The organism is Cupriavidus ulmosensis (assembly GCF_977008105.1).
In genome coordinates this window covers 2,979,553-3,205,547 of the sequence record NZ_CDRMWP010000001.1, presented here as the reverse complement: position 1 = coordinate 3,205,547, position 225,995 = coordinate 2,979,553, and the positions used below count along the sequence as shown (strand labels likewise).

Sequence of the window (225,995 nt, the reverse complement as noted above, 5' to 3'; positions counted from 1 at the left end):
AGCGGCCGGTGTCGAAATTGATGTTGCGGCCCAGCGTGGCCAGCGAGGCGAAGGTGAAGCGCAGCGCGTCCGCGCCGAAGGCGGGAATGCCGTCGGGGAATTCCTTGCGGGTCTTCTTCTCGATCTTGGGCGCGTCCTTGGGGCGGCGCAGGCCGGTGGTGCGCTTCTTGAGCAGCGGCTCGAGCTCGATGCCGTCGATCAGGTCCACCGGGTCGAGCGTGTTGCCCTCGGACTTGCTCATCTTCTTGCCTTCCGAGTCGCGCACCAGGCCGTGCACATAAACGGTGTGGAAAGGCACCTTGCCGGTGAAATGCTTGGTCATCATGACCATGCGCGCCACCCAGAAGAAGATGATGTCGTAGCCGGTGACAAGTGCCGACGACGGCAGGAAATGCTGCAGTTCGGGCGTCTCGGCGGGCCAGCCGAGCGACGAGAACGGGACCAGCGCGGACGAGAACCAGGTGTCGAGCACGTCGTCCTCGCGGCGCAGCGCGCCGGTGCTGCCGGCGGCCGCGGCCTGCGCGCGCGCGTCTTCCTCGGTGCGCGCGACGAAGCACTTGCCGCTGTCGTCGTACCAGGCCGGGATCTGGTGGCCCCACCAGAGCTGGCGCGAGATGCACCAGTCCTGGATGTTCTCCAGCCACTGGTTGTAGGTGCTGTTCCAGTTCTCCGGGATCAGCTTGATCTCGCCGCCGCGCACGGCCTCGAGCGCCACCTCGGCGATCGAGCGGCCCGGGTAGAAGGTGCCTTCGGGCGCCGGCTTGCTCATGGCGACGAACCACTGGTCGGTCAGCATCGGCTCGATGGCGCTGCCGGTGCGCTCGCTGCGCGGCGTCATCAGCTTGTGCTTCCTGACCTCGGCCAGCAGGCCCTGCGCGTCGAGGTCGTCGACGATGCGCTTGCGCGCGTCGAAGCGGTCCAGCCCGGCGTAGGCCGCCGGCGCGTCGGCGACGATCCTGGCGTCGAGCGTGAGGATGGACAGCTGCGGCAGGCCGTGGCGCTGGCCCACCGCGTAGTCGTTGAAGTCGTGGCCCGGCGTGACCTTGACCACGCCGGTGCCGAACTCGCGGTCGACGTAGTCGTCGGCGATGACCGGGATGTCGCGGCCGGTCAGCGGCAGGCGCACCGACTTGCCGATCAGGTGCGCATAGCGCTCGTCTTCCGGGTGCACCATCACGGCGACGTCGCCCAGCATGGTTTCCGGGCGGGTGGTGGCCACGGTCAGGTGGGTCAGGCCGCGCACGCCGTCGGCTTCGGTGAGCGGATAGCGGATGTGCCACATCGAGCCTTCTTCCTCGACGTTCTCCACTTCCAGGTCGGACACCGCGGTGCCCAGCACCGGGTCCCAGTTGACCAGGCGCTTGCCGCGGTAGATCAGGCCCTGCTCGTACAGGCGCACGAACACTTCGGTGACCGCCTTCGACATCTCCGGTGACATCGTGAAATATTCGTGGCTCCAGTCGATCGAGGCGCCCATGCGGCGGATCTGGCGCGTGATGGTCGAGCCGGACTCTTCCTTCCAGGCCCACACCTTCTCGGTGAACTTCTCGCGGCCGAGCTCGTGGCGCGAGACGCCCTGGGACTCGAGCTGGCGCTCCACCACGATCTGGGTGGCGATGCCGGCGTGGTCGGTGCCGGGCACCCACAGCGTGTTGGCGCCGGACATGCGCGCGTGGCGGGCCAGGCCGTCCATGATGGTCTGGTTGAAGGCATGGCCCATGTGCAGCGTGCCGGTCACATTGGGCGGCGGCAGCTGGATGCAGAAATCGGGGCGGTCCGAGTCTAGGGTCGGCTTCGCGATGCCGCGCTTCTCCCACTCTGGGCCCCACTTGGCCTCAATGGCGGCGGGTTCGAAGCTCTTGGCAAGGGACTGGTCTTGGGCGGTCATGCTCGGGGTGTCGATGATTGCGTCGGATTCTGCGGCCCAGGCGGGCGGGGCAAACGCGCCGGGGAAAACGTCAAATTATAGGGGAGGCGGGATGCCTGCGCGGGAAAAGACCCCGCGCAGGCCGGTTCCGCGCCGTCCCCGGGGCGAGCCGGGACGCCGATCCGGGCGCGATCCGCGGGCACCGGGCCACGATGCCTGCGCAATCCGGGCGCCATTTTGCCGCCGTCCGCGCGCGCCGGGTGGATTTCCGGATACTTCCTGCGAGGGGATCACGTGGCCTGGCGGCCGTGTCCGCGGCCCCGCGCGGCCCCGCGCCGGGCCACGCCGGGCCGCAGGCACGGGCGATGGAGGCGCCCCGGTATAATTCCCGGCATTCCACAAGGCCTCCCGATGTCCGACCTGCTTGCCAATCTCAACGCCGAACAACTTGCCGCCGTCACCCTGCCTGACGAACCGGCACTGATCCTGGCGGGCGCGGGCAGCGGCAAGACCCGCGTGCTGACCACGCGCATCGCCTGGCTGATCCAGAACGGGCGCGTGTCGCCGGCCGGCCTGCTGGCGGTGACGTTCACCAACAAGGCCGCCAAGGAAATGACCGCGCGGCTCACCGCGATGCTGCCGATCAACACGCGCGGCATGTGGATCGGCACCTTCCACGGCCTGTGCAATCGCATGCTGCGCGCGCATTTCCGCGACGCCGGGCTGCCGCAGACCTTCGCCATCCTCGACAGCCAGGACCAGCTCTCGGCGCTCAAGCGCCTGCTCAAGTCGCTCAACGTGGACGACGAGAAGTACCCGCCCAAGAGCCTGCAGTACTTCATCAACAACGCCAAGGAGCAGGGCCTGCGCCCGGCCGACGTGGAGGCCAACGACGACTTCAACCGCCGCTTCGTCGACCTCTACGCCGCCTACGACCAGCAGTGCCAGCGCGAAGGCGTGGTCGACTTCGCCGAGCTGCTGCTGCGCTGCTACGAGCTGCTGCGCTACCACGACGCCATCCGCCAGCATTACCAGCACCGCTTCCGCCACGTCCTGGTGGACGAGTTCCAGGACACCAACGTGCTGCAGTACCGCTGGCTCAAGCTGCTGGCCGGCTTCGGCACGCCCAACCCGGCCGCGGTGTTCGCGGTGGGCGACGACGACCAGAGCATCTATGCGTTCCGCGGCGCCAACGTCGGCAACATGCGCGACTTCGAGCATGAGTTCCGCGTGCGCCACATGATCAAGCTCGAGCAGAACTACCGCTCGCACGGCCACATCCTCGATTCGGCCAACCACCTGATCGCGCACAACGCGCGCCGCCTGGGCAAGAACCTGCGCACCGACGCCGGCCACGGCGAGCCGGTGCGGGTGTTCCAGGCGGGCTCGGACGGCCAGGAAGCGGCCTGGATGGTGGAGGAGATCCGCGACCTGGTGGCGCAGGGCATGAGCCGCGCGGAGATCGCCATCCTCTACCGCAGCAACGCGCAGTCGCGCGTGATCGAGCACGCGCTGTTCTCGTCGGGCATCCCGTACCGCGTGTACGGCGGCCTGCGCTTCTTCGAGCGCGCCGAAGTCAAGCACGCGCTGGCCTACCTGCAACTGCTGGAGAACCCGCGCAACGACGCCGCCTTCGGGCGCGTGGTGAACTTCCCCGCGCGCGGCATCGGCGCGCGCTCGCTGGAGGCGCTGCAGGACGCCGCGCGCCAGTACGGCTGCTCGCTGGCCGAGGCGGTGGCCTACGTGCCCGGCAAGGCCGGTAGCACGCTCGGCGCCTTCGTGCGGCTGATCGAGAAGATGCACGCCGAGACGCGCCGCCTGACGCTGCCGGAGACGGTCGAGTACGTGACCAACACCAGCGGCCTGATCGAGTATTACCGCGGCGAGAAGGAAGGCCAGGACCGCATCGAGAACCTGCAGGAACTGGTGACGGCGGCGCAGGCCTTCGTGATGGAGGAAGGCTACGGCCTGGACGCGCTGGCCAGCGCGATCCCGGTCGGGCGCGACGGCGCGCAGGTGCTGCCGGCGCTGGCCGACGGCGACCAGGCGCAGCAGGTGCTGGACCCCGAGGCGCTGCCGGTGGTGATGACGCCGCTGGTGGCCTTCCTGACCCACGCCTCGCTCGAGGCCGGCGACAACCAGGCGCAGGCCGGCCAGGACGCGGTGCAGATGATGACCGTGCACGCGGCCAAGGGGCTGGAGTTCAACGCGGTGTTCATCACCGGGCTGGAGGAGGGCCTGTTCCCGCACGAGAACAGCGCCAACGAGGCCGACGGGCTGGAGGAAGAGCGCCGCCTGATGTACGTGGCCATCACGCGCGCGCGCGAGCGGCTCTACCTGTCGTTCGCGCAGAGCCGCGTGCTGCACGGGCAGATGCGCTATCACGTGCGCTCGCGCTTCTTCGAGGAGTTGCCCGAGGAAGCGCTCAAGTGGCTGCAGCCGCAGGCGCCGTCCTACGGCGCGCAGCGCCGCCAGCAGAGCGAAAGCGGCTGGGGCCGCGACTGGTTCAAGAAGCCCGAGGACGTGCCCTACTCGGGCACCAAGCCCACCGGCGGCATGGATACCGGCAACGGCTACGCCGACGCCAAGCGCGAGGCCGGCTCCGGCCTGCGCATCGGCCAGAGCGTGTTCCACAACAAGTTCGGCGAGGGTGTCATCAAGGCGCTCGAGGGCGACGGCGCCGATGCGCGCGCCAACATCGAGTTCAAGCGCCACGGCGCCAAGTGGCTGGCGCTGTCGGTCGCGAAGCTGGACCCGATCGACTGAAGGCGCGCCGTCATGCCGCGGTGTCGAGGCTGCCGGCCGGGTTTTCCGGGACCACGTTGAAGCAGCCGCGGTAGGTCGCGTAGAACGAGCAGTACATGATCGCCAGCATCAGCAGCGAGTACGGCGTGACCAGGAACGAGAGCAGGGTCTCGGCGCCGAGCGCGCCGAACAGCGCCTCGAGGAAGAACGGAATCGCCACCAGCAGCACCGCGAACACCACCGCGTAGGCCAGGAAGGCGCCGCGGTTGCGCCAGCACGCGGTCCAGCTGAAGAACAGCGCCTTGACCGGCGGCACGTTGTGCCAAGCGGTCAGCAGCGGGGCGAACCAGAACATCATGGCGATCGGCGTGTACAGCGCGGCGCCGATCATCAGCGCGAAATAGAGCTGGCGCACGGCGTCGGGCGAGGGCGCTTCCTCCTTGAGCAGGATCGGCACCAGCGTGCTGATGTCCACCAGGCTGCCGGCGATCAGGCTCAGCACGAACACCAGCGCGGCGTAGATGCCGCCGAGCACCAGCAGGTTGCGGCTGGCCAGCTTGCCGTTGGCGCGGAATCCCGCCAGCAGCACGGTGGGCAGCACCCGCTTGTTCTGGATCACCTCGCGGCAGGCGGTCATGATGCCGACCGACAGCCCGGGGGTGATCACCAGCAGCGCGATGATGCCGATCAGCGGCACGAACACGGCCAGTTGCGCGGCGATCAGGTAGATGAACAGCAGCATCAGGAAGGCGAGCGGGTTCTTGCGGAACAGCCAGACGCCCTGGCGGAACCAGACATAACCTTCCTTGGCGGAAACTTCCAGTAATTGCATGATGCTCAGGTCCAGGGCAGCGCGGCGGCTTCGATGCGCCGGCGCAGGATGCGTTCGAAATGGGTCGGGTCGTGCGGCTGCAGCATGTCGGCCTCGCGCGGGAGGTAGAAGTCCCACAGGCGCGAGACCCAGAAACGCAGCGCGCCGGCGCGCAGCATGTCGCGCCAGCGTGCCGCCTCGACCGCGCCCAGCGGCCTTACCGCATGATAGGCCCGCAGCAGCGCGCGGGCGCGCGTGTCGTCGAGCGCGCCGCTGGCCAGGTCGATGCACCAGTCGTTGACGGTGACGGCCAGGTCGAACAGCCACTTGTCGTTGCCGGCGAAGTAGAAGTCGAAGAAGCCGCCGAGCTTGTCGTGGCCGTGCCCGTCGGTCTCGAACAGGGCGTTGTCGCGGAACAGGTCGCAGTGGCAGGGGCCGCCCGGCAGCGCGGCGTAGTCGGCGCCGTGGAAGAAGGCGGCCTGGTGCGCCAGTTCCTGCTGCAGCAGCGCGCGCTGGCCGGCATCGAGGAACGGCAGGATCTCGGTCTCGGTCTGCTGCCACCACGGCAGGCTGCGCAGGTTGGGCTGCTGGCGCGGATAGCTCTGGCCGGCCAGGTGCATGCGCGCGAGCATGTCGCCGACCTCGGCGCAGTGCCCGGCCGCGGGCGCGAGCTGCGAGCTGCCCGGCAGGCGCGTGACGATGGTGGCCGGCTTGCCCTTGAGCGCGCGCAGGATCTCGCCGTCGCGGCCCGGCACCGGCGCCGGCACGCGGATGCCGTGCCCGGCCAGGTGGGCCATCAGGTGCAGGTAATACGGCAGCTGCGCGAAGGTCAGCCGCTCGAAGATGGTCAGCACGTACTCGTGCGTGCCATCCTCCCGCTCCGTGGTCAGGAAGAAATTGCTGTTCTCGATGCCCGAGGCGATGCCGCGCAATTCGCGCATTTCGCCCAGGTCGTAGTCAAGGAGCCAACTGGCGATCTCGTCCGGCGAGACCGTGGTGAATACGGCCATACTCTTTGTGTGAATCGAAACGGATGGCGGCGCGCGCAAACGCTTGCGCATCGCCGCGGCGTGGATGCCGGATGTTGCCGGCGCGGCCCCGCCGCGCTGGCCTGGCGGGGTCGTGGGAAATCGGAAAAGCGGTAGCCGGACGCGTCTCCGGGCGCAAGCGCCCGCGGCCGCATGCCGGCGTCATGGCCCGGAGGCCCCGCGCACGGGCCGGATTGCGCCATCCGGCCCGCGCATGGCTCAGAACTGCAGCACGTTGACCGACGGCACGCGGTTCATTTCGCGGTCGCGGATCTTCGGCGAGCTGTCCTCCGGCTTGCTCATCTGGTACTTGGTGCCGACCCCGGACTTGACCTCGATGTCCGTGGCCTGGCCTTTGTTGCGGTATTCCCGGATCTGCGTGCCGTCCGGCTCGTTGAGCTGGAAGCTCGGCTCGCGCGGCTGGTTGAGCTGCGTCTTGGCCGGCGGGGCGATCGGGCTGTTGTTGATCTCGTTGAGCTCTTGCTGGGTCAGCGCGCCGCCGACCTGTTCGGTGCCTTGCTGCGCCAGCGCCGCGAACGGCACGCCGAGCGCCAGCAGGACGGCGGCGGCCAGCATCCGGGCGGATGCCGGGAACGGCTGCTCCGGCGCGCCCGCGCTCGCGGCGGCCAGGAGGGAGGGGGAGGTCATTCAGGGCTCCTGTGCGATCCAGCAATCGGGCATGCTGCATCGCGAATGGCGCTGCAGCCCGGCGGCGCCGGGCTTTGGCAGTGGATCAGGCTTCCATTCTAGCAATTCCTGCCCGCGCCGGGCTCCCGCGGTGATCCGCCGGGCACCCGGGCGCGCGCGCCGGCCTGCCCGTGGCACGGCCGGCGGCATGACAGGCGGCACTACAGGTAGAACATCTCCTCCTTGGGCGGGATCGGGTTGTCGCCGCCGCGCTGCTCGTAGTATTCATATACCGCTTCGAGCACTTCATGCGGCTCGTCGACGATCTTCATCAGGTCGAGGTCGTGCTCGGCGATCAGGCCCATCGGCAGCAGCGTGAAGCGGAACCAGTCGAGCAGACCCTTCCAGAAGCGGCTGCCGAACAGCACCACCGGCACCGCGCGCGACTTGCCGGTCTGCACCAGGGTCAGCACCTCGGCGAGTTCGTCGAGGGTGCCGAAGCCGCCCGGCATCACGATGAAGGCGTCCGAGTTCTTGACGAAAGTGACCTTGCGCGTGAAGAAGTGGCGAAAGCGCATGGCGATGTCCTGGTACGGATTGCCCTGCTGTTCGTGCGGCAGCTCGATGTTCAGGCCGACGCTGGCCGACTTGCCGGCGTGGGCGCCCTTGTTGGCGGCCTCCATGATGCCGGGGCCGCCGCCCGAGATCACGGCGAAGCCGGCGTCCGAGAACAGGCGCGCGATCTCGATGGTGCGCTGGTAGTACGGCGAATCCTCGCGCAGGCGCGCGCTGCCGTAGATCGACACCGCCGGGCGGATCTCCGAGAGGTACTCGGTCGCCTCGATGAACTCTGCCATAATCGTGAACATTTGCCACGAAGCGCGTGCTTTCTTTGCGGTGGCGCGGTCTTCGTCGGCCAGCGCGCGCAGGCTGGGAATCATCTTGCGCGGGTTGGCGCGGATGCCGGCGGCGGGGGATGTATCTCCGGGGCCCTCGGCAGCGGCGCTGACCGTCACGTTCACATCCATATCGGCCGCGGTGGTCATGCTGCCCTGCGCGGCCTGCTTGAGTGCCGCGGCCGGTTCGGCGGCGCCTGCCGCGTCCGAGCGGGGAGCGGCGTTCGCACCGCCTGCGGCGGCACCAGTCAATTTTGAGTCCATGGGAATGTCGGATAGTCCAAAAACACTCTTGCTCGTCGATGGGTCGAGCTATTTGTATCGCGCGTATCACGCCCTGCCGGACCTGAGGAACGCGGAGGGGCTGCCCACAGGGGCAATCTACGGCATGATCAATATGCTGCGCAAGCTGCGCAACGATTTTCCGGCAGAGTATAGCGCCTGCGTGTTCGACGCCAAGGGCAAGACCTTCCGCGACGATCTCTACCCCGCCTACAAGGAGCATCGCCCCTCGATGCCCGAGGATCTGGCCAGGCAGATCGAGCCGATCCACGACGCGGTGCGCGCGCTGGGCTGGCCCATCGTGGTGGTGGACGGCGTGGAGGCCGACGACGTGATCGGCACGCTGGCGCGCCAGGCCACCGCCGAGGGCATGCGCACGGTGGTCTCCACCGGCGACAAGGACCTCGCGCAACTGGTGGACGAGCATGTCACGCTGGTCAACACCATGAGCGGCGAGGTGCTCGACCCGCCCGGCGTGGTGGCCAAGTTCGGCGTGCCGCCGCAGCGCATCGTCGACTATCTCTCGCTGATCGGCGACGCGGTGGACAACGTGCCCGGCGTGCCCAAGGTGGGGCCCAAGACCGCGGTCAAGTGGCTGACCGAATACGGCACGCTCGACGACATCATGGCCAATGCCGCCGGCATCAAGGGCGTGGTCGGCGAGAACCTGCGCAACACGCTGGCGTGGCTGCCCAGGGCGCGCGAGCTGGTGACGGTCAAGACCGACTGCGACCTGACGGCCGCGCTGGGCGATTTCCACCATCTCAAGGACGCCGGCGAGGACAGGGAGAAGCTGGTCGAGTTCTTCTCGCGCTATGGCTTCAAGACCTGGCTGCGCGAAGCCACCGGCGAGAGCCTGCCCGATCCGCGCGCCCAGGCGCGCGCGCGCGCCGGCGAGCCGCTGCCGCAGGGTAGCGCGCAGGGGAATGGCCCGGCCGCCGGCCCGGCCCAGGGCGGGCTGTTCGATGCCGCGCCGGCGCAGATCCGCTACGAAGCCATCACCACCGAGGCCGAACTGGAAGCATTCATGCGCCGCGTGGAAGCCGCGCCGCTGGTGGCCATCGACACCGAGACCACTTCGCTCGACCCGATGCAGGCGCAGATGGTCGGCATCTCGATGTCGATCGAGCCGGGCGAGGCGGTCTATATCCCGGTGGCCCACGCCGGCCCCGACGTGGTGGGCCTGGAAGGGCGCGGCCAGTTGTCGCGCGAGTTCGTGCTCGGGCGCATGCGCGCGTGGCTCGAAGACCCGTCGCGCGCCAAGCTCGGCCAGCATCTCAAGTACGACGTGCACGTGTTCGCCAACCACGGCGTGGCGCTGCGCGGCGTCGCGCACGACACCATGCTGCAGAGCTACGTGCTGGCCTCGCACCGCAACCACGGCATGGACAGCCTGGCCGAGCGCCTGCTCGGCCTCAAGACCATCACCTACGAGGAAGTGTGCGGCAAGGGCGTGAACCAGATCTGCTTCGACCAGATCGACATCGCGCGCGCCACCGAGTACGCCGCCGAGGATGCCGACGTCACGCTGCGCCTGCACCGCAACATGTACCCGCAGCTCGAGGCGCTGGACAAGCTGCTCTACGTCTACGAGAAGATCGAGATGCCGGTCTCGGTGGTGCTGCAGAAGATCGAGCGCAACGGCGTGCTGATCGACGCCGAGCGCCTGGCCGCGCAGAGCGCGCAGCTCGGCCAGCGCATGCTGGAGCTCGAGCAGGCCGCCTACGACGCGGCCGGCCAGCCGTTCAACCTCGGCTCGCCCAAGCAGATCGGCGAGATCCTGTTCGGCCAGATGAAGCTGCCGGTGGTCAAGAAGACCGCCAGCGGCGCGCCCTCCACCGACGAAGAGGTGCTGCAGAAGCTGGCCGAGGACTATCCGCTGCCCAAGCTGCTGCTGGACTACCGCGGCCTGTCCAAGCTCAAGTCCACCTATACCGACAAGCTGCCCAAGATGGTCAACGCGGCCACCGGGCGCGTGCACACCAGCTACGGACAGGCTACCGCGGTGACGGGGCGCCTGGCCTCGACCGATCCCAACCTGCAGAACATCCCGGTGCGCACCGAGGAAGGCCGCCGCATCCGCGAGGCGTTCATCGCCGGCCCCGGCAACGTGATCGTCTCGGCCGACTACTCGCAGATCGAGCTGCGCATCATGGCCCATATCTCGGGCGACGAGAACCTGACGCGCGCGTTCGCCGAGGGCGCGGACGTGCACCGCGCCACCGCCGCGGAAATCTTCGGCGTGGACCCGGCCGCGGTCAGCAGCGAGCAGCGCCGCTACGCCAAGGTCATCAACTTCGGCCTGATCTACGGCATGAGCGCGTTCGGCCTGGCCAGCAATCTCGGCATCGAGCGCGAAGCCGCGCGGCACTACATCGACCGCTATTTCATGCGCTATCCGGGCGTGGCGCACTACATGGAAGAGACGCGCCAGACCGCGCGCGAGCAGGGTTTCGTCGAGACCGTGTTCGGCCGTCGCCTGTGGCTGCCGGACATCAACGGCGGCAACGGCCCGCGCCGCCAGGGCGCCGAGCGCGCGGCCATCAACGCGCCGATGCAGGGCACCGCGGCCGACCTCATCAAGCTGTCGATGATCGCCGTGCAGGACTGGCTCGAGGCGGACCGGCTCGGCACGCGCCAGATCATGCAGGTGCACGACGAACTGGTGCTGGAAGTCCCCGAGGCGGAGCTGGCGCTGGTCAAGGTCAGGCTGCCGGAGCTGATGTGCAACGTGGCGAAGCTGCGCGTACCGCTGGTGGCCGAAGTGGGCAGCGGCAGCAACTGGGAAGAAGCGCACTGAGCGCCGGGCCCGCCCACGCGCGCCGCCGTGCCTGCATCCGGTTTCGATTGAAGCGACCGCTGAATCGGTGAATGGCGGCTTGCCAGTCCTGCTGCCGTGCAGCAGACTGGCGCCAAGGCCCGGCCGGTCCGCGCGCACCGGCCGGGCAACAAGCCTATCGACGACACTGGGTAGATCATGAGTACAGAGGCAAGGGCGCATCGCATCATCGTGGTCGGCGGTGGCGCGGGCGGGCTGGAACTGGTCACGCGGCTGGGCGATAAGCTCGGCAAGAGCGGGGCCGCGCGGGTGGTGCTGGTGGACCGCTCGCCGACCCACATCTGGAAGCCGCTGCTGCACGAAGTCGCCGCCGGCAGCATGGACCCCAACACCCACCAGCTCGAATACGTGGCGCAGGCGCGCTGGCACGACTTCGAGTTCCAGCAGGGCGAGCTGACCGGCATCGACCGCGCCCGCAAGACCATCTCGGTGGCCGCCTGCGTCGACCTCGACGGCATGGAGCTGCTGCCCGCGCGCGAGCTGCCCTACGACACGCTGGTGCTGGCGATCGGCTGCGTCACGCATTTCTTCGGCGTGCCGGGCGCCGCCGCCAACGCCATCGCGCTCGACACCGTGGCGCAGGCCGAACGCTTCCGCCGCCGCCTGATCGCGGCCTGCGTGCGCGCGCAGAACGGCGGCGGGCGCGTCGGCGCGGACGGGCGGCCGTGCGTGGACGTGGCCATCATCGGCGCCGGCGCCACCGGCGTGGAACTGTCGGCGGAGCTGCGCAACACCGCGCACGTGCTGAGCGCCTACGGCCTGCACCAGCTCGACCCGCGCCGCGACGTGCGCATCCACGTGATCGAGGCCGGCCCGCGCATCCTGCCGGCGCTGTCCGAGCGCGTCTCCACCGAGACCACCAAGCTGCTGCACAAGCTCGGCATCGACGTCTTCACCGCCGAGCGCGTCACCGAGGTCACCACGGACGCGGTGCTGACCGCCAGCGGCAAGCGCATCGACGCCGACCTGACGGTGTGGGCGGCCGGCATCACCGCGCCGCCGGTGCTGGCTACGCTCGGCCTGCTGGTCAGCCGCATGGGGCAGATCGTGGTGGGGCCCACGCTGCAGAGCGAGACCGATCCGGACATCTTCGCCTTCGGCGACTGCGCCAGTTGCCCGTGGCCGGAGAAGCAGGGCACGGTGCCGCCGCGCGCCCAGGCCGCGCACCAGCAGGCCACCTTCCTCTACGGCGCGCTGTGCGCGCGCCTGGCCGGCAAGCCGCTGCCGGCGTTCCAGTTCAAGGACCTGGGCTCGCTGGTGTCGCTCGGGCATTTCAGCGCGGTGGGCAGCCTGATGGGCGGGCTGATCGGCGGCTCGATGTTCATCGAGGGGCTGATGGCGCGCGTGATGTACACCTCGCTGTACCGCATGCACGTGCTGGCGCTGCACGGCGCCGTGCGCATGGCGCTCGATACCGTGACCCACTGGCTGCGCAGCAAGACCAGCCCGCGCGTGAAGCTGCACTGAGGGTTGAGAGCAGGGTGGGGCAGGGCGCGCGGCTCCGGCGTGCGCGGTACGCCATGTTTGCTTAGAATCGGTCTCCCCAACCCGCCAAGCAGGAGACCTCATGCTGAAGCCTGAAGTGGAAAGCCTCGTACCCGGACAGTCCTTCGACCGCCGGGCGTTCGTCAAGACCGCGCTGGGCTCGGCATTCGCCGCCGCTGTCCTGCCGGTGTCGGCGCAGACCATCAAGACCGACTTCGCCGGGCTCACCGCCGGCGAAGTCACCATCGCCTCGAGCGGCTTCAACATGCCGGCCTACCGCGCCCAGCCCGAAGGCAAGACCAATCTGCCGGTGGTGCTGGTGGTGAGCGAGATTTTCGGCGTGCACGAGCATATCGCCGACATCTGCCGGCGCTTCGCCAAGCTGGGCTACCTGGCCATCGCGCCCGAGCTGTTCGCGCGCCAGGGCGACCCGAACAGCTTCGGCACCTTGCAGGAATTGCAGACCCAGTTGATCGCCAAGGTGCCGGACGCGCAGGTGCTGGGCGACCTCGACGCCGCCGCGGCGTGGGCCTTCGCCAATGGCGGCGACGCCGGCCGGCTGGCCATCACCGGCTTTTGCTGGGGCGGGCGCGTCGCCTGGCTGTACGCCGCGCGCAACCGGCAGCTCAAGGCCGCCGTGGCCTGGTACGGCCAGCTCGTGGGCGAGCCCAGCGCGCTCAAGCCGCGCAACCCGGTCGACGTGGCCGGCGAGCTCAAGGTGCCGGTGCTGGGCCTGTACGGCGCCAAGGACACCGGCATCACGCAGGAGCACGTGGCGCGGATGAAGGCGGCGCTGGCCGCCGCGGACAATGCCAACGCCCGCGCGTCCGTGTTCGTGGTGTATCCGGATGCCGGCCATGCGTTCAACGCCGACTACCGGCCGAGCTACGTCGCCGCCGACGCCAAGGACGGCTGGCAGCGCTGCCTGGCGTGGTTCAGGCAGCACGGCGTGTAATCGCATGTAATTGCGCGTAATCACGCGCAGGGGTGGCCGGCGGACGCGGCATTTGCAAAGTCGGCGCCAATCTACGTACAATGCGGGCTTCGTTTCTTGCAACACTGTTGCGTTTGAGGCCGGTGCCGCTCCCCGTGGGGCGCATCGCCGGCCCCGGGAGCCCATCATCGATTCCACCCTTGCCTACATCCTGCTGGCCGCCACCATCTCCGGGGTGGGCAGTATCTTCGGAGCGGCGCTGCTGTCGCTGACGGTGGCCTCGCGCGTGGTGGAGCGCATGGTGAGCTTCTCGGTCGGGGTGCTGCTGGCCACCGCGCTGCTGCATTCGCTGCCGGAGGCGTTCGAGTCGGGCGCCGATCCGCGCGCGCTGTTCGGCACGCTGCTGGCCGGCCTGCTGGGCTTCTTCCTGCTGGAAAAGATCGCGCTGCTGCGCCACTCGCACCACCACGAGGGCGACGGGCACCACCACCACCACGGCCACGACCGCGAGGAAGCCGGGCGCAGCGGCCTGACCATCCTGGTCGGCGACACCTTCCACAATTTCGCCGACGGCATCGTGATCGCCGCCGCCTTCCTGGCCGATCCGCACATCGGCCTGGTCACGGCGCTGGCCATCGCCGCGCACGAGATCCCGCAGGAAGTGGGCGACTTCATCGTGCTGCTCAATGCGGGTTTCTCGAAGGTGCGCGCGTTCGCCTTCAACCTGCTGTCGAGCCTGGCGGCCATCGCCGGCGGGCTGGTCGGGTACTACCTGCTCGACCAGATGAGCGGCTGGATTCCCTACGTGCTGGTGATCGCCTCGAGCAGCTTCGTCTACATCGCCGTGAGCGACCTGATGCCGCAGATGCAGCGCAAGCCGCGCTGGCGCGAGTCGATCATCCAGATGGTGCTGGTGGCGGCCGGGATCGGCGCCATCTTCTTCATCACCAACGGCGTGCACGAAGGCCACGGCCACGGCCGCGCGCACGCGGCGGCGGCCGGCAAGTAAGCCGCGCGGGCCGCGCGCGGGGCGCTAGGCGCCGCTGGCCACCGGCCGCGCCGGGTCGGCGCACCATTCGCTCCAGGAGCCCGGATACAGGGCGGCGCCGCGCAGGCCCGCCACTTCCAGCGCCAGCAGGTTGTGGCAGGCGGTCACGCCGGAGCCGCACTGCATGATGGCCGCGCTGGCCGGGGTGGCGCCCAGCACCTGGGCGAATTCCTCGCGCAGCGTGGCCGCCGGCTTGAAGCTGCCGTCGGCCCGCAGGTTGTCCTTGAAGAAGCGGTTGGCCGCGCCGGGAATGTGCCCGCCGACCGGGTCCAGCGTCTCGTTCTCGCCGCGGAAGCGGTCGGGCGCGCGCGCGTCCACCACCAGCCGGCGCGGCGCGTCCAGGTTGGCGAGCACCAGGTCCGCATCCACCGTGGCCACCAGCGAGGCCTTGCGCGTGAAGTCGCCGGGCGTCTCCGGCTCGGGCGCGGTGCCCGCTTCCAGCGGCAGGCCGGCTGCCACCCACGCATTCCTGCCGCCGTCCAGCACCGCCACGGCCTCGTGGCCCAGCCAGCGCAGCAGCCACCACAGGCGCGCCGCGAACATGCCGCCCTGGGCATCGTAGGCCACCACCTGGCTGCCGGTGCCGACGCCGAGCGCGCGCAGGCGCGCGGCCAGCGTGTCGGGGTCGGGCAGCGGGTGGCGGCCGTTGCTGCCGGTCTTGGCGCCGGACAGTTCGTTGTCCAGGTGCAGGTAGAACGCGCCCGGCAGGTGGCCGGCGTGGTAAGCCTCGCGGCCGGCGGCCGGGTTTGCCAGGTCGAAGGTGCAGTCGATCACGACGCCGTGGCGGCCGCTGCCTTCGCGCAGCGCGCGCAGGTCCTGGCAGGAAATCAGGGTGGTGAACATGGAATGGCCTCTGGTTGGAAATGCACAGGGGCGCGCCCGCGCGCGGGGCATGGCGCGCCACGGTCGATGCTACACCTCGGGATGGACTTCCGCCTCGGGCGAGCGCAGCGGCGTGGCGCTGGTGGGCTGCCTGCCGGCGGTGTCCTCGCGCGCGCGCGTCAGCGTGGTGGCGATGCCGCTGGCGATGATCAGCGCCATGCCCAGCCACGACAGCCAGTTGAGCTTGTCGCTCCAGACCAGCATGCCCCACAGGCTCGAGAACACGATGCCCGCGTATTGCAGGTTGGCCGTGAGCAGCGTGTTGCCGCGCTTGTAGGCGCGCGTCATGGCGGTTTGCCCCAGCGTGGCGAGGATGCCGATGCCCAGCAGCAGCGCCGCGCCGTGCCAGCTATGGGGGCGGACGCCGCCGATCAGCATCCAGCCCAGGCCCACCACCATGCCCACCGCCGAGAAATAGAACACGATGCGGCCTTCCGGCTCGCCCAGCTGCCCGAGCTGGCGCACCTCCACGTAGGCCAGCGCGGTGAAGATGCCCGAGATCAGCCCGATCAGGCCGCCGGTGAGCTGGTCCTTGCCGACCGACGGCTGCAGCAGGCACAGCACGCCGGCGAACGACATCAGGATGGCGCCGATCAGCTTGCGGTCCGCGCCGGCCCCGCGCGTGCCGGCCAGCGCCGCGCCGGCGCCCAGGATCAGCGCGATCCACACCGGCGACATGTAGTTCAGCGTCATCGCGGTGGCCAGCGGCAGCAGCGTGATCGAGGTGAACCACAGCAGCAGCGCGGTCACGCCGAACAGGCTGCGCTTGATGTGCATGACCATGTGCGGCGTGCGCACCGAGACGCCCGAGCCCGCCAGCACCACCCACATGATGACCACGCTGACCGCGCTGCGGTAGAACACGATCTCGCCGGTGGTGTACAGCTCGGATGCCAGCTTGACGCCCACCCCCATCAGAGAAAAGGCGAAGGCGGCGAACAGCATCCAGAGCGATTGCATGGCGGGGCGACAGGGAAGGAATGGACAGCGCGCGGGCCCGGCCGGCCCCGGGGCGGGGCGGCCATGCCCGCGAAAGGCTTCGCGGCGGCGAATGGCCCGCGCGGCGCGGCGCGGCGAGACGCCGGGCGCACGCGGGAAGCGGAGATTGTAGCAGCGCGAGTGCGCTGCAACAAAGGCAAAACGGACCGCCTGGGCGGTCCGTTCCGTTGGTTTTGCGCATCAGGCCGCAGTCGCGGCCGTCGCGGCCGTCAGGTCCCCGGTCCGCCATTCACCCGGTGAAGGACATGGCGCGGCGATACCATTCGTGGAAATGCTGCATGCCGTCTTCCATCGGCGACTGGTAGGGGCCGGTTTCGCTGACGCCGCGCTTGAGCAGGGCGCGCCGGCCGGCATCCATGCGCTCGGCGATCTCGTCGTCCTCGATGCAGGTTTCCATGTAGGCGGCGCGCTCCGCCTCGACGAACTCGCGCTCGAACAGCACGATTTCCTCGGGGTAGTAGAACTCCACCACGTTGCGGGTCTTGTCCGGACCGAGCGGATGCAGCGTGGACACCACCAGCACGTTCGGATACCACTCCACCATGATGTTGGGGTAGTAGGTCAGCCAGACCGCGCCGTACTTGGGCAGCTGGCCGTTGTTGAAGCGCAGCACCGCGTCGTGCCATTTCTGGTACGTCGGGCTGCCGGGCCGCTTCAGGCCGGCGTGCAGGCCCACGGTCTGGACGCTGTGCCAGTCGCCGAACTCCCAGCTCAGGTCGTCGCACGAGACGAAGCTGCCCAGGCCGGGGTGGAACGGCACGACGTGGTAGTCCTCCAGATAGACCTCGATGAAGGTCTTCCAGTTGTAGTTGCACTCGTGGATCTCGACGTGGTCGAGCATGTAGCCGTCGAAGTTCAGGTCCTGGGCCACGCCCAGGCGCGCAAGGTCGGCGCGCACGTCGCGCTCGCCCTCGAACAGCAGCCCGTTCCAGTTCTGCAGCGGCGAGCGGTTCAGGTGCACGCACGGCTGCTTGTCGAAGTGCGGCGCGCCGAGCAGGTCGCCCTTCAGGTCGTAGGTCCAGCGGTGCAGCGGGCAGACGATGTTCTGCGCGTTGCCGCGGCCGTTGAGCATGATGGCCTGCCGGTGGCGGCAGACGTTGGACAGGAGCTCGATCCCGTCCGCGTTGCGCACCAGGATGCGGCCTTCTTCCTCGGCCGCGAGCGCCTGGTAGTCGCCCGTTTCGGGGACCATCAGTTCATGGCCGACGTAGCCCGGGCCCTTCTTGAACAGCAGTTCCAGTTCTTGTTGATGCAGCGCCTCGTCGAAGTAGACGTTGACGGGCAGTTGCGAATCAGCCGGCACCAGTTTCAGCGCGGTGCTGAGATTGGACATTATCCCCACTCCCTATGACAGGCGAAAGCAGTGAACAACCCAACCATCGAAAAGAAATCGATTTGGGAAAGACAGTCAGCGGCGCCCGGACCTGCTTCCCGGCCCCGGCGTGAGATGGCGCTGACGAACCGCGGATTGTACCCGAGCCAAAAAGTTAAGGGACTGATTATTTTGCCTTTTTAGCGAAAAAGTCGACCCGGGTCGTCATGGAGGTGCCGTTCCGGGCGCATTCGGAAAGACGACCCAAGCGCACAAGTCACTTTCCGGCAACGCTGCCGCGCGAGCGTGAGCATGGATGCGGCCAATCTCGCGCTTTGGCGTAAAATCCCAGCTTCCCCAGATTCATTGTCCGCAATGCCAAAGACTACGAGCTCCCCGGCCCAGCCCGGAACGGCCTCGGCCGACCAGCGGTCCGCCACCGCGACGCCAGCATCCTACGAGGCCGCCCTGGCCGAACTGGAGGCGCTGGTGGCCAGCATGGAAGGCGGCGCGCTGCCGCTGGAAGATTCGCTGGCGGCGTACAAGCGCGGCGCGGAACTGGTGAAGTACTGCCAGCAGACGCTGGAGCGCGTGGAACAGCAGGTCAAGGTGCTGGATGGCGACGTGCTCAAGAGCGCGCCCGCCGAAGCCGCCGCGGTGCCGGGAGAGCAGGAATGAGCGAATCCAGGCAGAATCCCGACGCGGGCGATTTCGCCGGCTGGATGCGCGCCCGTGGCGCCCGCACCGAACAGGCCCTCGAAGCCGAGCTGCCGGCCGTCGATGCCGTGCCGGCCAGGCTGCACGACGCGATGCGGTATGCTGTGCTCGGCGGCGGCAAGCGCGTGCGGCCGCTGCTGGTGCATGCCGCCGGCGAAGTGGCCGGCGCGGCACCCGAGGCCTGCGATGCGGCGGCCTGCGCGGTGGAGATGATCCACGCGTACTCGCTGGTGCATGACGACATGCCGTGCATGGACGACGACGACCTGCGCCGCGGCCGTCCCACCGTGCACAAGGCTTATGATGAAGCGACGGCGCTGCTGGTGGGCGACGCGCTGCAGACCCAGGCGTTCATGGTGCTGGCCGAATCGGCCTCGCTGGCCTCGCTCGATGCCGCCGCGCGCATGCGCCTGGTGGCAGAGCTGGCCCGGGCCTCGGGCTCGGTCGGCATGGCCGGCGGGCAGGCCATCGACCTGCAGCACGTCGGCCTGGCCATGTCGCTCGACGAACTCGAGGCGATGCATCGCATGAAGACCGGTGCCCTGCTGCGCGCCAGCGTGCGCATGGGCGCCTGCTGCGGCAGCGTGGACGAGGCCGGCCTGGCCGCGCTCGACCGCTATGCCGCGGCGGTCGGGCTGGCGTTCCAGGTGGTGGACGATATCCTCGACGTGACCGCGGATACCGCCACGCTGGGCAAGACCGCCGGCAAGGACGCCGCCAACGACAAGCCGACCTACGTCTCGCTGATGGGCCTCGAGCCCGCCCGCGAGCTGGCCGCGAAACTGCGCGCCTCGGCGCACGAGGCGCTGGCGGTGTTCGGCGCGCGCGCCAAACGCCTGGGCGAACTGGCCGATCTGATCGTGCTGCGCTCGAACTGAAATGATAAGTAGAAAACCGATAACCGGGCACAAGAATCCGGCCGCCGAACGGACATCATGACCTACGCACTGCTTAAAACCATAGACGACCCCGCCGCCCTTCGCAGGCTGGACCGGCGCCAGCTCCAGACGCTGGCCGACGAACTCCGCGCCTACGTGCTCGAATCCGTGTCCCAGACCGGTGGCCACCTGTCGTCCAACCTCGGCACGGTCGAGCTGACCATCGCCCTGCACTATGTGTTCGATACCCCGGAAGACCGCGTGGTATGGGACGTGGGCCACCAGAGCTACCCGCACAAGATCCTGACCGGGCGGCGCGACCGCATGCACTCGCTGCGCCAGTGGGGCGGCATCTCGGGCTTCCCGCGCCGCGCCGAAAGCGAATACGACACCTTCGGCACCGCGCACTCGTCCACCTCGATCTCGGCCGCGCTCGGCATGGCGCTGGGCGCGCGCACGCAGGGCGAGCAGCGCGTGTCGATCGCCGTGATCGGCGACGGCGCGATGACCGCCGGCATGGCCTTCGAGGCCATGAACAACGCCGGCGTCTACAAGGACCTGCCGCTGCTGGTGGTGCTCAACGACAACGACATGTCGATCTCGCCCCCGGTCGGCATGCTCAACCGCCACCTCGCGCGCCTGATGAGCGGCCAGTTCTACGCCTCGACCAAGAAGCACATCGAGCGCGTGCTGTCGGTGGCGCCGCCGGTGCTGGAATTCGCCAAACGCTTCGAGGAACATGCCAAGGGCATGATGGTGCCGGCCACCATGTTCGAGGAGTTCGGCTTCAACTACATCGGCCCGATCGACGGGCACGACCTCGAATCGCTGGTGCCGACGCTGCAGAACATCCGCAAGCGCGCGCTCGAAGGCGGCGGCCCGCAGTTCCTGCATGTGGTCACCAAGAAGGGCCAGGGCTACAAGCTGGCCGAGGCCGACCCGATCCTGTACCACGGCCCGGGCAAGTTCAACCCGGCCGAAGGCATCCGCCCGTCGGCCAAGCCCGCGCGCAAGACCTACACCCAGGTCTTCGGCGACTGGCTGTGCGACATGGCCGCGGCCGACCCGCGCCTGGTGGGCGTGACGCCGGCCATGCGCGAAGGCTCGGGCATGGTGGAGTTCGAGAAGCGCTTCCCGGACCGCTACTACGACGTGGGCATCGCCGAGCAGCACGCGGTGACGTTCGCCGGCGGCCTGGCCTGCGAGGGCCTCAAGCCGGTGGTGGCGATCTATTCCACGTTCCTGCAGCGCGGCTACGACCAGCTGATCCACGACGTGGCGCTGCAGAACCTGCCGGTGGTGTTCGCGCTCGACCGCGCCGGCCTGGTCGGCGCCGACGGCGCCACCCACGCGGGCGCCTACGACATCGCCTTCCTGCGCTGCATCCCCAACATGATGGTGATGGCGCCGGCCGACGAGAACGAATGCCGCCAGTTGCTGACCACCGCGTTCCAGCAGGACTGCCCGACCGCCGTGCGCTATCCGCGCGGCGCCGGCGCCGGCGTGGCGACCGAGGCGGCGCTGACCGCGCTGCCGGTGGGCAAGGGCGAGATGCGCCGCACCAGCGGCGCGCGCGCCGGCCAGCGCGTGGCCATCCTGGCGTTCGGCTCGATGCTGCACCCGGCGCTGGCCGCGGCCGAGGCGCTCGACGCCTCGGTGGCCAACATGCGCTTCATCAAGCCGCTCGACGTTGAGCTGGTCAAGAAGCTGGCGCACGAGCACGACTACCTGGTCACGGTCGAGGAAGGCAGCGTGATGGGCGGCGCCGGCAGCGCGGTGCTCGAGGCGCTGGCCGCCGCCGGCCTCGCCGTGCCGGTGCTGCAGCTCGGGCTGCCCGACCGCTTCATCGACCACGGCGATCCCGCCTTCCTGCTTTCGCAGTGCGGGCTCGACGCGCCGGGCATCGAGCAGTCGGTGCGCGAGCGCTTCAAGCTGGCCCAGGCCACGGTCGCCACGCGCGCGGCCTGACCTGCGCGCCACGCATGCCCGCCGCCGGCGGGCATGCGGTGTTCCCCGCGATGCCGCCCGCGCGGCCCGCCTTTCTCCCGCCTCCCGCCTTCCCGGCATCCCGCGCTTGGTGTGCGGGTATCGCCGCCCTCCCGGCAGCCCCGGGCGATTTCCCTTAAAATCCGAAGTTCTGTGTTCGCAGCTGCGGGAGGCATCGGTTGCCGTCGCCCGCGGTTTCACACTCGTTGCGCGGCAGTGTTGTCTGCGAAAAATGCCGCGACCGTAGAGGAAACCTAGGAATCCGGTATGAATGACATCAATCCCGCCTTCGTGATGCCCGACGTGCAGTCGAGCCTCGACACCCGCCAGATCCCCATTCAGCGGGTCGGCGTGAAGGGCGTGCGCTATCCGCTGTCGCTGAAGACCCCGGCCGGCGTGCAGGCCACCGTGGGCACCTTCAACCTCGACGTGCACCTGCCGGCGGACCAGAAGGGCACGCACATGTCGCGTTTCGTGGCGCTGCTCGAGGAAGAGCGCGAGCCGCTCGAGCTCGCCGGCTTTCGCCGCCTGCTCGACAAGATGCTGCTCAAGCTCGAAGCCGAGGCCGGCCGCATCGAAGTCACCTTCCCGTATTTCATCAACAAGGTCGCGCCGGTGTCGGGCGTGCAGTCGCTGATGGACTACGAGGTTACGCTGGTCGGCGAAGTGCGCGGCGGCGCGGCCAAGGTGTTTCTCAAGGCGCTGGTGCCCGTCACCAGCCTGTGCCCGTGCTCGAAGAAGATCTCGCAGTACGGCGCGCACAACCAGCGCTCGCACATCACCATGAACGTCGAGCTGGCGGGCGACCTGCCGGTGGAGGCACTGGTGCGCATGGCCGAGGAAGAAGCCTCGTGCGAGCTGTGGGGCCTGCTCAAGCGGCCGGACGAGAAGTTCGTCACCGAGCGCGCCTACGAAAACCCGAAGTTCGTCGAGGACCTGGTGCGCGACATCGCCATGCGCCTCAACGCGGACGAGCGCATCGTGGCCTACGTGCTCGAGGCGGAGAACTTCGAGTCCATCCACAATCACAGCGCCTACGCCGTGATCGAGCGCGACAAGCGCGTCGCCTGATCCGGGCTGCCGCCGCCGGCCTTGCGCCGGCGGCGCGCCCGGGTGCCTGCGGCTACGCCGGCAGGCGGATGTCCGACAGATCCCAGCGCGGCGTCACGCCGTAGCCGTAGTCGTGCCGCGCCAGCTCCGGCGCGGCCTGCAGGCGCATCGCGCCGGCGAAGGCGATCATCGCGCCGTTGTCGGTGCAGAACGCCAGGTCGGGGTAGTGCACCTCGATCTTCTTCTGCGCGGCGAGCTGGTCGAGCCGCTCGCGCAACTGCCGGTTGGCGCCCACGCCGCCGGCCACCACCAGCCTGCGGTGCCCGGTCTGCTTGAGCGCGGCCATCGACTTGGCGGCCAGCACGTCGACGATGGCGTCCACGAACGCGCGCGCGAGGTTGGCGCGGTCCTGCTCGCAGACGTTGCCCATCTTGCGGGTTTGCGTCAGCACCGCGGTCTTGAGGCCGGCGAACGAAAAATCCAGGTTGCCCGAATGCAGCATCGGCCGTGGCAGCGCGTAGGCGCCGGGCGTGCCGAACTCGGCCAGGCGCGAGACTTCCGGCCCTCCCGGATAGCTCAGGCCGAGCAGCTTGGCGGTCTTGTCGAACGCCTCGCCGGCGGCGTCGTCGAGGGTCTCGCCGAGCAGCGCGTAATCGCCGATGCCGCGCACTTCCATCAACTGCGTGTGGCCGCCGGAGACCAGCAGCGCGACGAACGGGAACGGCGGCGGATCGCGCGTGAGCAGCGGCGACAGCAGATGGCCTTCGAGGTGATGCACGCCGAGCATCGGCACGTCGAGGGCAAAGCCGAGCGCGTTGGCGACCGAGGCGCCGACCAGCAGCGCGCCGGCCAGGCCGGGGCCCTGCGTGAACGCGATCGCGTTGATGTCGGCGCGGGTGCGGCCGGCCTCGCCGAGGACCTGCCGCAGCAGCGGCAGCACGCGGCGGATATGGTCGCGCGAGGCGAGCTCGGGCACCACGCCGCCGTAGTCGCGGTGCATGGCGATCTGCGAATGGAGCGCGTGCGCGAGCAGGCCGGCCGTGGTGTCGTAGAGGGCCAGGCCGGTTTCGTCGCAGGAGGATTCGATGCCGAGGACAAGCATGGGAACAGGCAGCGCCGGCCCGGAAGCGGGCCGGCAAATCAATCGGTTGGCGCCGGCGCGCGGGCCGTCCGGCCGGCGCGCTGGCGCAAGGCCAGCAGGGTAGCACAGCGGCGCCGGCCCCGCCTTCCGCGGCCTTTCGCCGCCTTTTCGCTACAATCGCCGCTTCTTCAGCAGGCAGGACGGACATGAGCAGCAGGCACACCACGGGAGCCGCGCCGGGCGGCGCGCGCGCCGCGCGCTTCGACGTGGCGGTGCTCGGCGCCGGCGCCGCGGGCATGATGTGCGCCGCGGTGGCGGGCCAGGGCGGCGCCAGCGTGGTGCTGGTCGACCATGCCACGCGGCTGGCGGAGAAGATCCGCATCTCCGGCGGCGGCCGCTGCAACTTCACCAACCTGCAGGCCGGGCCGGCCAACTATCTGTCCGCCAACCCGCACTTCTGCCGCTCGGCGCTGGCGCGCTACACGCCGCAGGACTTCCTCGGCCTGATGCGGCGCCACGAGATCGACTGGCACGAAAAGCACCGCGGCCAGCTGTTCTGCAACGACAGCGCCGAGCAGGTCATCGAGATGCTGCGCGCCGAGTGCGGCGCCGGCAACGTGGCCTGGCGCACCGGCTGCGGCGTGGAGGAAGTGCGCCGCGAAGGCGACGACTTCCTGCTGGCGACCACGCAGGGGCCGATCCGCGCCGGCGCGCTGGTGGTGGCCACCGGCGGCCTGTCGATCCCCAAGATCGGCGCCACCGACCTCGGCTACCGCATCGCCCGCCAGTTCGGCCTGGGCATGGTCGAGACGCGCCCCGCGCTGGTGCCGCTGACCTTCGACGGCCAGGGCTGGGCGCCGTTCGCGCCGCTGGCCGGGGTCTCGATGGAGGTCGATATCGCCACCGGCAGCGGCAAGGCCGCCGGCGCCTTCCGCGAAGACCTGCTGTGGACCCATCGCGGGCTGTCCGGCCCCGCCGTATTGCAGATTTCCAGCTTCTGGCGCCCCGGCACGCCCATCGCCATCGACCTGTTCGACGGCGCCGACGCCGGCGACTGGCTGCTCGAGCACAAAGGCACCAGCCGCAGGCACCTGGCCAACCTGCTGGCCGAGCGCCTGCCGGCGCGGCTGGCCGATGCCTGGTGCGCGGCGGCGGGCCTGAACGGCACCCAGCCGCTGCACGACATGCCCGACAAGGCCCTGCGCCGGCTCGGCGCGGCGCTCAACCGCTGGGAACTGGTGCCGTCCGGCACCGAGGGCTACCGCAAGGCCGAGGTCACGCTGGGCGGGGTGGACACGCGGGCGTTGTCGTCGGCCACCATGATGGCGCGCTCGGTGCCGAACCTCTATTTCATCGGCGAAGTGGTCGACGTGACCGGCTGGCTGGGCGGCTACAACTTCCAGTGGGCCTGGGCGTCGGGCGTGGCCGCGGGCCGCTCTGTGGCGGAAATGGCACGCGCGGCCGCGCCGGCGGCGCCATAGCCCCGATAGGGGGATTTCCTGCAATGCGGGCTTGACAAAAGCTGTGATAGACTTGGCGTTTTCGTAAAATCCTCGCAAGACCGCTCAACCGCTGCGTTCATCCGCGGCACTGCCACTGCTACTTATTTCAGCAATGACTACCATCCGCCTTAAAGACAATGAGCCGTTTGAAGTCGCCATGCGTCGTTTCAAGCGCACCATCGAAAAGAACGGCTTGATCACCGAGTTGCGGGCTCGCGAGTTCTACGAAAAACCGACGGCCGAGCGCAAGCGCAAGAAGGCCGCTGCCGAGAAGCGCCACTACAAGCGCATCCGCAGCCAGATGCTGCCGAAGAAGCTGTACTGAACGCTGCTTCGTTCTTCGCATCAGAACCCGCTGTGGGCAAGGCTCCGGCGGGTTTTTGCATTGGCGCCCGCGTGGCGCCCCGCATCACTATTTCTGGAAGATAGCCATGTCCCTCAAAGCCCGTATCAGCGAAGACATGAAGGCCGCCATGCGCGCCCGCGAGTCCGAGCGCCTCGGCACCATCCGCCTGCTGCTGGCAGCCATCAAGCAACGGGAAGTGGACGAGCGCATCGAGCTCGACGACGCCGCCGTGCAGGCCGTGATCGACAAGCTGATCAAGCAGCGCAAGGACTCCATCAGCCAGTTCCAGCAGGCCGGCCGCACCGACCTCGCCGACAAGGAAAGCGCGGAAGTGGAAGTGCTCAAGGTCTACATGCCGGCAGCCCTGTCCGACGCCGAAGTGGCGGCCGAGGTGCAGAAGGCCGTGGCCGAAAGCGGCGCGGCGGGCCCGCAGGACATGGGCAAGGTCATGGCCGTGCTCAAGCCCCGCCTGGCCGGGCGCGCCGACATGACCGCGGTGTCCGGCCTGGTCAAGGCCGCGCTGGCGCCGCGCTGAGCGTACGCCGGCGCCTGCCGGTGATTGCCGGTAACGGGTGGCATGGGTTTCGCGGGCGGCCTGTGCGCCGCCCGCCGGCATGAAAGTCTGTCTTGCGCTGCTTTCGCCGGACATCGCTCACCGGAACTGCCTGCAATCCGTTGCGTCTGCACTACAATGTATTGTTAGGGACCGGGAAAGCGCAGTTCCGGTCACGCCTTCCAACACGATCATATCGCCGCCGCCCGCCCCCGACGGGCGTTCCGGCACGAGGACGACAAGCCGGGTGATTCCGCAATCCTTCATTCAGGACCTGCTCAACCGTGTCGACATTGTCGATGTGGTGGGCAAATACGTGCAGTTGAAGAAGGGCGGCGCCAACTTCATGGGGCTGTGCCCCTTCCACAACGAGAAGTCACCGTCCTTCACCGTGTCGCCGACCAAGCAGTTCTACCACTGCTTCGGGTGCGGCGCGCATGGTTCCGCCATCGGCTTCCTGATGGAGTATTCCGGGCAGTCCTACCCCGACGCCGTGCGCGAGCTGGCGCAGTCGGTCGGCCTGTCGGTGCCCGAGGAGCGCGACCGCCTGCCGCCGGCCCAGCGCGCCGAGCAGCAGGCGCGCTCGCTGGCGCTGTCCGAGGCCATGACGCGCGCCACCGATTTCTACCGCAAGCAGCTGCGCGGCGCCCCGCAGGCGGTCCAGTACCTCAAGGGCCGCGGGCTGACCGGCGAGATCGCGGCGAATTTCGGGCTCGGCTACGCGCCCGACGACTGGCAAGGCCTGGAAGCCGTGTTCGGCAGCTACCGCGACGACGCCATCGCCGGCCCGCTGGTGGAAGCCGGCCTGCTGATCGAAAGCAGCGACAAGCGCGACGCCGACGGCAAGCCGCGCCGCTACGACCGCTTCCGCGACCGCATCATGTTCCCCATCCGCAGCACCAAGGGCCAGGTCATCGGCTTCGGCGGGCGGGTGATGGGGCAGGGCGAGCCCAAGTACCTGAATTCGCCCGAAACGCCGCTGTTCAGCAAGGGCACCGAGCTGTACGGCCTGTTCGAGGCCCGCCACGCGATCCGGGAAACCGGCTACGTTCTGGTGGTCGAAGGTTATATGGACGTGGTGGCGCTGGCCCAGCTCGGCTTTGCCAACGCGGTGGCCACGCTCGGCACCGCGTGCACGGCGGTGCACGTGCAGAAGCTGCTGCGCCAGACCGACGCCGTGGTGTTCTCGTTCGACGGCGACGCCGCCGGGCGCCGCGCCGCGCGGCGCGCGCTGGAAGCGTGCCTGCCCTATATCGCGGACAACAAGACCATCCGCTTCCTGTTCCTGCCCGCCGAGCACGACCCGGACAGCTACGTGCGCGAGCAGGGCACCGATGCCTTCGCCGCGCAGGTGCGCGATGCGATGCCGCTGTCGCGCTTCCTGCTGCAGGTGGTGGCCGAAGGCCAGGACCTGCGCCAGCCCGAAGGCCGCGCGCGTGCCCAGTACGAGGCCAAGCCGCTGCTGCAGGCCATGCCGGCCGGCGGGCTGCGGCTGCAGATCGTGCGCGAGCTGGCGGACGCCACCGGCACCACGCCGGCCGAGATCGAGGCGGTCTGCGGCCTGGTCAGCGACCCGGCGCGGGTGGGCCGCTTCGCCCAGCCGCGGCCGCGCGCCAAGCGCCAGGCGCCGACCGGGCTGGAGCAGCGCGTGCTGCAGCTGCTGATGTGCTATCCGCAGTTGTCGGCCCGGCTCGACGCCGACAGCCGCGTGCTGCTGCTCGAGGACGAGCAGGCCGGCGCCGAGGTCCTGACGCACCTGGTGTCCGCCTGCGACGAACTGCGGGGCGAGGTGAACTTCGCCGCGTTCAGTGAGCACCTGGCGCAGTCGCCCCACGCCGAGGTCTACGCCAATGTGCGGGCCGCGGTACTGCGCGAGGAGATCGAGGAGGAGCCGGCGGGGCAGGAATTCGAGGCGGCCATCGCCAAGCTGCTGGCCGAGCCGCTGCGGCGCGAGCTCGACGGCCTGCAGGCGGCGGTGATCGCGGGCACGGCCGACGAGGCCGCCAAGAGCCGCATGCGCTGGCTGGTCAGCGAGATCAACCGCCGCCGGCAGCTGGGCTGAAGGCTGGCCCGGCGCGCGGCGCGAGGTGCGCCGCAGCGGGCATGGCGGTGGATTTGTGAAGCAGAGATGGAGGCTTGGCCCGGCGGTATTGAGCTTAAGCCTTGATTTTTCAGGTGAAAACCTCACCTGTTGGGAAGCCGGCTAGCTGCAACGTGCTACAATAGCCGGTTTGGATAGCGAAATCTTTCTCTCCAGTTCTGGTGAAAGTGAGCGTGCCAATGGCAAAGGCCAAAGCAACCGAAAAGGTTTCCACTAAAGCTCCCCAAGCGGGGAGCGGCAAGGCGTCCGTGAAATCAACGGCGGCTGCGAAGTCAGCCGCGTCAGTCAGGACGCCCGCCCAGCCTGTGCCAGCTAAGACCGCTCGGAGCGCCAAGGCGCCCGCAGCGAGCACTTCCTCCGGAACCCGTCTATCCGAAAATTTGAGGCCCTCGACTTCGGCACGCGAGAGCGGCAATAGCGCCAATGCAAGCGGCATGCACGCCGCATCTGTACCAGTGAAAGGCAAGAGTATCACCGTGGCGAAACAGCAGATTACCGAAGTCGAGAGCAAGCGAACGGCAGCGACCAGCGCCAAGACCGGAACGGCCAGGACGGCCGCCGCCGCGTCGGAGGCCAAGGCGCCCGCCACCACTTCCGCCCCCGTTGCATCCGAGCGTCCCGCCGCTCCGGCAGTCAAGCCGGAGCCGAAGAAGCGTGGCCGCAAGCCCAAGGCCGGCATGCAGCACGACGACAGCACCACAGACGACGTGACTGAAGAGCTTTACGAAGACGATATGCCCGCGGCAGCACCCGTTGCCACCGCGGCGCCCAAGACCGAAAAGCAGAAGGCCCGTGACCGCAAGGCCAAGGAAAAGGCCCTGCTCAAGGAATTCGCCTCGACCCAGCAGGGCACCGAGGAAGAACTGGAAGCGCGCCGCCAGAAGCTCAAGGCGCTGATCAAGCTGGGCAAGTCGCGTGGTTATCTGACCTACGCGGAAATCAACGATCACCTGCCGGACGACATGGTCGATTCGGAGACGATCGACACCCTGGTCGCCACGCTCAACGACATCGGCATCGCCGTCTACGAACAGGCGCCAGACGCGGAAACCCTGCTGCTCAACGACAACGCACCGTCGGCCACCAGCGAGGAAGAAGCCGAGGAAGAAGCCGAAGCCGCGCTGTCCACGGTGGACTCCGAGTTCGGCCGCACCACCGACCCCGTGCGCATGTACATGCGCGAAATGGGCACGGTGGAGCTGCTCACGCGCGAAGGCGAAATCGAGATCGCCAAGCGCATCGAAGCCGGCCTGAAGGACATGGTCATGGCGATCTCGGCTTGCCCGGTCACCATCTCCGAGATCCTGGCCCTGGCCGAGCGCGTCGCCAGCGACGAGATCAAGATCGACGAATTCGTCGACGGCCTGATCGACCCCAACGCCGAAGACGTGCCCGCCGCCGCCAGCGCGCCGGTCGCGGCGGCTGCGGCCGACGATGAGGACGTGGAATCGGACGACGACGAGGAATCCGACGAAGACGAGGACGACGATGCCGGCGGCCTGGCCGCCTCGGCCCGCCAGCTCGAAGAACTGAAGCAGGCCGCGCTGGAGAAATTCCGCGTGATCGCCGAGCAGTTCGACAAGATGCGCCGCTCGTTCGAGAAGGAAGGCTACAAGTCCAAGGCCTACGTCAAGGCCCAGGAAGCCATCCAGGCCGAACTGATGAGCATCCGCTTCACCGCGCGCAACGTCGAGCGCCTGTGCGACACGCTGCGCGGCCAGGTGGACGAAGTGCGCAAGCTCGAGCGTTCCATCCTCAAGATCGTGGTCGACAAGTGCGGCATGCCGCGCGCGGACTTCGTCGCCCGCTTCCCGGGCAACGAGACCAACCTCGACTGGATCCAGACCATCATCGACGACGGCAAGGGCTACAGCACCATCGTCGAGCGCAACGTGCCGGCCGTGCACGAACTGCAGCAGAAGCTGATCGACCTGCAGGCGCGCGTGGTGCTGCCGCTCAAGGAACTGAAGGACGTCAACCGCAAGATGTCCGAAGGCGAGAAGCGCGCCCGCGAAGCCAAGCGTGAAATGACCGAGGCCAACCTGCGCCTCGTGATCTCGATCGCCAAGAAGTACACCAACCGCGGCCTGCAGTTCCTCGACCTGATCCAGGAAGGCAACATCGGCCTGATGAAGGCGGTGGACAAGTTCGAATACCGTCGCGGCTACAAGTTCTCCACGTACGCCACGTGGTGGATCCGCCAGGCCATCACCCGTTCGATCGCCGATCAGGCGCGCACCATCCGCATCCCGGTGCACATGATCGAGACGATCAACAAGATGAACCGCATCTCGCGCCAGATCCTGCAGGAAACCGGCAACGAGCCGGATCCGGCAACGCTGGCCGAGAAGATGGAGATGCCAGAAGACAAGATCCGCAAGATCATGAAGATCGCCAAGGAACCGATCTCCATGGAAACGCCGATCGGCGACGACGACGACTCCCACCTGGGCGACTTCATCGAAGACACCAACACGCTGGCCCCGGCCGAGGCGGCGCTGCACGGCTCCATGCGCGACGTCGTCAAGGACGTGCTGGACTCGCTCACGCCGCGCGAAGCCAAGGTGCTGCGCATGCGCTTCGGCATCGAAATGAGCACGGACCACACGCTGGAAGAAGTCGGCAAGCAGTTCGACGTCACCCGCGAACGGATCCGCCAGATCGAAGCCAAGGCACTGCGCAAGCTGCGCCACCCAAGCCGCTCCGACAAGCTAAAGAGTTTCCTCGAAGGTAGCTGACCGGAGCGCGCCCAGCGCGCCGGTCTGACTTTCCAGGGCCTCTAGCTCATGCCTGGTTAGAGCAGCGGACTCATAATCCGTTGGTGCCGTGTTCGACTCACGGGAGGCCCACCAATAAAATCAAGGGGTTACGTCATTTTTTCTGGCGTAACCCCTTTTTATTTCTTGGCTATGTAACCCCGGTGTAAGCGTTTTTCTTCCATCGTTTCTATCGGCTTGTGGCCTTAACGGATCCACTGGCTCTCATGGGTTGCGCGTAACCAGTCCATCCGATGAGTGCGCGCTTCTTTCTATTGTGGGTTGCTTGCATCACCCTCGCGTTAAAATTCGCAGTGGTAGAAGGGCAGAGTGGGATGCGGCAACGCTCGGTCACTAGGAAGCATGTGGCAAGGAGCGACTCGCGATGGGAATATCTCTAACGATTCGTCGGCCTGTATGGCTACTGCCCTCATTTTCGACAGTATTGGAATCAAGACGAGCGGGTACATAGATGGTGCTATTGGTGTCTGGTGTGACGGATGAAGTCATCGTTAAATGGATAAGGCAGCGCTCTTGGTCCCCTTTGATCGGGGCTCTACTGATCTGCAATGTAAACCCGGAGACGTCCGCAGGGTTGCTTACAGAGGCCCGATGTGAGGACCTAACAGCCATATCGACGCCATGCAGTACGGCTTTACGGATCGTATCCCTTTGGAAAAGTCAACGGTTGTCTCCTGCCTCGGTCCCTGCGGACATATTCTTACTGTGGTGCAGGTACCGACGGATCGAAGAAGCTGACCGATTCCTTGACCGCGTACGCATCCTTGCACCAAAGTTCATCGAACGAGGCGGTGTGGACCGGTTCAAGAATCCCAACAGCTTGCGGGACGTATGGCCTGATCTGGCTAATACGGTCGATGGGGATGCATGGGGGAAACCTCGGAGCATGGAGAAGGTCGAATTGACGACATTTTTCCCATCTACCGGGATGCCTGTACTATCGGTGAATCAAGCGCCCGAAAAAAGGCCGATTGATCAGTACCCGTCTTCTTCCACAATAGCAGATGCATTTGCTGATTGTGTTTGGAGCAAAAGTGAATGGTCGGGCAAGCTCAAGGACCCAGGCAAAGGGACGTGGCTAACAAAAGCGCGGGTAGTGTCAGGCAGAGCAGGAACAGCCGGATCTCGGTGGAATCCCATCGCGATTGCCCTAGCACTTAATGAAGGTGTAAGAAGGTCACACTCGGCCGCAGGACCTGGGACAGGGCAGAGCGACGGCACCAAAAAATATGAAACTCGTCGCGTTAGGAAGCCACGACTGGCACACGTCTTTGAGAAGGCGTCACTCTCACATTGGGCGGATGAGTGGGCTGAGACCGCTAATTTGCTTGACGACTGACCGGGTAAGCTATCTGCATCGCGTGCCTGTCGCGTTTTTCAAGCCAAGCGTTACGGGCAGTCGGTAAGGAAAAATAGCGTGAGACTGCGAGAAGTGCTCGTCGTGAACGACGGCGCGAGCCTCGCCTGTCGAAGCAAATGCGGTCTTTTTTTGCTTCCTGTCGTCTCCAAAGGCGGTGACGTTCCGCGGAATTCCCCGTCAACACTGGATCACAAATGCGGTGTGCGGAATCGATAAATCACCGCAATTCAAAGTTCGATCCACGCACTCCCCGGAAGCGTGGTCTCGACGAAGCAGGATTGAGCAGCTACGAGATCCAGGGATGTGTGGCGAATTCTTGACCGCAATTTCTTGGAGCACGTAGATCATGTCTTTTAGTCAGAGCATCACGATTCCTCTGGGGCGCACCCATATTCCCACCGGACAAGCAGCGCAAGTACTGTCCATCCGTCCGCAAACCATGCGCAAGCAGTATTCCGCGCGTGGTGCGTACTGCGGCATCCGTCCCACGAAAGCTTGCAATGGGCGGTTGTACTGGAGCGTTGAAGCGCTTCAACTCCTGCTCGAGGTGGGGACAGTGAAATCCTCCGTCTGCGTGGCGCGTCCGTAGTCCGTACCGTAGATCAAAGGAGCTCAACAATGGTATCCACAACCCCATTTCAATCCCATATTCGCCAACCGTCGAATCTTTTCGCAGAGCGCGCCAATGCGCTCTTTGCGCAGTACCGTTCGTTCGCCGGTGTCGTTCGGCGGGAATACTTGAGTATCGAAGAATTGATCCGACATGGTGTCTCGCTGGATGTAATTGCTAGGGAATTGTCCGAATGCTATGGGGTTCAGGGCTCGCTGTCCGCCCTCAAGTCAGCGTTGAACCGCATCCGCCGGGCACAAGAGGGCAAGATTCACCAAGACTGGTTGAACCAGCACGCGCCGCTGCAGGACATGCCGCCGGAAGCGCGTTTTATGGGGGACCCTTATGCGAGAGCTGATGCGGGTCGTTCCGGGATATCTCCTTCCTACCCGCCGGCGTATTTCCCGGGGGGCGGGCAACCGCCCTTGCCGTATGGGCACCCTCAACAGCCGGGGGCGATGCCGGTCTATGCGCCGTCAATCTCGGTTCCTAGGTACTACCCCTCGCTGTAGGGTGGCCAATTCGGCGGCGTCTGCTAGACGTATATCTTCATCAACCCTCTATCCTATGTAGAGTTGTTCACGACTCTTCTCAGTCTGCGGCGCATCCAAGTGTTGCGCCGCCCTTTATGCCGTTTTTTACTGCGGCATTTCCGATTTCTCTCCGTCGACCAACGGTCGCGTAGGCCTTTCTCCTGTGTGGCGAGAGGCCTATGCGGCCGTTGGTCGTTGTTGTTCCGTACCTATCAAGAGCGCATGGTGTATGCTAAAGAATCCGGATGACACCCCACGTCGTATCCCCGCGATCCGGCACAGAATCTTGTTGCTATCCGTCTGACACCTTCTCGAACCTAGTGCTATCTTGATGGAATCTATCAGACTACGATGCAAACTCGTCAATGGCCTCCCGCGAATCCCGGTGAATCACGCGCTCCTCCGCTGACATCCGTTTGACCCTTAGCGCACCCAGATGTATTTCAGGTTCACGGGAGACTCCCCGTGCCTCTAAGCTGCGGTGATCGACATGGGTATCGTGCCCGGCATCCTTCAACGCACGGTTCTGGATGTTCGCCCAGGCCTCACGCAGGCCCATTACTTCTTTGTTCAGTTCGGCAGGTGATTTCCCGCCGCTGTCTTTGCGGCATCCTCCTGATGCAGGGTTTGTGGGATTGTAGCGGCGGAAATGCTGTTCGGCAGGACGCTCGATACCGTCGGGTTTTCGGTCAGAGTAGATGACATGCGCGTGAGGCTGGTCGGCGCCGTCTATCGAGCCGCGAGGGTTATGGATGGCGTACTGATAGGGCTTGCCGCGAAGCGTGGTGGCGATCAAGTCAAGTACGATCGTCTGTTGCTGCTCGACGGTCAATTCTCGCGGAAGTGCAAGGACCCATTCTCTGCACGCGGCGCCGTTGGCGCGCTCGTGTCTGTCTGCTGCCTTCCAATATGCCAAAGGGTTACCGTTTGTCCAAGCCGGCATATTACCGAAGCCAGTGGTGACGAGATCGCTGTCCTCGTCGTCGCGATGATGCCGGCTTTCGCGGGCGATGTAGTTGGCATGGTCTGTTGCTCGACCTTTCTTCTTGCTCTTGATGCTGAAGTGATAGCTCGCCATGATGCTTTGCCTGTCCTTTTTGCTGATGGTCATTGAGGCCGCGATGCGGATGCTTCGCGGCGAGTCAGCGGACAGGCAGTGTTCTGGGGCCTGCATAAGAAAGGGTAAGTGCGCTCTCTCAATCTCCTCCTAAGAGTCAGATGCTCGGAGAGTGATTTCTCTTACCTGCTATCGCTACAGTGATCGGATCCTTATCGGGAGAGCATGCTACCTGTCCATAGCATATGAGGAGAGCAAAAAAAGCACTGGAGTACATATATGCCGCCTCTTGTCAGAGGCGGCTTGAAGAGCCGACCGATCAAGCTGATCGGTGTGCCGCACATCTTTACGCGAGTAGCTGTTTGTTCTTTCATTGTGTGGTTGGCATATGCGCTAAGGCCTTCGCTATCTGGCCGATGGACCATTCCCATTGCCCAGGATATTCCTGCCGTACTAGTTGTGCGGATGGATACCAGCGACTCGACATCGTGTCGATGTGCCATCTCCAGTCTGCGGCAAACGGGAGCAGGATCCACAGCGGTTTTCCCATTGCGCCAGCAAGATGCGCAATTGCCGTGTCAATGGAGACCACCGCATCGAGCTGCTCCATGATCGCGGCTGTGTCGGCGAGGTCCGTGATCCGATCATCGAAGCGATGAATTCGGGCGGTATGGGGATGTGATTCGAGGATCGATCGATCTGGTGCGCTTACGTCTCGTTGCAACACGACCCACTCGATATCCTCTCGTGCGAATAGGGTCTTGAGTTTGGCGAGCGGCACGGCACGATTCTCGTGTGGGCGAATGTGCCCGGACCAGGCCAGCCCGATCTTGCGCTTGCCGAGGTGGCCCAGAGCGTTGCGCCATTTTTCCCTGTAGTTTTCCGGTACCCGAATGTATGGCGCGGCAGCAGGGAGAGCGTCCAGCGTGACGCCGAGGATGAGGGGCAGGCTCAGCAGTGGGCACTGCAAGTCTATCTGCGGAGGGCACTCGGATGGCCCGACAACGATGATGTCCCATTCCTGTTCCTTGGGTTTCAGTAGTGGCAGCAGAGGGGCTTGAACTTGCAGCACGATGCGCGAGGCTTTCTCCCTTGCCAAGGGTACAAAGCGAAGGAAATGTAGCGTATCGCCCAGGCCTTGCTCCGCCTGGATGAGAAGGATCTCTTCGCCAAGGGGATTTCCGTTCCACCTCGGAAATGAAGGTGCAGATGGCTGATGTGTGGCTTTGGCTCGCCATTCGTATTCCGGCAAGCCTCTCGCGAAGTCACCGGCCGACAGCCAGGCCAGCGCTCGGTTCAGATGCGCTGTAGCTAGCCCCGGCTGTAGCTTCAGGGTCTGGCTGAAGGCATTCACCGCTCGGTAGTAGTCTCCGAGCGCGAGGCGTGCGCAGCCGAGATTGAGCCATGCCGCCGGACAACGTGGATCCAGTTCGGTCGCCATCTCTAGCTGCGCGATGGCAGCGTGATAGTTTCCCATGGCGTACATCGCTGTGCCTGCCCCCAGGCGCGCAGTCAGGGACTTCGGGTCGAGTGCGAGTGCTGCCCGAAACGCTACCATCGCCTCCCGGCAACGTTCCATACTGTGCAAGGTTTCGCCGAGCCCGTTCAGCGCGGCCAGATTGCCAGGATTCAGACGTACGGCTACGCGAAAACTCTCGATGGCCTCATCGAGCCGGCCGGAGATCAAGTGGATGTTCCCAATGTGGTAATGCCCGGCTGCCAGAGTTGGCGATAGTGTCACCGCACGAGTGAAGCATGCTATGGCCAGCTCAAGTTGGCCGCAGGCCTTGTAAGTGACCCCGAGATTGAGGTGAAGGATGGCGTCCTGTGGTCGTAGCGATACGGCACGTTCGAGCAGGCTGACCGCAAGCGAATCTCTGCCGTATTGCTGGTAGAGCAGTCCAAGACAGTGCAAGGCATCGATGTGATTGGGATCGTGCGTGAGTGCAGCGACATAGTGATGCTCCGCCGTTGCCAGGTCGCCGTTGCGATGAGCCTGAAGGGCTTGTTCAAGGATGTGCATAAAGAGAAAGTCGACTGTGGTCGTGAACTGCTCCGCGAAGCGGTCGGATGCAAAAAAAGAACGGTCGTCAATCTTGCGATCGACGACCGTTCGTTGGCCACCTCATCAAGAGGAGCTGGCGCGAGGGAGGCTTACTTTGCCGACTTCGGCAAATTGGATAGCAGTGCGTTGATGTTCACGGGTGTGGTCAGCAGCGCCGGGAGACTGTTGGAGAACTGCACGGTGCGCTGCCCGTAGCCTGCGGGGAAGAGCAAGCCACTTTGCAGTTGACCTCCGCGTATTGCGAGAACCAGCTTTGCTCCCTGTCCGATTGCCCAGGGGTTATCTCCCCGGCCAGCAATGATGGCGGCATCCGTGTGCGACATGTCGAAGACCATGACGTTGGGATTCCGGCTGTAGGTCGACCACGTTGCATTGATCAACTGTTCGGTTCCCGGTGGGAGCGCACCACCAACCAAGTGGATTCGAGCGGTTCCACCGTCGGTGATCTCGATGCTACTGCCGAACAGAAATGTAGATTCCACGATATTCAAGCCCACAAGCTGTCGTATGGAAGTCAGCGGGGATGGAAGGGCTGCATCGTTGATCGGCTGATTCGGGTCATATGGCGAGCGACCCGGATCATAGGGCGGCAGATTCACGCCAATGCCAAGGCCACTGGGGCACGAATCGTTCTTCAGGTAAGGAAACTCGCAGATAGTGCTCATGCTCAAAGGCAGCACCACACGGTCTTCCGCATACGACTGGATCGCCAGATAACCCGAAGTGCCCGACGGGAAGGTAGCGGCAAGAGATGGGTAGACGGATATGTCAGGGCCAAACAGTGTACCGGATACCGCGAGCGTGGCAGGCTGGCCACTGAGGTCCGCCTGGCGTTCTTCGTATGTGATCCCGATGCCTGTGACTGGATCCTTGCCGGTAAGCGTGCGCCCGGTTTTCGTTACCGAAACGGGTACTCGCCAATCTGCCGGCGTCAGCAGGTTGGACCAGGAGCCATCCGCCTTCATGACGAACTGGGCGCGGGGTTCGATGAAGGAGGTCTGCTTGTTGTTGGGCAAGTCTTTCCAGACCGTGTCTCCAACGTCTCGGCTTTGATAGGCGGTCCGGAGCTGGCCGTCAATGAACTGCTCGATGCGCTGCGTGGGGCCGTCCAGATTGGTCATGTACGAATCCACGAAGCTGTACACGGGCGCTGCCAGAACTTGAGCGGCGTCAGCCAGCGCATATACGGGCTTGGCGGCTTGTGCATCGACATCGGCCTGCGTCACGGAAGTTACGTCGCCTTTGGCAAGGATGGCGTTCAATACGCTGCGAACCGCGGTAGCATCGGCTTTGCCGTTGGCAGCGAGCGCGGTGATCTTGTCCACGATCTGGCTGGCGGCGCCGGCGGTAGCCGTATCACCGGTGGCAACGTAGTCGGCTGCCAGATCGACGGGACCACCCAGCAGCGCCTGGACGGCTGCGATGGCCTCGGTCTCGGTCATGCCCGCTTCCATTTGCGCCACGACCATAGCCGTGAACGGGGATACGTTTTGCGACGTGGCACTGCCGGCGATAGCCGAAAGCGTGAAGCTTGCGGGGAATCGGAAGCCATCGGGACGTGAAAGATCACGGGTATCGGGTGTGACCTGGACCAGCAGGCGCTCGCCGGTCGCGTTGTCGGAATAGGGCAGGGAAAAGCCACCATTGGCATCCGTGACTCCGGTCGGTTCGCCGTTGTCGCAGGTGCCATTGGTGTTCAAGTCTAGGCAGACCTTGGCGCCGACGAGATAGCCGTCGATGGCCTTGCCGGTAATCACCGATGTATGGGGATTGGTTGGTGGGACGGAGTCGGCGGGCGTGCTAGCGCTACCGCCATCGCCACCACCGCATGCGCTCAGCATGGACGCGCAAACAGCAGCAAGGATTGTGGGTTTGAGTTTGTTCATGGGATGTCCCCGTCAAAAAGCACCTGCGCGAACAGTCGTCGCGCGGTGAAGAGTCAGCGCTCTCGCGCGGAGCAGGATGTGTTGGGTTTCTGCTTCGATGGTCAGGGCGCGGTCCTTATGGCCGTGCGGACGTTGCCTGGTAGTTGCCACGTTCGTACACCAGCGTGCGGTTGCGCATAGCAATCAACTGGAATCCAGCGTCATGCAGGAGACGCGCGGACTCGGAGATTTCCTGCCGGTTGTGCGTCTCGAAGAGGACATAGCGCGTGCGTTCCAGCGTGCGCGATCCCCCCTTCAGCGCCTCGGCACCATGTCCTTCGATATCGATCTTCAGAAGGTCAATGTGCGCGAGACCGTATGGAGCGAGGCGGGCATCGAGCGTGCCCGTCTTCACGGTCCGCGTTTGCCGGCGTCCCGTTGCGGTGACGCTGTTCTCTCCGAAAAGCGGATCATCGAAACTGATCTCCAGGCTGTCGCCCTCGGTTGCCGATAGCGCGCACGTGATCGGTTCATACCAGCTTCCCGCGCCACCGATGCGATCCTGGGTGAACGCATGGGCCTCCTGCATCATGTCGAAGCCGAAGACACGCGCCCTGTCGTTGAGGTGATGCCACCAGCGGATTGTCACGCCGATGTTGACGCCGCAATCGACGACGACAGGTGCTGCTGCGCTGCGCAAATGGTTCTCGACTTCAGGGTGCCGCAGCTCACCCTTGCCGAAGTTATCGTGAATGTTGAGCACCTCGTCGAGGGTCGACACCGTGCCGAAGACGGGCAATTCCAGAGCAAAGGGCACCGCCCGCAGGGTTCGGAACAGTGACACCAGACGGCCCTTGGGGCCGATCAATTCTTTGAGCTGTTTTTTCATTTGTGATCTGAATAGGTAATAGACCTCGCGCACAGCAGCGCAGGTCTGTGAACTCCGGGGAACACGCGGCCAAAGCACGGCGACGCAAGGTCGCCATGTCCTCGGTGCCCTCGGGAAGGGAGGGCACCGAGATGGCTCATGAACTGGTTGACGTCAAAAACGGGAGTTATTGTAGAGTAAACACTACAACAAAAGACGAATATAGAACGTCGAGGATCAGTCGCCGGGCAGGCATTCTGCCCGGCATGACTGCCTCTCGCCCGGACAAACCTCCCCGTCGCTCTGCCGCGCATGCGGCTTCCCGCGCCGTTCCTGTCTCCGCGGTACTTGGCAGGCGCATCAAGGAGTGCCGGCATGCGGCTGACAAATCCCAGGAGACGCTGGCCTTCGAGGCGCAGGTCGACCGCACCTACATCTCCGCCATCGAGCGCGGGATCGCCAATCCGTCCATCGAGACATTGGCAGACATTTGCCACGCGATCGGGATCAGCTTGGCAGCGCTTTTCGAGCCCATGACAGAGGTTCCACGTGCTCCGAGTGGGGAGCGCCGTGCGAATGCTGCGACACCACCCGAGATCAAGCGCAGCCGGCTGCGGTAGCTATGCCGTTCCGTCCGATCGCCGGATCGAGACGCAGCCCTCGATCGCGACAGGGCGCCGTCCGGTAGCGATGACGTATGTCGTCCGATCGTCGGCCTTGCCGAACTCCATCCGTCCATTGAAGGCGGCAAGCCCAGGTCCGGTCTCGGCCGGGTCTAGCAGCAGTAGGGCATGGGGCACGAAACCCCGAGCCCGCTGCCGTCCCTCCACCCCGACCACCAGTGCAGCGTGCGCTGGCGCCAGGTACTGGTTGTGCCAGCCGATGACTACCGGCCAGCCCTTGGCCAGTTCCTGCGCGCAGAAACGGAGCACCGCTGCCGATCTTCCCTCGGCCGTGACCGGTCGCAAGCCGCAGTTCAGCTCCCAAATGAAGCTCGCCAGTTCTGCCAGCGTCAGGCCATGCAGGTAATGAGGGGAGGCGCGGTCCCAGAATCTGGCCTCGGGACCGTGTGCATACCGCCAGACCTGGACCGGATCGGACAGCTTGCCGAGCAGCGCGAGTGCCATGGCGGTGCAATGCAGCGTGCTGCCGCCATCCCATCCTCCCTGTCGACTGAAGAGTGGTTTGCCAGAGGTGGCCATCGTGAGCCGCTGGCCGAGGCGCAAGGCCGGATGCAGCTTTTGGATCAGAGGGGACATCAGTAATCACTCGGTAGCAATACGGTCGTCACCGACCGATCCCATTCAGTAACGACCCAGACCATTTGCCGATTGAGCAGCAGGTAGCCGGACAGCACGCGCTGACTGGTGATGGCAGCTAGGTTGTTATGCAGGCGGTCTTCCTCGGGCACATCTCCCCAGTCACCCCGTGCGTGCCGGTTGATCAAGCCAAAGATCGATACACCGGCTTCCTGCAAGGCTTCCATTGCAGCAGGCGTTGCCAGAAGGCGGCCAAGCCGCAGGCGAGGCGGGGCCGGCGAGGGTACGAAAGGTTCCGTCATGTTGTTCTCCTGATTGAAGGCGTGAGTAGGCCTCCGGAAAGCCCGGATGCGTGCACGTCGGATGGATGGAAAGCGCCGGGCCGAAAGCCCGGCTTATGCCGTTGGGTGATGGGCGGCGAGTTGGCGGCGCAGTGCTGCCGCCCTGGCCTGGGAGCAGCGCAAGTGGCTGCGGATCTCTGCGACGGTAGGCCGAAGCTCGCCAATGGCGATGGCCCGATGCAGTCGCGAGAGATCAGTCTCGGTATCGGCGTGACTGGTGGAGGTCGGTGGGCTGACCGGGGGCAGGACGATCTGGTGACTCTCCGTGACTGCCGTCATGGCCGGCACCCGCGAGGCAAGCGTCAGGAGCCAGCCGTAGCAGGCGACGCCCTCCAGTGATCCCGCCAGGATCATCGCGCCGAGGAATTCGACGCCGGCAGGTGAGATGCCCAGCCACGCCGCCAATGCTACGATGACGGGGTCGTGACGGGCCGCGTCACGGCGGGTGGTCTCACGTTGCCTTTCCTCGTCCTGGCGGTCCTCAGCCGCTTCCCAGCGGCGAACTTCCTCTGCTTCCACCGCGAGCGCGTCCAGCGTCGCGGTCAGGCTCTCCCGTCTGGCTTGCAGGAGAGGGCAGCCCCCGTCGCAGTGCCTGGCCTGAACCGTAGCCAACGCGGTCACGACCCTGGCGCGCTCGGTGGCGATGGCCGACAGAGATCGTCCTGGCGGTGTGGCCGACGATGACTTCTCCGTGACTACGGTGGTCGAACTGGTGGACGCCATGACTGACACGCGTGCCTCCCCCGCATGCTGCTGTGACCAGAGGAAGAAGGTAGCGTGCCCGTAGCCGGCGGCCACCATGCATGCTGCCCAAAGCGCGCCGCCGACCCAACGCGTCTTTCGCCGGGCCGCCTGAGTAAGCGCCGGCAGCAGATGGGCGCTGAGGACCAGCACCCCGCCCATTGCCACCCAGGCGATGCGGTCCACCAGCCAGCCGCCGCGTTGCCAACCAGCCAGCGTCGAGAGGAAAAGCGCTGTACCCGTGCCTGCCAACGCCAAGATCAGTGCGCCAAACGAGATCGGATGCCAGCCTCGCGCGGTATCCGCGGCGCTCATGCCGGCAGCGTCGGCAGGGCCTTCTCCTGACGCTCCAGCTTTTCGCGCAACGTCGCGTTGGCCGTTGCCTCCGTCCGGCGTATGCCACGTTCCGCAGCTTGCTCGGCTTCGGGAAAGAACTCTTCCGCTACCGCAGCCTGCTCTTCCTCGCCGTCCTCGAACGCGCCATTGGCAAAACCGAGTCGGGCTGCCTCGTCCAGGGCGCCTTGGTCGAAGCCCGCCATACAGCGGCGCTCATGTATCTCGCGCGCCTCCACGATGGCCGCTTCCGGCGAGCTGCCGGCGCGCACGCCCAGGTCCACGTAGTAGATGGCCGAGCGGTAGCTTTGGGTCGTGGACTTGCCCCGCAGCTTGAGTTCCAGCGGCAGGCACGCGAGCAGCCCACCCGAAACGGCCCCGAAGTAATGCAGGCGCGCCGCCAGCGTGCGGATGGAGTTGTAGGAGGTCGTGCGGAAGATGAAGGAGCCCAGTTCGTCGTCGTCACCGATGACGACGTTCAGGCGTCCATAGGGCTTGCATCCTGCGGCCTTGCCGAAGCCACAGCCGTCCGGCGACGGACACGGAAGGGTGGCGACACCATCGTTGCCGACTCGCTTGCAGGTTTCGCCGTTACCGACGCAAACGGGTCGCCCGGTCTCCCGGTCGAAGAGGGTGTATTCGGCGCGCAGATTCAGATTCGGATCATTGAACAACATCCGCACCGGAATCGCGCGGAGCTTGCTCTGTCCCGCCTTGCGCAGCATCTCGTCCAGCGGGTGTAAAACCCAGCCATCGCGATTCTGCACCTGGCTGGTCAACGTGAACTGGTCGTCTTTCTCCGGCAGTCGCTTGCCGTTCTTTTCCACGACGCGACCGATGGAAATCCGCCCGATGACAGGCGGCGTAATGGTCAAGCCTTTGAGCATGAAGTTTCTCCTTGAGCATGAATCAGGAACCGGCGTGAACCGGCTTTGGTGGTGGCGTATGTCGCCTGGAATTCGGGGTGCTCGGCCAGCAGCCGCTTCAGATCGAAGCTGGTGCCGTCCTTGCTGCGTTTGAAGCTCACTTCGCCGGTCTCGAAGCGCGCGCGCGAGGCGTCGCCCATGGCCTGCTGGATCGTCTGCTTGAGGTGGGCTTCCAGCGTTTCGCGCGTGGCAATCTCGGCGCGCAACGTCACCAGATCGGCAAAAACCGCACTTAACGGCCTGTCTTCGCTGAAGTCCACGGTCTGGCCGTTGTCTAGCGGAAACAGGCAGCGCAGGGCGGCGTCCGCCGACGCGGAGCCATCGGCCGGTGGTGGGGTATCGCTTTGCACGTACTGCCAGAATCTCGCTTCCAGTTCGATGAGACGGGTAATGAGGGCGTCGTCCCGTTCGATCCGGTAGACGGTCAATGCCTGGCCGCACAGCAGGACGGCAACATCCGCCGCCTGCTTGCCGGTGACCGCGAGTTGATGCTGGACCTGCAACTGCACGTATTCGGGCACGCCATCCCGCCACAGCCGTGCGCCGAACTCGCCCGCCGTCTTGCATTCGAGAATCTGCACGTCCGGTACCCCGACGATCTCTCGATCGAGGTTGGCCAGCATGAAGGGCACGGATGCATGGCGCAGGATGGCATTGACCTTGCGCACCCGGCGACCCGTTTGCTGGGTGTAGGCGGCGGCCACGATGGGTTCGAGCAGCGTGCCCCAGTAGACGGGCTCCGTGGTGTCCTGTGGATCGGGTTTTGCCAGGCCGGCATCGCGCCCGGTTTTTTCGAGCCACAGTTCCAGTTGGCTCTGGTAGGGATTCAGTCCAACTGCGGCAGCCGCATCCGAGCCGCCGATGCCGGTTCTGCGCGCGGCGAGCCAATCATCTCGGCTCAGGCCCTTGGTATCGACCAGGCGCAGCGCGGGCCTGCCATTGGCGGATTTCGTTTGTTGGTTGGGGTGAGACATCTTTGCCTCCTTGAAATGAATAAGCCCGGTGTGCGATATGCACACCGGGCCTGGACTGATGAATGAAGGACTGCACAGTGCACGTGGTCAGTGCGCCAGCCGCAGGGCTTCCTCCCACGCGCGTTGCTTGATGACGGCACCTTGACCAAACCACGCTGCGTCGCGGCGGTGGTCGTCGCTGCGGGCACGGCGATGGTGGTCGACGAATTCCGTGATGCTGTTGAGCAGACCCCACGCGGTCCCGGCCGCGGAGGGAAGCTGCGCACCTTTGCCGCTACCCGCGTAGAGTTCCTGCACCGCCTTGACGGCGCGATCGTTGACGGCAGTGGTCGCCCGCTCGGCCGGGTTGGCGGTGGGGTAGGTCAGCACGCGGCGGAAGAAGGTTTCGACTGCATCGTCACTGACACGGCATTCGGACAGCGCCTTCATGCGAGCCATGAAACCATCCCAGGATGAGATGGCAATCCCGAGCTGGCGCTTGACGGCTTGCGCATCGAATTGGCTGCGGTGGGGTACCTTGACGGCACCCGCGCCGTCGCCCAGCGCGATGGACAAGGTGTTGTTGCAGACGACGCGCACGGACGTGAATTGCGCGGTGGTGGCAAGGGTCCCGTCACAGGCTGTCGCCAACAGCAGATAGCCGTTGACCTTGTCGCGACCCTTCAGCGTGGCGCTCTGCCCGGTGCGGGCGAGAGCCCAGAGCTTGCGGCCTTCCTTCAGCACGCCGGCCGTTTCCAGCTCGAAGCCACCGACCTCGGTGAGATCCCGATAGAACTCGAGAATCTCCGAGGGCTGGACGACCTGGTAGCGGCTGGAGACGACGGAGAGCGGCGCCTTGGTGTCCGAGCGGTAGAGGACCTTCTGTTCGGGAAAGGCGTGAATGGAGCCCAGGCCGGCGCTCCCGGACACGAAGCGAACTTCGGACTCCTCGATGCGCCAGTTCATGCCGGCGCGCTCGGCCCAGACCTCGAGCGGCTGGTTCGCGGTCAACTTGTTGCCCAGACCATGCCAGGGCGTTGCGTTGACGTAGGCCATCGTTTGTACGAGATGCATGATAAGAATCCTTTAGAGAGAAAAATGCAAAAAGCCCGGCACAAGACCGGGCTTCGGAGTGGGTTGACGTGGACGCGGTAAAGGGTGATCAGGCGTCTCGGAATTCGATCTCGTTGGCGCCCCGTGTCTCGAGGTTCTGGTCGACATAGATGGGCTGGTCGTTGCAGGGATCGGTTTCCGTCCTTTGGCCGTTCCACCAGACTTCGGTGTTGCCGGAATAGACAGGTTGGTCATGGCGGTCGAAACCGGCCACGCAGGCGCAGCCCGGGATCTGTTCGAGGGTGCCAACGATGCGCAGGTCGGTGCCTTTCACATAGGCTTGCTTCAGGGGTAGGACATGTTCGACGCCGTCATGCGTTGGAGCGAGGGATGGGGTAGCCGCGGTCATGGTGGTAGGGCACAAAGGCATAAAGCCCGGCAACGGGGCCGGGCTCTACCTAAGATCAAGAGAGTCAATGCAGTCGACGTGGTGTCACGCTGAACGAGCTACTCGCGCTTGCGCGCGCTGAAGACATGCTGACAATCAAGGCAATGGAAGTTGTCGAGGACGGCATCGTCGATCGCTTCGCCGATCCGCGCGCCGGTGACACAGCCCGTGGCGCCGCCCACGAGTCCTCCGATGATGGCTCCGGCAATCGTGCCGAAGGGGCCACCAGCCGAGCCGACAAGGGCTCCAGCCTCCGCGCCGCCGATTGCGGCTGACGTGCCGCCCACGGCGCCGGCAATGCCGCCGATGATGCCAGCGCCCTTGCGAGCGTAGTCGCGTGTTTCGATCCGGGTGGAATTGCAGCGAGGGCAGGGCGGCGTCATGGCGTGTGCCCCGGGAGCGTGTAGGCCGGGCGCGCTGCTGCAGCGCTGTCCGTGAGTCGGCAGCGCGGCACAGCTTTCGTGCGGTTGATGAAATTATCGAGGCGAGCGTGTCTGCTGGTCTCGAGGATGGCGATGACCAGAAGCGGTCGGAAAAGTCGTTGGATGGGTGTCACGCTGACTCCATGAAGAGAGAACTCGATGGATGAGCCGTCCCACGGCAATACCGGGGCGGGTTCGTGTCAGTGATATGAGATTGAAAATTTTTGGGATCTTTGCGCAAGAGCGCCAACCCCAGGCGGCACGCGTGAATTGCGATATGCCGCAGACAGGCGCGGAAACCATGCCGTGCTCGGCACGGAAAGCGACATGATGTCTCACAGTTCCGCCGCAACGGGCACGCCATCCGGCAGGTACCCTACCTATCCTTCTTGCTCCAGGCTAGCGAAACTGCAGCGGAAAGAACAGGCTGATGCCGGGGGCCGGCTGCGGGACATAGGCAACGGGCGGTGGCGCGTAGACGTAGCCGTTGCCATAGCCATGATGGTAGCCACGGTGCTCGTCGCCACGATATCCTTGGTGGTTCGCCGCGTGCCGATATCCGTGATTCTCGCCGCGCCCCTGTGGCCCGGTGTGGTGGTCTTCGGCGCCGGAGGCCTGCGCTATCGAGAGTCCGAAAATGGCTACGGCCAAGCCCAATGCCGCAGTAAGCTTCACTATTGTCGGGCGCGTCCAACCGGACTGCGTTGCTGAGAGTTTCACAATAATCTCCTGTCATTGATCAATGGCCGGGCTGTGCGACACGCTTCGCACGCGCGATGACCGCGATGACCGTCTCGGCCCGGCAATCAGTTCTTTCTCGATACATGCTGCCGGTCCCGGAAGATCAGGTCGGCGTTTCTCTTCTGGACGTCCGACATGCTGTTGTACAGTTCCCGGAACACGGGCGTGAGCTTCCTGATGCCATCCGCATGCGCATCAGCTATTTCTCCATAGGACTTCAGGTCACCGACCGCTGTCATGCTGCCCGCTCCATCGGCGCGCACCAGCCGCAGCGAATCCATCTTGCTCGCGTTGTCTCGCATTACCTGTGCGACTTTCTGCCACTGGACTTCCTGGGAGCGCGTAATCTGGAGCTTGGTATGCAGGTCGCTGATATGCGTGTCGACGCTGTCGTGCCGGGCGATCCTCAGCACATGCGCAGAGCCGTGGGCGTCCGTGGCGGTAATGGCTCCGACCGGACCGGCTAGTGCAAGCACGGAAAGAAACGCAACAGAGGGCAGGACGAATGTGGTCGTCGACTGGAATGAGCGGATAGTGAGCTTCATGGATGATCTCCGTAACAGTTCTATGATTTCGCCGCGCCCTTCCCGGGTTGACGGTGTGATTGCATACCACTTGTATGCGGAACGCTGGCCAGTGTCTGTCCGGCACCGGACAGGGAACGGAGTGTCGCCGCGGGAGAGTGCCCGCTGCGCTGCCTGGCGCCTTTGTTTGTCGATCCCCTGCTGGGCGCGATATTCATCGTGCCGGTTATCCAGAGACGGGTGGATTACGCGGGACATTTGGGCACTCAAGAATCCGGCGATCCTGGCGCCGCTCGGTAGGGCTGGCTGATCTGTGTTGCACATCTGGTCAAGTAGGCGGGAAGGGGACGCCGCCGTAACTGGCTGATTCGATCCCTCCAACCCCGCACCGCCTGACCTAATGGACTCCTCGGTGAGGACGTAGCCGCCGAGCGTGATCAGCGCCGACTGATTCCCCGCTGAATTGCGGGCGGGCGTGTACTACCGGCGGTGAGTGACCAGTCAGTGTCATCACGCGAGGTGCTGATCTGTTCATGGGTGTTCGCGGCCGCGCTGGGAGCAGCCGGATCACTCGCGGGGAACGTCATTTCTAGCGATTCGTCTATGGCTTTCTGGTAGGTCTGGCCTTGAACCGTCGCTGGAAATTCTGCCGGAGCTGGCTGGCGGTTGCGCACCGAGGATTTGGTCTTTTGCATGATAGCTCCTGTCTGAATGGATTTTGATACTGATCATGGATACTGGCGTCGATCCGCCGGCAAGTCGGTACGATGGTGGACACAGATGCTTCTTTTCGGCATTTGTTTTCCGCATGGCCATATCCAGTGGTCCGCCTTGTGTTTCCGTACGCTGTCGTACCGCATTTCCGCGGCCTCTGCCATACGCTTGGCTCACATAGGGACACTGGAGACCAAAATGCTAAGGCGAAATTTCATTCTGATTGCGACCGGATCGGTAGCGGCAATCGGCATCACCCTGCCGGGGTGCACAACGACGGGGACAGCTTCCGGCGGTAGCCAGACGGCGGACCGACGCATGATCGACACCGGCGTCGACTCGACCCTCACGCGCCTCTACAGCGTTGCCAACGGCTCGCATGAGTTGGTTGGCAAGTCTCGCGGCGTGCTGGTATTTCCTTCCGTGATCGCGGCCGGGTTCTGGTTTGGCGGTCAATACGGGGAGGGCGCCTTGCGGGTTGGCGGCAGCACCGTGGGTTACTACAGTACCGCTACTGCCTCGTTCGGGCCGCAGATCGGAGCTCAGTCGAAGGCGCTTGTTTTCCTGTTCATGACACCTGACTCCCTGGAGCGGTTCAGGAGCAGCGAGGGCTGGGCTGTGGGCGGCGATGCATCCGTCGCGGTGTTGAAGGTGGGCGCAAACGGCAATATCGATAGCAATACGGCTACCGCGCCGGTTACGGCATTCGTTCTGACCAACAGCGGGCTTATGGCCGGCGTCACGCTGGAGGGCACGAAGGTGACGCGGCTCAAGACCGTCTAGTCCGTAGGGACGGCATGCGTTCCGGGCTGTTGCGCCATCTGAAGGCTTTGGCCCATGACATACGCGGACGAATCGCCCCGGACGGGAGTCGCCAGCAAGTCGGTGCCGATGACGCCCGCACTGAACAGCAGGAACGCCGACTCGTCGGCGATCTGGCTGCTTGTTAGGATGGCTGAATATCGGTCCCCTATGCCGGTCCTGGCTTTCCATTTCTCTTGCGAGAACCAGCATGACTTAGCGATTTTCCAGAATTTAAGCTGCAGGCTATCGTCGCCGTTTTGCATGAAGTTTTCTTATCGCCCCGGATAGGGGGGTGCTTTCCTTGCTGCAGGACTCTCTCCCACGGCCCGCGGCCCCGCGCCGGCCGCCCTGGCGCGGGCACCGGCATGCCTGAGCTCAGTGGACTTCAGCGCGGGACGATGACCACGGTACCGTCTGTCGCCACGCCTCGGGCGCCCGGACTACCGGCGTTACCCCTTGCTCCCGTGCTGCCAGTAGCACCTGTGTTGCCTGTCGCACCCGTGTACCCCGTGGCGCCGGTATCGCCTGTGGCGCCGGTGTATCCGGTTGCGCCGGTATCGCCTGTCGCGCCTACGTATCCAGTATTACCCGTGTTGCCCGTTGCACCTTGTGGTCCGGCCGGGCCTGTGCATGCTATGACGGCGAAGGTCATCAATGTTGCGACAATTAGTTGTGAATATTTCATGACGGTTCCTTACGTTGCTGACTTGAACCACTCGCAGGATTGCGGGCAATTTTTCAGATTCGATCTTTCTGCGGAGGCAACAAAGCGCTGCACATCTCGATTTGGGGAGGCGCCGGCAGCGTTGTGTTCCGAAGGCTTTGGCGCGTCGCCATTTGTTGTGACACTAATTCGTATCGGACGCTATGTCGGTACGCTAACGGGCATGCATTGCGGATATCGCCGCTGACACCGCTGCAGGCGGCGCAGCATGACTTCGCCGCTCCGCCAGCGCCCTGCGGGTTATGACGCCCATTCTCGCTTGGTTGCTTCATAGCCCTGGTGCACCACAGCGGATTCGCCATACCGTTGACCGCCTCTGATGGCTTCGCGGGTGAGCCCGGTGAGGACGATGGACGCGGTCCAGTCGACGGACTGGACCGCGTCCATCGCAAGAAGAACTTTCTTCCCGCCAGGCTGCCAGTTGCGCACGTCGAGGATCAGGTAGCGGATGACCCAGGACACGTCATCGAATAGATAGCCGGAGACGCTACCGATGTTGCCATCCGCGCCTTCTATGCGATATCCGTGCACCGCGGTCGTGCTGCGCAGGTGGATGTCATCGGGCTCGATTGCGCTATGCCCGCCGTTCCTGGCAATACGCCTGGACTCGATGCTGGCAGTCCCCTGCTGGTCGACGACCGGGTAGGGCCCGATGCCCCAGAGGCTCACACCGCCCCAGTACACGGGATAGTTGTAGTACGCGACGTAGTCCAGTTCGTGCTGCCGGGACACGGGCTTATGCGCGTCGATGGCCGGACTGTCCATCACCTGCTGGAGCGAGAGCTCCACGTGGATCGTGGATGACTCTCGGTCGAATGCTCTGATCGCGTACGGGGAGATCAGTACATGCAGTCCCTGTAACCGAGAGCCCGTCTTGACTATCAGATAGCGGACGCCCCATCTCTCGTCGTCGAAATATGCTTGTTCGATATGCCCAATATCGCCGTCGACTGCCGCGACGGCGCATCCATGAAGGCTTTTGATACTGCGTAACATGGTCGGTTTTCCTTCGATATGCGATTGGGTTCGCGAGCCATTGAAGCCGTTGTCTGCGCCTGAAACGGAGCTGTCCTGCGCCGTCTCAGCGATGGGCAAATGCCGTGCCGATCATCTCGTCATGATCCGCCGCTTCGGTCAGGTAGAATTCCCGCCGCGCCTCCTCGACCACCCTCCGCACGTAGGCGCTGTAGCCGTTCTCTGGCCGGGTCTCTCTGATGTCCCAGTTGCGTCCTGCCACATCCAGCGGATGCACCTTCGGTGGAGGCAGTTCGAGACTAGGGAGACAGGCGTCGGCAGGACAGTTATCTTCGATCCGTTTGTTGAGCTCCTGCAGTACTTGCTCCATGGAGAGAACGCGTTTTGACATGACAAACTCCTGATTCATGAATTCTGACAGGTGCGAGCAAGCGCTCGCACCTCGTTGCCACCATGCGCGGCCGCCAGGCCTACGCCCCTCATGGCCTAGATCTCTTCAGCAGCGCCGCCTAGGCATCGCTGTGGGCCACGTTGCAGTTGTCGGCATAGAACAGCGTTGACGATCCCAGCGTAGCCCTTGCCTTCGCTGCGTTTGACCACGTAGACCTTCTTCACGACGTCGACGTTGAGGACGGGCATGCCCAAGATCGACGATGTCTTGTCGGTGTCGGCAGCGGGATTGACCATATCGTTGGCGTCGACTACCAGCACCACGTCGGCGTCCGCAAACTCAGCATTTACATTGTCGCGCTGGAAGATCCTGTCGTCGGCCATACCGGCCCCCGCCAGCAGCGTGCGCCGCCCGGTCAGATGCTGATATTGCGGGCATAGCGCATATAGAAGATGCCGGCATCGCCCGCATCGAGTGATTTCAAGCGGCCTTCGTCCGCGCCGCGATTCCGGCGGACGACCACGCCGAAATTGGTGAACAGCACATGGCACGCGGCTTCGAGCGTCCTGTTTCGCAGCCTCGGGTAAGCAAGTGCTTTCACATTTTCGTCCTCGCGGATGGAGTGGGGCGGACATGTGACGCGACGGTCTCGCTTTGCGCAGTCGTACTGCGCCAAGGATATGCGGCTCAATGCAGTTGGGCGGACACTGCGCGCAGTGGGCGAGAGTGTCGGTACGCTGGCGTACTGGCTTGCCGGCGAGATGGAACCCTGGGGGGCTTCACATGCCGGAGAAGATAGACGAAATTCGTATCCGGGCCGATACTGTGCGAAGCCTTCCTGATCGATTTCCGATCGCCATTTCGATAGTCGTTACCGGCAGCCCGTACGGTGGCGTACCGACAATGGTCTCGCGACAATGTAGCGTGTATGGGCGGTATCAGCCTGCCATGAGGCCACTGCTCCGTTTGCCTATGCCGACGGCGGCCAACTTGCCACCATGCGCCCGCGTCCTCTCGATAGCTGCCGCCGATCATTACTGGCGCAAACGTGCCGGAGTTCCCCATGCAACATACCGTTGAATATCGCGGCTTCGAAATTTGGATTGACATGGTTGGAAGTTCCCAGGACATATTCGAAGCCTGGTACCGCCTGCGCAGTTCGCTGCCGCCGGCCTTTCCCGCGCTGGCCGAGTACCGAGTAAAGGTGCACGGCGGCCCATTTACGCAGCGCTGGGCAGTCCTGGCGGCCGAACTAGCGGGAAGGTCCGCGGTCGACAGCCTTCTTTCCAGGGCTCGGCATGCACGGATATGAGCGGCGCTATGCCCCTGCCCGGGCCGCGAGCGCGGAGCCATCGTCAGATTGGAGATATCCGTGAGTTCGGATTCCCCAAGCGCGCCCTGTGCGACCGATTTGGATGCACTGCGCTGATAGACAGATCTTGCCGGATTACATGCGTCAGTCGATCTGCCTGGCAGCGTTGATGGGCCTGCGAGGCGTCTAGGTTCTTGCCCACGACAGCATCGTGCTGGGAGAGGATGCCCCGACGCATCAGCCTGTCGGGCAGCTAGCCAATCTGCGCGTGATTCCCAGCTTGGTGATGATTCCCCCGGCGGATGCAAACGAGACGGGATAGCCCGGTGCCCCGGACTGACCGTGCGGACGGATGCCTCTTTCAGTCTGCGAGGGCGTCTTCGACGATCGTTTGCGCTTCCTCGGTAATGCGCCGCAGGTGCGCGTTGTCATGAAAGCTCTCGGCGTAGATCTTATAGATGTCTTCCGTACCGGATGGCCTCACGGCGAACCAGCCTCCCTCGGCAATGACCTTCAGCCCGCCGATCGGCGCGTCGTTGCCGGGCGCTCTGCTGAGGACATGCTGAATGCGCTCGCCGGCAAGCTCCGTGCATTTCACCTGCTGTGGCGAGAGCAGCGATAGCACCTTCCTCTGGGCTATCGTTGCAGCCGCTTCGAGCCGGGTGGTGACCGAACTGCCCAGCTCATGGGCGAGCTTGCGATAGATCTCGCCAGGATCTCGCCCGACGCGCGCTGTAATTTCGGCCGAGAGCAGGCCTGCCGCGAGGCCGTCCTTGTCGGTAGTCCATACAGAACCGTCAAGGCGCAGGAACGAGGCCCCCGCGCTCTCTTCGCCGCAGAATCCCAGGCTCGCGTTGCACAGCCCCTCGGTGAACCACTTGAAACCGACAGGGACCTCATAAAGACTTCGGCCTAGGCGCTCGGCGACCCGATCGATCATCTGGCTGCTGACAACGGTCTTTCCCACGCGAGCGTTCGCGGGCCAGCTTGTGCGATGCCGGAAGAGGTAGTCGATGGCAACCGCTTGGTAGTGATCGGCAGGTAGCAGGCCAACGCTCTGCGTGACAATGCCATGACGGTCATGATCGGTGTCGCAAGCAAAGGCAATGTCGTAGCGGCTCTTCACGTCTGTCAGGGGCTGCATGGCAAAGGGCGATGACGGATCCATGCGGATGCGGCCGTCCCAGTCTACCGTCATGAAGCGGAAGGTGGGATCAACCTCATCGCTGATCACGCTCAGGCGCAGCCCGTAGCGCTCGCTGATGGACTCCCAGTAGTGAACGCCGGCCCCGCCGAGTGGGTTCACGCCGAGCCGGATGCCCGATTCACGGATCACGGTCATGTCGATCGTCTTTCCGACCGCATTAGTGTACGCCCTGAGATAGTTGTAGCGGTGGGTCGTGGCTGCGTTCACAGCTCTCTCAAACGGCATCCGCTTGATGCCGACGAGGCCTGCTTCCAGGAGCGCATTGGCCCGGGTTTCGATCCAGGTGGTCGTGGCGGTATCGGCCGGGCCGCCGGTGGGCTGGTTGTACTTGACGCCACCGTTGTCGGGCGGATTGTGCGAGGGAGTGACGACGATGCCGTCGGCAAAGCCGCTGGTGCGTCCGTGGTTATGGGAAAGTATGGCGAGCGAGATTGCCGGCGTGGGAGTGTACTCGTCGTGCTCCGCGAGCATGACGTCCACGCCGTGGGCGGCAAGTATCTCGAGCGCGCTGGCGCAGGCCGGGATCGACAATGCGTGGGTGTCGATGCCGAGGAAGAGTGGGCCATCGATCCTTTTCTCGGCGCGGTATTCGCAGATTGCTTGGCTGATGGCAAGTATGTGCCACTCGTTGAAGCTTCTTTCCAGGGAGGAGCCCCGGTGGCCGGAAGTGCCGAATATGACGCGTTGCCGGGCTTCGGCGGGATCGGGCGTGTTGGTGTAGTAGGCAGTGACGAGCCGAGGAATATCCACTAGGATCGCCCTTGGTGCCAGCTTGCCGGCTAGAGGACTGACGATCATGACGACGTCTTCGGTGTTGTGGATTCGGTGGCGCCGTATGCTGCGGCATGACGGGACGCCCGCGCCCGCTCAAAGAGCGCGACCCATCTGGCATAGTTCCGGGCGATACGGGAAACGGCTTCCTGTCCTGTCATTTCCCCGGTCTCGTAGCTGACGATGGCGTCCCAGAACGTGGTGCGCCCAACCGCGAATCCGGTCATGCCGGGCACTGGCGCGGCGGTTTCCAGCCATTCCGCTACCCTGGCCTCGTCGGCGCTGCGTCCCAGTACGATGCAGCCGACGTTATCCCGCGCGTTGCGTCGCACGGTTTCCACCAGTTGCTCGTAGTCCTCGCGCCAGTCGAGTCCTTCGATCTTCCAGATATCCGGTTCGATGCCGGCATCCTGCAGGGTACGGATCGCCTGGCGCATCAGGCCGGGGCGGGTGCGCCGGTCATAGGCATCCTTGTCCATCCCGACGAGCTCCATCTGCGCCATTGTGGCCGGTACCAGCAGTTCGAGCATGAGGCGCTGCCCGGCACGCCGGCAGTAGTCGGCAAGTTGCCTCAGTTGCGCCGTTTGCCGGAGGTTGAGCGCGGCGTCGTTGTCAGGGTTATAGCGCACCAGAGCCTTTGCGAAGGTCGGCCTGAACGCTTCGATATGCTCCGCGAATGCTTGGCCATACTCAAACTCGAATTCATCCGGGCCACTCTTTTCGACAGAGAGCGCGGTCACGTAGCCGCCCTCCGTCGCGTCGTGCAGGATGCAGGCGCCGAATTCTTCATCAACCAGGATGCCGGCGCAAGATGCTGGCACCCCGTTGTCGACTGCATCCCGGAACCCATCGTAGATGATCTGCTTGCTGCTGGTCACTCTATCGCGCTCGGTAGGTGTCAGTGGAGGACGAAAGTGGAACAGGTCGGTCACGTAGGACTGGCGATGATCGAACGGTAGCAGGTAGAGCGGTGAGTTGTAGCCGGATTTCATAACTGTTTCCCTCAAGCCGGCAATGGTGCCGGATCCATGCGGTGACGACGCTGTCGTGCGCGAGTCGCGCCGACCTGCTGATTTCTCCTGGCACGGACAAGTGCCAGGTCTGTGTCGGGCAACTGCCGGCCGCGGCCCGGCCTGCATGCGCGGGTCGCGGCGAATCTTGTTACTGAGGTGTGTCCGGCGCGGGGCGCTTGCGAGCTACAGGACCTCCATCCGGGCCGAGAGCAGGGGGTGGTTTCTTTCAACACGGGCCCCGTTCAATCGGCAGCGACACCAGAGACGGAGGCTGAAGAGCCACCTCGATCAAGGTCGTTCCGCCGTCGAGCAAGAAGACATGTGCTTCGTCAGTGAGTGCCGCCGCCGCACTGATCCGGTCGATATCTTCGGCGTCCAAGTATCCCGGTTCTCCCAGGGCTTGCCATGTTGCCCGCGGATTGAAATGATCCGCATCGACGCGCGAGATCGTTCGGGATAAAGCCATGCGCAGAGCGGAGTCCGCGTGTGGTATTGGCGCAGGGGTATCAACGCGGCGTCGTTTTTCACGCAGAATTGCGTGAGGCTGCCGCTGCGGCACGCTACGGATATCTCGCGACCGGTTGCTGTACGTCACCATACGAAGCTGGCGTGGCAACAATGCCAAGCTCGCCCCTGGAGCCGGTCTCGGACTCCACCTTGCTTTGCGCATGATCGCGCAGGATTTCTTTCAGCATTCTTATAGCGCTCTCAAGGCGGGCTGATGCAGTGTCTTCAGTCATGGTGTTGCTTCTTGAAAATGGAGGGTGGACGTGTTCCTTGGGGAAGGCGCTTCCGGCTAGTCCGTGGCATCGACAGAGGCGCGACGCGCAAGGATCTGTATCGCCTTCTTGCCTCTATGTATAGTCCGTGCCCCGTATATGCGCCGTCCGGGGCCGTACAGTCTGGGACGTTTATTTTCGAAGGAGCCTCGATGCACGGGGCCGCAGACTCAGGCGCTAGCGCCGGTGCGCGGAAACGTCGACGGAGGACGACTCAAGCCAGTAGCCCGGGCGGCCATAGTGCCGATGAATGCCGGCTTCCAGCCTCCGGTCTAGGCTGCTTCGTCGTCATAGCGCCGCGTGGCCTTCAGGACTCCGCCGGACAGGTCGAGCGAGACTATGAACAGGGCTTCCTGCTCTGGCATGAGTGGCATAGCGTGCAATGGCTTGCGCGGTGCGCGGATGCGTGCCATTCCTCCGCGCTGGCTCTGCCCAGGTCCGCTGTAAAGGCGCTGGCTCGCGGCATGCCAGGATCAGCCTTGCCTGGATGCGGGCCGTATCTGCTGGCTGAGGAAGACCGTATCGGCGTTCTGTTTTTGCACTTTCGACATGCTGTCGTAGAGCGCCTGGAACACGGATGCGAGCTTACGGACGCCTTCGGCATGCACCTCGGCGATCCTGCCGCAGGTGTTGAGGTCGCCGGGGGCCGTCATATCCCTGGCGCTGCTGCTGCGCTGCTGGCGCAGCGACGCCATCGCGCCAGCGTTGTCGCGCATCACCTGCGGGATCTTCTGCCAGTGATCCTGTTGCGATATTGTGATGCGGAGTTGGACATGCAGTTCCCGGATATGCGTTTCCAACCGGTCGGGCCGCGTCCAGTGCGCTCGGTGTGCGGCGACTGGTGCGGCGGCTGGCATTGCTCTGGTCGGGGCGGGTAGCTCCAGTAGTGCTGCTGCGATGGCAGTTGGCAGTGCGAGGGGCGTCTTGGGCATGAAGAGGGGGAAGATGAATGCCATGAATGATCTCTTTTGAGCCCGCCAGGGGATTGCAGATGCCTCGGCGGCGCGACGGCGGCAGGGCAGGGCGGAAGTCGCCGCCGGGGCGCGGTCATGCTGGTGGCTCGGGCATATGCCACCACTGTTAGTGGATGACGATTTCTCGTGCGCCGCGAAATCGCACCCTGCGCAGCAAGGCGCGCCACCAAGTCATCGCAGCCGCTGATGCAGGCATCCTCCGGTCGGGTGGCAATGGCCCTGCGAGCGCGGCTGCGGCAATCATCACGACAACATCGTCGCACTCGCCCACCAGCTCGATCGCGGCCCGCTGCGGTGGCGTTGTGTAGATCACCGTGAGGACATCATTGAGGGCCTTCGCGCTGCTGAAGGGGCCGAAACGGTAGATCCAGGTCCCATCGACCTCGGCGAAGAACCAACTGGATGGCGCAGTGCAATAGGTCACCACCGCTATACTAGGTACCTTGGATTGCATGAAATGCTCCCTGCCCGTGCGCACGGCATGGGCGTTGCCGGCGGTGCCTCCTCCGTAGAGGAGCACTGCTCGTATTCAGATTCTGCCGAAGAAGGCAAGTATCAACACCACCAGTAGCAATGTCCCCAGCACGCTGCCGGGCATATAGCCCCATGCGCGGCTATGGTGCCAGACCGGCACGACTGCCATCAAAGTCATCGCCAATACGACGACCACCAGAACAGATAGCATGGTTCTCTCCGCAATTCCTTGCCCAGGCTAGGCTTGTCATCGGCCTGCCAGCATGGCGGGTACCGGACCCGCCCATAGACAAAGGTTGGAACAATACTGCTGGCGTGTCGGTACGATGGCGGACATGCACTCCCGCGGTATGAATCGATTCACTGTGGCTGGCGGCAGCGCCGCCGATGTAACTGGGCGGGTGCCGGCCACCATGGGATCGGGACAGCCCCGGACGATGCCGGGCATCCTCCTCCTCGATAGGGGATTCCTGGCATCGGTCATGTAGACGCGTCGCCGGTGCCCACGCATAAATGGCCTATCGATCGACAGCACCGGCTGCGATAGCGCAGCGGATGGACCGAGGCCTGTAGCCGGTATGCTCGAGACGTCGAGGTGCCGCCATGCGTTCCCTTCTGTATTTTTGCTTCGAGGATGCTGTTTCGGCCAAAGCCGGGTGGGACCGCCTGCTTCCGCTTGGGCAGCCACCCGTCCATGTCTCGGGTCCCTGGTTCTTCGGCGAGGCATTTAGGCCAGTGAAGGGATTTCCCGCTATCGATGCCGCACATGTCACCTTTCGGCGTGAAGGGGCGACCGCAGGATATGCAATTTGTGCGCTGCTGGGCGTGGTAATCACCGGACACTACACTGACCAAGCCGCACTGTTGGTCGGCATCGCCGCGTATTGTGTTGGCTTTGTCATCGGCGGGGTAGCCGGCTGGTGCCTCGGGGGACTGGCCGGAAGCCGGGTTGTCCGGCCACATCTGGCACGGCATGCTGCCGTGCTGTCCGAGGGCGAGATCCTGATGGTCGTTGGCTGCAAGACTGCGGAGAAGGAAAAGGTGCGAGCGATGCTGTGCGGATCAGGAGGCGTTGGCGTCGAAGAACATGGGGACCTGCTGCCCCATCTCAGGTGAACCCGGTGACATTACGCGTCGTGGTACGTTTGAGGCTTCTAGCCTCTTCGGGTCAGTTCGCTTGCGCCCACGAGCAAGGCTGCGTTTGACTATGCCGAGGCCAAGGCGCGGAGGGATACCTCGACACTCCAGGTTCTAGGGATGGCGCAGTTTTCTCAGGTGGCTGGCAAGTCCGGCAGCAAACGGTCGAATTCCTTCTTCACTACGGCGTAGCATTCGCACGCGTGCATTTCGAGCGCGGGCCGGTCGAGCACCGAGATATGGCCGTGGCTGTAGCGAATCAGGCCGGCGTTCTGCAGCTTGAGCGCCGCCTCGGTGACGCCCGAGCGCCGCACGCCCAGCATGTTGGAGATCAGCTCTTGCGTCATGGTCAACTCGTTGGTCGGCAGACGGTCGATGCTCAGCAGCAGCCAGCGGCAAAGCTGCTGCTCGATGGAGTGGTGCCGGTTGCAGACCGCGGTCTGGGCCATCTGGGTAATCAATGCCTGGGTATATCGCAGCAACAGACGCTGCATCGGGCCGCCGCGCGCGAATTCCTGCTTGAGCAGCTTGGCATTGAGCTTGTAGCCGTAGCCGGCGCTTTGCACGATGGCCCGGCTGGGCGTGGTTTCGCCGCCCATGAACAGCGCGATGCCGACGACGCCTTCGTTGCCGACGATGGCAATCTCGGCCGATGAGCCGTCTTCCATCACATACAGCAGCGATACGATCGCGGTAGTGGGGAAGTACACCGACCTCAACTGATCGCCCGATTCGTAGACCACATGCCCCAGGGGTAGTTCGACGAGCACGAGGTGCGGTTCAATGCGCAACCAGTCTGCCTCTGGCAGTACCGCAAGCAGATGGTTCGCCTTCGGGTCATGCAGGGCACTCATATTGCACCTCCGGGGCCGGCCAGTTGAAGGAGCCGGCATGCTGGCGGCAATACGCACGGTTTCCGCCGCGTGAAAAATGCGCCACCGCTAAAAATATAGTCCAGCGCGTTGTCGGGAAGATGGGTGATGGCGACATTGTGGCCTCGAGCAGGTATCGTTTGCGCCACTTGATGCCATGTGCTGATTGACATTCATCACTTTCGTTCCACTGCGTTGTCTAGGTTGGTTTCCCTCGGAGCGTCATCAGCCCACGTCGACATCGCGCTGTCTACGGTTTTGATGCGCGATCATGTAATCGGCACCAATGCCCCTATTGTGAGCCATAGTGCCCGTATTGTGATGCGGGTCCTTGTTTTTTTTCGATGGCACCACGCTTTGCCTTGCCAGCGGCGCTTGTCCGTGCGTTGCCGCCGCGCGCAGCCGGACGCAACTGTCCGTCATCGTACCGACAAGCTTCGCGCCCGATGGCATCTTGAGCCATCGGTCAGATCTGTTTCAGGTAGTGCGGTCAGCCACGCATCGGGCTCGAAAATTTCGGCGCCTTGGCGGAAAGCAACGGCGACCTGGCCAAAACGCGGAGTCGGGAAGGGGGTGTCCATGCTAGGAACCGTATTGCTCGTCGTGCTCGTGCTTGTCCTGCTCGGCGCCATGCCGACGTGGCCGCACAGTCGCTCCTGGGGCTACATGCCCAGCGGCGTGCTGGGCGCGCTGTTGATCGTAGTGCTAGTGCTGGTGCTGCTGGGCCGCTTCTAGGCGGCCGAGGCTAGGCTTGGCACGCAGGTCAGGGTTGTGCCGCGCGTGATGCCCGGCGCGGTTGGCCAGCCGGCCAACCGCCATCTTCAAGGAGCGATGTTATGAATGAAAGCCAAGTGAAGGGCCGTCTCGAGAAGGCGAAGGGGAAACTGCGGGAAATGTTTGGAAAGACCACCGGGCGCAAGACAACTGAACTCAGAGGTAAGGCCGAACAGCTTGTCGGCGAGGTACAAGCTTCCTACGGAGATGCGAAGGAACAACAGCACAAGCAATCATAGCCGTGCCGCAGCCGATATCTGAAGGGCGTTCATGTATTCAGCACTGCTCCGTACGTTCGATTTCTCTTCAATCGCGTCACCATGGAATAACACGGCACCGGTACGCGAGGAGCTGTTCGGCACCGAGCGGCTGGAGCAGCATGCGCAGAGCCTGGCCGCGGCGCAGCCGGTCACGCCAAGGCCGCCGCGGGTGCCGTCCTTGCGCAGCCGCCTCAACGGCAATGCCGAGGTCCTGCTCGCCGCCTACCGCGCCAGCGCGGCGGAGCTGGAAAGCGGCCGGAGCGTGGAGCCCGCGGCCGAATGGCTGCTCGACAACTACCACCTGGTGGAAGCGCAGATCCGCGAGATCCGCGACGACCTGCCCGCCGGCTATTACCGCCAGCTGCCCAAGCTGAGCGAGGGGCCGTTCGCCGGCTACCCGCGGATATTCGGCATGGCGTGGGCCTTCGTGGCGCACACCGACAGCCATCTCGACCCGGACATGCTGCGCCGCTTCATCGCCGCGTATCAGCGCGTCCAGCCGCTGACCATCGGTGAGTTGTGGGCGGTCGCCATCACGCTGCGCATCGTGCTGGTGGAGAATCTGCGCCGGCTCGCGGAGCAGATCACCACCGCGCGCGCCGCGCGCGCCGACGCCGACGCATTGTCGAAGCGGCTGCTGGTGTCGGGCTGCGCCGGCTCGGCGCTCGCCATCGACATCGCCTCGCGCCCGGCGTCGCCGCTGTCGGAGCTGTTCGCCGCGCAGCTGGCCAAGCGGCTGCGCGACCAGGACCCGCGCACCACGCCCACGCTGGGCTGGCTGGAGGGGCGGCTGGGCCTGCAGGGCGTGTCGGTCGACGACGTGGTGCGGCACGCGCAGCAGCGCCAGGGCGCGGCCAACGTCACGGTGCGCAACGTCATCACCAGCATGCGGCTGATTTCCGACATCGACTGGGCCGAGCTGTTCGAAAGCGTGAGCCTGGTCGACCAGCGGCTGCGCGCGGGCAGCGCCTTCGCGGCGATGGACTTTGCCACGCGCAATCTCTACCGCAGCGCCATCGAGCAGCTGGCGCGCGGCGCGCCGCTGCCGGAGCTGGAGATCGCCGGCGCCGCGCTGGCGGCCGCCAGCGCGGCCGCGGCCGGCTCGGCCGGCGCGGCGCAGGCCGAGCGCACCGGCGACCCCGGCTATCACCTGATCGCGGAAGGACGGCTCGCGCTGGAGCGGGCGATCGGGTTCCGCGCGCCGGCGCGCCTGCGCGTCAGCCGCCTCAACGCCGCCCTCGGCGTGGGCGGCTACGTGGGCGCGCTCCTGCTCGTCACGCTGGCCGTGCTCGCGGCGTTCCTCTGGGTGCTGGCCGCGGTGTCCGGGCCCGGGCTCGCGGGCGGCTGGCTGGCGCTGATCGGCGCCCTCTGCTTCGTGCCGGCGAGCGAGGTGGCCACCACGCTGGTCAACCGGGCGATGGCGTGGAGCTTCGGCGCGTCCCTGCTGCCCGGCCTCGAGCTGACGGGCGGGGTGCCGCCGTCGCTGCGCACGCTGGTCGCCGTGCCCACGCTGCTGGGCAGCGAAGCCAGCCTGCGCGAGCAGATCGAGCGCCTGGAGGTGCACCACCTGGCCGGCGCCGGCGGCGATCTGACCTTCGCGCTGCTGACCGACGGCGCCGACGCCGACCACGAAACGGTGGCGGCCGACGCCGCGCTGCTGGCCGTGGCCGCGGACGCCATCGGCGAGCTCAACCGCCGCCACGGGCCGGGGCCCGCGGGCGAGCGCTTCCTGCTGCTGCACCGGCGCCGCCTGTTCAACGCCGGCGAGCGGACGTGGATGGGATGGGAGCGCAAGCGCGGCAAGCTGCATGAACTCAACCGGCTGCTGCGCGGCGCCACCGACACCAGCTACGTCGGCGCCGACGGCGGGCTGCCGCGCGTGCCCGCCGGCGTGCGCTACGTCATCACGCTCGACGCCGACACGCGCCTGCCGCGCGACGCGGCGCTGCGGCTGATCGGCAAGATGGCCCATCCGCTGAACCGGCCGCGCTTCGACGAGCGGCTGCGGCGCATCGTGGGCGGATACGCCGTGCTGCAGCCGCGCGTGACGCCGTCGCTGCCGGTAGGCAGCGAGGGATCGGTGTTCCAGCGGATCTTCTCGGCGCCGGGCGGCATCGACCCGTATGCGGCGGCCGCGTCCGACGTCTACCAGGACCTGTTCGGCGAGGGCTCCTATACCGGCAAGGGCATCTACGACGTCGATGCGTTCGAGCGCGCGCTGCATGGCCGCATTCCGGAGAACGCGGTGCTCAGCCACGATCTGTTCGAGGGCGTGTTCGCGCGCGCCGGGCTGGCCTCGGACGTGGAGGTGGTGGAGGATTTCCCGTCGCGCTACGACGTCGCCGCCAAGCGCCAGCACCGCTGGACGCGCGGCGACTGGCAACTGCTCGGCTGGATCTTCAAGGGCCGCGCCGGCAGCGAGGCGGTGCCGCTGCTGGGCCGCTGGAAGATGCTCGACAACCTGCGGCGCGCGCTGCTGGCGCCGGTGCTGCTGCTGGCGCTGGGCGCATGCTGGCTGCTGCCGCTGGCGGCCGGCCCGTGGGCCACGCTGATGCTGCTCGCCGCGATCGCGTTCCCGGCGTTCTTTCCCGGCCTGTTCGCGCTGGTGCCGCATCGCGCCGGCATCCGCATGCGCAACCACGTGCGCATGCTGGCCGGCGACCTGCGCGTCGCGGCCACGCAGGTGCTGCTCACCATCGCCTTCCTGCCGGACCAGGCCTGGCGCATGGGCGACGCCATCGCCCGCACCCTGGTGCGCCTGCGCTTCACGCGGCGCCACCTGCTCGAATGGACCACGGCCGCGCAGTCGATGCGCAGCCCGCGGCTGGATCTCGCCGGCTCCTACCGGCAGATGGCGGGCGGGGTGGCGCTGGCGGCGGCCATGACGGCCGGCGCGCTGGCGCTGGCGCGCCCGTCCTGGCCGCTGGCGCTGCCGTTCGGCCTGCTGTGGCTGATGGCGCCGGCTCTGGCCCTGCGCGTCAGCCGCTCGCCGACGGTGGCGCGGCGCCTGCTGGCCTCGGAGCCGGACGCGCGCGACCTGCGCCTGACGGCGCGCCGCACCTGGCGCTATTTCGAGACCTTCGTCACGCCGGCGGACAACATGCTGCCGCCCGACAATTTCCAGGAGCGGCCGCGGCCGGTGGTGGCGCACCGGACCTCGCCCACCAACATCGGCCTCTACCTGCTCTCCGCCGTCGCCGCGCGCGATTTCGGCTGGAGCGCCACGGTGGCGACGGTCGAGCGCGTGGAAGCGGCGTTTGCCGCCATGCGCCGGCTGCCGCGCCTGCGCGGGCATTTCTACAACTGGTACGACACGCAGGACCTGCGCGCGCTCACGCCCGCCTACGTCTCGTCGGTGGACAGCGGCAACCTCGCCGGCCACCTGATCGTGCTGGCCAACGCCTGCGAGGAATGGACCGACGCCGCGGCGGCGCCGGATTTCCGGCCCGGCATGACGGACACGGTCCGGCTCGCGCGCGAGGCCCTCGCCGCGCTGGCCACGCCGGGCGGCGAGCGCGGCGGCGTCCTGGGCGGGCTGATCGGGGACATCGAGGCCCGGCTGGCCGGCACCGAGCCGCTGGCCACGCTGGCGCCCGCGCTCAGGCGGCTGACGGAAAAGGCCGCCGCGACGGCGCGCGAGATGCTGCCCGCGGCCGGCGACGACAGCCTCGCCGACCTGCTGTTCTGGGCCGAGGCGCTGCGCGACACCGTGGCCGGCCACGAGCAGGACCGGCTGCAGATCGGCGCGGCGCCGGCCGCGTTCGCGGCGCGCCTGCGCGCGCTCGCCGCCGAGGCGCGCGCGATGGCGCTGTCGATGGATTTCGGCTTCCTGTTCGACCGCGAGCGCAAGCTGTTGTCGATCGGCTATTCGCAGGAGGACAACCGCCTCGACGCGAACTGCTACGACCTGCTGGCGTCGGAGGCGCGGCTGGCCAGCCTGTTCGCCATCGCCAAGGGCGACGTGGCCACGCGCCACTGGTTCCACCTGGGGCGCACGGCCACGCCGCTGGGCAGCGGCTCGGCGCTGATCTCGTGGTCGGGCTCCATGTTCGAGTACCTGATGCCGTCGCTGGTGATGCGCGCGCCCGGCGGCAGCCTGCTGGAGCAGACCAGCCGGCTGGTGGTGGAGCGCCAGCAGGCCTATGGGCGCTCGCTGGGCGTGCCGTGGGGCGTGTCCGAGTCCGCCTACAACGCGCGCGACATGGAATTCACCTACCAGTATTCCAACTTCGGCGTGCCGGGGCTCGGGCTCAAGCGCGGGCTGTCGGACAACGTGGTGATCGCGCCCTACGCCACCGCGCTGGCCGCGATGGTCGATCCGCAGGCGGCGCAGCGCAACTACGCGCGGCTGGCCGGCATGGGCGCCAAGGGGCGCCACGGGTTCTACGAGGCGCTCGATTTCACGCGCTCGCGCCTGCCCGAGGACGAGGACTTCGCCATCGTGCGCAGCTACATGGCGCATCACCAGGGCATGACCATCGTCGCCATCGCCAACACGCTGCACGCGGGGCAGATGCGCGAGCGCTTCCACCGCGAGCCGGTGATCCAGGCCACCGAGCTGCTACTGCAGGAGCGCATGCCGCGCAACGTCGCCATTTCCCATCCGCGCGCCGAGGAAGTGAAGGCGTCGCGGGCCGAGGCGGGCCACGAGGATGCCACGGCGCGGCGGTATCCGGGCACCACCGCCGGCGCCGTCGTCACGCACCTGCTGTCGAACGGCCGCTATGCCGTGATGCTGACCACCACCGGCGCGGGCTACAGCCGCTGGCGCGACCTCGCCGTGACCCGCTGGCGCGAGGACGCCACGCGCGACGACGCCGGCTCCTTCATCTTCCTGCGCGACACCCAGAGCGGCCGGGTCTGGTCCGCCGGCTCCGGCGACAGTGATGCCAGCGCGGAAGACGCCGGCAGCGACGTGGTGTTCGCCGAGGACCACGCCGAATTCGTCCGCCGCGACGGCAGCCTCGTCACCACGCTCGACGTGCTGGTCTCGGGCGAGGACGACGGCGAAGTGCGGCGCGTCTCGCTGGCCAACAGCGGCCGCCGCGCGCGCGAGATCGAGCTGACCTCCTACGCGGAGCTGGTGCTGGCGATGCCGTCCGCGGACGACGCGCATCCCGCCTTCTCCAAGCTGTTCGTCGAGACCGGATACCTGGCCGAGTTCGGCGCGCTGATCGCCACGCGCCGCCCGCGCGCCGGCGGCGAGCCGGACATCTGGGCCGCGCATTTCACCGTGGTGGAGGGCGACGTCGTCGCGGATCTCCAGCACGAGACCGACCGCGCGCGCTTTCTCGGGGCGGGCGCGGCGACGCATGCGGCCGGCGGCGCGCGGCGCGGCCAGCCGCTGTCGGGTACCACCGGCACCGTCCTCGACGCGGTCTTTTCGCTGCGCCAGCGGGTGCGGGTGGCGCCGGGCGGCGTGGCCCGCGTGGCCTTCTGGACGCTGGTGGCGCCGTCGCGGGCCGGGCTGATGGTGCTGATCGACAAGCATCACGACCGCAGCGCCTTCGAGCGCGCCAAGACCCTGGCGTGGACCCAGGCCCAGGTCCAGTTGCGCTATCTCGACGCCAAGGCCGGCGAGGCCGCCGATTTCCAGCGCCTGGCGGCGCCGATCCTGTATGCCGACGCGCGCTTCCGCAGCCCGCCGGAAGCCATCCTGCGCGGCGCGGGCCCGCAGTCCGGGCTGTGGCCGCACGCGATTTCCGGCGACCTGCCCATCGTGCTGCTGCGCATCGACGATGTCGAGGACATGGCGCAGGTGCGCCAGCTGCTGCGCGCGCATGAATACTGGCGGCTCAAGCGCCTGGGCGTCGACCTCGTCATCGTCAACGAGCGCGCGTCGTCCTACACCCAGGACCTGCAGGTGGCGATCGACACGGCGGTGCGCAGCAGCCAGTCGCGGCCCGGCCTGGGCGACGGCCTCGGCCAGGGCGCGGTGCATACCCTGCGCGCGGACCTGATGCGGATCGAGGAACGCGCGCTGCTCCAGTCGGTGGCGCGCGTCGTGCTGGTGGCGCGCCGCGGCGCCATCGCCGAGCAGCTTGCGCGCTTGCCCGCGGCGCCCGTGCGCGCGGCGCGCGGGCGCCCGACGTGGCTCTCGCGCCTGGCCTTCCCGCCGCCGCCGGCCTTGCCCGCGCCGTTGGCGCCGTCCGCACCGCCGGCACCGGCGCGCGGCGCGGCCGCGCTGGAGTTCTTCAACGGGCTCGGCGGCTTCGACAAGGACGGGCGCGAATACGTGATCGAGCTCGACGGCGAGGCGTCGACGCCGGCGCCGTGGCTCAACGTGATCGCCAACCCGGCGTTCGGCTTCCAGGTCTCGGCGCAGGGCAGCGGCTATACCTGGGCCGAGAACAGCCGCGAGAACCAGTTGACGCCGTGGTCCAACGACCCGGTGCTGGACCCGGCCGGCGAAGCGATCTACATCCGCGACGAAGACACGCTCGAACTGTGGACGCCCACCGCCCAGCCGGTGCGCGACGGCGGCGCCTACAGCGCGCGCCATGGCCACGGCTACAGCCGCTTCGCGCACGAGGCCAACGGCATCGCGGCGCAATTGCTGCAATACGTGCCGCTGGACGATCCGCTCAAGATCTCCCGCCTGACGCTGCGCAACCTGTCGGCGGGCCGCCGCCGCCTCTCGGTGACGGCGTTCGCGGAGTGGGTGCTAGGCACCGCGCGCGGGGCCTCGGCGCCGTTCGTCGCCACCGCGCTCGATGGCGCCACCGGCGCCATGCTGGCGCGCAATCCGTGGAGCACCGCGTTCCCGGGGCGGGTCGCCTTCGCCGATCTCGGCGGCAGGCAGGTGGCGTGGACCGCCGACCGCACCGAGTTCCTCGGCCGCAACGGCGCGCCCGCCGCGCCGGCGGCGTTGCTGGGCACGGCGCCGCTGTCGGGCGCCGTGGGCGCCGGGCACGATCCCTGCGCGGCCTTGCAGTGCTTCGTGGAGCTGGCGCCCGGCGAGAGCGTGGAGATCGTCGCGCTGCTGGGGCAATGTGCTTCGCAAGACCAGGCCAGCGCGCTGGTCGCGCGCTATCGCGCCGCCGACCTCGACGCCGTGCTCGCCGCCGTGACGGCGCACTGGGACCGCGTGCTCGGCGCGGTGCAGGTCCGCACGCCGGACCGCAGCATGGACATCATGCTCAACGGCTGGCTGCTCTACCAGACGCTGGCCTGCCGTGTCTGGGCGCGCTCGGCGTTCTACCAGGCCAGCGGCGCCTATGGTTTCCGCGACCAGTTGCAGGACACGATGGCGCTGACCTTCGCCAGCCCGGCCACCACGCGCGGCCACCTGCTGCGGGCCGCCGCGCGGCAGTTCGCCGAGGGCGACGTCCAGCACTGGTGGCTGCCGCACAGCGGGCAGGGCGTGCGCACGCGCATTTCCGACGACTGCGTCTGGCTTGCCTTCTCGGCGGCGACCTACATCGCCGCCTCGGGCGATGCGGCCGTGCTCGACGAATCGGTGCCGTTCCTCGACGGCCCGCCATTGCAGGCCGGCGAGCACGATGCCTTCTTCCAGCCGCAGGCCGGGGCGGCGCCGGCTTCGCTGTTCGAGCACTGCGCCCGCGGCATCGACCGCTGCCTGGCGCTCACCGGCGCGCAAGGGCTGCCGCTGATCGGCGGCGGCGACTGGAACGACGGCATGAACCGCGTCGGCGCCGCGGGCAGGGGCGAGAGCGTCTGGCTGGGCTGGCTGCTGGCGCGCACGCTCGCGCTGTTCGCGCCCTACGCCGAGGCGCGCGATGCCGGCCGCGCCGGCCTCTGGCGCGCGCATGCCGCGGCGCTGGGCGAAGCGCTGGAGCGGCACGGCTGGGACGGCGGCTGGTACCGCCGCGCCACCTTCGACGACGGCAACTGGCTGGGCTCGCAGGCGAGCGCGGCGTGCCGCATCGATGCCATCGCGCAGTCGTGGGCGGTGCTGTCGGGCGCGGGCGATCCCGCGCGCGCGGCGGCCGCGATGGCCGCGCTGGAGCAGCACCTGTGGCGCCGCGAGGACGGGCTGGCGCTGCTGTTCTCGCCGCCCTTCGACGGGGACGGCCCCGACCCCGGCTACATCCGGGCCTATCCGCCCGGCCTGCGCGAGAACGGCGGGCAGTACAGCCATGCGGCGATGTGGTCGGTGCTGGCCTTCGCCCGGCTCGGCGCGGGCACGAAGGCCGCCGAGCTGTTCGCCATGCTCAACCCGATCAACCACGCCGGCACGGCCGAGGCCGCGGCGCGCTACAAGGTGGAGCCATACGTGGTCGCGGCCGACGTCTATTCGGTGGCGCCGCACGTCGGGCGCGGCGGATGGACGTGGTACACGGGCGCGGCGGGCTGGATGCAGCGCGCCGGCATGGAGGGCATCCTCGGCATCCGCAGGGAAGGCGCCTGGCTGGTGGTCGCCCCCGCGATGCCGGCCGCGTGGCCGGGGTTCGAGGCCACCGTCAGGCTCGGCGATTGCCATTACGACATCCGCGTCCGGGCGGCGGCCGGCGCGCCGCACGCGCTGCTCGACGGGCAGCCGGTCGCGGTGGATGGCGGCGGCGTGCGCGTGCCGCTCGGCGATGGCCGGCACGAACTGCTGCTGTGCCTTGCGCCGGCAACTGCATGAGTGCGAGCCATTTGCAGGCAGAGAAGGGGCATTGGGAATGTCATCGCTCGCGATTGCTTATCATTTTCTGGATCGTCAGGAAAATGTGTGGGTGCCCGGAGGCTCCGGAAGGTTCCCAAGTGCATGATATAGCGCGATTTCCGTGGCTCTGAAGGTCCGGAAGCCGTACGCTTTTCTCATGGTGACTTTGGCCTTATTGTTCAGACCCTCGACGACGCCGCTGGAGAACTGCTTGCGCGCACGGAAGTAGTTGAGGATCAGTTCACGGTGGACACGCACGGTGCGGGCGAACTTCTTCATCGGCTCGATGCGCGAGCGCATCACTTGGGTACACCACTGGTCGAGGAATTTGCCGGCCCACTCGGGCGAGATGTAATCCCAGAGTTGCTGGAACTCTTCCTTGAGCAGCCAGGCCCGCACGGTCCGCAAGTTGTATTGCAGCAGATCGCGCAGACGCACCCGCTGTTTGTCGGTCAGATTTTCCTGCCGCTTGAGCAGGCACCAGCGGGACTTCTTGAGCACTGGCTCGTATCCGTCGCGGCTCATGCGGCGACTTTCCTCGGCGCGAACCTCATCGATCGCCTTGTTCATCTTGGCAACGATGTGGAAGCGATCCAGGATGTTCAGTGCGTTGGGGCAATGCAGCGCGATCATCTCGAGATAGGGCTTCCACATGTCAGAGCAGACGAACTCGACCTTCTCACATACCTGTTTTCCGATCATGGCGAAGAACTTCGAGAAGCTTTCTTTCGTGCGCTCCTGCCCGACCCAGAGCAGGCGCGTGCAGCCGGCCTCGATCTGGTAGACCAGTGTGAGGTACTTGTGTCCACGACCATACTGAATCTCATCGACGCCAAAGGCGCGGATCGTACCGACTTCGCGATGGGCCAGCCCCCAGTCGACCACCCACTCCACTGCGTTGAAGACTTTCTCCCAACTGGTGCGGAAGCTTTGTGCCGTCTCCCTCCACGACAGCTTGCGTGCCCACTGCGCCAGGAACAGCATGTACGCTCGGGTGAGCGTGTGCTTGCCACTGGCCCACGGCAGGGCTTCGACCTTCACGCCACAGTCACGACAATCGACGCGCCGCATGGTGTAAAGCAGGAACACTGCAAAACCCCAGACTGGAATAAACTCGAACCTGCGCTGCGCAAGCGTGTCGTAACCCCGCGCAGGCTGGCTACAGCATGAGCAGATCGCCTTGGAACCCTTGCGCGGTCGTACCTCGATCTCGATGGACTGGGTTGCTTCGCACAGCCGCGCACCTTCATAGACAAAACCGGGAAAATGGTGGCAGGCGTTGAGCAAGCGAGTCAGCAACATGGTTAGCGCGGCCCCAAGCGGCAAGGGCAAAAAAGTCGCTATTGTCGCCCCGGACCAGGATGCGTTGGCGCGTTACGTGCCGGACCTGCAGAACTGGCCCGCGTCCTGGCGTTTCGATGACCAGGACCTCCCGCCCGGGCAGGCACTCGTCGAAGTGTTCACGCCTTTCCTGCAACACCTGCTCACACTGGGATATGCGCGCAAAACGTTGAATTATCACCGCGATCACCTCTGGATGCTCGGCGGAGCATCTCATTGAGGTCCGCCACGAAGACCCGGACGCGGCCGCCATGGATGCCCGCACGCTCGTTCTCCACCAAATTCACAAGTACGGAGGTCCGTTGATCTCCCGGCACCTCGACGAGCAGGCCCAGAGCGCCTTCGATGCGACCTGCAAGAAGCTCTATCGCTTCCTCTGCTCCTCGTAAATCGCCTCCATCTACCCACAGATTCCCCCGACGAGCCCATTTTCTTTTGTAGTCATTCATTCTTCATGACGGATTCCTGCCCCCTGTCGTCACTGATCCGCTCCATTGAGTTGACTCGCTGGCGATCACCAGAGCGATAGACGGAGCTGACCGGAAGACCCTCATATCGCTTGTCAGGTCCACGGTGATGGTCACTATATGGCCTTCCCCCGTTCTCCCGGACACATTAGCTAAGCTGACGTAATCCGGAGAGGATGGAATGAGCAGAACAAGAAGGCACTTCACCGACGAATTCAAACGCGAGGCGGTCCGGCTATGCACCGAGCCGGGTGCTGTCGTAACCCAGATAGCGCGCGACCTTGGCATTGGCGAGAATCTGCTGCGCCGCTGGGTCAAGCTGGCGCGAGACGGGGCGCTGGAGATGGACGCGAGTAAGCCGCTGCGAGCTGAAGCACTTTCAGAGGTGCAGCGCTTGCAGCGTGAGTTGAAGCGGGTCACGATGGAGCGTGACATTTTAAAAAAAGCGCTCGGCTACTTCGCGAAGTAGCCGGAGTGAAGTACGCCTGGATAGCACGGCAACGCGGTGTCTGGCCGACTCGTGCCATGTGCCGGTTGCTCGGGGTCTCGCATAGCGGCTTCTACGAATGGCTCGGTCGAGCACCGAGCAAACGCTCGCAGGAGAATGTCCGCCTCACGCGGCTGGTCCGGGCAAGCTTCGAGCTGAGCGACAAGACCTACGGCAGCCCACACATCTGGCACGACCTGCGTGCAGCGGGCGAACGCTGTGGCGTGAATCGCGTTGCCCGGCTGATGCGACAGGCCGGATTGCAGGCTCGTCAGCGGCGACGGCGCATGCCTGGCGATTCAGGGGCTGCGGCAGCTCAGGGCATTGCGCCCAATCACCTGCAACGCCAGTTTGAAACCGACGCGCCGAACCAGAAATGGGTTGCCGACTTTACCTATATCTGGACGGCGCGAGGCTGGCTGTTCGTTGCCGCCGTGATGGACCTGTACTCGCGCCGCATCGTCGGCTGGTCGATGAGCAATACGATGCATGCGAAGATGGTGGCCGACGCGTTGCTGATGGCGCTCTGGCGCCGAGGGCGACTAGCCAAATTGATACATCACAGCGACCAGGGCAGCCAATACACAAGCGAGGACTTCCAGTCGCTACTCAGGCAGGAAGGCATTACCTGCAGCATGAGTCGTCGTGGTGATTGTCGGGACAATGAGGCGATGGAAAGCTTCTTCAGCACCCTGAAGACAGAGCGTGTGAACCGAAGCATCTATCGCACGAGGGACGCGGCGCGGGCCGACGTGTTCGATTACATCGAGCGCTTCTACAATCCGCATCGCCGACATTCAGCACCGAACTTCCTTAGCCCGGTTCAGTTCGAGCAACGCATGGCGGGCTAACTTACCTGTCTGGGAGAGCAGGGGAAGGCTAATATCGTCCTTCGTCGCCGTATCCGCCGGGGCCCATAAACAACCCATTTGCACAATTAAAAGCGCCGCAACACGAAGCCAGCGGTAAGTTTGCATGTCATTCTCCTGTAGAGACCGGTGACGCGCGGATGAGTGGCTCGCCGAATCACCGGACCATATCGGCCGTAAGGGGTTTCCAAGGCAGGACGGCGTCGTTTCATTGGGGGCGTCATCATCGCGCCGACAAAAGCGTGGTGTTGGTACGCTATTGGATAGGCCACGGAAACAAGCCTGATGCGTGGCGCGCTGCCTCGCTTTGCCCACCGTGTACGCTGCCGGACCGACACGCGGGTGCGCCGTGGCTAACTTCAAAGCGGACAGGTGATAGTAGTCTGCATCGCCGCTTCCACTCAGGGCCTCCGGCCGGGGCGGAAACCAGTAAATTGAGGTATCGACATGAACGGCAACGATAGGGGCGTCATTCTTCTGCACTTATCCATTGCGCGCACGGTGGTCAGTGTGCTCGGATGCAGCGGTATGTCCTGGCGCGATATGGATATTGTGGCGGGGCTGGGATAGGTGGCATGGCGGGCGCAGTGTTGACCGGCAGCAGCACGCTAGGCACCGTGGGCGGCGCTGCAGTTGGCCGGGGTGTCGGAAATCAGGTCGGCAGCTAGCGCGCAAGATGTACTGGCGCGGTCATATGTCAGTGTCCCAGAGCGCCACACAGGCAGCATACCGGAGCGGCGCCACGGCGAAGGACGGGTGGAATGGCGTGCGGCAAGTAAGACCTAGGCGATGGGCACTTCTCTTTGCCGGTGCATTACTTCTAGCGGAAATTCGGCAAGACCTCATTGCGTTCTTCAACGCTTTCGCCGCCCAGTGCATTGACCATGAGCTTGACAGACTCCTTCGTCCGCCTGGCGCAGCTGGTGATGAGCAGTATCTCGCCTTGTGCAAGGCTTGTCCGTCGCCGGGCGATCGCGCCACGCCAGATCGATCCGCCGAGCTTTCGTCCCAGCCAAGCGCCTACTAGTCCGCCCAGCGCACCGGCTGCCACGCAGGCCAACACAGTGGCAAAGGTACCGACCGAGGTGCCCAGGGACAGAGTTGCATAGATCGCCAGAGCTACGCCGCTCAGGAAGCCCGCAATCTCCCATTCGCCGCGATGCATGGTCTGGATAGCGGCATTGCGCAACTCTTCGACCGGCTGGTCATCATGCTGGATGAACCGTGTGCCTTTGATGCGCAAGGGAGAAACGGGAAGTTCGGCAAGCCCCGACTGGATTCTCTGCGCGGTCGCGATATCGCGAAGCCGGAAATACAGTACCGTACGCATGATATTACCTCGCAGGAAAGTCGTTCCACCGGATCGAAGGCGACACGGTGCCAACGCGGTCTGGGAGATTTGACGCAGTTCGCCGGAGCATGATGGAGAAGACCTCAAGACCGCGGTGCTGTCAGGGCTGAGCCTCCCGTTCGTACCGGTAGTCCTTCCAATATGGCGAGGCACCGTAGTACTCGTGGATGGTGATTCCCCATTGCGGATCCGCCATGCTAGGCCAATGGTCTTTGTCGAAGCCCGGTGCCGCCTCCAACATGGCCTTGTCGACACCAAGCACAAAGCTCTTGCGCTGGGTGTCAAGGGTTAGCGCGGACCACGGTACGGCAAACAGCTTCTCGCCAAGGCCGCGGAAGCCGCCGAAGGACACTACGGCATAGGCAATGCGTCCGCCGCCGACGTCCAGCATGATGTGATCGACCGTGCCGAGCTTGTCGCCACCCGGGCCGACGACGGCGTTGCCTTCCAGCGTGTCGGCCGCCATTACGTAGGGTCCGGGCCCGGGGTTGTTCGGGTCGTTCGTGCCGACGATAGAGGCACGCGGGCCGCCACTGTTGCGGTCTAGTTCGTTCAGATTCATGATCTGCTCCGGCAATGGTAAGGGTTCCGCCGACGCTTCACAGCTTGCGGACGACAAGGTGGTTCTCCACCGACTTCACACCGTTGGTGGCGTTGGCGACGTCGGCTGCGGTCTGCTTTTGCATGGTCGACGGGACGCTGCCGGTCAGGCGCACCACGCCCTCGCGGGTGCGAACGTGGACGCTTGTCGAGCGCAGATTTTTTTGTTCGAGCAGGCTTGCCTTGATCTTGGTGGTGATGGTGGTATCGCTGACGCCTTCGCTCATCGTCTCATGGGTGGGGTTGGGATTTGTCAGCGATGCCTCCGCGCCGCTCGTGGCCCCGTGGCCCAGCGGAGCGTAGAGGCTGGCCGCGAGCGTGATGCAGGCGGTACCAGCCGCAAACTTGACGGGATAGATGATTTTCACTTTGGTTACCTCGATGGGAATCAATTAGTGACTGCGAACACGAATGCGGTACGGCGTGCAAGCCCTACCGGAATCGCGGTCTCCCGGCATGGCGTGAGATGGATTTTTCTCCATCATCACGGTTGTGCCGACACATCAAGACTGACACCGATTTGCCATCCAGTCGGTACGATGACGGACATGTGGGCCCGCTATTGCATGCGTGGCCTCACAGGACGAGAAGGCATCGTCTGGATTGCCCCCGCGTCTCCCGAAACGGTCCCACCTTTGATGAGGCCATCGCACGCCTGAACTTTCGCGGAGAGTGGCAATTCAGGGCGCGGCAGATGGAATCAAAGGCGCCTTGGACAATGCACGTAAAACGGTCACGTTACTCGAAGGCCTCGCACGAGTTGACGTCTAAGTGAGGATGCATCACTGTATATATACACAGTAAATTTTAGGTTTGCTGGCCCGAGTCAGCCTAGCCTGACGGGGCTTTGAGAGACGCGCCAGGTGCGACACCTGTGGAGTGCACTAGAGCGGATGAGTAACACGGGCGGGGTGCACATCCCTCTAAGACGGCCTTCTGAAGTGTTCGTCTTCCCCTGAAATCTGGTGGAAAGTGTGAACGAGGTTTCCATCGATACCGCGCAATCCTCGCTGAATACATCGGTGCTGGAGAAACTCCACGGCAAGACCATCATCTTGGGCGCACTCGATCTGTCGGACTTGACCATCGAAACTCCCGAGACCGTCGCTGCGCCGATCCGCCGAGCTCTGCCGCACGTCGATCCCGAGAATGTCACCGTGGCACCGGATTGCGGGTTGAAGTATCTGCCGCGAGACGTGGCATTCGGAAAGATGAAGGCGATGGTCGACGGTACGGCCATCGTGCGCGGCGAGTTGACGCGAGGCTGAGAGAGTGAACCGGTCGCGGCCCCGTCCTGCCAGGTTGGCGTCGCAGATTCACGATAAGCCTCTATCGTGAACCGATCCCAAGCGTTTGGACGGGTCAACCCTGCGCCACGCGCGTGGCCGCGGTGATTGGCCATGGGCATTGCGCCCCCCAGATGAACAACTATTGGGAAGCCAGTTCCTTGATGTCAGCAATGCGTTGAAGCTGCTGCAAATACTCTGGATGTCTCTTGGCCAGCCATCGAACGACTGCTGCATTTTCCAGCAAGGACGTTCCGATATGGGTCTTGATGATCTCCAGTTGAAGGCTTGCCGGTCCATATCCCTCTTCGAGCAGACGTGTACTCCAGAGCCGCAGGCCGGGATTGGGCGAATGCTCCGGGTCCTTGACCAGCACGAGGAAGGCCAGCACGGCAAGCGCGCCAGGGACCACCGACAGCCCGAGGACGAAGCGGAACGGCCCGGCCGTGTCGTCCCAATGCAGGGCCTGCGCCCATCCCAGCACCGCCACGCCCAGCAGCGGGCCGATCACGGCGCCGATGGTGTCCGCCGCGCGGTGGAAGCCGAACGCGCGGCCCCGCGTCTGCGCGCTGACGGCCTGGATCACGATGGCATCGCGCAGCGGGCCGCGCAGGCCCTTGCCAAACCACGACACCAGCCGCCCGAGCAGCAGCAGCGGCCATCCTGCTGCGAGGGCGATCAGGACCTGGCCATCGGCGTGAGCGCATAGCCGATCAGCACAAGCTGCTTGCGGTGGCCGAGCTTGTCCGCGATATGGCCCGACACCATCTTGGTGAAGCTGGCCACGGCGTCGGCGATGCCCTCGATGATGCCCAGCGCCGCCGCCGGAACGCCCAGCACGGCCAGGAAGCCCGGCAGGATCACCGTCGTCGTTTCGTAGCAGAAGTCGCCCAGCGCGCTCGTGAGGCCCGTGCCGGCGACGGTGCGGTTGAGCCAGCGCGGCGCGGCGGTCGATGCTTCGAGCGTCATTGGCGAAGTGCGGGTGTCCGGTGACAGGAAGAACATTCCCGGGCTATCGAGCGATTGGGGGGGGCGCAAGGGCGAGATGGCAGAGGAAAGCTGCAATGCGTTTATGGCGGTCACGAGATCGAAGCGCTTGCTCTATCTGACTTATCCCCGCATCAAGCTCATGCCGTGGGGTGACTGTCGTGTTCAGTAGGCATCTCGATTTGTTTCCATGTCCGGAATTGGTTGATGTGTAGGCTACGGACGGAATCAAACGCTATCCCGGCCTGCTCCAATATCCACACCTCGATGCGCTCATGGTGGACCCGCAGCAGGTCCAGCGGGCGTATTGTGTAGTGCTTCTCGGCAGTAGCACTGGGTTTGTGTCCCATGATTTGGGCTACAACGCCGGTAGGGCACTCTAGCCATTCAGTCAGGCTTTTGAATGAACGGCGCAGACCGTGCAGGGTCAGGCCATCGATGCCCGCGATCGCGCAGGCCCGGTCATGCATTTGATGGGGCTTGCTGATGGGCTGTGGGGGTTTGCCGGGAGTATTGACTGAACTAGAAAACACCCATTTCGAGCGACGAGGCAAGGTGGCCAACAGGTGCGACACATACGGTGTGAGTGGAATCCTGCGCTCACCCTCGACCTTGTCGCGAATGGTCAGACCTTTCCATCTGGTATCCACATCCTCCCACCGCATTTCCAACACCTCACCCGGTCTCGCACCGGTCAACAGCAGGGTTTGTAGGTAGGCTGCGATCACGGGGTTGTAAAGGTGCCGCACGGCGGCGAACCATCCGGCCAATTGTTCGCGCTGCAGTGCGTCCTGCTTTGCACCAGCCGCACCGAATGCCTCGCGGATTTTTTTCGTCTTGGCCGGATTGCCATTCAATACCAGTGCGTAAGCCGGTTGCTCGGCACACCATGACAGAAATCCCTTCAGCAGGCGCCATGCCAGGCGGGCTGAAGTGGGGCGAGTAGCGGCTTCGCGGGCTGCCCAAGCCTCGACGGTCGGCGTAGTGACGTCTCGTAGCCTCATGCCCATGAGTGGGTGGAGTGGTCCTGGCGACGTGATGCCACGGCCGCGGGTACCGCGGACGGCAGGTTCGCCTCCCGCTTGGGCCTTCGAGATGTGATCTTTGTAGTGACGCTCGCCCCATTGCGGCCGACGATCCTCAAGGTAGACGGCCCACGCCGTGCTTACTGTGATGGCTTCGCTCGCTTCTGCAGTGATTCTAGCCTCATGGGCAGCGCGAGCCTCGGCTTTGACCAGGCGTGGGTCTTTGCCTCCATCAATAAGTGTTTGCAGGCGGCGAGCTTCCTCCTGGGCCTTATCAATATCCCAGCTTCGCGGGTCGCCGATGGTCAGGCGCACCGTTTGACCGTGAATCTTGCCTTGGAAGATGTAGGACTTTGCACCGTTTGGCGTGACACGCAGGCCAAGGCCTGGAGATACCGCATCCCACAGGAAGGCCTGTGCTTTCCCCTCAGGGCAGCTATGCCCTGCGACTCTATTCGCTGTGAACTTGACTTTCGCCACTACTGCTCCGTTTCGCGGGGTTGTAACCGGCATGTAACCAGGTTGAGAGCATATCAATCAACTTAAGTCCATGCAATTATCCGTTGGAATCGCGCAGATTTCCTTGAATTTATTGGATTTTTTTGGGTTACAGGAAGTCGATCAATGCAGGGCAATGCATATATTAGCGGACTCATAATCCGTTGGTGCCGTGTTCGACTCACGGGAGGCCCACCATTGAAGAAAAGGGGTTACGTCATTGCATTTGGCGTAACCCCTTTTTATTTCTTGGCTACGCAAATCCTGGCCGAGGTTCTAGCCGTCGCGATGTCGCGCCTCCCAGAACACCACGTGTCGCTGCAGCCAGCGTACCGTCTGGGCGCCGGCCAGTCCCGTCAGGGCGAGCAAGATCACGCCTGCAAACATGGTGGCCAGGCTCATGCTGACGGAAGACGAGGCGATCAGGTAGCCCAGCCCGCGCTGGGCCGAAAGGAATTCTCCGACCACCGCGCCGATCAATGCCAGCGAGACACCGATCTGCAGTCCGCCGAAGATGTCGCCGAGTGCCGCCGGCAACTTGACATGCCATAGCAGGAACAAGCGTGAAGCGCTGAACGCCCGGCACGCGTCGAGCAGTTCGGGGTCGGTGCGGCGGATGCCGTTGACCGTGTTGACGAACAAGGGGAAGAAGCAGACCAGCGCAACCAGCACCACCTTGGAGGCGGCGCCGAAGCCGAACCAGACCAGGATGATGGGTCCCAATGCCACCTTTGGCGTTGCCTGGAGGCCGATCAGCAGCGGATAGACGAAGCGTTCGAAGGTTGCCGATTCCGCCAGCAGCGCGCCCAGCAGCACGGCCATCACGCAGCCCGAAGCGTAGCCGGCCGCGGTGTTGGCGAGCGTGGCGCCGATGTGGGGCCACAGCGAGTCGCTGGCGAAGCCGGACGCCAGGGCCTGGAATACCGCCGCGGGCGGTGGCAGCAGGTAGTCGGGTATCCGCCACCAGCGCACCGCCTGATCCCAGGCCAGCAGCAGCAAGCCGAGGCTGATGGCCGGATAGGCGAGGGCGGGCAGGCGTGGCAGGCTAGACGGGCGAGGCATTGAAATGTCTCCGCAAATGCTGGGTGAGTGCCACGAATTCGGGCGTATCGAAGGTGTCGAGCGTGCGCGGCCTGGGCAGGTCGATCGCAAGCGACTCGACGATGCGGCCCGGCCGGGGCGACATCACCAGAACGCGGTCGGCCAGGAACACGGCCTCCGGGATGCTGTGCGTGATGAAGAGGACCGACTTGCGCTGCACGCTCCAGATCTTCTGCAATTCGAAGGTCAGCGTCTCGCGCGAGAGCGCGTCGAGCGCGGCGAAGGGCTCGTCCATCAGCAGCAGGGCGGGATCGGGCAGCAGCATGCGCGCAATGCCCACGCGTTGCTGCATGCCGCCCGACAACTCGAAGGGGAAGCCATCGGCGAACGCCGTCAGGCCGACGCGCTCGAGCAGTTCGTTGGCGCGGGCGCGGCTCGCCCGGGGGTCCAGGCCGAGCGTGCTGGCTGGCAACAGCACGTTGTCGCGCACGCTCTTCCATGGCAGCAGGTGCGGTTTCTGGAAAACGACGCCGGTCCCGCGGCTCGGCCCCTTGACCGGATGGCCGGCCAGTCCGATGGTGCCTCTTGTCGGCGCCAGCAGCCCCGTGGCGAGGCGCAGCAACGTGGATTTGCCGCAACCGGACGGGCCGAGCAGCGCGACGAATTCTCCGTGAGCGATGGTGAGATCGATGTCGGCCAGCGCCTCGGTATGGCCGCGCCGGGTCGGGTATGTCACGCCGACGCCGGAAAATTCCAGCGCGGGCGCACTCGTCGGGGATACCGTCATGGCTGTGCCGTGGCGCTTGCCGCCTGCGCCAGGAAGGCGCGCACGCGGGTCCACGATCGCGCGCTGGCCAGTGCGTTGGCCGCCGCCGTCCCGCCGCCGTCCAGTACCAGCCCGGCTACCGGGTGTGGCTTGGCGATCAGCGTGGCGGGCAACTGCGGTAGGCCGATGGCATGTCCCGCGGCGTCGCCCACGACGTGTTCCACCGGCCAGCCATGCCCGTGCTCGCGTAGCTGCCGCGCGATCTGCTCGCAGTAGAGCGTCGATGGCCAGAAGCCGTCGTCAGTGCCCGAAATCAGCAATACCGGCCCGCGGATGCGTTCCACCGGGATCCGCGCCGCCGCGGCGTGGGCCGGGTCGCGCAGCACGCTGAGGAAGGCGGCCGCCTGGCGCACGGCCTGGCCGGGCGCGGGTGCCGCGTTGAATGCGGTCCAGTCGGCTTGCGGGTTGCCGCGCCAGATGTTGGGCAGCGCCTCGCCGCGCCAGGTCCAGGCGGTGTCGTCGGGCGGCTGGCCGGGGCGGCCGGCGCGCAGCGTGCCATGGACCACCGCGCTCGGCACGTAGGCGACGACCGCCGAAACCAGTTCGGGAAACCGCGAAGCCAGCAGCAGCGCCAGTTCTCCCCCGCGCGAGACACCCGATACCGCGATGAATCCGTTTGCCGGCCGCAGGTGGTCGCGCACCCAGCGCAGTGCCGCTTCGAAATACTCCAGCGGCGTATCCGAGATGTGGTCCGGCCTGCGCGGAGCCTTGAAATAGCCGAGTGCCAGCGCGGCATAACCATGCGCGGCATACAGCGCGGCGCGCTGCTCGTGCATGCCGCCGCCGGAACCGGCCAGCACCACCACGGCGGGGTGCGGACCGGCGCCGGAGGGAAGGAACAGCGTCCCGCTCAATCCATCCTCGGCCACGGCCCGGCGGGTCACGCCGGGCGCGACGAAGCGCAGCAGGTACTCGGCCCGGGCGACGGTTCCGTCGGCGGCGCTCGCAGACACGGCGACCCGAAGCGGCGCGGTATCCTCGCCGAGTTCCGGCCGCGCGGGCAGCCGCGTGCGGCGCATGGCCCAGACCGGGGCGGCGGGATCGGCTTCCTGCCAGTCGCCCGCTATCGGGGCGGTGTCCGCCACGGAAACGGTCCCCCGCGCGTCGGCCACGAAGGTGGCGCGGCTTTGCCAGAGACTGCCGTCAGCGGGGGCGAGCGAGGCCTGCACCACAACCTCGGCCACGGGCGCGAAGCCGTATGCCACGATGCGGCGCGGCTGGTCCACCAGGCCATCGGCCGGGGTGATCTCGATGCGGGCGGCGGCGCTCATTGTGCCGCCTTTGCCCGGCGAATGAGCGCGGCATGGTCGAAATCGGAGAAGGCGGGCACAAACTCGTTGGAGAATATTTTCTGCAGGGGCACGTCCGCGCTCGGGTACTCGCCGGCCTTCGCCATTGCCTCGATGCCCCGCTGAATGGCGGCCACGTCGTACTGTCCCGGCACGCGCGCGGTGCCGGCCGGTGTATGCAGGACGCGCTGTAGCCGGCGGCTCAGCAGTTCGGCCGCCTCGCGCAGGTTCCTGGCTTCGTCGCCTGCCGGCTTCGCCTCCGGGTTCTGCCTCCAAAACGCCTTCACGCAGAACACCGGATTGGCCTCGCATGCGTACTGTGCCTGCGTGTAGGCGCGGCCAAAGCGTCTCACCAGGTCGGGCTGGTCGCGCAGGGTGTCCACGTGCGCGATGAACCCGTTGCCCGCGGCCTCCTGGAACACCGCCGGATAGGCAAGGCGGCGGATCCTGGTGCCGGAGAGCTCCAGCAGGTCATCCCAGCTGCTGTTGAAGTTCAGCGCGTCGATCTGGTGCGAGCGCAAGGCCTGGAACCCCGCGCCGAGCGCGCCGACCGCGACGTATTCCACGTTCTTGCCCGGCTCCAGCCCGGCCACCCGCAGCGCCGCGCGTCCGCCGGGGATGGTGCCCCAGGTCAGCGCGCCGACGCCGATCTTCTTGTCCTTCAGGTCGGCCAGCGTGCGGATGGGCGAATCCGCGAGCACGGCAAATTCCATCGTGTTGGCCGGTACGCCGTTGTAGAAATAGCGCAGCGGCAGCGGGTCCTTGCCGGAGAAGTAGCTTGCGATCACGGGCTCCGACGTGGGGTAGCCGAAGGTCACGCGCTTGCCTGCCACCTGGGGCAGCAGGGCGCCGGCGCCCTGGAACACGATGGTCTTGACGCTGAGGTTGGCGTCCTTGAACAAGCCGAGTGCCTCGGCCGCGGCGTACGGCGCGCCGTCGTGCACGGCCGGCGGTATGGCCAGCGCGACCGTGACTTCGTCCAGAGCGTGGCTGGGCGTGGCGGCCAGCAGCAGGCCGGCGAAGATGGCCGCGGCGGTGGCTGCGAATGCTGTCGGAGTGTGCATCGATTGATTCCTCGTGTAGTGGTCGGCGCGCCGCTTCTCCGTGGATGGCGCGGCGGCCCGGTATCAGTCCTTGCCAAGGCGGCGTAGCGCCTCGTCCGTCAGGACCCGGCGATCGATCTTCTGGGTTGCCGCCAGCGGCAGCGAGTCGATGAACCAGATGCGGCGCGGGTGCTGGTACGCCGCCAGGTTGGCAAGCGCGAACGCCCGGAGCTCCTGCTCCGAGGGAGCGGGAACGCCGGCGCGCGCAACCACGAAGGCGACCGGCTTGGTGCCCTTGACGTCGTCGGGCACCGGCACCACGCTGGCCTGGTGGACGGCAGCATGGCGCTCCAGCACCTTCTCGATCTCGCCGGGATAGAGGTTCTCCCCGCCGCTGACGAACATGTCGTCCCGGCGGCCGACGAAGGTATGGAAGCCGTCGGCGTCGCGCTGGAAGATGTCTCCCGTCACGTAGTAGCCATCGTCTGTGAACGGGGCAAGCCCGGGGCGCCGGTGATAGCCGAGCATCAAGCCGGGGCTGCGGATCTGGAGTACGCCCTCGTCGGCCTCGCGGCCTTGCTCGTCGACCAGCCGCAGGCGCACGGCCGGGTGGGCATGGCCCACGGCCAGCGGCGGCGTCGGCAGCCCGGCCGGATGCGGGCCGAACACCACCGGGCCGCCTTCGGTGGTGCCATAGGCATTGAGCACGCGGGCATTGGGCAGCAGGTCGCGGATCTGCTCCAGCAGGCTGGCGCTGACCGGCGCGGAGCCCATGCGCACCACGCGCACCGAACCCAGGTCGGTCGAGGCCAGCGCCTGCTGCTCGCGCAGCATCATGGCGATCATCGGCGGCACGGCGGTCAGCCACGTGCAGCGGTAACGGCCAATGGCCGCTACGTAGGCGCGCGCGTCGAACTGCGGCAACAGCACCGCGGGCGCATGGCTGGCCAGCGTGAGCAGGATCAGGGCCAGCGCGTTCATGTGATAGAGCGGCGCCGCGATCAGCACGCGCTCGCGCTCCAGCGGCGTGGTCTGTTGCCGCGTGCGCACCACCCAGAGATGGCTGGCATGGCTGAGCAGCACGCCCTTGGGCCGCCCCGTGGAACCCGAGGTATAGAGCAGGAAGGCAACGTCCCGCGCTTCCGGTTCGACCGCCGTGAACGGCCCGGGATTCGGCAGCGCCGCGAAGTCCGGCGTGCCGAACACGCACGCGGGCACGCCGGCCGGCACGCGGGCGCTGCGCTCGGCATCGCACAGGATCAGCCGGGCGCCGCTATCCGCCAGGATGTAGCCGATCAGGTCCTGCGGGAGCTTGAAGTTGACCGGCACGGCCACCAGCCCGGCGCGCAGGATGCCGAGCAGGCAGACCACATAGTCCACCGAGTTCACGCCGAGCAGCGCGATGCGTTCGCCCTGGGCATAGCCTCGGGCGAGCAGGCCTCGCGCCAGCGCATCGGCGCGGTCGTCGATCTCGCCGAAGCTGTGCAGTGTGTCCTGCTGGCCAGCATTCACGCCGATCAAGGCAATGCTGTCACGGTCGGCCTGGCGGGCAATGACCCGGCCCAGGTTCCGGCTTTCACTATCGCTCATTGCGGTGCCTCCAGGGCGGACGCGCATTGCGCCGATGCGTTTGCGCGAGGGATGTCCATTGGCGCCGCCATCAGGCATCGCCGGTACGTGCCGCGGGTGCGGGCGTGGCATAGACGCCCCGGCCGCTGGCAACCAGTTCGCCGTTGGTGTCGAAGACGCTGGCTTCCGCCACGCAGACCTGCCGGCCGTTCTTGATGACTTTCCCTACCACCTTGAGGTCGCCGCGTGCGGCACGGTGGTAGTCCACGCGCAAGTCGATGGTGGGCACGCCCTTGCCGGTATGCGATACCAGGGCCCAGTCGGCAGCCAGGTCCACCAGCGCGGCAAGAATGCCGCCGTGGATGTAGCCCAGATCGGGATTGACCACCCACTCGTCGCGGAACTTTGCGCTCAGCGTGATTTCGCCGTGGCCGACGGAGAGGACCTGCAGGCCCAGCCATTGATGATAGGGGCCGCGCAGCAGCTTGGCCTGGATGGCTTCGGCGCTGGGCAGCGCCGGGGAAACGGTGTCGTTCATGATGATTTTCTTGGCATTCAGGAGGGCAGGCGCATCGCCTTGACGGCGCGTTGGCGGTTCAGGGTGCTACCACCACTTTGCCCAGCACGGCGCGGTCGCGGATCAGCGCCAGTCCTGCCGCGGCCTGCGCGAGCGGCAGCACGCGATCGATCACCGGGTCGAGGCGTCCCGCGGCGACCAGTTCCAGCAGCGCTTTCAGGTCAGCCTCGTAGAAGCTGTTGGAGCCCTTGATGTTCAACTCGAAGCTCCACACATAGCGCAGGTCTTCCTTCGGGTCGTGACCCGCGGTGGCGCCGCAGACCAGCAGGGTGCCGCCTCGCTTGAGGCTCTTGACCGAAGGCAGCCAGGTATCGCCACCGGTGAAGTTCACCACCACGTCCACGCCGCCTTCGTGGGTGCGGCGCTGCGGCTTGCCGTACCTGGCGATCACCCATTTGGCAAAGTCGGTCTCGCGGTAGTTGATGACATGGTCGGCGCCCAGCTCCAGCAGGCGCTGCGCCTTCTCGTCGCTGCCAGCCGCGGCGATGACCTCGGCGCCCAGCAGCTTGGCCAGCAACACCGTCGCGGTGCCGACGCCGCCGCTGGCGCCCAGCACCAGCACCTTGTCGCCGGCCTTCACGGTCCGGTGCGTGAACAGCATGCGATGGGCGGTGCCGTAGGCCACCGGCAAGGCGGCCGCCTGGGCAAACGTCACCGCATCCGGCAGGGCGATCAGCTGCGCCGCGTCCACGCGGGCGTACTGGGCCATGCCGCCGTCCACCATCTCCCCCATCAGGCCGACGCCCGGCTTCAACGGGTTGACCAGGACGCGGTCGCCGGCCTTCCAGCCGGCCACGCCGTCGCCGACCTCGGTGATGGTGCCGGCGAGGTCGAGACCGATCACCACGGGCAGCGGGACCTTGATGCCCGGCATGCCCTGGACGGTGAAGACGTCGTGGTAATTGAACGACGATGCGCCTACCCGGATGACGACGTGGCCCGGGCCGGCCTGCGGCACAGCCTTGTCATGCACCAGTTGCAGTTGTTCCAGAGTGCCGTGTGCCTCCAGCACAAGGGCTTGCATTGTCTGACTCACGCGATGTTTCCTTTCTCTTGGTGTCGTGTGTTCTTGCGTTGTGTGTCTCGTCCGCGCTGCGCCGCGTCCGCTTACTTGAGCCCGTTGGCCAACTGGTAGGGCCTGGTGGCGAAGAGTTCGTCCGTGATGTCGCCCTTGACCAGCCCCGACTCGGTGAACACGGCATGCTGGCGCTTGAGCGTGGCGATGTCCGCCGGCTCGAACGCCACGCGATTCATCTCGTTCCACAGGCTGACATAGGTCCTGGCGTCGTCTTCCGGCAGGTTGGCTTTCTTCCGCAGGATCTGCACCACCTCTTCGCGGTGCGTGTTGCCCCACGCCAGCGTGTCGCGCAGGCTGGCGATGACGCGGGCGACCACCTCCGGCTGCTTCTCCGCCAATTCGGCGCGCACCGCGCCAACGCCGATATAGGGCACCGCATCGGAGCGGGTCAGCTTTTTCCATTCCTCGGCGAAGCTGCTCAGCCGGCGCACCGGCAGTTCGTCGCCCAGCTGGGCCACGGTGACCGAGCGCAGCGCGGCGCCATCCACCTGCTTTTGCGCCAGGAACTGGGCGAGGCGCGATTCGTTGCCGCCCACCAGCGAGAAATCCGAACTCTTGATCTGGTAGTTGCCGGCGAGTATGGCCCCCGCGATCACGGCCACCGAGGACCCCGCGGGCGACATGCCGATCTTCTTGCCCTTGAGCTCCGCGAGCGTGCGGATCGGCGAGTCCTTGGGCACCACGAACTGCACGTCCGCTGGCTGGGTCGCGGCGAAAATGCGAATCGGCACGCCCGAGGCGGCGGTGCCGAACACGCCGGCCACCGGCGCCCCGAAGGCCAGGTCGATCGAGCCGGAGGCCAGCGCGCGCAGCGGCGCGTTGACGTCCGGGAAATGCACGAACTCGGCGTTGATGCCGCGCTTGGCGAGGAAGTCCTTCGATTCCAGCACCGAGCCATAGCCCAGGCTGACGCCGCTGGTCCAGTAGCCGATGCGCACGGTATCCGCGGCGCGAGCCGGGCCAGCCGTGATGGCGGACGCGGCGATCATTGAGGTGGCGGCCAGGGCCGCGGCGAAGAGCTTGCGCACGATGGTTATCCTTGTGGGACGGGAAATGGTGTCAGGGCGGGCGCCGGACGCGACGGAAACTTCCATCGGAACAGCCACCGCTCCAGGGGTTTGAGCGCGCCGCCTTCGAGCAGCAGCATCAGGGCGACGAGCAGGACGGTCCAGGCGAAGACCTGGTCGGTCTGCACCAGGTCGGCGGCCTGGCGCAGCCGGTAGCCGATGCCACTGGACGCGCCGATGGTCTCGGCCACCAGCGACACCCGCCAGCCGAAGCCGAAGGCCAGCCGGGCACCGGCGAAGAAGTGCGGCAGGATGGTCGGGCCGTAGATCTTCAGCAATATCCGGGCGCGCGACATCCGGAAGCTGCGCGCCAGGTCCACGTACTGCATGTCCACGGTCTGCGCGCCTTGCCAGACGTTGGTCAGGATCAGCGGCATGGCTGTCATGAAGACCACGAAGATCGTGGTTGCGTCGGAAATGCCGAACCAGATGATGGCGAATATCGCCCAGATGGCGGAGGAAACGGTATTGAACAGCGTCAGCAGCGGCTCGAAGAATCGGGCGAGCACGCGGCTGGCGCCCAGCGCGAGTCCCAGCAGCGTGCCGATGACGGTGGCGATGGCAAAACCCAGCATCACGCGCTGGCAAGTGGCCGCCACGTCCTGCGCGAAGGTATCGCTGTGCCATAGCGATACCAGCGCCAGGGCCACCTTTCCGGGGCCGGGCAGGACGAACGACGGCAGGCGTGCCGCGCCGATCCACCAGGCCAGCAGGATGACGCCGGCAAGCAGCAGGCGCTGGGCCAACAGGGTCGCGAATCTCCTGGGCATCGTAGTCTTTCTCCTTCAGGGTCTGGACCGCAGTACGCGGATCTGCTCGGCAACCGCGGGGGAGGTCGGCACGCGCGGCCGGGCCAGGCGGTCCAGCGCAATCACGTCGATCACGCGCCCCGGCCACGCCGCGAGCCGCACCACCCGGTCGGCCAGGACGACGGCTTCCTCCATGTCGTGGGTCACGAACACGACCGTCATGCCGCTGCCTGCCTGGATGCGAAGGAGTTCGTCATGCATCTGCGAGCGCGTTTGCGGATCGAGCTTGGAGAAGGGCTCGTCCATCAACAGCACCGACGGCTCCGCCGCCAGGCTGCGGGCCAGGGCCACCCGGCTGCGCATGCCGCCCGACAGTTCGTGCGGCCATGCGCCGGCATGCGATTCGAGGCCGACCAGGCGCAGCATCTCGCGGGCGCGCGCATGGCGCGCGGCGCGGGACAGATTCGTGCCTTCCAGGCCGAAGGCGACGTTGTCGCGCACGCTTCGCCACGGCAGCAGGCGGTCTTCCTGGAACATGTAGGCGATACGGCGCCAGTCGGCGATCTGCGCGGCCGGCACGCCACCGACCGTGAAGCGCCCCGCGTCCGGCGCGAGCAGGCCCGACAGGATGTTGAGGAGCGTGCTCTTGCCGCAGCCCGAAGGACCGACCAGCGCCAGCACTTCCCCGGTGCGCACGGTGAGGTCGATGCTCTCCAGCACGGTGACGGCGCCGAAGCGCTTGGCGACGCCCGCGGTTTCGAGGGCCGGTGCCGGGCCGGCACGCAGCAGGGCATCGGGCAATGTTTCGGGCACGGCGATCATTTGCCATCCCTCACCGCCAGCAGAGGCAGGTAGGTGCCCGCCTGCGACAGGCTGGCGTAGACCTTCTCCAGCGTTTGCGCGCGGAACGTCTCGATATGGCGGCGCGCAATCGTCTCCGCGGCCTTTTCGTCGTGGTCCTCGAAGGCCTTGATCATGGCGTTGTGGTCATGCTTGATTTCAGGCTTGACGCGCTGCACGTTGAACCCGAGCGCAACCAGCCGGGACATTTCATCCATCAGTCCGGACAGCGTGCGCAGCAGCCGCTCGTTGCCCGTCGCCGTGGCGATGGCGAGATGAAACTGCTTGTTGGCATCCATGAAGACATCGATGCGGTCCGGCAGCGGCCCCACGTGCTCCACCCGGCAGGCCGCCTCCAGGCGGTGCAGCAGGCGGGTGTCGACGCGGCGGGTCGCCAGCCGGGCGGCCATCGGCTCCAGTTGCACGCGCAGCGCGAAGACCTCCTCCACATCCTTCACCGTGATCGGTGCGATCTGGTAGCCCTTGCGCGGGCGGGATCGCACCAGGCGCTCGTGGGCCAGGCGCGTCAATGCGATCCGGCAACTGTTCTTGCCGAACCCATAGGCAGCCATCAGCTCCGCTTCGGTCACCGTGGCGCCCGGCATCAGGCGGCACGACAAGATATCGCGCCGGATGCTGGTGTACGCGGCCAGGCCCTGGCTGCCCGCATCGGTGTCGTCCCGCGACGCGGGCATGGCGACGCGAGCGGGCCTCGCTGGCAGATCAGTCATTCCGGTCATTGCGGTCATTGGCGTGCAGCTCCCTGACTTGTGAGCGGCTTACAGATTGGCACTGCGGCGCCCACGGTGAGCAGCAAAGCTTAGTTCCGCCGACAGGGGCGGCCAACGAAGTTTTTGTCAAAAGCACATCTGTTCGCCGCGTGGTCTGGGCCGCCCACCACGCATTGGCCGCGCGCCGGCTGGGCGGTTCAGCTAGGCAGGTCAGCTGGGCGGCCCAAGTGCCGCGCCGGCTTGATAAACATAGAGAAAATGGTCAGTTCGCCAGAACGGCCGGGACTCGTAGCATTCGAAATTCTGTCCGCCGTCCTGGAGCCGCCGTGTCGCATCGTCCTGTGTTCTTTTCCCCATTGGCGTGGAGTGCGCAATGAGCAAGATTCCCGCTCCCGTGCTCGATCATGTCGTCATCAACGTCAAGGAGCAGCTCGACGACGCGCTGGCCATCTATCGCAAGCTCGGCTTTGCGCCGACCGAACGTGGGCACCATTCGCTCGGCAGCAGCAATCACCTCGCCATCTTTGGCGAGAACTACCTCGAACTGCTTGGCTACGAGACCGGCAAGACGATCCAGCGTCCAGAGGTAGTCGAAGCGCCGCTGGGTCTCACGGGTCTCGTGTTCAAGACCACCGACTCGCTGGGACTGTATGACGCGATCCGCGCCGGAGGCCTCGCGGTCGAGCCGCCGGCCGAGTTCGGCCGGCCGGTCAACCTTCCCGATGCGGTGCGGGAAGCGCGCTTTCGCACCGTACGCCTTGGCGTGGAACTCGTGCGCAACGGCCGTACCTTCTTCTGTCACCACTTCACCCCTGAACTGGTCTGGCGCGACGAATGGCGCGCGCATCCCAACGGGGTCACCGACATCGTCGGTTTCGTGATTGCCTCGGCGTCGCCGGAGCAGACAGTCGCGCTCTATGAAACGCTGTTCGACCGCAAGGCGGTATCGGCTGCCGAAGCCGGTGGCCGCGTCTTCCAGGCGGGCCGGGCGCGCGTGGAGTTCGTGACGCCGGCGCAGGCCGAGCGGCGCTTTGGCCCGGTCGCCACGACCGACGACGGCAGCGAACGCAATGTGGCGCTGATCCTGCAGACCAGTTCGCTCGCGCGGCTGCGCGCCACGCTGGCGGAGAATGGCGTGCCGTCGGCCACGCTTGCCGATGGCTCCGTGCGCGTGCTGGCCGAGGACGCGTTCGGCGTCGCCCTGCAGTTCGTGGAAGAGGCCGCGCGATGAGCACGGAGCTCGACTACTGGCACTATTTCGCCACCGGCTACGTGGCGGCTCGCGAACGCTTCCGCGAGGCGGCGTCCCGTGCGGAAGCCGAGCAGACCACCCATGCGCACCCGACCGCCAGAGGCCCCGGCGGCGAGGTGTTGAGCATCGACGTGGCCCGCATAGGGGCGGAGAGCGCGCCTCGCCAGCTATTGGCGATCAGCGGCACGCACGGTCTTGAAGGCGCCGCCGGGTCGGCGGTGCAGGTGGCCTGGCTGGCGACGGCGGCGCGGCAGCTGCCGGCCGGCGTCGCGGTGACGCTGATCCACGGGCTGAACCCATACGGCTTTGCCCACGCGACCCGGACCACGGAGAACAACGTGGACCTGAACCGCAACTTCGTCGACCACGATGCGCCCTATCCCGGCAATGCCGACTATGCCGAGCTGCACGAGCGGCTGATTCCAGGGCATTGGGACCGCGATGCTCTCGCCGACGCCGTCCTTGCCACCGGGGCATTCCGGGACAGGCACGGTGCCGACGCGCTGTTCAACGTGCTGGCAAGCGGCCAGTACACCCACCCCGAGGGCCTGGTGTATGGCGGCAACGGGCGGGAATGGTCCAACCGCGTGCTGCAGCAGATCGTCGACGCCCAGCTGGCGCAGGCGGAACGCGTTGGTTTCATCGACTGGCACACGGGCATCGGCGACTATGCCGAACCGTTCTTCCTCTGCTTCAACGAGGAAGGCAGTGCCCTGCAGCGGGAAGCCGCGCGCTGGTGGGGCGGGGACCGGATCTTGCGCCAACGGCCCCATGGCCTCGCGCGTCCGAACTACCAGGGACTCGTCTTCAACGGCGTCGAGCGCTTCCTGGGCGGGCGGCCGATGATAGGCGCGGTGGTGGAGTTCGGCACGCGCGGACCGAATACGTCGCTGTCCACGCGGCTGGATCAGTGGTTGCGCTTCAAGGCGCCGCTCGCGCCCGATGCGCAGCGCGACGCGCTGTTGCGCGACGACCTGCGCGACGCGTTCGTGCCGTACTCCGCGGTGTGGCGCCGCAGCGTCGTCCGCCACGGCCTGCAGATCACGGCGCAGGCGCTGGACGGGCTCGCCGGCTGGCAATAGGCCGATCGCCAGGCGGCAGGGCGGCGAGCCCGGTTTCTCTCTTTCCTTCTCATCCCCATCCTATGAAAGCCATCGTACTGCGCGAGCATGGCGGCAACGACAAGCTGCGGCTCGAAACCGAATTCCCCGACCCGGTTGCAGGCCCCGGCGAAGTGGTGCTGCGCGTCGGGGCGTCCTCGCTCAACTATCACGACGTGTTTACTCGCCGCGGCATGCCCGGCATCAATCTGCCATTTCCCGTCATCATCGGCCTGGACGTGGCGGGCGAGATCGCATCGGTCGGGCCCGGCGTGACGGACTGGCAACCGGGAGATCGCGTGCTGGTCGATCCCATCGACCGGGTAAACGGCGGGCTGGTCGGCGAAACCATCCACGGCGGGCTGGCGGAGCTATGCCGCGTGCCGGAGCACCAGTTGATCCGCCTGCCGGAAGGCGTGAGCTACGACGAAGCCGCGGCGCTGCCGGTGGCCTACGGCACGGCGCTGCGCATGATGAATCGCGTGGGGCAGGTGGCCGCGGGCGAACGGGTGCTGATTCTCGGCGCCAGCGGCGGCGTGGGGGTCTGCGCCGTGCAGCTTGCCAAGCTCGCGGGAGCGGAGGTCATTGCCTGCGCCGGTTCGGCGGAGAAAGCCGAACGCCTGCGCGAACTCGGCGCCGACCACGTCCTCCTCTATACGGAGGAGGACTTCCTCACCGCGATCCAGCAGAAGTTCGGCAAGCCCGCCCGCCGCCGCGGCGCCGCCAACCGGGGCGGCGTGGACGTGGTGGTGAACTTCACCGGCGGCGATACCTGGGTCAGGTCGCTGCGCGCCTTGCGCCTCGGCGGGCGCCTGCTGACGTGCGGCGCGACGGCCGGCTTCGATCCCAAGGAAGACATCCGCTATATCTGGACCTTCGAGCTGCAGATCCGCGGCTCCAACGGCTGGGAGCGCGAAGACCTGCACGAACTGCTCGACCTCGTCCAGCGCAAGCGCCTGCGCGTCCTGATCGACCGCAAATGGCCGCTCGCAGCGGGTGCCCAGGCGCTCGCCTCGCTGGAGAACCGCCAGGTGACAGGCAAGGTCCTGGTGGGCGCATGAGCACGCTTCTCACGCAAGCGCAGATCCAGCGCGCCTTTGACGATTCGCCGTTCATCGCCTCGCTGGGGATGACGGTGACCCGCGTCGACCATGCGGCGCAGACGCTCACGGTGAGCGTGCCTTTCCAGCCCGGGTTCGAGCGCGGCGCCGGCACCGGCCAATGGCATGGCGGACCGCTCGCCGCGATCATCGATACGGTGGGCGACTTCGCCGTCGGCATGCTCGCCGGCCGCGGCCTGCCCACCATCAACTTTCGCGTCGACTACCTGCGTCCGGCAATCCAGACCGATCTGGTCGCGGTGGCCACCGTCCGGCGTCATGGCCGCAGCGTCGGCGTGGCCGACGTCGAGCTGCTCAACGGGGAGGGCGTCCTTCTCGCGATCGGACGCGCCAGCTATTCAACATTGCCGGCCGCCCGGTAGCGGCACCGCAACGCATGCATGATTCGGAGTGTTCCATGAGCAAGATCACGGGCCTGTCCCGACGTTCGTTTCTTACCAATACGGCCGGCACGATGCTGGTCGGACTGGGCATGCCCACGGCCGCATGGGCCGCGGCGGCGCAGGCCCGGCGCGGCGGCACCTTGGTGGCGAGTTGGGGCGGCCTGGAGCCGCAAGCCCTGTTCGTGCCGGGCGGCGGCGGGTCGAGCCCGTTCCAGACCTCCACCAAGATTCTCGAGCGCCTGCTCAAGATCGACAGCCAATTGTCGTTCCAGCCGGTGCTGGCGACCGAGGTAAATGCCTCGGCCGACTTCAAGACCTACACCATCAAACTGCGCCAGGGCGTGAGCTGGCACGACGGCAAGCCGTTCACTTCGGCCGACGTGGTGTACAACGTGCAGGAACACTGGAAGCCGATTTCGGCCGGCATCGCCCTGAAGGCGCTGCAAACGGTGGAGGCACCCGATGCCTACACCGTGAAGCTGATCTTCAGCAAGCCGGTGCCCGAGTTCTTCCTCAAGTCCGTGCTGGCCGGCCAGTACCAGCTGGTGGTGCCCAGGCACCTGTACGCGGGACGCGACCTCATCACCAATCCGCTCAACAACGCGCCGGTGGGTACCGGGCCCTGGAAGTACGGGCAATGGGTACGCGGCAGCCATGTCGAGTACAAGCGCAACGAACAGTACTGGAACCGTGGCGAGCCCTACCTGGACAAGCTGATCGTGCGCTGGTGGGGCGACCCCGCGTCGCGCGCGGCGGCGTTGGAAACGGGCGAGCTCGGCCTTGCCTACTCGAATCCGGTGCCCGCGCGCGACGTCGCGCGGCTGCTCAAGACCGGCAAGGTCGTCGCCGATACCAAGGGCTACGAGAACTCGGCATGGACGGTCACCGCCGAGTTCAACCAGCGCCGCGAGATCGTCAAGCGCCGTGAAGTGCGGCAGGCGATCCTGCACGCCATCGACCGCAAGTTCATCGTCGACACAATCTACTTCGGCCGCGGCAAACCGGCGGTGTCTCCGATCTTCCGCAGCAACCCGATCTTTTTCACCGACGATGTGCCGAAGTATCCGTTCGATCCGAAGAAGGCGGAGGCGCTGCTCGACGCCGCCGGACTGCCTCGCAAGAACGGCAGCCGTTTCACGATCAATCTGCTGGCGGCGGCATGGTTCGAGGAAAACGCCAAGCTTGGCCAATACCTGAAGCAGGCCCTGGAAGACGTCGGCATTGCCGTTCGCCTGGACTCCGTCGACCGCGCCACGGCACTGAAACGGATATACGGCGACTACGACTACGATATCGCCGTGTCGAATTTCACCGCGCCGCTGGAACTGGTGCCGGTCGTCACGCAGTTCTTCACCAGCGACGGCATCGTCAAGGGCGCCGCCTTCCGCAACGCCACCGGCTACTCGAACCCGGCCATGGATGCGCTGGTCGAAAAGCTCAGCATCGAAACCAATCCGGAACTGCGCAAGAAGCTCGCGCACGAGTTCGCGCGGCTGGCGTCGACCGACGTGCCGATCGTGCCGCTGGTCGAGATCGAGTCGTTCACGCTGGCGGGTACGAAGGTGCGCGATTTTTCCACCGGCGCCAATGTCCAGGGCGAATCCCTGAACGACGTGTGGCTGGCGCAATGAGGGTGGGGCGAACATGGTAGCGCGTCTGCTGTTGCGCCGCCTGCTGCAGGCCGTGCCGCTGGTGCTCGGCGTGGTGGTGCTCAATTTTGTCCTGATTCAGCTGGTGCCCGGCAGCTTCCTGGACGTGATGACCGCCGAGCAGCAGGTCACGGACCCCGCCCTGATCGAACGGCTGCGCGTCACCTACGGCATGGACAAGCCGGTGTGGCAGCAACTGCTGCACTATATCGGCGCCGTCGCGCACCTGGACCTCGGCTACTCGTACCGCCACAATCTCCCGGTGTTCGACGTGATCGCGGCGCACCTGCCCGCCACGCTGATTCTGATGCTCAGCAGCATCGCGATTGCGGTGCTGGTGGGCGTGACGGCGGGCATCGTCGCGGCGGTCAAGGTCAATACGTGGTGGGACACGCTGGTCTCGGTCGCCGCGGTGGTGTGTTTCGCCGCGCCCAGCTTCTGGCTCGGCATCATGCTGATCGTGCTGTTCTCGGTGAGGCTCGGCTGGTTTCCGGTGGGCGGCATGACGACGATCGGCGCCGACCTCGGCCCGCTCGGCACCGCGCTGGACATCCTGCGCCACCTGGTGCTGCCCGCCGTCACGCTGGGTCTTTTCTACGCCGCCACCTATGCGCGGGTGATGCGCGCGTCGATGCTGGAAGTGCATCGCAACGACTTCGTGCGCACGGCCTACGCGAAGGGCCTGACGCGCGCCCGCGTGATCGTCGGGCACATGGTGGGCAACGCCATCCTGCCGGTGGTGACCTTGCTTGGCCTGCAGATCGGCGCGTTGCTCGGCGGCAGCATCGTCGTCGAAGCGGTGTTCAGCTGGCCCGGGATCGGCGGCGTGCTGTTCGACGGCGTCATGAGCCGGAATTATCCGGTGGTGCTGGGCATGCTGTTGCTGTGTTCCGTGTTCGTGGTGGTCGCCAACGTCGTTGTCGACATCCTCTACACGCGGCTCGACCCACGCATGGCGAAGGAGATCCGATGACGGCCGCCGGTTCCCCGCTGGCGCCGGCGGACACCGGCCGCATTGCCGGCAGCGGCGCATGGCGCCAGTTCGCGCGCAATCGCGGCGCGATGCTGGGCGCGATCATCCTTCTCGCCATCGTGGCGGCGGCGCTGTGCGCGGGCCTGTGGTACCCGGCCAAGCCGCTGCGCATCGTGGGGGCGCCCGAACTATGGCCGTTCGAATCGCGGCTGTTCCCGCTCGGCACCGACTCGCTTGGCCGCGACATGGCAGCCATGCTCGTGCATGGCGCCCGCGCCACGCTGCTGGTAGCCGTCGCCGCCAGCCTGGCGGCGACCGTGCTCGGGGTGTTGGTGGGCGCCGCGGCAGCCTGGTTCGGCGGCTGGATCGACGAGATACTGATGCGCGTCACCGAGCTGTTCCAGATCATCCCCAATGTGGTTTTCGTGCTGACGGTGGTGTCGATACTCGGGCCCCATATCGAGAACACGACCATTGCCGTGGCGCTGGTGTCCTGGCCGGGAATCGCGCGCCTGACGCGTGGCCAGTTCCTGTCCTTCAAGGGCCGCGAGTTCGTGCAGGCGTGCCGCACGACCGGCCTTGGGCCTTGGCGCATCGCCTTCGGCGAGATCCTGCCCAATGCTCTGCCGCCCGTGCTGGTGATGGGCTCGCTGGTCGTCGCGGGCGCGATCCTCTACGAGTCGGTGGTGTCCTTCCTCGGTCTGGGCGATCCCAATGTCGCCAGCTGGGGGCGCCTCATCGGCGAGGGCCGCACCTTGATCCGCACCTCCTGGTACATCTGCGCGGTGCCGGGCCTCGCCATCATGCTGGCGGTACTCGCGCTGAACCTCATCGGCGACGGTCTCAACGACGCGCTCAATCCGGCGTTCCGCCGGCGCTAACCTCATTCTTCCACATCCCATGACACGGCAATGGACCAATCTCGGCGACCTGATCGACCGCTCTCTCGATCTGACCTCGGCCGCCATCGTCGACCTGCGCGACGCCGCGCACCCCCGATCGTATTCGCATGAGGAGGTCGACCGGCTGGCGAACGGCGTCGCCGCGGCGCTGCGCGCGCGCGGTTTCCCTCCCGGCGCGCATGTCGCCATTGCGTCGCTGAACCGCGCCGAATACCTGATTGCCTACTTCGGCATCATGCGCGCCGGTCTGGTGGCCGTGCCGGTCAATATCAAGCAGTCGGCGGAGGTGCTCGACTTCGTGCTCGACGACGCCGACGTGGTCCTGGCCTTTGTCGACCGGCAGCGTCATGACAGCCTCGCGGCGCGCGTGCCGGTAATCGACTTCGACGACGGCGGCCCGAGCGGCTTCGCCGCCGTGGTCCGGCCCGCGGACCTTGCCGCGGTGGTGCCGGATGCCGGGGCCGTCGCCCAGATGCTGTACACCTCCGGTTCGACCGGACGCCCCAAGGGCGTGCCGCTGACGCACGCAGGCCAGCTGTGGGCGCTGGGCGCGACCTATGCCAAGCCGGCCGGCCCGGAGGCGGAGCGCTATCTGCTCGCGCAGCCGCTGTTTCACATGAACGGCCTGTTCATGGCCAAGCGCGCGTTCTCGACCAACAGCCTGCTGGTCATCCTGCCGTCGTTCGACGTCGAGACTTACATCGATGCGCTCGAGCGCCATCGCATTTCCGTGCTGACCGCGGTGCCGACGATGTTCGCGCGCCTGATAAAGGATCCGGGCCGGCTGGCGGGGCGCGATTTCTCGGCGCTCAAGCGCGTGATGCTCGGCTCGGCGCCGATGAGCGCGGGCCTGCTCGCGCGCATCGAGGCGGCGTTTCCGCAAGCGCGTATCACCCACGGCTACGGCACGACGGAGGCGGGCCCGAGCATCTTCGGCCCGCATCCGGACGGGCTGCCCACGCCGCCGCTGGCGCTCGGTTATCCGCTGTCGCTGGATGCCGTGCGGCTGGTCGACGGGCCGGACGACGACCACGGCGTGCTCGTCATGCGCAATCCCGCCGTCATGCATGGCTATCACCGGCTGCCGGAGAAATCCGCCAGCGTGCTCGCGGATGGCTGGTATTACAGCGGCGACGTGATGCGGCGCGACGAGAATGGCTTTTTCCATTTCGTCGGGCGGGCGGACGACATGTTCGTCTGTGCCGGCGAGAACATCTATCCGGTCGAGGTCGAGAAACTGCTCGAATCGCACCCCGCGGTGCGGCAGGCCAGCGTGGTGCCGCTGCCCGACGAGGAGCGGGCAGCGGTGCCGGTTGCCTTCGTGGTGCTTCAGCCCGGCAGCGATCTCACCGTGGCGGCCCTCAAGCAGCACGCATTGAGGCACGGCCCGGCTTACCAGCATCCGCGGCGCATCGAGTTCCTGGCCGAACTGCCCTGGGCCGGCACCAACAAGGTGGATCGGCATGCGTTGCTGGCGCGCGCCAGCGCCCTGGAGGCAACGCAGGGCTGGAGTGCGGATGCCGCCATCGCGGGAGGTGTCGCACGATGAGCCATGTCGCTGCCGCATCGCAGGACCTGCATCGCAAGGTCGCATTGGTGACAGGTGCGAGCCGGGGGATAGGGCGCGCCATTGCACTGGCGCTGGGGCATCGCGGCGCCACCGTCGCCGTGCACTACCATCGCGCCCTCGCGCAGGCCGAGGACGTGGTCGCCCGCATCGAGGAAGCCGGTGGACAGGCCTTTGCATTGCAGGCGGACCTCGGCGACGCCGATGCCGCGGCTGGGCTGGTCGCCGCGCTGCGGCAGACGCTTCGCCAACGCACGGGCGAGGCATCGTTCGACATTCTGGTCAACAACGCGGGGGTGGGGCTGCGCGCCAGGATCGGGGAGGTGACCGCCGCGGACTACGACCGCGTCATGCAGGTCAACCTCAAGACGCCGTTTTTCCTGATCCAGCAAGCCTTGCCGTGGTTGCGCGACGGCGGGCGCATCATCAACATTTCCTCGATCGGGACCCGCGCCGCCTACCCCGAGATGAGCGTCTACGCGCCGGCCAAGGCCGGGCTCGAAGCGCTCACGCTGCTGCTCGCCAGCGAGCTTGGCGCGCGCGGCATCACCGTGAATGCCGTCCTGCCCGGCGCGACCGCCACCGACCTGAACAAGCGGGCGAGCGATCCGGTTGCGAGCGAGGCGATCGCCAGGACCGTGGCCCTCGGACGCGTCGGGCAACCGCAGGACATCGCCGATATCGTGGCGTTCCTCGCCAGCGCGGAAGGCCGCTGGGTGACGGGGCAGAAGATCGATGCCAGCGGCGGGCAACGTCTTTGAACAGCGAGGCGGATCCGATTCCCATGACTAGGCTTCTTGACGTCCAGGACCTGACGATCGCATTGCCGCCGGGCGCCGATCGCGCCCACGCGCTTCGCAATGTGTCTTTTTCGCTTGATGCGGGCGAGATCCTTTGCATGGTGGGCGAGAGTGGTTCCGGAAAATCGATGAGCGCCAGCGCGTTGCTCGGCCTGCTGCCGGATGGCGTGCGCGCGGCGTCGGGGCGCGCGCTCTGGGAGGGCGGCCAGGACCTGATCGCGCTGCCGGAATCGGAAATGCGACGTTGGCGCGGCAGGCGCATCGGCATGATCTTCCAGGAGCCCATGACCGCGCTGAATCCGCTCAGGAGCATCGGCGACCAGATTGCCGAAGTGTTCCGCACCCACACCAGCTTGTCCGGCAGCGTGATCCGGCGCAAGGTCTGGGAGTTGCTGGACGCCGTGCAGATTCCATTGCCGGCCGCGGCGGCGAAGCGGCTGCCGCATGAATTGTCCGGGGGCCAGCGCCAGCGGGCGATGATCGCCATGGCGCTGGCGCTGGAGCCGGCTTTGCTGATCGCCGACGAACCCACCACCGCGCTCGACGTCACCACGCAGGCGCAGATCCTGAGCCTGATCCGGGAACTGCAGCGGCGCAAGGGCACGGCCGTGCTGTTCATTACGCACGACTTCGGGGTCGTGGCCGAGATCGCGGATCGGGTCGCCGTCATGCGGCATGGTGAAATCGTCGAATCGGGATCGGCCCGCGAGGTGCTCGACAGACCTCGGCATCCCTATACGCGTTCGCTGATCGCGGCGGTGCCTGTGCTCTCTCTCCCCGTTCAGGAGGCATCACCGTCGGATCCGCCCGCACAGGGCAGGTCTGCGGTGCTGTCGATGCGGGGACTCACGAAAACCTACCGTTCGCGCAACTGGTTGCGCCACGCCCAAGGCGCCACGACAGCCCTGCGGGATGTGTCGCTGGATCTTGCTGCGGGCGAGACGTTGGGCATCGTGGGCGAGAGCGGATCGGGAAAATCCACGCTGGCACGCACGATCATGCGGCTGGTGGCGCCCGATGCCGGCGAGGCCCTGTACGGCGGCGTCAACCTGGCCGGACGCCTGGATGGCCCTCGCGCGAGGAAGCTGGCCCTGCATCTGCAGATGGTGTTCCAGGATCCTTTTGGCTCGCTGAATCCACGCCGGCGGGTCGGCGACATCGTCACGCAGGGTCCCATCGCCCAGGGGGTTCCCCGCGACGAGGCCTATCGCCGCGCCCGGGAGCTGTTCTTGCTGGTGGGCCTGGATCCGGATGCGATCATTCGCTTTCCTCACGAATTTTCCGGCGGGCAGCGCCAGCGGGTCGGGCTGGCCCGGGCGCTGGCGCTGGACCCGAAGGTGCTGGTTGCGGACGAACCCGTATCGGCACTGGATGTCTCGGTCCAGGCGCAGGTGCTGAAATTGCTCGGCCGCCTGAAAGCCGAGCTTGGCTTGTCGATGATTTTCATCACGCACGATCTGCGCGTAGCCGCGCAATTGTGCGACCACGTTGCCGTGATGAAGGACGGCATCGTGGTGGAGTATGGCACGCGGAATCGCATTTTCCACGCGCCTTCCCATGCATACACGCGCATGTTGATCGCATCGGTGCCAGGAGCGCATTGGGATCCTGCGGCCTCGGTCATGCGTTCCGATCCACCATCTCCGGCGCCGGAGCGCCATGCCACGGCGGCGAGGCCGGCATCCCGGCAGGCATAGCGCGAATGTCGGATGCCCTGCTATGCACCGCTTCAGGCCGGCAAGGGCAAGCAGGCGCGGGGTTGTCGTATTTGGCCAGCTGTCTCGATACGTCGGCGCCTCGATACGTACTGCCGCCGCTATCTGGCACGGGGCGATCTGGCGATGTTTCCTCGCGTGGCGCTGGAATTCACCAGCTGCGCCGGAATAGGATCTGCCGTGGTCAGCTCGGGGCAGTCCTCAGACCTCAGCCACAGTATCATGGCTATCACGACGAGTGATCAGGCCGTGTCTTGACGATCAGCTTTGGCCTTGCCGGATAAATCGATTGGGGGCGATCTTGACGGGGTTAATTTTTCTGAGCGTTATTGTAGCTTGGGTCGTCGCAAGTGCGATGATATCTTTTTCGAAGCGGGTCGATGAGCTGACGAATCATTTTTTTAAATATCGCTGGGAGCGCATGCTGTCCAAGTGGGCGGTTTTTCTTTTTCTGGTATTGATTCCGATTGCCGATGAATTGATCGGCGCGGTGCAGTTCGACTATTTATGCGGCCGTTACGCAATAGTCACTCCACGTGAAGGTTTGAGACCAGACCGAAGTTACGTGGCAATCTACAGTCCGGCGGAATCGATTTCCCAGGCGATCGTGCCAATGCACCTCTTGCGCTATGTGGCGGCGGATTCCGTAGACAGGGTGCCGCTTTTTGAGGCAAACAGGATTGATGCGGAGGGTGGATGGTTGATCCGCTTAATCGGAATATCGGAGACAAACGGCCCTTTGCTGTTCAATGGGAGCTGCGATAGCAATGAGGAACGAATTCGGTTTTCCTCGAAGCACAACCTGAAGTACATCAGAACGGAATAGTCGAATTACCTCAATCTCCGAACTGTACAGATGGGTACGGCTTGCCGATGCGATGTCGTCTATGCCATCAAGGGAAAACAGTGCGATCAGGAATCAATGATCTCGGCTCGCGGATGACGAAGTTCGGAGCAATAAATTTCGCGAACGAATTTCAGTATATTGCTGGCATCGAAACCGACGATACGCTTGGCGTGGACTTCGATGCATCAATATGGGCGAACGGTATCGGAAACACTGGACAAGCACGGCGAGCCCCCCGCCTACAACCTCTGCGCCGCCGCCAGCCCGATGATCTTCTCCCAGCGCAGCGCTTCCTTGCGGCTTGCCATCGGTATGTCCCAGCGGGCTTGCGCATTGTGCTCCAGCGCCAGGCCCAGCATCCACGTGCCGCCGTTGTCCGCTGCCGCGGCGCCGGCGATGTCCGCGAACAGGAATTTCGCCTGCTGGCCGCCGAGGTCGAGGTAGCCGCGCTTGTTGTCGGCTTCGATGCGCAGGCTGCCCCACGATCCGGCCACGGCCACGATGCGTTCGCCGTCGACTTTCCTGCCGTGGATGGCGCGGTAGCGGCGCAGCAGGCCGGCGGCCAGCGCGGCCAGCAGCGCCGCGCCGGCGGCGACGGCTGCGGCGCCGGCGAGCGGGCCGGACAGGGCGGCCACGGTGGCGTAGAGGCGGACCGCGCCGTAGATGAGGGCGCCGATCAGGGCGAGGCCGGCGAGGATGAATGGCACGTCGTTAGTCCTTCTGGAGCGGAGGGGGTGGAAGCCGGGACGTCGATTATGCCGCCGCCGCTTGGCGCGCGCAGCGCGCTAGCGCTCGCACAATGACGCCACGAAGTCGATGAAGGCCCGCACCTTGGCCGGCAGGTGGTGCCGCGACGGGTAGAGCGCGTACAGCGGGAAGCGCTCGTCGGGCCAGTCGGCCAGCACCGGCACGAGCCGGCCTTCGGCCAGCAGGCTTTCGGCGCCGAGCTGGAGGATCTGCGCGATGCCGTGCCCGGCCATGCACACGCTGTGCATGGTGCCGACGTCGTTGACGGTCAGCCGGCCTTTGGCCTGGATCAGGATGCGCTCGTCGCCGCGATGGAATTCCCACTGGAAGGGCCGGCCGGTCTCGGGGTCGCGGAAGTGGATGCACGCATGGGCGCCGCTTTCGAGGTCGGCCGGCGTGGCGGGCGCGCCGTGCCGCTTGAGGTAGGACGGCGCCGCCACGGTCAGCACGGGGATGTCGAGCAGCTTGCGCGCCACCAGCGTGGAGGCGCGCGGAAAGCCGAAGCGGAAGGCGAGGTCGAAGCCGTCGCCGATCATGTCGCCGAGGTTGTCGCGCGTGACCAGGTCGAGCGTGAGGTCGGGATGGCTGTCGACGAACGCGCCCAGGCGCGGGGCGATCACCAGCCGCGAGAAGAGCGGGTCGATGTTGACGCGCAGCCGGCCGCGCACGGCGCTCACGCCCTTTGCCGCGGAGGCGGTGGTTTCTTCGAGCTGCGCCAGCAGCGGCAGCATTTCCTCGTAGAAGCGGCGGCCGTCGTCGGTCAGGGTGACGGAGCGCGTGGTGCGGTCGAACAGGCGGATGCCGAGTCGCGCCTCGAGCCGCGCGATGGCGCGGCTGACGCCGGACTGCGTCATGTCCAGCGTCTCGGAGGCGCGCGCGAAGCCGCCGTTGTCGACCACCGCCAGCAGCACGCCGATGCCGTCCAGGATGCGCTCGTCGAAGCTCATCGATGCTCCGCAGTCATCAATCAAGTGACGGTCATGTTATCGCGAAATCCCGCGCCGCCGACCACAATCCAGTCACCGCGGCAGGCGCCGCAACCGACCGGAGATGACGATGTTTGCTGTGACTGGGATTACCGGACAAGTGGGTGGCGTGCTGGCGCGCGCGCTGTTGTCCGCGGGCAGGGACGTGCGCGCGGTGGTGCGTTCGGAGCACAAGGGTGCCGAGTGGGCCGCGCAGGGCTGCGAGGTGGCGCTGGCGGACATGGGCGACGCGCAGGCGCTGCGGGGCGCGTTCAGCGGCGCCGAGGGCGTGTTCGTGCTGCTGCCGCCGGTGTTCGATCCGTCGCCGGACCTGTCGGAGTCGCGCCGCGTGGTGGCGGCGTTGCGCGAAGCGCTGCTGGCCGCCCGCCCGCCGCGCGTGGTGTGCCTGTCGACTATCGGCGCGCAGGCGAGCGAGCCCAACCTGCTGCAGCAGCTTTCCCATATGGAGCGCGAGCTGGGCACGCTGCCGGTGCCGGTGGCGTTCCTGCGCGCGGGCTGGTTCATGGAGAACGCGCAGTGGGACATCGAGCCGGCGCGCGCGAGCGGCGTGATGGCCAGCTTCCTGCAGCCGCTGGATCGGCCGGTGCCGATGGTGGCGACCGCCGACGTCGGCCGCGTCGCGGCGGAGCTGCTGCAGCAGACCTGGGAGGGCACGCGCGTGGTGGAGCTGGAAGGCCCGCGCCGCGTCACGCCGCTGGAGCAGGCCGCCGCGCTGGCGGCGGTGCTGGGTCGCGAGGTGCGGGCGCAGGTGGTGCCGCGCGACACCTGGGAAGCCCTGTTCCGCGCGCAAGGCATGAACAACCCGTTGCCGCGCATGCAGATGCTCGACGGCTTCAACGCCGGCTGGATCCGCTTCGAAGCCGCCGAGGCGGATACGCGCAAGGGCACGGTGCCGTTGCAGACGGTGCTCGCGTCGCTGGTGGAGCGCGCGCAATAAGCGTGCGGCATGCCGACGCCGGTAAGCGGCAAGCGCGCGATGGGGCCGATGGGGCGCGGATGGCGGCGCCTGCGTGTCGCCATCGGGCGTTTCAGCGCGCGCGGCACGGCTTCGCTCTTCTGCGCCGCGCGCGGTACCGCGCCCGCGCCGGGCTGCCTGGCCCGCTGACACGCGCCTGAAATCCGCCTTGCCTAGACTGCCTGATACGCCACACCCGCACTACCCATCCGAGGGGCTCTGGTGCTACAATCTAAGTCTTTGATTTACATGAGCTATTGATCTCGCGGGAGAATTCCCCCGCGAAAGGCACTGGCAGCGCGGCAAGCGGCGGCGATGATGTCGTCCGGCCGGGCCCCGAATCCATGCGCAGATCTACCCCGCTCGGTTCAAGACGCGTGTCCGTTGGCGCCGGGTTCGCCTATTGCAAGACACGGAAACCATGACGACTACGACCACCGAGACCGCCGGCCAGACCACCTCAGCCGACCAGACCACCCCAGAGATCACCTTCGACAGCTTCGGGCTCGACGCGCGCATCCTGCGCGCGCTGACCGAGCAGGGCTATACCAAGCCCACGCCGATCCAGGCGCAGGCGATTCCCGTGGTGCTGCTGGGCAAGGACGTGATGGGCGCGGCCCAGACCGGCACCGGCAAGACCGCCGGCTTCGCGCTGCCGATCATCCAGCGCCTGCTGCCGCTGTCGAGCGCCAGCGCGTCGCCGGCGCGCCATCCGGTGCGCGCGCTGATGCTGACGCCCACGCGCGAGCTGGCCGACCAGGTCTACGACAACGTGGCCCGCTACGCCAAGCACACCGACCTGCGCAGCACGGTGGTGTTCGGCGGCGTCGACATGAACCCGCAGACTGAGGCTCTGCGCCGCGGCGTGGAAATCCTGGTGGCCACCCCGGGCCGCCTGCTCGACCACGTGCAGCAGAAGTCGGTGAACCTCTCGCAGGTGCAGATGCTGGTGCTCGACGAGGCCGACCGCATGCTCGACATGGGCTTCCTGCCCGACCTGCAGCGCATCATCAACCTGCTGCCGGCGCAGCGCCAGACGCTGCTGTTCTCGGCCACCTTCTCCGCCGAGATCAAGCGCCTGGCGTCGAGCTACCTGCGCCAGCCGGTCACGATCGAAGTGGCGCGCAGCAACTCGGCCAACGAGAACGTGCGCCAGTCCGTGTTCCAGGTCGAGGACGGCTACAAGCAGGCCGCCGTGGTGCACCTGCTGAAGAAGCGCGCCGGCGAAGGCCTGTCGCGCCAGTGCATCGTCTTCGTCAACAGCAAGATCGGCTGCTCGCGGCTGGCCCGCCACCTGGAGCGCGAAGGCATCAACGCCGCCGCCATCCACGGCGACAAGACCCAGACCGAGCGCATGCAGACGCTCGAAGGCTTCAAGCAGGGCACCATCGACGCGCTGGTCGCCACCGACGTGGCGGCGCGCGGCCTGGACATCCCCGACATGCCGTGCGTGATCAACTTCGACCTGCCGTTCAGCGCCGAGGACTACGTGCACCGCATCGGCCGCACCGGCCGCGCCGGCGCCAGCGGCGACGCGCTGTCGATCTACGTGCCCAGCGACGAGCGCCTGCTGGTGGACATCGAGAAGCTGCTCAAGCGCAGCATCCCGCGCGGCACGCTGGACGGTTTCGATCCCACCGGCTCCCGTGCCCGCGCCGACGAAGGCGAGCGCCGCCGCGGCCGTTCCGACGGGCGTGCCGATGGCCGCACCGATAGCCGCACCGACGCGCGTGCCGATGGGCGCGCCGACGTGCGCCGCCCCCGCAACGGCGACGACGGGGAGCCGCGTCCGCGCCGGCACGACCCGGCCAGCTCGCGCAATGCGTTCCGTCCGTCCGACGACCCGTTCTTCTCGCGGCCCTACGAGCCGAGTGGCGGCGCCGCCGCGCAGCCCGAAGCGGTGGACAATAATGCCGCCGCGTTCGGCCGCGGCCGTCCCGCGCCGAAGCGCCCGCTCGCGGCCCTGCTGGGCGGCGTGCCGCGCAAGTCCTGATCCGCCGGGGCGCGCCGCGCCTCGACTAGCCGCATCTGGCCTGACACAGCCGGCGAGCGGATCCAGCGAGCACATCCAGCAAGCACATCCAGCGAGGCCCGCGCGCAGCGGGCCGCCGGCCAGTCTCAGTCGTTCCGGCGCAGCCGTCCGAGCAGCGCCTGCCATCCGGCCGTCGCCTCGGCCAGCCAGCTTTCCACCGCATCCGCTCCGCTCGCCAGTCCCAGGTGCGCGCCCGCCGCGCGCAGCGCGTCCAGCGGCGCCATCGCGTCGATGGGCTCGGCGCCGCTTTGCTTGCTGAGTTTTTCCCCGTCGGCGTTGGTTACCACCGGCACGTGCAGGTATGACGGCGTGGGCAGCCCGAGCAGATGCTGCAGGTGGATCTGGCGCGGCGTGGAGTCGAGCAGGTCCGCGCCGCGCACGACGTGCGTGATGCCCTGCTGCCCGTCGTCCACCACCACGGCAAGCTGATAGGCCCACAGGCCGTCGGCGCGGCGCAGCACGAAATCGCCGACCTCGGTGGCGAGGTCCTGGCATTGCCGTCCCTGCCAGCGGTCGTCGAAGCAGATCACGGCGGCGTCGCCATCGGGCACCCGCACGCGCCACGCGCGCGGCGGCTTGCCGTGCAGGCCGTCGCGGCAGGTGCCGGGATAACCGAGCGTCTGGTGGCGTTCGCGCGCGTGCAGCAGCGAGTCGGCGATCTCCTTGCGCGAGCAGCCGCACGGGTAGGTGTGGTGGCCGGCATCGAGCCGGCGCAGCGCCTCGGCATACAGCATCTCGCGGCGGCTCTGCCATTGCGGCGGCTCGTCGGCATGCAGGCCGAGGCGCGCCAGCGTGTCCAGGATCTGCCGGTCGGCGCCGCGCACGCAGCGCGGGTAGTCGATGTCTTCGATGCGCACCAGCCAGCGGCCGCGGTGCGCGCGCGCGTCGAGCCAGCTGGCCAGCGCCGTGACCAGCGAGCCCATGTGCAGCGGGCCGGTGGGCGAGGGCGCAAAGCGGCCGCGGTAGCCGGGCGCCGGGTCCGGAGCTTGGAACGTCATCGGGGTGCGGGCGGAAGGGCGGCGGCGGTCAGTCGGGTTGTCCCGGCAGCTGCTGCAGCAGTGCCTGCGCCAGGCGCGGGTCCTCCAGCTTGCTGGCCCACCATTGCAGCGCCTTGCCGCGCGTGCTGGTGCGCCAGGCCACCTTGAAGTTGCCGGGCGCGCGCACCTCGAGCGTCTCGCGCGCCTGCAGCACGCCGCTTTCGATGAAGGGCTGCGCCATCGGCGCCGGCAGCCAGCCGCAGCCCAGGCCACGGATCTGCGCCTCGAGCTTGTCGCGCATGGTGGGCACCACCAGCACGTCCTGCCCGGCCAGCACGCCGTGCGTGCGCGCGGGCAGGTTGCGCGAGGTGTCGCCCACCGCCACGATGCGGTGCTTGGCGATCTGGATGGTGGTGAGCGGGCCGGCCTCGCTGGCCAGCGGGTGATGCGCGGCCACCGCGAAGACGAAGGGCATGGTGCCCAGCGGCCGCACCTGGAAGCCCTGCGTGCTGGGCGCGTCGTAGGCGCCGCCGATGACCACGTCGGCGCGGTTGCTGACCAGCGCGTCCCAGGCGCCGCCCAGCACTTCCTTGGCGAAGCGCAGCCGGGTGGCGGTGTTCTCGGCGTAGAAATCCTGGATCACCGGCAGCAGCGCGCGGAAGTTGATGAGGTCGTCCACCACGATGGTCAGCGTGGCTTCCCAGCCGGTGGCCAGGCGCTTGACGCGGCGCGCGAGGTCGTCGGCGGCGTGCAGCAGGTGGCGGCCTTCGTCGAGCAGGGCGCGCCCGGCCGGGGTCAGCTCGGCGCGGTGGCGGCGGCGGTCGAACAGCAGTACGTCGAGGTCTTCCTCGAGCTTGCGCACCACGTAGGTCAGCGCCGAGGGCACCTTGCCCATCTCGTGGGCGGCCGCGGCGAAGCTGCCCTTGCGCTCGATGGCGTCCAGGACTTCCAGGGATTCTAGTGAGAGAGCCATGTTCAGAAATTCTGAATGAATGCTACTAAGATCGTCCTGCCCAATATACTCCTGCCGCCATAAACTGCCTAGCATCGAAACGTAATGCAAGGCAGGAACTCGGTCTTTGTGAGTTTTCCCGCCGATGTGGCCTCAAGGAGGGCCGTCAAAATGATTGAAATCAGAAAGGCGGGCGAACGCGGATATGCCGACCACGGCTGGCTCCAGTCTTACCACAGCTTCTCCTTCGCGGACTACTACGACCCGCAGCACGTCCAGTTCGGACCGCTGCGCGTGATCAACGAGGACCGCGTCGCGCCGGGCATGGGCTTCGGCACGCACGGCCACCGCGACATGGAGATCATCAGCTACGTGCTGGAAGGCGAGCTGGCCCACAAGGACAGCATGGGCAACGGCAGCGTGATCCGCCCGGGCGACGTGCAGCGCATGAGCGCCGGCACCGGCGTGCGGCACTCGGAGTACAACCACGCGGCGCACGACACCACGCATTTCCTGCAGATCTGGGTGCTGCCGGAGCAGGCCAACCTGCAGCCCGGCTACGAGGAAAAGCACTTCGAGGCCGCCGACAAGCGCGGCCGCCTGCGCCTGGTGGGCAGCCGCGACGGCGCCGACGGCTCGGTGGTGGTCCACCAGGACATGCGCCTCTATGCCGGCCTGTTCGACGGCGACGAGTCCGCCACGCTGGCGCTCGCGCCGCAGCGGCGCGCCTATGTGCACGTGGCGCGCGGCCGCGTCACGGTCAACGGCCGCGCGCTCGAGGCCGGCGACGCCGCCAGGATCGAAGGCGAGGACGCCGTGAGCCTGTCCGGCGGCAGCGGCGCCGAGGTGCTGGTGTTCGACCTGCCCTGAGGCCCGGCGCGCGCCTCGCGCCTGTCGCGCGCCTTGCGCAACAGGCGCGCCCGGCAAGCCCCGCAGCCCGCCATCGTCGCGGCGGCCATGCGGGGCTTTGTCTTGGCGGGTTTGCCGTGTGCTATCTTCTCGCTATAGATAAGCGCCCGGGCCGGCACATGCCGCTCCGGGCGCGCCCAGGCCTACGACCCCCAGACCAGAGATGACTTTTGTATCCGTTCTCCTCGCGCTGATCGCCGAGCAGTTCCGTGCCCTGGGCCGCAACAATCCGATCTACGACATCGTGCGCGTGCTTGCCGAGCGCGCCGAGCATGCCTTCGACACCGGCCGCCCGCGCGATGCCGCGCTGGCCTGGTGCACCGTGGTGCTGCCGCTCACGCTGGCGGTGGTGATCGTGCATTACCTGCTGGCGTCCATCAGCGTGGCGCTGACGCTGGCATGGAACGTCCTGCTGCTCTACCTCACGCTGGGCTTTCGCCAGTTCAGCCACTTCTTCACCGATATCCACGAGGCCCTGAACCGCGACGACCTGCCGCGCGCGCGCGCGCTGCTGCACCAGTGGACCGGGCTCGACACCGTGGAGATGCCCGTCACCGAGATCGTGCGCCACACGCTGGAAGCCGCCATCGTGGCGGTGCACCGGCATGTGTTCGGCGTGTTCTTCTGGTTCCTGGTGCCGATTGGCCCGGGTGGCGTGGTGCTGTACCGCATCGCCGAATACCTGGCGCGCCACTGGAACCTGCCTTCCACCGAGCGCAGCCCGGCGCTCGGGCGCTTCGCCGCGCGCGCGTTCTACCTGCTGGACTGGGTGCCGTCGCGGCTGACCGCGGTGGGCTTTGCCATCGTCGGCAATTTTGAGGACGCGGTCTACGCCTGGCGCAACCACGCGCGCAAGTGGAACGATGCCGTCAACGGCATCCTGCTGGCCAGCGGCGGCGGCGCGCTCGGCGTGCGCCTCGGCGTGCCGCTGGCGGAAGAGGATTCCGCCGTGGTGCTGCGCATCAGCATGGCCGGCCCGGCGGTGGACTACGCCCCCGGCATGGAGGACGACAGCGAGCCCGAGCCGGCCGCGCCCGAGTTCGGCGCCGAGCCGGGCGTGCGCACGCTGCAGTCGGCCATCGGCCTGGTGTGGCGCGCGGTGGTGCTGTGGATGCTGCTGCTGGCGATGCTGTCGCTGGCGCTCTGGGTGGGCTGAGCCAGCTGTCCGCGCCGCCCGAGTCGCTCAGGGCTGGCGCGCCGCGCCGCATTGCCAGCACGAGCCGAATTGCGCCTCGTGCCATTCCCCGCAGGACGCGCAGCGCCAGCGCGGCCCCGGCGCGGGGTTGTCGGCCGCGCGCAATACCGCCCACGCCTGGGCTTCCATCTCGTCGTCGACCAGCCAGACCTGCGGCGCGCTTTCGCGAAACGGGATGTCGCCCATCGCGCCGGCCAGCCAGGTGTTGCGCAGGTCGGCGCGGATGCCGGCGGCTTCCAGCAGGTTCCGGCAATGCGCCGCGTGCACGAGCGAAGGGGTCGAGAGCAGTAGTTTCATGGCAGCCGGGCGTGCCCGCGCGGGCACCCGGCTACGTTACCACGGCTCACCACGGTTTTTGCTGGCGGGATTCGTGCAGCAACTGCGTGTAGAGCTGGTGGCGGCGCTCGGAGATCTCGCCGGCCTCGATGGCCGCCAGCACGCCGCAGCCCGGCTCGTTGACGTGATGGCAGTTGTAGAAGCGGCATTCGGTCAGGCGCGCGCGGAACTCGGGGAAGGCGCGCTCGAGCATGCCTTCGCTGAGGTGGTGCAGGCCGAATTCCTGGAAGCCCGGCGAGTCGATCAGGCAGCCGCTTTCGCGCTCGCCGGCGCTCTTACCCTCGCCGAGGCCGGCCGGCAGGTGGTACAGCCGCGTGAAGGTGGTGGTGTGCTTGCCCGAATCGAGCTTGGCCGAGATCTCGCGCGTCTGTGCTTCCACGCCCGGGATCAGCAGGTTCAGCAGCGACGACTTGCCCATGCCCGACTGGCCGATCAGGATGCTGGCGCGCTGCGCCAGGCGCGGGCGCAACTGCGCCAGCGCGTCGTCCGGGGCGCCGTGCACGGACAGGAACAGGACCTCGTAGCCGAGTGCCTGGTAGGGCGCCAGGCGCGCGCGCGCCTCGTCCAGGCGCGCGCTCAGGTCGACCTTGTTGAGCACGATCAGCGGCTTGATCGCCATCGCCTCGGCCGACACCAGCGCGCGGCCGAGCAGGTCTTCCGAGAAGCCGGGCTCGGTCGCCAGCACGATCACCACCTGGTCGATGTTGGCGGCCAGCAGCTTGGACTTGAACTGGTCCGAGCGGTGCAGCAGGTTCTTGCGCGGCTTGACGCTGGCGATCACGCACTGGTCCGCCGAGGCGTACTCGACCGCGACGCGGTCGCCCACCGCGCACTCGCTGCGCTTGCCGCGCGGAAACGCGTGCAGGCGGCTGCCGTCGTCGAACTCGATCACGTAGTGGCGGCCGTGCGCGGCGACCACCAGCGCGTCGGCCGTGGCCGCGCCATTGCCTTTGCCAGCGCTCGCGGCGCGCTGCGGGCCCGTCCTGCCGGCGCGGCTCATGCGTGCGCCAGCAGGCGGTCGATCCGCTGTGCCGCGGGCGGATGCGAGTAGTAGAAGGCGCTGTAGAGCGGATCGGGCGTCAGGGTCGAGGCATTGTCCTTGTACAGCTTGACCAGCGCCGACACCAGGCGGCCGGCATCGGTCTGCCCGGCGGCGAAGGCGTCCGCCTCGAACTCGTGGCGGCGCGAGGTCTGGCTGGCCAGCGGCCCGAGCAGGAAGGTGAACACCGGCAGGGTCAGGAAGAACAGCACCAGCGCCAGCGCATGGTTGCTGGCGCCGAGGTTGGGCAGCACGCCCAGGCCGGTGTAGAACCACGTGCGCCCGGCCAGCCAGCCCAGCAACGCGAGGAAGGCCAGGCTCAGCGCGAAGCTGACCAGCATGCCCTTGAGGATGTGGCGGCGCTTGAAGTGGCCGAGCTCGTGCGCCAGCACCGCTTCGATCTCGTCGTCGGCGAGGCGCTCCATCAGCGTGTCGAAGAAGACGATGCGCTTGGCCGCGCCGAAGCCGGTGAAATAGGCGTTGCCGTGGGCGCTGCGCTTGCTGCCGTCCATCACGAACAGGCCGCGGCTGCGGAAGCCGCACTTCTGCAGCAGGCGCGTGATGCGCGCTTCCAGCGTGGCGTTGGCCAGCGGCTCGAAGCGGTTGAACAGCGGCATGATGACCGACGGCGCGATCATCTGCACGAAGATCGTGAAGGCTATCCAGGTGAGCCACGTCCATGCCCACCAGAACTGGCCCATATGCTCCATAAGCCACAGCACCGCGAGCAGCAGGGGCAGGCCCAGCGCGATGCCGACGCCCGCCATCTTGAGCATGTCCACGACGTACAACCGCCACGTCATGCGGTTGAAGCCGAAGCGCTGCTCGATGACGAACTGCCCGTAGAGCGAGAAGGGCAGGTCGACCAGGCCGCCGAGCACGGCCACGCTGGCGATCAGCGCGACGCCGTAGCGGTAGCCGGGCCCGAAGGCGTCGAGCCAGAACAGGTTGAGCCACTGCAGCCCGCCCAGCATGGTCAGCACGATCAGCAGCACGGCGCCGGCCAGCACCTCGAGCATCGACAGCCGGGTGCGCGCGATGGTGTAGTCGGCCGCCTTCTGGTGCGAGTCCAGCGTGATGGTGTCGGCGAAGCGGCCGGGCACCGCGTGGCGGTGCCGCGCCACATGGCGCACCTGGCGCGCGGCCAGCCAGAGCTTGGTCAGCACCATCAGCATCAGTGCGGCGAGGAACAGATACGTGAACATCGGGCGGGGCCTTGTCGTGTGAAGCGTTGCGCGCCGCGCCGCAGAGCGGCCGCGGCGGCGGATATGCGAGAATTATAAGTTGTTCGTGCCTGCCGCCCTGTGTTCCTCGTCCGGGGCCGGGCGCGCCCTTTCCCGCCCCTCCTTCGATAGCAGTCCAGATGACCAGCCAAAACACCCACGCCGGCGCCGGCGCCAAATCCGTCAAGAGCGAAAACAACCTGATCTGGCTCGACATGGAGATGACCGGCCTGCTGCCGGACCAGGACCGCATCATCGAGGTCGCGCTCGTCGTGACCGACTCGGAGCTCAACATCCTGGCCGAAGGCCCGGTGCTGGTGATCCACCAGGAAGACGCCGTGCTCGACGGCATGGACAACTGGAACAAGGGCACCCACGGCCGCTCCGGCCTGATCGACAAGGTCAAGGCCTCGACCCTGACCGAAGCGCAGGCCGAGGCCGAGCTGCTGGCCTTCGTCAAGCGCTGGGTGCCGGCCGGCAAGTCGCCCATGTGCGGCAACTCGATCTGCCAGGACCGCCGCTTCATGGCGCGCTACATGCCCAAGCTGGAGGCATTCTTCCACTATCGCAACCTCGACGTGTCGACGCTCAAGGAATTGTGCAAGCGCTGGGAGCCGGCCATCCACAAGGGCTTCGTCAAGCGCCAGCTGCACACGGCGCTGGCCGACATCCTGGAGTCGGTGGAGGAGCTGCGCTACTACCGCACGCACTTCATCCGCCATCCGGCCGCCGCCGACGCTGCCGCCGCCGACGCGCCGGCAGCCCCCGCCGCCCCGGCGGCGCCCGCGGCCTGACGCGCGGGCACGCCTGACACGCCGGCTCCATGCCACGCACGAGGCGCCCCGCGGGGCGCCTCGTTCCATTACCGCGGTCCCCCGCAGCCCACTCATCGCCCAGCCATGTTCGCGCGCATCGTCTCGATCATCACCCCCGTCATCCTGATCATCCTGGTGGGCTGGCTGTACGGGCGCCGCGCGCATCCCGACATGGCGGGCATCAACCGCGCCACGCTCGACGTGATCGCGCCGCTGCTGGTGGTGTCGGCCTTCGTCAGCAAGGACTTCGTGCTGGCCGACCAGCTCGCGCTGCTCGGCTGCGCGGTGGCGGTGGTGCTGGGCTCGGGCCTGCTGGCGTGGCTGGCCGCGCGCGCGATGCGGGTGGACCCGCGCACCTTCGTGCCGCCGATGATGTTCAACAACTCCGGCAACATGGGCCTGCCGCTGTCGGTGTTCGCGTTCGGGCCGGTGGGGCTGGCGCCGGCGGTGGCGCTGTTCGCGGCGTCCAACCTGATGCACTTCACCATCGGCATGAAGATCGTCAACCGCCACGCGCGGATCGCGCAGATCGCGCGCAACCCGATGGTGCTGGCCACCGTGGCCGGCGTGGGGCTGTCGCTGGCGCGGCCGTGGTTCGCGCTGCCAGAGCCGGTGCTGGAGTCGGTCAAGCTGCTGGGCGACGCCACCGTGCCGCTGATGCTGTTCGCGCTGGGCGTGCGCATGAAGGACGTGAGCCTGCGCAACTGGAGCATGGGCGTGATCGGCGCCGCGGTGTGCCCGCTCACGGGCATCGCCTGCGCGCTGCTGCTGGTGCAGGTGGTGCCGCTGAGCCAGCTGCAGCGCGGGCTGCTGTTCGTGTTCGCCTCGCTGCCGCCGGCGGTGCTCAATTTCCTGGTGGCGGACCATTTCCGCCAGGAGCCCGACCAGGTGGCCTCGATCGTGCTGCTCGGCAATATCGGCGCGGTGGTGTTCGTGCCGCTGGGGCTTTACCTCGGCCTGCGCTGAGGCCAGGGCGGCGTCGCTTCAGGCCGCGCGCTTCAGGCCGCGCGCATCGGGCCGCGTGTATCAGGCCGCGGGTTTGGCGCGCACGGCGTTCTTGGGGCGCCATGACGGCGCCACCGCCGCATCGGTCTCGATGTACGGCCCGCCGATCAGGTCCACGCAATAGGGGATCGCGGCAAAGATGCCCTGCACGATGGTCTTGCCGTCCTCGCCGCGCAGGCCTTCGAGCGTCTCGCGGATGGCGCGCGGCTGGCCCGGCAGGTTGACGATCAGCGCGGCGCGGCTGGCGGTCTCGCGGATCACCGCCACCTGGCGCGAGAGGATCGCGGTCGGCACGAAATGCAGGCTGATCTGGCGCATCTGCTCGCCGAAGCCCGGCATTTCCTTGGTGCCCACCGCCAGCGTGGCCTCCGGCGTGACGTCGCGGCGCGACGGGCCGGTGCCGCCGGTGGTCAGCACCAGGTCGCAGCCGGCCACGTCGACCAGCTCGATGAGCGTGCGCGAGATCAGCGGCTGCTCGTCCGGGATCAGCCGCTCGACGGTCTGCCAGGGCGAGGTCAGGGCGCGCCCGAACCAGTCGCGCAGCGCCGGGATGCCTTCGTCCTGGTAGGTGCCGGCCGAGGCGCGGTCGGAGATCGAGACCAGGCCGACCAGCAGCTCGTCCGGATGCTTGCGGGCAATGGGATGGGTGGTCGCGGGCTGGGTCATGTCGGCTCCGGGGTGGTCGGTTGCGGCATCAGTCGTCGTTGGCGTCGGCGGCGTCGTGGGCGCCGGCGTCGGCCGCCTCGTCCTCGCCGGCGGCGGCGCGGGTGCCGTCCAGCACATTCTTGACGGCCTGGAACAGCTCGCGGAAATAGCGCGGCGGCTTGTTCATCTCGCGTTCCTTGCGGGCATTGCGGATGATGTTGCGCAGCGCCTGCACGTCGGTGGCGGGGTGCTCGGCGAGGAATTTCGTCAGCGCGGCGTCGTCGGCCAGCAGCAGCTCGCGCCAGCGCTCGACCAGGTGCAGCCGGGCCGTCTCGGCCTTGCTGGCGCCCTTGAAGGCCTCCAGCACGCGCTGGATGGCTTCCACCTCGGCGTCGTCGAGCTTGCGCATGACCTTGCCGACGAACTGCATCTGGCGGCGCTTGCCTTCGTGGTTGGTGATGCGGCGCGCGTCGCGGATGGCGTCGGCCAGCGCTTCGGGCATGGGCACGCGCGCCAGGCGGTCGCGGGGCAGCGCTTCGAGCTCAACGCCGAGGTCCTGCAGGGCGAGCATGTCGCGTTTTTTCTGCGACTTGCTCTTGGGCAGGTCGTCTTCGTCCGGTTCGGGGGCGAACTGGCCGGGGAAGCCGGAGGCATTCCGGGGGGAGGTGCGGGAGTTTCGCGTCATGGGGAGCATTTTATCTTGCTATGATTCTTGTTTGGACTTTTGATGACCGCGCCCACAATGGATCAATCCGCAGACCAGACCGCCCATTTCACCTATACCCAGGCCCAGCTCAGCGCGATGGCCGCCGATGTGCTGCGGGTGGCACGCGAGCTGGGGGCCACCGACGCGGCCACCGAGATCTCGGAAGGCAGCGGATTGTCGGTCACCGTGCGCAAGGGCGCGGTCGAGACCATCGAGCAGAACCGCGACAAGGTGGTCGGCGTCACGGTGATGATCGGCAAGCGGCGCGGCAATGCCAGCACTTCGGATTTCTCGCCGGCGGCGCTGCGCGCCACCGCCGAGGCCGCCTACAACATCGCCCGCTTCACGGCCGAGGACGATTGCGCCGGGCTGGCCGAGGAAGAGCTGCTCGAGCGCAACCCGCGCGACCTCGACCTGTTCCACCCGTGGGACATCGACGCCGCGCAGGCCATCGAACTGGCGTGCCGGGCCGAGGCGGCCGCGTTCGCGGTCTCGCCGCGTATCCGCAACAGCGACGGCGCCAGCGTGTCGGCGCAGCATTCGCAGTTCGTGCTGGCCACCTCGCGCGGCTTCATGGGCGGCTACCCGTACTCGCGCCACTTCATCTCGTGCGCGCCCATCGCCGGCACCGGCAGCGGCATGCAGCGCGACGACTGGTACTCGTCCAAGCGCGCGCCCGGCGCGCTGGCCGCGCCCGAGGACATCGGCCGCTACGCCGCCGAGCGCGCGCTGGCCCGCCTGAACTCGCGCAAGCTCTCCACGCGGCGCTGCCCGGTGCTGTTCGAGGCGCCGCTGGCCGCCGGCCTGCTCGGCGCCTTCGTGCAGGCGGTGTCGGGCGGCGCGCTGTACCGCAAGTCCACCTTCCTCCACGACACGCTCGGCAAGGCCGTGTTCGCCCCGCACATCCACATCCACGAGCAGCCGCACCTGCCCGGCGCGATGGGCAGCGCGCCGTTCGACGAGGAAGGCGTGCGCACCCACGCGCGCGACGTGGTGCGCGGCGGCGTGGTGGAAGGCTATTTCCTGTCCACCTATTCGGCGCGCAAGCTGGGCATGAAGACCACCGGCAACGCCGGCGGCTCGCACAACCTGACGCTGTCGAGCAAGCTGACCACGCCCGCGGACGATTTCGCCGGCATGCTGCGCAAGCTCGGCACCGGCCTGCTGGTCACGGAGCTGATGGGGCAGGGCGTGAACTACGTCACCGGCGACTACTCGCGCGGCGCCTCGGGCTACTGGGTGGAAAACGGCGTGATCCAGTTCCCGGTGGAGGAGATCACGATCGCCGGCAGCATGGCCGAGATGTTCAGGCAGATCGTCGCCGTCGGCGCCGACGCGCTGGTGCGCGGCACCAAGAAAACCGGCTCGATCCTGATCGAGCAGATGACCATCGCCGGCAACTGAGCCGGGGTGCTTCAAACGACCGCGCGGTGGCCTGTTGCCAGGGCCGCCGCGCGGTTTTTTCGTTTCCGGCTGCCGGTTTCCTGTTGGTTTCCTATTCTTCGCCGGACGGCGGGCGCTCGTAGGTCACGAACGCGTAGTCGAAGCCGTTGGCCTCGGAGCGGTGCGTCTCGCGGCTGGTGGCCAGCCACCGGCGCGGGTCGATCGGCGGGAAGTGCGCGTCGCCCTCGACGTCCGCGTCGATCTCCGTCACCACCAGCCGGTCGGCGCTGGGCAGCGCCTCGGCGTACAACTGCGCGCCACCGATCAGGAACACCTGCGCCGCGCCCGCGCACAGCCGCTGGGCTTCTTCGAGCGAGCCCGCCACGTCGCAGCCGTCGATGCGCAGGTCGCGGTTGCGGCTCACCACGATGTTGCGGCGGCCCGGCAGCGGCCTGCCGATCGACTCCCACGTCTTGCGGCCCATGATGATGGGCGCGCCCATCGTAGTGCGCTTGAAGTGCGCGAGGTCCTCGGGCAGGCGCCACGGCAGCGCGTTGTCGCGGCCGATCACGTTGTTGCGGGCCTTGGCCACGATCAGCGTCAGCAGCGTCATACGGCCACCGGCGCCTTGATGGCCGGGTGCGACTCGTAGCCGTCCAGCGCGAAGTCCTCGTACTTGTAGCCGAAGATGCTGTCGGGCTTGCGCAGGATCTTCAGCCGCGGCAGCACCATCGGTTCGCGCGCGAGCTGGGTGCGCACCTGCTCGGCGTGGTTGCTGTAGATATGGCAGTCGCCGCCGGTCCAGACGAAGTCGCCCACGTCCAGCCCGGTCTGCTGCGCGATCATGTGCGTCAGCAGCGCGTAGCTGGCGATGTTGAACGGCACGCCGAGGAAGATGTCGGCGCTGCGCTGGTAGAGCTGGCACGACAGGCGGCCCTCGGCCACGTAGAACTGGAAGAACGCGTGGCACGGCGGCAGCTTCATCTGCGGGATCTCGCCCACGTTCCAGGCCGACACGATCAGCCGGCGCGAATCGGGGTTGCTGCGGATCTGCGCGATCAGGTCGCTGATCTGGTCGACGTGGCGGCCGTCCGGCGTGGGCCACGCGCGCCACTGCGAGCCGTAGACCGGGCCCAGCTCGCCGTTCTCGTCGGCCCACTCGTCCCAGATGCTGACGCCGTTGTCCTTCAGGTACTTGATGTTGGTCGAGCCCTGCAGGAACCACAGCAGCTCGTGGACGATCGACTTGATGTGCAGCTTCTTGGTGGTCACCACCGGAAAGCCTTCGCGCAGGTCGAAGCGCATCTGGTAGCCGAACACGGAGCGCGTGCCGGTGCCGGTGCGGTCGGCCTTTTCGGTGCCATGCTCTTGCACATGGCGCATGAAGTCGAGGTACTGTTTCATCGGCGCGGGTGTTGGGGAAAGTGATGCGGCAGCGGCATTCCGCGTGGAACGGCCATCCGCGCGGCGGGGCGCGCGCGGCAGCCGGAGGGTTGGCATTTTATCGCAAAGCAAAAGAACGGGCCGCCTCGTGGCGGCCCGTTCCCCGTCTGTGTCGTCCGGCGCCGCCCGGTGTCACCCGGGGTGGCGCGCGCGCGCCGTCACTGGTGCGCCGTCTCGGGCGCGCGGCGCTTCTGCTTGAGGTAGCCCGCGCCCAGCACGCCGCCGATGATCAGCACGAACAGGCCGTAGTAGACCACCGCGTTGGCGTCGAAGAAGGCCTTGACCAGCGGTTCGCTGACGATCATCTTGACCGCGGTGAAGGCCAGCACGCCGGCGCCCGCGTAGATGATCGCGGGGAAGCGGCTCATCAGCTTGAGCACCAGGCTCGAGCCCCACACCACGATCGGGATGCTGATCAGCAGGCCCAGCACCACCAGCAGGAAGCTGCCGTGCGCGGCGCCGGCCACGGCCAGCACGTTGTCCACGCCCATCACCGCGTCGGCGATGATGATGGTCTTCATGGCGCCCACCAGCGTGGTGGCGCCGGCGCCGTGTTCGTCGCCGTCGCCGTCGTCGGACAGCAGCCGGTAGGCGATCCACACCAGGGCCAGGCCGCCGATCAGCAGCAGGCCGGGAATCTTGAGCAGCCAGACCACGCCGATGGTCATCGCCGAGCGCACCACCACCGCGCCGACGGTCCCCCAGATGATGGCCTTCTTCTGCAGGTGGGACGGCAGGTTGCGCGCCGCCAGTGCGATCACGATGGCGTTGTCGCCCGCGAGCACCAGGTCAATGACGACGATGGACAGCAGCGCCGTCAGGAACTGCATCGTGAACAGATCGGTGAACCATTCCATGAACTCTCCTCGAAAAACGAATAGCCGTAAGCAAAGGTTGCGCTTGCGCAGGGTTCGCCTGGAGACATGAAGTTCGGGAGCTTTGGGGGCGCCTTTGCAAACCATGAAACCAGGTTGCAAAGGTCTTGCTCGACCGCCATTGTGCATCGATTTGCGTTGGCGGTCAGCACAACCGGAGGCTGTCGGGGACAGGTCTCGGAATGACGATTGTGCTAAGGGCTGGGCCCCGGAGCTACTCCCCTTTGAGGGACGTGCCGCCGTGGGGCTGCCCCCTTGGCGATACGCTGACGCGGATTATAAACGAAGCCCGGATGGCCGTGCGGTAAATAAATATGCGCGCCGGCGCACATGCGGGCGCGGTGGCCCGCGGCCCGGGCATTTTTACGCCGCCGGCCGCGGTTTGCGTCCTATCCTAGAAGACCGGCATCGGCCGATGCGCCCCAGACGTCACCGGAGGCGCGTTCCATGCCGGTCCCGCGCATGCCGTGACGTGCGGGCCGGGGGTTTTACGCATCGCCCACAGACCAATAAGGAAACGTCATGCCGGCTGTCCCGACCCCGCTGCATCCACGACACGATCACCCGCAGGCCAAGCGCACCCCCAACGCATCCTTGAGACCCAACGGCAGCCAGGCCGCCGCCCACGGCATCGCCCTGTCCAATCCGGTGCCGCGCCTGGACTTCATCCAGCAGTACCACGAAGACAACGGCGCGCTGCGCGGCGAGATCACGCGCGGCCTGCTGGCCGAGGCCGCCAGCATCAGCCCCAAGTTCTTCTACGACGTGCTCGGCTCGCGCCTGTTCGAGGCCATCACCGACCTGCCCGAGTATTACCCGACCCGCACCGAAGCCGCGGTCTTTGCCGCCTTCGCGCCGGCGATGGCGGCGCGCGCCGGCAGCGGCAGCGTGCTGATCGACCTCGGCGCCGGCAACTGCCAGAAGGCGGCGCGGCTGTTCGGCAGCCTGCAGCCTTCGCAGTACGTCGCGCTCGACATCTCGGTGGAGTTCCTGCGCGGCACCCTGTTCTGCCTGCAGCAGCAGCATCCGCAGATTCCCATGCTGGGCCTGGGCGCCGATCTGTGCGCGCCGCTGGACCTGCCGCCCGAGGTCAGGCACGGGCGCCGGCTGTTCTTCTACCCCGGCTCCAGCATCGGCAACTTCGCGCCGGCCCAGGCGCGGGCCCTGCTGCAGCGGCTGCACGCGGCCGCGGGCCGCGGCGACGGCGTGCTGATCGGCGTGGACCTGCTCAAGGACGAGCCCGCGCTGGTGGCCGCCTACGACGACGCGCTGGGCGTGACCGCCGCGTTCAACCGCAACGTGCTGCGCAACCTGAACCGCATCGTCGGCAGCGACTTCGCGCTCGAGGACTGGCGCCATGCCGCCAGCTTCGACCGCGCGGGCTCGCGCATCCAGATGCACCTGCGCGCCGAGCGCGACGTCACGGTGCGCTGGGCCGAAGGCAGCCGCGTGTTCCGCGCGGGCGAGGCGATCCACACCGAGGATTCCTACAAGTACCACCCGCATGGTTTCGCCGAGCTGCTGCGGGACGCCGGCTTCCACGATCCGGTCTGGTGGACCGACCCGCGCGGCTGGTTCGCGGTGTTCCACGCGCGCGCCTGAGCCGCGCCGGGTCCCGCCCGCGCGGGTGTCATAATGCCCGCGTCCCCCTCCGGCAGCGGAGCGGCGCGCCGGGCAGGCGCGCGCCGCCTGCGCGGAGGCCGTGCAACCGTGGCTGATCCCACACACCGGCAGGGTTTGCGATGAGCGGCTTTTCCATGCTTCCCGATCTGCATTTCAACGGCGGCAAGACGGCCTGGGCCGACGCCCGCCGGCTGCCGCGCGAAGGCCTGGCGCAGGCGCTGGTGGATGCGCGCAGCCGCACGCTGGCCTGGCTCGCCGCCTTCGGCCAGACCCGCCGGGGCTGGGAGGTGCCGCGCGAGGATTTCGCCGATCCGCCGTTGTGGACCCTGGGCCATGTCGCCTGGCATGCCGAATGGTGGTGCCTGCGCGACGTGCGCGTGCGCGAGCACGGCGGGCTGCCGCTGCAGGTGGCCGGCGCGCCCTCGCTGCTGGACGGCGCCGATGCGTGGTTCGATCCCGAGCGCATCGGCCCCGAGGCGCGCTGGGAAGCCGCGCTGCCCGACGTGGCGGTGGTCAAGCGCTATGCCGCCGACGTGCTCGATGCCGCGCTGCGCCGCCTCGCGGTGCTGCCCGACGACAGCGACGCCACGCTCTACGCCTGGCGTCGCGCGCTGTTCCACGAAGACCGCCAGGGCGAGGCCATCGCCGCCTTGCTGCAGGCGCTCGGCGTGGCGCCGGCGGAGCCCGCGGTGGCGCTGCCTTCGCTGTCGGTGCCGCACGGCGGCACGCTGCAGTTTCCCGGCGGGCGCTTCGTGCAGGGCTGGGCCGAGCCGGACGGCTTCGCGCTGCCAGACGAACTGCCGCCGCAGTCCACCTACGTGCCCGCCTTCGAGATGGACGCCGCGCCGGTCAGCAACGCGCAGTTTCTCGAGTTCGTCGAGGATGCCGGCTACGAGCGCGCCCAGTGGTGGACGCCGGCGGGCCGCCGCTGGCTGATGGCGCAGGAGCGCTCGGCGCCACGCTACTGGGCGCGCCACCCGGAATCGCGGACCTGGATGGCGCTGCGCTTCGGCAGCCTGCGCACACTCAACCCGGACGAGGCGGTGCGCCACGTCAGCCTGTTCGAGGCGCAGGCGTGGTGTGCCTGGGCCGGCCGGCGCCTGCCGCAGGAGTCGGAGTGGGAACTGGCCGCCGTGCAGAACCGCGGCGGGCTGCGCTGGGGCATGGTGCGCGAGTGGACGGCCACGCCCTATGAGCCCTACGCCGGGTTCGAGGCGGGCCCCGGCGACGCGGATTTCGCCGCCAGCTTCGCCACGCACCAGGCGGTGCGCGGCGCCTCGTTCGCCAGCCCGGCGCGGCAGCATCACGCGCGCGCGCGGCTGGCGCTGCTGCCCGAGGACGATCTCGCCTTCGTCGGTTTCCGTAGCTGCCCGATCTAGATCCTCCGGCGCGGCGCGCAAAAGAAAACGGCACCCGCGGGTGCCGTTTTCTTTTGCGGGAAGGGGGCCGCGTGCAAGCGGCCCCTCCTGCGATCAGCGCGCTAAATCAGCGCTCGGAATCAACGCTCAAAACGCGAACGGCCGCCGTTGCCGCTGCGCTGGCCGCCGAAGCCGCCGCGGTTGCCATCGCGGTTGCCGTCGCCGAAGCTGCGCGCCGCGCCCTCGCGGTTGCCGAAGCCGCGGCTTTCGCCGCCGCGGTAGCCGCCGCCGTTGCCGGCCGGGGCGCCGCCGCCGAAGCTGCGCGGGGCCGCGCCGTCACGGTTGCCGAAGCCACGGTTGTCGCCGCCGCGGTAGCCGCCTTCGTTGTTGCCGAAGCTGCGCTGGCCGCCATTGCCGCCGCCGTTGCCACCATTGCCGCCGGTGTTGCCGTTGCTTTGGCCACGGTAGCCGAAGCCGCCGCGGTCGCCGAAGCCGCGGTTGCCGTCGCGGTCGCCGAACGGGCGGTCGCCGGCCGGACGCGGTGCGCCGTCGCGGTTGCCGTAGCCGCGGCTTTCGCCGCCGCCGAACTTGCGGTCGCCGAAGGTGCGGTTGTCGCCGCCACGGTAGCCGCCGCCGTTGCTGTTGCCACGGTAGCCGCCGCGGTCACCGCCCGGCTTGCCGCCGAAGCCGGTGCGCGGCTTGGGCGAGCGGCGCGGCTCCAGGCCTTCGATCACCGAGGCGTCGATGCGGTTGTTGGTGAAGCGCTCGATGCGCTTCCACTGGAACATGTCGCCGTGGTTCACCAGGTTGATGGCGACGCCCGAGCGGCCCGCGCGGCCGGTGCGGCCGATGCGGTGCACGTAGTCCTCGGCCTGCTTGGGCAGGTCGAAGTTGACCACGTGGGTGATGTCCGGCACGTCGATGCCGCGCGCGGCCACGTCGGTGGCCACCAGGATGCGCAGGTTGCCGCGGCGCAGCGAGGTGAGCGTGCGGTTGCGCGCGCCCTGGGTCATGTCGCCGTGCAGCGCGCCGGCCGCGAAGCCGGTGTCCGACAGGCGCTCGGCCAGCGAATCGGCGTCGCGCTTGGTGGCGGTGAAGACGATCGCCTGCTTGAGGCTGACGTCGCGCAGCAGGTGGTCGAGCAGCTTTTCCTTGTGCGACATGTCGTCGGTGAAGTGCAGGCGCTGTTCGATATTGCTCTGGTCGGCGCGCACGGCGGCGATCTCGATGCGCTGCGGGTCGCGCAGCTGGCGCGAGGCGAGCTGGGCGATGCGGCCGTCCAGCGTGGCCGAGAACATCAGCGTCTGGCGGCTGGCCGGGGTGGCGGCGACGATGGCGTCGATGTCATCGGCAAAGCCCATGTCGAGCATGCGGTCGGCTTCGTCGAACACCAGCATGTCCAGCGCGGACAGGTCGATGCGGCCGGCTTCGATGTGGTCGAGCAGGCGGCCCGGCGTGGCCACCAGGATGTCCGGCATCTTCGACAGCGCGGCGAGCTGCTTCGGGTAGGGCATGCCGCCCAGGATGCTGGCGCAGACGATGCGGCGCAGGTGGCGGCCGTACTTGGCGGCGGCTTCGGTCACTTGCAGCGCCAGTTCGCGCGTGGGCGTGAGCACCAGCAGCGCGGGCTGCGCCGGCGACGGGCGCGGACGCTTGCCCTTCATGCGCTTGATGGGCTCGTCGGCGCGCGGGCGGTTCGGGCTGGGCTTGACGCTGATGCGCTGGATCGCCGGCAGCATGAAGGCGCCGGTCTTGCCCGAGCCGGTCTGGCTGGAAACCAGCAGGTCGCGGCCTGCCAGGAAGGCGGGAATCGCCTGCGACTGGACCGGGGTCGGGACGGTGTAGTTCAGTTCGGCCAGGGCGCGCAGGATGGCTTCATCCAGGCCGAGCTTGGCGAAACCGTTGTCGGCGGCGATCGCGGGCGCAGCGGCCGCGGCTGCCGGATTGAGCATGGCGTCGATCTTGTCGAGCGGGCTTTGTTCCTGGACGGCGGGCGTGGCGATGGCGGCGACGGCTGCGGTTTCGGTCGATGCGTCGGCGGCGGAGGCAAAATCGTGCTCCGCACGAATGTCGTGCTGGGTCATGTCGTGGTTTTACGTATATGCATGGCACCCCATGCCGAACGAGCGGACAGGGGCGGGCGCAGTGCAAAGTCTTAAAAAAGGCTTCGGCGCCAATCGGTGAGGCCGTTACGACAGACACAGCTGACAGTACGGCGGCAGGCAGGGCGGCATCGGCACAAGGCCGGGCGCGCAATCCCTGGCAGGCAAACAGCTTCAGATAAGCTGTTCAACAGGATCGGAGACGAGGCGACGTCGGTGAGAAATGCGTTCTGTCGGGTATCACCACTTGGCCATTCGGAACAGGCCAGCCGGCGGACCGGGGAGCAGAGCTTGAGAGGGGGGCGTATCGCCTGCCGGATGGTGCGGCGGGCTGGTTGCACAACTCACAGTGCGAACTCACGGCGCGGATTATAGCAGAAAGAAAAGTAGTTTGTTGCGCTGCGATAGGAATCGTCCCTGTGGACGGCGCGCGCCGGGTGCGCCGCGTGGCACTTCCCGCCGGAGTACGGCCGCGCACGCCGGGAAGTTGCATCCGCCGGTCGCCTGCCTATACTGAATCCGTCGGGCACACCGAAGCCCGGCAAGGTAGCGGACTCGAGCATACCGCTGACCTTCCGCGGCGCTTGCTTTAAGCGCTGCTCGCCGCTGGTATCGCGGCAGTCGGCGTCACTGCCAGTATTCCTTCGCCTCTCCGGGTGATCCGGAGGGACGTCCGCGTCATGGGCGGAATCATGGGAATCCTGCGTGCACGACTGTTTGCCGGGATAACGCCGATGTGACCAGGAAGGTCCGGACCGTCCGCAACCGGCCCGCCAGCAGACTGGCGGGCTTTTTCGTTTCCGGGCGCGCATTTCGCCACGCCGCGCCCGTCTTGCGCCGTGCGGTTTTTGATATACTCCGGGCCTGCTCCCGGAGCGGCGCCGTCCAGGCGCCGCGGTTGTCTCCGCGGGGTCTATCCGCTCGCCGTAGTTCAATGGATAGAACGAGCGCCTCCTAAGCGCTAGATACAGGTTCGATTCCTGTCGGCGGGACCAGCGCAACGCTGGTTCTACGCGGTCCACCAGAGGTGTTTTCTCCGCCATGCCGCTTGCCGGCTTCCCGTTTTTCGCCTGTTTACAGAGGCCGGGAAGAGGCGACGCAGAGGCGACGCCTGCCCGGCGCGACAAACACACACACACCAGGTCCGCCCGATGAGAAACACCCTCCTCAGTCTCGCTCTCATGGCGCTGTGCGCCAACGCCGCCGCGGCGGCGCCCCAGCATGCCTGCGCGCCCGCCGCGCTGAAGCAGGCCGGCAAGTTGCTGGCCTTCCATGCCGGCCCCGACGACCGTATCGAGATCGACCCCAAGGTCAAGGTGCTCGCGCCGCTGAAGAACCCCGCGGGCAAGGACAAATACGATGTGCTGGAAGTGTATGGCTATATCTACAAGGGCACTTACCGCATGCACTTCATCTACGCGCCGGCCGGCTGCACGCTGATGGGCCAGGAAGTGCTGGAAATCGCCAACCTGTAAGCCCGCGAGGCGGCGGGCCGCGCCTCAATGCGCCCCCGTCTTCGAAAACAACTGGATCACCGCCACCCCCGCCACGATCAGGCCGATGCCGAGCCATGCGGCGAGGTCGGGGATCTGCCGGTACAGCACGCTGGCGATCAGCGTGACCAGCACGATGCCGGCGCCGCACCAGATGGCGTAGGCGATGCCGACCGGCACGGTCTTCATGACCTGCATCAGCAGGACGAAGGCGGCGACGTAGCCGGCCACCACCAGCAGGCTGGGCCACAGGCGGGTGAAGTTCTCGGAGGCCTTGAGGCTGCTGGTGGCAATGACTTCGGCCACGATGGCGAGGGCCAGGAGGGCGTAGCTGTTCATCGGTCGGGTTTCCTGCATTGGCTGCACGCCGGGTGCGTATTTTCCCACACGCGCGGTGCGCGCCGGCCGGCGGCAGGGCGAGGGCAGGTACGCGTGCCGGGTTTTTGATACCCCTCTTTTGGGTGGTTGTTTGACGATGGCTTGCGGCCTTCAATCGCTGATAAACCCCCTCAGAGGGCTTGCAGGTCGCGGTAGTGCCCGAACCAGCCGGCAGCATGACAAAGCCGGCGGCGGGCGAGTTGTTGGGAAGTCTCTAGGGGGAGCGCCATGAAAGGCGACGAGGAGTTGCAGACCGTCTGGCCGCAAGGGGATGGCGTGGCGGCGGGGCCGGCGGTCTGGCAGAACACGATCGCGGCGGCGGATGTCGCGCTGGAGGAAGCGTCCCGCATCCAGCGCGGCGTGCAGCACAACCTGCGCCTGCAGCAGGAGGTCCGCGCGCTGCGCGAGGAGCTGCGCAAGGCGCATGCCGAGCTGGACCGCTACCGCGGCATGCATGCGCGCGTGGTGGTGGGCATGCGGCAGCTGGAGGAGGACAACGCCGGCGAGGTCAGCCGGCTGCGCGCCGAGAGCGAGATGCTGATGGTGCGCCACCGGGTCTACAAGCTGCTGGCCGAGCACTACGCGCTGACCGCGCTGCGTTTCGATCCCACCGTCTTCGCCGAGCACCGCGACCGCGTGCTGCAGCACATTCTCTTCCAGCGCCGCAAGGGCGCGCCGCTGTCGGGCATCGGCGCCGCCGACATCGGTTTCCTGCTGTTGTAACGACTCAGCCGCCCGCGGGCGCCGCGCGCGGGCGCAGCACCACCAGCGCCAGCATGCCGCCCACCACGCCCCAGAAGGCCGAGCCCACCCCGGCCAGGGTCATGCCGGAGGCGGTGATCATGAAGGTCAGCAGGGCGGCGTCGCGTTCGGCCGGGGTCTGCATGGCCGTGGTCAGCCCGCTGGCGATGGAGCCGAGCAGGGCGAAGGCGGCCACCGCCACCACCAGCGCCTTGGGAAAGGCGGCGAACAGCGCCGCGATGCTGGCGGCCAGCAGCCCCGCCACCAGGTAGCCGATGCCGCAGACCACGGCCGCCGTGTAGCGGCGGTTGCGGTCGGGGTCGGCCTGCGCGCCGGTGCAGATCGCCGCGGTGATCGCGGCGAGGTTGATGCCGTGCGAGCCGAACGGCGCCAGCAGCGCGGAGGCGATGCCGGTCACGGTGATCAGCGGCGAGGCCGCCACGTGATAGCCGTCCGCGCGCAGCACCGCCAGCCCCGGCACGTTCTGCGAGGCCAGCGCGACGATGAACAGCGGCACCGCGATGCTGACGAAGGCCGGCAGCGAGAACGCGGGCGTGGTCCATACCGGCGTGGCCAGCGCGAAGTGGAAGGACTCGAAATGCAGCTGGCCCAGCGCGCCGGCCAGCGCCACGCCGCCGGCCAGCACGCCCGGCACCGCGTAGCGCGGCCACCAGCGCTTGCCGAGCAGGTAGAGCGCGAACATCACCAGCAGCAGCACGGTCTGCTGCTGGGCCTGCACGAAGACGTCGACGCTGATGCGGAACAGGATGCCGGCCAGCAGTGCGGAGGCGATGCTGGCCGGCAGCGCGCGCATGAGCTTGTCGAACCAGCCGGTCAGGCCCGCCGCGGTCATCAGCAGCGCCGCCATCAGGAAGGCGCCGATGGCCTCGGGGTAGGGCACGCCGGGCAGGCTGGCGATCAGCAGCGCGGCGCCGGGCGTGGACCACGCGATGACGACGGGCACGCGCGTGAGCAGAGACAGCCCGATGGTGGTCACGCCCATGCCGACCGACAGCGCCCAGATCCACGAGGCGACCTGCGCGTCCGACAGGTGCGCGGCCTGGCCGGCCTGGATCATCAGCACCAGCGAGCTGGTGTAGCCGGTCAGCATGGCGATCAGGCCGGCGACCAGGGCGGAGATGGACAGATCGGAGAACTTCAGCGGGGCGATAGTTGGCATGGGCAGCAATGCCGCCGGCGCGCGCCGAGGTCGGTGAACCTCCGCGTGGCGCGGCAGCAACAGGAAAGCGAACCGGGAAGGCCTGGAAACAGCCGGAAATAGCTGGAAGCAGCCGGAAGCCGCCGGGGAAACCAGCGTCCGGGCCGCCATCTTCGCACGAGTCCCGCCTTTTGGGTCCGCGGCGCGGCGCCGGCGCTACGTGACGCTACACGACGCGGCGCGGCAGGCCGTCTAGTCGGCCACCTTGTCGCTCGGGAACTTGAACGAGTCGCGCAGCAGGTAGCTCATCGGTATGTCCAGGTTGACCCCCTGCGGCGGGATCGGCGACTGGAACCATTTCTTATAGAGCTTCTGCGTGTCCTGCGAATAGATCGAGTCGACCATCGCCTTGTCCACCAGGCGCTTGAACTCGGCGTCGTGGCGCGACAGCATGATGGCGTACGGCTCGATCGTCAGCAGTTCGTTGGTGACGGTATAGCTGGCCGGGTTCCTGGCGTTGGCGCGCAGGCCGTAGAGCAGCACGTCGTCCATGACGAAGGCGTCGGCCTTGCCCTGCTCGACCATGCCGAAGGCCTCGGCGTGGTCCTTGGCTTCCACCACCTTCAGCTGCATCGCGCCCGAGCCGTTGATCTGGCGGATCACCACCAGCGAGGTGGTGCCGGTGGTGGAGACCAGGGTCTTGCCGCGCAGGTCGGCGAGCTTGCGGATGCCGGAGTCGGTCCTGACCAGCATGCGGATGCCGGCGATGTAGTGCGGGATGGTGAAGGCCACCTGCTCGCGCCGCTCGCGCGTGTTGGTGGTCGAGCCGCATTCGAGGTCGGCCTTGCCGTCGACGATGGCGGCGATGCGGTTGGCCGGCGTGACCGGCACGTATTCCACCTTCAGGCCCGGCATCTTCAGCGCGGTGCGTAGCGAGTCGGCCACGCGCAGGCAGAGGTCGATGGCGTAGCCGTAGGGCTTGCCGTCGGCCACGAACGAGAACGGCACCGAGCTCTCGCGGTGCGCCAGGCGCAGCACGCCGGTCTGCTGGATGCGCTGCAGCACCGGCGAGGCGGAGGACTGGGCCGCCGCGGGGCGCGCGCCTCCGGCCAGGCACAGCGTCAGGAAAAGAACGGGCAGGAGAGGCAGCATGCGGCCCCGGGCCGGCGCGCGCGCCGGCCGGGCGTCGCGCGGTTGCTGCGAACGCGGATGGATCATGGTATTCCCCGTGCAAAAAAGCTACTGGAACCAGCTTTCGCTGGAAGAAGCACTGGTTGGCGTTGGGTCGCCCGCACCGGTTCTATGCCGGTTCTTCTCTGTGTTGCTGCCGTCTGTTGCTGCCGTCGTGCCGCGGCTTGCGTGACCGGCGGCCATTGTTTCATGGCCGCATGCGGATCGACAATACGCGCCGCGCGGAGTGTTGCGCGGCGAGCAACAGCGCACCAAAACGGGGTCCGGAAGCGGCTGCCGGCGCCGCGGCGCACCCGTGGCGAACCTTGCCCGCGGACCCCGCGCGCGGACGCCGCACATGCCCCGGGCTTTCCCTTGGCGGGGCTTTCCCTTACGGATTTGTCCGACTGGAGCGCGGGGAGGGGCCTTGCTATCCTGCATTCGTGCCTTGCGAGCAGGGCACCGAGGAGAGACTCTTGGGCCCGCGCCAGCGCGGGCCCTTCTTTTTTGCGCGCGCGTTTTTTGCGCGCGCGCCGGCGGGCATCCCCGGGGCCGCCCGCCGGCGCATGCCACCGGGCGCGCCGCCGCGCTGGTCTACAATGCCGGCTACCCGGCAGGCCGGCGCCCGCGCCCGCGCGCCCGGCAGCGTCGCCAGTCACCCCGGCGCGCCCGCGCCGGCACGCCTGCCTCCCCCTCTGTCTTTCTTTTCGTATTGCTGCTCATGGCCCTGTTTTCGATTTCCGACGCCCAGCTCGCCTTCGGGCATGTGGCCTTGCTCGACCATGCCGACTTCTCGCTCGAAGCCGGCGAGCGCGTCGGCCTGATCGGCCGCAACGGCTCGGGCAAGTCCTCGCTGCTCAAGATCGTGGCCGGCCTGTCGGCGCCGGACGACGGCCTGATCGCGCGCCAGAGCGGCGTGACCTCGGCCTATGTGCCGCAGGAGCCGCAGTTCGCGCCGGGCCAGCACGTCTTCGACGCGGTTTCGCAAGGCCTGGGCCAGGTCCACGACCTGCTGGCCGCCTACGAGGCGGCGCTGGCCGCGCTCGACGACCACCACGACGAAGCCGCGCTGGCCGAGCTGCACCGCCTGCAGTCGGAGGTCGACGCCGCCGGCGCCTGGCAGGTGCGCACGCGCGTGGAAACCACGCTGGCGCAGCTCGGCCTGCAGGCCGACGTGCGCGTCGATTCGCTCTCGGGCGGCATGCAGAAGCGCGTGGCGCTGGCGCAGGCGCTGGTGGCCGAGCCCGACATCCTGCTGCTCGACGAGCCCACCAACCACCTCGACGTGGAAGCCATCCGCTGGCTCGAAGACCTGCTGCTGGCGTTCCGCGGCAGCGTGCTGCTGATCACCCACGACCGCGCCTTCCTCGACCGCGTGGCCACCCGCATCGTCGAGCTCGACCGCGGCCGGCTGGTGTCCTTCCCCGGCAACTTCGCCGCCTACCAGACGCGCAAGGCCGAGCAATTGGCCGCCGAGCAGGTCGAGCAGGCCAAGTTCGACAAGCTGCTGGCGCAGGAGGAAGTGTGGATCCGCAAGGGCGTGGAGGCGCGCCGCACGCGCAGCGTGGCGCGCATCCAGCGCCTGGTGACGATGCGCAGCGAGCGCGCCTCGCGGCGCGACGTGCAGGGCAACGTTAAGCTGGAGGTGTCGCAGGGCGAGCGCTCCGGCAAGATCGTGGCGGAACTGACCGACGTCAGCAAGGCCTTCGGCGACAAGGTGGTGGTGCGCGATTTCACCGGCACCATCATGCGCGGCGACAAGGTCGGCCTGATCGGCCCCAACGGCGCCGGCAAGACCACGCTGCTGCGCCTGATCCTGGGCGAGCTGGCGCCGGACAGCGGCACCGTCAAGAACGGCAGCAACATGCAGGTGGCCTATTTCGACCAGATGCGCGCCCAGCTCGACCTGGAGCGCTCGCTGGCCGACACCATCAGCCCGGGCAGCGACTGGGTCGAGATCAACGGCCAGCGCAAGCACGTGATGAGCTACCTGGGCGACTTCCTGTTCGCGCCCGAGCGCGCGCGCTCGCCGGTCAAGTCGCTGTCCGGCGGCGAGCGCAACCGCCTGCTGCTGGCGCGCCTGTTCGCGCGCCCGGCCAACGTGCTGGTGCTCGACGAGCCCACCAACGACCTCGACATCGACACGCTGGAGCTGCTCGAGGAACTGCTGCAGGACTACAGCGGCACCGTGTTCCTGGTGTCGCACGACCGCGCCTTCCTCGACAACGTGGTGACGTCGACCATCGCCGCCGAGGGCGACGGCCGCTGGCGCGAGTACGTGGGCGGCTATTCCGACTGGCAGGTGCAGTCGAAGCGCAGCGCCGCCATGCAGGAAGCGCAGTCCGGCGAGCGCAAGCCCGCCGAGGCGGCCAGGCCCCGCGAGGCGCGCGCCCCGGCGCGCGTCAAGCTGTCGTACAAGGAGCAGCGCGAGCTGGACGGCCTGCCCGAGCGCATCGCCGCGCTCGAGGCCGAGCAGAAGACCGTGGCCGGGCAGCTCGCGGACGGCGCGCTCTACGCCAGCGATCCGGCGAAGGCGGCGCTGCTCGGCACCCGCCACGACGAGATCGAGATGGAGCTGCTCACGGCGCTGGAGCGCTGGGAAGTGCTGGAAGCCAAGACCAAGGGCGAGGCGCAGTAGGCGCCGCGCGCGGCCCTCAGCCGCACCACGCCAGCACCATATTGGTCAGGTCCACCATGAAGCCCGGCCGCAAGTAGGCCAGGAAGGCCAGCGCCAGCACCGCGGCGGCGGCCGCGAAGCCGGTTGCGCGCAGGACGGCCGCGCGTGCCATCACGCCGCCGCCGCCCGCGGGCGCGCGATGGCGTGCTCGCGGATCGGCAGGTTGACCAGCGCGGCCATCACGCCCAGCCCGATGGCGATCAGCCACACCGTGTCGTAGCTGCCGGTGCGGTCGTAGAGGAAGCCGCCCAGCCACGCGCCCAGGAAGCTGCCGATCTGGTGCGAGAAGAACACCACGCCGGACAACATCGACAGATACTGCACGCCGAACACCTGGGCGATGATGCCGTTGGTCAGCGGCACCGTGGACAGCCACAGGAAGCCCATCAGCGCGGCGAACACCCAGGTGCTGGCGGTGGTGAGCGGCAGCAGCAGGTAGGCGGCGATCACCACCGAGCGCGCGATGTAGATGGCCGACAGCAGGTAGCGCTTGGGCATGCGCTGGCCCAGCGCGCCCGCGCTGTAGGTGCCGAACACGTTGAACAGGCCGATCAGCGCCAGCGCCACGGTGGCGATCTTCGGGTCGGCCAGGCCGCGGTCCTTGAGGTAGGGCGCCAGGTGCACGCCGATGAACACCACCTGGAAGCCGCACACGAAGTAGCCCAGCGTCAGCAGCTGGAAGTTGCGGTTGCCGAAGGCCTCGCGCACGGCCTGGCCGATGGTCTGCTGGAAGCCGCCGGCATGCGCCGCGGCGCGCGGCTCGCGCAGGCTGAAGGCCAGCGGCAGCATCAGGCAGGCCAGCACCGCCAGCACGAACAGCGCGTTCTGCCAGCCGGCGGCGGAGATCAGCGTCTGCTCGACCGGGATCATCAGGAACTGCCCGAACGAGCCCGCGGCGGCGGCGATGCCCATCGCCCAGACGCGCTTCTCGGCGCTGGCCACGCGCCCGATCACGCCGTACACCACGCTGTAGGTGGTGCCCGACTGGGCGAGGCCGATCAGCACGCCGGCGCCCGACGCGAACGCCGTGCCCGAGCCGGCCAGCGCCATCACCAGCAGGCCGGCCACGTAGAGCGCCACGCCGGCCAGCATGATGCGCAGCGCGCCGAACTTGTCGGCCAGCGCGCCGGTGAACGGCTGGCTCAGGCCCCACATCAGGTTCTGCAGCGCCAGCGCGAAGGCGAAGGTCTCGCGGCCCCAGCCGTGGGCCTGGGTGATCGGCAGGTTGAACAGCCCGAAGCCGTGCCGGATGCCCATCGACAGCGTGACCAGCAGGCCGCCGCAGATCAGCACGGTAGTGAGGGAAAGGGGTTGCCGCCGCGCGGCGTCCTGCGTGGTGTGCTGCATCTTGGCGTGCGTCTCCTGGCGCGGTGTGTTGTTCTGGTCTGGTCCCGCCGGCGCGCCTGGCCTCGTCCCGGGCCGCCGGCTGCACCGAAGCGGTGCGGGCAAGTTTAACCCGCATCCGCGCCTCGCGCCGGAGCCCGCGCCGGCCGTTAATGTGCTCTATCTGTCACGATGGCGGGTGGCGCGCAGGCAATGCGAATGGCGGCGAGAGCGCCGCGCGCTTCCATTACAATGCAGGCTGCCCGGCCACCCTGGCTGGCGCGCGGCAACCGCCGCCGCGCCGGGCCTGGCCGAGAATCCCACTAAGCAAGCGACTCCATGGCGAGCAAAACCAGTCAGTACAGCGAATCTTCCATCCGGGTCCTCAAGGGCCTGGAGCCGGTCAAGCAACGGCCCGGCATGTACACCCGTACCGACAACCCCCTGCACATCGTGCAGGAGGTGATCGACAACGCCTCGGACGAAGCCCTCGGCGGGCATGGCTCCGAAATCATGGTGACGCTGCACCGCGACGGCAGCGTCAGCGTGGAGGACGACGGCCGCGGCATCCCGGTGGGCATCCATCCGGAAGAGAAGGTGCCGGTAGTGGAGATCGTCTTCACGCGGCTGCACGCGGGCGGCAAGTTCGACAAGGGCAAGGGCGGCGCCTATGCGTTCTCGGGCGGCCTGCACGGCGTGGGCGTGTCGGTCACCAACGCGCTGTCCACGCGCCTGGACGTGGCGGTCTGGCGCGACGGCAGCCATGCCACGCTGACCTTCTCCGGCGGCGACGTCACCGTGCCGCTGGCCACGCGCAAGCTCGAGCGCGGCGAGAAGAAGAACGGCACGCGCGTGCAGGTGTGGCCGGACGCCAAGTATTTCGACTCCGCCACCATTCCGCTGGCCGAGCTGCAGCGCCTGCTGCGCAGCAAGGCCGTGCTGCTGCCGGGCGTGAAGGTCACGCTGCTCAACGAGAAGAACGGCGAGCGCCAGACCTGGCAGTACGACCAGGGCCTCAAGGGCTACCTGGTGGAAGCGCTGGCGCAGGGCAGCGGCGCCGAGCTGGTGGTGCCGATGTTCGAAGGCGAGCATTTCGCCGACCCCGACGCCAACCCGGCCGAAGAGGGCTTCGCCGAAGGCGAGGGCGCCTCGTGGGTGGTGGCCTGGACCGAGGACGGCGCGCCGGTGCGCGAGTCCTACGTCAACCTGATTCCCACGCCGGCCGGCGGCACGCACGAGTCCGGCCTGCGCGAAGGCCTGTTCCAGGCCGTCAAGAGCTTCATCGAGATGCACGCGCTGCAGCCCAAGGGCGTCAAGCTGATGAGCGAGGACGTGTTCGCGCGCGCCTCGTTCGTGCTGTCGGCCAAGGTGCTGGACCCGCAGTTCCAGGGCCAGATCAAGGAGCGCCTGAACAGCCGCGACGCGGTGCGCCTGGTGTCCACCTTCAGCCGCCCCGCGCTGGAGCTGTGGCTCAACCACCATGTCGAGTACGGCAAGAAGCTGGCCGAACTGGTGATCCGCCAGGCGCAGGCGCGCACGCGCGCCGCGCAGAAGGTGGAGAAGAAGAAGGGCTCGGGCGTGGCCGTGCTGCCCGGCAAGCTGACCGACTGCGAATCCACCGACGTCACCCGCAACGAGCTGTTCCTGGTCGAGGGCGACTCCGCCGGCGGCTCGGCCAAGATGGGGCGCGACAAGGAATTCCAGGCCATCCTGCCGCTGCGCGGCAAGGTGCTCAACACCTGGGAGACCGAGCGCGACCGCCTGTTCGCCAACAACGAGGTGCACGACATCGCGGTGGCGATCGGCGTGGACCCGCACGGCCCCGGCGACGAGCCAGACCTGTCCAACCTGCGCTATGGCAAGATCTGCATCCTGTCCGACGCGGACGTGGACGGCGCGCACATCCAGGTGCTGCTGCTGACGCTGTTCTTCCGCCACTTCCCCAGGCTGATCGACAACGGCAACGTGTGCGTGGCGCGTCCGCCGCTGTACCGCGTGGACGCGCCGGCGCGCGGCAAGAAGCCGGCGCAGAAGCTCTACGCGCTCGACGACGGCGAGCTGCTGGCGATCCAGGACAAGCTGCTCAAGGACGGCGTCAAGGAAAACACCTGGCAGATCTCCCGCTTCAAGGGCCTGGGCGAGATGAACGCCGAGCAGCTGTGGGAAACCACCATGAACCCGGACACGCGCCGCCTGCTGCCGGTGGCGCTGGGCAACTTCGACCTGCCGCAGACCGTGGGCGTGATGAACATGCTGATGGGCAAGGGCGAGGCGGCGCAGCGGCGCACCTGGCTCGAGGAGCGCGGCAACGAGGTGGTGGCCGACATCTGACGCGGCCCGTTCGAGACCAGCAAGACGCGAGGAAAGCCGATGGCGAAGACAAGCAGACCTGACCACAGCGCATGGCGGCGATGGCTCGCCGCCGGCCTGCTGCTGGCCGGCCTGGCGTGCGCCCCGGCGGCCAACGCGGCGCTGTACGGCTACGTCGACGACGACGGCGTGGCGCATTTCTCCGACGAGAAGCTCGACGAGCGCTACACGCTGTTCATGAAGAACGGCGGCGAGTTGCGCAGCCCGTCGCTGGGCCGCGCGGGCGCGGCCGACACCGCCGGCGCGGCCGGCGCGCTCGACCTGGAGACGCACAAGCTCTACCGCTACGTCGTCAACCACCCGAACATCGCCACGGTCGAGCCCATCATCCGCCAGGTGGCGCAGGCGCAGAACGTGGACCCGGCGCTGGTCAAGGCGGTGATGGCGGTGGAGTCGGGCTTCAATCCCGGCGCGGTCTCGCCCAAGGGCGCGATCGGGCTGATGCAGGTGATCCCCGACACCGGCGCGCGCTTCGGCGTGGCCGCCGACGCGCGCCGCACGGTGGAGCAGAAGCTGGCCGACCCGCGCATCAACATCTCGGCCGGCGTGCGCTACCTGCGCTGGCTGATGGAGCTGTTCCCCGGCAACCTGGAACTGGTGCTGGCCGCGTACAACGCGGGCGAGGGCGCGGTGCAGCGCTACAACAACGCGATCCCGCCGTTTCCGGAGACCCGGCAATATGTCAGCACGGTGCTGCAGTTCTACCGTTTCTACCGGCCGGGCGGCATGCCGCCCGCCGTGGCCGGCGGCGGCGTGAGCCGCGTGAAGATGGTGATAGGCGGGCGCCGCAACATGCCCTGACCGCCGCACGCACAACCCGAACGATCGCGCACAACATGCAACCGGCGCGCCACGCAGCAGACAGGCGCGCCGTCTTCTTGCCAATCCATGGAACAACAAGACTCTCTGTTTGACCCAGGTGCGCCCGATGGCGGCGCCGACTCGCTGACGCTGGCGCACTACGCCGAGCGCGCCTACCTCGACTACGCCATCAGCGTGGTCAAGGGGCGCGCGCTGCCGGAAGTGGCCGACGGCCAGAAGCCGGTGCAGCGCCGCATCCTGTTCGCCATGCACGAGATGGGCCTGCGCGCCGACGCCAAGCCGGTCAAGTCCGCGCGCGTGGTGGGCGACGTGCTCGGCAAGTACCATCCGCACGGCGACCAGTCCGCCTACGACGCGCTGGTGCGCCTGGCGCAGGACTTCTCGCTGCGCTACCCGCTGATCGACGGCCAGGGCAACTTCGGCTCGCGCGACGGCGACGGCGCCGCGGCCATGCGCTACACCGAGGCGCGCCTCACGCCGATCGCGCGCCTGCTGCTCGACGAGATCGACCAGGGCACGGTGGACTTCATCCCCAACTACGACGGCTCGATGGAGGAGCCCAGGCTGATGCCCGCGCGGCTGCCGCTGGTGCTGCTCAACGGCGCCTCGGGCATTGCCGTGGGCATGGCCACCGAGGTGCCGCCGCACAACCTGCGCGAGGTCGCCGCGGCCACCGTGGCGATGATCCGCAACCCCGACATCACGCTGGCCGAGCTGCTGGCGCTGATGCCCGGGCCCGACTATCCGGGCGGCGGCCAGATCATCTCGCCGGCGGCGGACATCGCGCAGATCTACGAAAGCGGGCGCGGCAGCCTCAAGGTGCGCGCACGCTGGATCATCGAGGACATGGCGCGCGGCCAGTGGCAACTGGTGGTGACCGAACTGCCGCCGAGCACCTCGGCGCAGAAGGTGCTCGAGGAAATCGAGGAGATCACCAACCCCAAGGTGCGCGCCGGCAAGAAGTCGCTCACGCCCGAGCAGCTGCAGCTCAAGCAGGGCATGCTGGCCGTGCTCGACGCGGTGCGCGACGAGTCCGGCAAGGACGCGCCGGTGCGGCTGGTGTTCGAGCCCAAGAGCAAGAACATCGAGCAGCAGGAATTCATCCAGACGCTGCTCGCGCACACCAGCCTGGAGTCGGGCGCGTCGATCAACCTGGTGATGATCGGCACCGACGGCCGGCCGCGCCAGAAGGGCCTGCCGGAGATCCTGCGCGAGTGGATCGCGTTCCGCTTCGACACCGTCACGCGCCGCACGCGCCACCGCCTGGGCAAGGTCGAGGACCGCATCCACATCCTCGAAGGCCGCATGCTGGTGCTGCTCAACATCGACGAGGTGATCCGCATCATCCGCGAGAGCGACGAGCCCAAGCCGGCGCTGATGCAGGCCTTCGGCCTGTCCGACCGCCAGGCCGAGGACATCCTGGAAATCCGCCTGCGCCAGCTGGCCCGGCTCGAAGCGCTGCGCATCGAGAAGGAGCTGCAGGAGCTGCGCGAGGAACAGGCCGACCTCGACGTGCTGCTCAAGTCCGAGACCATGATGCGCCGGCGCATCATCAAGGAGATCGAGACCGACGCCAGGCAGTTCAGCCCCGAGGACAAGGACCCGCGCCGCACGCTGATCCAGGAAGAGCGCCGCGCCGCGGCCGAGGTGCGCGTGGTGGACGAGCCCGTCACCGTGGTGATGTCGCAGAAGGGCTGGGTGCGCACGCGCCAGGGCCACGGCCATGACGCGCAGCAGTTCACCTTCAAGGCCGGCGACGCGCTGTACGGCACCTTCGAGTGCCGCACCGTCGACGTGATGCTGGTGTTCGGCACCAACGGCCGCGTCTACACCGTGCCGGTGGCCGGCCTGCCCGGCGGGCGCGGCGACGGCGTGCCCGTGACCACGCTGATCGAGCTGCAGGCGGGCACGCAGATCGCCCACAGCTTCGCCGGCGGGCTCGACCAGCGCATGCTGCTCGCCACGCGCGGCGGCAACGGCTTCCAGACCAGGGTCGGCGACATGGTCAGCCGCCAGAAGGGCGGCCGCGCCTACCTCACGCTGGACGAGGGCGACGCGCCGCTGGAGCCGGCGCCGCTCGGCGAGGAAGCCACGCACGTGGCCTGCCTGTCCGCCAACGGCCGCTTGCTGCTGGTGGCGCTCGACGAGATCAAGTCGCTCTCGGCCGGCGGCCGCGGCGTGATCCTGATGGAGCTCGAGCCCAAGGAAACGCTGCAGCAGGCCATCGCCGTGGGCGCGCCGGGGCTGGTGCTGTCCGGCGCTGGGCGCGGCGGCAAGCCGGCCTCGCAGAAGCTGGCCGGGCAGAACCTGATGCAGTACATCGGCAAGCGCGCCCGCAAGGGCCGCGTGCTCGAGGCCAGGCTCAAGGACCCGCGCATCGACCCGGTGAAGGTCGAGCCGCCCGCCGGCGGCTGAGCGCCGGCCCGTTGCATGTAGTTCCCGCAGTTCCCGCAGTTCCTGCAGTTCCCCTCTCCCGCTCGCGGGAGAGGGGCAGGGGGAGAGGGCCGGCGGCGCCACGAAGTCCGCGTCCGAGCGGTCCGCCAGCGCCCGGCCTTCTCCCCCGGCCCCGCGCCCGTTGCCTGGGCGCGGGGAGAACCCTCCGATTCTCCGCTTTGCTGCCTGGTCCGAGACATGCCAGTTCCCCCGCCCCCGAGCGCTGCCCTCGCGCCGCTTCCCACGCCCCGCCACCTGTTCATCGAGTTCGCCCGCATGGGCCTGTCCGGCTTCGGCGGCGTGCTGCCGTTCGTGCGGCGCGCGGTGGTGGAGCGCAACCGCTGGCTCGACGACCGCGAGTTCGTCGAGCTGCTCAGCATGGGGCAGGTGCTGCCCGGCCCCAACGTGATCAACGTGGCGCTGATGATGGGCCTGCGCTTCGCCGGCCTGCGCGGCGCGCTGGCCGCGTTCGCCGGGCTGGTGATGGTGCCGATGGTGGTGGTGCTGTCGGCCATGCTGCTGTACGAGCACTACCGCGACGTGGCCGCGGTGCAGCGCATGCTGGCCGGCATGACGGCGGTCTCCGCCGGGCTGATGCTGTCCACCGGCTTCAGGCTGGCGCAGAGCCAGTCGCCGACCGTGCGCGGCCTGCTGGTCGGCGTCGCGGCGTTCGCCGCCATCGGCCTGCTGCGCTGGCCGCTGGTGCCGGTGATGGCGGTGCTGGTGCCGCTCGGCCTGCTGCTCGAATGGCGCGCCGAGGGGCAGGCGCTGCGGCTGGCGGCCGAGGCCGCCGCGCCGCAGGCGCCGCCCGCGCCGGCGCAGCCGCCCGGAACCGACGGCGCCGCCGGGGAGCCGCGCGCATGAACCACCATCCCACCGTGCTCGGCAGCTTCTTCACCCACTTCCTGCTGCTGTCCTTCCTGTCGATCGGCGGCGCCGCCACCACCATCCCCGACATGCACCGCTTCCTGGTGGAGGCGCACGGCTGGATGAGCGACGCGCAGTTCTCCGCCATGTATGCGATTTCCCAGGCCTCGCCCGGGCCCAACGTGCTGTTCGTGGCGCTGTTCGGCTGGCAGATCGGCGGGCCGGCCGGCGCCATCGCCGGCATGATCGCCATCTGCGGGCCGTCCAGCCTGATCGCGCTGGGCTTCGAGTATTTCGCCGGGCGCGCGCCGCAGGCGCGCTGGCCGGGCCTGATCCGGCGCGGCCTGGCCACGCTGACCATCGGCCTGCTGTGCTCGTCGGGCTGGGTGCTGGCGGCCAGCGTGGACCACCGCTGGAGCGCGGTGGCGGTGACGCTGCTGACCATCTTCCTGATGCTCAAGACGCGCGTGCACCCGCTGATGCTGGTGGCGCTGGGCGCGGGCGCGGGGCTGCTCGGGCTGGTCTAGCGGGCTGGTTCGGCGCGGTGTCCGGTGTCCGGCGCCGGGCGCGCTACGCCACGCCGACGAAGCCGCCGGTCTGGTGCGCCCACAGCCGCGCGTACAGGCCGCCGCGCGCCAGCAGCTCGGCATGCGTGCCGCTTTCGGCGATGCGGCCGTCGTCCAGCACCACCAGCCGGTCCATGCGCGCGATGGTGGAGAGCCGGTGCGCGATGGCGATCACGGTCTTGCCGCGCATCAGCGTCTCCAGGTTCTCCTGGATGGCCGCCTCCACCTCCGAGTCGAGCGCCGAGGTGGCCTCGTCGAGGATCAGGATGGGCGCGTTCTTGAGCAGCACGCGCGCCACCGCGATGCGCTGGCGCTGCCCGCCCGAGAGCTTGACGCCGCGCTCGCCGACCTGCGCGTCGAGCCCGGTGGCGCCGCCGGCGTCGCGCAGCAGCGGGATGAAATCGGCCGCGTGGGCGTCGGCGGCGGCGGCCATCAGCTCGGCCTCGCTGGCGCCGGGGCGGCCGTAGAGCAGGTTGTCGCGGATCGAGCGGTGCAGCAGCGAGGTGTCCTGCGTGACCATGCCGATCTGCGCGCGCAGGCTTTCCTGGGTGACGCCGGCGATGTCCTGGCCGTCGATCAGGATGCGGCCGCGCTCGACGTCGTAGAGCCGCAGCAGCAGGTTGACCAGCGTCGACTTGCCGGCGCCGGACGGCCCCACCAGGCCGATCTTCTCGCCCGGCCGCACGGTCAGGTCGAGCCCCTCGATCACGCCCGAGCCTTTGCCGTAGTGAAAGCCCACGCCCTCGAAGCGCACCTCGCCGCGCGTCACGCGCAGCGGCGGCGCGCCCGCGCGGTCGGCCACCTTGCGCGGCACCGCGATGGTCTGCATGCCGTCCTGCACCTGGCCGACGTTCTCGAAGATGCCGTTGACCACCCACATGATCCAGCCCGACATGTTGACGATGCGGATCACCAGCCCGGCCGACAGCGCGATCGCGCCCACGCTGACGTGGCCCTCGCTCCATAGCCACAGCGCCAGCCCGGTGGTGGCGGCGATCAGCGCGCCGTTGAGCGCGGTCACGGTGAAGTCCATCGCGCTGACCATGCGGCCCGAGCTGCGCGCCTTGTCGGTCAGGTCGGCCATCGCCTCGCGCGCGTAGTCCTCCTCCAGGCGCGTGTGGGCGAACAGCTTGAGCGTGGCGATGTTGGTGTAGCCGTCGACGATGCGCCCCATCAGGCGCGAGCGCGCGCCGGTGGCGGCCACCGAGCGCGCCTTCACGCGCGGCGTGAAGTAGCGCATCGCGGCCACGTAGCCGACGATCCACAGCAGCAGCGGCAGCATCAGGCGCCAGTCGGCCTCGGCGAACAGGTAGAGCGAGCTGGCGGCGTAGATCAGCACGTGCCAGATCGCGTCCACCGCCTGCACCGCCGAGTCGCGCAGCGAGAAGCCGGTCTGCATGATGCGCTGGGCGATGCGCCCGGCGAAGTCGTTCTGGAAGAACCACATGCTCTGCTTGAGCACGTAGCGGTGGTTCTGCCAGCGCACCAGGTTGCCCAGGCTGGGGTTGATGACCTGGTGCACGAGGATGTCGTGCAGGCCGTTGAAGAGCGGGCGCAGCAGCAGCGCCACCACCGCCATCCAGGCCAGCTCGCTGGCATGGAGGCGGAAGAACGCCGGCCCGGGCGTCGCCTGCGCCAGGTCCACCAGCCGGCCGAGGAAGCCGAACAGCGCCACCTCGATCAGCGCGCCGCCCAGCCCCACCGCCAGCAGCAGGGCGAAGACCGGCCACACCTCGCGCAGGTAATAGGCGTAGAAGCGCCAGATCCGGCCCGGCGGCTCGGTGTCGGGCAGGCCGCGAAACGGGTCGATCATTCGTTCCATCAAGCGCAGCAGCATGGATCTCCTGGGGTCTGGGGGGGCGCCCGGCCGCGGTGGCGCGACCGCGGCCGGGCGGCACGGACTGCCATGATACCCAGATCGGACGCCGCCGCCGGGCCGCCGCCGGCGCCCGGCATGACGCCTTCCGGGCACATGCGGGCCATGCCGCCCGGCATGGCCCGCGGTCTCCCGGGCGCCGCCCACGCTCCTTTCCGTGCCGCTCCCCGCACATATCCGGCGCGCTTGCCCGCCGCCAGCCCGCCATATCCGGGAAATCACCAATACATCTATGCTTGTATATACAACACTATACACCCACGACATGGCCGCACGGTGAGCGTGCCGGCCGCATTCCAGCGTCAATCCCAAGGAGTTCCCCCGTGAGCGACAGCCTCCGTTTCCGCGATGTAGAGATCCGCGCCCCGCGCGGCAGCCAACTGAATGCCAGGAGCTGGCAGACCGAGGCGCCGCTGCGCATGTTGATGAACAACCTCGACCCGGAAGTGGCGGAGAACCCGAAGGAGCTGGTGGTGTACGGCGGCATCGGCCGCGCCGCGCGCAACTGGGACTGCTACGACCAGATCGTCGCCACGCTCAAGACGCTGGGCGACGACGAGACCCTGCTGGTGCAGTCGGGCAAGCCGGTCGGCGTGTTCAGGACCCACGCCAACGCCCCGCGCGTGCTGATCGCCAACTCCAACCTGGTGCCGCACTGGGCCACCTGGGAGCACTTCAACGAGCTCGATGCCAAGGGCCTCGCCATGTACGGCCAGATGACCGCCGGCTCGTGGATCTACATCGGCAGCCAGGGCATCGTGCAGGGCACCTACGAGACCTTCGTCGAGGCCGGGCGCCAGCACTACGGCGGCAGCCTCAAGGGCCGCTGGGTGCTGACCGCGGGCCTGGGCGGCATGGGCGGCGCGCAGCCGCTGGCCGCCACGCTGGCCGGCGCGTGCTCGCTCAACATCGAATGCCAGCAGGCCAGCATCGACTTCCGCCTGCGCACGCGCTACGTGGACGAGCAGGCCGCCGACCTCGACGACGCGCTGGCGCGCATCGCCCGCTACACGGCCGAGGGCAAGGCCATCTCCATCGCGCTGTGCGCCAACGCCGCCGAGGTGCTGCCCGAGCTGGCGCGCCGCGGCGTGCGCCCGGACATGGTCACCGACCAGACCAGCGCCCACGACCCGCTCAACGGCTACCTGCCGGCCGGCTGGACCTGGGGCCAGTACCGCGACCGCGCGCGCACCGACCCGGCCGGCACCGTCAAGGCCGCCAAGCAGTCGATGGCGCGCCACGTGCGGGCCATGCTGGACTTCCAGAAGATGGGCGTGCCCACCTTCGACTACGGCAACAACATCCGCCAGATGGCCAAGGAGGAGGGCGTGGCCAACGCCTTCGACTTCCCCGGCTTCGTGCCGGCCTACATCCGCCCGCTGTTCTGCCGCGGCGTGGGCCCGTTCCGCTGGGCCGCGCTGTCGGGCGACCCGCAGGACATCTACAAGACCGACGCCAAGGTCAAGGCGCTGATCCCCGACGACGCGCACCTGCACCGCTGGCTCGACATGGCGCGCGAGCGCATCAGCTTCCAGGGCCTGCCGGCGCGCATCTGCTGGGTCGGCCTCGGCCAGCGCGCCCGGCTCGGCCTGGCCTTCAACGAGATGGTGCGCAGCGGCGAGCTGTCGGCGCCGGTGGTGATCGGCCGCGACCACCTCGACTCCGGCTCGGTGGCCAGCCCCAACCGCGAGACCGAAAGCATGCGCGACGGCTCCGACGCGGTGTCCGACTGGCCGCTGCTCAACGCGCTGCTCAACACCGCCAGCGGCGCCACCTGGGTGTCGCTGCACCACGGCGGCGGCGTGGGCATGGGCTTCTCGCAGCATGCAGGCGTGGTGATCGTGTGCGACGGCACCGACGAGGCCGCCGCGCGCATCGCGCGCGTGCTGCACAACGACCCGGCCACCGGCGTGATGCGCCATGCCGACGCGGGCTACGAGATCGCCATCGCGTGCGCGCGCGAGCAGGGCCTGAACCTGCCGATGATCACCGGCGGCAAGGAGGCCTGAGCATGAGCGCAACCGACCTGACCCTCAAGCCCGGCCAGTTGAGCCTGGCCCAGTTGCGCACCGCCTACCGGCAGTCGCTGCGCCTGCGCCTCGACGACGGCGCGGGCGCCGCCATCGACGCCAGCGTGGCCTGCGTCGAGTCCATCGTCGCGCAGGGCCGCACCGCCTACGGCATCAACACCGGCTTCGGCCTGCTGGCGCAGACCCGCATCGCCAGCGAAGACCTGGAGAACCTGCAGCGCTCGCTGGTGCTGTCGCACGCCGCCGGCGTGGGCGAGCCGCTCGACGACGCGATGGTGCGCCTGATCATGCTGCTCAAGGTCAACAGCCTGGCGCGCGGCTTCTCCGGCATCCGCCGCGAGGTGATCGAGGCGCTGGTCGCGCTGGTCAACGCCGAGGTCTATCCGCACATCCCGCTCAAGGGCTCGGTCGGCGCCTCGGGCGACCTCGCGCCGCTCGCGCACATGTCGCTGGTGCTGCTGGGCGAGAGCCAGGCGCGCCACCGCGGCCAGTGGCTGCCGGCGCGCCAGGCGCTGGAAGTGGCCGGCCTGCGTCCGCTGACGCTGGCGGCCAAGGAAGGGCTGGCGCTGCTCAACGGCACGCAGGTCTCGACCGCCTACGCGCTGCGCGGCCTGTTCGAGGCCGAGGACCTGTTCGGCGCCGCGCTGGTGTGCGGCGGCCTGAGCGTGGAGGCCATGCTCGGCTCGCGCGCGCCGTTCGACGCGCGCGTGCATGCCGTGCGCGGCCAGCGCGGCCAGATCGACGCGGCCGCGGCCTACCGCGCGCTGCTCGGCGAGAGCAGCGAACTGGCGCGCTCGCACGCGGACTGCGACAAGGTGCAGGACCCGTACTCGCTGCGCTGCCAGCCGCAGGTGATGGGCGCCTGCCTGACGCAGTTGCGCCAGGCCGCCGAAGTGCTGGCGGCGGAAGCCAACGCGGTGTCCGACAACCCGCTGGTGTTCGCCGCCGAAGGCGACGTCATCTCGGGCGGCAACTTCCACGCCGAGCCGGTGGCGATGGCGGCCGACAACATCGCCCTGGCCATCGCCGAGACCGGCTCGCTGTCCGAGCGCCGCATCTCGCTGATGATGGACCGCCACATGTCGCAGCTGCCGCCGTTCCTGGTGGCCAACGGCGGCGTCAACTCCGGCTTCATGATCGCGCAGGTCACCGCCGCCGCGCTGGCCAGCGACAACAAGGCGCTCGCGCATCCGCACAGCGTCGACAGCCTGCCGACCTCGGCCAACCAGGAAGACCACGTGTCGATGGCGCCCAACGCCGGCAAGCGGCTGTGGGCGATGGCCGAGAACGTGCGCGGCATCCTCGCGGTGGAATGGCTGGGCGCGTGCCAGGGCCTGGACTTCCGCGAAGGGCTCAAGAGCTCGCCGCCGCTGGAGCAGGCGCGCGCGCTGCTGCGCGCCGAGGTGCCGTACTACGAGAAGGACCGCTTCTTCGCGCCCGACATCGAGGCGGCCAGCCGCCTGCTGGCCGCGGGCGGGTTGAACGCGCTGCTGCCGGCGGGGCTGCTGCCCAGCCTGTGACGCCGCGCGCGTCAGGGCGCGCCATGCCATGACGCCCGGGGCGGCGCGCGCGGATGCCCGCCCGCGCCGCCCGCAAACGGGCGCGACAGAACAATGACCCGGAGACAGAACAGATGCAGATGCAACAGCAGCCGCAAGGCCTGCAGCGCAGCCTGGGCGCGCGCCACATCCGCTTCATGGCGCTCGGTTCGGCGATCGGCACCGGACTTTTCTACGGCTCGGCCTCGGCCATCCAGGCGGCCGGCCCGGCCGTGCTGCTGGCCTACCTGATCGGCGGCGCCGCGGTCTACATGGTGATGCGCGCGCTCGGCGAGATGGCGGTGCGCAACCCGGTGTCCGGCTCGTTCGGCCAGTACGCCAACACGGCGCTGGGGCCGCTGGCGGGCTTCCTGCTCGGCTGGACCTACACCTTCGAGATGGTCATCGTCTGCCTGGCCGACGTGACCGCGTTCGGCATCTACATGGGGTTCTGGTTCCCGGACGTGCCGCGCTGGATCTGGGTGCTCGGCATCGTGTTCCTGATCGGCGGCCTCAACCTGCTCAGCGTCAAGGTCTTCGGCGAGCTGGAATTCTGGCTGTCGCTGCTCAAGGTCGGCGCCATCGTCGCCATGATCGGCGGCGGCGTGGCCATCATGCTGTTCGGCCTCGGCATGGCCGGTGGCGGCGCCGCCACCGGCATCCACAACCTGTGGGCGCACGGCGGCTTCATGCCCAACGGCGTGGCCGGCGTGATCGCTTCGTTCGCGGTGGTGATGTTCGCCTTCGGCGGCATCGAGATCATCGGCATCACCGCCGGCGAGGCGCGCGACCCCGAGCGCGTGATTCCGCGCGCGATCAACGCGGTGCCGCTGCGCATCCTGCTGTTCTACGTGCTCACGCTGGGCGTGCTGATGTCGCTCTACCCATGGCACCGCGTCGGCAGCGAGGGCAGCCCCTTCGTGCAGATCTTCAGCCGCCTGGGCATCGGCTCGGCCGCGGCGGTGCTCAACGTGGTGGTGATCTCGGCGGCGGTGTCGGCCATCAACAGCGACATCTTCGGCGCCGGCCGCATGCTGTACGGCATGGCCGTGCTGCGCCACGCGCCGCGCGCGTTCGCCCGCGTCTCGCGCAACGGCGTGCCGTGGATGACGGTGGTGGTGATGGCGCTGGCGCTGCTGGCCGGCGTGGTGCTGAACTACGTGATGCCCGAGGACGTGTTCGTGCTGATCGCCTCCATCGCCACCTTCGCCACGGTCTGGGTGTGGCTGATGATCCTGCTGTCGCAGTTCGTCATGCGCCGGCGCATGAGCCGCGCCGAGGCGGCCGCGCTCAAGTTCCCGGTGCCGTTCTGGCCGCTGGCGCCGCTCGCGGCGATCGGCTTCATGCTGTTCGTCTTCGGCGTGCTCGGCTGGTTTCCGCAGACCCGCGCCGCGCTGGCGGTGGGCGCGGTCTGGCTCGCGCTGCTGGTGGCGGCATGGTGGCTGTGGGTGCGGCCGCGCCGCGATCCGCACGGCGAGCCCGCGCTGGCACCGGACTGACCTCGCGCCATCTCCCCGACGCCCCCGGCACCTCCCCGCGCGGGCGCCATGATTACATCGTTCCAGGCAGACACCATGCTCATCGACAACACCGCCCCCGGCGCCGCGGCCCTGCAAGGCGCCGCGCCCGCGCCGCTGTCCCGCTTCAAGGCCATCGCCGCCATCACCATCGGCAACGGCCTGGAGTTCTACGACTTCGTGGTCTACAGCTTCTTCGCCACGCTGATCGGCCGCCTGTATTTCCCGGTGGCCGACGCCACCGGCCAGTTGCTGCTGTCCTTCGCCACCTTCGGCGTGGGTTTCCTGATGCGCCCGCTCGGCGGGCTGCTGATCGGCATGTACGCCGACCGCGCGGGCCGCAAGCCGGCGGTGGCGCTGACGCTGTGGCTGATGGGCCTGAGCGCGGTGATCTTCGTGGTCACGCCGACCTACGCCCAGATCGGCATCGCCGCGCCGGTGCTGATCCTGCTCGCGCGGCTGGTGCAGGGCTTCGCCATCGGCGGCGAGATGGGCGCGTCCACCGCGCTGCTGCTGGAGTACGCCGACGACCGCTCGCGCGGCTTCTACACGAGCTGGCAGCCGTTCAGCCAGGGGCTGGCGGCGCTGCTCGGCGCGCTGGTCGGGCTGCTGCTCAGCAACGTGCTCGCGCCCGCGGAGCTGGAGGCGTGGGGCTGGCGCGTGGCCTTCGCCATCGGCATCCTGGTGATCCCGGTGGGGCTGGTGATCCGCCGCCGCCTGGAGGAGACCGCGCCCGCGGCCCATGCGTCGGAGCACGCCTCGTCCATGCAACTGCTGCGCGAGCACGGCCGCGCGCTGGCGGCCAGCGTGCTGCTGATGATCGGCGTGGCCTCGTCGACCTACATCGTGGTCTACTACCTCAGCAACTACGCGGTGTCGCAATTGCACATGCCGCTGTCGCTGGGCATCTGGGCGGCCTGCGTGGCGGCCGGCGTGCAGGTGGTGCTGTCGCCGTTCGCGGGCCGCCTGGCCGACCGCTTCGGCCGCCGCCCGGTGGTGCTGTGGTCACGCGTGGCGCTGCTGGCGATGATCTATCCCGCCTTCGTGCTGATCAACGCCGAGCCGGGCCTGGCGCGCCTGCTGCTGGTGGTGGGCTGCCTGTCGGTGCCGATGTCGCTGACCTCGCCCGCGTCGATGGTGCTGGTCAGCGAGGTGCTGCCGCAGCGCCTGCGCGCCACCGGGCTGTCGATCGCGTATTGCGTCGCCATCGCCATCTTCGGCGGCTTCGCGCAGTTCTTCTCGACCGAGCTGATCCACCTCACCGCCAGCCCGAACGCGCCGGCCTTCTACGTGATCGGCTGCGGCCTGGTCTCGCTGGTCGGGCTGGCGATGGTGCCGGAAACGCTGGGGCGCCGCCTGTCATGAGCGGGATCGCCTCGCCGCATTCCGCGCACCATTGTGCGCACGCCGTCTGGCGCGGGCGCACCGACGGCAACGAGCGCGGCGACACGCGGCGGCTGTTCGACGTGGTGCGCACGGGCACCGCGCGCGTGCCGGGCGCGCCGGTGCTGCTGGGCTTCTGCTGCGACGCCGGCGTGCTGCGCAACCAGGGCCGCGCCGGCGCCGCGGGCGGCCCGCACGAGATCCGCCGCGCGCTGGCCGGCGCGCCGGCGCACGGCCTCGAAGCCTTCCACGATGGCGGCGACGTCATCTGCGCCGACGGCGACCTCGAAGCCGCGCAGCAGGCGCTGGCCCGCGCCGTGGCCGCGGAACTGGCGCGCGGCGCCTTCACGCTGGTGCTCGGCGGCGGCCACGAGATCGCCTGGGGCACGTGGCAGGGCCTGCGCGCGCATCTCGACGCGCGCGGCGACCACGGCCGCGTGCTGGTGCTCAACCTCGATGCGCATTTCGACCTGCGCACGGCCCGCCCCGGCAGCTCCGGCACGCCGTTCGACCAGATCGCCGAAGCCTGCCGCGCGCGCGGCCAGCGCTTCGAATACAGTTGCCTGGGCGTGAGCCGGCTCGGCAATACCGCGGCGCTGTTCGCGCATGCCGACGCGCTCGGCGTGCATTACGTGGAAGACGTGCTGATGCAGGAGCGGCACCTCGACGCGCGGCTGGAAGCACTGCGCGCGCGCATCGACGCGGTGGATCACGTCTATCTGACGATCGACCTCGACGTGCTGCCCGCGGCAGTGATGCCGGCGGTATCGGCGCCCGCGGCCTATGGCGTGCCGCTGCCGGTGGTGGAGGCGGTGGTGGAACTGGTGCGCGCCAGCGGCAAGCTGCGCGTGGCCGACCTCGCCGAATTCAATCCGCTGTACGACCGCGATGGCTGCGGCGCGCGGGCGGCGGCGCGGCTGGCGTACCGGCTGCTGGCCTGATCGTTTGGATTCTTTTGCTTCCCTCTCCCGCGCGCGGGAGAGGGAAGGCCATCATCGGCGGCCGGTCCGTCAGCGGATCACCATCTGCGTGAACGGATGCACATACGCCTGCAGCGTGATGAACAGGCCGACCAGGATCGCCAGCGAGATCGAGTGGAAGAACACGTAGCGCAGGATCTCGCCCTCATGGCCGTACCACTTGGTGGCGGTGGACGCCACCACGATGGACTGCGCGTCGATCATCTTGCCCATCACGCCGCCCGAGCTGTTGGCCGAGGCCATCAGGATCGGTGACAGGCCCAACTGTTCCGCCGTGGTCTTCTGCAGGCCGCCGAATAGCACGTTGGAGGCGGTGTCGGAGCCGGTCAGCGCCACGCCCAGCCAGCCCAGCATGGTGCCGAACAGCGGGTAGAGCACGCCGGTGTGGGCGAAGGCCAGGCCCATCGTGGCGTCCAGGCCCGAGTAGCGGGTCAGGTAGCCGATGCCGAACATCGCGCAGATGGTCAGCAGCGAGTACTTCACCAGCTTGATGGTTTCCCAGTATTCCTTGATCAGGCGCGGCACCGAGTAGCCCATCAACAGGCCGCCCAGCAGCGCCGAGGCCAGGATGCCGGTGCCGGCCATCGACAGCACGTTGAAGGCGAACACCGCGCCTTCGGCGGTGGGCTTGGGCACCACCGGCGGCACCTTGAGCACGGCCTTGTCGAGGCCGGGGATGGGGAAGCGCCACTGCCAGATGCCGTCCATCAGCTTCTTGAATTCCGGGATGCCCCAGACGAACACGAACACCGTCAGGATCACCCACGGCACCCATGCCTTGACCACCGAGATGCCGGCGGAGGCGGCGTTGGCGCGCGCTTCGGCGGCCACCGCTTCGGGGTCGTCGACCTTGGAGTCGTCGTGGCGGCCCAGGATGCGCGTGGAGGTCCAGGTCTCCTTCGGCTTCCAGACTTTCAGGAACAGCGTCAGCGAGCCCATCGACACCAGCGCGGCGATCACGTCCACCAGCCACGGGCCGTGGAAGTTCGACACCAGGAACTGCGGCACCGCGAACGACACGCCGGCCACCAGAATGGCGGGCCAGATCGCCAGCATGCCGCGGAAGCCGGCGAAGGCCCAGATCAGCCAGAACGGCACCAGCACCGAGAAGAACGGCAACTGGCGGCCGACCATCGCCGAGAGCTGCAGCAGGTCGAGGCCCGTGACCGAGGCCAGGCCGATCAGCGGCGCGCCCAGCGCGCCGTAGGCCACCGGCGCGGTATTGGCGATCAGCGCCAGGCCCGAGGCGGCCAGCGGCGAGAAGCCGAGGCCGATCAGGATGGCGCCGGTCACCGCCACCGGCGTGCCGAAGCCGGCCGCGCCCTCGAAGAACGCGCCGAAGCTGAACGCCACCAGCAGCAGTTGCAGGCGGCGGTCCTCGGTGATGCCGGAGATCGAGTTCTGCAGCACCCGGAACGAGCCGTTGAGCGTGGTCAGGCGGTGCAGGAAGATGATGTTGAGGACGATCCAGCCGATCGGGAACAGGCCCGAGACGATGCCCAGGCCGGCCGCCTTGCCGGCCATCGCGGCCGGCATGCCGAACACGGCGGAGGCGATGACCACGCCCACCACCAGCGCCAGCCCGGCGGCCAGGTGGGCCTGCAGGTGAAAGAACGCCAGTGCTGCCAGCAGCACGGCCACGGGTACCCCTGCGGCAAGCGTGGACAACGCCATGCTGCCTAGCGGGTCATAGATTTGACTCCACATGTCTGCATCCTCCTCGGGTTGGGCGGCAGGTTTTCTTTGCTTCGGCTCCGGCCTGCCATGTCTCAGCGGTTTATCGGCTGTTTTCTTTTCTCGGCTGCTTCTTCGTCCGTTCAGCGGCTCTTGCGGTGCTCGTGACGCTGGTCGCGCTGGCCGCGTTGGCCGCTTTTCCCGGTTTCCTGCCCCGGACCACGCGGGCCGCCTGTGGGACAAACTTCGGATTCTAAGGAGGGGTTCCCGCCGCGCCGCCCTAAATCGGATCATCACCCCCATGAACCGGATTCACGGATCAGGGTTTGCCTGGGGGCAGGCTGGGGCACGCCGCGCACCCCCGGGAGGTTACTCCAAACGTGCCGATCCGCAAATGCATGCCGGCGCGGGCCGGCGGTGGCAGAATGCGCTGATGTCCGCCAGTATCCGCCAGTGTCCGCCGCCGGCGGCGCCGCGCGATCCCGAAGGAGCCTTGCCATGCCGTTCGCCATGCCGCTTGCCATCTCCCACGCCATCCCGGGCGGCGCCCTGTTCGCCGCCTTCGTGCTGGCCAGCCTGGTGCTGGCGGTCACGCCCGGGCCCGCCGTGATCTACATCGTCACGCGCACGCTGTCGCAGGGCCGCCGCAGCGGGCTGGCCTCGGTGGCCGCCGTGGCGCTGGGCAATCTGGTCAACGCGCTGGCGGCGGCGCTGGGGCTGGCGGCGCTGTTCGCGGTGTCGGCGCTGGCGTTCGCGGTGGTCAAGTACGCCGGCGCGGCCTACCTGGTCTACCTCGGCGTGCGGGCCCTGCGCGCGCGCCCGGCGGCGGACGCCGGCGGGGCGGTGCCGGCGGCCAGCCTCGGCAAGGTGTTCCGCGACGGCATGGTGGTGGCCATGCTGAACCCGAAGACCACGCTGTTCTTCGCCGCCTTTCTGCCGCAGTTCATGGACGCGGCCGCGCCCGCGCTGCCGCAGAGCATGGTGCTGGGCGCCACGTTCGTGCTGGTCGCGTCCTTTACCGATTGCTGCTACGTGCTGGCCGCGGCGGCGCTGCTGCCGCTGCTGGGGCGCGCCCGCGGCGCCAGCGCGGCGGGCCGCTACGTCACGGGCGGGGCGCTGATCGGGCTGGGCGTGCTGGCGGCGGTGTCGGGCGGACACCGCGCCAGGTAGAAGACCGGGAAGATGGCGGCTGGCCGCTCAGGCCAGCGGCAGCACGAGGATGCCGGACGCGGCCGGGCGCGCGCGCATGGCGGCCACCCAGCGCTCCAGATGGGGGCGCGGCTGGCGCTGCGCCGGCATGCCCAGCCAGCGGTGTGCCGAGCAGGCCAGCGGGATGTCGGCCATCGTGAAGCGGTCGCCGCAGATGAATTCGCGGTCGGCCAGCGCTTCGTCGAGCCGGGCCGCGAGCGGCTCGGTGCGCGCTAGCGAATGCGCGATCAGGGCCTGGTCGCGCTCGCCTTCCGGCACCCGCACGAGCTGGCGGAAGGCATCCACCATCGCGGGGCTGAAGGTATTGGTCTGCCAGTCCATCCAGCGGTCGGCCAGCGCGCGCGCCTTGACGTTGCCGGGCCACAGGGTGTCTTCGCCGTCATGCGCGCACAGGTAGCGCACGATGGCGTTGGACTCCCACAGCACGAAGGGCTCGCCGCCCACGTCGGTGCCGCGGAAATCCTCGATCACCGGGATCTGGCGGTTGGGGTTGAGGCGCACGTAGGCCTCGGTGTCGAGGTCGCCCTCGCGGATGCCGATGTCGATGCGCTCGTGGTCCAGGTGCAGCTCGCGCGCGCACCAGACCACTTTCTGCACGTTGATCGATGAGAGTCGACCCCAGATACGCAGCACGAACACGTCTCCCTTGGCTGTGCCAGGCCCGTGCGAACGGGCGATGGCCGCTATCTTGCCATGAAGCCCGCCGCGCAGGTATCAGCCAGGAGGCCGAGCCGCGCGGCGTGCGGCGTTCAGGCTGCCCTGGCCTGCGGCGCCTGCTTGGCGATGGCCTCGCGGAACAGCGTGCCGAGGATGGCCACGCCCTGCTCGATGCGCTCCGGCGCCACCGTCACGAAGGCCAGGCGCAGCGCGTTGCGGCGCGGGTTGCTGGCGTAGAACGGCGCGCCCGGCACGTAGGCCACGTTGCGCTTGACCGCTTCCTGCAGGATCTCCATGCTGTCCAGCCCTTCGGGCAGCTCCATCCAGATGAACATGCCGCCTTCCGGCGCGTTCCAGCTCACGCCCTCGGGCATGTGGCGCGCGAGCGAGTCCAGCATGGCCTGGCATTGCGCGGCGTAGAGCGTGCGGATGGTGGGGATGTGCGAATCCAGCAGGCCGTCGCGCACCACCTCGAACGCCAGGCGCTGCGTGAAGCTCGGCGTGTGCAGGTCCGAGGCCTGCTTGGCCTGGCACAGCTTGAAGTGCAGGTCGGGCGGGGCGATCACGTAGCCCAGGCGCAGGCCGGGGGCCAGGATCTTGGAGAACGAGCCCATGTAGATCACGCCGTCCGGGTTCATCGACAGCAGGCTCGGCAGCTGGTCGCCGCGGTAGCTCAGCTCGCCGTAGGGATCGTCCTCGACCAGCAGCAGGCCCAGCTCGCGCGCGCGCGCCACCAGCGCCTGGCGGCGCTCCAGCGGCATGCGGCGGCCGGTCGGGTTCTGGAAGTTGGGCAGCGCGTACAGGAAGCGCGCGCCGGCGGTCAGCTCGGGCGTGAGCGCCTCGGGCAGCAGGCTCTTGTCGTCGCCGGGCACCGAGACGAACTCCGGCTCGAACAGCGAGAACGCCTGCAGCGCGCCGAGGTAGCTGGGCGTCTCCACCAGCACCGGGCTGCCCGGGTCGATCATCACCTTGGCGATCAGGTCCAGCGCCTGCTGCGAGCCGGTGGTGATCAGCACGCGCTCCACGCCCACGTTGTGGCGCCTGGCGACGAACTCGCGCAGCGGCATGTAGCCCTCGGTGGCGGCGTACTGCAGCGCGGCCTGCGGGTTGTCGGCGAAGATCCGGGCTACCGCCTGCTCCATCGCCGCTACCGGGAACGTGGCCGGGGAGGGCAGGCCGCCGGCGAAGGAAATGACTTCCGGACGCTCGGTGACTTTCAGGATTTCGCGGATGGCCGAGCTGGTCAGAGCTTGTGCCCGGCGGGAGATGGCCCAGTTCATGATGGTCTCTTGGTATGGGTATGGGAGTCGGGCGCGCCCGACTCAGTCAACGATAAAAAGCCGCGCGCCGGTCGGCGTGGACGAACGGTGCGGCTCGGCCTGGTCGGCGACCTGGTAGCTCGTGCCCGCGCGGAGCACGAACTGCCGGCCGTCTTCCAGCTCGGTATGCAGCTCGCCGTCCAGCACGAACAGGATGTGACCCTTGGTGCACCAGTGGTCGGCGAGATAACCGGCAGAATACTCCACCATGCGCACTCGGATATCGCCGAACTGGCGGGTGCGCCAGAGGGCTTCGCCGGTCTCGCCCGGGTGGCGGGTCGGGGCGACGGCGGACCAGTCGGTGGTGCCGAACGGCAGGTTGTCGATGCGCATGGGAAAGGCGGGGTTCGTTTGTCTGTCGTGGCGGGCCGGCCGCGCGGGATGCCGCGCGCCGGCCCGGTGGCCGGGGCTTACTTGACCTCGACGATCAGTTCGATCTCGACGCAGGCGCCGAGCGGGATCTGCGCCACGCCGAAGGCGCTGCGGGCATGCTTGCCGGCGTCGCCGAACACTTCGACGAGGAACTCCGAGGCGCCGTTGGTCACCAGGTGCTGCTCGGTGAATTCCAGCGTGGAGTTGACCAGGCTCATCAGCTTGACGATGCGGGTGACGCGGTTCAGGTCGCCGAGGTGCGCATGCAGCGTGGCCAGCAGGTCGATGGCGATGGCGCGCGCGGCGGCCTTGCCGTCTTCGGTGGTGAGGTCCTTGCCGAGCTTGCCGGCCCACGGCTTGCCGTCCTTGCGCGCGATGTGGCCGGAAAGGAATACGGTGTTGCCGGTCTGGGCGGCCATCACGTAGGCGGCGGCGGGGGCGCCGGCGCCGGGCAGTTCGATGCCGAGGCGGGCAAGGGTGTCGTAGACGGACATAAGGTCTCCTGTCAGTGGGGTCGTCCCGGAGGGATGGGGTGGAGTTCTTCGGCGGCGGGCGCGGGCACGGGACCAGCGGGGGCGCTGCGCACGGCGGTACGGCGGCCCGCGGCAACCACGCCGATCACCGCCACCGCGAAGGCGAGGGTGGCGGCGTCGAGCGGCTCGGCCAGCATCAGGGCGCCGCCCGCCAGCGTGAGGAACGGCTGCAGCAATTGTATCTGGCCCACGCGCGCCACGCCGCCTTTTGCGAGCCCGGCGTACCAGAACAGGAAGCCGACGAACATCGAGAACACCGACACATAGCCCACGCCGAGCCACGCGCGCGGCGAGGCGGCGGCGATCTGCCCGGCATGCGCGAGCGCCAGCCAGGCCACCAGCGGCAGCAGCGCCGGCATCGACACCGCCAGCGCCCAGCTGATGGTTTCCTGCCCGCCCAGTTCGCGCGACAGCTTGCCGCCTTCGGCATAGCCCAGCGCGCCGAGCACCATCGCGGCGAACAGCAGCCAGTCGGCGTGCTGGAGCCCGCCGGCGCCCTGCCACAGCGCGAAGGCCACCACCAGCGCGCTGCCCGCCGCGGCCGACAGCCAGAAGCCCGCCGACGGGCGCTCGCGCCCGAACCACGCGGCGAACACGGCGGTGGCCAGCGGCAGCAGGCCGGTGATGATGGCGCCGTGCCCGGCCGGCACCTCGCGCATGGCCAGCGAGGAAAACAGCGGAAAGCCCACCACCACGCCGAGCGCGGTCACGGCCAGCCGCCACCACTGGCTGCCGCGCGGGCGGCGCGCGGCGGCGAAGGCGCCGCGCTGCCACAGCAGCAACAGCGCCAGCACGCCGGCCACCACGGCGCGGCCCAGCGCGACCAGGGTGGCATCGAGCTCCGCCACCGCCATGCGGGTAAACGGCAGCGTCTGGCTGAACACGGCCACGCCGACGAAGCCCAGCAGCATGCCGCCGCCGTGGCCGGCGTGCGGGGCCGCGCCGGGGCGGGGCAGGGAGGCGGATCGGGTCGTCATCGCGATACCTCAGTGAGACATGGGGCCGCCGGACCGCGCGATCCACAGCGCGGTCAGCGCCAGCGCCAGCCCCATCGCGCGGTTGAACCAGCGGATGCGGTCGCCAACCTGCAGCCAGTGCCGCAGGCCGGCGCCGAGCGCGCCGTACACGCCGTTGCTGACGAAGCCGAACACGGCGAACACCGCGCACATCAGCAGCACCCGGCGCAGCGGCGACTGCGCGCCGGCCATGTAGGAGGCGGCCGTGGCCAGCGCCAGCATCCACGCCTTGATGTTGGCGTATTGCAGGATCACCGACTGCCACACCGACAGCGGGCGCAGCACCTGCTTGTCGGCCAGCGCGGCGCTGCGCGCCAGCCGCAGCGCCAGCCACAGCAGGTACAGCACGCCCGCCGCGCGCACCAGCAGCCCCAGCGCCGGGCTGGCCAGCACCAGCGCGCCCACGCCGGCGGCGCACAGCGCCACGATGCTGGCAAAGCCGAAGGCCACGCCCACGCAGTGCGGCAGCGTGGCACGCAGGCCGAAGTTGGCGCCGGTGACGGCGGCGATGGTGGTGTTGGGGCCGGGCGTGAAGGCGCCCACCGCCAGCAGCGTGAGCAGCGCGGCGAACTGCGCCATCGACAGCCCGGCCAGCAGGTCCGGGCCCGCGAGCGCGCCCGTCATGCCGCGAACTGCACCACCACGCGGCGGTTGGTGCGGCTCTTCTTTTCGATCTTGGTCACGACCACCGCGCCGATCTCGCCGGTGGCGGCCACGTGCGTGCCGCCGCACGGCTGGCGGTCCACGCCGGGAATCTCGATGATGCGGATGGCGCCGCTGCCGGCCGGCGGCGCCGCGCCCACGGTGCGCACCAGTTCCGGCTGGGCGGCCAGCTCCGCGGGCGTGATGAGGTCGATGCGCACGCGGCTGTCGGCGCCGATCAGCGCGTTGAGCCGCTCGGTCAGATCGCCCTTGTCGAGCGTCGACTCGGGCAGGTCGAAGTCGATGCGCGCCGAGTCCGGCGAGATGCCGCAGCCGGTCACGGGCACCGGGATCAGCGAGCCCAGCAGGTGCAGGCAGGTATGCAGGCGCATCAGGCGGTGGCGGCGCTCCCAGTCGATGGCGACGGCGACGATGTCGCCGGGCTCGGGCAGCGCCGAGCCCGGCGCCGGCACGTGCAGGATGCGGCTGCGGTCCGGCGAGTAGATGGTCTCCAGCAACGCGACGGTGGCGCCGTTGGCCAGCCGGAGCGTGCCGGTGTCCCCCGCCTGGCCGCCGCTGCGGGCATAGCACACGGTCTGGTCGAGCTCGATGCCCTCGGCGTGCACGGCCACCACGGTGGCGGTGCAGCTGCCGAGATAGGCGTCGTCGTCGAAGCGTTTGCGGGTGGTGGGGGGCATGGCTCAAATCTCCTGCGGTCGTTGTTCTTGTGGTGAATGCGGTACTGCCGGTACTGCCGATGTTGCCGCCGGCGCTCAGCGCAGCGTGCGCACGCCGTCCGGCGTCTCGATCTCGGCGCTCAGCTCGGCTTTGTCGCCGGGCTCCAGCGCGATCAGCGCGCCGCCGCCCAGCCATTGCAGCGCGCGCCCGAGCCGCGCCGCCTGCGGATGGCGCCCGCGCAGCGCGCGCAGGGCCAGGCCCTGGCCGGGCAGCCGCGCGGACGGATGGAGCGGCACGTCCCACTGGATCAGCGTGGGCAGCACGCCGTCGCCGGCCACGGCCGGGCCGTCCTCGTCGGCGGGCCAGCCGGGCAGGCTGCCGTCCTCGGGCACCGTGATGCGCCAGCGCAGGTCGCCGCGCGTCATCGGGATCACCGGGGCGATGCGCGCCGGGTACTGCGACTGCCACAGCGACAGGTCGGCCGGGCGCGCCACGCGCGCCGCCCAGTTCAGCAGGAACGGGCCCCCGCGCAGGCGCGCCTGGACCGCCTCGCCGTCCAGGCCGAACCAGCGCGGGCGCGCCGGCGCCGGCGCCGCGGGGTCGATGGCGATGATTTCCAGGTAGATCCCGCCGAACAGGCCGAGCAGGCGGTTGTGCGTGCCCATGCCGGGATGGGCGCCACCCGGCTGCGCCGGCACGCCCAGCGCCTCGGCGACATGCTGCGCGCCCGCCTCGAGCGTGGCGGCGGCGATCACGAGATGGTCGAGAGCTAGCGTCATTGTGTGTTGATGGTAGTGAAGGTTGTCGGTACAGTACCTATACAGTTATGCAGATCATTCACAGTACAGTGGCGGGAGCACGACATGAACAGCGACGACCTGGCCGCGCCGGGCCTCAAGGATAAGGCAGGCGCCGCCGCCGGGGGCGTGACGGCCGAGGCGCCGCGCCCGCTGCGCCTGGTGCCGCCGCCGACCGAGCGCATGCCCAGCCCGGTGCCGTCGGCGCAGATGACGCTGGTGGAGCAGTTGACCGAGTGGGCGCGGCTGCGCATCGACGAGCGCATCTTCCGCGCCGGCATGCGCATGCCCTCGATCCGCCAGCTGGCGCAGGACAAGGGCATTTCCCGCTTCACCGTGGTGGAAGCCTACGAGCGGCTGGTGGCGCTGGGCTACCTGGAGTCGCGCCGCGGCTCCGGCTTCTACGTGCGCGAGCGCACCCCGCAGGCGCCGGCGGTGGCGCCGGTGGCCACCGGCTCGCGCAATATCGACGTGACCTGGCTGCTGCGCAGCATGTATCACTCGAGCGAGCCGCACAAGTCGCCCGGCCAGGGTTTCCTGCCCAACGACTGGCTCGACGGCGAGCTGATTGCCAGCGCGCTGCGCGGGCTGGGCCGCCAGCCGGGCAGCCATTTCCTGGTCAGCGGCACGCCGCAGGGCTTCCTGCCGCTGCGCCAGCAGTTGCGCAACCGCCTGGCCGAGCTGGAGATCGGCGCCGCGCCCGAGCAGATCGTGCTGACCTCGGGCATCACCCAGGCGCTCGACCTGATCGCCCGGCTCTACCTGCGCGCCGGCGACGCGGTGCTGGTGGGCGACCCGGCCTGGTTCGTGATGTTCGGCCGTTTCGCCGCGCAGGGCGCGCAGCTGATCGGCATGCCCTACACCGCCGAAGGCCCGGACCTGGAGGCGCTGGAGCGCATCCTGCAGGCGCGCCGGCCGCGCCTGATGGTGATCAACTCGGTGCTGCACAACCCGACCGGCACCTCGCTGTCGGCGGCCAAGGCCTTTCAACTGCTGCGGCTGGCCGAGCAGTACGACCTGCTGATCGTCGAGGACGACATCTACTGCGACCTGTGCCCGCCCGGCCATGCGGCCACGCGGCTGGCCAGCCTGGACCAGTTGCGCCGCGTGATCTACCTCGGCAGCTTCTCCAAGACGCTGGCCGCCAACCTGCGCGTGGGCTTCATCGCCGCGCACCCGGAGACCGCCGCCAGCCTGACCGACAGCAAGCTGCTGGCCGGCCTGGCCTCGCCGGAAATCAACGAGCGTGTGCTCTACAAGGTGCTTACCGAAGGCCACTACCGCAAGCACGTGGAGCGCGTGCGCGCGCGCCTGGACCGCGCCCGCGACGACACCCGCCGCACGCTGGAACGCATGGGCCTGGCGCTGTTCCCGGGCCAGCATGCCGGCATGTACCTGTGGGCCGACACCGGGCGCGACACCAATGCCATCGCCACCGCCGGGCACGAGGAAGGCTACCTGTTCGCGCCCGGCAGCCTGTTCTCGCCGTCGCAGATGCCCTCGGGCTGGATGCGCTTCAACGTCGCCAGCAGCCAGGACGCGGGCATGCTGGCCTTCCTGGCGCGCCAGTTCGAGCGCCGCTAGCCGCACTTGAAATCCGGGCCCCGCGCCCCTATGTTCCGGGACACCGCCCCGGCGCCAGCGCGCCGCGGCCAGGGAACCGGATTCCCGTTCCAGCCAAGTCAGCCAAGTTAGCCAAGAGGAGAACCATGACCGCACCGCACGAGACGATGAGCTTCCAGGCGGAAGTGAAGCAATTGCTGCACCTGATGATCCACTCGCTGTACAGCAACAAGGAAATCTTCCTGCGCGAGCTGATCTCCAATGCTTCGGACGCCACCGACAAGCTGCGCTTCGAGGCGATCGCCAACCCGGCCCTGCTCGAGAACGACGCCGACCTCGCCATCCGCATCGAGGCGGATGCCAAGGCCCGCACGCTGAAGATCACCGACAACGGCATCGGCATGAGCCGCGACGAGGCCATCCGCAACCTCGGCACCATCGCCCGCTCGGGCACCAAGGAATTCTTCCAGCAGCTCTCCGGCGACCAGCAGAAGGACGCCGCGCTGATCGGCCAGTTCGGTGTGGGCTTCTACTCGGCCTTCATCGTCGCCGACAAGGTCACGGTGGAAACGCGCCGCGCCGGCCTGCCCGCGAGCGAGGCGGTGCGCTGGGAAAGCGCCGGCGACGGCGAGTTCAGCGTGGACGCCATCGACCGCGCCGAGCGCGGCTCCACCATCACGCTGCACCTGCGCGAAGGCGAGGACGATTTCCTCTCCGCGTGGAAGCTCAAGGGCATCATCCAGAAATACTCGGACCACATCTCGCTGCCGATCCGCATGCCCAAGGAAGTGTGGGACGCCGACACCAGCGCGTACAAGGAAACCGGCGAGTGGGAGAGCGTCAACCAGGCCAGCGCCCTGTGGACGCGTTCCAAGTCCGACATCACCGACGAGCAGTACACCGCGTTCTACCAGCACATCTCGCACGACAACCAGGCCCCGCTGGCGTGGACCCACAACCGCGTCGAAGGCCGCAGCGAATACACCCAGCTGCTGTACGTGCCGGCGCGCGCGCCGTTCGACATGTTCGACCGCAACCACAAGGGCGGCCTCAAGCTCTACGTCAAGCGCGTGTTCATCATGGACGAGGCCGAGCAGCTGTTGCCGTCCTACCTGCGCTTCGTCAAGGGCGTGGTGGATTCGGCCGACCTGCCGCTCAACGTGTCGCGCGAACTGCTGCAGGAAAGCCGCGACGTCAAGGCCATCCGCGAAGGCTGCACCAAGCGCGTGCTGTCGATGCTGGAGGCGCTGGCCGACAGCGACGACGAAGCCGAACGCGCCAAGTACGCCACCTTCTGGGAGCAGTTCGGCCAGGTGCTCAAGGAAGGCCTGGGCGAGGACGCCGGCAACCTCGAGCGCATCGCCAAATTGCTGCGCTTCGCCTCCACGCACCAGGACAGCGCCGAGCAGAGCGTGGCGCTGGCCGCCTACGTGGGCCGCATGAAGGAAGGCCAGGACAAGATCTACTACGTCACGGCCGATAGCTGGGCCGCGGCCAAGTCCAGCCCGCACCTCGAAGTGTTCCGCAAGAAGGGCATCGAAGTGCTGCTGCTGACCGACCGCGTGGACGAATGGATGCTGTCCTTCCTGCGCGAGTTCGACGGCAAGGAACTGGTGTCGGTCGCGCGCGGCGACCTCGAGCTCGGCGCGCTGGCCGACGCCGACGAAAAGGCCGAGCAGGAGAAGGCCGAAGGCGACTGGAAGGAAGTGCTCGAACGCGCCAAGACCGTGCTCGACGGCAGGGCCAAGGACGTGCGCGTGACGCTGCGCCTGACCGAATCGGCCTCGTGCCTGGTCTCCGACGAAGGCGACATGAGCGGCTACCTGCAGCGCCTGCTCAAGCAGGCCGGCCAGAAGGCGCCCGACGCCCAGCCCATCCTGGAACTGAACCCGGACCACGCGCTGGTGCGCAAGCTGCGCGCGCTGGCCGAGGCCGGCCCCGCCGACGAAGCCTTCGGCGACCGCGTCCACGTGCTGTTCGACCAGGCCCTGCTGGCCGAAGGCGGCACGCTGGAAGACCCGTCGGCCTACGTGCGCCGCATCAACAAGCTGCTGGCCTGACAGCCAGCCCCGGCCGCCCTCCCTTGCCGCGCGGGGGAGGGCGGCGTCTGCATCCACGATGACAGCACGCCCGCAACAGACAACGGCGCTCAAGCGCTGCTTCCCGCCCGTGGTCGACGCCGGCACGCGCGTGCTGATCCTGGGCAGCCTGCCGGGCGAGGCGTCGCTGGCGCAGGGGCAGTATTATGCGCATCGGCAGAATCAGTTCTGGCGGCTGGTCGGCGATATTACGGGCGAGGATCTCGTCGCGATGGGATACGCCGAACGACTGCAAACGCTGCTGGCCCACAACATTGGCTTATGGGATGTGGTGGCGGAAGCGAAGCGCGATGGGAGCTTGGATAGCAACATCCGTGATCATGCCGGCAATGATCTTGCGGGTTTGATCGAATCGCTACCGAATCTGACAGTGATTGCGTTCAATGGCGGTACCGCTGAACGTATTGGATTGAAGGCCCTTGGGCAGGCCGCCGGCGGTCATCGCCTGGTCAGGTTGCCTTCCAGTAGCCCGGCTCATACCCTGCCCTACGCGGAAAAATTGCGTGCCTGGCAGGCGTTGCGAAGGTGGCTAGGGGACTGGGCCGACGCCAATAGTGACTGACTCTTGCCGCATTCGCTTCTGGAGCGGGCTGTCGGCCGCCAATAACTGGCTGACCACGGAAGCGCGAGGTCGGTCTGAAGAACACCGGCCTTGGTCGAATGCCGAAACTCCGTAGCCGACCCTCGGCTAATGCTCAAGCATCGCGCCCAAGTCGAGTTCGTCGGCAACGTTCTTTAATCGCTTGTCGCGAGTCCAGATGGTGACGCCGGGATGCAGACGTGCGGATGCCAGCAGTGATATATCGACATATCCGATCCCACGATTGAATAACCCTTCTCGTTCGATCAAATAGAACGTCTCTTCCGGCGTTGCAATCGGTGCCCGGGGCAGATCGAGTAAAGCACCGAGCACAACGTCTCGGTTGCGTAGACTGCCCAGCGATATCTCTCCAATCACGAATGAATGAACCAGGACACGCTCCTCGGCAAGCAAACTAACCAGCAAAGGGTCGGACGCGCTAATGTGGTCTATCCAGACTGACGTGTCGACAAGGATCATTCGACGTCCGGCCGGCGACGCGGCGCCCCCTGTATGCCGGGTTGACTACCACCAAGGTTCGCGAGCCGCCTCCCGGCCTCACGTTGGATCAATGCTTTGAGAGCTTCACGCACCAGCGCCGACTTTTCCTCCAAACCCGTATAGGCCTGAGCCTTGGCGATCAATTCGTCATCGAGAGCGATGGTAGTACGCATGGACGGCTCCACAAGTTGGCGCACCTATAATAGCATCGTTTGATGCCTTTTTTTGTGCCAGTGCATCGGTTGAAGCCAACTGTGGGCACTCCGTGGCCGCCTGCGTCATGTCAGGCTCCATGCGCGTTACTCCGATGTGCTCCGGGAAACCAGTTCCAGGGTTGTAGCCGAGGGTTCCACTTTGGCAACGGCTTCGAGGGTGTCGATGACGTTCGACAAGCTATGTGCGGGCTCCCAGAATCGGTTTGTCGCCTTCGTATCTGTGGCGGCTTCCCAAGTGGCCCAGATTGCACTTCCGTAGATGCCCAGCAGCGACAGTCGCTGATGCAGCACCGATTCAGGTAGATGTGGCAGACGTGCCGCCAAGTGCTCCAGGCATCGACGGTAGCCGATATTCCACTGGTCGCCGACGACGTCGCGCAGCAACTCCCGATCGGTGAGCTGCACATTCGCAATCATGCGGATGTAGGTGTACTGGCCGGTCTGCTTCCCCAGTTCCAGCAGCGGGATGGCCAACGCTTCGATCATCGATCGGACCGTGATCGTATCTGCCTCTTCCATTTCGTCGAGCATGGCTTGCCGACGCTCATCTATGAGCTTGGCGCCATCGAGTACGAGCTCTTTCAACAGATCTCTCTTCGTGCCGAAGTGATAGTGAATGGCGGCCCCATTGCGCTGGCCGGCGGCTGAGACGATGTCCTGCACCGTAACGCCCTCCACGCCTCGCTGCGCGAAGAGCCGCTGCGCGGCGTGCTTGATCTTGTCCCTGGTTTCGTTCCCGTCCGATCTGAGGGTTTTCACCAATGCTTTCTCCATCTAAGCGAACTATATTAATTAAAACAAATTGCTTAACTACACACAACGGAGACAACTCATGCGGGTGGTGATTGTAGGCGCAGGTATAGGTGGGCTTTGTGCGGCATTGGCCCTACGGCATCATGGGGTCGAGGCAATTGTCCTTGAGCAGGCCGACCGGCTCACGGAGGCAGGCGCGGGTATTCAGATTGCCAGCAACGGCGCTCTATTACTCCGCGAACTCGGTGTGGAGCGTCATCTTGCGGAGGTTGCCACTCAGCCTGACGCATTCGACTACCGGGATCTGATGACCGGAAGGCGGCTGTACTACGCGCCGCTGGGCGCCGAGGCGGTGCGGCGTTACGGCGCACCAATGTACAACGTTCATAGAGCTGACCTGATCGAACTTCTGGCGCGTAGCCTTCCACAGGATACCGTCCGCCTGGGAGTCAAGATCGCCCGGATTGGCCAGACCGGGGGTCTTGCTTGGGTCGAAGACATAAATGGCGTCCGTCACGAGGGCGATGTCGTTGTCGGCGCCGACGGAATTCACTCTGTGGTCAGAGCGGCATTGCGTGGGCCGGAGCAGACGCAGTTTGCCAACATCTTGATGTGGCGTGCATTGATTCCTGCCGCCCGGCTCGAAGGACTCTCGCTCCCCGTGCGCGGCAACAACTGGTTCGGCCCGGGTCGCACAGTAATCTCATACTGGGTTCGAAAGGATCTTTACAGCGTGCTGGCTTCAGTGCCCGCACACGAGGTCCATCGGGAAAGCTGGTCTACCAGTGGTGACGTGGAAGAACTCCGCCGGTCTTTTGAGGGCGCCGAACCCACTGTGCAGGCGCTACTCAAGCAAGTGGATTCCAGCTTTATCACCGGAATGTACTATCGCGACCCGATTGAAAGCTGGACATCCGGACGGATAACGCTTCTCGGTGACGCCGCACACGCGATGGTCCCGTTCTTGGCCCAGGGGGCGTGTCAGTCCATCGAGGATGCCTGGACGCTGGCTGCGACGCTGGCAAAATCGGACGGCCTGACGCTGCCCCAGAAGCTCGTTGAATATGAGGGACGCCGCCGGCCTCGGACAACTCGCGTGCAGGCCGGGGCGCGTGCAATCGTGAAGATGGTTCACGAGTCCGATCCTGTGCGGATCAAGGAGCGAAACGGTCGCTGGAAGGGAATGGCTCGAATCGATCCGCTTGCGCAAGCGTCATGGGCTTTTGTCTGGGCGCATGATGAAAGAGAGGCGACCGGCAAGCCGGTGGGAGAGGTCATCGGGCTGGCCAACGCCAGGGAAGGGAAGCGAATGAAGCGTCCCGAGAGTCAGCGTGCGTTCGATATCTGGAAGAGCGCATTTGCCCAGGAAGACGTAGCCCGCGGCCACGATGGCATGCGCGAAGCCTATGACCGAATGCTCGGGAAGAACTTCCCCGTCCCGCGCGAAGTGGCAGCCAGGGAAGTTGACCTTGACGGTGTGCGGGCACTGAACGTGACGGCGAAAGGAGCGAATGTCGACTGCCCGGTAGTGCTGCACTTCCATGGCGGAGCCTATGTACTTGGATCGGCACGGAGTTCGCTGGAATACGCCAGTCGGTTGGCCGATGCGGTCTGGGGGCAAACGTACTCTGTCGACTATCGTCTGGCACCCGAGCATCCCTATCCCGCGGCGATCGACGACGCCGTGCAGGCCTATCGAGGGCTGCTTGCGTCGGGCGTTTCCGCGAAAAGAATCGTGCTGAGCGGCGAGTCGGCCGGTGGCGGACTCGCGCTGGCATTGGCGATGGCCATCCGCGGCGCCGGCCTTCCTGCGCCGGCCGGCGTCTTTGCCGTGTGTGCGTTCACGGATTTGACGCTCAGCGGCCCCTCCGTGCCGGCGTATTCGGGCTCCGACCCCGCCGCGCACCGGGATAGCCTCGCCTTGCTCGGCGCTTCCTACTTTCAGTCTCATGAGCCGACCGACCCGATGGTGTCACCGCTGTTCGGCAGCACATCGGGCCTGCCGCCACTATTCTTGGCTGCGGCGAAGGAAGAAGTATTGCTGAGCGATACGACTCGCTTTGCCGAGAAGGCAGCTCAGGAGGATGTCGACATCACGCTGCGGTTGGTGGAAGACTCGGTGCACGTTTTCACCCTGTTTCCGTTCCTCCCCGAAGCCAAGGAAGTTGTCGGCGAATTTGGCGCCTGGGCGCGGCAAGTAACGGCGCGTCCGTAGTTCGGAATATCGGGCGGGCGGTGTGCTTTCACGCACACCGCATACAAGGCCGACGAACCATGACGGCGCTCGGCCTCCGGTGATCTGGATGCTTCGCCAGGGTCGACAATTCACGAACTTCCTCCAGCAAAGCCGTGGGTTACACGCAGCACAGTCCCTCTGTCTTTGGGAATTGCCTGCGCTCCGGTCTTCGGGGCGCTCGGAAAGCAGGTGGACGTATCCGATCTAGAGAGTGGTATGACAGGCCGGCCGGGCCGGCCTGACCGGCCTTTCTCAACGCGCGTCGCCGAACACCACGCACACCGGGCTGCCCGTGTCGATCACGGTCGCTTCCGCCCGCGGCAGCAGCGTGGCGGTGTCCAGCGCCCGGCTCACGATGGCGTGGCTGTGTTCGTTGGCGACCAGCAGGCGGCGGCCGTCGGGCGTGAGCGTGATGAAGCGCGGGAACGCGCCGAGCGCCGGCGCGAACGCGACCGGGGCGCCGGCGTTGCCGTGCCCGTCGACCGGCACGCAGGCCACGGAATCGTGGCCGCGATTCGAGACGTAGAGCATGCGGCCCGACGGGTGCATGACGATGCCCGCCACGCGGTTCGGGCCGCTGTAATCGGGCGGCAGCGTCGACACGTGGCCGACGCAGGCGAGGCTGCCCGTCCCGGCATCGAACGACAGCGTGGTGACGGTGGAGTCGAGTTCGTTGGCGACGTAGAGCAGCGCCGCGTCGGGATGGAAGGCGACGTGGCGCGGGCCCGCCGATTCGCGGCTCTGGAAGCGCTGGATGCTGGCATCGGCCGGGCTGGTGCCGAAGCGCACCGCGAACACGGCGTCGAGGCCCTTGTCGGGCACGATGTGCCAGGCGGTGGCGCCGCCGCCGTTGGCGAAGCGCGGCGCGTGGTGCGGATGGGCGGTGCCTTGCTCGATGCGGTGCGGCCCCGGCATGCCCGGCATGCCGACGAGCTGCCGCACCGGCCCTAGAGCGCCGTCGTCGCCCACCCCCAGCACGGCCAGCGTGCCGGTCGCGTAGTTCGCGATCACCAGCTCGCGCTCGTCGAGCGACAACTCCAGGTGCACCGGATTGATGCCGCCGCATGGCTGCCGGTTCAGGAAGCGCAGCGTGCCGTCGGCGGCGTCGACCGCGAAGCTGCTGACCTCGGCAAAGTCGCCGTGCACGGCGTAAAGCCGGTCCTGCGCGCGGTTCAGGGTCAGGAACGACGGGTTGATCAGGCCTTCGACCACCTGCTTCCGTTGCCACGCGCCCGAGGCGGCATCCACCGCGTAGACGCTCAGGCCCTTGCCCTGCGCGTTGCGGGCCACCGTGGTGCGGCAGCCGACGTAGGCCAGCCAGCCGCGCGCCGCCGCCATGCCGCTCATGTCTTTCGTCATTTCGTTCAAAGCCATCTCCAGTGTTTTCGGCCAGCCGCCGGATGGGTGTGCATCGATGGTATCCATCGATGCCTCCCCGCCGCGCCTCGCAAATTTTCCATTGACTTTTATGGTCAGAAAACGCATTGTACCGACTTTCATCCCGGCAGCGGGATACGACGCGATCGAGACCGTCCGCAGATGGTCCGGCATGCATATTCGAACAGGAGATAACGGTGGCTTTCAGGCGTGGCTGGGTATTGCTCTTCCTTTTTCTGCTCACGACGATCAATTACATGGATCGCGTGGTACTGTCGGTCGCGGCGAAGCCCATCGCCGCCGAGTTCCATCTTTCCCCGGTAAGCCTCGGCTACCTGTTCTCGTCCTTTATCTGGACCTACACGCTGTTCCTGATCCCGATGGGCCAGTTTGTCGACCGCTTCGGCACGCGGCGCGTGGCGGCGGCCGGCATCGGCATCTGGTCGCTGGCCACCATCCTCACCGGCGCGGCGAGCACCTACGGCCTGCTGCTGGCCTCGCGGCTGGTGATGGGCGCGGGCGAGTCGAGCAGCAACCCCGTGTGCGCGAAGACGGTGCGCCAGTGGATTCCGGCGCGCGAGCGCGGCGCGGCCAACGCCGTGTTCAACGCCGGCTCGTTCGCCGGCCCGGCCTTCTGCCTCGCGTTGATCGGCGTGCTGATCTCGGCCTTCGGCTGGCGCTGGGCGTTCGTGATCTCGGGCTCGATCGGCTTCGTCTGGCTGGCGCTGTGGATGGTCTTCTTCAATACGCCCGAGCGCACCAGGTGGCTGTCGCAGGGCGAGCGCGAGATGATCCTGCGCGAGCGCAACAACGGCGGGCAGGCGCTCGACGAAGGCCAGCCGGACGGCCTGCTGCGCCTGCTGCATTCGCGCACGCTGTGGGGCATCGCGCTGACCGAGGGCTGCAACATCTACGCGCAGTATCTGTTTCTGACCTGGCTGCCGTCCTACCTGCAGAGCACGCGCCACGTCTCGATCACCAGCAGCGGCTGGCTGAGCGGCGCGCCCTATGGCGGCGCGGTGGTGCTGGCGATCCTGGCGGGCTTCCTGAGCGACCGCTACGTCAGGGGCGCGGGCGTGGCCTCGGGCCGCCGCCGCCATGCCATCGCGGTCTCGATGCTGTGCGGCGCGGCGATCCTGCTGGTGCCGCTGGCGACCAGCTTCGCGGCGCTGGTGGCGGTGCTGACGCTGTCGCTGAGCGGCATCGCGGCGACCAACGCGACCAATTTCTCGCTGCTCTCCGACATGCTGCCGAACCAGCGCGACATCGCCAAGGCGATGGGCTTCGTGATCGTCGGCGGCAACGTGTTCGGGCTGCTCGCGCCGATCGTCACGGGCTACGTGATCTCGATGACGGGCAGCTACGACTATGCCTTCGTGATCGCCGGCGTGCTGCTGCTCACCGGCATCGTGCTCACGCTGACCATGACGCACCGGCCGATCGTGGCCCGCGCCGCGGCGAAACTGGCCCAGGCCTGACTTGCTTGCGCTGGTTTAGTCTTTTATGATCATATAATTCAATCCATGAAGCCCTGCAGCGCACACGCCGCGCGCGGGGCCGCGAATCGATGAGCGGTATCTCACCCACGTCACTGCAAGTGCGCATCGCGCGCGACATCGTCGCGCTGGTGCGCCGCGACATGCGGCCGGTCGGCCATCACCTGGCCGAGACCCAGCTCGCGCGCGAGATCGGCACTTCGCGCTCGCCGATCAACGTCGCGCTGAACTGGCTGGCCGAACTCGGCGTGGTCAAGCACGATCCCAACCGCGGTTTCTTCCTGGCCTGCGATCCGGCTTCGCTGACGGCCATCGCCGAGCAGCTTTCCTCGTCGCCCGACGAGCCGCTCTACCTGAAGATCGCCGGCGACCGCCTCGCCGGCGCGCTGCCCGACGAGGTCGGGGAGGCCGAGCTGATGCGCCGCTACGACGTGGCGCGCACCACGCTGCGCAAGGCGCTCTCGCGCATCGCGCGCGAGGGCTGGATCGAGCAGGGCGTGGCGCACGGCTGGCGCTTTCTCGGCATGATCGATTCGCCGGAAGCCTACGAGGAGAGCTTCGCCTTTCGCCAGTCGATCGAAGTCACCGGCCTGCTCAGCCAGGCGTTTCGCTACGAGCCGGAGCAGATGGAGGAAATCCGCCGCGAGCAGCAGCGCATCGTCGACGGCGGCTGGCAGTGGATGACCGCCGCCGAACTGTTCGACGCCAACAGCCATTTCCACGAGGCGGTGGCGAAGTGGTCGGGCAACCGCTTCATCTATGACTCGGTGCGCCGCATCAACCAGCTGCGCCGCCTCGCGGAATACAGCCAGACCAGCAACCGCAAGCCGCGCAAGGGCCAGGCCGAGGAGCATCTGGCGATCCTCGACGCCATCGTGCGTTCCGACCTGCTCAGCGCGGCCGGGCTGATGCGCAACCACCTGGACGGCGCGCGCCGGCTCAAGAGCCCCGGCGCGCACGGATTCGACGCCGGCCGCACCGCATAAGCCGCCGCCGGCAGACACTTTCGCGGCGCCCTCGCGTGACGGCGCCGCACGACACATCTGGCGCCCGTCTGGGGCGCCGGAGTTTGACCAAAGGAGTTTTCCAAGTGAGCATGACCGACAACGCTGGGTTCCAGCGCGTGCATCCCGACGCGCTGCGCGATTTCGTCTCCGCCGTCTACCAGACCACCGGCGCGACCGCCGATGACGCCTACGTTGCCGCCGACGCAATGGTGCAGGCCGACCTGTGGGGGCACCAGTCGCACGGCGTGCTGCGCCTCGGCTGGTACTACGCGCGCCTGCGCTCCGGCGCGATGCGCTCGCACACCAGCCTGAGCTTCCCGGTCGACGCCGGCGCGATCGCCGTGATGGACGGCGGCGACAGCATCGGCCCGGTGGTCGCGCGGCACGCGGCGCTCGACGTGATCAAGCGCGCCAAGACGCACGGCATCGGCGCGGTGTCGGTGCGCAACTCGAACCACTTCGGCACCTGCATGTACTTCACGCGCATGGCCGCCGAGCAGGGCTGCATCATGATCGTCACCACCAACGGCGGCCCGAACATGGCGCCGTGGGGCGGCCTGAAGAAGATGATCGGCACCAACCCGTGGTCGGTGGCCGTGCCGGCCGGCCGCCACGCGCCGCTCATCATGGACGTGGCCAACTCGGGCGTGGCGCGCGGCAAGATTTTCCTGGCGCAGACGCGGCATGAGGAAATCCCGCTCGGCTGGGCCATCGACGCGAAGGGCCGTCCGACCACCGATCCGGAAGAGGCGCTCAAGGGCTTCATCCTGCCGATGGCCGGCCACAAGGGTTATGCCATCGGCACGATCGTCGACGTGCTGTCCGGCGTCCTGTCGGGCAGCGGTTTCATGGACGAAGTGCACGGGCCTTACGATCCGGTCAACCGCAGCCGCGCCGGCCACCTGATGATCGCGCTCAACGTCGCCGCGTTCCAGCCGATGGAGGAATTCAACGCGCGCATGGAGCGCTACATCGAGACGCTCAAGGCGGTGCCGCTGGCCGAGGGCGTCGACGAAGTGTTCTATCCGGGCGAGAAAGAAGCGCGTGCCCACGAGAAGCAGGTCGTGGACGGCATCCTGCTGCCGCACGATACCTTCGCCGGACTCGACAAGGTCGCCGGCGAAGCCGGCGTGGCGCTGGTCGCGCGCACCTGAGCGAACCGATTGGCGGCCGCGCCCGAGCGGTCTGTTCGAGGCGCACCGGAACGCAGGTTCCGGTGCGCCTTGTCGCATCTGGCCGGCCGCATGCGAGCCATCGGGGCGCGGGGCGCGCGCGTCGTCGCCGGGCCAGGAGCGCGCAAAGCCGGGCGCGTAGAATCACGGCCAACTGGCACTGCGGGACCGCGAGCGCGGATCAAGACCGGGCAGCCAGAACGACGACCAACCCGATCAGGAAGATCCGCAACATGATGCACCGCAACATGCGCGTTTCCGCGCGCCCATTCCATCTGTTTTCCGCGAAAGCCGGCAAGCCCGGGGCCCTGCGCCTGCGCGCCGTCGCCCTGCTGGCGGCGCTGTATGCCACCTGCGCCGGCGCGCAGCAGGCGGCCAGGCGCGACGAGTTCTTCTGGCTCGGCGAGATCAACAAGGCGTCGGCGGTCATCAACACGGAGCAGGGCCTGCTCGACCAGGCCGTGGCGCCGCGCGTCGCGGCGGGCATCGCCCGCGTGCTCCAGGACGGCAGCCAGCCCGGCGGCAAGCGGCCGTCGAGCGTGATCACGTTCGAGCCGCTGCTGATCCAGGCCGCGGGCGTGGAGGTGACGCTGCTGCACGCGGGCCGCTCGAGCCAGGACATGCACGCCACCTACCGCGCCGCCATCATGCGCGACAACCTGCTGGCCCTGGCCGACCAGCTGAACCGCACGGCCACCACCCTGGTGGCGCTGGCGGACAAGCACAGCGCCACCATCGTGCCGAACTACACCAACGGCGTGGCCGCGCAGGCCAACAGCTACGGCCACTACCTGCTGGGATTCGCCGCCGCGCTGGACCGCGACGCGCAGCGCATCCGCGAGACCTACGCGCGCGTGGACCGTTCGCCGATGGGCACCACGGTGCTCAACGGCACGAGCTGGCCGCTGGACCGCCAGCGCATGGCGGGCTACCTCGGCTTCGACGCCATCGTCGAGAACGCCTACGACGCGGCGCAGATCTCGTCGGCGGAGTATCCGGTCGAGGTGGGCGCCATCGTCACCATCATCGCGCTGCAGGCCGGCAATTTCATCGAGGACGTGATGACGCAGTACGCGCAGTCGCGGCCTTGGATCCTGCTGGCCGAGGGCGGCGGCAATACCTACGTGTCGAGCGCGATGCCGCAGAAGCGCAACCCGGGCCTGCTCAACGGCGCGCGCCACGATGCCTCGATGGCGATCACGCTGGCGCTGGGGCCGGTGATCGAGGCGCACAACATCCCGCCGGGCATGCCGGACGCCAAGGAGGTCAGGCCCAACAGCGAGATGGTCGGCAGCGCGGTCAAGGTGCTCAAGGACTGGGACCGCATCCTGGGCGCGCTGGTGATCAGCCCCGAGCGCGCGCTCGACGAGCTCAACAGCGACTGGACCGCCTCGCAGGAACTGGCGGACGTGCTGATGCGCAAGTACAAGGTGCCGTTCCGCGTGGGCCACCACTTCGCCTCGGAAATCGTCGAGTACGCGCGCGCCAGCGACATCCGGCCGAGCGACTTCCCGTACGCGAAGGCCCGCGACATCTACCGCGAGGCCGGCAAGGAATACGACGCCGGCGAGCTGCCGATGAGCGAGGCGGAATTCCGCGCCGCGCTCAACCCGCTGGTCATCACCAACGCGCGCGCCACCAGCGGCGGCCCGCAGCCGGCGGAGATGAAGCGCATGCTGGCCGCCGCCCGGCAGCGGCTGGCGCAGCAGGATGCGTGGATCCAGGCGCGGCGCGGCAAGATCGACGGCGCGCTGGCGCGGCTGGACGCCGACTTCGCGAAGATGGTCCCGCCGGCGGGCAAGTAGGGCGGCCGGCGGCGCCGCGCGGCATGCCGGCCGGTGGCGCGCCCGATGTCTACAAGGGCAGCCGCTCCATCTCCGCGTAGGCGCGCTGCAGCCACACCTTGACGCGCTGCCGCTCGAGCAGGCCGAGCCCGGTGGCGGAGCGGTCCGGGTGGTTGACCGCGGCCCAGAAGCTGGCGCTGTGCCGGTCGATCTTCTGCATCGTGGCGTCGGGCAGGTGGCGCAGGGTCATCACGCTGGCGCCGAGCGCCTCGGCCCGCTCGCGTTCGCCCGACGCCGCCAGGATCTCGAAGCGGTCGCCGCGGATTTCGTTGAGGACGAGCACCAGCTTGATGCGCCCGCCGAACTGGTCGAGCCACTGCCGCAGCAGGTCGACCGAATCGCGCCCGGCATCCATCACATGCCACCAGGTAAGCGCGAGGCCATGCTCCTCGGCCAGGCCGAGCACGTCCGCGTCGTCGATCCAGTTGGCCAGCGACTGCTGCGTCTGCGCCGCGAGGTCGACCAGGATGCGCCGCTGCGGCGCCTCGATCGCGTGCTCGATGATGGGGTCCAGGCTGTCGTGCCCGTCGAGTACGGCGGGCGCGGCGAAATCGGCATAGAAGCGCAGCAGCGCGCCGTGCGACTTGTCGGTGTCGAAACCCAGGAACGGCATGCCCCGGTCGATGAGATGCTGCGCCAGCAGGCGCGCGACGAGCGACTTGCCGACGCCGCCCTTTTCACCGCCGATGAAGTGGATGTGGCTCATTTCTGCGCTTCCTTTGTGATGGAGAGGGCCTGGCCGGAAGGGCAGTCCCCGGTTTCGCCAAGGTGACTGCGAAACATGACAGTAGCAAGTAGCATGCCGCGCCGCCGCCCGGAGCGGCCCGGCGCAGCGCATCGGGCATCCGCTGTCAATGAAACCTCCCCCCCGGAAAGCAGGGCTACAAGTTGGGTGGCCGGTCCCGATAAGACAGGGAATGGCGGAAGGCAGGATGGCAGGTCGCGGACCCGTGGGGCCTGCGGGCAGGAACGATCACCCGCGATGCGTCACGCCGGATGCCGTCAGGCCAGGCCATCCTGCGATGACAAGCCATGCCCCCATCGATCCCACAAGAGGAGGAGTGTCATGCGCAACAACCAGCCGGTGACGCAGCAGGAGTTCGAGTTTCCCGACAACGCCACGCTCATGTCCACCACGGACACGCAGAGCCGCGTGACCTATGCCAACGCCGCGTTCGTCGAGGTCAGCGGCTTCTCGCGGGAGGAGATCCAGGGCCAGCCCCACAACCTGGTGCGCCACCCCGACATGCCGGAAGCCGCCTTTGCCGACATGTGGGCCACGCTCAAGGGCGGCGAGCCCTGGACCGCCCTGGTGAAGAACCGGCGCAAGAACGGCGACCACTACTGGGTGCGGGCCAACGCCACGCCGGTGGTGCGCAACGGGCGGCAGGTCGGCTACATGTCGGTGCGCACCAAGGCCTCGCGCGAGGAGATCGCGGCCACCGAGGCGCTTTATCGCGATCTGCGCGAAGGCAAGGCCGGCAACCGCAAGATCCACAAGGGGCTGGTCGTGCGCACCGGCCTGATGGGCTGGACCTCGCTCGCGCAGGTCATGCCGGTGCGCTGGCGCATCCGCCTGGCGCTGTTCGCGCTGCTGCCGGTCATGGCCGCCTGCGCCTGGGGCGCGGGGCTGGCCGGCGCCATGCTGGGCGGGTTTGCCGGGATGGCCGCGCTGGCGCTGCTGCTGGCTTCGTGGTGCCTCGAAGCGCAGATATCGAGACCGCTCGAAGCGGTCCGGGAGCAGGCCTTGCGGGTTGCCTCGGGCGAGAGCCAGAAGGCGGTCCACATGAATCGCGTCGATGAGATCGGCATGACCTTGCGCACGATCAGCCAGCTTGGCCTGATGTTCCGCTGGCTGGTCGACGACGTCAGCGAGCAGGTGATCAACGTGCAGACCGCCAGCAACGAGATCGCGCGCGGCAACATCGATCTCAGCGCCCGCACCGAGCACGCGGCGTCGAGCGTGCAGGAAACGGCGTCGTCGATGACCGAGATGACGGCGACGGTGAAGAGCAATGCCGGGACCGCTTCCCAGGCCAACGCGTTGTCGGGCTCGGCCAGCGACGCGGCGTCGAAGGGCGGGCGCGCGGTCTCCGAAGTGATCGCGACCATGAGCGAGATCACGCGGAGCTCGAAGATGATCGCCGACATCATCGGCGTGATCGACGGCATCGCCTTCCAGACCAACATCCTGGCGCTCAACGCGGCGGTGGAGGCGGCGCGCGCGGGCGAGCAGGGCCGCGGCTTCGCCGTGGTGGCGGGCGAGGTGCGCGGCCTGGCGCAGCGCAGCGCCAACGCCGCCAAGGAGATCAAGGGGCTGATCGACGTCAGCGTCCACAACGTCGAGTCCGGCGCCAGGCTGGTGGACGACGCCGGACGCACGATGGAGGACATCGTGGCCCAGGTGAAGCGGGTATCGGACCTGATCGCCGAGATCAGCGCGGCCACCGCCGAGCAGATCAGCGGCATCTCCCAGGTCGGCAGCGCGGTCAGCGATCTCGACCACATCACCCACCAGAACGCGGCCCTGGTCGAGCAGAGCGCGGCGGCGGCCGAGAGCCTGAAGCAGCAGGCGACGCGCCTGGTCGAGGCCGTGAGCGTGTTCCGCTGACGGCGGCGGCGCACGCTCACGGCCTTTGCCGGGCCGTCTTCCGGCCGCGCCGCGCGCATCTGTCACAATCCTGCCTGTGAGCGCCGGCGGCCCGCCCGCCGGCGCGTGCCATACAGGATTGAAGGACGATGCCCTATCTCGGAATTGGTTTCCACGTCATCGTGGCGCTGTATTTTGCCGTCCACGCGGTGCGCACCCAGCAGAACATGTACTGGCTGCTGATCTTGTTCCTGTTCCCCGGGCTGGGCAGCGTGGTGTATTTCTTCGCCATCTACCTGCCGGCGCTGCGCCAGACGCGCGGCGCGCGCGCCGCCACGCGCGCCATCGGGCAACTGGTGGACCCCAACCGCGCCGTGCGCGAGGCGCGCGCCGCGTTCGACCGCGCGCCGACGGTGGATCACCGCATGCGCCTGGGCGCGGCATTGCTGGACGCGGACGAGCCCAAGGAGGCGCTGCAGCACTACGAGGCCGCCGCCAGCGGCCCCTTCGCCAGCGACCCCGCGCTGCTGCTGGGCCTGGCCCGCGCGCAGTTCGCCACCGGCGGCCATGCCGCCGCCGCCGGCACGCTGGAGCGCCTGTTCGAGGCCCAGCCGCAGGCGCGCCAGCAGGCCGATCCGGCTTTGCTGTATGCGCGCGCGCTGGCCGCGGCCGACGCGCCCGGCACGCGCGCCGCGTTCGAGCAGGCGCTGGCCTGCGCCAGCGACGCCGCCGCGCGCTGCCTGTTCGCCGACTGGCTGGGCGCGCGCCCGGACGCGGCCGACCGCGAGCGCGCCCGGGCGCTGTACGCCGACATCGTGCACGACGGCAAGCACTGGCCGCGCCACGCGCGCGAGCACAACCGCGAATGGCTGCAACGCGCGCAGGGCGCGCTCGGCAAGTCCTGACGGCGGCCGTTTGGCGGCCGCTTGGCAGCCGTTTCCGCGCCGTCTCCGATTCCTGGTCGTCCGGTGCCGCGTCCCGCCCGGGCGGCGCGCCTGTTCGCATTCCGCATTCCGCATCGCATTCCGCATTTCCCTGGACCGACATGACCCTCCTGAAACGCAAATCCATCGAAGCCGTGGCCTCGCGCCGCCCCGCGCGCGGCGAGCGCGCCGAACGCAATGAACGCAGCGAGCGCAACGAGCGCAAGGCGCGCGAGGAAAAGCGCATGACCCCGCGCTTCGCGCCGGTGACGTTCTCCGAGATGGACGGCGTGCGCTATCTGCACTTCGGCACCGAGTGGGTGCAGGGCGCGATGCGCCTGCGCAAGCCCGACGCCATCGAGCTGGAATACGCCCAGCAGATGATGGCGTGGCTGCTGTTCCTGTCGCCGTCGGCGCCGGACTTCCACGTCGCGCAGCTGGGCCTGGGCGCGGCGGCTCTGACCAAGTTCTGCCACCGCCAGTTCAGCCGCGCGCGCGTCACCGCGGTGGAGCTGAACCCGGCCGTGATCGTGGCCGGGCGCAGCATGTTCGGCCTGCGCGAGGACGACGCGCGCCTGACCGTGCGCGAGCAGGATGCCTGGGACTACGTGATGGACAGCGCGCACACCGCGGCGCTCGACGTGCTGCAGGTCGATCTCTACGATGCCACCGCGCGCGGCCCGGTGCTCGACACCACGGCGTTCTACAAGGCGTGCCGCCGCGTGCTCAAGGCGCCCGGTGTGATGACCATCAACCTGTTCGGCGACCACGACAGCTTCCCCAAGAACATCGTGCGCATCTGCGAGGCCTTCGACGACCGCGTGCTGGTGTTCCCGGAAGTGCACGACGGCAACGTGATCGCGCTGGCCTTCAACGGCCCCGCGATCGACGTGTCGTGGGAAGTGCTGGCGCTGCGCGCGAAGGTGGTCGAGGAAGCGACCGGCCTGCCGGCGCGCGCGTGGGTGAAGGGATTGCGGGCGGCCAACGCCCGCCAGGAAGAGCGGCTGAAGATCTGAACCCCGGCCGCTCCGGCGGGCATCGCCCGCCTGCGGCCTACTGCTTGTGGAAGAACTGCGCCAGCGACCACTCGTCGGTGCGCGCCTCGTACTTCAGGTCCTTGCGCATCGCCCACATCGCCAGCTGGCTGTGCGACGGGATGATGGCATGGTCGGCCAGCGCGAACCGGGCCGCGGCGCGGGCGTTTTCCTCGCGCGCCTTGTCGCTGCTCACGGTGGTGAGCGATTTCTCGATCAGCTGGTCGAGCTGCGCGTTGCCGTACTTGCCCCAGTTCCAGGTGCCGTAGCCGGTCTTGGCGTTGGGCGTGCCGGTGATCGAGCGCAGCGCCACGTCGGCCGCGGCCGAGCCCCAGCCCAGCATCTCGAAGGCGAAGTCGCCCTGGCGCGCGCGCGTGAAGTAGGCCGCCACGGGCAGCGTTTCCACCTTGGTCTGGATGCCGATGCGCGTGAGCATGCTGGCGGTGGCCTGCGCCACGGCGGCGTCGTTCAGGTAGCGGTTGTTGGTGGCGTGCAGCGTGAGGCCGAAGCCGTCCGGGTAGCCGGCCGCGGCCAGCAGCTTCCTGGCGCCTTCGGGATCGTAGGCGTCGGGCTTGGTGCCCGGATGGCCGAAGATCTGCGGCGAGACGATCGACGAGGCCGGCACCGCCAGCCCTTCCATGATGCGGCTGACGATGGCGTCGCGGTTCAGGGCGTGGCTGATCGCGGCGCGCACGCGCGCGTCCTTGAACGGGTTCTTGCCAAGCGGCTTGCCGGCCTTGTCGGTGACGAACGGCGGGTTGTCGCGCGACTGGTCCATCTGCCAGAAGATGGTGCGCCACGAGACCTGCTGCTCGATGCGGAACTTGGGGTTCTGCCTGAGCCTGGCGACGTCGGCCGAGGGCACGCTTTCGATCACGTCCACGTCGCCGGCCAGCAGCGCCGCGCTGCGCGCGCCGTTGTCGGTGAGGATGCGGAAGATGGCGCGGTCCCATTCCGGCTTGGGCCCCCAGTAGTCGGGGTTCTTCGCCATCACGATTTCCTGGCCGCGCGCGAAGCGCACGAACTTGAACGGCCCGGTGCCGATCATGGCCTTGCCGGAGTCGAAGTCGGCCTGGCTCAGCGTGGCCGCCACCTTCTTCGGCATGATCGGCACGCTGTTGAGGTCGTTGGCGAGGTTGGCGTAGTTGGGCACGCTCATGGTCAGGCGCACGGTGAGCGGGTCGGGCGTGTCGATGCGCGCGATCGGCTTGGTGTAGCTGGTAAACGAGCCGGGGCTGTTGACCAGTTTCTCGGGGCGCTCGAGCGAGGCCTTGACGTCCTCGCTGGTAAACGGCGTGCCGTCGTGCCATTTCACGTTGGGGCGCAGCTTGATCTCCCAGGTGATGGCGTTGACCGGCTTCCACGACAGCGCCAGCCCGGGAATGTAGCGGGCGTTCTTGTCCATGAACACCAGCGACTCGAAGATATGCAGCGCGATGGCGTTGTTGGGGCCCGAGTTGTTCCACTGCGGGTCCATCGAGGTCACGTCGGCGGACAGGCCGATGCGCAGGTCCTCAGCCCGGGCCGCGCCGGCGGGCAGCATCAGCAGCGCGGCGGCGCCGAGCACCAGCGCCGTGGCGGCTTGCAGCAGCGCGCGGCGCGGCGCCGGGGCCGCCGGATGGCGGGCGGGTTGGGGGAGGCGGTGGTTGGCGGTCATGGGATGCGCTCCTAGCACGGGCCGCGCGCTCCGCGCGTGGGCACGGGCGGGCGGCGGCGGGTTCTCAGAAGGGGGTGGCCGGCACGCGGCGCCACCCGCGGCGAGGCGGCGAGCGGGCGTGCGGCCGACCCGGCTGCCCGCATTGTGCCGCCAAAACGACATCGGCGTGCGATAGCCGCGGCATGTCCTCATGCTCGCCGCCGGCGCCGCGCCTGTCCACCGGCGCGGCGGCCAGCCGGTAGAATCGCGCCCATGTTCGCCAATTCCCGCACCATCACCTCGGCCCAGGCCGATGTCCACGACCATCTCGCCGCGCGCGTGGCCCGCCACCTCGCCGAGCCGTTCCGCAAGCCGATCGGCGAGCCGAGCCGGCGCGCGCTCGATCTTGCGCTGCAGCAATGGCAGCGCGCCGGGGCCGCGCCGCTGATCCTCGACGCCGGCTGCGGCGTGGGCGAGAGCACGCTGCGGCTGGCCACGGCGTTTCCGGACCACTTCGTGATCGGCGTGGACCAGTCCGAGAAGCGGCTGGCCGGCGGCAAGGACTGGTGGGACGGGCCGCTGCCCGCCAACTTCACCTGGGCGCGGGCCGACCTCGTCGACGTCTGGCGCCTGCTGCAGGCCGAACATGTGCCGGTGGCGCGCCATTACGTGCTCTATCCCAATCCGTGGCCCAAGATCGGCCACCTCGGGCGGCGCTGGCAGGGCCACGCGGTGTTCCCGGCGCTGGCCGCCTGCGGCGGCTACCTGGAGTGCCGCAGCAACTGGCAGGTCTACATCGACGAGTTCGCCCAGGCGCTGGCGCTGGTGGGGCGGCCGGCGGCGGTCGAGCCGTGGCGGCCGGCCGAGGCCATCACGCCGTTCGAGCGCAAGTACGCGGCCTCGGGCCACGCGCTGTGGCGCTGCGTGAGCCCGCCGCCGGCCTGACCGGCCCCCGTCAACGAAAACGGCCCGCGCAAGGCGGGCCGTCGGCGAGCGAGTGGGGAAGGGGCGCGCTCAGTGGAACAGCGGCTGCTGCGTCGGCGCGTCCTCGGGCAGTTCGGCGTGCACGATCTCGCCCGAGCGGTCGGCGTAGAGCGGCGTGCCGCAGTCTTCGCAATACTCGGGGTCGAACAGCGCGGCGTGGCGGAAGATGTCTTCCACGCCGGCATTGCGCAGCTCCTCGCAGATCTGCTCGAGCGGGTTGTCCTTGTCGGTGGCGTCGATCTCGCCGGACTCGCGGCCGTAGACCGGCCAGACGATGCCGTAGATCACGTCCTTCTCGCCGCGCATGGTGAAGCCGACGCGGTATTCCTCGACCTCTTCCTCGCCGAAGGCGGCCACCACCGCGGCCATCTGGCCGGCGGGCACGTCGAGCGTGCCGCACAGGTAGTTGACCGCCGCGCGCACGGTGAGCGGGCGGATGCTCTTGTCCGATTCGCGGCAGGACAGGAAGAAGGCGTCCGGCAGCAGCAGCTCGAACTCGCAGCCCGGCAGCAGCAGCGCGATCGACGGCTGCACCTGGGTGCGCCATTGCTCGAGGCACATCGAGCGCTCGGCGTGGTGGTCCTTGGCGTCTTCCTGCCAGCGGAACAGGGCCTGCTCGTGCGGCGCCACCACCACCGCCAGCAGGTAGCGCGGGTCGGCCAGGATCGGCGCGGTTTCCGGCAGGTCGCGCAGGTCGACCTTGGGCGTGGCGCCGGACATCGCCGCCGACACCAGCTTGTAGGTCAGCGCGAAGGTGTCGCTGTGCGTGCGCGGGAGCTGGTCGATGCTGTACAGGTAGGGCGAGAGCGCCATGCGCGTGCCCGCGGCCAGCACGTGCGCCTGCAGGTGCACCGACAGCGTCTGCGCCAGCTCGGGCTTGAGCGCGCCCGAGGGAATGGCGTAGCGCGTGTGGGCGAGGATGGGCGCGGCGATCAGCAGGGCGTCGTAGCTGACACCGTCGATGTCGACGGTGGCGGATTCGGCCAGGGTCTCGGCTTGCTCGGCCAGCACGTCGGAGGCGTCGGCGTTGTGCTTGAACAGGTGTTCGAGCGCCGCGTCGAGCGCGGACTGGCTGCCGTTCTTCAGCAGCCGGCCCAGGCGTTGCGAGAGCCGCCGCTCCCAGTACCCGTCCTCCATGCGGCTGCCCGAGGCATCGAGCGCGAGCGCATCGGCCACCAGACGCTCGGCGTCAGGCGAAAGACGTTGGGAAGCCTTGGGGCGAAAACCTGCCATAAGTCGAGATCATCCGTTTTTCGGTAAAACGGTATTCTACTCGCTACGTTGACAAAACATGGCGTGCGCCGCCGCATGGGCGCCGCCGGGCGCGGGCGGGGCAGTGCCGCCCGCGCGCCGGCCGGGCATCCGGCCCGATATGCGCCGGGATGCCGGTCCCGATGCCGCCTATTTCTGCGCGGGCGGCTGCGGGGTTTCGGGCGCGTGGCTTTCCACGCTGTGCTGCTCGCCGCCGATGGAGATGTCGCCGCCGCCCTTGGTGAGCAGGTAGAGCGCCGCGCCGGCGATGACGACGAATGCGATGAAGATCTTTGCCATGTTTGTCTCCGGGATGGGATGCGTGTCGGAAGCCGCCGCGCGCGCGGTGCTTTCTTGTTGTTGATGGCAGTGTCGCAGCGCAGGCTTGCGTGGAACTTACACAGGCCGGCGGCCGGGCCGCCATCCGCCAGGCGGCGCCTGCTGCGCTTTCGGGAACGAAAAAGCCGCTGGCCGCGTACCTCCCGGAGGAGGCGCGGCCAGCGGCTTCGGACCCTGCCGGCAAGCCCCGCGAGGGGGGCCGTCCGCTCAGGCGGCCAGCAGCTGGCGCAGCACGAACGGCAGGATGCCGCCGTGGTTGTAGTAGTCGACCTCGATCGGGGTGTCGATGCGCAGCAGCACCGGCACGCGCTGCACGTCGCCGTTGACGCGCTTGATCACCAGCGTGACGTCCTGCTGCGGCTTCAGTTCGCCCTCGATGCCTTCGATGTCGAAGGTCTCGTTGCCGATGATGCCGAGCGTCTGCACGCTGTCGTTGCCCTTGAACTGCAACGGCAGCACGCCCATGCCGACCAGGTTGGAGCGGTGGATGCGCTCGAAGCTGCGCGTGATCACGGCCTTGACGCCGAGCAGCTGCGTGCCCTTGGCCGCCCAGTCGCGCGACGAGCCGGTGCCGTATTCCTCGCCGCCGAACACCACGGTGGGCGTGCCTTCGGCGATGTATTGCATGGCGGCGTCGTAGATCGACATTTCCTCGCCGGAAGGCTGATGCAGCGTGACGCCGCCTTCCACGCGCGAGCCGTCGGGCTTGACCGGCAGCATCAGGTTCTTGATGCGCACGTTGGCGAAGGTGCCGCGCATCATGACTTCATGGTTGCCGCGGCGCGAGCCGTAGCTGTTGAAGTCCGCCTTGAGCACGCCGTTGGCCTGCAGGTACTTGCCCGCGGGCGAGGATTCCTTGATCGAGCCGGCCGGCGAGATGTGGTCGGTGGTCACGGAGTCGCCGAACACGCCGAGCGCGCGCGCGTTGCGCACGCTCGCCTGGGTCGCGGCCGGCTCCATGCCGAAGTCCTGGAAGAAGGGCGGCTCGGCGATGTAGGTGGACGCGGGCCAGTCGTAGACCTGGCCCTTGGTGCCCTTGACCTTGGCCCACAGCTTGCTCGGCTTCTTGACCTGCTCGTAGTTGGTGCGGAACACGTCGGCGTTCATGGCGAACTTGAGCAGGGCGTGGATTTCCTCCGAGCTCGGCCAGATGTCGCCCAGGTAGATCTCGCGGCCGCCCTTGCCGGTGCCGACCGGCTCGGTCATCAGGTCGCGCGTGACGTTGCCGGCGATGGCGTAGGCCACCACCAGCGGCGGCGAGGCCAGGAAGTTGGCGCGGATGTTCGGGTGGATGCGCGCCTCGAAGTTGCGGTTGCCGGACAGCACCGCGGCGGCCACGAGGTCGTTCTTGGTGATGGCCTCGTTCAGTTCCGGCGTGAGGTCGCCGGCGTTGCCGATGCAGGTGGTGCAGCCGTAGGCGGTCACGCCGAAGCCCAGCTTTTCCAGGTACGGCAGCAGGCCGGTGGCCTGCAGGTATTCCGTCACCACGCGGCTGCCGGGGGCGAGCGAGGTCTTGATGTGCGGCGCCACCTTGAGGCCGGCTTCCACCGCCTTCTTGGCCAGCAGGCCCGCGGCCAGCAGCACACTCGGGTTGGAGGTGTTGGTGCAGGAGGTGATGGCGGCGATCAGCACGTCGCCGTTCTTCACGTCGACGCCGTTGCTCGTGGTGTAGGTCTTGTCCAGCTCGGCGATGTCCTTGTTGAAGCCGTTCTCGGCCACCGGCTTGGCGAACAGCGAGGCGAAGGTGGCCTTGACGCTGCCGATCTCGATGCGGTCCTGCGGGCGCTTCGGGCCGGCCAGCGAGGGGGTCACGCTGCCGAGGTCGAGCGTGAGCACCTTGGTGTAGTCGATGTCGCCGGCCTTGGGCACGCCGAACATCTCCTGGGCGCGGAAATAGCCCTCGAACGCGGCGATCTCCTCGGCCGTGCGGCCGGTGCCCTTGAAGTAGTCGATGGTCTTCTCGTCGACCGGGAAGAAACCCATCGTGGCGCCGTACTCGGGCGCCATGTTGCCGATGGTGGCGCGGTCCGGCAGCGCCAGGCTGGCGGTGCCCTCGCCGAAGAACTCGACGAACTTGCCGACCACCTTTTCGCGGCGCAGCATCTCGGTGATGGTGAGCACCAGGTCGGTGGCCGTGACGCCTTCGCGCAGGCGGCCCTTGAGCTCCACGCCGACCACGTCCGGCGTCAGGAAATAGACCGGCTGGCCCAGCATGCCGGCTTCCGCCTCGATGCCGCCCACGCCCCAGCCGACCACGCCGATGCCGTTGATCATGGTGGTGTGGCTGTCGGTGCCGACCAGGGTGTCCGGGTAGTACACGCCGTCCTTCTTGTGCACGCCGCGCGCCAGGTATTCGAGGTTGACCTGGTGCACGATGCCGAAGCCCGGCTGCACCACGCCGAAGGTGTCGAACGCCTGCATGCCCCACTTCATGAACTGGTAGCGCTCGTTGTTGCGCTGGAATTCCAGCTGCATGTTGAGGTCGAGCGCCTTCTTCTCGCGGAAGTGGTCGATCTGCACGGAGTGGTCGACCACCAGGTCCACCGGCACCAGCGGCTCGATCTTCTTGGGGTTCTTGCCCATCTTCTCGGCCACGTTGCGCATGGCGGCCAGGTCGGCCAGCAGCGGCACGCCGGTGAAGTCCTGCAGCACCACGCGCGCCACCACGAACGGGATCTCGTCCACGCGCTCGGCCACCGGCTTCCAGCTGGCGAGCTGCCTGACGTGTTCCTCGGTGACTTTCTTGCCGTCGCAGTTGCGCAGCACCGATTCGAGCACCACGCGGATCGATACCGGCAGGCGTTCGATGGCCACGCCGAGCGCCTTGCCCAGTTGCGGCAGGGAATAGTACTGGCCCTTGAGGCCCGGGCTGATCTTGAATTCTTTCAGAGTCTTATTGAGATTGTGGGGCATTGCCTTACTCCATTCGAAAGATGGTGCGGACTGGCTTGATTCGTAAATCCGTCATTCGTGCTGCGGCCGCCGGCGGGGGCGCCATGCTGATGCCTGCTGCTTTTTTTCTTGCTTCTCTGCTTCCCTGTTTCCCCGATCGTGCCGCCGGCCGTGCTGCCGATTCTATTGCCGGCCACCGCATGCTGTCTTGCGCAGACGAGGCCAGGCCAACGTTTGCACCGCGTCGATTGTAGGGCAAGCCGGCGCCCGGCGCGCGCCCGCGGTGCTCAGATGACGTACAGATCCACGTACTCGTGGACCGGCATCGCCTCCAGGCGCGCCTGGTCCAGCGACACCGCCAGGATGGCCTGCTGCTGGCGCTCCGGGAAGCGGCGCGCGAGGTTGGTCCTGAACTTCTCCACCAGCAGCGGGATGCCCTCTGCGCGGCGGCGCCGGTGGCCGAGCGGGTAGGTCGCCAGCACTTCGGGCAGCACCGTGCCGTCGTTCAGCTCCACGGTCAGCCCGTTGGCGATCGCGCGCTTGTCGGGGTCGTGGTAGTCGGCGGTGAAGGCGGGGTCTTCCACGCAGGCGATCTTGGCGCGCAGCGCGTCGATGCGCGGGTCGGCGGCGATGCGGTCCTCGTAGTCGCCGGCGGTCAGGCGGCCGAACAGCAGCGGCACGGCGACCATGTACTGGATGCAGTGGTCGCGGTCGGCCGGGTTGGCCAGCGGGCCGGTCTTGTCGATGATGCGGATGCAGGCTTCGTGGGTGCGAATGGTGATGCGCCGGATGTCGGCGGCCGTCCTGCCGGCGGCGGCGAGCCGGCCGTGCAGGGTCATGGCCGCCTCCACCGCGGTCTGCGCGTGGAATTCCGCCGGGTAGGCGATCTTGAACAGCACGTTCTCCATCACGTAGGTGCCGTAGGGGCGCTGGAAGCGCAACGGCTGGCCCTTGAACAGCACGTCGTAGAAGCCCCAGCCCCGGGCGGTGAGCACCGAGGGGTAGCCCATCTCGCCGGTGCGGGCCATCAGGGCCAGGCGCACGGCGCGGCTGGTGGCGTCGCCGGCGGCCCAGCTCTTGCGGCTGCCGGTGTTGGGGGCGTGGCGGTAGGTGCGCAGCGACTGGCCGTCGACCCACGCCAGCGAGACCGCGTTGATGATCTCCTCGCGCGCCAGGCCCAGCATGTGCGCGACCACGGCGGTGGAGGCCACCTTGACCAGCACCACGTGGTCCAGGCCGACCTTGTTGAACGAGTTTTCCAGCGCGATGCAGCCCTGGATCTCGTGGGCCTTGATCATGGCCGCGAGCACCTGCTTCATGGCCAGCGGCTTGCGGCCGGCGGCCACGTGGTTGCGCGACAGCCAGTCGGCCGTGGCGAGGATGCCGCCGAGGTTGTCCGACGGGTGGCCCCATTCGGCGGCCAGCCAGGTGTCGTTGAAGTCGAGCCAGCGGATCATGGCGCCGATGCTGAAGGCGGCCTGTACCGGGTCGAGCTGGAACTGGGTGCCCGGCACCCGGGCGCCGTTGGGCACCACCGTGCCCGGCACGATGGGGCCCAGCAGCTTGGTGCAGGCGGGGTAGGACAAGGCTTCCAGGCCGCAGCCGAGGGTGTCGATCAGGCAGTTGCGGGCCGTGTCGAAGGCCAGCGCGCTCTTGATCTGGTAGCCGGTCACGTAGTCGACGATGTCGGCCAGTACCTGATCGGGCTCTGGCCGGACGTTCGCAATAGGTGCAGACATGGGTCCCCTCGGGAATTTGTGCTGCCTGGTGCCTTTTTATGCCTTTCCGATACTACCGATGACTGATGCTCCGCGATGCCGGTGCGACGCCCGCGCGGCGGCGTCGCGCGGCGTCACTTCTGCGCGGTGGCGGGCTGGCCGGCCTCGGCGGTGGCCGGCGCGGACGGCGGCGCCACCAGCAGCGGCGTGGCCACCGGCGCGCGCAGTGCGCCGGCCTGGGTCGGGGCGGAGCCGCCGGCCAGCATGTCGGCGGTCTGGCATTCGTCGGCCAGGCGCTGGCCGGCGTTCTTGTTGAACAGCATGGCCTTGCTCGGGATCACCACCAGGTCCATGCCGGAGCGGGCGTCGAAATAGCGGTCGGCGCCGGTCACGGTGGACTGGCGCGGCAGGCGGTATTCCTTGCCTTCCCAGTTCACGGCGATGACTTCGTCGCGCAGCATGTTGCCGCTGATGTAGAGGGAGTGGCCCAGTTCGCACTGCCATTTCTCGCCGGCCGGCACGGCCGGGACTTCCTTGGCAGCGACGGTTGCCTTCTTCTTGGGGGCGGCCTTGTGGGCGGGCGCCTTCTTGGCGGGAGCGGCCTTCTTGGCCGGTTCCTGGGCCATCGCAACGCCGGCGGAGGTCAGCGAAAAGGCGCCGATGCAGGCGGCGAGGACGAGATGCTTCATTCTGTGGGTTCCTTCATGGTTGGGTCAAAGGTGGGTGACGGGGGCCAGGGGCCGGCAGCCACATATCCGCCGCTATTCTCTACGATTTGAAAGTCCGGGCGAAGCACACCTTCCATTGGTTACACAATTCCGCCGCCGCACGCGCCTTGCCGTGCACAGCGCGGCGTTGCCGGCGGCCACGCCCGACAGGGCGACGGATTTCTTGGGCTTCGGGGTTGCCGCGGGGCGGGCTGCTGCTCTGGCATCGCGTCTCCTGTCTGTTGGCGGGGCGGTCGGCGGTCTGGCGGGCGGGCCGCCGCGGTCATGGAAAGAAGCAGTCCAGCACCGTGCCCGGCAGACGCGCGCCGGTGGCGTGGGCGCGCTGCAGCAGCGACCAGTAATAGCGGTAGCTGGCGCGGTCGTGGAGCTGGCCCTGGTGCCGGATCGGCGCCCAGTTGTTTTCGTAGGCGGCCAGCAGGATCTCGCTGGCCGTGCCGATCTCCGCGCCGCTCGGGCGGAAGGCCGCCACGATCGGCCCGATCTGGCTCGGGTGGATGCTCCACTTGCGCAGGTAGCCGAATTCGGCGCGCGCGCGCAGGGCGTCCTCGCCGGCGCGCTCGGGCTGGGCGATGTCGGTGCTGACGTTGTGCGAGGGCACCTTGCCGTAGCGGTGGCAGGCGGCGGAGATCTCCAGCATGGCGCGCCGGATCAGCGGGTGCTCGAACTGCTGCGGCGAGCGCATGGCCTCGCCCGGGATCGCGCCGTGGTGGGCCGAGACGAAATCCATCAGGCCGAAGCTCAGGCATTCGACCTGCACCAGGCGGGCGATGTCGAAGACCTGCTCGAGCGCCGCGTGTGTCTCGATCAGCACATGAATCGGGATGTGGCGGGCAATGCCGGCGGCGCGCGCCACCTGGTTGACGTGGTCGGTCACGCGCGCGACCTCGACCACGTCGGCCACCTTGGGCACGACCACGTAGGCCAGGCGCGCGCCGGCGCTGCCGACCAGGATGTCGACGTCGGCGCGCCAGGCCGGGTGGGCCGGGTCGTGGATGCGCACGCCGACGCGGTTGAAGCGGTTCTGCGGGCCGTTGACGAGGCGCGCGCACAGTTCGGCGTGCTCGCGCTCGAGGCCGACGGCGGCGCCGTCCTCGCAGTCGAGGGTGATGTCGAAGACCGGCCCAAGCTCTTGCTGCAGGGCCAGCGATTTCAGCATCAGCTTCTCATTGCCGGCGTAGTGGTCGCACACCGGCAGTTGGGCCGCAATGGCTTCGCCCTGGAACAAGACCTCGGAGGGGTGCACGTTATGGATTCTTTTCGAGGTGGGAGGGCCGGGCGGCGCGGGCATGAAAAAAGCCGGAGCCCGCGCCGATCCGTGAATCGTTGCGGGGCTCCGGCCTGGTCATCGGCGCTGCCTGGGACTGGATCTGAAGCGGATCAGCCGAGCAGGTGCTGCACGCCGGCCTTTTCTTCTTCCAGTTCCTTCAGGGTGATGTTGATCTTTTCCTGGCTGTAGGCGTCGATCTCCAGACCCTTGACGATCTCGTACTTGCCGTTGGCGGTGGTCACCGGGTAGCCGAACATGGTGTCGGCCGGGATGCCGTACTCGCCGTTCGACGGGATGCCCATCGTGACGATCTTGCCGTTGGTGCCCAGCACCCAGTCGCGCACGTGGTCGATGGCGGCGTTGGCGGCCGAGGCGGCCGACGACAGGCCGCGCGCCTCGATGATGGCGGCGCCGCGCTTGCCGACGGTCGGCAGGAACACGTCGTTGTTCCAGGCGTGGTCGTTGATCAGGTCCTTGACGCTCTGGCCGTCGACGGTGGCGTAGCGGTAGTCGGCGTACATGGTCGGGCTGTGGTTGCCCCACACGAACAGCTTCTCGATCGACGAGACCGGCTTGCCGATCTTGGCGGCGATCTGCGACAGCGCGCGGTTGTGATCGAGGCGCAGCATGGCGGTGAAGCTTTCGCGCGGCAGGTTCGGCGCCGACTTCATGGCGATGTAGGCGTTGGTGTTGGCCGGGTTGCCGACCACCAGCACCTTGATGTCGCGGCTGGCGACTTCGTTCAGCGCCTTGCCCTGCACCGTGAAGATCTGGGCGTTGGCTTCGAGCAGGTCCTTGCGCTCCATGCCCTTGCTGCGCGGGCGGGCGCCGACCAGCAGGGCCACGTTGGCGTCCTTGAAGGCGACCTTGGGATCATCGGTGATCACCACGCCTGCCAGCAGCGGGAACGCGCAGTCTTCCAGTTCCATCACGACGCCCTTGACGGCGGCCTGGGCTTGCGGGAGGTCGAGCAGTTGGAGGATGACCGGCTGGTCTTTGCCCAGCATGTCGCCGTTGGCGATACGGAACAGCAGGGAATAGCCGATCTGGCCAGCGGCGCCGGTCACTGCGACGCGCATTGGGGCTTTAGCCATGAGTACATCTCCAAACGAAAAGAGGGGGAAACTGGACAGTGTCGCGCCGGACGGTGGTCCGGACGTCACCGGGTGCGGGTTCGTCGCCACGGCGGCAGGCGGCAGTCCGCCGGCGCGCTGGGAGCGATGCCGACTGGAGTGAGCCACAACGGGTCATGGGGTGCGACAAGGCGTAAGTCTACTGCGAAGAGGGGTGCCGTATCCAGAGCGGTGCCGGCGTCGAAACCAGCGGGAGTGTAGGCGCCCATATCTGCAATGTCAATTCATATGTCTTATATAAGACATAAGACATTTGATGCCGCGCTGGACGCCCTCCGCCGTTTTGTGGTGAAATTCGGCTATGTCATCCCTGCCCACGCCCCTCGTTGGTACTGCCGTTGCCGCAGCGCAGGATAACGGCGCCGCTACGTCCGGCGCCGGAGCGCAATCGCCCGTCGCGGCGGTTTCGCCCACGTTCAGCCCCCTTTACCAGCAGATCAAGGCGCTCATCACCCAGAGCCTGCAGTCCGGCGAATGGAAGCCGGGCGAGATGATCCCGAGCGAGATGGACCTGGCGGCCCGCTACAAGGTCAGCCAGGGCACCGTGCGCAAGGCCATCGACGAGCTCGCCGCCGAGAACCTGGTGGCGCGCCGCCAGGGCAAGGGCACCTTCGTCACGACCCATCACGAGGATGGCGTCAAGTTCCGTTTCCTGCGTCTCGTGCCCGATGAGGGCGAGCCGCACTATGGCGCGAGCCAGGTGCTGGAGTGCAAGCGCCTGCGCGCCCCGGCCGAGATCGCCCGCCTGCTCGACATCCGCACCGGCGACAGCGTGGTGCAGATCCGCCGCGTGCTGTTTTTCTCCGGCGAGCCCACCGTGCTGGACGAGATCTGGCTGCTGGGCACCAATTTCAAAGGCCTGACCGCGGAGAAGCTGACCGAGTGGAAGGGCCCGATGTACGCATTGTTCGAGGCCGAGTTCGGCACCCGCATGATCCGGGCCTCGGAAAAGATCCGCGCGGTGGCCGCCGATGCCGCCACCGCCGCCCTGCTGTCCGTGGAGGCCGGCACGCCGCTGCTGTCCGTCGAGCGTGTCTCCTTCACCTACGGCGATCGCCCCGTCGAAGTCCGGCGCGGTTTGTATGTCACTACCCGGCACTATTATCAGAACGATTTGAGCTAGCTGCCGAGTGGTTATCCCGGATGATTATTGCTGTCGTCGCGATGATGGCTGCCCGCCGTTGCGCCGAAGCAGGGAAATATTACGCCGTGGCGTAGCCGCGTGCGATTGTCGGGCACGCCATGTTGGTGCGCGATAGCTGAAAATTATTGGTGCGCCGCGCAACAAAGGCGCTAAAATTATGTGGATTTGCTCCAACTGCATTCATTTGCATGCAGGGCATTGAGTAGTTTCGTTTTTTGTTTACCGCAAAATGGGGTCTCGCATGGCTGAAGCCGTCAAACAAGCCAGGCCGGAGTTCCGGAACATCCATGTCACGCAGCTAGCGCGTTACAGGTTGCCCTGGGCCGGCAAGGTGTCCATCCTGCATCGCGCGAGCGGTGCCCTGATGTTCCTCCTCCTTCCTTTCGTGCTCTATCTGTTCGAGCAAAGCGTCACCTCGGAACTGAGCTTCGCAAAGTTCTCGGCGCTTCTGTCCGGCGGCTTCGTCAAGCTGGTTCTGCTGGTCCTGATCTGGGGCTACCTGCACCATTTCTGCGCCGGCATCCGTTTCCTGCTGCTCGACGTGCACGTCGGCGTGACCAAGCCCGCCTCGGCCAAGTCCGCCGTCGCCGTGCTGGTCGTCAGCCTGTTGCTCACCGCGATTTTCGGCCTGAAGCTGTTCGGCCTGTTTTGAGGAGAGTCAAGGTGGCAAATAATAATATCGGTCCCAAGCGTCTTGTCGTCGGTGCGCACTACGGTCTGAAAGACTGGCTCCTGCAGCGCGTCACCGCGGTCATCATGGTGGTCTTCACCGTCGTGCTGGCGATTTCCTTCCTGCTCTCGAACGGCGCTTCCTACGAAGCGTGGGCGGGTCTCTTCTCCAATCAGTGGATGAAGGTCATCACGTTCCTCACCATCCTGTCGCTGCTGTTCCATGCCTGGATCGGCGTGCGCGACATCTGGATGGACTATGTGAAGCCGATGGCCGTGCGCCTCGTGCTGCAAGTTCTTACGATTTTGTGGCTCGTCGGTTGTGCGAGCTACGCTGCTCAGATTCTCTGGAGGGTGTAATAAATGGTCGCAGTCAAGACTGGATTGCCGCGTCGACGTTTCGACGTGGTCATCGTCGGGGCGGGCGGCGCCGGGATGCGCGCATCCCTCCAGCTCGCGGAAGCCGGCCTGAACGTGGCCGTGCTGTCCAAGGTGTTCCCCACGCGCTCGCACACCGTCGCGGCGCAGGGCGGCATCGGCGCCTCGCTCGGCAACATGAGCGAGGACAACTGGCACTATCACTTCTACGACACCATCAAGGGTTCCGATTGGCTGGGCGACCAGGACGCGATCGAATTCATGTGCCGTGAAGCGCCCAAGGTGGTCTACGAGCTCGAACACTTCGGCATGCCGTTCGACCGCAACGCCGACGGCACCATCTACCAGCGCCCGTTCGGCGGCCATACCTCGAACTATGGCGAGAAGCCGGTCCAGCGCGCCTGCGCCGCGGCCGACCGCACCGGCCACGCGCTGCTGCACACGCTGTACCAGCGCAACGTGCGCGCCAAGACCCACTTCTTCGTCGAATGGATGGCGCTGGACCTGATCCGCGACGAGGACGGCGACGTGCTGGGCGTGACCGCGCTGGAAATGGAAACCGGCGAAGTCTACATCCTCGAAGCCAAGACCACGCTGTTCGCCACCGGCGGCGCGGGCCGCATCTACGCCGCTTCCACCAATGCCTTCATCAACACCGGCGACGGCCTGGGCATGGCGGCGCGCGCGGGCGTGCCGCTGGAAGACATGGAGTTCTGGCAGTTCCACCCGACCGGCGTGGCCGGCGCGGGCGTGCTGATCACCGAAGGCGTGCGCGGCGAAGGCGGCATCCTGCGCAACAAGGACGGCGAGCGCTTCATGGAGCGCTACGCGCCGACGCTGAAGGACCTGGCGCCGCGCGACTTCGTCTCGCGCTCGATGGACCAGGAAATCAAGGAAGGCCGCGGCTGCGGCCCGAACGGCGACTACGTGCTGCTGGACCTCACCCACGTCGGTGCGGACACCATCATGAAGCGCCTGCCGTCGATCCGTGAAATCGGCCTGAAGTTCGCCAACGTCGACGCGATCAAGGAACCGATTCCCGTGGTCCCGACCATCCACTACCAGATGGGCGGCATCCCGACGAACCTCCACGGCCAGGTGGTGGCGCCGAAGAACGGCAACCCCAACGAGGTCATCAACGGCTTCTACGCGATCGGCGAATGCTCGTGCGTGTCGGTGCACGGCGCCAACCGCCTGGGCACCAACTCGCTGCTGGACCTGGTGGTGTTCGGCCGCTCGGCCGGCAACCACATCGCCGCGACCGCGATCAAGCAGAAGGAGCACAAGCCGCTGCCGGCCGACGCCGCCGACCGCGCGCTGTCGCGCCTGGCCAAGCTGCAGTCGTCGTCGTCGGGCGAGTACACCCAGGACGTGGCCAACGAGATCCGCAAGAACATGCAGTCGCATGCCGGCGTGTTCCGCACGCAGAAGCTGATGGACGAAGGCGTCGAGCGCATCCTGGAAGTGACCGAGCGCGCCGCCAACATCCACCTCAAGGACAAGTCCAAGGTCTTCAACACCGCGCTGGTGGAAGCCCTGGAAGTGTCCAACCTGGTGGAAGTGGCCAAGGCGACCATGATCTCGGCGGCAGCCCGCAAGGAATCGCGCGGCGCGCACGCCCACAGCGACTTCCCTAATCGCGACGATCAGAACTGGCTCAAGCACACGCTGTTCTACAGCGAAGGCAATCGCCTCGACTACAAGCCGGTGAAGATGGAGCCGCTGACGGTGGAAAGCGTTCCGCCCAAGGCCCGGACCTTCTGAGCACCGCGTCGAAGAGCTAAACAGGACCCACAGAAATGAAGCGTATTTTCGAAGTCTACCGCTACGATCCGGACAAGGATGCGGCACCCCGCATGCAGACCTACGAGGTCGAGCTGGACGGTCACGAGCGCATGCTGCTGGACGCGCTGGTCAAGCTGAAGAAGCTGGACGAGTCGATCTCGTTCCGCCGCTCGTGCCGCGAAGGCGTGTGCGGTTCGGACGCCATGAACATCAATGGCAAGAACGGCCTGGCCTGCCTGACCAACATGCGCGAGCTGCCGGACCGCATCGTGCTGCGCCCGCTGCCCGGCCTGCCGGTCGTGCGCGACCTGATCGTCGACATGACGCAGTTCTTCAAGCAGTATGATTCGATCAAGCCGTACCTCATCAACGACGAGCCGCCGCCCGAGAAAGAGCGCCTGCAGTCGCCCGAGGAGCGCGACGAGCTCGACGGCCTGTACGAATGCATCCTGTGCGCGAGCTGCTCGACGTCGTGCCCGTCGTTCTGGTGGAACCCGGACAAGTTCGTCGGCCCGGCCGGCCTGCTGCAGGCCTACCGCTTCATCGCGGACAGCCGCGACCAGGCCACCGGCCAGCGCCTGGACGACCTGAACGACCCGTACCGCCTGTTCCGCTGCCACAGCATCATGAACTGCGTCGACGTCTGCCCGAAGGGGCTGAACCCGACCAAGGCCATCGGCAAGATCAAGGAGCTGATGGTTCGCCGCTCGGTCTGACCGCGCGGTGGTTGTAAGCGGCGCGTCAGCCCGGGCCTGCACCATGCAGCCCGGGCGATGCGCCGGAAGTAGGTAGGGACCTATGAGCGAAAGTACTTCCCCCAGTTTCTCCCACCAGGCCGATCCGCACCGGCGTGCGCGATTGCGCTGGCGCGCGCGGCGCGGCCTCCTGGAGAACGACATCATCGTCGAACGTTTTTTCAACCGTTACGAGCAAAACCTGTCCGATGAGGACGTGGCCTCGCTCTCCCAGCTGTTCGAGCTGGGCGACAACGAGTTGATGGACCTGCTGCTTGCCCGCAAGGAGCTGGACGGTGAGCTCGACACGCCCCCGATGCGGCATGTGATCTCTCTGCTGCGTTCGGTCTGAGTATCGTCAACATCATTAGTCAAGCATTTGAAGGAACCGACATGACACCGTCCGATGTGAAAGCCACGCTATCGTTTTCCGATGGTTCCCCCAGCGTTGAGCTGCCGATTTACACCGGTACCGTAGGTCCGGACGTAATCGATATTCGCAAGCTGTACGGTCAAACCGGTAAGTTCACTTACGATCCCGGTTTCATGTCGACGGCTTCGTGCAACTCGAAGATCACCTATATCGACGGCGACAAGGGCGAGCTGCTGTACCGCGGCTACCCGATCGAGCAGCTGGCCACCAAGTGCGATCACCTGGAAACCTGCTACCTGCTGCTCAAGGGCGAGCTGCCCAACGCCAAGCAGAAGGAAGAGTTCGTCGACGCCGTGATGAACCACACGATGGTTCACGAGCAGATGCAGTTCTTCCTGCGCGGCTTCCGCCGCGATGCCCACCCGATGGCCGTGCTGACGGGCCTGGTGGGTGCCATGAGCGCGTTCTACCACGACGCGATGGACATCGACGATCCGCATCAGCGCGAAATCTCCGCGATCCGCCTGATCGCCAAGATGCCGACCCTGGTCGCGATGGCCTACAAGTACAACATCGGCCAGCCGTACGTCTACCCGCAGAATGACCTGTCCTACTCGGGCAACTTCATGCGCATGATGTTCAGCACGCCGTGCGCACCGTACACCGTGAATCCGGTGCTCGAGCGCGCGCTCGACCGCATCTTCATCCTGCACGCCGACCACGAGCAGAACGCCTCGACCTCGACCGTGCGCCTGGCCGGCTCGTCGGGCACCAACCCGTTCGCCGCCATCGCCGCTGGCGTGGCCTGCCTGTGGGGTCCGGCCCACGGCGGCGCCAACGAAGCCGCGCTGAAGATGCTCGAGGAAATCGGCAGCGTCGACAACATCACCGAGTTCATCAAGCAGGTCAAGGACAAGAACTCGGGCGTGCGCCTGATGGGCTTCGGCCATCGCGTGTACAAGAACTACGATCCGCGCGCCAAGCTGATGCGCGAAACCTGCTACGAAGTGCTCAACGAACTGGGCCTGCACAACGACCCGCTGTTCAAGCTGGCGATGGAGCTGGAAAAGATCGCGCTGGAAGACGAATACTTCGTCAGCCGCAAGCTGTACCCGAACGTCGACTTCTACTCGGGCATCGTGCAGCGCGCGCTGGGCATCCCGACCTCGCTGTTTACCTGCATCTTCGCGCTGGCCCGCACCCCGGGCTGGATCTCGCAGTGGGAAGAGATGATCACCGATCCGGAATACAAGATCGGCCGTCCGCGCCAGCTGTTCAACGGCGCGGCCAGCCGCGACGTGCCGGAAATCGGCAAGCGCTGATTTTCCGCGGCGGGCGGCCCGCGCGGCCGCCCGCGGCAGCGCCACAAGCAGTGCAGCAATACCAGACGCCCCGGCTTGCCGGGGCGTTTGTCATTCAAGGCCGGCACCGCTTTGTGCATTGCGGGAGAATCATTGCCGCCCAGGTGGTGAAACCGGCAATTTCTGGCCATTTGTGCCGTGGTTGAGCCGCTAAGGTCCTCATTAATTGTGCAGATTTGATGCCGGACGGGAAATTTGCCCCTATAATGCGGGCTGCTTTGCCGACAGCAGCCGGGCCACCCTTCCGGATTGCGCCGCGGCGAGCGGGGCAGGCGAATCACCTGCGCAATAGAGAACGCATCCACGTTGTCTTTCCGAACCAAGGTCCTTCGCCACGGCGCGGGGCTGACACATGCCGGGCCCCGCATACGCTGTTCATTGTCTTCGTCGGCCCGTCTTCCGCGCTCGGGCGTTTTTCTCGGCGGTAGTTCGCGGGTGTTGTTCGATTGCGCAGGTCATGCCGCCACCAGCCCGTGACCACTACATAATCGAGGAGCTCCTGATGACGCTGTCCCGTCTTACGTCCATCTCCCTGGCCGCCGCACTGGCTGCCTTCGGCGCCGCCGCCCACGCGGAAACCGTCAAGATCGCCATCGCCGGCCCCATGAGCGGCTCGGTTGCGCAGTATGGCGACATGGTCAAGGCCGGCGCGCTGACCGCCATCGAGCAGATCAACGCGGCCGGCGGCGCCGGCGGCAACAAGTTCGAAGTGGTGCTGATGGACGACGCCTGCGAACCGAAGCAGGCCGTCGCCGTCGCCAACAAGATCGTCAGCCAGAAGATCAGGTACGTGATCGGCCACGTGTGCTCGGGTTCCACGATCCCGGCCTCCGACATCTACGAGAACGAAGGCGTCGTGATGGTGACGCCGTCGGCCACCGCGCCGCAGCTCACCGAGAACAAGAAGCGCAAGTTCATCTTCCGCACCATCGGCCGCGACGACCAGCAAGGCCCGGCCGCCGCCCAGTACATCATCGCCAAGGTCAAGCCCAAGAAGGTCGCCGTGCTGCACGACAAGCAGTCGTACGGCCAGGGCATCGCCTCGTCGGTGAAGAAGGACCTGGAAGCCGCCAAGATCCCGGTGGCCGTGTTCGAAGGCATCAACGCCGGCGATTCCGACTACTCCGCGGTGATCACCAAGCTCAAGTCGCAGGGCGTGGACTTCGTCTACTTCGGCGGCTACCACCCCGAGATGGGCCTGCTGCTGCGCCAGGCGCGCGAGCAGGGCGTCAAGGCCACCTTCATGGGCCCCGAAGGCGTGGGCAACAAGGACGTGACAGCCATCGCCGGTCCGGCCTCCGAAGGCATGCTGGTGACGCTGCCGGCCGACTTCTCGGCCGACCCGGCCAACGCCGCGCTGGTCAAGGCCTTCGCCGACAAGAAGCGCGACGCCAACGGCCCGTTCCAGATGCCGTCGTACGCCGCGGTGCAGATCATCGGCGACGCCATCGCCGGCGCCAAGAGCACGGACCCGGCCAAGGTTGCCGCGTATATGCACAAGAACGCCTTCCAGACCCCGATCGGCAAGGTCGAGTACGACGCCCAGGGCGACCTCAAGTCGTTCAAGTTCGTCGTCTTCACCTGGCACAAGGACGCCACCAAGACCGCAGCCAACTAAGCCGCACATCGGCTTCGCACGCCCCGCCCGGCATACCGGCGGGGCGTTTTGGTATCGGGCCGCGGCCCGGCCGGCCCGCGCGCCGCGGCATGAGCGCGGCGCGCGCGGCATCCGTCCTGTCCGGCCTCGCCGGTCCCGGGGCTCGCCGCTTTCAAGGCGCCGGTTTCAAAGTAATGGGGCTTCCCGCATGAACGAGTTCCTTCCACAGTTCACCCAGCAGCTGGTCAACGGCCTGATGCTGGGTGCGATCTATGCGCTGATCGCCATCGGCTACACGATGGTCTACGGCATCATCGGCATGATCAACTTCGCCCACGGCGAGATCTACATGATCGGCGCCTACGTGGGCCTGGTGACGCTCACCGCGATCGGCGTGCAGGCCGGGTATCCGCTGCCGCTGGTGCTGGGCGCCGCCTTGCTGGTGTCGGTGCTGGTCACCGGCATGTACGGCTTCGCCGTCGAGCGCGTGGCCTACCGGCCGCTGCGCGGCGGGCCGCGGCTGGTGCCGCTGATTTCCGCCATCGGCATGTCCATCTTCCTGCAGAACTACGTGCAGATCGGGCAGGGCGCGCGCGACGTCTCCGTGCCCGTGCTGATCTCCGGCGCCATCGAATTCCAGATGGGCGGCGACTTCACCGTGACCGTGCCGTACTCGCGCCTGCTGATCGTCGGCGTGACGCTGGTGCTGATGGTGGCGCTGACGCTGTTCATCGGCCACTCGCGCATGGGCCGCGCCTGCCGCGCCTGCGCCGAGGACATGCGCATGGCCAACCTGCTCGGCATCGACACCAACCGCGTGATCTCGTTCACGTTCGTGCTGGGCGCCATGCTGGCCGCCGTGGGCGGCGTGCTGATCGGCCTGACCATCGGCAAGCTCAATCCGTTCATCGGCTTCGTGGCCGGCATCAAGGCCTTCACCGCGGCGGTGCTGGGCGGCATCGGCAGCATTCCCGGCGCCATGCTGGGCGGCGTGCTGCTGGGCCTGGCCGAGACCTTCGCCTCCGGCTACATGCCGGCCGAATACAAGGACGTGGTGGCCTTCGGCCTGCTGGTGCTGATCCTGCTGTTCCGCCCGACCGGCCTGCTCGGCAAGCCGGACGTGGAAAAAGTCTGAGGAGCGCGCGATGAGAAACGACGCATCGATGGGGCAATCCCTCAAGAACGCGATTACCGCGGCGCTCATGACCGCCATCCTTACCGTGCCGGTGCTGGGCCTGCAGCTCAAGCTCGACGGCTACAAGGTGGTGCTCGAGCCGCACTGGCAGCCGGTCTGGCTGGCGGTCGGCGCGGTCTTCCTGTTCCAGTTGTGCAAGCCGCTGTTCCTGCGCGCGAGCGCCGGCATCAGGCTGCCGGCGATGCCGGCGCTGGGCGCGGACCGCCAGCGCAAGGTGATCTGGCTGCTGCTGGCCGCCGGGCTGGTGTGGCCGTTCTTCGGCTCGCGCGGCGCGGTGGACGTGGCCACGCTGGCGCTGATCTATGTGATCCTGGGGCTGGGCCTGAACATCGTGGTCGGCTACGCCGGCCTGCTCGACCTGGGCTACGTGGGCTTCTACGCGGTGGGCGGCTACACCTACGCGCTGCTCAACCAGTATTTCGGCCTGACCTTCTGGGAATGCCTGCCGATCGCCGCCTGCATGTCGGCCACCTTCGGCTTCCTGCTGGGCTTCCCGGTGCTGCGCCTGCGCGGCGACTACCTGGCCATCGTCACGCTGGGCTTCGGCGAGATCATCCGCCTGCTGCTCAACAACCTGACCAGCCTCACCGGCGGCCCGGACGGCGTCTCGGGCATTCCCAAGCCGACCGTGTTCGGCATCGAGATGGCGCGCAGCGCCAGCGTGGAGGGCGTCAAGACCTTCCACGAGCTGCTCGGCTGGGACTACAGCGGCGAGCACATGGTGATCTTCCTCTACCTGCTGGCGCTGCTGCTGGTGGCCTTCACGCTGTTCGTCACCAGCCGGCTGATCCGCATGCCGATGGGGCGCGCGTGGGAGGCGCTGCGCGAGGACGAGATCGCGTGCCGCTCGCTGGGCCTGAACCCGACCCGCATCAAGCTGTCGGCGTTCACGCTGGGCGCGGCCTTCGCCGGCCTCGGCGGCGCCTTCTTCGCCGCGCGCCAGGGCCTGGTCAATCCCGAATCGTTCACCTTCATCGAGTCCGCGCTGATCCTGGCGGTGGTGGTGCTGGGCGGCATGGGCTCGCAACTGGGCGTGATCCTGGCCGCGATCCTGCTGACCGTGCTGCCCGAGGTGGCGCGCGGTTTCGCCGAGTACCGCATGCTGATCTTCGGCCTGGTGATGGTGCTGATGATGATGTGGCGTCCGCAGGGCCTGCTGCCCGCGAGCCGCCCCCACGTGGAGTTGCCGCAATGAGCCAGGCACACCAAGTACAACCGGCGGAACTGCTGAAGGTCTCCGGCCTGCAGATGCGCTTCGGCGGCCTGCTGGCCGTGGACGGCATCGATTTCGACGTGCGCCGCGACGAGGTCTTCGCCATCATCGGCCCCAACGGCGCCGGCAAGACCACGGTGTTCAACTGCGTGGGCGGCTTCTACCGGCCCACCGCGGGCGAGGTCACGCTGGACGGGCATTCGATAGCCCGCCTGCCGAGCCACCAGGTGGCGCGCCGCGGCCTGGTGCGCACGTTCCAGAACATCCGCCTGTTCAGGCAGCTCACCGTGGTCGAGAACCTGCTGGTGGCACAGCACCTGCAAGTGCGCGCCGGCCTGCTGCACGGCCTGTTCGCCACGCCGGCCTACCGCCGCGCCGAGCGCGCGGCGCTGGAGCGCGCCGCGGTCTGGCTCGAGCGCATGGGCCTGCGCGACGTGGCCAACCGCGAGGCGGGCACGCTGTCGTACGGCCACCAGCGCCGGCTGGAGATCGCGCGCTGCATGATCACCAACCCGCGCCTGCTGATGCTCGACGAGCCCGCCGCCGGCCTCAACCCGCAGGAGAAGGTCGAGCTGTCGCAACTGATCGACCAGCTGCGCCGCGAGTTCAAGATCTCGGTGCTGCTGATCGAGCACGACATGAGCCTGGTGATGGGCGTGTCCGACCGCATCCTGGTGATGGAGCACGGCCGCCCGATCGTGGTCGGCAAGCCCGCCGAAGTGCGCAACGACCCGCGCGTGATCAAGGCCTACCTGGGAGAGGACTAAATGCTGAAGCTGGAACAGGTCCATACCCACTATGGCGCCATCGAGGCGCTGTCGGGCGTGTCGATCGAAGTGAACAAGGGCGAGATCGTCACGCTGATCGGCAGCAACGGCGCCGGCAAGACCACGCTGATGATGACCGTGTGCGGCTCGCCGCGCGCCTCCAGCGGGCGCGTGCTGTTCGAGGGGCAGGACATCACGCGCCTGCCCACGCACGAGATCATGCGCCTGGGCATGGCGATCTCGCCGGAAGGGCGGCGCGTGTTTCCCAGCCTGACGGTGTTGGAAAACCTCAAGATGGGCGGCTTCTTCGGCAAGCGCGACGAGGTCGAGGCTGGCATCGAGCACGTCTACACGCTGTTCCCGCGCCTGAAACAGCGCTCGGGCCAGCGCGCCGGCACCATGTCCGGCGGCGAGCAGCAGATGCTGGCCATCGGCCGCGCGCTGATGAGCCGCCCGCGCCTGCTGCTGCTCGACGAGCCCACGCTCGGCCTGGCGCCGCTGGTGATCGCGCAGATCTTCGACATCATCCGCGCCATCCGCGCGGAGGGCGTGACGGTGTTCCTGGTCGAGCAGAACGCCAACAAGGCGCTGGGCGTGGCCGATCGCGGCTACGTGCTGGAGACGGGCCGCGTGGTGCTGGCGGACACGGGCGCCAACCTGCTGGCCAACGACCGCATCAAGAGCGCCTACCTGGGCGGCTGACCTCTGGCGCTCTTCCCCGCGGCGGGGGAGGGCGCCAGCCCCTTTTCGCCATCGGCGAAATCCCCCTTTCGCCAATCACATTACATCGGCAGGCCCGATCCGCGCGGGCGGAGGCCGGCCGTGCGCTATCGCTGTGGCATAATCGATTGTGATGTCAAGCATTGCTGCAAGCCGCATTTCCTGCACGCATCCGGCGCGACAAAACCTCCCCGCAAACTACCGCGCGACGCCGCCAACCGTGCTGTACCGAACGGTCCCGGCCCGCCCATCGCATCATGGCCAAGACGCTTTACGACAAACTCTGGGATGACCACACCGTGCACGTCGAGGACGACGGCACGACGATGCTGTACATCGACCGCCACCTGCTGCACGAAGTCACCAGCCCGCAGGCGTTCGAAGGCCTGAAGCTCGCGCAGCGTCCGGTCTGGCGCATCAGCGCCAACCTGGCGGTGTCGGACCACAACGTGCCGACCACCGATCGCAGCCAGGGCATCGCCGATCCGGTCTCGAAGCTGCAGGTGGACACGCTGGACACCAACTGCGACGCCTACGGCATCACCCAGTTCAAGATGAACGACCTGCGCCAGGGCATCGTGCACGTGATCGGGCCGGAGCAGGGCGCCACGCTGCCGGGCATGACGGTGGTGTGCGGCGACTCGCACACCAGCACGCACGGCGCGTTCGGCGCGCTGGCGCACGGCATCGGCACCTCCGAGGTGGAGCACGTGCTGGCCACGCAGACGCTGCTGGGCAAGAAGGCGAAGAACATGCTGGTGCGCGTGGAAGGCAAGCTGCCGCGCGGCTGCACCGCCAAGGACATCGTGCTGGCGATCATCGGCAAGATCGGCACCGCCGGCGGCACCGGCTACACCATCGAGTTCGCCGGCTCGGCCATCCGCGAGCTGAGCATGGAAGGGCGCATGACGGTGTGCAACATGGCCATCGAGGCCGGCGCGCGCGCCGGGCTGGTGGCGGTGGACGACATCACGCTCGAGTACGTCAAGGGCCGCCCGTTCTCGCCGCAGGGCGTGGAGTGGGACCATGCCGTGGCCTACTGGCGCACGCTGCATTCCGACGCCGGCGCGCAGTTCGACCAGGTGGTGGAGCTGCGCGCGGAAGACGTGCGCCCGCAAGTGACCTGGGGCACCTCGCCCGAGATGGTGGTCAGCATCGAAGACCGCGTGCCGGATCCCGAGAAGGAAAAGGACCCGAACAAGCGCAACGCGATGGAGCGCGCGCTGGAATACATGGGCCTGCAGCCCAACGTGCCGGTGAGCAGCATCAAGATCGACAAGGTCTTCATCGGCTCCTGCACCAACAGCCGCATCGAGGACATGCGCGCCGCCGCGTGGGTGGTGCAGAAGCTGGGCCGCCGCGTGGCCGGCAACGTGAAGCTGGCGATGGTGGTGCCGGGCTCCGGGCTGGTCAAGGCGCAGGCCGAGCGCGAAGGGCTGGACAAGGTCTTCAAGGCCGCCGGCTTCGAGTGGCGCGAGCCGGGCTGCTCGATGTGCCTGGCCATGAATGCCGACCGCCTCGATCCGGGCGAGCGCTGCGCGTCCACCTCGAACCGCAACTTCGAAGGCCGCCAGGGCGCGGGCGGGCGCACCCACCTGGTGAGCCCGGCGATGGCCGCCGCGGCTGCCATCGAGGGCCATTTCGTCGACATCCGCCGGCTCGGCTGAGGCGGACCGCGCTTCGTTATCCCATACACCGACACACGCCGTTTCATCATGAAATACGCCCTGACCGCCCTCGCATGCCTGTGCATGCTGCAACTTGCCGGCTGCAACACCGTGGCCGGCATCGGCAAGGACACCAAGGCAGCGGGCCACGCGCTCGAAAGCGCGGCCAGCAAGTAAGGAACCAGATCATGGACAAGTTCACTGTACACAGCGGGCTCACGGTGCCCCTGGACCGCGAGAACGTCGACACCGACGCCATCATCCCCAAGCAATTCCTCAAGTCGATCAAGCGCACCGGCTTCGGCCCCAACCTGTTCGACGAATGGCGCTACAAGGACGTGGGCCAGCCCGGCCAGGACAACAGCCTCCGTCCGCTCAACCCGGACTTCGTGCTGAACCAGCCGCGCTACCAGGGCGGCTCGATCCTGCTGGCGCGCCGCAACTTCGGCTGCGGCAGCTCGCGCGAGCACGCGCCGTGGGCGCTCACGCAATACGGCTTCCGCGCCGTGATCGCGCCGAGCTTCGCCGACATCTTCTTCAACAACTGCTACAAGAACGGCCTGCTGCCGGTGGTGCTGACCGAATTGCAGGTCGACCACCTGTTCAACGAGACCAATGCGTTCAACGGCTACAAGCTGACCATCGACCTGGACAAGCAGGTGGTGCTCACGCCGGGCGGCGACGCCTATGCGTTCGACATCGCGCCGTTCCGCAAGTACTGCATGCTCAACGGTTTCGACGACATCGGCCTGACCTTGCGCCATGCCGACAAGATCAAGGCATACGAGGCCGAGCGCGTGACCCGGATGCCGTGGCTGAACAACCGCGTGGTCGGCTGAGCCGGCGCAGACACAACAAGGAAGACACAGCATGAAAATCGCAGTCCTGCCGGGTGACGGCATCGGTCCCGAGATCGTGGCGGAAGCCGTCAAGGTCCTGAACGCGCTCGGCGAGAAGTTCGAGCTGGAAAGCGCGCCCGTGGGCGGCGCCGGCTACGAGGCCAGCGGCCATCCGCTGCCCGACGCCACGCTCAAGCTGGCCAAGGAAGCCGACGCCATCCTGTTCGGCGCCGTGGGCGACTGGAAGTACGACAAGCTGGAGCGCGCGCTGCGCCCCGAGCAGGCCATCCTGGGCCTGCGCAAGCACCTGCAGCTGTTCGCCAACTTCCGCCCGGCGATCTGCTATCCCGAGCTGACCGGCGCCTCGAGCCTGAAGCCCGAGCTGGTGGCCGGCCTCGACATCCTGATCGTGCGCGAGCTCAACGGCGACATCTACTTCGGCCAGCCGCGCGGCATGCGCGAGGCGCCGGACGGCCCGTTCCAGGGCGCGCGCGAAGGCTTCGACACCATGCGCTACAGCGAGCCGGAAATCCGCCGCATCGCGCACGTGGCGTTCCAGGCCGCGGCCAAGCGCGGCAAGAAGCTGTGCAGCGTGGACAAGGCCAACGTGCTCGAGACCTTCCAGTTCTGGAAGGACATCGTCACCGACGTGCACAAGGAATACCCGGAAGTCGAGCTGTCGCACATGTACGTCGACAACGCGGCCATGCAACTGGTCAAGGCGCCCAAGAGCTTCGACGTGATCGTCACCGGCAACATGTTCGGCGACATCCTGTCGGACGAGGCCGCCATGCTGACCGGCTCGATCGGCATGCTGCCGTCGGCTTCGCTGGATGCCAACAACAAGGGCCTGTACGAGCCGTCGCATGGCTCGGCGCCGGACATCGCCGGCAAGGGCGTGGCCAATCCGCTGGCCACCATCCTGTCGGCGGCGATGATGCTGCGCTACTCGCTGGGCCGCGCCGAACAGGCCGACCGCATCGAGAACGCGGTCAAGAAGGTGCTGGCGCAGGGCTACCGCACCGGCGACATCCTAACGCCGGGCTGCAAGCAGGTCGGCACGCGCGAGATGGGCGAGGCGGTGCTGGCGGCGCTGTAAGCGCCAACGGCGCGGCGGCGGCGCCGCACGCCGGCAAGTCGGAAAGGCGCCCCGCGGGGCGCCTTTTCCTGCGTTTTTTCCCGTTTTTCTTTAATTTGTCCCCGATTTCACGCGTGCGGCGCTGCCACAAAATCGTGTAGACTTTGCGGATGGTCCGAATCTTCCAGTCCCCCTCGACTGCCAGCCTCCTCCTGACTGCCACCAGCAGCCCGGCCGGCCTGGGTTCGCACGGCCACCCGCTTACCGCAACGACGATTAAAACCATTACCACCAAAGCGATCGGCTAGATCGTTCGTCGTGCCTGCTCGTCTTCCCCGCGCAGTCACGCCGGGCGAGGAAAGCGCGGGGAAGAAGTTCAAATCACATCCGAGGTAAGTCATGATTGTAGGTCTCGTCGGTTGGCGAGGAATGGTCGGCAGTGTCCTGATGCAACGCATGCAGGAAGAGCGCGATTTCGACCATATCGAGCCCGTTTTCTTCAGCACGTCCAACGCGGGCGGCAAGGCGCCGGCCCTGGCGAAGAACGAAACCACGCTGAAAGATGCCAACGACATCGAAGCGCTGAAGAAGTGCGACGTCGTGCTCACGGCGCAGGGCGGCGACTACACCACCGAGGTCTTCCCCAAGCTGCGCGCGGCGGGCTGGAAGGGCTACTGGATCGACGCGGCGTCCTCGCTGCGCATGAAGGACGATGCCATCATCGTGCTCGACCCGGTCAACCTCGGCGTGATCAAGGATGCGCTGTCCAAGGGCGTGAAGAATTTCATCGGCGGCAACTGCACGGTGAGCTGCATGATGATGGGCCTGGGCGGCCTGTTCCAGCACGACCTGATCGACTGGATGACCTCCATGACGTACCAGGCCGCGTCGGGCGGCGGCGCGCAGCACATGCGCGAGCTGCTGACCCAGTTCGGCACGCTCAACGCCTCGGTCAAGCCGCTGCTGGATGACCCGGCTTCGGCGATCCTCGAGATCGACCGCACCATCCTGGCGACCCAGCATGGCCTGTCGGCCGACGAAACGAAGCAATTCGGCGTGCCGCTGGCCGGCAACCTGATTCCGTGGATCGACAAGGACCTCGGCAACGGCGTGTCGCGCGAAGAGTGGAAGGGCGGCGCCGAGACCAACAAGATCCTGGGCCGCGGCGAAGGCTTCGTGGGCGCCACCGGCGCCGCGCCGATCGCCGTGGACGGCCTGTGCGTGCGCATCGGCGCGATGCGCTGCCATTCGCAGGCGCTGACCATCAAGCTGCGCCGCGACGTGCCGCTCGACGAGATCGAAGGCATGCTGGCGGCCAACAACCAGTGGGCCAAGGTGGTGCCGAACACGCGCGAGGCCAGCATGACCGACCTCACGCCGGCGGCCGTCACCGGCACGCTGACGATTCCCGTCGGCCGTCTGCGCAAGATGCAGATGGGCGGCGAGTACCTGTCGGCCTTCACCGTGGGCGACCAGCTGCTATGGGGCGCGGCCGAGCCGCTGCGCCGCATGCTGCGCATCCTGATCGAGGCCTGATCGAAGGCGCCCGCCCGGGCGGGCCGGCAGCCGCGTCCCCGGAACGGGGTTTTTCGCGGCAGCCGCGCCACTGCGCGGTTTCGTTGCTGCCAGGCAACAAAAAACTGCCGCTTTGATGACAACGCCGCGCCTGTGCGCGGCGTTGTCGCGGGCGGCTGCCTATTTCTTCCAGCGTTGGGTCACAATACAGCCGGCATATGCCAGGCTGCGGAGGCGGTTGTCCGCACGCCTGCAAGCACGCCTGCAAGTGTTGGCGCGGGGCTCAGTCGGGACGCTAACTTGCTGCGCTAAACCATTGATGTTAAGTTAATTTCACTACTAGAACACAACGGAGCACAAGGTGAGTGTGAGCCAACATCGCCGGAAAGATGCGCCTATCGCCCGCCAGCGCTGGTCAACGCTGGCCTTCACGGCACTCGGCTTGCTGCTCGCGCAGCCGGCCGCGTATGCCGCGGGGTTCGGGCAATTACGGGTACAGTCGAATCTGGGTCAGCCGCTACAGGCGGAAATCGATATCAGCGGTGTCAGCGCGGAGGAAGCGGACGGCCTTGCGGTCAAGCTCGCTTCGCCTGATGCCTATGCCAAGGCCGGCCTGACGTACCTGCCGGCGGTCAGCAGCCTGCGCCTGCAGGTCGAGCGCCGTCCCAACGGCAGCTACGTGGCGCGGGTGCGTTCCAACCAGCCGATCAGCGAGCCCTTCGTCGACATCCTCGTCGACATGACGTGGCCGAGCGGCCGGGTGTCGCGCGCGTATACGTTCCTGCTCGATCCGGCCGGGGCCAAGCCGAGCAACCAGACCTTCTCGCCCACCACGGTGGTGCAGGCCGGCACGCCCGACGAGTCGGGCGCCACCGCGCCGGCGCCCAGCGCGGCGCCCACACCCGCTCCGGTGGCGGCTGCGCCCGCCGCCACACCGGCCGCGCCGGCCGCGCGCGCGCCGGCCAGGACGCCGGCACCGCCGCCGCGCCGCGCGGCGCCGCAGGTGGCCGAGGGCGCCGCGGCTGCCGCCGGTTCGTACACCGTGCAGCGTGGCGACAATCTTTCCTCGATCGCCGGCGAGGCGCTGCAGGGCCAGGATTCGGTCTCGCTCGACCAGATGCTGGTCGCGCTCTACCGCAACAATCCCAATGCCTTCGTCGGCGGCAACATGAACCGCCTCAAGGCGGGCGTGGTGCTGAAGATGCCGAGCCAGCAGGAAGCGCAGGCGGTCGCGCCGCGCGCGGCGCGCCGCGAAGTGGTGGCGCGCACGCAGGGGTTCGAGGCCTATCGCGGCCGGCTCGCCACCGCGGCCGCCGCGCGCTCGGTGGAAGCCGAGAGCGGGCGCTCGCAGTCGGGCAACGTCACCGCGCGCGTGCAGGAGCAGGCCGCGCCGGCCGCCGGCCCGCGCGACGAGCTCAAGCTCAGCAAGCCCGAGCGCGGCGCCCAGGCGGCCGCCGCGACGGCGGAAGCCAATATCGCCAAGGAGCGCCAGCTAAAGGAAGCCGAGGCACGCCTCGCGCAGCTCGAGAAGAACGTCACCGACATGCAGCGGCTGGTCGAGCTGAAGAACGCCGAGATCGCCAAGCTGGGCCAGGCCCAGGCTGCCAAGGGCACGGCCAAGGAAGCGCCGGCCGTGGTGCCGGCGGACGCGGCCAAGGCGGACACTGCCAAGGCAGATGCGGCCAAGGCGGATGCCGCGCCCGCGCCGGCCGCCCCGGCGGTCAATGCCAGCGCGGCCGCCGCCACGGCAGCGGCCACCGCCGCCACGGCGGTTGCCACGGCGGCTTCGGCGCCCGCCGCGCCCGCCCCGGCCGCCGCCGCGAGCGGCGCCGGCGCGCAGGCCACCGCGGCTGCCGCGGCCAAGCCGGCCGCCGCCTCGGCGCCGGCGGCCAAGCGCCCGCCGCCGGTGGTGCAGCCCCAGCCCGTGGCGCAGCCGTCCTTCCTCGAGGACCTGCTGGCCAACCCGATGCTGCTGCCGGGCGGCGGCCTGCTGATCGCGCTGCTGGGCGGCTATGCCATCTACCGCCGCCGCCAGCAGCAGAAGGCCAGCGAGAGCGCCGCCTTCCAGGACAGCATCCTGTCGCAGGAAAGCACCGTCATGGCCGGCGCCCACTCGCTGTTCGGCACGGCGGGCGGGCAGAGCGTCGACACTTCGCAGCACAGCGTGTTCGGCGCGGATTTCCGCATCGGCAACAACGCCGCGGAAGCCAACGAAGTCGATCCGATCGCCGAGGCCGACGTCTATATCGCCTACGGGCGCGATGTGCAGGCCGAGGAGATCCTGCGCGAAGCCCTGGAGCAGGACCCTGAGCGCCAGGCGATCCGCCTCAAGCTCATGGAGATTTACAACAATCGTCAGGATGTGGAAGGTTTTCGCGTGATTGCAGAAGAAATGTTCGCCCAGACGGGCGGGCAGGGGGCGGAGTGGGTACAGGCGGCCGAGATGGGGCGCCGCCTGGAGCCGGACAACGCCTTGTACCTCACCGTGGCGCCGGATGTCGCGCAGAACGACACCACGACGCTGCCGGCGGACCAGTGGCGCACCCACGATCCCTCGCACGATCTGGCCGCGCCGCCGCGCGAGACGGCGCTGGGCGACCTCGGCGATCTGGCGCTGCCGCTCGACGGCTTCCCCGCGCCCGCGGCGGGCACGCCGATCACCGCGCCCGAATCGGCGGCGATGGTGTTCGGCGCCGCCGAGGAGCCCTCGGCGCTGGCCGCGCGCCTGGACGACGGCCTGGACCTGCCCGCGCATGCCCAGCCCGCCAGCCACGACGTGCCGCCGCTCGACGTGCCCACGCGCAGCCGCCCGCTGGACTTCGACATGTCGGGCATCTCGCTCGACCTGAACCCGGCGGCGCCGGCCAGCGCCAATGCGGACCATCTGTCGGCCGCGCACGACGCGCCGCCGTCCGTGCCCTCGGTGTCGCTGCCCGCGCCCACCATGCTGCGCGACGGCAAGCTGTCCGAGCCGATCGACCTGTCGCGCGTGAGCGCGGAGAGCGGGCTGGACACCGCGCGCGGCATCTCGCCGAGCACGCTGTCCGCCGATCCCGCCGATGGCGGCCGCGACATGCAGATCAAGTTCGATCTGGCGCGCGCCTACATCGAGATCGGCGACAAGGAGGGCGCGCGCGAGCTACTGCAGGAAGTGGTCGACCAGTCGCCGGAGCCCCTGCAGACCGAGGCCCGTTCCCTGCTGCGCGAGGTGGCCTGAGCAAGCCCGGCGGGCCAGGCTGTATCATGGCGGGCTGAGCGCGGGATGCGCCGGCCCGATGCGAATGCGCCGGAGCCTGGCTTCCGGCGCATTTGTTTTTGGGCGGCCGGCCCGGTCCGGGCGCCTCGCATCCGCACCCGTCCGCACCCACCGCTCCGCCCGGTTTCCGCTACATGACCCGCATCGCCCTCGGCCTCCAGTACGACGGCGCCAGCTTCTCCGGCTGGCAGTCGCAACCGCACCGCAACACCGTGCAGGACCGGCTCGAGGACGCGATCGCGCAGTTCGCCGGCACCCGCCTGCTCACCACCGTGGCCGGCCGCACCGATGCCGGCGTGCACGCGCTGGGGCAGGTCATCCATATCGATACGGAGCTGGCGCGCGAGCCGTTCTCGTGGGTGCGCGGCATCAATGCGTTCCTGCCGCCGTCCATCGCCCTGCACTGGGCGCAGCCGGTCGACGAGGGTTTTCACGCGCGTTTCCTGGCCTTCGAGCGCATGTATTACTACGCGCTCTACGTGGGGCCGCACCGCGTGCCGCTGGTGCACGGCCGGGCCGGCTACCTGATGCTGCCGCCGGGGCAGGGGCTGGACCTGGAGGCGATGCGCGCGGCCGCCGCCTGCCTGCTCGGCGAGCACGATTTCTCGGCCTTCCGCGCCGCGGAATGCCAGGCCAAGTCGCCGGTGAAGACCATGTACGACGTCACCCTCAAGGCCGACGGCAACTGGGTCTTCGTGCGCTTTCGCGCCAGCGCCTTCCTGCACCACATGGTGCGCAACCTGATGGGCTGCCTGGTGGCGGTCGGGCGCGGGCGCTATCCGCCCGCGTGGCTGGCCGAGGTGCTGGCCGGGCGCAACCGCGCCAGGGCGGCGCCCACCTTCATGCCCGACGGCCTCTACCTGGCCGCGGTGCAGTATCCTGAGCCCTACCGCCTGCCCGCCGCCGATGCGTCGGGCAGCCTGTTCCACGGAGTGTTTGCCGATGAACCCGTTGCCTGAGCCGGCCCAGCCGCACCGCACCCGCGTCAAGATCTGCGGCCTGACGCGCGAGGAGGACGTGCGCGCCGCGGTGGACGCCGGCGCCGATGCCATCGGCATGGTGTTCTACCCGGGCAGCCCGCGCTGCGTCGACGTGGCGCGCGCGGCCGCGCTGGCCGAGGCCGCCGGGCCGTTCGTCTCGGTGGTCGGGCTGTTCGTCAACGCCGACGCCGAGGAAATCGCCCACGTGGCCGAGCGGGTGCCGCTTACGCTACTCCAGTTTCATGGCGACGAGACTCCCGAGGCCTGTACCCTGGCGGCGCAGCGCTGCCGGCTGCCTTTTCTGCGCGCGGCACGCGTGCGGGCCGGCCTCGATTTGGTAGAATTCGCCAATCTGCACCACGATGCCGCTGCCTTGCTGCTCGATGCCTTCGTCGAAGGCTACGGCGGTGGCGGCCACGTCTTCGACTGGACCCTGATACCCCCCGCATGGCTTCCGCCTGTCCACAACCCGACCGCAAGCGCCGCTCCTCGGATCGTTTTGAGTGGTGGGTTGAACGCGCAAAACGTCGCTGGCGCGATTGAGCGCGTGCGGCCCTACGCTGTCGATGTAAGCAGCGGCGTGGAGGCTGCCAAGGGCGTGAAAGACCACGCCAGGATTGCCGCGTTCGTGCGCGCGGTGCGCGGCGCGGATGCCGGGTGAGTCGGGGTTTCCCGCTCGCCGGCTTTCCGCCCGCCCTGCGCCCGCCAGGCGCACGACCCCATTTCATCGGACCCGCCGCCAGTTTGGCCGGGGGTCCTGATCAAAGAGCTGACTCATGTACGACCTGCCCGATTCCCGTGGCCATTTCGGCCCCTATGGTGGTTCCTTCGTGTCCGAGACGCTGGTGCACGCGCTCGACGAGCTGCGCGAAGCCTACGCCCACTTCCAGAAGGATCCCGAGTTCGACGCGGAATACCGCCGCGAGCTGAAGCACTTCGTCGGCCGGCCTTCGCCGGTCTACCACGCGCAGCGCTGGAGCGAGACGCTCGGCGGCGCGCAGATCTACTTCAAGCGCGAGGACCTCAACCACACCGGCGCGCACAAGATCAATAACGTGATCGGCCAGGCGCTGCTGGCCAAGCGCATGGGCAAGCCGCGCGTGATCGCCGAGACCGGCGCCGGCCAGCACGGCGTGGCCACCGCCACCATCGCCGCGCGCTTCGGCATGGAGTGCGTGGTCTACATGGGCGCGGAGGACATCCGCCGCCAGGCCGCCAACGTCTACCGCATGAAGCTGCTGGGCGCCACCGTGGTGCCGGTGGAAAGCGGCTCCAAGACCCTCAAGGACGCGCTCAACGAAGCCATGCGCGACTGGGTCACCAACGTCGAGAACACCTTCTACATCATCGGCACCGTGGCCGGCCCGCATCCCTACCCGATGATGGTGCGCGACTTCCAGTGCGTGATCGGCGAGGAAGCCAAGGTGCAGATGCCCGAGCTGGCCGGGCGCCAGCCCGACGCGGTGATCGCCTGCGTGGGCGGCGGCTCCAATGCGATGGGCATCTTCTACCCGTACATCGAGCACAAGGACGTGCGCCTGATCGGCGTGGAGGCGGCCGGCGACGGCCTCGAGAGCGGCCGCCACGCCTGCTCGCTGATCGGCGGCTCGCCGGGCGTGCTGCACGGCAACCGCACCTACCTGCTGCAGGACGAGAACGGCCAGATCATCGAGACCCACTCGGTCTCGGCCGGCCTGGACTACCCGGGCGTGGGCCCCGAGCACGCCTGGCTCAAGGACATCGGCCGCGCCGAATACGTGCCCATCACCGACGAGGAAGCGCTCAAGGCCTTCCACGACTGCTGCCGCATCGAGGGCATCATCCCCGCGCTGGAGTCGAGCCACGCCATCGCCTACGCCTGCAAGCTGGCGCCGACGCTGCCCCGGGACCAGCTGCTGCTGGTGAACCTGTCCGGGCGCGGCGACAAGGACATGCACACCGTGGCCGAACGCGCGGGGCTGAAGCTCTGATGCTCGATCTCTTCACGCCGGACGCCACCGAGGGTGGCGCCGCGCCCGCAGCGAGCGCGGCGCCGCAATTGCTGCTGTACCAGGAAGACGTGCTGGCAGGCATCAAGCGCATTCCCGACGACTCGATCGACCTGATCGTGGCCGACCCGCCCTATGGCCTGGGCAAGGACTACGGCAACGATTCCGACCGCCTCTCGGGGCCGGCCTACCTGGAATGGTCGGCCGCGTGGATCGACGCCGTGGTGCCCAAGCTGGCGCCGCGCGGCTCGCTCTACCTGTTCTGCACCTGGCAGTACTCGCCCGAGCTGTTCGTCATGCTCAAGCAGCGCCTGACCATGATCAACGAGATCATCTGGGACCGGCGCGTGCCGAGCATGGGCGGCACCACGCGCAAGTTTTCCTCGGTGCACGACAACATCGGCTTCTTCGCGCGGGCGCGCGACTACTACTTCGACCTCGACCCGGTGCGCGTGCCCTACGACGCCGAGACCAAGAAAGCGCGCAGCCGTCCGCGCTTCGAGGGCAAGAAGTGGCTGGAAGTGGGCTACAACCCCAAGGACCTGTGGAGCGTGCCGCGCATCCACCGCCAGGACCCGGAGCGCGCCGCCCACCCGACCCAGAAGCCGCTCGACATCGTGCAGCGCATGGTGCTGGCGAGCTGCCCGCCCGGCGGGCTGGTGCTCGATCCCTTCACCGGCAGCGGCACCACCGCGGTGGCGTGCGCGCGGCACGGGCGGCGCTTCGTCGGCTTCGAGATGAACCCCGAGTACGCCGGCGTGGCGCGCGAGCGCGTCGCCCAGGCCATCACCGCGCCGCAGGCCGAGCCGGCCTGCCTGATCATCGCCGCTGCGAACGACGAGCCGCTGCTGCCGTCCTCGTCCACGCAGTCGCCCAACTTTGCCCAATGACCATGTCCCGGATCCAATCGACTTTCGCGGCGCTGGCCGCGCACAACAAGAAGGGCCTGATTCCGTTCATCACCGCCGGCGATCCCGAGCCCGGCCTGACCGTGGCGCTGATGCACGCGCTGGTGGCGGGCGGCGCCGACGTAATCGAGCTCGGCGTGCCGTTCTCCGACCCGATGGCCGACGGCCCGGTGATCCAGCGCGCCTCCGAGCGCGCGCTGGCGCAGGGCGTGTCGCTGACCCAGGTGCTGGCCTGGGTGGCCGAGTTCCGCCAGACCGACGACGCCACCCCGGTGGTGCTGATGGGCTACGCCAACCCGATCGAGCGCATGGGCGAGGAAACCTTCGCCCGCGCCGCGCGCGCGGCCGGCGTAGACGGCGTGCTGGTGGTGGACTATCCGCCCGAGGAATGCGAGTCCTTCGCCGCGCTGATGCGCGCCAGCGGCATCGACCCGATCTTCCTGCTGGCGCCGACCTCCACCGACGACCGCATCGCGGCGGTGGCCAAGATGGCCAGCGGCTATCTCTACTACGTCTCGCTCAAGGGCGTGACGGGCTCGGCCACGCTCGACCTCGACAGCGTGGCCGCGCGCATCCCGCTGATCAAGCGCCATGCCAACCTGCCGGTGGGCGTGGGCTTCGGCATCCGCGACGCGCAGACCGCGCGCGCGATCGGCGGCGTGGCCGACGCCGTGGTGATCGGCAGCCGCCTGGTGCAGTTGCTCGAAGATACGCCGCGCGCCCAGGCGGTAGAATCGCTGCGCGGCTTCATCGCGGACATCCGCCAGGCGCTCGACGCCTGAACGTGATCCGGGCGGCACCGCGGGGCGCTCCGGCGCGCGCGCGGTGCCGCGCCGCAACACCGAATTTGGCGGCCATGTGCCGCAACGGGCGCATGAACCCGGCGGAACGGGGACTGCGAACGGCAGGCGTGGTAAATTCGCGGCCTGACATGTTCCGCGCATGTGCCGAAAGGAGCCTTTCATGAGCTGGTTGGATAAACTCCTCCCTCCCAAGATTCAACAGACCGACCCCTCCACCCGCAAGGGCATTCCGGAAGGGCTGTGGGTCAAGTGCCCGTCGTGCGAGTCGGTCCTGTACCGCACCGACGTCGAGGCCAATCTGCACGTCTGCCCGAAGTGCGACCACCATATGCGCATCCGCGCGCGCGAGCGCCTGGACGGGCTGCTGGACGCCGAGGGCCGCTACGAGATCGGCCAGGAGATCGTGCCGGTCGACGCGCTCAAGTTCAAGGACACCAAGAAGTACCCGGACCGCATCAAGGCCGCGATGGAAGACACCGGCGAGACCGATGCGATGGTCGTGATCGGCGGCGCCATCCACACCATCCCGGTGGTGGTGAGCTGCTTCGAGTTCGAGTTCATGGGCGGCTCGATGGGCTCCGTGGTGGGCGAGCGCTTCGTGCGCGGCGCGCAGTCGGCGCTGGAGCAGAAGGTGCCGTTCATCTGCATCACCGCCACCGGCGGCGCGCGCATGCAGGAAAGCCTGCTGTCGCTGCTGCAGATGGCCAAGACCACCTCGATGCTGAACCAGCTGTCGGCCGCCAGGCTGCCGTTCATCAGCGTGCTGACCGACCCGACGATGGGCGGCGTGTCCGCCAGCTTCGCCTTCCTCGGCGACGTGGTGATCGCCGAGCCCAAGGCGCTGATCGGCTTCGCCGGCCCGCGCGTGATCGAGCAGACCGTGCGCGAGAAGCTGCCCGAAGGCTTCCAGCGCGCCGAATTCCTGCTGCAGAAGGGCGCCATCGACATGATCATCGACCGCCGCAAGATGCGCGACGAACTGGCGCAACTGCTGGCGCTGCTGCAGAAGCAGCCGGCCGACGCGGTGGCCTGAGGCCGCCTGCCGGCGTGGATGAGGGAAAGCGCGGACGCCGGTTCGCGCTTTTTCGTTTTGTGGGCGCCGGGTCCGCTGGCCTGCGGGTTTGCGCGGGCCGTTGCCGCGCGCGCGGCCGGCCCTTTGACTTGGCCGAAACGTCCCCACATACGTCCCCACATGCGCGCTCCATCGCCCACTCATTCATACGCCTCTGTTGCGCCTGTCTTGCGCCCATGCGCAAGAGCGCGGGCCAGCCGCTAAGCTACATGCAGACCGCCCGATTCCGCGCGCACGCCGGCGCGCCGGGCGGAATCCCGAACCAGACCTTACCCATCATGCCGATCTTTCCCTCGCTCCCCGAATGGCTCGCCCATCTCGAATCCGCCCATCCGGTCGGCATCGACATGGGCCTGGCGCGCATCACCCGCGTCAAGGAAGCCCTGGGGCTGCGCATCGATGCGGTGGTGTTCACCGTGGGCGGCACCAACGGCAAGGGTTCCACCTGCGCCATGCTGGAGCGCATCCTGCTGCAGGCCGGCTACAAGGTGGGCTGCCATACCTCGCCGCACCTGATCTCGTTCAACGAGCGCGCGCGCATCAACGGCGAGTTCGTCACCGACGCGCAGCTGCTGCCGCATTTCGAGGCGGTGGAGCGCGCGCGCACCAGCTTTGCCGACCCGGTCAGCCTGACCTATTTCGAATTCACCACGCTGGCCATCATCCACGCCTTCGCCGCCGCCGGGCTCGACGCCATGATCCTGGAAGTGGGCCTGGGCGGCCGGCTGGACGCGGTCAACGTGATCGATGCCGACTGCGCCATCGTGACCAGCGTGGACATCGACCACACCCACTACCTGGGCGACACGCGCGAGAAGATCGGCTACGAGAAGGCCGGCATCTTCCGCCCCGGCGTGCCCGCCATCGTGAGCGACCCGCTGCCGCCGCAGTCGGTCATCGACCACGCGCAGGCCATCGGCGCCGACCTGTGGCTGGTGGGGCGGGATTTCCAGCACCAGGCCGCCAGGGGCCAGGAGCGCCAGCAATGGGACTGGAGCGGGCGCGAGCGCAAGCTCAGCGGGCTGGGTTATCCGGCGCTGCGCGGCGCCAACCAGCTGCTCAACGCCTCGGCCGCGCTGGCGGCGCTGCAGGCCATGCGCCCGCGCCTGCCGGTGAGCGCGCAGGAAGTGCGCAACGGGCTGGCCTTCGTCGAGCTGCCGGGCCGCTTCCAGGTCATGCCGGGGCGTCCCGCGGTGATCCTCGATGTGGCGCACAACCCGCACGCGGCGGCCACGCTGGGCCAGAACCTCGAGAACATGGGCTTCTTCCGCTACACCTACGCGGTGTTCGGCGCGATGGAGGACAAGGACATCGCCGGCGTGCTGCGTCACCTGTCCGACAAGGTGGACCACTGGTGCCTGTGCGACCTGCCCACGCCGCGCGCGGCCGGCGCGGCGGACCTGCTGGAAAAGCTCGAAGAGGGCGGTTTCCGGCCCGGGCCGGATGCCACCGCGGCCTGCTTTCCCAGTCCGGAGGCGGCTTACCGGGACGCCCTCGGCAGAGCGACCGAGAATGATAGAATTCTGGTCTTCGGATCGTTCTTCACCGTGGCGGGCGTGATGGCGTATCGCGCCACCCAGGCAAATTGAGCCGTGCGGGCGCCGGGCGGGTTTCCCGGCCCGGCACCGAAGCCGCCCCCGGGGCGAGCTGCCGCGCGGACTGAGCGACATTTTCAACGGCCGGGGGTTCCGGCCGGAGCACCGAACCAATCTATGGGCCTGCTTTCGCTGTTTTCTTCCCGCAAGGGCAACGCCCCGGCACCGGAGCGCGGGCGCCGCTCGCGTTCGGACCCGGGCGCGGGCATCGCCTCGTCGCGGCGCCTGGCCGAAGAGTACGCGGACGACACGCTCGACCCCGAATTCCCGCAGAAGCAGCGGGCGCGCCGCCGCCTGATTGGCGCCGTGGTGCTGATGGTGGCCGCCATCATCGTGCTGCCGATCGTGTTCGAGACCCAGCCGCGGCCGCTGGTCGAGAATATCGCGGTGCGGGTCGACGGCGGTGCCGGCGGAGTCGGCAAGGCCAAGGCCGATGCGCGCAAGGCGGATCCGCTGCCGCCGGCGCCGCAGTCCAAGGCCGACACGCAGGGGCTGGACGCGGGCGAGGAACTGGTGGCCGATGCCGGCACCGCGAGGCCGGCCGCCGATGCGCCGGCCGCCGCCGGCAAGGCAGCCGACAAGTCCGGCGACAAGGCCGCGGACAAGGCGTCCGGCAAGGCATCCGACAAAGCGTCAGACAAGGCTTCCGACAAGCCCGCGGACAAGCCCGCCGCGCGCGCCGAGGCCAAGCCCGGCAGCGGCAAGTTCCTGGTGCTGATCGGCGCCTTCTCCTCGGAAGACAAGGCCAAGGGCTGGCTGGCCAAGCTCAAGGCCAGCAAGGTGCCGGCCTACATCGAGAAAAAAGTGCTGGCCGACGGCGAGCGCGTGCTGCTGCGGGCCGGCCCGTTCCCCGACCGCGACACGGCCGACGCCGCCGAGAAGCGCGTGCGCGACGCCGGCCTGAGCGCCAAGGTGGTCGAACAGTAACGGCGGCGGTCCCGGGAACCGGGGCCGCGCCGCGACGGCGCGCAGTCACACCAGTCACACCGTATCCGCATGCAGCCCACTTTCTTCGATTACAGCGTCGCCTTCATTCTGGTTGCCTCCGGCCTGATCGGCGTGCTGCGCGGCCTGGTGCGCGAGGTGCTCTCGCTGATCGGCTGGGTGGTGGCGTTCTGGGTGGCGTACCACTTCGCGGGCACGGCGGCGCGCTGGATACCGGAGTCGGTGCCCGGCGGCGAACTGGCCCGCAGCGCGCTCGGTTTCGGCGTGCTGTTCATCGGCACCGTGATCGCTGCCGCGCTGGCCGGCACGGTGCTGGGGCAACTGCTCGAAAGCACCGGGCTCAAGCCCGCCGACCGCGGCCTGGGGCTGGTGTTCGGCCTGCTGCGCGGCGCGCTGGTGGTGATGTTCGTGGTGACGCTGGCCGGGCTCACCAAACTGCCTGAAGAGGCATTCTGGCGCGATGCGCTGTCCCGGCCCTACGTGATGCAGGCGATGGAGTCGCTGCGGCCGTGGCTGCCGCCGGAAGTCGCCAGGTACGTCAAGACATGAGGCCGGGCAGATCCCCCGGCCGGTAATACGCGGGCCCAGTCCTACAGGGCAGGGCCGTGCCCCCGATTCAAACGCCTTTCCTGGGAGCTTGGCATGTGCGGTATCGTCGGTGTGGTTTCCTCCACGCCCGTCAACCAATTGATTTACGACAGCCTGCTGCTGTTGCAACATCGCGGACAGGATGCAGCCGGCATCGCTACCGCGAACGGCAGCACCTTCCACATGCACAAGGCCAACGGCCTGGTGCGAGACGTGTTTCGCACGCGCAACATGCGCGGCCTGCCCGGCGCCGCCGGCATCGGCCAGGTGCGTTACCCCACTGCCGGCTCGGCTTCCAGCGAGGAAGAAGCCCAGCCGTTCTACGTCAACGCGCCCTATGGCGTGATCCTGGCCCACAACGGCAACCTGACCAACTGGAAACAGTTGCATGAGGAGCTGTTCAGCCGCGACCGCCGCCACATCAACACGCATTCCGACACCGAGGTGCTGCTCAACGTGCTGGCCGACGAGCTGCAGCGCGCCAGCAGCGGCCTCGCGCTGGACCCGGCCACCATCTTCAGGGCCGTGGCCGGCATGCACCGCCGCGTGCGCGGCTCGTATGCCATCGCCGCGCAGATCGCCGGCTACGGCATGCTGGCGGTGCGCGACCCGTTCGGCATCCGTCCGCTGTGCCTGGGCAGCGTGGAAACGCCGACCGGCAAGGAATGGATGGTCGCCTCGGAATCGGTGGCGCTCGAAGGCATCGGCTACAAGCTCGAGCGCGACGTGGCGCCCGGCGAGGCCATCTTCATCGACCTCGACGGCAAGCTCTACACCCAGCAGTGCGCCGACAACCCGGTGCTCACGCCGTGCATCTTCGAGTACGTCTACCTGGCGCGCCCGGATTCGTGCATCGACGGCGTGCCGGTGTACGACGCGCGCCTGCGCATGGGCGACTACCTCGCCGAGAAGATCCGCAGCGAAATCTCCGGCGGCGACATCGACGTGGTGATGCCGATTCCCGACTCCAGCCGCCCGGCCGCCATGCAGGTGGCCAACCGGCTGGGCGTGGGCTACCGCGAGGGGTTCTTCAAGAACCGCTACGTGGGCCGCACCTTCATCATGCCGGGCCAGGCCGTGCGCAAGAAGTCGGTGCGCCAGAAGCTCAACGCGATGGGCGTGGAGTTCAAGGGCAAGAACGTGCTGATCGTGGACGACTCGATCGTGCGCGGCACCACCTCGTTCGAGATCGTGCAGATGGCGCGCGACGCCGGCGCCAACAAGGTGATCTTCGCCTCGGCCGCGCCGCCGGTGAAATTCCCCAACGTCTACGGCATCGACATGCCCACGCGCAGCGAGCTGGTCGCCCACGGCCGCACGCACGAGGAAATCGCCCGCATCATCGGCGCCGACAAGCTGGTGTACCAGGACGTGGATGCGATGAAGCAGGCCGTGCGCGACATCAACCCCGCGCTCAAGGACTTCGACGCATCGTGCTTCGACGGCCGCTACATCACCGGCGACATCGACGAAGCCTACCTGGAGCGCCTGGAAACGGCGCGCAGCCAGGCCGACCGCGACGGCACCAGCGGCGACACGGAACGCTCGCAGCTGCACCTGCAGCGCTCGGGCGGCAACGAGTAAAGCCCGGCGGCCCGCGCGCGGGCCCGCGCCGCGCAGTTGACGCAGACGGGGCCCGGCCGTAACATGGCCGGGCGTCGATTTGATTGTCAGCTTGCGGACGCGGGTCCTGCCGGGGCGCGATGTGGCGTGATGCCCCCGGACAGGAAATGACCCGATACAGGGAAATGCCCGAAACAGCTAAAGCGGAAGGCCGGTTCCCGGTCGTGCGCGGCAACGGCACGAAGGCGAACCGGCAGTCCCGCCGCGGCGCGGAGCTTCGGGGCGCCTCGGCGCGCTTCGGAACCTTTCCCTCCCCCAGACACAAGCAGCCCGTCGATTCGGCCAGCCAGGCCAGCGGATCGCACGGGCTTTTTTGTTGCCGCGCGTCCCGGCCCGGCCGGCGCGCGCACGACATTCAACGCTCATCACCGATAACCGCGCGGGTATCACCGCCTCCCCATCATGAATGAACCGCTTCCTCTCGACTCCCTTGGCATCGATACGCTCGGCGTGCGCGCCGGCACCATGCGCAGCGAGTTCATGGAGCACTCGGAGGCGATGTACCTGACCTCCAGCTTCTGCTTCAACAGCGCCGCCGAGGCTGCCGAGCGCTTCGCCAATTCGGAAACCGGCTTTACCTATTCGCGCTTCACCAATCCCACCGTGGCGATGTTCCAGGCGCGCCTGGCCGCGCTGGAAGGCGCCGAGGCCTGCATGGCCACGGCATCGGGCATGAGCGCGATCATGTCGATCGTGATGTCGTCGATGCAGGCCGGCGACCACCTGGTCAGCTCGCGCGCCATCTTCGGCTCGACCATGACGCTGTTCTCGAACATCTTCGCCAAGTTCGGCGTCGAGACCACCTTCGTCGACGGCACCGACCTCGCCGCGTGGCGCGCCGCGGTCAGGCCCAACACCAGGCTGTTCTTCCTCGAGACGCCGTCCAACCCGCTCACCGAGGTGGCCGACATCGCCGCGGTGGCGGACATCGCCCACAATGCCGGCGCGCTGCTGGTGGTGGACAACTGCTTCTGTTCGCCGGCGCTGCAGCAGCCGATGAAGTTCGGCGCCGACATCGTGGTCCATTCGGCCACCAAGCACATCGACGGGCAGGGCCGCGTGCTCGGCGGCGCGGTGCTGGGCACGCACGACTTCATCATGGGCAAGGTCTTCCCGTTCGTGCGCACCGCGGGCCCGACGCTGTCGGCCTTCAATGCGTGGGTGCTGCTCAAGGGCATGGAAACGCTGGCGATCCGCATGGAGCGCCACAGCCAGAGCGCGCTGGCGCTGGCGGAGTTCCTGGAGTCGCACCCGGCGGTCGCGCGCGTCTATCACCCGGCGCTGAAGTCGCACCCGCAATTCGACGTGGCCGCCCGCCAGCAGAGCGGCGGCGGCGCCATCGTCTCGTTCGAGCTCAAGGGCGACACGCCCGAGCAGCAGCGCGCCAACGCCTGGCGCGTGATCGACAGCACCCGCGTGTGCTCGATCACCGGCAACCTCGGCGACACGCGCACCACGCTCACGCATCCGTACACCACCACGCATGCGCGCGTCAGCGCCGAAGCCAAGGCTGCGGCCGGCATCGGCGAGGGCCTGATCCGCATGGCGGTGGGGCTGGAATCGGTGGCCGACCTGAAGGCCGACCTGCTGCGCGGCCTGCAGGGCTGACGGCGGGGCAGACTGCGGCGCCGGCAGCTCAGTCGCTGCCGGCCACGGCCTTCACGCCGGCCTTGGTGACGTCGTAGGTCGCCTCGACCGCGGTCGAGGTCACGCTGACGGCGGCCGAGCCGACCGTGGCCGCGGTGGACACCGCGGCGCTGCCCACCGCCACCGTGGCACCGACCACGCTGCACGCGCCCAGCAGGGCGACGGCGGCAAGCGCGGCCGGCAGCGCGGCGCGGCGGGTCCAGCGGCCCGGCCCGGCGCCATCCTTCTTCGCGCGGCCGCTCATCGCAGCAGCCTGCGGCGCAGCAGCACCAGCGCCAGCACCAGCGCCGCCGCCGCGTAGGCGCCCAGCACCAGCGCGTGCAGCGCCAGGTCGTCGATCGGGCGTCCCAGCATGATGGGGCGGATCAGCGCCACCGCGTGCGCCAGCGGCAGGACCTGCGTGGCGGCCTGCGCGCCCGCGGGCAGTTGCTCGAGCGGGAAGAACACGCCGGACAGCAGCAGCATCGGCGTCATCACCAGGGTCTGGTAGAACATGAAGAAGTCGTAGCTCGGCGCCAGCGCCGTGACGATCATCGCCAGGCTGGCGAAGGCGATGCCCGCCAGCACGATCACCGGCAGCGCCAGCAGCGCGCCCGGCATGTGCGCGTAACCGAGCGCGCCCGCCACCAGCATGATGGCCAGGCCCGACAGCACCGCCTTGCTGGCGGCCCACATGATCTCGCCCAGCACCACGTCGCCCAGCGTCAGCGGCGCGTGCATGATGGCCTCCCAGGTGCGCTGCACGTGCATGCGCGAGAAGGCCGAGTACATCGACTCGAAGCTGGCCGACATCATCACGCTCGAGGCCGTGGTGCCGGCCGCGAGGAAGGCGATGTAGGGCACGCCGTGGACCTGGCCGACCAGCAGGCCGAGGCCCAGGCCCAGGCCGAACAGGTAGATCATCGGATCGGCCAGGTTGCCGATCATCGACGGGATCGCCAGTTTCTTCCACACCATGAAGTTGCGGTACCAGACCAGGGTCCAGTTGCGCGCGTTCAGGGGCAGCAGCGGCTGCGGGTAATGCCGCGCCGGCGCCGCCGCGCGCGGTGGCGCGGTGGCGGCCGGCGTGCCGGCGGGGCGGGGATCTTGTTCGCTCATGTTCAATGGTTCGGTCCGTTGTGGTCCGCTGCCGGCGGTGCGCCGGCGCGGCGAGCCTCAGTCGCGCATCTCGCGCCCGGTCAGCTTGAGGAAGACGTCTTCGAGGTTGGCGGGCCGGTGCAGGTAGCGCACGCCGGCGCGGCCGTGCAGCGCGGCCAGCAGCGGCGCCGGCTCCTTCACGTAGCAGAACAGCGTCTCGCCGCTGACCTCGGTGCGCGCGGCCAGCGGCTGCAGCTCGCCGCGCAGCGGCTCCAGGTTGTCGCCATAGACTTCCACCACGTCGCAGCCGATCTGGCTGTCGATCAGCTCATGCGGCTTGCCTTCGGCGATCTTGCTGCCGCCGTCGATCACGCACAGGTAGTTGCACAGGCGCTCGGCCTCCTCCATGAAGTGGGTGGTCAGCAGGATGGTCTTGCCGCCGGCCAGCAGCGACTTCAGCCGCTCCCAGATCAGGTGGCGCGCCTGCGGGTCGAGGCCGGTGGTGGGCTCGTCCATGACCAGCAGGTCGGGATCGTTGATGAGCGCGCGCGCCACCGTCAGGCGCCGCCGCATGCCGCCCGACAGGTCGCGCACCTGCGCGCCGGCGCGGCTCTCGAGACGGGCGAATTCCAGCAGCGCCGGCACGCGCCGCTCGATCTCGGCGCGCGCCAGGCCGAAGTAGCGGCCGAAGATGCGCAGGTTCTCGACCACGGTGAAATCGGGGTCGAGGTTGTCGAACTGCGGCACCACGCCCACGCGCATGCGGGCCTGCGGCGCGCGCTGCGGGATCGGCTCGCCGCACAGCGTGAGCGAGCCCGAGGCGGGCGTGGTCAGGCCCAGCAGCAGGCGCAGCGTGGTGGTCTTGCCGGCGCCGTTCGGCCCCAGCAGGCCGAAGCACTGGCCGCGCTGCACGCTCAGGCTCAGGTCGTTCACCACCACGGTGTCGCCGTATTGCTTGCTGACGTTGCGGAGTTCCAGGATAGCAGTCAAGGCAGGAGCCGGATCGGGGCGCGCCACGGGCGCAATCCCGCCATTATGCCGGCAAGGCGGCGGATGTCTCGTGGCGCGGCGCAGCAAGGAACGCCGGAACCGGTTATCTTGCTGGTTCGCGCCAGGCGCGCCACGGCGGGCGCCGGGCAGAAGAACAAGCCGCGTACCAACGCGAGAACGACAAGGAGACCGATCGATGAGCGCAGAGGATGTACTGGCCCGGTGGCAGGAAGACGAACGGCGCGCGCGCGCCAGCTTGCGCGAGCCCGGCGTGGCGACCACGGCGCAGCTGGCCGAGCGCGCGGGCCTGCAGTTTTTCGAGGACATGATGGCCGGCAAGCTGCCCGGCGCGCCCATCGGGCAACTGATGGACTTCGTGCCGGTGGAGTTCGCCTCCGGCCGCTTCGTGTTCCAGGGCACGCCCGGGCCGCAGCACTACAACCCGATCGGCACCGTGCACGGCGGCTACGCCGCCACGCTGCTCGACTCCTGCGTGGGCTGCGCCGTGCACACCATGCTGCCGGCGGGCAAGGGCTACACCACGCTCGAGCTCAAGGTGAACTACGTGCGCCCGCTGACCACGCGTACCGGTCCCATCCGCGCCGAGGGCAAGGTGATCAGCCTGACCACGCAGATCGGCATCGCCGAGGGCCGCATCGTCGACGCGCAGGGCAAGCTGTACGCATTCGCCACCACCACCTGCCTCGTTTTCCCGATGCCGGCCGCCTGAACCTGTACGGGGCGCTTTCCGTGTCGTTCCAACACTGGCTGGCAAGCCGCGCGGACGGCGGGCGAGCGCTACCTGGAATATGGGGAAAGGGGTGTCGCGCGCCGGACGAACGGGCGAGCGCATGCAAGACGCCAGCCGCGCATCGATTCTTGCGGGCTGGGCGGAGCAGGGAAGGAATAGGTGGTGAGCGGTAGTCCGGCCCCGGAAGGCAGGACTACCGTCGGTGCCGCGCAAATGCAAAATCCGCCAGGTGATGCCTGGCGGATTCATGCGGCCCGGATATGTCTATACGGGCCTCGAGGCCTGCGCGGCCCGCGGCAACTCGCGCCGGAGCGCGCTCGCCGCCTGCACTGCCGGAATCAGTACAGCTTCTTCGGCAGCATTTGCATGCGCAGACGCTTGCGAAGGCGCGATTCCGCTGCCTTCTTCTTGCGCTTGCGCTCGGTCGTGGGCTTCTCGTAAGCGGTACGGCTCTTGAGTTCAACGATCAGGCCGGTCTGGAGGATGGCCCTACGGAAACGCCGCATTGCAACTTCAACGGGCTCACCGGGTTTCAAGACGATCTTAGTCAATTCTGTCCTTTAGCATTGCCGCGCGAAGCGGCGGGTTCAAACGGGGGAAACATTGGCCGCTTCAGGGCCTTTCTTGCCCTGTTGCGACTGGTATTGCACTCGCTGGTTATCTTGCAGCGGAGCACCCCCGCGAACCTGAGAGATGTGGACGAACAAGTCCTTGCCACCGGCGTCGGGGGTAATGAAGCCAAAACCCTTCTGGGCGTTGAAGAACTTGACGGTACCAGTTTCCATGAAGATTCCTCTTTTGAGCGCACAGAATGCGCCCACTTGCTTTTACATGTTTACGTAAACGCTGTCAAGGAAAGTCGCTGAAAACGCTTCACATATTCACGCCAGTGGCGTATAGTACGCCCCTCTGGCGCGGGGTGGAGCAGTTGGCAGCTCGTCGGGCTCATAACCCGAAGGTCGCAGGTTCAAGTCCTGCCTCCGCAACCAAGACCGCTATTCTACTAAAAAGCCCGCCTCTTATCAGGCGGGCTTTTCTGTTTTTTACCTCCGCCTGCCGCCTTTCTTGCGCCTTTCTTGCACCTTTCCCGCGCCGTCTTGCGCCGTCTTGCGCGCGGGCGCACGTTCGCCACCGTCGCCCGCCCGGCATGGTGGCGGAGGTGGTCCGCGCGGCCCCGCCCGGCAGCCCCCGGCACCCCGCCAGCCC

The 225,995-nt window shown here is 67.6% G+C and carries 204 protein-coding genes, 3 tRNA genes and 2 pseudogenes (1 of these 209 running past the window's edge); 106 read left to right on the top strand and 103 right to left on the bottom strand.

The genetic code is table 11. The features are described 5' to 3' along the window. Positions 1–1,888 carry the 5' portion of a valine--tRNA ligase gene (locus ACWTPI_RS14770; RefSeq protein ID WP_454732012.1) on the bottom strand. It extends 980 nt beyond the left edge of the window, so 1,888 of the gene's 2,868 nt are visible here — the first part of the coding sequence; its start codon is at positions 1,886–1,888; the stop codon falls past the left edge of the window. 390 nt (positions 1,889–2,278) lie between these two features. Here ACWTPI_RS14770 and ACWTPI_RS14765 point away from each other — a divergent pair, with 390 nt between their 5' ends. Next, entirely contained in the window at positions 2,279–4,633 is a 2,355-nt protein-coding gene (locus ACWTPI_RS14765; RefSeq protein WP_454732011.1) for a UvrD-helicase domain-containing protein, read from the top strand. Positions 4,634–4,643: 10 nt separating this feature from the next. Here ACWTPI_RS14765 and ACWTPI_RS14760 read toward each other — a convergent pair whose 3' ends face one another. The 4 genes from ACWTPI_RS14760 to ACWTPI_RS14745 form a co-directional block, all read right to left on the bottom strand. Further along, entirely contained in the window at positions 4,644–5,444 is an 801-nt protein-coding gene (locus ACWTPI_RS14760; RefSeq protein WP_020200896.1) for a BPSS1780 family membrane protein, read from the bottom strand. Between the two features lie 5 nt (positions 5,445–5,449). After that, the gene (locus ACWTPI_RS14755) at positions 5,450–6,433 is read right to left on the bottom strand and encodes a homoserine kinase (RefSeq protein WP_454732010.1); all 984 of its coding nucleotides are present in this window, start codon (positions 6,431–6,433) and stop codon (positions 5,450–5,452) included. Positions 6,434–6,670: 237 nt separating this feature from the next. Then, positions 6,671–7,099, bottom strand: coding sequence for a DUF2782 domain-containing protein (locus ACWTPI_RS14750; RefSeq protein ID WP_029043170.1), 429 nt, complete (start codon positions 7,097–7,099; stop codon positions 6,671–6,673). A 200-nt stretch (positions 7,100–7,299) separates the two neighbouring features. Beyond that, positions 7,300–8,238: an LOG family protein gene (locus ACWTPI_RS14745; RefSeq protein ID WP_081651299.1), complete on the bottom strand. Its 939-nt coding sequence runs from the start codon at positions 8,236–8,238 to the stop codon at positions 7,300–7,302. A gap of 4 nt (positions 8,239–8,242) precedes the next feature. On the opposite strand from ACWTPI_RS14745, the gene polA reads away from it, so the two are divergent. From polA to ACWTPI_RS14725, 4 genes are all read left to right on the top strand, one after another. Further along, complete coding sequence (gene polA, locus ACWTPI_RS14740) at positions 8,243–11,056, top strand: DNA polymerase I (protein WP_454732009.1); 2,814 nt, start codon at positions 8,243–8,245, stop codon at positions 11,054–11,056. A gap of 177 nt (positions 11,057–11,233) precedes the next feature. Beyond that, positions 11,234–12,562, top strand: a complete 1,329-nt coding sequence (locus tag ACWTPI_RS14735; RefSeq protein WP_454732008.1) for an NAD(P)/FAD-dependent oxidoreductase — start codon at positions 11,234–11,236, stop codon at positions 12,560–12,562. A gap of 100 nt (positions 12,563–12,662) precedes the next feature. Then, positions 12,663–13,535: a dienelactone hydrolase family protein gene (locus tag ACWTPI_RS14730; protein WP_020200890.1), complete on the top strand. Its 873-nt coding sequence runs from the start codon at positions 12,663–12,665 to the stop codon at positions 13,533–13,535. Positions 13,536–13,740: 205 nt separating this feature from the next. Further along, positions 13,741–14,523, top strand: coding sequence for a ZIP family metal transporter (locus tag ACWTPI_RS14725; RefSeq protein WP_369796860.1), 783 nt, complete (start codon positions 13,741–13,743; stop codon positions 14,521–14,523). A gap of 24 nt (positions 14,524–14,547) precedes the next feature. Here the strand turns inward: ACWTPI_RS14725 and ACWTPI_RS14720 are convergent, their stop codons facing one another. The 3 genes from ACWTPI_RS14720 to ACWTPI_RS14710 all read right to left on the bottom strand — a co-directional run bounded on the left by ACWTPI_RS14720 (position 14,548) and on the right by ACWTPI_RS14710 (position 17,776). Further along, entirely contained in the window at positions 14,548–15,405 is an 858-nt protein-coding gene (locus tag ACWTPI_RS14720) for a sulfurtransferase (RefSeq protein WP_454732007.1), read from the bottom strand. 69 nt (positions 15,406–15,474) lie between these two features. Continuing rightward, positions 15,475–16,404: a DMT family transporter gene (locus ACWTPI_RS14715; protein ID WP_454732006.1), complete on the bottom strand. Its 930-nt coding sequence runs from the start codon at positions 16,402–16,404 to the stop codon at positions 15,475–15,477. 268 nt (positions 16,405–16,672) lie between these two features. Beyond that, complete coding sequence (locus ACWTPI_RS14710; RefSeq protein ID WP_020200886.1) at positions 16,673–17,776, bottom strand: aromatic ring-hydroxylating oxygenase subunit alpha; 1,104 nt, start codon at positions 17,774–17,776, stop codon at positions 16,673–16,675. Positions 17,777–18,130: 354 nt separating this feature from the next. On the opposite strand from ACWTPI_RS14710, the gene ACWTPI_RS14705 reads away from it, so the two are divergent. From ACWTPI_RS14705 to folE2, 4 genes are all read left to right on the top strand, one after another. After that, positions 18,131–18,433 (top strand): exodeoxyribonuclease VII small subunit, encoded by a 303-nt coding sequence (locus ACWTPI_RS14705; RefSeq protein WP_020423639.1) that lies wholly within the window; start codon positions 18,131–18,133, stop codon positions 18,431–18,433. Next, positions 18,430–19,350 (top strand): polyprenyl synthetase family protein, encoded by a 921-nt coding sequence (locus ACWTPI_RS14700; protein ID WP_020200884.1) that lies wholly within the window; start codon positions 18,430–18,432, stop codon positions 19,348–19,350. The genes ACWTPI_RS14705 and ACWTPI_RS14700 overlap by 4 nt, the downstream gene beginning before the upstream one ends. 57 nt (positions 19,351–19,407) lie before the next feature. Further along, positions 19,408–21,318 carry a 1-deoxy-D-xylulose-5-phosphate synthase gene (gene dxs, locus ACWTPI_RS14695; RefSeq protein ID WP_454732005.1) on the top strand — a complete coding sequence of 637 codons (1,911 nt, stop codon included), beginning with the start codon at positions 19,408–19,410 and terminating at the stop codon, positions 21,316–21,318. Between the two features lie 285 nt (positions 21,319–21,603). Further along, the gene (gene folE2 / locus ACWTPI_RS14690; protein ID WP_020200882.1) at positions 21,604–22,407 is read left to right on the top strand and encodes a GTP cyclohydrolase FolE2; all 804 of its coding nucleotides are present in this window, start codon (positions 21,604–21,606) and stop codon (positions 22,405–22,407) included. 52 nt (positions 22,408–22,459) lie between these two features. Here folE2 and tsaD read toward each other — a convergent pair whose 3' ends face one another. Beyond that, a complete protein-coding gene (gene tsaD / locus ACWTPI_RS14685; protein ID WP_059411302.1) occupies positions 22,460–23,488 on the bottom strand; it encodes a tRNA (adenosine(37)-N6)-threonylcarbamoyltransferase complex transferase subunit TsaD in 1,029 nt (342 codons plus the stop codon). A 185-nt stretch (positions 23,489–23,673) separates the two neighbouring features. Between tsaD and ACWTPI_RS14680 the strand changes: the two genes are divergently transcribed. The 4 genes from ACWTPI_RS14680 to dnaG all read left to right on the top strand — a co-directional run bounded on the left by ACWTPI_RS14680 (position 23,674) and on the right by dnaG (position 27,930). Then, entirely contained in the window at positions 23,674–24,948 is a 1,275-nt protein-coding gene (locus ACWTPI_RS14680; RefSeq protein WP_454732004.1) for an NAD(P)/FAD-dependent oxidoreductase, read from the top strand. A gap of 133 nt (positions 24,949–25,081) precedes the next feature. Further along, positions 25,082–25,294, top strand: a complete 213-nt coding sequence (gene rpsU / locus ACWTPI_RS14675) for a 30S ribosomal protein S21 (RefSeq protein WP_017226050.1) — start codon at positions 25,082–25,084, stop codon at positions 25,292–25,294. Between the two features lie 106 nt (positions 25,295–25,400). Continuing rightward, complete coding sequence (locus ACWTPI_RS14670; protein WP_020200878.1) at positions 25,401–25,850, top strand: GatB/YqeY domain-containing protein; 450 nt, start codon at positions 25,401–25,403, stop codon at positions 25,848–25,850. Positions 25,851–26,115: 265 nt separating this feature from the next. Further along, positions 26,116–27,930, top strand: a complete 1,815-nt coding sequence (dnaG, locus tag ACWTPI_RS14665) for a DNA primase (RefSeq protein ID WP_059411304.1) — start codon at positions 26,116–26,118, stop codon at positions 27,928–27,930. Positions 27,931–28,039: 109 nt separating this feature from the next. Here the strand turns inward: dnaG and ACWTPI_RS14660 are convergent, their stop codons facing one another. Continuing rightward, entirely contained in the window at positions 28,040–28,405 is a 366-nt protein-coding gene (locus tag ACWTPI_RS14660; protein WP_029043164.1) for a hypothetical protein, read from the bottom strand. Here ACWTPI_RS14660 and rpoD point away from each other — a divergent pair. The 3 genes from rpoD to ACWTPI_RS14645 all read left to right on the top strand — a co-directional run bounded on the left by rpoD (position 28,404) and on the right by ACWTPI_RS14645 (position 33,228). After that, complete coding sequence (rpoD, locus tag ACWTPI_RS14655; protein WP_231401529.1) at positions 28,404–30,707, top strand: RNA polymerase sigma factor RpoD; 2,304 nt, start codon at positions 28,404–28,406, stop codon at positions 30,705–30,707. The genes ACWTPI_RS14660 and rpoD overlap by 2 nt on opposite strands. A 35-nt stretch (positions 30,708–30,742) precedes the next feature. Beyond that, positions 30,743–30,821 (top strand) — tRNA-Ile (locus ACWTPI_RS14650). Between the two features lie 1,903 nt (positions 30,822–32,724). After that, on the top strand, positions 32,725–33,228 hold the full coding sequence (locus ACWTPI_RS14645; protein ID WP_454732003.1) for a hypothetical protein: 504 nt from the start codon (positions 32,725–32,727) through the stop codon (positions 33,226–33,228). Between the two features lie 367 nt (positions 33,229–33,595). Here ACWTPI_RS14645 and ACWTPI_RS14640 read toward each other — a convergent pair whose 3' ends face one another. The 4 genes from ACWTPI_RS14640 to ACWTPI_RS14625 all read right to left on the bottom strand — a co-directional run bounded on the left by ACWTPI_RS14640 (position 33,596) and on the right by ACWTPI_RS14625 (position 39,125). After that, a complete protein-coding gene (locus tag ACWTPI_RS14640; protein ID WP_454732002.1) occupies positions 33,596–34,360 on the bottom strand; it encodes a MobA/MobL family protein in 765 nt (254 codons plus the stop codon). 316 nt (positions 34,361–34,676) lie between these two features. Further along, positions 34,677–36,329: a tetratricopeptide repeat protein gene (locus tag ACWTPI_RS14635; RefSeq protein ID WP_454732001.1), complete on the bottom strand. Its 1,653-nt coding sequence runs from the start codon at positions 36,327–36,329 to the stop codon at positions 34,677–34,679. 131 nt (positions 36,330–36,460) lie between these two features. Beyond that, a complete protein-coding gene (locus ACWTPI_RS14630) occupies positions 36,461–38,257 on the bottom strand; it encodes a hypothetical protein (RefSeq protein WP_454732000.1) in 1,797 nt (598 codons plus the stop codon). Between the two features lie 115 nt (positions 38,258–38,372). Then, positions 38,373–39,125: an FkbM family methyltransferase gene (locus tag ACWTPI_RS14625; RefSeq protein ID WP_454731999.1), complete on the bottom strand. Its 753-nt coding sequence runs from the start codon at positions 39,123–39,125 to the stop codon at positions 38,373–38,375. A 233-nt stretch (positions 39,126–39,358) separates the two neighbouring features. Between ACWTPI_RS14625 and ACWTPI_RS14620 the strand changes: the two genes are divergently transcribed. Continuing rightward, positions 39,359–39,724, top strand: coding sequence for a helix-turn-helix domain-containing protein (locus tag ACWTPI_RS14620; protein WP_454732484.1), 366 nt, complete (start codon positions 39,359–39,361; stop codon positions 39,722–39,724). On the opposite strand, the gene ACWTPI_RS14615 is transcribed toward ACWTPI_RS14620, so the two are convergent. The 11 genes from ACWTPI_RS14615 to ACWTPI_RS14565 all read right to left on the bottom strand — a co-directional run bounded on the left by ACWTPI_RS14615 (position 39,725) and on the right by ACWTPI_RS14565 (position 47,540). Next, a complete protein-coding gene (locus ACWTPI_RS14615) occupies positions 39,725–40,363 on the bottom strand; it encodes a hypothetical protein (protein ID WP_454731998.1) in 639 nt (212 codons plus the stop codon). It lies immediately after the preceding gene. Then, positions 40,363–40,665 (bottom strand): plasmid related protein, encoded by a 303-nt coding sequence (locus ACWTPI_RS14610; RefSeq protein ID WP_454731997.1) that lies wholly within the window; start codon positions 40,663–40,665, stop codon positions 40,363–40,365. The genes ACWTPI_RS14615 and ACWTPI_RS14610 overlap by 1 nt, the downstream gene beginning before the upstream one ends. A gap of 93 nt (positions 40,666–40,758) precedes the next feature. Beyond that, entirely contained in the window at positions 40,759–41,760 is a 1,002-nt protein-coding gene (locus ACWTPI_RS14605; RefSeq protein WP_454731996.1) for a hypothetical protein, read from the bottom strand. Then, entirely contained in the window at positions 41,757–42,665 is a 909-nt protein-coding gene (locus ACWTPI_RS14600) for a recombination directionality factor (protein ID WP_454731995.1), read from the bottom strand. The genes ACWTPI_RS14605 and ACWTPI_RS14600 overlap by 4 nt, the downstream gene beginning before the upstream one ends. After that, positions 42,650–43,678 (bottom strand): YqaJ viral recombinase family nuclease, encoded by a 1,029-nt coding sequence (locus tag ACWTPI_RS14595; RefSeq protein ID WP_454731994.1) that lies wholly within the window; start codon positions 43,676–43,678, stop codon positions 42,650–42,652. The genes ACWTPI_RS14600 and ACWTPI_RS14595 overlap by 16 nt, the downstream gene beginning before the upstream one ends. Before the next feature lie 87 nt (positions 43,679–43,765). Then, positions 43,766–44,731 (bottom strand): DUF932 domain-containing protein, encoded by a 966-nt coding sequence (locus ACWTPI_RS14590; RefSeq protein WP_454731993.1) that lies wholly within the window; start codon positions 44,729–44,731, stop codon positions 43,766–43,768. A gap of 88 nt (positions 44,732–44,819) precedes the next feature. Continuing rightward, positions 44,820–45,044 (bottom strand): hypothetical protein, encoded by a 225-nt coding sequence (locus ACWTPI_RS14585; protein ID WP_454731992.1) that lies wholly within the window; start codon positions 45,042–45,044, stop codon positions 44,820–44,822. Between the two features lie 173 nt (positions 45,045–45,217). Further along, positions 45,218–45,541 (bottom strand): hypothetical protein, encoded by a 324-nt coding sequence (locus ACWTPI_RS14580; RefSeq protein WP_454731991.1) that lies wholly within the window; start codon positions 45,539–45,541, stop codon positions 45,218–45,220. A 438-nt stretch (positions 45,542–45,979) separates the two neighbouring features. Continuing rightward, on the bottom strand, positions 45,980–46,300 hold the full coding sequence (locus ACWTPI_RS14575) for a hypothetical protein (protein WP_454731990.1): 321 nt from the start codon (positions 46,298–46,300) through the stop codon (positions 45,980–45,982). Positions 46,301–46,386: 86 nt separating this feature from the next. After that, positions 46,387–46,866, bottom strand: a complete 480-nt coding sequence (locus tag ACWTPI_RS14570; RefSeq protein ID WP_454731989.1) for a Spy/CpxP family protein refolding chaperone — start codon at positions 46,864–46,866, stop codon at positions 46,387–46,389. Positions 46,867–47,282: 416 nt separating this feature from the next. Further along, positions 47,283–47,540 (bottom strand): hypothetical protein, encoded by a 258-nt coding sequence (locus ACWTPI_RS14565; RefSeq protein ID WP_454731988.1) that lies wholly within the window; start codon positions 47,538–47,540, stop codon positions 47,283–47,285. A 217-nt stretch (positions 47,541–47,757) separates the two neighbouring features. On the opposite strand from ACWTPI_RS14565, the gene ACWTPI_RS14560 reads away from it, so the two are divergent. Beyond that, positions 47,758–48,342 carry a BPSL1445 family SYLF domain-containing lipoprotein gene (locus ACWTPI_RS14560; protein WP_454732483.1) on the top strand — a complete coding sequence of 195 codons (585 nt, stop codon included), beginning with the start codon at positions 47,758–47,760 and terminating at the stop codon, positions 48,340–48,342. Here the strand turns inward: ACWTPI_RS14560 and ACWTPI_RS14555 are convergent. The 5 genes from ACWTPI_RS14555 to ACWTPI_RS14535 all read right to left on the bottom strand — a co-directional run bounded on the left by ACWTPI_RS14555 (position 48,339) and on the right by ACWTPI_RS14535 (position 51,054). Further along, positions 48,339–48,626, bottom strand: coding sequence for a hypothetical protein (locus tag ACWTPI_RS14555; RefSeq protein WP_454731987.1), 288 nt, complete (start codon positions 48,624–48,626; stop codon positions 48,339–48,341). The two genes, ACWTPI_RS14560 and ACWTPI_RS14555, sit on opposite strands and share 4 nt — an antisense overlap. Positions 48,627–49,327: 701 nt before the next feature. Continuing rightward, positions 49,328–50,083: a PRC-barrel domain containing protein gene (locus tag ACWTPI_RS14550; RefSeq protein WP_454731986.1), complete on the bottom strand. Its 756-nt coding sequence runs from the start codon at positions 50,081–50,083 to the stop codon at positions 49,328–49,330. An 85-nt stretch (positions 50,084–50,168) separates the two neighbouring features. Beyond that, positions 50,169–50,453, bottom strand: coding sequence for a hypothetical protein (locus ACWTPI_RS14545; RefSeq protein ID WP_454731985.1), 285 nt, complete (start codon positions 50,451–50,453; stop codon positions 50,169–50,171). Between the two features lie 95 nt (positions 50,454–50,548). Beyond that, on the bottom strand, positions 50,549–50,836 hold the full coding sequence (locus ACWTPI_RS14540) for an NAD(P)(+) transhydrogenase (Re/Si-specific) subunit beta (protein WP_454731984.1): 288 nt from the start codon (positions 50,834–50,836) through the stop codon (positions 50,549–50,551). A gap of 32 nt (positions 50,837–50,868) precedes the next feature. Next, positions 50,869–51,054, bottom strand: a complete 186-nt coding sequence (locus tag ACWTPI_RS14535; protein WP_454731983.1) for a hypothetical protein — start codon at positions 51,052–51,054, stop codon at positions 50,869–50,871. A 462-nt stretch (positions 51,055–51,516) separates the two neighbouring features. On the opposite strand from ACWTPI_RS14535, the gene ACWTPI_RS14530 reads away from it, so the two are divergent. Both ACWTPI_RS14530 and ACWTPI_RS14525 read left to right on the top strand, forming a co-directional pair. After that, the gene (locus tag ACWTPI_RS14530; protein WP_454731982.1) at positions 51,517–51,765 is read left to right on the top strand and encodes a hypothetical protein; all 249 of its coding nucleotides are present in this window, start codon (positions 51,517–51,519) and stop codon (positions 51,763–51,765) included. 202 nt (positions 51,766–51,967) lie between these two features. Beyond that, positions 51,968–52,087 (top strand): annotated as a pseudogene (locus tag ACWTPI_RS14525) (hypothetical protein); the annotation flags it as partial. Positions 52,088–52,126: 39 nt separating this feature from the next. Here the strand turns inward: ACWTPI_RS14525 and pgm are convergent. The 7 genes from pgm to ACWTPI_RS14490 form a co-directional block, all read right to left on the bottom strand. Beyond that, positions 52,127–53,770 (bottom strand): phosphoglucomutase (alpha-D-glucose-1,6-bisphosphate-dependent), encoded by a 1,644-nt coding sequence (gene pgm / locus ACWTPI_RS14520; protein WP_454731981.1) that lies wholly within the window; start codon positions 53,768–53,770, stop codon positions 52,127–52,129. After that, positions 53,767–54,735, bottom strand: coding sequence for a 2-deoxy-5-keto-D-gluconate 6-phosphate aldolase domain-containing protein (locus ACWTPI_RS14515; RefSeq protein ID WP_454731980.1), 969 nt, complete (start codon positions 54,733–54,735; stop codon positions 53,767–53,769). The genes pgm and ACWTPI_RS14515 overlap by 4 nt, the downstream gene beginning before the upstream one ends. 247 nt (positions 54,736–54,982) lie before the next feature. Then, a complete protein-coding gene (locus ACWTPI_RS14510) occupies positions 54,983–55,222 on the bottom strand; it encodes a hypothetical protein (protein ID WP_454731979.1) in 240 nt (79 codons plus the stop codon). A 94-nt stretch (positions 55,223–55,316) separates the two neighbouring features. Beyond that, positions 55,317–55,496: a hypothetical protein gene (locus ACWTPI_RS14505; RefSeq protein ID WP_454731978.1), complete on the bottom strand. Its 180-nt coding sequence runs from the start codon at positions 55,494–55,496 to the stop codon at positions 55,317–55,319. 512 nt (positions 55,497–56,008) lie between these two features. Continuing rightward, complete coding sequence (locus ACWTPI_RS14500) at positions 56,009–56,491, bottom strand: Spy/CpxP family protein refolding chaperone (protein ID WP_454731977.1); 483 nt, start codon at positions 56,489–56,491, stop codon at positions 56,009–56,011. A gap of 124 nt (positions 56,492–56,615) precedes the next feature. Continuing rightward, positions 56,616–56,963, bottom strand: a complete 348-nt coding sequence (locus ACWTPI_RS14495; protein ID WP_454731976.1) for a hypothetical protein — start codon at positions 56,961–56,963, stop codon at positions 56,616–56,618. A gap of 75 nt (positions 56,964–57,038) precedes the next feature. Beyond that, positions 57,039–57,194: a DUF3309 family protein gene (locus tag ACWTPI_RS14490; RefSeq protein WP_454731975.1), complete on the bottom strand. Its 156-nt coding sequence runs from the start codon at positions 57,192–57,194 to the stop codon at positions 57,039–57,041. Positions 57,195–57,586: 392 nt separating this feature from the next. Here ACWTPI_RS14490 and ACWTPI_RS14485 point away from each other — a divergent pair, with 392 nt between their 5' ends. After that, positions 57,587–58,099: a hypothetical protein gene (locus tag ACWTPI_RS14485; protein WP_454731974.1), complete on the top strand. Its 513-nt coding sequence runs from the start codon at positions 57,587–57,589 to the stop codon at positions 58,097–58,099. A 155-nt stretch (positions 58,100–58,254) separates the two neighbouring features. On the opposite strand, the gene ACWTPI_RS14480 is transcribed toward ACWTPI_RS14485, so the two are convergent. After that, positions 58,255–58,974 carry a Crp/Fnr family transcriptional regulator gene (locus tag ACWTPI_RS14480; RefSeq protein WP_454731973.1) on the bottom strand — a complete coding sequence of 240 codons (720 nt, stop codon included), beginning with the start codon at positions 58,972–58,974 and terminating at the stop codon, positions 58,255–58,257. Between the two features lie 597 nt (positions 58,975–59,571). Between ACWTPI_RS14480 and ACWTPI_RS14475 the strand changes: the two genes are divergently transcribed. From ACWTPI_RS14475 to ACWTPI_RS14465, 3 genes are all read left to right on the top strand, one after another. After that, entirely contained in the window at positions 59,572–59,727 is a 156-nt protein-coding gene (locus tag ACWTPI_RS14475; RefSeq protein WP_454731972.1) for a DUF3309 family protein, read from the top strand. 101 nt (positions 59,728–59,828) lie between these two features. Next, on the top strand, positions 59,829–60,005 hold the full coding sequence (locus ACWTPI_RS14470) for a CsbD family protein (protein ID WP_454731971.1): 177 nt from the start codon (positions 59,829–59,831) through the stop codon (positions 60,003–60,005). Positions 60,006–60,036: 31 nt separating this feature from the next. Beyond that, entirely contained in the window at positions 60,037–68,616 is an 8,580-nt protein-coding gene (locus tag ACWTPI_RS14465; RefSeq protein ID WP_454731970.1) for a GH36-type glycosyl hydrolase domain-containing protein, read from the top strand. 75 nt (positions 68,617–68,691) lie between these two features. Here ACWTPI_RS14465 and ACWTPI_RS14460 read toward each other — a convergent pair whose 3' ends face one another. Beyond that, entirely contained in the window at positions 68,692–69,939 is a 1,248-nt protein-coding gene (locus ACWTPI_RS14460; RefSeq protein ID WP_439672887.1) for an ISL3 family transposase, read from the bottom strand. Here ACWTPI_RS14460 and ACWTPI_RS14455 point away from each other — a divergent pair. The 3 genes and pseudogenes from ACWTPI_RS14455 to ACWTPI_RS14445 all read left to right on the top strand — a co-directional run bounded on the left by ACWTPI_RS14455 (position 69,938) and on the right by ACWTPI_RS14445 (position 72,469). Then, entirely contained in the window at positions 69,938–70,198 is a 261-nt protein-coding gene (locus tag ACWTPI_RS14455; protein ID WP_454730667.1) for a hypothetical protein, read from the top strand. The two genes, ACWTPI_RS14460 and ACWTPI_RS14455, sit on opposite strands and share 2 nt — an antisense overlap. 428 nt (positions 70,199–70,626) lie before the next feature. Next, a protein-coding gene (locus ACWTPI_RS14450) for an IS3 family transposase (RefSeq protein WP_454731969.1) occupies positions 70,627–71,783 on the top strand; the annotation gives its coding sequence in 2 pieces (ribosomal slippage) (positions 70,627–70,894 and positions 70,894–71,783; 1,158 coding nt in all). Between the two features lie 465 nt (positions 71,784–72,248). After that, positions 72,249–72,469: pseudogene (locus ACWTPI_RS14445) on the top strand (glycine zipper 2TM domain-containing protein). A 152-nt stretch (positions 72,470–72,621) separates the two neighbouring features. On the opposite strand, the gene ACWTPI_RS14440 reads toward ACWTPI_RS14445, so the two are convergent. The 3 genes from ACWTPI_RS14440 to ACWTPI_RS14430 form a co-directional block, all read right to left on the bottom strand. Continuing rightward, positions 72,622–73,131 carry a hypothetical protein gene (locus tag ACWTPI_RS14440; protein ID WP_454731968.1) on the bottom strand — a complete coding sequence of 170 codons (510 nt, stop codon included), beginning with the start codon at positions 73,129–73,131 and terminating at the stop codon, positions 72,622–72,624. Between the two features lie 121 nt (positions 73,132–73,252). Further along, positions 73,253–73,714, bottom strand: a complete 462-nt coding sequence (locus ACWTPI_RS14435; RefSeq protein WP_454731967.1) for a PRC-barrel domain-containing protein — start codon at positions 73,712–73,714, stop codon at positions 73,253–73,255. A 37-nt stretch (positions 73,715–73,751) separates the two neighbouring features. After that, the gene (locus tag ACWTPI_RS14430) at positions 73,752–74,144 is read right to left on the bottom strand and encodes a BON domain-containing protein (protein WP_454731966.1); all 393 of its coding nucleotides are present in this window, start codon (positions 74,142–74,144) and stop codon (positions 73,752–73,754) included. A gap of 582 nt (positions 74,145–74,726) precedes the next feature. Between ACWTPI_RS14430 and ACWTPI_RS14425 the strand changes: the two genes are divergently transcribed. Beyond that, positions 74,727–75,020 (top strand): hypothetical protein, encoded by a 294-nt coding sequence (locus tag ACWTPI_RS14425; RefSeq protein WP_454731965.1) that lies wholly within the window; start codon positions 74,727–74,729, stop codon positions 75,018–75,020. Positions 75,021–75,180: 160 nt separating this feature from the next. Here ACWTPI_RS14425 and ACWTPI_RS14420 read toward each other — a convergent pair whose 3' ends face one another. From ACWTPI_RS14420 to ACWTPI_RS14355, 14 genes are all read right to left on the bottom strand, one after another. Next, on the bottom strand, positions 75,181–75,672 hold the full coding sequence (locus ACWTPI_RS14420; protein ID WP_454731964.1) for an MFS transporter: 492 nt from the start codon (positions 75,670–75,672) through the stop codon (positions 75,181–75,183). Positions 75,673–75,716: 44 nt separating this feature from the next. Further along, entirely contained in the window at positions 75,717–76,007 is a 291-nt protein-coding gene (locus tag ACWTPI_RS14415; protein ID WP_454731963.1) for a hypothetical protein, read from the bottom strand. A 158-nt stretch (positions 76,008–76,165) separates the two neighbouring features. After that, positions 76,166–77,530, bottom strand: a complete 1,365-nt coding sequence (locus ACWTPI_RS14410) for a tyrosine-type recombinase/integrase (protein ID WP_454731962.1) — start codon at positions 77,528–77,530, stop codon at positions 76,166–76,168. Positions 77,531–77,824: 294 nt separating this feature from the next. After that, positions 77,825–78,610 (bottom strand): ABC transporter permease, encoded by a 786-nt coding sequence (locus tag ACWTPI_RS14405; protein ID WP_454731961.1) that lies wholly within the window; start codon positions 78,608–78,610, stop codon positions 77,825–77,827. Beyond that, positions 78,594–79,376 (bottom strand): ABC transporter ATP-binding protein, encoded by a 783-nt coding sequence (locus ACWTPI_RS14400; protein ID WP_454731960.1) that lies wholly within the window; start codon positions 79,374–79,376, stop codon positions 78,594–78,596. The genes ACWTPI_RS14405 and ACWTPI_RS14400 overlap by 17 nt, the downstream gene beginning before the upstream one ends. Then, a complete protein-coding gene (locus ACWTPI_RS14395; RefSeq protein WP_454731959.1) occupies positions 79,373–80,686 on the bottom strand; it encodes an acyl-CoA thioester hydrolase/BAAT C-terminal domain-containing protein in 1,314 nt (437 codons plus the stop codon). The genes ACWTPI_RS14400 and ACWTPI_RS14395 overlap by 4 nt, the downstream gene beginning before the upstream one ends. Further along, positions 80,683–81,768: an ABC transporter substrate-binding protein gene (locus ACWTPI_RS14390; RefSeq protein WP_454731958.1), complete on the bottom strand. Its 1,086-nt coding sequence runs from the start codon at positions 81,766–81,768 to the stop codon at positions 80,683–80,685. Before ACWTPI_RS14390 ends, ACWTPI_RS14395 begins: the two co-directional genes overlap by 4 nt. Before the next feature lie 63 nt (positions 81,769–81,831). Next, a complete protein-coding gene (locus ACWTPI_RS14385) occupies positions 81,832–83,337 on the bottom strand; it encodes a class I adenylate-forming enzyme family protein (protein WP_454731957.1) in 1,506 nt (501 codons plus the stop codon). Positions 83,338–83,407: 70 nt separating this feature from the next. Next, positions 83,408–83,854 (bottom strand): PaaI family thioesterase, encoded by a 447-nt coding sequence (locus ACWTPI_RS14380; protein ID WP_020200869.1) that lies wholly within the window; start codon positions 83,852–83,854, stop codon positions 83,408–83,410. Positions 83,855–83,912: 58 nt separating this feature from the next. Continuing rightward, positions 83,913–84,917 (bottom strand): zinc-binding dehydrogenase, encoded by a 1,005-nt coding sequence (locus tag ACWTPI_RS14375; protein WP_155887923.1) that lies wholly within the window; start codon positions 84,915–84,917, stop codon positions 83,913–83,915. An 83-nt stretch (positions 84,918–85,000) separates the two neighbouring features. Then, positions 85,001–85,999, bottom strand: coding sequence for an ABC transporter substrate-binding protein (locus ACWTPI_RS14370; RefSeq protein ID WP_454731956.1), 999 nt, complete (start codon positions 85,997–85,999; stop codon positions 85,001–85,003). Positions 86,000–86,004: 5 nt separating this feature from the next. Further along, positions 86,005–86,808 (bottom strand): ABC transporter permease, encoded by an 804-nt coding sequence (locus ACWTPI_RS14365; RefSeq protein WP_454731955.1) that lies wholly within the window; start codon positions 86,806–86,808, stop codon positions 86,005–86,007. Between the two features lie 15 nt (positions 86,809–86,823). Next, entirely contained in the window at positions 86,824–87,609 is a 786-nt protein-coding gene (locus tag ACWTPI_RS14360; protein WP_020200865.1) for an ABC transporter ATP-binding protein, read from the bottom strand. Then, positions 87,606–88,376, bottom strand: coding sequence for a GntR family transcriptional regulator (locus tag ACWTPI_RS14355; RefSeq protein ID WP_231401526.1), 771 nt, complete (start codon positions 88,374–88,376; stop codon positions 87,606–87,608). The genes ACWTPI_RS14360 and ACWTPI_RS14355 overlap by 4 nt, the downstream gene beginning before the upstream one ends. 355 nt (positions 88,377–88,731) lie before the next feature. Here ACWTPI_RS14355 and ACWTPI_RS14350 point away from each other — a divergent pair, with 355 nt between their 5' ends. From ACWTPI_RS14350 to ACWTPI_RS14300, 11 genes are all read left to right on the top strand, one after another. Continuing rightward, positions 88,732–89,589: a VOC family protein gene (locus tag ACWTPI_RS14350; protein ID WP_454731954.1), complete on the top strand. Its 858-nt coding sequence runs from the start codon at positions 88,732–88,734 to the stop codon at positions 89,587–89,589. Then, on the top strand, positions 89,586–90,692 hold the full coding sequence (locus ACWTPI_RS14345; RefSeq protein WP_454731953.1) for a M14 family metallopeptidase: 1,107 nt from the start codon (positions 89,586–89,588) through the stop codon (positions 90,690–90,692). The genes ACWTPI_RS14350 and ACWTPI_RS14345 overlap by 4 nt, the downstream gene beginning before the upstream one ends. 62 nt (positions 90,693–90,754) lie before the next feature. Further along, the gene (locus ACWTPI_RS14340) at positions 90,755–91,771 is read left to right on the top strand and encodes a quinone oxidoreductase family protein (protein ID WP_454731952.1); all 1,017 of its coding nucleotides are present in this window, start codon (positions 90,755–90,757) and stop codon (positions 91,769–91,771) included. Beyond that, entirely contained in the window at positions 91,768–92,193 is a 426-nt protein-coding gene (locus ACWTPI_RS14335; RefSeq protein ID WP_020200860.1) for a PaaI family thioesterase, read from the top strand. Before ACWTPI_RS14340 ends, ACWTPI_RS14335 begins: the two co-directional genes overlap by 4 nt. 35 nt (positions 92,194–92,228) lie before the next feature. Further along, a complete protein-coding gene (locus tag ACWTPI_RS14330) occupies positions 92,229–93,845 on the top strand; it encodes an ABC transporter substrate-binding protein (protein ID WP_020200859.1) in 1,617 nt (538 codons plus the stop codon). A gap of 13 nt (positions 93,846–93,858) precedes the next feature. Beyond that, a complete protein-coding gene (locus ACWTPI_RS14325; protein WP_454731951.1) occupies positions 93,859–94,836 on the top strand; it encodes an ABC transporter permease in 978 nt (325 codons plus the stop codon). Beyond that, the gene (locus tag ACWTPI_RS14320; protein ID WP_454731950.1) at positions 94,833–95,717 is read left to right on the top strand and encodes an ABC transporter permease; all 885 of its coding nucleotides are present in this window, start codon (positions 94,833–94,835) and stop codon (positions 95,715–95,717) included. The genes ACWTPI_RS14325 and ACWTPI_RS14320 overlap by 4 nt, the downstream gene beginning before the upstream one ends. Positions 95,718–95,736: 19 nt before the next feature. Continuing rightward, positions 95,737–97,287, top strand: a complete 1,551-nt coding sequence (locus tag ACWTPI_RS14315; RefSeq protein WP_454731949.1) for a class I adenylate-forming enzyme family protein — start codon at positions 95,737–95,739, stop codon at positions 97,285–97,287. Next, positions 97,284–98,066, top strand: coding sequence for an SDR family oxidoreductase (locus tag ACWTPI_RS14310; RefSeq protein ID WP_029043158.1), 783 nt, complete (start codon positions 97,284–97,286; stop codon positions 98,064–98,066). Before ACWTPI_RS14315 ends, ACWTPI_RS14310 begins: the two co-directional genes overlap by 4 nt. 23 nt (positions 98,067–98,089) lie before the next feature. Next, entirely contained in the window at positions 98,090–99,802 is a 1,713-nt protein-coding gene (locus tag ACWTPI_RS14305) for an ABC transporter ATP-binding protein (protein WP_454731948.1), read from the top strand. Between the two features lie 307 nt (positions 99,803–100,109). Next, on the top strand, positions 100,110–100,646 hold the full coding sequence (locus ACWTPI_RS14300; protein ID WP_454731947.1) for a hypothetical protein: 537 nt from the start codon (positions 100,110–100,112) through the stop codon (positions 100,644–100,646). A 260-nt stretch (positions 100,647–100,906) separates the two neighbouring features. Here the strand turns inward: ACWTPI_RS14300 and ACWTPI_RS14295 are convergent, their stop codons facing one another. Next, entirely contained in the window at positions 100,907–101,374 is a 468-nt protein-coding gene (locus ACWTPI_RS14295; RefSeq protein WP_059411305.1) for a hypothetical protein, read from the bottom strand. Positions 101,375–101,452: 78 nt separating this feature from the next. Then, positions 101,453–102,361, bottom strand: a complete 909-nt coding sequence (locus ACWTPI_RS14290) for a LysR family transcriptional regulator (protein WP_454731946.1) — start codon at positions 102,359–102,361, stop codon at positions 101,453–101,455. A 109-nt stretch (positions 102,362–102,470) separates the two neighbouring features. Between ACWTPI_RS14290 and ACWTPI_RS14285 the strand changes: the two genes are divergently transcribed. Next, on the top strand, positions 102,471–103,337 hold the full coding sequence (locus ACWTPI_RS14285) for an NmrA family NAD(P)-binding protein (RefSeq protein WP_454731945.1): 867 nt from the start codon (positions 102,471–102,473) through the stop codon (positions 103,335–103,337). Positions 103,338–103,776: 439 nt separating this feature from the next. Continuing rightward, positions 103,777–105,348 (top strand): DEAD/DEAH box helicase, encoded by a 1,572-nt coding sequence (locus ACWTPI_RS14280; RefSeq protein ID WP_454731944.1) that lies wholly within the window; start codon positions 103,777–103,779, stop codon positions 105,346–105,348. A gap of 125 nt (positions 105,349–105,473) precedes the next feature. Here the strand turns inward: ACWTPI_RS14280 and gluQRS are convergent, their stop codons facing one another. Both gluQRS and ACWTPI_RS14270 read right to left on the bottom strand, forming a co-directional pair. Further along, complete coding sequence (gene gluQRS, locus ACWTPI_RS14275; protein WP_454731943.1) at positions 105,474–106,385, bottom strand: tRNA glutamyl-Q(34) synthetase GluQRS; 912 nt, start codon at positions 106,383–106,385, stop codon at positions 105,474–105,476. 28 nt (positions 106,386–106,413) lie between these two features. Beyond that, entirely contained in the window at positions 106,414–107,337 is a 924-nt protein-coding gene (locus tag ACWTPI_RS14270; RefSeq protein WP_020200848.1) for a LysR family transcriptional regulator, read from the bottom strand. A 150-nt stretch (positions 107,338–107,487) separates the two neighbouring features. Between ACWTPI_RS14270 and ACWTPI_RS14265 the strand changes: the two genes are divergently transcribed. Together ACWTPI_RS14265 and ACWTPI_RS14260 are read left to right on the top strand one after the other, a co-directional pair. Beyond that, the gene (locus ACWTPI_RS14265) at positions 107,488–108,186 is read left to right on the top strand and encodes a pirin family protein (RefSeq protein WP_020200847.1); all 699 of its coding nucleotides are present in this window, start codon (positions 107,488–107,490) and stop codon (positions 108,184–108,186) included. A gap of 202 nt (positions 108,187–108,388) precedes the next feature. Continuing rightward, positions 108,389–109,381 (top strand): CobD/CbiB family protein, encoded by a 993-nt coding sequence (locus ACWTPI_RS14260; RefSeq protein ID WP_020200846.1) that lies wholly within the window; start codon positions 108,389–108,391, stop codon positions 109,379–109,381. 27 nt (positions 109,382–109,408) lie between these two features. Here ACWTPI_RS14260 and ACWTPI_RS14255 read toward each other — a convergent pair whose 3' ends face one another. From ACWTPI_RS14255 to ACWTPI_RS14245, 3 genes are read right to left on the bottom strand one after another with little or no spacing between them, the layout of a single operon-like run. After that, positions 109,409–109,717, bottom strand: coding sequence for a putative signal transducing protein (locus ACWTPI_RS14255; protein WP_029043156.1), 309 nt, complete (start codon positions 109,715–109,717; stop codon positions 109,409–109,411). Between the two features lie 46 nt (positions 109,718–109,763). Then, a complete protein-coding gene (gene rsgA / locus ACWTPI_RS14250) occupies positions 109,764–110,756 on the bottom strand; it encodes a ribosome small subunit-dependent GTPase A (RefSeq protein WP_454731942.1) in 993 nt (330 codons plus the stop codon). After that, a complete protein-coding gene (locus tag ACWTPI_RS14245) occupies positions 110,753–112,000 on the bottom strand; it encodes a M48 family metallopeptidase (protein ID WP_454731941.1) in 1,248 nt (415 codons plus the stop codon). Before ACWTPI_RS14245 ends, rsgA begins: the two co-directional genes overlap by 4 nt. A gap of 158 nt (positions 112,001–112,158) precedes the next feature. Between ACWTPI_RS14245 and orn the strand changes: the two genes are divergently transcribed. Continuing rightward, on the top strand, positions 112,159–112,812 hold the full coding sequence (gene orn, locus ACWTPI_RS14240; protein WP_020200842.1) for an oligoribonuclease: 654 nt from the start codon (positions 112,159–112,161) through the stop codon (positions 112,810–112,812). A gap of 105 nt (positions 112,813–112,917) precedes the next feature. Continuing rightward, positions 112,918–113,799 carry an AEC family transporter gene (locus tag ACWTPI_RS14235; RefSeq protein WP_020200841.1) on the top strand — a complete coding sequence of 294 codons (882 nt, stop codon included), beginning with the start codon at positions 112,918–112,920 and terminating at the stop codon, positions 113,797–113,799. Between the two features lie 60 nt (positions 113,800–113,859). Here ACWTPI_RS14235 and mog read toward each other — a convergent pair whose 3' ends face one another. Both mog and yjgA read right to left on the bottom strand, forming a co-directional pair. Next, positions 113,860–114,504: a molybdopterin adenylyltransferase gene (gene mog, locus ACWTPI_RS14230; RefSeq protein WP_020200840.1), complete on the bottom strand. Its 645-nt coding sequence runs from the start codon at positions 114,502–114,504 to the stop codon at positions 113,860–113,862. A 28-nt stretch (positions 114,505–114,532) separates the two neighbouring features. Continuing rightward, positions 114,533–115,168, bottom strand: a complete 636-nt coding sequence (yjgA, locus tag ACWTPI_RS14225) for a ribosome biogenesis factor YjgA (RefSeq protein ID WP_020200839.1) — start codon at positions 115,166–115,168, stop codon at positions 114,533–114,535. A 57-nt stretch (positions 115,169–115,225) separates the two neighbouring features. On the opposite strand from yjgA, the gene pmbA reads away from it, so the two are divergent. Beyond that, positions 115,226–116,593 carry a metalloprotease PmbA gene (gene pmbA, locus ACWTPI_RS14220; protein ID WP_454731940.1) on the top strand — a complete coding sequence of 456 codons (1,368 nt, stop codon included), beginning with the start codon at positions 115,226–115,228 and terminating at the stop codon, positions 116,591–116,593. Positions 116,594–116,684: 91 nt separating this feature from the next. Here pmbA and ACWTPI_RS14215 read toward each other — a convergent pair whose 3' ends face one another. The 3 genes from ACWTPI_RS14215 to ACWTPI_RS14205 all read right to left on the bottom strand — a co-directional run bounded on the left by ACWTPI_RS14215 (position 116,685) and on the right by ACWTPI_RS14205 (position 118,872). Next, positions 116,685–117,185 (bottom strand): dihydrofolate reductase, encoded by a 501-nt coding sequence (locus ACWTPI_RS14215; RefSeq protein WP_454731939.1) that lies wholly within the window; start codon positions 117,183–117,185, stop codon positions 116,685–116,687. Beyond that, positions 117,182–117,976 carry a thymidylate synthase gene (locus ACWTPI_RS14210; RefSeq protein ID WP_454731938.1) on the bottom strand — a complete coding sequence of 265 codons (795 nt, stop codon included), beginning with the start codon at positions 117,974–117,976 and terminating at the stop codon, positions 117,182–117,184. Before ACWTPI_RS14210 ends, ACWTPI_RS14215 begins: the two co-directional genes overlap by 4 nt. 197 nt (positions 117,977–118,173) lie before the next feature. Next, the gene (locus ACWTPI_RS14205; RefSeq protein ID WP_020200835.1) at positions 118,174–118,872 is read right to left on the bottom strand and encodes a TerC family protein; all 699 of its coding nucleotides are present in this window, start codon (positions 118,870–118,872) and stop codon (positions 118,174–118,176) included. 540 nt (positions 118,873–119,412) lie between these two features. On the opposite strand from ACWTPI_RS14205, the gene egtD reads away from it, so the two are divergent. Together egtD and ACWTPI_RS14195 are read left to right on the top strand one after the other, a co-directional pair. After that, positions 119,413–120,492, top strand: a complete 1,080-nt coding sequence (gene egtD, locus ACWTPI_RS14200) for an L-histidine N(alpha)-methyltransferase (protein ID WP_454731937.1) — start codon at positions 119,413–119,415, stop codon at positions 120,490–120,492. 140 nt (positions 120,493–120,632) lie between these two features. Then, positions 120,633–121,892: an SUMF1/EgtB/PvdO family nonheme iron enzyme gene (locus ACWTPI_RS14195; protein WP_454731936.1), complete on the top strand. Its 1,260-nt coding sequence runs from the start codon at positions 120,633–120,635 to the stop codon at positions 121,890–121,892. A 119-nt stretch (positions 121,893–122,011) separates the two neighbouring features. On the opposite strand, the gene ACWTPI_RS14190 is transcribed toward ACWTPI_RS14195, so the two are convergent. After that, positions 122,012–123,955, bottom strand: a complete 1,944-nt coding sequence (locus ACWTPI_RS14190) for a DEAD/DEAH box helicase (protein ID WP_454731935.1) — start codon at positions 123,953–123,955, stop codon at positions 122,012–122,014. Positions 123,956–124,893: 938 nt separating this feature from the next. On the opposite strand from ACWTPI_RS14190, the gene ACWTPI_RS14185 reads away from it, so the two are divergent. Then, positions 124,894–124,968 (top strand) — tRNA-Arg (locus tag ACWTPI_RS14185). A gap of 156 nt (positions 124,969–125,124) precedes the next feature. After that, on the top strand, positions 125,125–125,448 hold the full coding sequence (locus tag ACWTPI_RS14180; RefSeq protein WP_454731934.1) for a hypothetical protein: 324 nt from the start codon (positions 125,125–125,127) through the stop codon (positions 125,446–125,448). 24 nt (positions 125,449–125,472) lie between these two features. Here the strand turns inward: ACWTPI_RS14180 and ACWTPI_RS14175 are convergent, their stop codons facing one another. Next, a complete protein-coding gene (locus ACWTPI_RS14175) occupies positions 125,473–125,805 on the bottom strand; it encodes a DMT family transporter (protein ID WP_454731933.1) in 333 nt (110 codons plus the stop codon). Positions 125,806–126,072: 267 nt separating this feature from the next. On the opposite strand from ACWTPI_RS14175, the gene ACWTPI_RS14170 reads away from it, so the two are divergent. Beyond that, the gene (locus tag ACWTPI_RS14170; protein ID WP_454731932.1) at positions 126,073–126,567 is read left to right on the top strand and encodes a hypothetical protein; all 495 of its coding nucleotides are present in this window, start codon (positions 126,073–126,075) and stop codon (positions 126,565–126,567) included. Between the two features lie 4 nt (positions 126,568–126,571). On the opposite strand, the gene ACWTPI_RS14165 is transcribed toward ACWTPI_RS14170, so the two are convergent. Both ACWTPI_RS14165 and ACWTPI_RS14160 read right to left on the bottom strand, forming a co-directional pair. Then, positions 126,572–127,765, bottom strand: a complete 1,194-nt coding sequence (locus ACWTPI_RS14165) for a benzoate/H(+) symporter BenE family transporter (protein WP_020423636.1) — start codon at positions 127,763–127,765, stop codon at positions 126,572–126,574. Positions 127,766–127,996: 231 nt separating this feature from the next. Then, positions 127,997–128,896: an amino acid ABC transporter substrate-binding protein gene (locus ACWTPI_RS14160; RefSeq protein WP_059411382.1), complete on the bottom strand. Its 900-nt coding sequence runs from the start codon at positions 128,894–128,896 to the stop codon at positions 127,997–127,999. Between the two features lie 739 nt (positions 128,897–129,635). On the opposite strand from ACWTPI_RS14160, the gene ACWTPI_RS14155 reads away from it, so the two are divergent. Next, positions 129,636–131,552 (top strand): ATP-binding cassette domain-containing protein, encoded by a 1,917-nt coding sequence (locus ACWTPI_RS14155; RefSeq protein ID WP_059411383.1) that lies wholly within the window; start codon positions 129,636–129,638, stop codon positions 131,550–131,552. A 16-nt stretch (positions 131,553–131,568) separates the two neighbouring features. Here the strand turns inward: ACWTPI_RS14155 and ACWTPI_RS14150 are convergent, their stop codons facing one another. Then, positions 131,569–131,703, bottom strand: coding sequence for a hypothetical protein (locus ACWTPI_RS14150; protein WP_020200824.1), 135 nt, complete (start codon positions 131,701–131,703; stop codon positions 131,569–131,571). Further along, entirely contained in the window at positions 131,703–132,938 is a 1,236-nt protein-coding gene (locus ACWTPI_RS14145; protein ID WP_020200823.1) for an MFS transporter, read from the bottom strand. Before ACWTPI_RS14145 ends, ACWTPI_RS14150 begins: the two co-directional genes overlap by 1 nt. 315 nt (positions 132,939–133,253) lie before the next feature. On the opposite strand from ACWTPI_RS14145, the gene ACWTPI_RS14140 reads away from it, so the two are divergent. From ACWTPI_RS14140 to ACWTPI_RS14120, 5 genes are all read left to right on the top strand, one after another. Further along, the gene (locus ACWTPI_RS14140) at positions 133,254–135,245 is read left to right on the top strand and encodes a DNA topoisomerase IV subunit B (protein ID WP_020200822.1); all 1,992 of its coding nucleotides are present in this window, start codon (positions 133,254–133,256) and stop codon (positions 135,243–135,245) included. Positions 135,246–135,284: 39 nt separating this feature from the next. Beyond that, positions 135,285–136,085, top strand: a complete 801-nt coding sequence (locus ACWTPI_RS14135) for a lytic transglycosylase domain-containing protein (RefSeq protein ID WP_454731931.1) — start codon at positions 135,285–135,287, stop codon at positions 136,083–136,085. 87 nt (positions 136,086–136,172) lie between these two features. Beyond that, the gene (parC, locus tag ACWTPI_RS14130) at positions 136,173–138,521 is read left to right on the top strand and encodes a DNA topoisomerase IV subunit A (RefSeq protein ID WP_059411325.1); all 2,349 of its coding nucleotides are present in this window, start codon (positions 136,173–136,175) and stop codon (positions 138,519–138,521) included. 216 nt (positions 138,522–138,737) lie between these two features. Next, a complete protein-coding gene (locus ACWTPI_RS14125; protein ID WP_454731930.1) occupies positions 138,738–139,403 on the top strand; it encodes a chromate transporter in 666 nt (221 codons plus the stop codon). Continuing rightward, positions 139,400–139,933: a chromate transporter gene (locus ACWTPI_RS14120; protein ID WP_020200818.1), complete on the top strand. Its 534-nt coding sequence runs from the start codon at positions 139,400–139,402 to the stop codon at positions 139,931–139,933. The genes ACWTPI_RS14125 and ACWTPI_RS14120 overlap by 4 nt, the downstream gene beginning before the upstream one ends. A gap of 43 nt (positions 139,934–139,976) precedes the next feature. Here the strand turns inward: ACWTPI_RS14120 and ACWTPI_RS14115 are convergent, their stop codons facing one another. After that, the gene (locus ACWTPI_RS14115) at positions 139,977–141,809 is read right to left on the bottom strand and encodes an ABC transporter ATP-binding protein (RefSeq protein ID WP_454731929.1); all 1,833 of its coding nucleotides are present in this window, start codon (positions 141,807–141,809) and stop codon (positions 139,977–139,979) included. A gap of 362 nt (positions 141,810–142,171) precedes the next feature. On the opposite strand from ACWTPI_RS14115, the gene hutU reads away from it, so the two are divergent. The 5 genes from hutU to hutG all read left to right on the top strand — a co-directional run bounded on the left by hutU (position 142,172) and on the right by hutG (position 149,257). Next, complete coding sequence (gene hutU, locus ACWTPI_RS14110; RefSeq protein ID WP_020200816.1) at positions 142,172–143,857, top strand: urocanate hydratase; 1,686 nt, start codon at positions 142,172–142,174, stop codon at positions 143,855–143,857. Between the two features lie 2 nt (positions 143,858–143,859). Continuing rightward, positions 143,860–145,398: a histidine ammonia-lyase gene (gene hutH, locus ACWTPI_RS14105; protein ID WP_454731928.1), complete on the top strand. Its 1,539-nt coding sequence runs from the start codon at positions 143,860–143,862 to the stop codon at positions 145,396–145,398. 119 nt (positions 145,399–145,517) lie between these two features. Then, positions 145,518–146,915, top strand: a complete 1,398-nt coding sequence (locus ACWTPI_RS14100; RefSeq protein ID WP_059411384.1) for an amino acid permease — start codon at positions 145,518–145,520, stop codon at positions 146,913–146,915. 75 nt (positions 146,916–146,990) lie between these two features. Next, complete coding sequence (locus ACWTPI_RS14095) at positions 146,991–148,298, top strand: MFS transporter (RefSeq protein WP_454732482.1); 1,308 nt, start codon at positions 146,991–146,993, stop codon at positions 148,296–148,298. Next, positions 148,295–149,257, top strand: coding sequence for a formimidoylglutamase (gene hutG, locus ACWTPI_RS14090; RefSeq protein ID WP_454731927.1), 963 nt, complete (start codon positions 148,295–148,297; stop codon positions 149,255–149,257). Before ACWTPI_RS14095 ends, hutG begins: the two co-directional genes overlap by 4 nt. Positions 149,258–149,326: 69 nt before the next feature. On the opposite strand, the gene ACWTPI_RS14085 is transcribed toward hutG, so the two are convergent. Then, positions 149,327–151,003 (bottom strand): L-lactate permease, encoded by a 1,677-nt coding sequence (locus ACWTPI_RS14085; protein ID WP_029043147.1) that lies wholly within the window; start codon positions 151,001–151,003, stop codon positions 149,327–149,329. 465 nt (positions 151,004–151,468) lie between these two features. On the opposite strand from ACWTPI_RS14085, the gene ACWTPI_RS14080 reads away from it, so the two are divergent. Beyond that, positions 151,469–152,140 (top strand): LysE family translocator, encoded by a 672-nt coding sequence (locus ACWTPI_RS14080; RefSeq protein ID WP_020200810.1) that lies wholly within the window; start codon positions 151,469–151,471, stop codon positions 152,138–152,140. Between the two features lie 27 nt (positions 152,141–152,167). Here ACWTPI_RS14080 and ACWTPI_RS14075 read toward each other — a convergent pair whose 3' ends face one another. From ACWTPI_RS14075 to ACWTPI_RS14040, 8 genes are all read right to left on the bottom strand, one after another. Then, positions 152,168–152,812, bottom strand: coding sequence for a glutathione S-transferase family protein (locus ACWTPI_RS14075; RefSeq protein ID WP_029043146.1), 645 nt, complete (start codon positions 152,810–152,812; stop codon positions 152,168–152,170). A gap of 116 nt (positions 152,813–152,928) precedes the next feature. Further along, a complete protein-coding gene (locus ACWTPI_RS14070) occupies positions 152,929–154,116 on the bottom strand; it encodes an aminotransferase-like domain-containing protein (RefSeq protein ID WP_020200808.1) in 1,188 nt (395 codons plus the stop codon). Between the two features lie 42 nt (positions 154,117–154,158). Further along, positions 154,159–154,488, bottom strand: a complete 330-nt coding sequence (locus ACWTPI_RS14065) for a DHCW motif cupin fold protein (RefSeq protein WP_020200807.1) — start codon at positions 154,486–154,488, stop codon at positions 154,159–154,161. 77 nt (positions 154,489–154,565) lie between these two features. After that, entirely contained in the window at positions 154,566–155,021 is a 456-nt protein-coding gene (locus ACWTPI_RS14060; RefSeq protein WP_454731926.1) for a RidA family protein, read from the bottom strand. A gap of 11 nt (positions 155,022–155,032) precedes the next feature. Next, on the bottom strand, positions 155,033–156,037 hold the full coding sequence (locus tag ACWTPI_RS14055; RefSeq protein WP_059411330.1) for a DMT family transporter: 1,005 nt from the start codon (positions 156,035–156,037) through the stop codon (positions 155,033–155,035). Positions 156,038–156,046: 9 nt separating this feature from the next. Beyond that, positions 156,047–156,700, bottom strand: coding sequence for a LysE family translocator (locus ACWTPI_RS14050; RefSeq protein WP_020200804.1), 654 nt, complete (start codon positions 156,698–156,700; stop codon positions 156,047–156,049). Next, on the bottom strand, positions 156,697–157,416 hold the full coding sequence (locus ACWTPI_RS14045; RefSeq protein WP_020200803.1) for an alanyl-tRNA editing protein: 720 nt from the start codon (positions 157,414–157,416) through the stop codon (positions 156,697–156,699). Before ACWTPI_RS14045 ends, ACWTPI_RS14050 begins: the two co-directional genes overlap by 4 nt. A gap of 75 nt (positions 157,417–157,491) precedes the next feature. Continuing rightward, positions 157,492–158,175: a VOC family protein gene (locus ACWTPI_RS14040; protein ID WP_029043145.1), complete on the bottom strand. Its 684-nt coding sequence runs from the start codon at positions 158,173–158,175 to the stop codon at positions 157,492–157,494. A 201-nt stretch (positions 158,176–158,376) separates the two neighbouring features. Here ACWTPI_RS14040 and ACWTPI_RS14035 point away from each other — a divergent pair, with 201 nt between their 5' ends. The 3 genes from ACWTPI_RS14035 to ACWTPI_RS14025 all read left to right on the top strand — a co-directional run bounded on the left by ACWTPI_RS14035 (position 158,377) and on the right by ACWTPI_RS14025 (position 162,417). Continuing rightward, on the top strand, positions 158,377–159,777 hold the full coding sequence (locus ACWTPI_RS14035; protein WP_454732481.1) for an aminotransferase-like domain-containing protein: 1,401 nt from the start codon (positions 158,377–158,379) through the stop codon (positions 159,775–159,777). Positions 159,778–159,902: 125 nt separating this feature from the next. Beyond that, positions 159,903–161,816, top strand: a complete 1,914-nt coding sequence (gene htpG, locus ACWTPI_RS14030; RefSeq protein WP_454731925.1) for a molecular chaperone HtpG — start codon at positions 159,903–159,905, stop codon at positions 161,814–161,816. A gap of 58 nt (positions 161,817–161,874) precedes the next feature. Then, positions 161,875–162,417, top strand: a complete 543-nt coding sequence (locus tag ACWTPI_RS14025; RefSeq protein WP_454731924.1) for a DNA-deoxyinosine glycosylase — start codon at positions 161,875–161,877, stop codon at positions 162,415–162,417. A 126-nt stretch (positions 162,418–162,543) separates the two neighbouring features. Here the strand turns inward: ACWTPI_RS14025 and ACWTPI_RS14020 are convergent, their stop codons facing one another. The 3 genes from ACWTPI_RS14020 to ACWTPI_RS14010 all read right to left on the bottom strand — a co-directional run bounded on the left by ACWTPI_RS14020 (position 162,544) and on the right by ACWTPI_RS14010 (position 163,910). Beyond that, a complete protein-coding gene (locus ACWTPI_RS14020; RefSeq protein WP_454731923.1) occupies positions 162,544–162,915 on the bottom strand; it encodes a type II toxin-antitoxin system VapC family toxin in 372 nt (123 codons plus the stop codon). Beyond that, entirely contained in the window at positions 162,912–163,109 is a 198-nt protein-coding gene (locus ACWTPI_RS14015; protein WP_454731922.1) for a type II toxin-antitoxin system VapB family antitoxin, read from the bottom strand. The genes ACWTPI_RS14020 and ACWTPI_RS14015 overlap by 4 nt, the downstream gene beginning before the upstream one ends. A gap of 126 nt (positions 163,110–163,235) precedes the next feature. Continuing rightward, on the bottom strand, positions 163,236–163,910 hold the full coding sequence (locus ACWTPI_RS14010) for a TetR/AcrR family transcriptional regulator (RefSeq protein WP_454732480.1): 675 nt from the start codon (positions 163,908–163,910) through the stop codon (positions 163,236–163,238). Positions 163,911–163,983: 73 nt separating this feature from the next. Here ACWTPI_RS14010 and ACWTPI_RS14005 point away from each other — a divergent pair, with 73 nt between their 5' ends. Continuing rightward, positions 163,984–166,119, top strand: coding sequence for an alpha/beta hydrolase fold domain-containing protein (locus tag ACWTPI_RS14005; protein ID WP_454731921.1), 2,136 nt, complete (start codon positions 163,984–163,986; stop codon positions 166,117–166,119). A gap of 273 nt (positions 166,120–166,392) precedes the next feature. Here the strand turns inward: ACWTPI_RS14005 and ACWTPI_RS14000 are convergent, their stop codons facing one another. Further along, complete coding sequence (locus ACWTPI_RS14000) at positions 166,393–167,499, bottom strand: lactonase family protein (protein ID WP_454731920.1); 1,107 nt, start codon at positions 167,497–167,499, stop codon at positions 166,393–166,395. Positions 167,500–167,714: 215 nt separating this feature from the next. Here ACWTPI_RS14000 and ACWTPI_RS13995 point away from each other — a divergent pair, with 215 nt between their 5' ends. From ACWTPI_RS13995 to ACWTPI_RS13980, 4 genes are all read left to right on the top strand, one after another. After that, positions 167,715–168,995, top strand: coding sequence for an MFS transporter (locus ACWTPI_RS13995; protein WP_043365159.1), 1,281 nt, complete (start codon positions 167,715–167,717; stop codon positions 168,993–168,995). Between the two features lie 89 nt (positions 168,996–169,084). After that, positions 169,085–169,999, top strand: a complete 915-nt coding sequence (locus tag ACWTPI_RS13990) for a GntR family transcriptional regulator (RefSeq protein WP_043365157.1) — start codon at positions 169,085–169,087, stop codon at positions 169,997–169,999. A 110-nt stretch (positions 170,000–170,109) separates the two neighbouring features. Next, positions 170,110–171,174, top strand: a complete 1,065-nt coding sequence (locus ACWTPI_RS13985) for an Ldh family oxidoreductase (protein ID WP_059411339.1) — start codon at positions 170,110–170,112, stop codon at positions 171,172–171,174. Positions 171,175–171,425: 251 nt separating this feature from the next. Continuing rightward, entirely contained in the window at positions 171,426–172,997 is a 1,572-nt protein-coding gene (locus ACWTPI_RS13980; protein WP_454731919.1) for a lyase family protein, read from the top strand. Between the two features lie 49 nt (positions 172,998–173,046). Here ACWTPI_RS13980 and ACWTPI_RS13975 read toward each other — a convergent pair whose 3' ends face one another. Continuing rightward, positions 173,047–173,742, bottom strand: coding sequence for a P-loop NTPase family protein (locus ACWTPI_RS13975; RefSeq protein WP_020200791.1), 696 nt, complete (start codon positions 173,740–173,742; stop codon positions 173,047–173,049). Positions 173,743–174,102: 360 nt separating this feature from the next. Between ACWTPI_RS13975 and ACWTPI_RS13970 the strand changes: the two genes are divergently transcribed. From ACWTPI_RS13970 to ACWTPI_RS13960, 3 genes are all read left to right on the top strand, one after another. After that, positions 174,103–175,647 carry a methyl-accepting chemotaxis protein gene (locus tag ACWTPI_RS13970; protein WP_454731918.1) on the top strand — a complete coding sequence of 515 codons (1,545 nt, stop codon included), beginning with the start codon at positions 174,103–174,105 and terminating at the stop codon, positions 175,645–175,647. A 128-nt stretch (positions 175,648–175,775) separates the two neighbouring features. Beyond that, positions 175,776–176,531: a tetratricopeptide repeat protein gene (locus ACWTPI_RS13965; protein WP_059411340.1), complete on the top strand. Its 756-nt coding sequence runs from the start codon at positions 175,776–175,778 to the stop codon at positions 176,529–176,531. Positions 176,532–176,671: 140 nt separating this feature from the next. Continuing rightward, positions 176,672–177,565, top strand: coding sequence for a spermidine synthase (locus ACWTPI_RS13960; RefSeq protein ID WP_454731917.1), 894 nt, complete (start codon positions 176,672–176,674; stop codon positions 177,563–177,565). A gap of 37 nt (positions 177,566–177,602) precedes the next feature. On the opposite strand, the gene ACWTPI_RS13955 is transcribed toward ACWTPI_RS13960, so the two are convergent. Then, positions 177,603–179,240 carry an ABC transporter substrate-binding protein gene (locus ACWTPI_RS13955; RefSeq protein ID WP_454731916.1) on the bottom strand — a complete coding sequence of 546 codons (1,638 nt, stop codon included), beginning with the start codon at positions 179,238–179,240 and terminating at the stop codon, positions 177,603–177,605. A gap of 252 nt (positions 179,241–179,492) precedes the next feature. Between ACWTPI_RS13955 and trmB the strand changes: the two genes are divergently transcribed. Further along, on the top strand, positions 179,493–180,164 hold the full coding sequence (gene trmB, locus ACWTPI_RS13950; RefSeq protein WP_020200786.1) for a tRNA (guanine(46)-N(7))-methyltransferase TrmB: 672 nt from the start codon (positions 179,493–179,495) through the stop codon (positions 180,162–180,164). Between the two features lie 69 nt (positions 180,165–180,233). On the opposite strand, the gene ACWTPI_RS13945 is transcribed toward trmB, so the two are convergent. From ACWTPI_RS13945 to ACWTPI_RS13915, 7 genes are all read right to left on the bottom strand, one after another. Continuing rightward, on the bottom strand, positions 180,234–181,436 hold the full coding sequence (locus ACWTPI_RS13945; protein ID WP_029043139.1) for a DUF2863 family protein: 1,203 nt from the start codon (positions 181,434–181,436) through the stop codon (positions 180,234–180,236). A gap of 168 nt (positions 181,437–181,604) precedes the next feature. Beyond that, on the bottom strand, positions 181,605–181,754 hold the full coding sequence (locus ACWTPI_RS13940; protein WP_020200784.1) for a hypothetical protein: 150 nt from the start codon (positions 181,752–181,754) through the stop codon (positions 181,605–181,607). 246 nt (positions 181,755–182,000) lie between these two features. After that, positions 182,001–184,706, bottom strand: coding sequence for an aconitate hydratase AcnA (acnA, locus tag ACWTPI_RS13935; RefSeq protein WP_059411343.1), 2,706 nt, complete (start codon positions 184,704–184,706; stop codon positions 182,001–182,003). Positions 184,707–184,972: 266 nt separating this feature from the next. Then, positions 184,973–186,424 (bottom strand): bifunctional 2-methylcitrate dehydratase/aconitate hydratase, encoded by a 1,452-nt coding sequence (locus ACWTPI_RS13930; protein WP_454731915.1) that lies wholly within the window; start codon positions 186,422–186,424, stop codon positions 184,973–184,975. A gap of 113 nt (positions 186,425–186,537) precedes the next feature. Then, complete coding sequence (locus ACWTPI_RS13925) at positions 186,538–187,092, bottom strand: hypothetical protein (protein WP_020200781.1); 555 nt, start codon at positions 187,090–187,092, stop codon at positions 186,538–186,540. A 301-nt stretch (positions 187,093–187,393) separates the two neighbouring features. After that, positions 187,394–188,374 (bottom strand): HpcH/HpaI aldolase/citrate lyase family protein, encoded by a 981-nt coding sequence (locus tag ACWTPI_RS13920; protein WP_059411345.1) that lies wholly within the window; start codon positions 188,372–188,374, stop codon positions 187,394–187,396. A gap of 134 nt (positions 188,375–188,508) precedes the next feature. Then, positions 188,509–189,492: a malate dehydrogenase gene (locus ACWTPI_RS13915; protein ID WP_059411346.1), complete on the bottom strand. Its 984-nt coding sequence runs from the start codon at positions 189,490–189,492 to the stop codon at positions 188,509–188,511. 340 nt (positions 189,493–189,832) lie between these two features. Between ACWTPI_RS13915 and ACWTPI_RS13910 the strand changes: the two genes are divergently transcribed. The 16 genes from ACWTPI_RS13910 to leuB all read left to right on the top strand — a co-directional run bounded on the left by ACWTPI_RS13910 (position 189,833) and on the right by leuB (position 205,072). Continuing rightward, positions 189,833–190,654 carry a GntR family transcriptional regulator gene (locus tag ACWTPI_RS13910; protein ID WP_029043136.1) on the top strand — a complete coding sequence of 274 codons (822 nt, stop codon included), beginning with the start codon at positions 189,833–189,835 and terminating at the stop codon, positions 190,652–190,654. A 262-nt stretch (positions 190,655–190,916) separates the two neighbouring features. Continuing rightward, positions 190,917–191,327 (top strand): succinate dehydrogenase, cytochrome b556 subunit, encoded by a 411-nt coding sequence (gene sdhC / locus ACWTPI_RS13905; protein ID WP_029043135.1) that lies wholly within the window; start codon positions 190,917–190,919, stop codon positions 191,325–191,327. Positions 191,328–191,338: 11 nt separating this feature from the next. Continuing rightward, entirely contained in the window at positions 191,339–191,704 is a 366-nt protein-coding gene (gene sdhD / locus ACWTPI_RS13900; RefSeq protein ID WP_020200776.1) for a succinate dehydrogenase, hydrophobic membrane anchor protein, read from the top strand. Between the two features lie 3 nt (positions 191,705–191,707). Beyond that, positions 191,708–193,486: a succinate dehydrogenase flavoprotein subunit gene (sdhA, locus tag ACWTPI_RS13895; protein ID WP_454731914.1), complete on the top strand. Its 1,779-nt coding sequence runs from the start codon at positions 191,708–191,710 to the stop codon at positions 193,484–193,486. Positions 193,487–193,521: 35 nt separating this feature from the next. Next, entirely contained in the window at positions 193,522–194,223 is a 702-nt protein-coding gene (locus ACWTPI_RS13890) for a succinate dehydrogenase iron-sulfur subunit (RefSeq protein ID WP_020200774.1), read from the top strand. An 82-nt stretch (positions 194,224–194,305) separates the two neighbouring features. Beyond that, positions 194,306–194,593, top strand: coding sequence for an FAD assembly factor SdhE (locus ACWTPI_RS13885; protein WP_059411347.1), 288 nt, complete (start codon positions 194,306–194,308; stop codon positions 194,591–194,593). Between the two features lie 41 nt (positions 194,594–194,634). After that, a complete protein-coding gene (gene gltA / locus ACWTPI_RS13880; RefSeq protein WP_029043132.1) occupies positions 194,635–195,936 on the top strand; it encodes a citrate synthase in 1,302 nt (433 codons plus the stop codon). Positions 195,937–196,477: 541 nt separating this feature from the next. After that, positions 196,478–197,593, top strand: coding sequence for a branched-chain amino acid ABC transporter substrate-binding protein (locus ACWTPI_RS13875; RefSeq protein WP_020200771.1), 1,116 nt, complete (start codon positions 196,478–196,480; stop codon positions 197,591–197,593). Positions 197,594–197,780: 187 nt separating this feature from the next. Continuing rightward, the gene (gene livH, locus ACWTPI_RS13870; protein WP_454731913.1) at positions 197,781–198,707 is read left to right on the top strand and encodes a high-affinity branched-chain amino acid ABC transporter permease LivH; all 927 of its coding nucleotides are present in this window, start codon (positions 197,781–197,783) and stop codon (positions 198,705–198,707) included. A 10-nt stretch (positions 198,708–198,717) separates the two neighbouring features. Continuing rightward, positions 198,718–199,962: a high-affinity branched-chain amino acid ABC transporter permease LivM gene (locus tag ACWTPI_RS13865; protein ID WP_454731912.1), complete on the top strand. Its 1,245-nt coding sequence runs from the start codon at positions 198,718–198,720 to the stop codon at positions 199,960–199,962. Beyond that, a complete protein-coding gene (gene livG, locus ACWTPI_RS13860) occupies positions 199,959–200,747 on the top strand; it encodes a high-affinity branched-chain amino acid ABC transporter ATP-binding protein LivG (RefSeq protein ID WP_454731911.1) in 789 nt (262 codons plus the stop codon). Before ACWTPI_RS13865 ends, livG begins: the two co-directional genes overlap by 4 nt. After that, positions 200,748–201,449 (top strand): ABC transporter ATP-binding protein, encoded by a 702-nt coding sequence (locus ACWTPI_RS13855; RefSeq protein WP_020200767.1) that lies wholly within the window; start codon positions 200,748–200,750, stop codon positions 201,447–201,449. Between the two features lie 275 nt (positions 201,450–201,724). Next, a complete protein-coding gene (leuC, locus tag ACWTPI_RS13850) occupies positions 201,725–203,134 on the top strand; it encodes a 3-isopropylmalate dehydratase large subunit (RefSeq protein WP_020200766.1) in 1,410 nt (469 codons plus the stop codon). 48 nt (positions 203,135–203,182) lie between these two features. Beyond that, on the top strand, positions 203,183–203,311 hold the full coding sequence (locus ACWTPI_RS13845) for an entericidin A/B family lipoprotein (RefSeq protein ID WP_196812830.1): 129 nt from the start codon (positions 203,183–203,185) through the stop codon (positions 203,309–203,311). Between the two features lie 11 nt (positions 203,312–203,322). Further along, positions 203,323–203,973: a 3-isopropylmalate dehydratase small subunit gene (gene leuD, locus ACWTPI_RS13840; protein ID WP_454731910.1), complete on the top strand. Its 651-nt coding sequence runs from the start codon at positions 203,323–203,325 to the stop codon at positions 203,971–203,973. A gap of 31 nt (positions 203,974–204,004) precedes the next feature. Beyond that, on the top strand, positions 204,005–205,072 hold the full coding sequence (gene leuB, locus ACWTPI_RS13835) for a 3-isopropylmalate dehydrogenase (RefSeq protein ID WP_020200763.1): 1,068 nt from the start codon (positions 204,005–204,007) through the stop codon (positions 205,070–205,072). Between the two features lie 107 nt (positions 205,073–205,179). On the opposite strand, the gene ACWTPI_RS13830 is transcribed toward leuB, so the two are convergent. Next, positions 205,180–205,452, bottom strand: coding sequence for a hypothetical protein (locus ACWTPI_RS13830; protein WP_454731909.1), 273 nt, complete (start codon positions 205,450–205,452; stop codon positions 205,180–205,182). Here ACWTPI_RS13830 and asd point away from each other — a divergent pair. From asd to ACWTPI_RS13765, 13 genes are all read left to right on the top strand, one after another. Beyond that, positions 205,451–206,587, top strand: a complete 1,137-nt coding sequence (asd, locus tag ACWTPI_RS13825; RefSeq protein ID WP_454731908.1) for an aspartate-semialdehyde dehydrogenase — start codon at positions 205,451–205,453, stop codon at positions 206,585–206,587. The genes ACWTPI_RS13830 and asd overlap by 2 nt on opposite strands. A 340-nt stretch (positions 206,588–206,927) precedes the next feature. Further along, on the top strand, positions 206,928–209,783 hold the full coding sequence (locus ACWTPI_RS13820) for a FimV/HubP family polar landmark protein (protein ID WP_454731907.1): 2,856 nt from the start codon (positions 206,928–206,930) through the stop codon (positions 209,781–209,783). Between the two features lie 173 nt (positions 209,784–209,956). Further along, entirely contained in the window at positions 209,957–210,781 is an 825-nt protein-coding gene (gene truA / locus ACWTPI_RS13815) for a tRNA pseudouridine(38-40) synthase TruA (RefSeq protein WP_020423995.1), read from the top strand. Then, entirely contained in the window at positions 210,765–211,463 is a 699-nt protein-coding gene (locus ACWTPI_RS13810; RefSeq protein WP_454731906.1) for a phosphoribosylanthranilate isomerase, read from the top strand. Before truA ends, ACWTPI_RS13810 begins: the two co-directional genes overlap by 17 nt. Positions 211,464–211,578: 115 nt before the next feature. Then, a complete protein-coding gene (trpB, locus tag ACWTPI_RS13805; RefSeq protein ID WP_020206426.1) occupies positions 211,579–212,772 on the top strand; it encodes a tryptophan synthase subunit beta in 1,194 nt (397 codons plus the stop codon). Beyond that, the gene (locus ACWTPI_RS13800) at positions 212,772–213,680 is read left to right on the top strand and encodes a DNA-methyltransferase (RefSeq protein WP_454731905.1); all 909 of its coding nucleotides are present in this window, start codon (positions 212,772–212,774) and stop codon (positions 213,678–213,680) included. Before trpB ends, ACWTPI_RS13800 begins: the two co-directional genes overlap by 1 nt. A 2-nt stretch (positions 213,681–213,682) precedes the next feature. After that, entirely contained in the window at positions 213,683–214,480 is a 798-nt protein-coding gene (trpA, locus tag ACWTPI_RS13795) for a tryptophan synthase subunit alpha (RefSeq protein WP_029044329.1), read from the top strand. A 181-nt stretch (positions 214,481–214,661) separates the two neighbouring features. Further along, the gene (gene accD / locus ACWTPI_RS13790) at positions 214,662–215,534 is read left to right on the top strand and encodes an acetyl-CoA carboxylase, carboxyltransferase subunit beta (protein WP_020206429.1); all 873 of its coding nucleotides are present in this window, start codon (positions 214,662–214,664) and stop codon (positions 215,532–215,534) included. A gap of 317 nt (positions 215,535–215,851) precedes the next feature. Next, entirely contained in the window at positions 215,852–217,162 is a 1,311-nt protein-coding gene (gene folC, locus ACWTPI_RS13785; protein WP_454732479.1) for a bifunctional tetrahydrofolate synthase/dihydrofolate synthase, read from the top strand. Positions 217,163–217,285: 123 nt separating this feature from the next. Then, positions 217,286–218,095, top strand: coding sequence for an SPOR domain-containing protein (locus tag ACWTPI_RS13780; RefSeq protein WP_020206431.1), 810 nt, complete (start codon positions 217,286–217,288; stop codon positions 218,093–218,095). Positions 218,096–218,164: 69 nt separating this feature from the next. Next, positions 218,165–218,662: a CvpA family protein gene (locus tag ACWTPI_RS13775; protein ID WP_020206432.1), complete on the top strand. Its 498-nt coding sequence runs from the start codon at positions 218,165–218,167 to the stop codon at positions 218,660–218,662. Between the two features lie 93 nt (positions 218,663–218,755). After that, complete coding sequence (purF, locus tag ACWTPI_RS13770) at positions 218,756–220,285, top strand: amidophosphoribosyltransferase (protein ID WP_059411355.1); 1,530 nt, start codon at positions 218,756–218,758, stop codon at positions 220,283–220,285. Positions 220,286–220,726: 441 nt separating this feature from the next. Next, entirely contained in the window at positions 220,727–221,932 is a 1,206-nt protein-coding gene (locus ACWTPI_RS13765; RefSeq protein WP_454731904.1) for an O-succinylhomoserine sulfhydrylase, read from the top strand. A 28-nt stretch (positions 221,933–221,960) separates the two neighbouring features. Here ACWTPI_RS13765 and ACWTPI_RS13760 read toward each other — a convergent pair whose 3' ends face one another. Genes ACWTPI_RS13760 through nodI form a run of 3 tightly spaced genes read right to left on the bottom strand, consistent with a single transcriptional unit; the run spans position 221,961 to position 224,065 of the window. Then, positions 221,961–222,215 (bottom strand): hypothetical protein, encoded by a 255-nt coding sequence (locus ACWTPI_RS13760; RefSeq protein WP_020206435.1) that lies wholly within the window; start codon positions 222,213–222,215, stop codon positions 221,961–221,963. Beyond that, positions 222,212–223,069, bottom strand: coding sequence for an ABC transporter permease (locus ACWTPI_RS13755; RefSeq protein WP_020206436.1), 858 nt, complete (start codon positions 223,067–223,069; stop codon positions 222,212–222,214). The genes ACWTPI_RS13760 and ACWTPI_RS13755 overlap by 4 nt, the downstream gene beginning before the upstream one ends. A gap of 57 nt (positions 223,070–223,126) precedes the next feature. Then, positions 223,127–224,065: a nodulation factor ABC transporter ATP-binding protein NodI gene (gene nodI / locus ACWTPI_RS13750; RefSeq protein ID WP_029044330.1), complete on the bottom strand. Its 939-nt coding sequence runs from the start codon at positions 224,063–224,065 to the stop codon at positions 223,127–223,129. 169 nt (positions 224,066–224,234) lie between these two features. Here nodI and ACWTPI_RS13745 point away from each other — a divergent pair, with 169 nt between their 5' ends. Further along, entirely contained in the window at positions 224,235–224,768 is a 534-nt protein-coding gene (locus ACWTPI_RS13745; RefSeq protein WP_020206438.1) for a PaaI family thioesterase, read from the top strand. Positions 224,769–225,127: 359 nt separating this feature from the next. Here ACWTPI_RS13745 and rpsU (ACWTPI_RS13740) read toward each other — a convergent pair whose 3' ends face one another. Both rpsU (ACWTPI_RS13740) and ACWTPI_RS13735 read right to left on the bottom strand, forming a co-directional pair. Then, entirely contained in the window at positions 225,128–225,340 is a 213-nt protein-coding gene (gene rpsU, locus ACWTPI_RS13740; RefSeq protein ID WP_029044331.1) for a 30S ribosomal protein S21, read from the bottom strand. Positions 225,341–225,376: 36 nt separating this feature from the next. Beyond that, on the bottom strand, positions 225,377–225,574 hold the full coding sequence (locus tag ACWTPI_RS13735) for a cold-shock protein (RefSeq protein WP_006158572.1): 198 nt from the start codon (positions 225,572–225,574) through the stop codon (positions 225,377–225,379). Positions 225,575–225,702: 128 nt separating this feature from the next. Between ACWTPI_RS13735 and ACWTPI_RS13730 the strand changes: the two genes are divergently transcribed. Beyond that, a tRNA-Met gene (locus ACWTPI_RS13730) sits at positions 225,703–225,778 on the top strand. Positions 225,779–225,995: the final 217 nt, after the last annotated feature.

Bases quoted from the DNA above. Each gene is read 5' to 3' on its own strand.
- ACWTPI_RS14060 (WP_454731926.1), bottom strand. From the start codon at position 155,021: ATGTCCGTCTACGACACCCTTGCCCGCCTCGGCATCGAACTGCCCGGC.
- egtD (WP_454731937.1), top strand. From the start codon at position 119,413: ATGCCGGCTGTCCCGACCCCGCTGCATCCACGACACGATCACCCGCAG.
- ACWTPI_RS14405 (WP_454731961.1), bottom strand. From the start codon at position 78,610: ATGCCTCGCCCGTCTAGCCTGCCACGCCTGCCCGCCCTCGCCTATCCG.
- ACWTPI_RS14080 (WP_020200810.1), top strand. From the start codon at position 151,469: ATGCCGTTCGCCATGCCGCTTGCCATCTCCCACGCCATCCCGGGCGGC.
- ACWTPI_RS14025 (WP_454731924.1), top strand. From the start codon at position 161,875: ATGACAGCACGCCCGCAACAGACAACGGCGCTCAAGCGCTGCTTCCCG.
- ACWTPI_RS14735 (WP_454732008.1), top strand. From the start codon at position 11,234: ATGAGTACAGAGGCAAGGGCGCATCGCATCATCGTGGTCGGCGGTGGC.
- pgm (WP_454731981.1), bottom strand. From the start codon at position 53,770: ATGATCGTCAGTCCTCTAGCCGGCAAGCTGGCACCAAGGGCGATCCTA.
- ACWTPI_RS14005 (WP_454731921.1), top strand. From the start codon at position 163,984: ATGCGGGTGGTGATTGTAGGCGCAGGTATAGGTGGGCTTTGTGCGGCA.
- ACWTPI_RS14380 (WP_020200869.1), bottom strand. From the start codon at position 83,854: ATGAACGACACCGTTTCCCCGGCGCTGCCCAGCGCCGAAGCCATCCAG.
- ACWTPI_RS14395 (WP_454731959.1), bottom strand. From the start codon at position 80,686: ATGAGCGCCGCCGCCCGCATCGAGATCACCCCGGCCGATGGCCTGGTG.
- ACWTPI_RS14175 (WP_454731933.1), bottom strand. From the start codon at position 125,805: ATGAACAGCTACGCCCTCCTGGCCCTCGCCATCGTGGCCGAAGTCATT.
- ACWTPI_RS14135 (WP_454731931.1), top strand. From the start codon at position 135,285: ATGGCGAAGACAAGCAGACCTGACCACAGCGCATGGCGGCGATGGCTC.
- ACWTPI_RS13855 (WP_020200767.1), top strand. From the start codon at position 200,748: ATGCTGAAGCTGGAACAGGTCCATACCCACTATGGCGCCATCGAGGCG.
- ACWTPI_RS14325 (WP_454731951.1), top strand. From the start codon at position 93,859: ATGGTAGCGCGTCTGCTGTTGCGCCGCCTGCTGCAGGCCGTGCCGCTG.
- rpsU (WP_017226050.1), top strand. From the start codon at position 25,082: ATGACTACCATCCGCCTTAAAGACAATGAGCCGTTTGAAGTCGCCATG.
- ACWTPI_RS14645 (WP_454732003.1), top strand. From the start codon at position 32,725: ATGGTATCCACAACCCCATTTCAATCCCATATTCGCCAACCGTCGAAT.
- ACWTPI_RS14085 (WP_029043147.1), bottom strand. From the start codon at position 151,003: ATGTGGAGTCAAATCTATGACCCGCTAGGCAGCATGGCGTTGTCCACG.
- ACWTPI_RS14570 (WP_454731989.1), bottom strand. From the start codon at position 46,866: ATGAAGCTCACTATCCGCTCATTCCAGTCGACGACCACATTCGTCCTG.
- ACWTPI_RS14580 (WP_454731991.1), bottom strand. From the start codon at position 45,541: ATGACGCCGCCCTGCCCTCGCTGCAATTCCACCCGGATCGAAACACGC.
- ACWTPI_RS14475 (WP_454731972.1), top strand. From the start codon at position 59,572: ATGCTAGGAACCGTATTGCTCGTCGTGCTCGTGCTTGTCCTGCTCGGC.
- ACWTPI_RS13745 (WP_020206438.1), top strand. From the start codon at position 224,235: ATGAGCGCAGAGGATGTACTGGCCCGGTGGCAGGAAGACGAACGGCGC.
- ACWTPI_RS14070 (WP_020200808.1), bottom strand. From the start codon at position 154,116: ATGAACTGGGCCATCTCCCGCCGGGCACAAGCTCTGACCAGCTCGGCC.
- ACWTPI_RS14680 (WP_454732004.1), top strand. From the start codon at position 23,674: ATGAGCAGCAGGCACACCACGGGAGCCGCGCCGGGCGGCGCGCGCGCC.
- ACWTPI_RS14290 (WP_454731946.1), bottom strand. From the start codon at position 102,361: ATGAGCTTCGACGAGCGCATCCTGGACGGCATCGGCGTGCTGCTGGCG.
- trpA (WP_029044329.1), top strand. From the start codon at position 213,683: ATGTCCCGGATCCAATCGACTTTCGCGGCGCTGGCCGCGCACAACAAG.
- orn (WP_020200842.1), top strand. From the start codon at position 112,159: ATGACCAGCCAAAACACCCACGCCGGCGCCGGCGCCAAATCCGTCAAG.
- ACWTPI_RS13830 (WP_454731909.1), bottom strand. From the start codon at position 205,452: ATGACTTACCTCGGATGTGATTTGAACTTCTTCCCCGCGCTTTCCTCG.
- ACWTPI_RS14400 (WP_454731960.1), bottom strand. From the start codon at position 79,376: ATGACGGTATCCCCGACGAGTGCGCCCGCGCTGGAATTTTCCGGCGTC.
- ACWTPI_RS13890 (WP_020200774.1), top strand. From the start codon at position 193,522: ATGAAGCGTATTTTCGAAGTCTACCGCTACGATCCGGACAAGGATGCG.
- ACWTPI_RS14330 (WP_020200859.1), top strand. From the start codon at position 92,229: ATGAGCAAGATCACGGGCCTGTCCCGACGTTCGTTTCTTACCAATACG.
- ACWTPI_RS13865 (WP_454731912.1), top strand. From the start codon at position 198,718: ATGAGAAACGACGCATCGATGGGGCAATCCCTCAAGAACGCGATTACC.
- ACWTPI_RS14720 (WP_454732007.1), bottom strand. From the start codon at position 15,405: ATGTTCACCACCCTGATTTCCTGCCAGGACCTGCGCGCGCTGCGCGAA.
- truA (WP_020423995.1), top strand. From the start codon at position 209,957: ATGACCCGCATCGCCCTCGGCCTCCAGTACGACGGCGCCAGCTTCTCC.
- acnA (WP_059411343.1), bottom strand. From the start codon at position 184,706: ATGCCCCACAATCTCAATAAGACTCTGAAAGAATTCAAGATCAGCCCG.
- ACWTPI_RS14235 (WP_020200841.1), top strand. From the start codon at position 112,918: ATGTTCGCGCGCATCGTCTCGATCATCACCCCCGTCATCCTGATCATC.
- ACWTPI_RS14170 (WP_454731932.1), top strand. From the start codon at position 126,073: ATGAAAGGCGACGAGGAGTTGCAGACCGTCTGGCCGCAAGGGGATGGC.
- ACWTPI_RS14305 (WP_454731948.1), top strand. From the start codon at position 98,090: ATGACTAGGCTTCTTGACGTCCAGGACCTGACGATCGCATTGCCGCCG.
- ACWTPI_RS14635 (WP_454732001.1), bottom strand. From the start codon at position 36,329: ATGCACATCCTTGAACAAGCCCTTCAGGCTCATCGCAACGGCGACCTG.
- hutG (WP_454731927.1), top strand. From the start codon at position 148,295: ATGAGCGGGATCGCCTCGCCGCATTCCGCGCACCATTGTGCGCACGCC.
- ACWTPI_RS14345 (WP_454731953.1), top strand. From the start codon at position 89,586: ATGAGCACGGAGCTCGACTACTGGCACTATTTCGCCACCGGCTACGTG.
- livG (WP_454731911.1), top strand. From the start codon at position 199,959: ATGAGCCAGGCACACCAAGTACAACCGGCGGAACTGCTGAAGGTCTCC.
- leuD (WP_454731910.1), top strand. From the start codon at position 203,323: ATGGACAAGTTCACTGTACACAGCGGGCTCACGGTGCCCCTGGACCGC.
- ACWTPI_RS14465 (WP_454731970.1), top strand. From the start codon at position 60,037: ATGTATTCAGCACTGCTCCGTACGTTCGATTTCTCTTCAATCGCGTCA.
- ACWTPI_RS14385 (WP_454731957.1), bottom strand. From the start codon at position 83,337: ATGAGCGATAGTGAAAGCCGGAACCTGGGCCGGGTCATTGCCCGCCAG.
- mog (WP_020200840.1), bottom strand. From the start codon at position 114,504: ATGACCCAGCCCGCGACCACCCATCCCATTGCCCGCAAGCATCCGGAC.
- ACWTPI_RS13940 (WP_020200784.1), bottom strand. From the start codon at position 181,754: ATGGCAAAGATCTTCATCGCATTCGTCGTCATCGCCGGCGCGGCGCTC.
- tsaD (WP_059411302.1), bottom strand. From the start codon at position 23,488: ATGCTTGTCCTCGGCATCGAATCCTCCTGCGACGAAACCGGCCTGGCC.
- folC (WP_454732479.1), top strand. From the start codon at position 215,852: ATGCCGATCTTTCCCTCGCTCCCCGAATGGCTCGCCCATCTCGAATCC.
- ACWTPI_RS14605 (WP_454731996.1), bottom strand. From the start codon at position 41,760: ATGAGCGCCGCGGATACCGCGCGAGGCTGGCATCCGATCTCGTTTGGC.
- ACWTPI_RS14560 (WP_454732483.1), top strand. From the start codon at position 47,758: ATGCTAAGGCGAAATTTCATTCTGATTGCGACCGGATCGGTAGCGGCA.
- ACWTPI_RS14640 (WP_454732002.1), bottom strand. From the start codon at position 34,360: ATGACCATCAGCAAAAAGGACAGGCAAAGCATCATGGCGAGCTATCAC.
- ACWTPI_RS14515 (WP_454731980.1), bottom strand. From the start codon at position 54,735: ATGAAATCCGGCTACAACTCACCGCTCTACCTGCTACCGTTCGATCAT.
- ACWTPI_RS14065 (WP_020200807.1), bottom strand. From the start codon at position 154,488: ATGCGCATCGACAACCTGCCGTTCGGCACCACCGACTGGTCCGCCGTC.
- ACWTPI_RS14710 (WP_020200886.1), bottom strand. From the start codon at position 17,776: ATGTCCAATCTCAGCACCGCGCTGAAACTGGTGCCGGCTGATTCGCAA.
- ACWTPI_RS14150 (WP_020200824.1), bottom strand. From the start codon at position 131,703: ATGGCACGCGCGGCCGTCCTGCGCGCAACCGGCTTCGCGGCCGCCGCC.
- ACWTPI_RS14480 (WP_454731973.1), bottom strand. From the start codon at position 58,974: ATGAGTGCCCTGCATGACCCGAAGGCGAACCATCTGCTTGCGGTACTG.
- ACWTPI_RS14490 (WP_454731975.1), bottom strand. From the start codon at position 57,194: ATGCTATCTGTTCTGGTGGTCGTCGTATTGGCGATGACTTTGATGGCA.
- ACWTPI_RS14540 (WP_454731984.1), bottom strand. From the start codon at position 50,836: ATGGCCGACGACAGGATCTTCCAGCGCGACAATGTAAATGCTGAGTTT.
- sdhA (WP_454731914.1), top strand. From the start codon at position 191,708: ATGGTCGCAGTCAAGACTGGATTGCCGCGTCGACGTTTCGACGTGGTC.
- ACWTPI_RS14190 (WP_454731935.1), bottom strand. From the start codon at position 123,955: ATGACCCAGCACGACATTCGTGCGGAGCACGATTTTGCCTCCGCCGCC.
- ACWTPI_RS14435 (WP_454731967.1), bottom strand. From the start codon at position 73,714: ATGAATCTGAACGAACTAGACCGCAACAGTGGCGGCCCGCGTGCCTCT.
- htpG (WP_454731925.1), top strand. From the start codon at position 159,903: ATGACCGCACCGCACGAGACGATGAGCTTCCAGGCGGAAGTGAAGCAA.
- ACWTPI_RS14180 (WP_454731934.1), top strand. From the start codon at position 125,125: ATGAGAAACACCCTCCTCAGTCTCGCTCTCATGGCGCTGTGCGCCAAC.
- rpoD (WP_231401529.1), top strand. From the start codon at position 28,404: ATGCACGCCGCATCTGTACCAGTGAAAGGCAAGAGTATCACCGTGGCG.
- ACWTPI_RS14055 (WP_059411330.1), bottom strand. From the start codon at position 156,037: ATGACGACCCGATCCGCCTCCCTGCCCCGCCCCGGCGCGGCCCCGCAC.
- pmbA (WP_454731940.1), top strand. From the start codon at position 115,226: ATGGATCAATCCGCAGACCAGACCGCCCATTTCACCTATACCCAGGCC.
- ACWTPI_RS14365 (WP_454731955.1), bottom strand. From the start codon at position 86,808: ATGCCCAGGAGATTCGCGACCCTGTTGGCCCAGCGCCTGCTGCTTGCC.
- ACWTPI_RS14255 (WP_029043156.1), bottom strand. From the start codon at position 109,717: ATGAAACTACTGCTCTCGACCCCTTCGCTCGTGCACGCGGCGCATTGC.
- ACWTPI_RS13975 (WP_020200791.1), bottom strand. From the start codon at position 173,742: ATGAGCCACATCCACTTCATCGGCGGTGAAAAGGGCGGCGTCGGCAAG.
- ACWTPI_RS14245 (WP_454731941.1), bottom strand. From the start codon at position 112,000: ATGTTCACGTATCTGTTCCTCGCCGCACTGATGCTGATGGTGCTGACC.
- ACWTPI_RS13735 (WP_006158572.1), bottom strand. From the start codon at position 225,574: ATGGAAACTGGTACCGTCAAGTTCTTCAACGCCCAGAAGGGTTTTGGC.
- ACWTPI_RS13755 (WP_020206436.1), bottom strand. From the start codon at position 223,069: ATGAGCGAACAAGATCCCCGCCCCGCCGGCACGCCGGCCGCCACCGCG.
- ACWTPI_RS14590 (WP_454731993.1), bottom strand. From the start codon at position 44,731: ATGCATCTCGTACAAACGATGGCCTACGTCAACGCAACGCCCTGGCAT.
- ACWTPI_RS14205 (WP_020200835.1), bottom strand. From the start codon at position 118,872: ATGGAATGGTTCACCGATCTGTTCACGATGCAGTTCCTGACGGCGCTG.
- ACWTPI_RS14015 (WP_454731922.1), bottom strand. From the start codon at position 163,109: ATGCGTACTACCATCGCTCTCGATGACGAATTGATCGCCAAGGCTCAG.
- ACWTPI_RS14660 (WP_029043164.1), bottom strand. From the start codon at position 28,405: ATGCCGCTTGCATTGGCGCTATTGCCGCTCTCGCGTGCCGAAGTCGAG.
- ACWTPI_RS14530 (WP_454731982.1), top strand. From the start codon at position 51,517: ATGCAACATACCGTTGAATATCGCGGCTTCGAAATTTGGATTGACATG.
- ACWTPI_RS14280 (WP_454731944.1), top strand. From the start codon at position 103,777: ATGACGACTACGACCACCGAGACCGCCGGCCAGACCACCTCAGCCGAC.
- accD (WP_020206429.1), top strand. From the start codon at position 214,662: ATGAGCTGGTTGGATAAACTCCTCCCTCCCAAGATTCAACAGACCGAC.
- ACWTPI_RS14440 (WP_454731968.1), bottom strand. From the start codon at position 73,131: ATGCGTACGGTACTGTATTTCCGGCTTCGCGATATCGCGACCGCGCAG.
- ACWTPI_RS14335 (WP_020200860.1), top strand. From the start codon at position 91,768: ATGAGCACGCTTCTCACGCAAGCGCAGATCCAGCGCGCCTTTGACGAT.
- asd (WP_454731908.1), top strand. From the start codon at position 205,451: ATGATTGTAGGTCTCGTCGGTTGGCGAGGAATGGTCGGCAGTGTCCTG.
- ACWTPI_RS14120 (WP_020200818.1), top strand. From the start codon at position 139,400: ATGAACCACCATCCCACCGTGCTCGGCAGCTTCTTCACCCACTTCCTG.
- ACWTPI_RS13955 (WP_454731916.1), bottom strand. From the start codon at position 179,240: ATGACCGCCAACCACCGCCTCCCCCAACCCGCCCGCCATCCGGCGGCC.
- ACWTPI_RS14470 (WP_454731971.1), top strand. From the start codon at position 59,829: ATGAATGAAAGCCAAGTGAAGGGCCGTCTCGAGAAGGCGAAGGGGAAA.
- ACWTPI_RS14745 (WP_081651299.1), bottom strand. From the start codon at position 8,238: ATGGACTCAAAATTGACTGGTGCCGCCGCAGGCGGTGCGAACGCCGCT.
- ACWTPI_RS14260 (WP_020200846.1), top strand. From the start codon at position 108,389: ATGACTTTTGTATCCGTTCTCCTCGCGCTGATCGCCGAGCAGTTCCGT.
- ACWTPI_RS14375 (WP_155887923.1), bottom strand. From the start codon at position 84,917: ATGCAAGCCCTTGTGCTGGAGGCACACGGCACTCTGGAACAACTGCAA.
- ACWTPI_RS13915 (WP_059411346.1), bottom strand. From the start codon at position 189,492: ATGGCTAAAGCCCCAATGCGCGTCGCAGTGACCGGCGCCGCTGGCCAG.
- ACWTPI_RS14505 (WP_454731978.1), bottom strand. From the start codon at position 55,496: ATGACTGAAGACACTGCATCAGCCCGCCTTGAGAGCGCTATAAGAATG.
- ACWTPI_RS13960 (WP_454731917.1), top strand. From the start codon at position 176,672: ATGACCCTCCTGAAACGCAAATCCATCGAAGCCGTGGCCTCGCGCCGC.
- ACWTPI_RS14500 (WP_454731977.1), bottom strand. From the start codon at position 56,491: ATGGCATTCATCTTCCCCCTCTTCATGCCCAAGACGCCCCTCGCACTG.
- ACWTPI_RS14095 (WP_454732482.1), top strand. From the start codon at position 146,991: ATGCTCATCGACAACACCGCCCCCGGCGCCGCGGCCCTGCAAGGCGCC.
- ACWTPI_RS13775 (WP_020206432.1), top strand. From the start codon at position 218,165: ATGCAGCCCACTTTCTTCGATTACAGCGTCGCCTTCATTCTGGTTGCC.
- ACWTPI_RS14125 (WP_454731930.1), top strand. From the start codon at position 138,738: ATGCCAGTTCCCCCGCCCCCGAGCGCTGCCCTCGCGCCGCTTCCCACG.
- ACWTPI_RS13970 (WP_454731918.1), top strand. From the start codon at position 174,103: ATGCGCAACAACCAGCCGGTGACGCAGCAGGAGTTCGAGTTTCCCGAC.
- ACWTPI_RS14215 (WP_454731939.1), bottom strand. From the start codon at position 117,185: ATGACGCTGCTGACGCTGATCGTGGCCAAGGCCCGCAACAACGTGATC.
- trmB (WP_020200786.1), top strand. From the start codon at position 179,493: ATGTTCGCCAATTCCCGCACCATCACCTCGGCCCAGGCCGATGTCCAC.
- ACWTPI_RS14760 (WP_020200896.1), bottom strand. From the start codon at position 5,444: ATGCAATTACTGGAAGTTTCCGCCAAGGAAGGTTATGTCTGGTTCCGC.
- purF (WP_059411355.1), top strand. From the start codon at position 218,756: ATGTGCGGTATCGTCGGTGTGGTTTCCTCCACGCCCGTCAACCAATTG.
- ACWTPI_RS14160 (WP_059411382.1), bottom strand. From the start codon at position 128,896: ATGCTGCCTCTCCTGCCCGTTCTTTTCCTGACGCTGTGCCTGGCCGGA.
- trpB (WP_020206426.1), top strand. From the start codon at position 211,579: ATGTACGACCTGCCCGATTCCCGTGGCCATTTCGGCCCCTATGGTGGT.
- leuB (WP_020200763.1), top strand. From the start codon at position 204,005: ATGAAAATCGCAGTCCTGCCGGGTGACGGCATCGGTCCCGAGATCGTG.
- ACWTPI_RS14415 (WP_454731963.1), bottom strand. From the start codon at position 76,007: ATGACGCTCGAAGCATCGACCGCCGCGCCGCGCTGGCTCAACCGCACC.
- ACWTPI_RS14715 (WP_454732006.1), bottom strand. From the start codon at position 16,404: ATGCAATCGCTCTGGATGCTGTTCGCCGCCTTCGCCTTTTCTCTGATG.
- yjgA (WP_020200839.1), bottom strand. From the start codon at position 115,168: ATGACGCGAAACTCCCGCACCTCCCCCCGGAATGCCTCCGGCTTCCCC.
- ACWTPI_RS14390 (WP_454731958.1), bottom strand. From the start codon at position 81,768: ATGCACACTCCGACAGCATTCGCAGCCACCGCCGCGGCCATCTTCGCC.
- ACWTPI_RS14155 (WP_059411383.1), top strand. From the start codon at position 129,636: ATGGCCCTGTTTTCGATTTCCGACGCCCAGCTCGCCTTCGGGCATGTG.
- ACWTPI_RS13875 (WP_020200771.1), top strand. From the start codon at position 196,478: ATGACGCTGTCCCGTCTTACGTCCATCTCCCTGGCCGCCGCACTGGCT.
- ACWTPI_RS14555 (WP_454731987.1), bottom strand. From the start codon at position 48,626: ATGCAAAACGGCGACGATAGCCTGCAGCTTAAATTCTGGAAAATCGCT.
- ACWTPI_RS14165 (WP_020423636.1), bottom strand. From the start codon at position 127,765: ATGCCAACTATCGCCCCGCTGAAGTTCTCCGATCTGTCCATCTCCGCC.
- ACWTPI_RS14495 (WP_454731976.1), bottom strand. From the start codon at position 56,963: ATGCAATCCAAGGTACCTAGTATAGCGGTGGTGACCTATTGCACTGCG.
- ACWTPI_RS14750 (WP_029043170.1), bottom strand. From the start codon at position 7,099: ATGACCTCCCCCTCCCTCCTGGCCGCCGCGAGCGCGGGCGCGCCGGAG.
- parC (WP_059411325.1), top strand. From the start codon at position 136,173: ATGGAACAACAAGACTCTCTGTTTGACCCAGGTGCGCCCGATGGCGGC.
- ACWTPI_RS14040 (WP_029043145.1), bottom strand. From the start codon at position 158,175: ATGACGCTAGCTCTCGACCATCTCGTGATCGCCGCCGCCACGCTCGAG.
- ACWTPI_RS14355 (WP_231401526.1), bottom strand. From the start codon at position 88,376: ATGACCGCAATGACCGGAATGACTGATCTGCCAGCGAGGCCCGCTCGC.
- ACWTPI_RS14020 (WP_454731923.1), bottom strand. From the start codon at position 162,915: ATGATCCTTGTCGACACGTCAGTCTGGATAGACCACATTAGCGCGTCC.
- ACWTPI_RS14140 (WP_020200822.1), top strand. From the start codon at position 133,254: ATGGCGAGCAAAACCAGTCAGTACAGCGAATCTTCCATCCGGGTCCTC.
- ACWTPI_RS14765 (WP_454732011.1), top strand. From the start codon at position 2,279: ATGTCCGACCTGCTTGCCAATCTCAACGCCGAACAACTTGCCGCCGTC.
- ACWTPI_RS14315 (WP_454731949.1), top strand. From the start codon at position 95,737: ATGACACGGCAATGGACCAATCTCGGCGACCTGATCGACCGCTCTCTC.
- ACWTPI_RS14595 (WP_454731994.1), bottom strand. From the start codon at position 43,678: ATGTCTCACCCCAACCAACAAACGAAATCCGCCAATGGCAGGCCCGCG.
- ACWTPI_RS13930 (WP_454731915.1), bottom strand. From the start codon at position 186,424: ATGTCTGCACCTATTGCGAACGTCCGGCCAGAGCCCGATCAGGTACTG.
- ACWTPI_RS14700 (WP_020200884.1), top strand. From the start codon at position 18,430: ATGAGCGAATCCAGGCAGAATCCCGACGCGGGCGATTTCGCCGGCTGG.
- ACWTPI_RS13800 (WP_454731905.1), top strand. From the start codon at position 212,772: ATGCTCGATCTCTTCACGCCGGACGCCACCGAGGGTGGCGCCGCGCCC.
- ACWTPI_RS13910 (WP_029043136.1), top strand. From the start codon at position 189,833: ATGTCATCCCTGCCCACGCCCCTCGTTGGTACTGCCGTTGCCGCAGCG.
- ACWTPI_RS13985 (WP_059411339.1), top strand. From the start codon at position 170,110: ATGACCGACAACGCTGGGTTCCAGCGCGTGCATCCCGACGCGCTGCGC.
- rsgA (WP_454731942.1), bottom strand. From the start codon at position 110,756: ATGAGCCGCGCCGGCAGGACGGGCCCGCAGCGCGCCGCGAGCGCTGGC.
- ACWTPI_RS14320 (WP_454731950.1), top strand. From the start codon at position 94,833: ATGACGGCCGCCGGTTCCCCGCTGGCGCCGGCGGACACCGGCCGCATT.
- ACWTPI_RS14670 (WP_020200878.1), top strand. From the start codon at position 25,401: ATGTCCCTCAAAGCCCGTATCAGCGAAGACATGAAGGCCGCCATGCGC.
- ACWTPI_RS14360 (WP_020200865.1), bottom strand. From the start codon at position 87,609: ATGATCGCCGTGCCCGAAACATTGCCCGATGCCCTGCTGCGTGCCGGC.
- gluQRS (WP_454731943.1), bottom strand. From the start codon at position 106,385: ATGACGTTCCAAGCTCCGGACCCGGCGCCCGGCTACCGCGGCCGCTTT.
- ACWTPI_RS14610 (WP_454731997.1), bottom strand. From the start codon at position 40,665: ATGACGGAACCTTTCGTACCCTCGCCGGCCCCGCCTCGCCTGCGGCTT.
- ACWTPI_RS14045 (WP_020200803.1), bottom strand. From the start codon at position 157,416: ATGCCCCCCACCACCCGCAAACGCTTCGACGACGACGCCTATCTCGGC.
- ACWTPI_RS14035 (WP_454732481.1), top strand. From the start codon at position 158,377: ATGCCCAGCCCGGTGCCGTCGGCGCAGATGACGCTGGTGGAGCAGTTG.
- folE2 (WP_020200882.1), top strand. From the start codon at position 21,604: ATGAATGACATCAATCCCGCCTTCGTGATGCCCGACGTGCAGTCGAGC.
- ACWTPI_RS14100 (WP_059411384.1), top strand. From the start codon at position 145,518: ATGCAACAGCAGCCGCAAGGCCTGCAGCGCAGCCTGGGCGCGCGCCAC.
- ACWTPI_RS14340 (WP_454731952.1), top strand. From the start codon at position 90,755: ATGAAAGCCATCGTACTGCGCGAGCATGGCGGCAACGACAAGCTGCGG.
- hutH (WP_454731928.1), top strand. From the start codon at position 143,860: ATGAGCGCAACCGACCTGACCCTCAAGCCCGGCCAGTTGAGCCTGGCC.
- ACWTPI_RS14285 (WP_454731945.1), top strand. From the start codon at position 102,471: ATGTTTGCTGTGACTGGGATTACCGGACAAGTGGGTGGCGTGCTGGCG.
- gltA (WP_029043132.1), top strand. From the start codon at position 194,635: ATGACACCGTCCGATGTGAAAGCCACGCTATCGTTTTCCGATGGTTCC.
- ACWTPI_RS14510 (WP_454731979.1), bottom strand. From the start codon at position 55,222: ATGGCTTTATCCCGAACGATCTCGCGCGTCGATGCGGATCATTTCAAT.
- ACWTPI_RS14310 (WP_029043158.1), top strand. From the start codon at position 97,284: ATGAGCCATGTCGCTGCCGCATCGCAGGACCTGCATCGCAAGGTCGCA.
- ACWTPI_RS13980 (WP_454731919.1), top strand. From the start codon at position 171,426: ATGATGCACCGCAACATGCGCGTTTCCGCGCGCCCATTCCATCTGTTT.
- ACWTPI_RS14350 (WP_454731954.1), top strand. From the start codon at position 88,732: ATGAGCAAGATTCCCGCTCCCGTGCTCGATCATGTCGTCATCAACGTC.
- ACWTPI_RS13780 (WP_020206431.1), top strand. From the start codon at position 217,286: ATGGGCCTGCTTTCGCTGTTTTCTTCCCGCAAGGGCAACGCCCCGGCA.
- polA (WP_454732009.1), top strand. From the start codon at position 8,243: ATGTCGGATAGTCCAAAAACACTCTTGCTCGTCGATGGGTCGAGCTAT.
- ACWTPI_RS14755 (WP_454732010.1), bottom strand. From the start codon at position 6,433: ATGGCCGTATTCACCACGGTCTCGCCGGACGAGATCGCCAGTTGGCTC.
- dxs (WP_454732005.1), top strand. From the start codon at position 19,408: ATGACCTACGCACTGCTTAAAACCATAGACGACCCCGCCGCCCTTCGC.
- ACWTPI_RS14730 (WP_020200890.1), top strand. From the start codon at position 12,663: ATGCTGAAGCCTGAAGTGGAAAGCCTCGTACCCGGACAGTCCTTCGAC.
- ACWTPI_RS14145 (WP_020200823.1), bottom strand. From the start codon at position 132,938: ATGCAGCACACCACGCAGGACGCCGCGCGGCGGCAACCCCTTTCCCTC.
- ACWTPI_RS14050 (WP_020200804.1), bottom strand. From the start codon at position 156,700: ATGACGGGCGCGCTCGCGGGCCCGGACCTGCTGGCCGGGCTGTCGATG.
- ACWTPI_RS14115 (WP_454731929.1), bottom strand. From the start codon at position 141,809: ATGCTGCTGCGCTTGATGGAACGAATGATCGACCCGTTTCGCGGCCTG.
- livH (WP_454731913.1), top strand. From the start codon at position 197,781: ATGAACGAGTTCCTTCCACAGTTCACCCAGCAGCTGGTCAACGGCCTG.
- ACWTPI_RS14565 (WP_454731988.1), bottom strand. From the start codon at position 47,540: ATGCAAAAGACCAAATCCTCGGTGCGCAACCGCCAGCCAGCTCCGGCA.
- ACWTPI_RS13810 (WP_454731906.1), top strand. From the start codon at position 210,765: ATGAACCCGTTGCCTGAGCCGGCCCAGCCGCACCGCACCCGCGTCAAG.
- ACWTPI_RS14600 (WP_454731995.1), bottom strand. From the start codon at position 42,665: ATGCTCAAAGGCTTGACCATTACGCCGCCTGTCATCGGGCGGATTTCC.
- ACWTPI_RS14705 (WP_020423639.1), top strand. From the start codon at position 18,131: ATGCCAAAGACTACGAGCTCCCCGGCCCAGCCCGGAACGGCCTCGGCC.
- ACWTPI_RS14265 (WP_020200847.1), top strand. From the start codon at position 107,488: ATGATTGAAATCAGAAAGGCGGGCGAACGCGGATATGCCGACCACGGC.
- ACWTPI_RS14625 (WP_454731999.1), bottom strand. From the start codon at position 39,125: ATGAAAAAACAGCTCAAAGAATTGATCGGCCCCAAGGGCCGTCTGGTG.
- ACWTPI_RS13760 (WP_020206435.1), bottom strand. From the start codon at position 222,215: ATGAGCGGCCGCGCGAAGAAGGATGGCGCCGGGCCGGGCCGCTGGACC.
- ACWTPI_RS13885 (WP_059411347.1), top strand. From the start codon at position 194,306: ATGAGCGAAAGTACTTCCCCCAGTTTCTCCCACCAGGCCGATCCGCAC.
- ACWTPI_RS14210 (WP_454731938.1), bottom strand. From the start codon at position 117,976: ATGAAACAGTACCTCGACTTCATGCGCCATGTGCAAGAGCATGGCACC.
- ACWTPI_RS14270 (WP_020200848.1), bottom strand. From the start codon at position 107,337: ATGGCTCTCTCACTAGAATCCCTGGAAGTCCTGGACGCCATCGAGCGC.
- ACWTPI_RS14545 (WP_454731985.1), bottom strand. From the start codon at position 50,453: ATGTCAAAACGCGTTCTCTCCATGGAGCAAGTACTGCAGGAGCTCAAC.
- ACWTPI_RS14460 (WP_439672887.1), bottom strand. From the start codon at position 69,939: ATGTTGCTGACTCGCTTGCTCAACGCCTGCCACCATTTTCCCGGTTTT.
- ACWTPI_RS13925 (WP_020200781.1), bottom strand. From the start codon at position 187,092: ATGAAGCATCTCGTCCTCGCCGCCTGCATCGGCGCCTTTTCGCTGACC.
- ACWTPI_RS14615 (WP_454731998.1), bottom strand. From the start codon at position 40,363: ATGTCCCCTCTGATCCAAAAGCTGCATCCGGCCTTGCGCCTCGGCCAG.
- ACWTPI_RS14630 (WP_454732000.1), bottom strand. From the start codon at position 38,257: ATGAACAAACTCAAACCCACAATCCTTGCTGCTGTTTGCGCGTCCATG.
- leuC (WP_020200766.1), top strand. From the start codon at position 201,725: ATGGCCAAGACGCTTTACGACAAACTCTGGGATGACCACACCGTGCAC.
- ACWTPI_RS13945 (WP_029043139.1), bottom strand. From the start codon at position 181,436: ATGGCAGGTTTTCGCCCCAAGGCTTCCCAACGTCTTTCGCCTGACGCC.
- ACWTPI_RS14455 (WP_454730667.1), top strand. From the start codon at position 69,938: ATGGTTAGCGCGGCCCCAAGCGGCAAGGGCAAAAAAGTCGCTATTGTC.
- ACWTPI_RS14485 (WP_454731974.1), top strand. From the start codon at position 57,587: ATGCGTTCCCTTCTGTATTTTTGCTTCGAGGATGCTGTTTCGGCCAAA.
- ACWTPI_RS14000 (WP_454731920.1), bottom strand. From the start codon at position 167,499: ATGACGAAAGACATGAGCGGCATGGCGGCGGCGCGCGGCTGGCTGGCC.
- ACWTPI_RS13845 (WP_196812830.1), top strand. From the start codon at position 203,183: ATGAAATACGCCCTGACCGCCCTCGCATGCCTGTGCATGCTGCAACTT.
- ACWTPI_RS13965 (WP_059411340.1), top strand. From the start codon at position 175,776: ATGCCCTATCTCGGAATTGGTTTCCACGTCATCGTGGCGCTGTATTTT.
- ACWTPI_RS14195 (WP_454731936.1), top strand. From the start codon at position 120,633: ATGAGCGGCTTTTCCATGCTTCCCGATCTGCATTTCAACGGCGGCAAG.
- sdhC (WP_029043135.1), top strand. From the start codon at position 190,917: ATGGCTGAAGCCGTCAAACAAGCCAGGCCGGAGTTCCGGAACATCCAT.
- ACWTPI_RS13765 (WP_454731904.1), top strand. From the start codon at position 220,727: ATGAATGAACCGCTTCCTCTCGACTCCCTTGGCATCGATACGCTCGGC.
- ACWTPI_RS14550 (WP_454731986.1), bottom strand. From the start codon at position 50,083: ATGTTACGCAGTATCAAAAGCCTTCATGGATGCGCCGTCGCGGCAGTC.
- ACWTPI_RS13990 (WP_043365157.1), top strand. From the start codon at position 169,085: ATGAGCGGTATCTCACCCACGTCACTGCAAGTGCGCATCGCGCGCGAC.